The organism is Prevotella sp. 10(H), assembly GCF_000711235.1.
Classification (GTDB): Bacteria; Bacteroidota; Bacteroidia; order Bacteroidales; family Dysgonomonadaceae; genus Dysgonomonas.
Map to the genome: position 1 here is coordinate 1 of NZ_JOMI01000003.1, position 230,686 is coordinate 230,686.

Below are 230,686 nucleotides of genomic sequence, written 5' to 3' on the forward strand. Positions count from 1 at the left end.
TGGTCTTATTTGTTGGCACTCCGTGTCAGATAGGAGGGCTGCGTAAATATTTAAGAAAGGATTATGAAAGATTATATACTATTGATCTGGTATGCCACGGTGTTCCTTCTCCTCTTGTATTTGATAAGTACAAAAAATGGCTGGAGGATACTTACAAATCTAAAATAACAGAATATAATTTTAGAGACAAGCATAAAAGTTGGATGTGGTTCAATGCAAAAGCCGTATTCGAATCAGGTGATACCTATATTGGAACTTGGTTTGCCGACCCTTTTATGAGAATATTTTTAAGAGATTTTTCTTTAAAGGATTGTTGCTACAACTGTCAGTATACAAACATGAATAGAGTAGGAGATTTAACAATCGCCGACTTTTGGGGATATAAATCCACATCTTCAAAAGATAGAAATACCGATAAGGGTATTTCTTTAATAATAGTAAATTCGCAGAAGGGTGAAGCGATGTTTAAGAAAACAGAAGCGGATTTAACTTCTTTTAAAAGAGACGTGGAGGTTATTTCAAAAGGACAACGAAGTTTCTCAATGCCATTTTCCCGACCGGAAGAAGCTGATTCGTATTGGAATTTTTTACATACCGAATCTTTTGAAAGAGTGATTGCTAAGTATGGATATCCGCAAAAAAGAAATATTGCACAATATGCGCTTTCTGAATTTGGACATAATAGACTAACGGGAGCCATTGTGTGGGGATATTGGAAATGGAGAGGGATCAGGCGGCGAATAAAAAGAATATTTTAAAGATATTTAGTTTGTATTATGCAATAGTCAATATTTTATAAAAGAGAATGGGGGGATCTGTTAATATATATATTATTTTAAAATTATTCTTATTATTTACTTTCATTTGTTGTGGATACGGAATAAGCAAAGGCAAGAAAGAACATTATTGGCTCTATTCAGGTATTGCTATCTTGTTTTATTCTATAATTCAGGGATTAAGGTATGGACGAGGAGTCGATTATCTTCATTATAAATTTCAATATGAACATATAGAGGTATATACCGATTATCGAGAGTGGGGTTTTGTTATTCTCAACAAATTTTTTAATGTACTGGATTTACCCTATTATATTGTATTTGTATTTTACAGTTTCATTCTTGTATTGTCGCTTTTTATACTATTGAAACAATATAGAGAGATTGCTGTTTACTTCCTGCCAATATTTTTAATTGTTACGATAGGACATTCTGAAAATTTAATTCGTCAATACATAGGATTCTCATTTGTATATCTGTCCTTTTTATTTTTGATGAAAGATCGTTTGTGGAAGTGTTTTCTCTTCATATTTATTGGTTTTTTGTTTCATTCATCATGTGTGGTTTTACTTCCGTTTTTTTTGTTGTTTAAATATATCAAAATCCCGTTTAAATCTCCATATCTATTGATTGCTATCTATTTAGTCGTTTTCTTTTTTTGGAAAATTGAGTATTGGAAAGATTATATAATTTATTTACAGTTTTTAGATTCGGGAGGCGGAGGACAATTTTCTGCTTATATAGAGAATGCTGAAAGATGGTTTAGCGAAGAAGGTTCTTTAGGGGTATCCCAATCTATAATATTCATATTTAGAGAATTGGTTTCCAGAGTTATACTTATTTATTGGGGTGCGAAGCTGCTAGATAAGAATCATCGGTTCCAGATACCTTTTTTCTTGTTTTATATATCAGTTATTGCTTTAAGAATGGCTTTTGATATAGAAATTATCTTTAGAATCGCCCATTGGTTTTCTTTCTTTGAAATATTTGTAGCAGGGTTTGTTTTAACTTATACAGAACGGAATACCATAATTACTAAATGCGCAATGTGGTTTCTGATTTTCCATTATATGTATTCTTATATATCTCCGTTTTTATCGGTAGGATCTCAAGATTGTATGTTTGTATGGGATGTACAATCCTTCGGAATATAAAATAATAACGATATAATAAAATGAAATTAAGCTTGATAATTCCTGTTTATAATGTAGAAAAATATATTAAGGCTTGTCTTAATTCTGTTTTTCTTCAAAATTACTCTGTAAATGATTACGAAGTAATTATTGTAAATGACGGAACACCGGATAATAGCATGGTGATTATAGATGAATTTTCGAAAAAATACTTTAACATAAAAATTCTAAATCAACAGAATCAGGGTTTAAGTATGGCTCGAAATAATGGATTGAGCATTGCTACAGGAGATTATGTCTGGTTTATTGATAGTGATGACACTATAAAATCTGATAGTTTAGAAACAGTATGTGGATTGATTGATAAATATCCGGATGTAGAGGTTTTTGCATCTTTTATGACGAAGGTTGATGAATTCGGTAATAGAAGTATTGAAAATACGAGCAAGAAACTACAAAAATTGTGTTTGAAAGGAAAAGATTATTTGTTCCGAGAGTATCCATTCGGAGCTTCACAAAGATTTATAATAAAAAAGTCTTTCTTGCAAAAAAATAATTTGCTTTTTAAAAAAGGGATATACCATGAAGATGCTGAATTTGGAATAAAAATGTTATATTTATCATCTAATGTATGGGTATTGGGAGAATCTGTATACAATTATTTAGTGAGATCATCAGGTTCTATAATGAGTTCTTGGAAAAAAAAGAACTCAGAAGATCTTATATCAATTTATGATTCCTTAAAATCATTTCGATCTTCTTTTGTAAAGAAAGAAGACTTGAATATGTTTAATGAAATAATGTTTACTCTTTTGTCATGCTCAATTTATTTTGCTAATAATCATTGGAAAACGAAAGATTTTTCAGATTTTTATAAGAACAACAAAGCTAAGATAAAGAAAGAGGCATCCCAATTTATTATTCCATTTAAATATAATATTAGACTTTTAATACTAAGGTTGTTCTATGCAGTTTCTCCACTGTATTATTCGAAAATGAAATTATTTCTGAAAAGAATATGAGCAGAAACATCTTTAGTTTATAACAAATAAATATATGATTTTATTTACATACATATACAAGATCTTAAAACGTGTTTTTTTTTATATAAAAAAAATACAATGGATTTTTGTTTATTTCAAATTTAAACTCAATAGGGTAAAGTTTAAAGACTTAAAGTCTAATGGGATTCCGATAACCGATATCTCTATACATGGTCGAGTCAATATTGGACGAAATTTTCAGATGAATAATGGTTATTCTTATAATATAATTGGACGTCAGCAGCCTTGTTGCTTTATTGTAGGAAGAGGAGGTGAGTTGATTATCAATAACAATGTGGGTATAAGTTCAACAGCAATAGTTTGTTGGAATAGAATTGAAATTGGCAATAATGTAAGGATCGGTGGTGGTACAGTAATCTATGATACAGATTTTCATTCATTAGATTATAAGGAAAGAATTTCCTTGCCGGAGATTAAAGATAATGTAATGACGGCTCCGGTATTAATAAAACAAAATGCTTTTATTGGAGCAAATTCTACAATATTGAAAGGTGTAACCATTGGAGAAGGCTCTGTTGTCGGAGCATGCTCCGTCGTTACCAAAGATGTTCCAGACAATGAGGTTTGGGGAGGAAATCCTGCAAAATTTATTAAAAGTCTAAAAAACTGATTACATATAATTGCAAATATCTTTTTTATGTAATGGAAAATATGAATATAGAAAAAAAATACTTATTTATGAACCACAGTGGAGCGGTCACCACTCGGAATATGTAGATAATTTATGGAAATATTTTATCAAAAATCCTCCTGTTAAAGAGGAAATATATTTAGGGATTAATAATAAGACCATTGAGCTATTAGACTTGCAAAATCGCCAAATACCGAATGTCACCATAGTTCCGGTAACAGAATCACCTAAAAATTTAATATCGAATCGTTATAGGAGATTGACAGATGTAAGAAAAATAGTAAAGAAATATAAAATTCAGAATATTATATTATTAATGGCAAATCCATACTTTTTGAGTTTGGCTTTATATCCATATAAATGTAATATTAAAGGGATCATATTTAATCCTTTTAATCCCCATTGTGAAACATATTCATTTGCAAAGAGATTACTGTATGAATTTCTGTATTGCAGGATATCTCGACGAAAATTTACGGAGAGTCTTTTTGTTTTAAATGATTCTAATATATGTAGTTATTTAAATAAACGTTATCATACTGATAAATATAAATATTTGCCCGATCCTATACCTTTTTATGAGAAAGAAAATTTCCCTCTCGATATCGATGGTATCAAAAAAAAGAGAAAAATAGCTTTACATTTCGGGGCTTTATCCGAAAGAAAAGGTACATTGTTGATATTAGATTCCATAGCCCTTTTGTCCCCGGAAATACAATCGAAAATGTCTTTCTTTTTTATCGGCTCTTCGAGTGAGATTATCAACAATAAGATTGTAAGTAAAATTAAGAGTTTAGAACAAGAGTTTCCTGAAGTAAGTATATATTATCATCCGGCTTTTGTATCTTCCGGACAAATGGAATTTTTTTATGAATCCTCCGATTTAATTCTGATGCCCTATCTTTCGAATAATATGTCAAGTGGAGTACTAGGTCATGCAACGAAGCATTTTAAATATTTAATAGGCGGTGAGGGGCTGTTAGGCGATATTATTTTAAAATATCAATTAGGAGCTTCCATTAAAGTTTCAGCTGAAAATATAGCAAATTCTATTACCGAATTTATAATCAAAGATTGTGAATACAGTAGAGAAAATGCTGAAATATTTGTATCTGGACATAGCATTGATTCTTTTGTTCAAACGCTTATTCATTAAAGTATTATATTATGAAAAAATATGATGTAGTTATTATAGGAGGAGGCTCAGGAGGGATGGGTTCCGCTTATGCTCTTAAAAAAGGAGGGTATTCCGTAGCTGTTATTGAACAAGAAAATAGCCTGGGTGGAACAGCTTGTAATGCCTGGGTGGAAACCTGGATACAAGGATTAATACCCCCTCACATCGAGAAAATATTTAGCCAGTTGGGCAATCATGAGAAAAAAGGAGAATTGGAAAGGTCTTGGATTCCTCCCCGATTTTCGAAAGATGGTGGCGATGAGGAGGACTCGATTATAATGTTACATGAACCATTATCAAAAAAGTATTATAACGATTTATCCGGAAAAGTAGATATTTTACTGAACCACGAGTTAGTAGCCGTAAAAGAAAAAGATGGTCGATACGTTCGTTCTATAGTCGTTTTGGATAAAAAAAATAATGTTAAGAAAAGTTTATCTGCAACTTTTTTTATCGATGCTTCTGCTGATGGTGTATTATGCCGTTTAGCTGGGAATAATTATTTTTACGGTAGAGATAAATACTCCATATATAAGGAATCGATAGCAGCTAAGGATACCACTCATTGTAAGGAATGTATAAATGAGCCTTCATTATTCTTTAGGATAAAGATAAAAGGGAAAGAAGAGAAAGAAGGAAAAGACTACGATAATTGTACCACGGTAAGATATGACAATGCAACGAAAAAAGTTGTCGCACCTCCGTATATAAATGGAGATGGATATCCAAGTTATTTTTGGGTCAATCCAATGACCGGTTTTGATACTCCAGGTAAGCCTGATGGTATTCCTCCGGTCATTAAGCAAGGAATTCTCCCTACTTTCTTGATTTATAAAAAAAGAGTCATTGAGTATTGGAAATTTATTAAGCTTAACTTAGAATATCTTCCTAAAGAAAATAAACGGTTCCGGGCATGGGCAAAGGCATATAAAAATTATATATATACAGACGAACATGCATCTTATTTAGGAGTCCGTGAATCTTATCGTATAGAGGCTGACAGAATGCTGACTCAAAATGATCTTTCTGAGAAAATCTCCTCGAAGAATTTGGAAAGATATATTGCAGTAGGTACACATATTATTGATTTTCATGTTTCTTTTGGATTGGATACCGAAGAACTAAAACGCTTTAATAAAGAAGATCTCCGTCCTTATGGAATTCCATATGATTGTCTCATACCTAAAATATTTAATAACATCCTTATTGCGTCCAGATGTTTCGGTGCAAGTCAGATTGCATTAGCTTCAGCCAGAACAAACATGTTGATGGCTCAGTTAGGCTGGGCTGCGGGGAATGCAATTCGGATTTGTTTAGAAGAATCTCTTAATGATGTTAGAGATGTTTCTATTTCAAAACTACAAGATAGTAAACTATCAAAAGATAATTCTGAGTATACTGAATTTTACTCTCGAGTATTGAAGTTGGAGAGCAAGATGAAGAATATTTAATAAAAAAGGATTTAAAGAAGACCGATGGACTCAAAGTTTGCATAATATTTTTATTATAAGCCACTATTATCTTTATCGTAAATAATTTTCAAATTGTTTTTTATGAAAGTTCCTGTATTATTTGTTATATTTAATAGACCTGATTTAGCATTAGAAACTTTTCAGTCGATAAAGCAATATTCTCCGGAAGTATTGTATATCGCTGCGGATGGACCGAGGCCAAACAGAGAAAAAGATTTGGAATTGTGCCAAAGAACTAGAGATTTAGTTTTAAATTCGATTGATTGGGATTGTGACGTTCTTCAATTGTTTCGAGAAGAAAATGTGGGATGTGGAAGAGGCGTTTCTGAAGCTATTTCCTGGATGTTTGAGAAAGAGGAATATGGAATTATTATAGAAGATGATTGTACTCCTTCTCTTGATTTCTTTGCATACTGTGAAGAATTGCTTCCTAAATATAGAAATGAAGAAAAGGTAATGCAAATCAACGGTTTTAATCCTAATGCAGAGATAAAAATATCAAATACTTATAGCTTTAGTCGTTATCCTAAGATTTGGGGATGGGGTACATGGAAAAGAGCATGGGATAAGTATGATTTTTATATGAAAAATTGGACATTATACAAGGAACAAAAAGTTCACTACAAAATATTTTCTTATTTTGAGGCAAAAATCCATGAACATATTTGGGACAGTTACCAAAACGAACTAGAAGAAATGGATATTCCAAGAACATGGGATATTCAGTGGTCTATTGCTGTTTTTTTTAATAATGGACTTTGTATCGTACCTGCAGTTAATTTGGTTAAAAATACAGGGATAGAGGTTGATGCGACAAATTGTTCAAATGGATCTGTTTATCAGAATGCTCAATATGGCAGATTGGAATTTCCTCTAATTCATCCGACTTTTGCTGTTTTAGATCAAAATACTAATAAAAGAGATTCTAAGGCATATATGAGAGAACGGACGGAAGGATTGAAAAATAAAATAAAAAATATATTAAGATTTAAACGATAATATATGTCTCATTCTATTGACATACACCTAGCATCTTCTAAACAAGAAAAATACCAATCCCTCCTTCCCCAACTAAAAGCATTACTTGAAGGAGAAACAGACACTATTGCCAACATGGCAAATATTTCTGCTGCTCTAAAGCAAACCTTTGGTTTCTACTGGGTAGGATTCTATATTGTTAAAAAAGAAGAACTTGTGTTAGGCCCTTTTCAGGGAACTATAGCTTGTACTCGTATTAAATATGGCAAAGGTGTATGCGGTACGGCATGGAAAGAAAAACGTACGGTAATCGTAGAAGATGTGGAACAATTTCCCGGGCATATAGCATGTGATGCTGCTTCCCGATCTGAAATCGTAGTGCCGCTCTTTTATCGCGACGACGTAGTAGCTGTTCTTGATATAGACAGTGAGCATCTGAATCATTTCGATGAAACAGATGCCCTATTTTTACAACAGATAGTTAAATTACTGGAAGAAGTCTGATATTGATCAACTAACTTCAGAATGGGAATATTAGCGGCAATACTAATATCATTATAATTCCCATTATTAATTGCAGAGGTAATCCCACTTTTACGTAATCCATGAAAGTATAGCGTCCTGCACTCATTACCAAAGCATTCGGCGGCGTAGAGAAAGGCGAAGCAAAACACATGCTTGCCGCCACAGCTACCGCGAATAAAAACGGATATGGACTCACACCCATGCCTATGGCAGCTTTCATCGCAATAGGGGCGAAGAGTACGGCTGTAGCGGTATTGCTTATAAACATAGTGAGCAAGGAAGTACAGAAGTATATTCCTGCCAGCAGGGCATACGGTCCCAAGGCTCCCAGTTTGTTGACTAATCCCCCTGAGATTAAAGTATCGACGCCCGTATTTTGAAATGCTGTTGCCATTGGTAACATGGCACCGATAAGTACCACACTCTCCCAATTGATACTCCCATAAGCCTCTTCCATATTTCGAAGACATCCGGTAACCACCATTGCTACAGCAGCAAGAAGAATTGCTATAACCGATGGTACGATTTCAAATACCATAGCTACTACCATAAGCAACATGATAATAGCTGCTATAGGGGCTTTCTGATCCAAAGTTACTTTCGCGGCTTCTTTCAGTGGCTGGCCGACCAGTACAAGGTCGTCCTGCCGATCGTCGAGATTAGCTAGGTCTTTCCATGTGCCTTGTATCAGTAATGCATCACCCGAATGAAGCTTTGTATTTGTTATATCATGCATGTAATATTCATTTTGCCGTTGAATACCCAATACATTTACGTTATATTCTTCTCTGAACTGAATGTCGGTAATAGTTCGGTTTATAAGTTTGGAATTTGGCATGACAAATATTTCGGCAATACCCGAATCCTGAAAATCGGAAAAAGGTTCTTTATCATTTACCCTTTCAAAATACAAGTTGTTTTCATTCACAAAACGCTCTATATCTTCAATATTTCCGTGACAATATAATATATCGTCTTTTTGGATAGTCGATTTTGGACCTGCCACTTCTTCTATCAGGTTTTTCCTGAATCTCGAGTTACCTGTCTTACGTACTATTTTGCTTATACTCACATTGTAATTCGTTGCAATCTTCAACTCGGCTAAAGTCTTGTCCAACAGCGGCGATGATTTACGTACTTCAATGCGGAAAGATTGCTGCTGTAGCTGGTATTCCTGAGCCAGTTCTACCAGTGATTTACCCTGTTTTTTCTTTGTAGAAGAAGCATCATTCTTCGAAATAAGCATTTTGCTTAAAAAGAAAAGTACAACCACACCTACAGATAATGCCACAAATCCTATAGGAGCAAAAGAGAAAAATGATAGCGCCTTATATCCGGCATCAATCAATGTATTATTAATCACCAGATTGGGCGGTGTACTGATCAGTGTGAACATCCCCATACTACTGGCAAAGGCTAGTGGCATCAGATATCTGCGGGGACTGATATTTGCACTGGTGGCCATACTTACAATGATCGGCATCATAACAGCTACTGTACCCGTGTTACTAACAAATGCACCAATACAAGCCGTTACGAGCATCACTAATACAAATAGTTTATTTTCATTACTCCCCGCTGTTTGCAATATTTTACTGCTTATCACTTTAGCTAATCCGGTTCGGAAAATTCCGGCACCTACAACAAAGAGACCGATCATCATTATTACCACAGGATTAGAAAATCCGGCCAAAGCTTCCGATGTGTCCAGTATCCCGAAAAGAACTAGTGCCAGCAAGGCACATACGGCAACCAGATCAGAGCGGACTTTTCCCCTCATAAAGAAGATGGATGCTATCACTAATATTGCCAGAGTAATATTGATAGGAGATAGTAAGGATGAAAGTTCCATATATGAAAAATATATTAGCAGTTTGTTTATATGAACAATATATACAAAGATAAGTAAATACTGTTGTGGGAAGCGAATGCTTTTAAATAAGAACACCGGAAAGATAAGAATTGTTTACTTTTTTTCACTATAGTTAAATTATTCATGAAATAACAAATTATGCATATAAAAATCAATAATTGAATACTTTGTATCATTTTCTATAATAATAAAAGCTTTTTGATTGTATATTTTTGCATATAAGAAAACGTTAACCTTAAATACTAATATTCAATTATAGTATTGAATATTTTTAGATTTTTCTATTGCAAATATATTCTTTTATGCCTTCGGTCCATGATTTGTATTTTTTTGGCCGGAGGCATTCTTATTTCATCTTAAATAGGTGGATGCTAAACGAAATTGTTTTATTTCTTATAACTTTGGCAAGCCTTTTGTTGTATAAAAAAAGGATACAAATAAAATGGTAGATCATATAATACTGATTTGCATGATTTTATTTTGTAATTTATTATAAATAAAATAGATACTAAGATATGAAAGAAGATTTTGCAGACAAAGAGCTTGAAAATACTCAGGAAGACCCTGTAGATAACCTGACAAATCATCAGTCCGAAAAAAATGAAGAAATTCCGGTAGATGACAATGTGACTGATTGGGAAGCTAAATATAACGAACTGAATAATTCATATTTGCGGCTGAATGCCGAATTTGACAATTACCGCAAACGTACATTGAAGGAAAAAGCCGAACTGTTGAGGTCGGGTAGTGAAAGGGTTTTAGTCGATGTCATATCTGTAGTAGATGATTTTGAACGTGCATTGGAAAATGTGTCAAAGAGTGAAGATGTAGATGCAGTAAAAGAAGGTATAGACCTTATTTACACTAAATTTTTGAATTTTCTTACCAAAAACGGCGTAAAGGAAATAGAAACTATCGGTCATCCTTTCGATACCGATAAGCATGAAGCTTTGACTACTATTCCTGCTCAATCGGAAGAAGACAAAGATAAGATTGTAGATAGTGTGCAGAAAGGATATACCTTAAATGACAAGGTTATCCGATACCCGAAAGTAATTGTTGCAAAGTAAAAACAGGAGAAATTAATGGCAACCACAACTAAGAGAGACTACTACGAAGTACTGGAAGTTACTAAAACAGCGACTTTCGAAGAAATAAAGAAAGCATATCGCAAGAAAGCTATTCAATATCACCCTGATAAAAACCCGGGCGATACCGAAGCCGAGGAGAAATTTAAAGAAGCGGCGGAAGCATATGAAATATTAAGCGACGAGCAGAAGCGCGCAAGATACGACAGATACGGACATGCTGCTCCCGGCGGATTTGGCGGGCATTCGGGCGGGTTTTCAATGGACGATATATTTTCGCAGTTCGGTGATATCTTTGGCGGACACTTCGGTGGTGGTTTCGGCGGATTTGGCGGGCAAAGAGGACCGCGTCAGAACAGAGGTTCCGATTTGAGGGTTAAAGTTAAGCTCACATTAAAGGATATTGCATCAGGTGTAGAAAAGAAAATAAAGGTAAACAAATTTGTTTCCTGCTCTCATTGTAAAGGCACGGGAGCCGACGGAGGCACTGCCTACGAAACCTGTTCTACCTGTAAGGGCTCAGGAGTCGTTACCCGTGTAATGAATACCATACTCGGGCAGATGCAGACACAGACTACCTGTCCAACCTGTAACGGCGAAGGAAAGACCATAACTAAAAAATGTTCTTATTGTGCAGGTGAAGGTATCGTCCGTGAAGAAGAAGTAATTGCTATTAATATTCCTGCCGGTGTTGCAGAAGGAATGCAACTTTCTATGAGTGGCAAAGGTAACGCGGCTCGCCATGGAGGAGTTAACGGAGACTTGCTCATACTTGTAGAGGAAGAACAGCATCCGGAATTGTTTAGGGATGATAACGATGTGGTTTATAACTTATTGCTATCTGTATCTACAGCAGCTTTAGGCGGCAATGTCGTAGTGCCAACAATTGACGGGAAAGTAAAGGTAAACATCGAACCGGGTACTCAGCCGGGTAAAGTTCTTCGTTTGAAAAACAAGGGCTTGCCTAGCATAAACCGCTACGGCACAGGTGATTTGTTGGTGAATATAAGTGTATACATCCCTGAAAATCTGAGCGATAGTGAAAAGGCTACGCTCGGAGGATTGGAGAATTCGCCGAATTTCCAGCCGAGCAAATCGGTAAAAGAAAAAATATTCAGTCATTTCAGGAAAATGTTCGATTGATAAAAAAATAAAAGAGTAGTCAATAAATGACTGCTCTTTTTGTTGATAATATGCTGTAAAACTATAACTTTGGTTTTATTAAAATATCGGCAGCCATGAAAATAAAGGAAATCCTACATGCTATAGAACAGCTTGCCCCTGTACCACTGCAAGAGAGTTATGACAATAGTGGCGTACAGGTCGGTGATATCAATCAGGAAGCAAAAGGTGCAGTTGTATGTATCGATGTTACGGAGGCCGTAATGGATGAAGCCGTAGCTTTGGGATGCAATCTTATTATTTCACATCATCCGCTGGCTTTTCGTGCATTTAAATCACTTACAGGGAAGAATTATGTAGAACGTTGCATGATGAAGGCGTGCAAGCACGATATCGTAGTGTATGCGGCACATACCAATCTCGACAATGCATATCAGGGTATTAATTACTATCTGGCTGAAATGCTTAATCTCCAGCATGTGCGGATACTCGAGCCTCAGAGAGGTAAGCTTCTTAAGCTGGTGACATTTGTCCCTCATTCTCATGCCGAACTTGTCCGTAATACATTGTTTAATGCCGGGGCAGGTAATATCGGTAATTATGATTCGTGCAGCTATAATGTATCGGGTGAAGGAACGTTCCGTGCGGGCGAAGAAGCCAATCCATTTACAGGTGATATTGGAGAATTGCATACAGAGCCGGAAGTAAGAATAGAGATGATATTACCTACTTATAAACAGGCGGATGTACAGCGCTCACTGATTGCAGTTCACCCGTATGAAGAACCTGCATATGATTTTTATGTATTGGAAAACACATGGGCGCAGGCCGGAAGCGGTATTGTAGGTACATTGCCGGAAGAATCGGACGAAGAGGACTTCCTTTATTTATTGAAAGATACATTCCATCTGAAAACAATACTACATTCCGCACTCCGCGGCAAACCGGTGCGTGATGTAGCTATATGCAGCGGTGGCGGGGCATTTCTGATACCGAAAGCTATCTCTTACAGTGCCGATGTATTTATAACCGGAGAGGCAAAATATAACGACTATTACGATGTGGAAGATAAGATACTTTTGGCTACTGTAGGTCATTACGAATCTGAAATTTTCACAAAGAATATTTTTTTCGATATTATTTCAAAAAAATATCCTAACTTTACGGTCTATATGTCTGGATTTGATGTAAATCCGGTAAACTATTTGTAAATAAGCGGTGATATACTCCTGCTTTTTATGAATGATGTAGTAAGAAGACGGTATTATCTGTCGGATTACTGCATTTTTTTATAATAATCTATTTATAATTGTGGAGAAATATTCGGAACTATAAGATAATAAAACTTATAGCTTATTTTAAAGTAAATATTTGACTAATAAACATATCTAACAACAAAAAATGGCTAAGAAACAAGAGAAAGAAGTAACAGTAGAGGAAAAGCTAAAAACGCTTTTCTCCCTACAGCAAAAGTTGTCGGAAATAGACAACATAAAGATACTCCGTGGTGAATTGCCACTGGAAGTAGCAGACCTTGAAGATGAAATTATCGGACTGGAAACTCGTATTAAGAAATACGAGGCTGAACTGAAAGAGGCCGATACTGCAGTTGCTTTTCAAAAACAAAAAGCAAAAGACAGTACACTGAAAATCGAGAAATATAAAGAGCAGCTCGACAATGTACGCAATAACCGTGAATTCGATCATTTGAGTAAAGAAATCGAATTTGAAACACTGGAGATTGAATTATCAGAGAAGAAAGTGCGAGAATTTACACAGGATTCTAAAAATCTGACAGAACAAGTTGAAAAAAGTAAAACTTTCCTCAGTGAACGTTCTGCCGATCTTGCTCAGAAGAAAGAAGAGCTCGATAATATCGTATCGGAAACCAAGCAGCAGGAAGAGCAGCTTCGCGAAGATGTGAAAGAAATAGAATCGGAAGTAGAGCCTCGTTTATTGACTGCATTCAAGCGTATACGTAAAAGTGCACGCAACGGTTTGGCTGTCGTTTGTATCGAGCGTGGTGCTTGTGGTGGGTGCTTTAATAAAATACCGCCTCAGAAGCAAATGGATATTAAAATAGGTAAGAAAATTATCGTTTGCGAATACTGCGGGCGTATTATGATTGATCCTGAACTGATTGGATTAGCTGAGTAATATCAGTTTATATAATAAAAAATAATTAAAAAAAGAATCGGAAAGGTTGGTTGAACTTTTCCGATTTTTTTATTATATTATAGCGAACTTTTGATTTATCAAATTGTTGTTGTAGTTTAATTAGAATTTCAAAAAGGAAAACTTTTATCGATTTTGATATTTTTAAATTGTTTATTATCAGATTGTTGAAATTATTTCTGGAAAACTTCTATTTTTGTTCAAAAAATATTGTTGTAAAATTTGCTTCATCTTTCTTATTTGAGTAATATTGTAAAGTAAATTATATCGCAGGCTTCCGTCCTTAAAATATATACAAAAAATAATTAAAAAACATACAAATGACACAAAAGGTTTACACTTTTGATGAGGCGTATAACGCCGCATTGGATTACTTTAATGGCGATGAACTAGCTGCTAAAGTATGGGTAAATAAATACGCATTGAAAGATGCAGCAGGAAATATATATGAACAATCGCCTGAAGACATGCATTGGCGACTGGCTAACGAGATAGGACGAATCGAAGCCAAATATGAAAACGGTCTGACAAGTAAGGAATTGTATGACCTTTTCGACCACTTCAAATATATCGTGCCGCAGGGTAGTCCGATGACGGGCATAGGAAATAATCATCAGATTGCATCTTTATCAAACTGTTTTGTGATTGGTCTGGACGGCCCATCTGATTCTTACGGGGCGATTATCCGTATTGATGAAGAACAGGTTCAGCTGATGAAACGCCGGGGTGGGGTAGGACACGACCTTTCACATATCCGCCCTAAAGGTTCACCTGTAAAGAATTCCGCTCTGACATCTACAGGGCTGGTTCCGTTTATGGAAAGATATTCGAATTCGACACGCGAAGTTGCGCAGGACGGACGTCGCGGTGCTTTGATGTTGAGCGTATCGGTAAAGCACCCTGACTCGGAATCGTTTATTGATGCTAAAATGGTCGAAGGAAAAGTGACGGGTGCAAATGTATCTGTACGAATCGACGATGCTTTTATGCAGGCTGTGGTCGATAAAACCGAATATGCACAACAATATCCGATCGATTCGGCAAATCCGACTACGGTAAAAGATATACAAGCTACTGAGCTTTGGAAAAAGATAGTTCATAATGCATGGAAATCAGCCGAGCCGGGAGTCCTTTTCTGGGATACGATAATTAAAGAATCTGTGCCTGATTGTTATGCCGACCTTGGGTTCAAGACTATCTCTACTAACCCATGTGGTGAAATACCTTTGTGTCCGTACGATAGTTGCCGCTTGCTGGCGATCAATCTTTATTCGTATGTAGTGAATCCGTTTAAAGAAGATGCCTATTTTGACTTCGAACTGTTTAAAAAGCATGTCGGACTGGCTCAACGCATCATGGATGATATTATCGATCTGGAAACAGAAAAGATCGAAATGATTCTGGATAAAATCGGTTCAGATCCAGAAACTGATGAGGTAAGAGGGCCGGAAAAACATTTGTGGGAAAAAATCCGTAAAAAAACACTACAAGGACGCCGTACAGGTGTAGGTATTACAGCAGAAGGAGATATGATAGCAGCTATGGGCTTGCGCTATGGTACTGAGGCTGCAACAGACTTTGCAGAAAAGGTACATCGTGAACTGGCATTGGCAGCATATCGTTCTTCGGTAGAGATGGCAAAAGAGCGCGGTGCATTTGAAATCTTCGATTATGATCGTGAGAAAAATAATCCTTTCATTAATCGTCTTGCAGAAGAAGACCCGCAGTTACTTAAAGATATGAAGCAGTACGGACGCCGTAATATCGCCTGTTTGACAGTGGCTCCTACAGGAACTACAAGCTTGATGACACAATCCACATCGGGTATCGAACCTGTATTCCTGCCTGTATACAAACGCCGTCGCAAGGTTAACCCTAATGACAAAGAAGTACGCGTCGATTTTGTTGACGAAAACGGTGATTCATGGGAAGAGTACATTGTATTCCACCATAAGTTTGTGACATGGATGGAAAGCAAAGGATATCCTACTTCAAAAAAATATACAAACGAAGAAGTAGAGGCTATGGTAGCCGAATCTCCATATTATAAAGCTACATCTAACGATGTGGATTGGTTGCAAAAAGTGAAGATGCAGGGACGTATCCAGAAGTGGGTAGACCATTCTATCAGTGTAACGATCAATCTTCCGTCCGATGTTTCGGAAGAACTGGTGAATGATCTTTATATCGAAGCATGGAGAAGCGGATGTAAAGGTTGTACCGTATACCGCGACGGCTCACGTGCGGGAGTGCTTGTGGCTGCAGACGATAAAAAAGAGGAAAACTGCGAAGATTGCTACGAACGTCCTGAGATTTTACAGGAGCGTCCTCGCGAACTGGTTGCAGATGTTATCAAATTTCAGAATAATAAGGAAAAATGGATTGCATTTATCGGTTTGCATAACGGTCGCCCTTATGAAGTATTCACCGGTTTGTCGGATGATGACGAAGGCCTGATGCTGCCGAAGAATGTAAATCATGGTGTTATTATTAAAACGCTGAATGACGAAGGACAACGTTCTTACGACTTCCAGTTTAAGAATAAGAGAGGATATAAAACCACTATCGAGGGCTTGAACGGCAAATTTAATCCTGAGTTCTGGAACTATGCCAAACTTATTTCAGGAGTACTTCGCTATGGTATGCCTATCGATCAGGTGGTAAAACTCGTTCAGGGATTGGAACTGAATAGCGAAACAATCAATACTTGGAAAAACGGTGTTGAGCGTGCCCTGAAAAAATACCTGCCGAGCGATACGGAAGCCAAAGGTCAGAAATGCCCTGTGTGCGGACTGGAGACGCTTGTTTATCAGGAAGGATGTATGAAATGTACCAATTGCGGTGCATCCAAGTGCGGATAATTAATCTTTTAGTTATATAGTGAATGCGCCTCGTTCAGAAATGGATGGGGTGTTTTTTTATTCGAACCGCAGCGATTTTGCAGGATATATTTTAGCAATCAGATAAGAAGGACCGATCATCGCCAGTACGGAAAGTATAAGCGTTCCTATGTTTATCAGTAATATATGGAGTATATTGATATCGACAGGCATTTCCGATACATAGTATGTCTCTGGATCGAGTTTAACAAAGCCGAAATTCTTTTGTAAAATGAGAATAGCTAGAGCAATGATATTCCCCCAAACCATCCCCTTTACAATCAGGAATGAAGCTATATACAGGAAAGTTTTTCGTATGCTGTAATTATGGGCGCCGAGTGTTTTCAGTATTCCTATCATATTAGTGCGTTCAAGTATAATGATTAGCAGTCCTGACACCATCGTAAAAACTGAGATAGAAAACATGAGGATGATAATGACCACTACATTCATATCCAATAAGTCGAGCCAGCTGAATATCATCGGATTCATTTCCTTTACCGAGCGGGTAAGGAATGTATTGTCTTTGCGGTCGCGATAAGTCATCATTTCCACAAATACGTTGTCTTTTATACCGTCAAGCTTACCGTAGTCCTTTACAAGCAATTCGATGCCGCTCACCTCATCCTCATCCCAATTATTCAGTTTTTTAATAAGGTCGATTTCAGTTACAACAAATAGTTTGTCATAATCCTCGAAATTGGTACTGTAAATACCTGATATATAGAATTTACGGAATCTGACATTTTCACTGGAAATGAAATAACACAGGAAGTCGTCTCCCGTTTTCAGGTTAAGCTTATTTGCAATATTTTTGGAAAGTATAGCCTGATTAGCATGTGTAGTATCTTCCGGATTGATAATATTTCCGTCGACCATATTTTTTTTAAAGAAATCCCAGTCATAGCCCGTTCCTACACCTTTCAGTACAATGCCCTGAAATGAGCTGTCAGTTTTAATAATTCCGGGTTTGGTAGCGAATGTTTCGACGTGCTTTATTCCTTCCGTATTTTCTAGTTGGTTTATCAGTTCGGAATTTACACATATAGGAAGTGTTTCGTAAGTGTTATTATTGCTCAGATTAGTAATCTGGATATGTGATCCGAAGCCCACAACCTTATTTCTGACCTCTGTTTTGAAACCGATGACTATAGACAGGGCGAGTATCATAGAAGCGAGGCCGATTGCCACTCCGGCAATAGCTATCTTTATAGCAGGAGAAGAGGCACGCTTTTCTCCTTTATCTCCACCGAAATGGATGCGTTTGGCTATGAATAACTCGAAATTCAAATCAGTTTATTATGTATGTTTAAAATAAAAATCCCTGTTCACTTTGCCTTTTCCTGCCCAGATGCTTATAAGCCAAATCTGTGGCTTCTCGTCCGCGTGGCGTCCGTTTCATAAAACCTTCTTTGATAAGGAAAGGTTCATATACTTCTTCGATAGTGCCGCCATCTTCGCCTAAAGCTGTGGCTATAGTAGAGATTCCTACCGGGCCACCCTTGAATTTATCGATAAGGATAAGCAATATTTTATTATCGATCTCGTCCAGTCCGTATTTGTCTATATTCAGTGCTTCGAGCGAATAGGCAGCAATGTCCTTATCTATTTTACCCGATCCTTTTACTTGCGCAAAGTCGCGTACACGACGCAACAGCGCATTAGCTATACGCGGTGTTCCCCTGCTTCGCGAAGCAATTTCTACGGCTGCCTCCCGTGAAGTAGGTACATCTAATATATTGGCCGAACGAAGAATAATATTGGTAAGTGTTTCTATATCGTAATATTCGAGATGCATGTTGATGCCGAAACGTGCCCTTAATGGGCTGGTCAGCAATCCACTACGGGTAGTAGCACCTATCAGCGTAAACGGATTGAGGTCGATCTGAATTGAACGTGCGCTGGGGCCTTTATCTATCATAATGTCGATACGATAGTCTTCCATTGCACTATAAAGATACTCTTCGACAACAGGTGACAGACGATGTATTTCATCTATAAATAATACATCATTCGGCTCGAGTGAAGTTAATAGTCCGGCTAAGTCACCCGGCTTATCCAATACAGGGCCGGAAGTTATCTTGAAGCCGACACCTAATTCATTGGCAATAATATTTGATAATGTAGTTTTCCCAAGTCCCGGAGGGCCATGCAGCAGCGTATGGTCCAATGATTCTCCCCGCATTTTAGCAGCCGTAACAAAAACCTGCAGATTTTCTACCACTTTGCTCTGCCCGCTGAAGCTGTTGAACGTGAGGGGGCGTAAGGCGTTTTCAAATTCCTTTTCGCTGTCGTTGATATTACCCTTGTGTATGTCGAATGTTTCTTCCATAAGTATGGATGCAAATTTACATCAATATATTTAATTTACACACTTTCAACACTAATTACTGTTGTCGGGTAGGGTGCTGATAACCATAAAAGAGCCTAAATTTTGGATGTTTAACAAAAAAATAATTCCTTTGTCAATTATTTAAATGATTGAAAATGTTGGATAAAATCAGATATTGGGACGAAGAACTATTTTTATTTCTGAATAGCAAGCATATGGACTGGCTCGATCCAATCATGCTTTTTCTAAGTTCGTATACCAATTGGATACTGGCTTGCCTGCTGATGTCAATATTAATATATTATAAGGCTGAAGTATGGAAAAAGACAGGTGTTTTCTTTTTCCTTTTATCTGTAGGGATGAGTGCTTTACTTACCAATATTATAAAGCTGATTATCGAACGTCCTCGCCCTATCCACAATGAATTATGGGAAGGTACTATTCATGCTATCGAGCGGTATAGCCATAGTTTCAGCTTCTTTTCATCTCATTCGGCTACCACATTTACGATGGCTGTATTTTTTATGCTATTTTTCTGGAAGAAAAAAATTTACGGATATCTTGCACTTTTATGGGCTGCTGTAGTTGCTTACAGCCGTATTTATGTAGCGAAGCATTATCCGTTCGATGTACTGGTCGGTATATTATTCGGTATCATGATGGGGATACTGGGATATAAAGTTTTCCAGAGTTTCAAGAGAAGGAAAGAACCGTTAAAACCTTAACTTAGCCACTTCCTCACCTTTCTTTTTTCCATAAGGGAATAAGCTTTCATCAAGATAGGAAAAGCTCTGCCAATCGGATAAAACATACGAAACAGCAGTGACGGATAAATCGTCTTCTTTCCTTTTTCTATTCCTTTTACAATTTTTCTGGCTACTGTTCTTGCATCCTGAGTGGGGAAGGGGAGGGGAGTATCATTTTCGCCTGTGGCCTTGTCGAAAAATCCGGTACGGGTGGCTACAGGATAAACTGCTGTTATTTGCACATTCTTATCTTTTTCGTATCTGTATGTCTGCGTAAAATGGTGTAAAGCAGCTTTTGTAGAGCAATAAAGAGAGTATGCAGGCAGAGATGCCAGTCCGGCACCCGAAACAGTAGAGGCGAACGTAATCGACTTGCCCTCACTTACTGAAACGAGTTTTTCTAGTGAATAGATAGGTGAGAAAACATTCAGATTATATATTTTCTCAATGTGCTGCCAGTCGGGTCTCCCTAATTTTTCCAGATATGCAAATCCGGCATTGGCGATAAAAATATCGATATGTGGCATTATTTGCCCTGCATATCCGAAAACTTTATCTATGCCTTCAACAGAACTTATGTCGGCAGAATATGGATAGACAATTCCTTCCTTTTTCGGTATTTCTTCTATATGACGAGCAACAGCTATGATTTTTACATTCCTGTAATCCGAAAGAATTGATAATATCTCTTTCCCGATGCCCGACGAGGCTCCTGTAAGAATAATATTTTTGCCGTTGATTTCCATATCCTTGTTTATTTTGTATCGTTACTCCACAGTAAAGTATATAAAGAAACATCTTGTGTATGGAATTTGTTGAAATCAATTCTATAATTTCCTAGATCTGAAGTTTTTATTATATACACTTTGCCATGAACGGGAATTATTTCTTCGGGAAGTTCGAGTTCATAACCTGCATAACTTATTGCAACTTCAATGCCACCTTTCAATGTTTTCATTTTTTTAGTGGCATCGAATATATGGGGATCGACAGGATCATAAAATAAAGTATGCGCAAAAGCCTGATACATACAAATCTTTTCACATCCTTTTTCTTTTGCTGCAGTTATGGCTTCATCCAGATCGACCCGGAATTCCGACGGGTAGGGTGTATCCTTAGCTGTAAAGAATGTGATATATTTCCAGCCGAACCCAAAAGACAAACAAGTTATTACTGCAAAAAAAGTATATCTTCGCCAGACCGCTTTGCGCGTACTGATAAAAATGCCTCTTGCTACAAAATATATAAGCGGGAACCATATCACATTCCAATGATGTACACTGGGATCTACAATGAACATCGTAGGTAATGAGGCAATTAGGCATAATGCAAAGAGTGCGTCGAAAATATTTCGTTCTCCTTTTCTTTTTATCAGATAAACGATAGCAATTATAATGAAAGGAATACCCAGCAGATTATAAAATTGTCCGATGAGGTAAAAAGTATTTCTCCTGTAAGTGTCATCTCCTGTAACTAGCAGATGAATTGCATTTAATAATTGATAATATAAACTATTCCAGATACCGCCTCCATATGGTAATACTGTCGAGTCATGCCGTGCTGAACTCAATGCTGTAATAGTCAGAGGTCCTAGGCTATATTGTTCTCCTCCGGTAAATAGCTGAATGGCAAATAGTATTAAGGGGAAAAGTAATATTCCCATTGTTGTGAGGCACAAAGCGATACCGGATAGTCTTATCCTTTTCTTTCGGTACAAAAATGTAAAGATAAAAATAGTCAGAAATGGCAACATCAGCCAACTTGCCCCGTAACTATAAGCTGCAAGAACCAGAAATATGCTTGCAATTATATATTTAATATTGTTTCTCTCAGGTGAATTATAACCTAGTACAAAACAGCTTATTGCCATCAGGATAAAATCGGGTGCGAGATTACAGTCCAACGCCCAGCGACTTTTCATTATGTGCCACGGGTTTAAGGCAAATATCAGAAAGACTACAAGCAGCCAGTAAGTATTTTTCTGTGTCTTACGGAATGTATAATAGAATAATATCAGCGAGAGGCAGGATATAATTGCCATAGGCAGCCGATATACAGAAATTGATAAGCCGAATGCTTTGATAAAAGGGATGCCGAAATAGGCATAGAGGGCACTTTGGCCTGTTCCCCACGATTTCAGATACACAGGGTAAGAAGCCAAATGCTGATCTACCCCATAATAGGCAAGGCACCATGAGTCATATCCGCTTATTGCCTCATCGACATATACTCCCAAAGGAATATTTAGATTTATAAAGCGGAGTATAATGCCCAAAAACAATATTATTGCAGCACAGTAGCTGTAATTTTTATTTTCGCGGGTCTCCATAACCATTTAACTTATTTCTTTTGAATGTCAAATATAGGAAGATATTATAACGTTTTATTGTATTCCCTACAATTGGCTTATTTAATTCAGGCTTTTATCTTATCGAAGCCTTCGCCGTATACGCCGCGTACAGTACTTTGCGATATAAACGCCCTTTCGTCGATACTTTTTATCAGCCGGAACATTTCTATAGCTTCCGATCTTTTGGCCAGTACAATAATTACTTTCGACGGCTTTTTGGTATACCATCCGGTGGCATCCAAGACAGTACAGCCACGCCTCAGTTCATGGTTTATAGCATCTGCTATTATATCATATTTTTCGGAGAAGATAAGTATCTGTATAGACTGGCGGAAACCGTTTATAACGATATCGATACAGTATGTCATCACACCCATTACTATCAGGGCATACACAATCTTCTGATAATCATAAAACAAGAAATATGACGAACAAATAATGATAAAGTCGCATAATAGCATTCCGCGGCCGAAAGCAATATTCTTATACTTGTTTATGAGGGCTACAATTATATCGGTACCTCCTGTGCTCCCGTTGGCGCTGAATACCAGCCCGATACCTGTTCCGCAGAGCATACCGCCTATAACACCGGATAACAGCGGTTCATTTTTAACGATTGGCTCTTTTATATATTCCTGACAAAGAGTGAGTAAAAAAGTAAGGACAATAACCCCGAAGATAGTCTTGACCATGAACTTGAAGCCCAATAGCTTCAATGCTACAAGCAACAAAGCGCAGTTAGTAAAGAAATAAGTATATTGAAGCGGAATCTCCGTTGCATATTCCACAAGGAGCGCAATCCCGGTCAAACCTCCGGTAACGATGCCCACAGGCTTAATAAAGCCGATAAGCCCCAGCGCATAGAAAGCAAGGCCAAAGAGTATGGTCACATAATCTTTCCAATAGAATTCTTTCAGATATCTCTTCGGCATAGCTTCAAGTTTTTTCAGGGCGTTCATTTTTACAGAACAACATTAATCATTTTTTTAGGAACAAAGATGATTTTCTTAGGAGTCTTTCCGTCGAGCCATTTCTGAGCCAACTCATGTTTCAGTACGGTTTCTTCTACTTCACTCTGTACAGCATCGGCCGGAAATTCTATATCGAAACGTACTTTCCCATTGAATGCTACTCCGTAACGGAACGAGTCCTCTGCCAGATATTCTTCATTGAATGCAGGCCATTTGGTATCAAAAATGGTAGTTGTATTGCCCAATGCATGCCACAGTTCCTCTGTAACGAAAGGAGCAAAAGGGGCAAGAACAATCAGAAACTCCTGCAAAATAGCTCTTTTGCTGCACTTGGCTGCTGTTAATTCGTTTACACAAATCATAAACGCAGCCACCGATGTATTAAAAGAAAATGCTTCTATATCTGCTGAAACTTTCTTTATCAGTTTATGTAAAGATTTCAGCTCTTCTTTTGTCGGTTGTTCATCAGTCACGGCAAAAGTATCGCCTTTATAGAAAAGATTCCACATCTTGCGCAGGAAGCGGTTTACACCGTCTATACCGTTCATATCCCAAGGTTTGGATTGTTCCAACGGGCCGAGGAACATTTCATACATACGAAGCGTGTCTGCCCCGTATTTCTCGGCAACATCGTCAGGGTTTACCACATTGTGGTATCTTTTACCCATTTTTTCGACAGTCCAGCCACAGATGTATTTTCCGTCTTCGAGGATAAATTCGGCGTCTGCATATTCGGGTCTCCATGACTTGAAGGCTTCTATATCGAGTATGTCATTATTGACAAGCTTTATATCTATATGTATCTCTGTTGTTTCATACTGGTCTTTCAGATTGACGGATACGAATGTATTCGTGCCATTGATACGGTATACAAGACTGCTACGTCCCTGTATCATACCCTGATTTATCAGTTTCTTGAAAGGTTCGTCCTCACATGATATACCTATATCAAAAAGGAATTTATTCCAGAAACGGCTGTAGATAAGATGCCCTGTAGCATGTTCGGTACCGCCGATATACAGATCCACATTGCGCCAGTACTCGTCTTTTTCTTTCGAAACCAACTCTTTATCATTGTACGGATCCATATATTGCAGATAATAGGCAGATGAACCTGCAAATCCCGGCATCGTATTCAGTTCGAGTGGGAAAATAGTTTTATTATCAATTTTCGATGTGTCCACTACAACTTCGTTTACCATGTCCCAAGCCCATTTCGTTGCTCGGCCTAATGGCGGCTCTCCTGTTTCGGTAGGCAGGTATTTATCTACTTCCGGCAATTCGAGCGGTAGTTTATCGATAGGCAGCATATAAGGAAGGTCACCTTTATAGTAAACAGGGAATGGTTCGCCCCAATAACGCTGGCGCGAAAATATGGCATCGCGCAAGCGGTAATTTACCTTGATGCGTCCAAGACCTTTTTCTTTTATATATTGACGTGCTTTTTCAATAGCGTCTTTTACTTCCAGTCCATTCAGAAAACCGGAATTCATCATAATACCCTCTTTTGCGTCGAAACTTTCTTCCGATACATCACAACCTTCTACCAATGGGATGATCGGCAGATTGAAATGTTTAGCAAAAGCGTGGTCGCGACTATCGTGTCCGGGTACAGCCATAATAGCTCCTGTACCATAGCCGGCAAGCACATAATCTGCTACCCAGATAGGAATTTCCTTACCGTTGAGAGGATTAATAGCATATGCTCCGGTAAATACTCCGGTGATTTTCTTATCCATCATACGGTCGCGTTCGGTGCGACGTTTTGTAGCTTCTACGTATGCATCTACTTTTGCTTTTTGTTCCGGTAAAGTTACCTGCGAAACATAGTCGCTTTCGGGAGCAAGTACCATGAATGTTACCCCGAAAATTGTATCGGCACGGGTGGTGAAAATTTCAAAATCGATATCCGAATCTTTTACTTTAAACTTCATTTCGGCACCTTCGCTTCTACCTATCCAGTTGCGCTGCGTTTCCTTTATCGATTCGCTCCAGTCTATAGTATCCAATCCTTCCAGCAGGCGCTGTGCATAAGCCGAAACGCGCAGGCTCCACTGACGCATCAGACGTTGCTCCACAGGGTATCCGCCACGTTCAGACAAGCCATTGATGACTTCGTCGTTTGCCAATACAGTACCTAAAGCCTGACACCAGTTTACGCGTGTCTCGCTACGGTAAGCAATACGGTAATTAAGCAGTATTTCCTGTTTCTTTGTTTCCGGATATGCTTTCCATTCTTCAGCGGTGAATTCAAGTTCTTCGCTGCAAGCAATATTCATGCCTTTGGTGCCTACCTGTTCGAAAGCTTCGAGCAGTTCGGTTATCGGGTGCGCCTGTTGTTCATCGTAGCAGTAATAGCTGTTGAACATCTGTATGAACGCCCATTGCGTCCATTTATAAAATCTAGGGTCGCATGTCTGTATTTCGCGGCTCCAGTCGAAAGAGAAGCCGATTTTATCCAGCTGCTCACGGTAGCGGTTTATATTTTCTGCTGTAGTGACGGCCGGATGCTGCCCTGTCTGTATGGCATACTGCTCGGCAGGAAGTCCATATGCATCGTATCCCATAGGATGAAGCACATTGAATCCTTTCAGTCTTTTGTAACGGCTAAAGATATCGGATGCGATGTATCCGAGCGGATGCCCCACGTGCAGCCCTGCTCCTGACGGATAAGGGAACATATCGAGCACATAATATTTAAGTTTATTGCTGTCTTCTGTTACTTTGTAGGTTTTGTGGTCGATCCAATACTGGTGCCAACGTTTTTCAATCTCTTTAAAGTTGTATTCCATAACCTGGTTTTAATGTAATTTTTTACTGGCGCAAAGATAGTTATTTCTTTAGATTAATACTAACTAATATTTGTGCTTTATTTATAGTAAAAGTGCATTAGGTTAAAGAATTATATGGGATAATATCGGGATAAAATTTTATCTATAAGGAGGTAGCTGTTAGCCATTGCCTTTTAGCTTTTAGTTCTTTGAAATAGTTTTTAGTTACAAGTTACTTCGCCCTGCGGGCAGTTACAAGTTACTTAGTAATCATTGAATATTGTTACTTTTGTTACTTTTTGAATTGAAAGCTAACGGCTAAAAGCTATCAGCTAATGGCTATAAATCCGTTACTTTTGTTACCTTTTAACTAAATATGGTTAATAGATGTGAAATGTGAATTTTTACTTATATGTGACAAAGAAAATTTGAATAATACGGAAAATGCCACATTATGTAAGGTGTAAATTGCATATTTATATGTATTTTTGTAATGTCAAGTTAGCAATTATTGTATTTATGGTTATGCAATATTTAAATACTATATAATAGGATCCCCGATTCATCCTTAATATATAAGTGAAAGATATAGATTGTTGATGATAATGTAAATGAAAATCAAAAGAGTAATTGAATGTTATAAATTCCAAGAAAAGAAATCCTCAAGAAGACATGATTCATAGCCCTGAATAAATAGTTATCAGGTGGGATGTAAATTATACGGCCGGTATTGCCCAATATATCGAAGCCGTAAGAAATGATCGAAAGGCTAAATGTCTTTAGTACCGGTTGTCCGAGTCTATTGCGACTTCGACAGCTACTGCCCCTACGACGAGTGTTGTGCCCAAAGCGACTTGCCAGATTGTATTATTCGCAGGCTTCTCTATATAGAAAAAGTCACCTCTGTCGGCCATGTTACCCGGTAATTGGGATGGCTTTACAGCATTGGTCTTTATCAGATTCGACATGAAGAAATCCTGCTGGAATACCATCGGTTCATCGGGGTGGGTATATACGGTAAGGTAACTACCGAATTGTAACGGACTGTTATATTCATTGTAGTCTATCCTGTTAACGATGAAAGCTTCATATTTATTATTACTCATCTGGGCTTTCTTATATAGCTTTTTGTCTATATTCTCGAAATTCATCGCCAACCTTAAGGGTATATAGCTTATCATTGTTTTGGGAGGAATGAAACTTACATTTTTCGGAGACTCAACTTGTCCTGCAAAACTTCCGTCGGAATAACTATATGTCTGATCGGATGATATACTGTAAATCTCGGCCTGTGAATTTCCTGAAAAGCTAAGTCCATTTTTGGCATATGAGTGAGCAGTACCGTTGAGTATGAGTGCAGAGCGCTGCCAGTCTACATATAGTGGGATGTCTAATTTATTGAAAACCGTGATCTGTACAGGCGCACTTTCACCTTTGAAGCAATACGCAATCCAAAGACTATCGGTTTCAAGAAGGAAATCTCCGTTATCCACTTTCTCCATCTGCTTGTCCTTGGATGACAAAGTTGAAAAGAAATAGGTAGACGAGCATGAAGAAAGACATAATAAAAATGAAATGAAAGTGATAGCTTGTCTCATAATATAATCAGGTTTTATTATACAATATAATATTAGACTAATATAAAGTAAATAAGTAAAATCAAGAAATGTTATAAAATCTTAATAAAGATAGCAAAAAAGACAGTCTGATTATAAAGTTATATTTAAAATAATAATGAATTTATATTATTTAATTATTCTGATCGTATGGATTATTGGAATTTTTCTGGGGTTCCTCATGTTTCTCTATCTTGAAAACTGTTCGGGGAAAGATAGAAAAGACAGGGAACAAGAGTTAAAGAAAAGGCAAGATGCAACCAGGTTTGCATTAAAGGTGATGGAAATGGTCAGGGAGGGTTGCTTCCGGCGTATTCCGTATGATAATATTTTTTCTGAATATGAGAACTTATTCAGTGATCTGGAAGTATACAGAAGGTTGCATGAAGGAGGAGATTTGGCAGATAAAGATATCTCAGATATTATTGAAAGCCGAAATTCCATGTTTAATGTCAAGATGCCGATCGATTCTTATAAATTACTGTTCAAAGCGGCGTATGAAGTAAATATATATTCATATCATTACTGTGGTGGGAACGGTGAAAATTCTGATTATTCCATAGCTGAAGAGAAACAAAATACAAAAGATTTTTGCAGGTATAAAGATTCTTTCATTTATCGTATATCGGAAAATATACCGAGCTATGTCTATAAATTCAAAATAATTGTAGAGAGACGTCCGATGGCTTTGTTTATGAGCGTTTTGGATATTCCCGATAAGGGTTTCAGAGTAACATTATTTATAATTACTGAACAATATAAAGAATTGAAAAAAGCACGAAAAGACAAATCGGACATGACTTTGGTAAAATGATAAAGAGCCGTTCCTCGCGGAAGGGCCCTTTCAATTAACCTAAAAAACGTATTAATCAGGGCCTTATTCTCGGCCCTCCTGAAGATGTGTCTATAGCTATTAACATAGAGTTTGTTTGGTATTGAATCTAGTAAGTATTTTAGGCTCCAATATTACTATCTTTCAGATAATTGGAAAAGAATACTCGACGTTTAGAGTAATTTTATCGACGAATATGTGTATCTGTCTGATGATTCGGATTCCAAAATAAAAAAAAGACGGAGCACTTACCCCGTCTTTGCGATATTTGAAGATAAGGTCTTATTATAATGTTTCTTTCTTTGCTTTCATAGAAGAATAGCCAAGATAACCGATAATGACAATGTACATTGCCAATGCAAGAATCTCGGATGATCCTGTGCTCAGCCATTCTTCGTTTACCAGATTGATGCCACCGAAGCGCATCGCTGCACTTACAACTCCCATCAAAGCACCACCGGCAATAAATCCGGATGCCAACAAAGTGCCTTTTTCAAGCCGGGCGGCATTCAGTGCTTTATCTTTACTGCGGCTGCCTACGTACCAGCTTACTGCTCCCCCGATCAATAACGGGGCATTCAGTTCCATAGGGATAAACATACCCAGAGCAAATGCCAGAGCCGGAACGCGCAGCAGCGTTAATAAGATTGCAATCAATGCACCAACTCCGTATAATACCCACGGCGCACCTGCACCCATCATCAACGGTTCGATAACTGCCGCCATGGCATTGGCCTGAGGAGCCACCAAAGCGTTAGCTCCTGTAAAACCATATGTTTTATTCAATATGAGAATTACACCTCCTACCGTAGCAGCAGAAACAAGTGTACCTAAGAATTTCCATGATTGTTGTTTTGCAGGAGTGGTACCCAGCCAGTAACCGATTTTCAGGTCGGTAATGAAACCTCCTGCCATCGATAGTGCAGTACAAACCACCCCTCCGATAATAAGGGCGGCGACCATACCCGATGTACCTTTCAGACCCACGGCAACCATAATTACCGATGCGAGTATAAGTGTCATCAATGTCATGCCCGACACAGGGTTCGTGCCCACGATAGCTATAGCATTTGCTGCTACAGTGGTAAACAGGAAAGCTATAATAGCAACAACTAAAATACCTACGACAGCATATAACAGATTATTTATTACCCCGAAGTAGAAAAACAGGAAGGTAACGATCAGAGCAACGATAATACCTATAGTAATAATCTTCATCGGTAAGTCGCGTTGTGTTCGTTTATCAACTTGTTTAGTGGTTGAAGCACCACCTTTAAATTCTTTTGATGCAAGGCCGACGGCACTTTTAATGATGCTCCACGATTTGATGATGCCGATAACTCCGGCCATCGCAATACCTCCGATGCCGATATGACGTGCAAATGTGGTAAAGATAGTTTCGGGTGTCATTGTAGCAATCTCTCCGGCAAAGGTAGGATTCATAGTTGCCAACAGCGAATCGCCCAGATGCGGAAGAAGCGGCACGATAATAAACCATACAAGCGCCGAGCCTGCACAAATAATGGCTGCATATTTTAGTCCTATAATATAGCCGAGTCCTAACACAGCAGCCCCTACATTCACTTTGAATACCACTTTGGCTTTCTCTGCAAGTTCTGCTCCATATGGCAATACGCGGGTAGTAAATGTTTCAGCCCACGTGCCGAATGTTGCGATAAGGAAGTCATAAACTCCTCCGACTATACCGGCGAGGATAAGAGGCTTTGCCTGACTTCCGCCTTTTTCACCGGAAACTAATACCTGTGTAGTAGCGGTTGCTTCCGGGAATGGGTATTTACCATGCATGTCCGAAACGAAATATTTACGGAACGGAATCAGAAAGAGGATACCTAGTATACCTCCGAGCAGTGAACTAAGGAATACCTGAAAGAAGTCAACACTGATTTCGGGATATTTCGATTGAAGTATATACAATGCAGGAAGCGTAAATATGGCACCCGCAACTATTACACCGCTACTTGCGCCTATCGACTGAATGATGACATTTTCGCCCAACGCATTTTTTCGTTTGGTAGCAGTCGACAATCCCACGGCAATAATAGCTATAGGAATGGCGGCCTCGAAAACCTGTCCCACTTTCAGCCCGAGGTAGGCAGCCGCGGCACTGAACAGTACTGCCATTAATAGGCCCCACATTACCGACCACGGCGTAACTTCTTTATATTGTTTGTCGGGTGACATTATGGGTTTATATTCTTCACCCGGTTTCAACTCGCGAAAGGCATTTTCAGGCAGCCCGCTAACCTTCTCTTCATGTTCTGTTTTCACGCGTCAGCTATTTATAGGTTACAAAAGATTCAGGTGTAATTCACTTCCTGAATTTCTAACAGTACAAAACTACATTTTTTCCCCGAAAGAAAAAAGCTACCCGGCGGGCAGCTTTCAATATATCCGGTTAATCGTTATGATATGGTATATTTTTATGTTCGCACATTTCTATAATCTTTGCCTTTACAGTCATTACATCCTCATATGTAAGGCGGGTGATATCCATTTTCTTCTGCTTTTTCTCACCATTCAATAAGAAGACGATATAGCTTGTACCGATGTTTACACGGCTGACATTTGTCCAGTCTATAGTTGTTTTGATTTGTTGAGGCAAAGCAATAATAATAGAGTTGTTGTCGATTTTCAGTAGTGGGCCGGGAAGCCATAATGTGTTGCTCAATACTATTATAGTGGCAAAGATAAATCCTGCCAGTGCACAGAAGAACAAAACTCCGTACCGGCTGGCAATCCCTTCGGTAATAGTAAAATACAAGGTGAATCCGGCCAGATAAATTCCGGTTATAATATTCGCTATCTTCCTTGTTTGGGAGATTTCTCCATAATTGATGTTCAATTCGTTCATATTCTTATTGTTTTAATATGTCTGTTTTCAATTCTTACAGATGTCCTGTATTATCAATCCCGCCAGCGTGAATCCGAAAATGGCTGTTATATGTACCAGAGTTCCATTTGTCTGCGCCTTCACACTCGGGTTGTCTTCCTTTAGTAACTGTGAGCTTTTCGATTCATCGTTTTCGTATTTCAGTCCTTTATTTTCCAGTAATTCGTCGCTATACACACACATCACTTTTTTTGCAGGCTTTTGTCCCTGCTTCATCTTCCGGCGAAGAGCGGCAGCAAGAGGACAACCTTTGACTTTCCAGAATTCAGCAGTCTTTATTTTGGTCGGGTCAATTTTTAATGCGGCACCCATCGATGAAAAGACTTTCGCTTTGGTACGGCTTGCCGTGTTTATTAAGTGCAACTTGTGCTTGAGGCTGTCTATGGCGTCGATAATATAATCGTATCCGTTAAGATTGAAAGAGTCTGAAGTTTCTTCGCTGTATACTCCGGCTATAGCTGTTATTTCAGCATCGGGATTTATATCCAGCAACCGTGCTTTCAAAACTTCTACTTTACGTTGGCCTACTGTTTTTGTTGTTGCCATCAGCTGACGGTTGATATTCGTTTCGCATACAAAATCGGAATCCACAATAGTAAGATATTTCACTCCTGTACGGATTAGGCTTTCGGCACACCAGCTGCCTACTCCCCCTACACCGAAAAGGATAACCCGTTTTTCGGCTATTTTGTTCATTGTGTCGCTGCCGAGCAGTAACTCTGCCCGTTTGAATATACCTTTTTCCTGTTGCATGCTTTATTGTTCTCTTTTTCGGGATGTAAAATTACAATAAATATCTTGGGTTTTCATCTTAAGAAAATAATCATGTATCTTTGCACCTCAAAGATTTACATCCTATAACTTTTGCAGGATTAATAAATTGCCGGATAAAAGTACGATAATAATAGCCAAACATTAATATACAACTATGAACATATTACTACTGGGAAGCGGAGGACGCGAAAATGCACTTGCTTGGAAAATGGTGCAAAGTACGAAACTGGATAAACTATACGTTGCACCCGGCAATGCAGGCACGCACCAGATTGCGGAAAATGTGAACTTGTCTGCAACCGATTTTCCGGCAGTAAAGCAATTTATTCTTGCTAAGAATATCGATATGGTTGTTGTTGGGCCGGAAGAGCCGCTGGTGAAAGGGATTTACGATTATTTGGCTAACGAACCCGAAACTAAAAATATACCCGTTATCGGCCCATCGAAAGAGGGGGCGCAACTGGAAGGTAGCAAGGACTTTGCAAAGCAATTCATGATGCGGCATAATATCCCTACTGCCCGTTATAAGAGTTTTACATTAGACGAATTGGAAGAAGCCTATTGTTTTCTTGAGGAACTGGAAGCTCCTTATGTATTGAAAGCTGATGGATTGGCTGCAGGAAAAGGAGTATTGATTCTAAATAATCTGACAGAAGCAAAAAAAGAGTTGAAAAGTATGCTTGGAGGGATGTTTGGAGATGCCAGCAGGACGGTGGTGATAGAAGAGTTTCTTTCAGGTATCGAATGTTCGGTATTTGTATTAACGGACGGTGATTCTTATAAGATACTGCCTGTAGCGAAAGATTATAAGCGTATCGGTGAGGGAGATACCGGATTGAACACCGGAGGTATGGGCGCGGTTTCTCCCGTTTCGTTTGCTGATGATGTATTCATGAATAAGGTAGAAGAACGCATCGTTATACCAACTGTCGAAGGGTTGAAAAAAGACAATATTATATACAAAGGTTTTATTTTTCTTGGACTGATAGAGGTGAAAGGCGAACCGATGGTAATCGAATATAACGTGCGCATGGGCGACCCTGAAACAGAAGTTGTAATGCTGCGTATCAAGTCGGATTTGGTAGAATTATTCGAAGGCGTAGCAAATAAGACGCTTGATAAGGTAGCTTTGGAAGAAGACGACCAATATGCCGTAACAGTAATGCTTGTATCTGGCGGATATCCGGGCGACTATGAAAAAAATAAGGTAATGACCGGACTGGATGAGGTAAAAGACAGTATTCTTTTCCATGCCGGGACAAAATTATCAGATGGCAATGTGCTGACAAGTGGTGGTCGTGTAATTGCAATCAGTTCATACGGGAACACAAAAGAAGAGGCTCTTACCAAATCATATAAAATTGCAGAAGTGGTATCTTTCGATAAGAAATACTACCGGAAGGATATCGGCTTCGACCTGAAATAAATGGCAGCAGTACCAAGATCATATAAAAAGAATGTTGCGGAGGGCAATGGGATATTTATACTTTCCATTGTAATAGCCGTTATTATCCGCATTGTCTATTTTATATATTTCGGTATAACGACTGACTATTCCGTCAACGGATATTTGTGGAAACCTCTTGTGCCTTATTTTAGTAATGATCTGGCTTCTTTTATATGCAGCGGTTTGTTTGTTGGAGGGATGGCATTCTTTTCTTCTCATATCAATACAGCCCATGTATTGATCCGCAGGAAGACTTTATTGCCTCCTGCCGTAATCATTCTTCTGTTTAGCTGCAATCCGCGATTTATTTCCATGTCGGGCGAGTATGTAAGTGCATTGCTGGCTTTGTATGTGATCTTTATTTTATTTGAGGCCTATAATAGTATAGATAAACAGATATATGCGTTTAAGACGGGGTTCATTGTTGCATTGGGAAGTTTGTTCACTCCTGTAATGCTCATATATCTGCCTCTCCTGTGGATTGCTTTGGGCATTATGAGATGTTTCAATTTTAAGGCATTCCTTGCTACATTAATGGGTGCTCTTATCTTGTATTTCCCTGCTTTTTCTTTCTTTTTGTTTACCGATGATATAGACACTTTCCTCTTACCTTTTGTTTCACTTGACTCTCAGTTATTGGCCGATTTTCCGTTTTATAATTTTGATATAGGGAATTGGGTGATACTGGTGTATTCAATAGTGTTGCTGACTGTAATAATTACCGATAACTATATCAACCGCCATAAAGATAAGATCAGGATAAGGGCTTATCTTGCGCTGTTGGGTTCCACTTCGGTGTTTGCAGTCTTGGCATATTTATTTTTGAATATTGACCCACTATTGAATATCTATATTGCATTGATAGCCGGATCTTTGTTATTGTCCCATTTTTTTGCTCTGGTGGAACAGAAATCCAGCGTGATTATTTTTTACATATCTTCCATAGTGTATTTTCTGTTCAGCTTTTTACCTTTTTTATCTTTATAAATAAAACATTATAAGATTATTGTACGTTCTTTATTTATGATGAATATGCTTATGAATATTTAATAAATAGATGAATAAATAACTAAAAAGATAAAATCGAAATGAAACCACTATTGACAATCATATTTGCAGCTCTTTTTTTAATGGGTTGTAAATCTACAGACAGCTTATCGAAGCAGGAAACCATAGCACAGATTACGGATAAAATAGAATCACAGAATTATAGATTTGTACCCACTACCGCTTTGCCTACCGGAGGCCGGTCTGTAAATTTGAGTTATTCATACTCGTTAAGAGTTTCCAAAGACTCGGTAGATTCCTATCTTCCTTATTTTGGAAGGGCGTATGTAGCACCATCCCCAACAGATGAGGGAGGTATAAAATTTGTAAGTACCGACTTTGGCTACACCGTCACTAAAAAGAAAAAAGATATGTGGGAAATCGAAATTAAACCCAATGATAACTCAAAAAGGTACCAGTTAAACCTGCAAATCGGAGATACAGGATATGCAACTCTGTCAGTGAGAGATAACAATCGGCAATCAATAAGTTTTTATGGAAAGATAGAATAAATATATAATATTTCACCTTCTATGACTCTTTTTTTAAGTATAAAAGTCATATATTTGGAAAATTATTACTTATTTCGCATCTCTAAAAGGGACGCCAAATACTTTTGAATATTTATTTATGCAAATATCTTTCACTGCAGAGCAAATCGCCACAGTATTAAATGGTACAATAGAAGGTGATCCTTCGGTTGTAGTGAATAATTTTTCCAGAATCGAAGAGGGTAAGCCCGGAACACTGACTTTTTTAGCGAATCCTAAATACACACATTTTATTTATCAGACAGAAGCCAGCATTGTTTTGGTTAACAATGATTTCGTGGCGGAGCAACCCGTTAAGGCAACATTAATACGTTGCTTTAATGCATATGCTGCGCTTGCAGTTCTGTTGGAAATGGTAGAGAAAACGAAACCTCGGAAATCGGGTATCGAGCCTATGTCATATATTGCTCCAAGCGCTAAAGTAGGAGAGAATATATATGTAGGAGCATTTACTTACATTGCTGAGAATGTAAAAATAGGAAATAACACCCAGATATATCCGCAGGTCTACATTGGTGAAAATGTTACTGTGGGAGATAATACAATAATATATCCCGGAGCCAAAATATATCAGGGGTGTATTGTCGGCAATGACTGTATTATACATGCCGGAGTCGTTATCGGCAGCGATGGATTCGGCTTTGCTCCTGAAAACGGGGCTTATAAAAAGATACCTCAAATGGGAATCGTTATCGTAGAGGACGACGTTGAGATAGGTGCTAATACTACTATCGATCGTGCAGTCATGGATGCTACGATTATACATAAAGGAGTTAAATTAGACAACCTTATCCAGATTGCCCATAATGTAGAGGTTGGGGAAAATACAGTTATGGCAGCACAAGTCGGCATTTCCGGATCTACAAAAGTAGGTAAGCATTGCATGTTTGGAGGACAGGTCGGTTTGGGCGGGCACATTACTATCGGGGACGATGCCAATATAGGTGCACAATCCGGTATCATCAGTAATGTAGAGTCAGGTGCAAAAATAATAGGAGCGCCTGCTATTCCGGTGAGAGATTTTTTCAGATCCAGCGTGGTGTTCCCTAAATTACCGGAAATGTATCGTCAAATGGCTAAAATGCAAAAGGAAATAGACGAGTTAAAATCTAACCAGAACAAATAAGAATCATTTATTAAAAAAGAATGAGCAAGCAACATACGCTGAAAAGCAGTTTTACTTTACACGGAAAAGGTTTACATACAGGACTACCAATTACAATAACATTTAATCCGGCTCCTGAAAACCATGGCTACAAAATAAAAAGAGTTGACTTGGAAAATCAGCCGGTAATCGATGTGTTGGCCGAAAATGTTGGTAATACTCAAAGGGGTACTGTTCTTATAAAAGACGGTGTGCAGGTGAGCACGATAGAGCATGCTATGGCAGCACTTTATGCATTGAGAGTAGACAATTGTTTGATAGAAGTAAATGCTCCTGAATTCCCGATTCTTGATGGTAGTTCAATACAGTATGTTCAGTCTATATACGGAGTTGGCACAGTGGAGCAAACCGAAGAAAGGGATTACTTTATCGTTCGCCAGAAAATGGAAGTGGTGGATGAAGAAACCGGCTCGAGGCTGACACTTTTACCTGACGACCGTTTTTGTATAAACTCGTTTATAGAATTTGAATCCAAATATATACCTAATCAATCTGCTTCATTAGAAGATCTGGATGATTTTTCGAAGGATATTGCTAGTTCCCGTACATTCGTATTCGTACGTGAAATACAGAAATTACGTGATGCCGGCTTGATAAAAGGAGGTGACTTGGATAATGCCATAGTAATTTATGAACGCCAAATTTCCCAGAACGAACTGGACAGTTTAGCCGATCTATTAGGTGTACCTCATAAGAATGCTTCTGAATTAGGATACTTGAATAATAAACAAATCCAGTATCCGAATGAGCCTGCACGTCATAAGCTCCTCGATATAATAGGAGATATGGCACTCATCGGAAAACCCATAAAAGGGCGTATTATAGCTACACGTCCGGGCCATAAGATCAATAATAAACTGGCTCGTCTTATACGTAAACAAATTAAATTGAATGAAGTACAACCTCCTATTTACGACCCGAATAAAGAGGCTGTTTTTGATATAAAAAGGATAAAAGAATTATTGCCGCACAGATATCCTTTTCTGATGGTAGACAGAGTTATTGAAATCGGAAGAAAGCATATTGTCGGAATAAAAAACCTGAGTGTAAACGAATTGTTTTTTCAGGGGCATTTTCCTCAGGAACCCGTTATGCCCGGAGTCCTTCAAATAGAGGCAATGGCTCAGATAGGAGGCCTTCTTGTCCTTTCGCAGGTGGAAGAACCTGAGAGATATTCTACTTATTTTCTTAAAATTGATAATGTAAAATTCAGGAATAAGGCAGTTCCCGGAGATACGCTTGTTTTCAGGCTTAATATGATGTCTGAAATCCGAAGAGGTATAGCCAACATGAAGGGATATGCTTTTATCGGAGATAAGCTTGTTTCTGAGGCCGAATTTACAGCCCAAATCGTGAAAAACAAATAACTAACTAAACAATCATGTCAAATATATCCCAGCAAGCCTATATTCATCCCGAGGCAATATTAGGTGAAAATATTACTATAGAGCCATTTTCGTTCATCGATAAAAATGTAGAAATCGGAGATGGTACAATTATTATGTCAGGTGCAAACATAAGGGAAGGTTCACGTGTAGGTAAGAATTGCCGGATTTCTCCCGGTGCGGTTATCGGAGGTACTCCGCAAGACCTCAAATTTAAAGGGGAAGATAGTCTGGCAATTGTAGGAGATAATACTACTGTAAGGGAATGCGTTACTATAAACAGGGGTACTGCATCCAAAGGATATACAAAAGTAGGCAGCAACTGTCTTTTGATGGCGTATAGCCATATCGCACACGACTGTATCCTCGGTGACTATGTTATAGTCGGAAATGCTACCCAATTAGCAGGTGAGGTAGAAGTCGAGCATCATGCCATATTGAGCGGAGGAACGCTTGTTCACCAGTTTTCGCGCATTGGCGCTCATGTGATGATACAGGGTGGAACCCGTCTGGGAAAAGATATCCCACCATATATTATTGCAGGGCGTGAGCCTGTATGCTATTCCGGGGTTAACCTTGTAGGGCTCAGGAGAAACGGTTATCCAAATGAAAAGATAAACGAGATACAGGAAATATACCGTATAATCTATCAATCCGGATATAACTTCACGGATGCAATAAATAAGATAGAGAAGGATTTTGAAGAAACTGCAGAGATGAGACTGATTGTTGATTTCGTGAAAAGTTCTGCCCGTGGAATCGTAAGGGGATATATGGGTTAAAAGTTTTCCGGAGATGGAAGGCCTTTAATGAAGGCTCCTTAAGTCGATTATCTTACAATCAAATGAAGAATAAAATACAAAGAATTATCTTCCGCTTTTTAAGCCTTGAGAATTACTTGCGGTTTTTGCAGAGATCATTTTTTGTAATGTATAGATTAGGTTTCCTCAAGAATAACAAAGAATACGAATATCATTATTATATAAAGCACCTCATACATGAGGGAGATACTGTAATTGATATAGGAGCCAACCTCGGTTATTACTCCATATTGATGTCATCTTTAGTCGGCTCATTCGGCAGAGTCTATTCCGTAGAACCAATAGCGCTTTATAACAAAATTTTCAACGAAAAAGCCCGTAAGCGCCAGAATATTACACTATATCCTTATGCTTTAGGAAAAGAAGAGAAAGATGTGACGCTGGTATGTTCTCCGAATGTGGGATACTTGCGAACCGGTTTGCCTCATGTCTATGATTCGAAAAAAGACGGTGACATTAAAGCGCAGGAATTTACTTTCGATGCTAAGATGAAGATTCCTTCCGTTCTGTTTTCATCTCTCGATAAGCTCGACTATATCAAATGTGATATCGAAGGTTTCGAATATGTCGTACTTTCGGATATGAAAGATATCATTGCAAAATATAAGCCTGTTGTTCAGGTGGAGGTATGGGGTGACAACGAATCATTTATTAAAGAACTGTTTGCTGAACTGGAATATATTCCTTGTAAAATACATAACGGTCATTTGACATCGAATGCCGATATTGTAGGAAATACTAACGGGGATTATATTTTCATTCATAAAAAAAGTCCTAAGCTACCTTCTTAAGTCTTTCATACAGCGACATTATACAACCCTAACTATCTTTATTAAAATTGACTTTCCTTTTAGCTTGTTTTCTGATTGATATGTGGCTAAAAAATAGTACATTTGCACCCTCAAAATATATTTATGCAAAATATCAGAAACATTGCGATTATCGCGCACGTAGACCATGGCAAGACTACTCTTGTAGATAAGATGCTCCTTGCCGGACAACTTTTCAGAGAAAATCAATCATCAGGTGAACTTATACTGGATAACAACGATCTTGAACGGGAGAGGGGGATAACAATTCTCTCAAAGAATGTATCGATCAATTATAAAGGAACTAAGATAAATATCATAGACACTCCCGGCCATGCTGATTTTGGAGGAGAAGTGGAACGCGTATTGAATATGGCAGATGGCTGCCTGTTGCTCGTAGATGCATTTGAAGGACCGATGCCACAAACACGTTTCGTATTGCAGAAAGCTATACAGATGGGGCTTAAGCCTATCGTTGTAATAAACAAGGTTGATAAACCGAATTGCCGTCCTGACGAGGTTCATGAAATGGTATTCGACCTTATGTTCAGCCTTGATGCTTCAGAAGAACAATTGGATTTTCCTACTATCTACGGCTCGGCAAAACAGGGCTGGATGTCGGAGGACTGGCATAAGCCTACCGAAGATATAACAACTCTTCTCGATGCTATTGTAAAATATATACCTGCTCCCGAAATACTGGAAGGTACGCCGCAGATGCTGATAACGTCTCTCGACTATTCTAAATATGTAGGACGTATAGCTGTCGGTCGTGTTCATCGTGGCGAACTCAGGGAAAATATGGATGTATCGCTTTGCAAGAGGGATGGCAGCATTATAAAGACTAAGATAAAAGAACTGAATACGTTCGAAGGACTTGGAAGAACAAAAGTATCGGAAGTACAATGCGGCGATATATGTGCCCTGATCGGTATCGAAGGCTTTGAAATCGGGGATTCTATTGCTGATATTGAAAATCCTGAACCATTGCCAACTATCGATATCGATGAGCCTACAATGTCCATGCTCTTTACTATCAATGATTCACCTTTCTTCGGAAAAGATGGGAAATACGTGACATCGCGCCATATACATGACCGCCTGATGCGTGAACTCGACCGTAACCTTGCCCTGAAAGTAGAATCGACAGAGAATGCCGATAGCTGGGTCGTATATGGACGTGGTATTCTACACCTCTCCATACTTATAGAAACTATGCGCCGTGAGGGATATGAATTGCAGGTGGGACAGCCGAAAGTAATTATTAAAGAAATAGACGGTGTAAAATATGAGCCTGTAGAATTATTGACAATCAATCTCCCGGAAGAATACTCTAGTAAGATAATCGATCTGGTGACCCGTCGCCGGGGTGAACTAACTATGATGGGCAGTAAGAAAGACCGTGTATATCTCGAATTTAATATCCCTTCCCGTGGAATAATAGGATTGAACAATACAGCTTTGACCTTATCTGCCGGAGAAGCTGTTATCGCACATCGTTTTCTTGAATTCCAACCATGGAAAGGCGATATCGAAAAACGCGCCAATGGCTCTATTATTGCCAGCGAATCAGGAAATGCCTTTGCATATGCTCTGGATAAACTGCAGGATCGTGGACGCTTCTTCGTAGAACCTCAGACCGATATATACATGGGGGAAATTGTAGGGGAGCACAACAAAGAGGGTGACTTGGTTGTAAATCTTACCAAGTCGAAGAAACTTACAAATGTACGGGCGTCCGGTACCGATGATAAGGTAAGGCTTGCACCGGCAATTATATTCAGTCTTGAAGATGCCTTGGAGTATATCAAGGAGGATGAATATGTGGAGGTAACGCCGAATTCTATCAGGCTCAGAAAGATATACCTCGATGAGAATGACCGTAAACGGATGGCTAAGAATAATAGCTGACCAAAGCGATATAGTTTTACAAAAGCCTCCTTTATACAGCTAACGTATAAAAGGGGCTTTCTTTATATTATAATGCTTATGTAATTGACTGTCATTGTGATAATACGGTGATTTATTACATGATTAAGCATTTTTTATTTTGTCGTCTACTCAAAATATCGTACTTTAGATGTTGTATTCGAAGATACATGCCCAATAAATTAATCTTACCAGATATTTATACTTATGGATTTAATAACTGGAGAATTGATACAAGCCCTGAAGAGAAATACCCCTGAGAAGGGAAATACGGTAGATTTGTTAATGAATATAATCCCTATCGGGAAAGAAGCTGCCTACCGGAGACTACGAGGCGAAATACCCTTTACATTAGAAGAAGCAGTAACGATCTGCCGCAAGATGAATATTTCTATGGATCTACTCATCGGCACAAAGAACGATAATACCTATGCTTTTCATCTTAGTGCATTGTTTGCCGAAGATCCCATGGCGGACTATTGCCGTATGTTGAATGAAATAATCGACGGAGTAGAATATTTAAGGAAAGATCCCGACGGTTTTTTATACCGCGCCTACAAAGCACTTCCACAAGAATTCCTTTTTCGCTACGAACTTTTGGGTAAGGTATACTTATACATACTTTTCTATCAGTTATATCCTCAACAGGTATCTAAGAAGCTGACCAATATATACATACCGCCTGAAGTTTTTACACTGCAAAAAAAGGCTATAATGACAATACAGGGCATGGATTCGGTCTTAATCTTCGATAAGCATATATTTGCCGACTATATAGAAATTGTCAAATATTTCCAGAACCTCGAATTGATAACCAATGAGGAGGTTTCCCAGATAAAGCGCGATTTACATATGATGGTCAATGACATGGAGAAATGTGCAATAAGCGGACTGTCGATGGCCGGAAAAAAACTCGATATCTATGTATCACATATCTCTTTCGATTGTACTTATTCTTACCTTACCGGATTCGGATATGAGTCTGCTTCGACCGGACTCTATTGCATCGATTTCCTTTCCAGTGAAAACCCTGTGATTTGCGAAAACCACAAGCGCTGGCTGAAATCCCTGATACGCTTTTCCACATTGATATCCGTATCAGGAGAGTTGCAAAGGAATGAATACTTCTATTACCAGCGAAGTATCATAGACCTGTTGTAATCGTTTCAGATTCTTATTATCTTTGCCCCGAACTCAATATTATTGCATTATGATGACAGTGACTGTCGAGGAACGGGCCTTGATTGACGAGATTATATTAAAGAACCAGTTATGCTATGTCGGTATTATCGATACCGCAGGCATGCCATATGTTATTCCGATGAACTTCGGATATAAAGACGATATCATCTACCTGCATTCGGCTCAGGAAGGTAATAGTATAGAATCTTTGGAGAAAAATCCCAATGTCTGCATTACTTTCTGTACTGAACCGACCCTTACTTATCAGAATAAGGAAATGGCCTGTAGTTACCGTATGAAAGGCGGTAGTGTTATTTGCCGCGGTAAGGTAGTCTTTGAGGAGAACTTCGATGAGAAAGTAAAAGCACTCGACATTATCATGAGTCAGTATACCGACGGACATTTCACCTATTCTGCACCTTCCGTTAATAATGTAAGGGTATGGAAGATTGAAATAGAGAGTATCTCAACTAAAGTCTTCGGTGTGCCCCACCCGAATTCCCGCAACTACAAGGACAAACTGGAGTTTTGAAGCTTCTCCAAAGCTTTCTCGCCAATATACTTCCATAAAGGAGCAGCCTGAACCGATTGCTTTATGCCGTCGTTGCGTAACAGTTCTATTACTTCATCGATAGTGAGCAAATGAACCGATATATCTTCTGTTGCTTCCAGATTTTGCTCGGCTAATTTTTCCACATCTGTTGCAAGAAAGCAATAAGTCATATTGGTGTGAGTTCCCGGATTGACAGATAACTCTGCAAACAATGACCAATTACCGTTTCCATATCCGGTCTCTTCAAGAAGCTCCCGTTGTGCGGAAACCATCAGGCTCGGATCTTCCTTTTCAGCCACACCTGCGCACAATTCCATTGATGTATATCCCAATCCGTGCCTGTATTGACGTACAAGTATGAATTTCTGATCTTTGGTAATGGCTATTACGTTTACCCAATCCGGATAATCGAGCAGATAATAATCGGGGATTTCGTTCCCGTTAGGTAATTGCACATGTTCTCTTCTTACAGTCAGCCATGGTTCTTTTACCACATAGTCGCTTTTCAGAACTTTCCAAGCCATCTTATCATCTCTCTTATCCATTCTTATCAGTCTTTGTAAAATCTTTTCGCATAGGCGAGAAAGTATCTATTATAACTCCTTTTTCGGTGCATACAACGCCGTGCGAAACATTCGAGGGAACAAAAAAACCATCGCCCTGCTTTAGCTTTCTCATTTCATCGCCTATTGTCACTTCGAACTCACCGCTTTCAATATATGACGATTGCACATGTTTATGATTGTGTATATCACCTATACTCCCCTTTTCGAAGTTTACCTTTACAAGCATGATGTCTTCGTTATATCCCAGTATTTGACGTGAAACTCCGTTGCCTAGTATTTCGGTAGTTATATCTTTTTGCAGTAAAAACTCTTTGCTTTGCTTCATCCTATTTCTCTAAAACAACCACATTCATAAGAATCCTTTCAATAGGCTTATCTTTCTCATTTGTCTTTACATTCTGTATCTTATCCACTACATCCATGCCTTCCAGTACTTCTCCGAAGACAGTATATTCATTATCGAGATGGGGTGCGCCTCCTCTTGTCTTATAGAACTCACGCTGTGCTTCTGTATATAGTATTTCCTCTCGGCGAGCTTCAGCCTCTTTTTCGGCATCGGCCAGCATTTTGTTTCTTAGTTCTGTTATCTCTTCACGCTTCCCCTCTTTGTAATAAGCCTTTATACTATCCTTATTATCAGATTGAAGTTTATTGTATATGCGCTGTTTCAGACGTTCGAAGCGTGTCTTCTCCAGCTCGTTCAGCTTCTCGTCGAAAGCAAGTTCTCCGGTGACAATGTAAAATTGCGAAGCATCGGATGCCCTCGTCGGATTTTCTGCATCACCCCAGCGGGCTGCAGCCAGTGCGCCTCTTTTGTTGTAATACATCGGAAACTTTATCTCGGAAGTAGTGGTATCGCCCATTTTCTTTTCTTCCACGACCAGAAGATCATCTTCACTTTCCGTTTTTCTGCTCTTAGGATCACCGCCCTGAATCATAAAATCCTTGATAACACGGTGAAAAGCAAGGTCTTTGTAAAAGCCCTGTTCGGCAAGCTTGATGAAATTGTCGCGATGTACCGGTGTTTCGTTGTATAATTTGATCTTTATGTTTCCGTAACTCGTTTGCAGGACTACAATTGGTTCTTTCTCTTTATTGTTGCACATAGTTGTTGTTAATAGTATTATAATTCCAATCAATAAATTTCTCATACCGCATTTTTCTTTTATATCAGTTAATCAGGTTATAGTAGTGAGTGCTTACTCTTTCCATTGACTTTGTGTTGTCAAATCCCAGTTCTTGCGCTTTTCTCTTCATGTCCGTTTCATTATCAAATACTTCGGTTTCTTTTGTTACAAAGTGGAAAATGATATATTTGATATCTGACTGACTAGGAGGTACAGTTTTAGCGATCAGGAAGTTTTTGTCAAAGGCGAAGATTGTAATATTCGAGATCAGCCTTTTTGCCCTGTTGGGTTCTTTCGAAATATTCTTAATTCCACTTTCATCGTTTAATGCTCCGTAGTCAGGTTCCCTGTTTGAATTTATCGAATACGGATATATCAAAGGTATCCGGTATTTTTTCTTAAAGGTGCCACCATAGGTAAAATATGTATCGGGTATAATGGAATCAGCCGGCTGCATATCTTTCAGGCTGTTCATATAAGGAGAATCCTCGAAATACGTAGTAAATACCCCGTTGGCAGATAGTATTGCGCGATCCTTCACTTTAGGAGCTTCTTCTATCACCGTATTTACTCCTTTGTAAACAAGGAAAATGCCGCTGATAATAGCCAGAATGAGGAAAAGAATAGCCAGCAGACAACCTGTATCCCTGCTCTTTCTGTTATTCCATTTCACAATGGCCCAAAAGAAAGCCACTATCATAAACAGGCCGGCCAGAAGGATGACGGCAACAAGAATAAGACCTTTTATAACCATAAGGATATTTTTTCTTCAAATATACACAGATTTCAATTAACGGTCAAAAGATATTCTTTTACATTTATTAACCATATTTAGTTAAAAGGTAACAAAAGTAAGGGATTTATAGCTGATAGCTTTTAGCCGTTAGCTTTCAATTCAAAAAGTAACAAAAGTAACAATATTTAAATGATTACTCTGTAACTTGTAACTGCCCGCAGGGCGAAGTAACTTGTAACTAAAATACTATTTCAAAGAGCTAAAAGCTAAAAGCCAATGGCTAACATCTACCTCCTTATAGATAAAATTTTATCATAAAAACTGCTGATGGAATAAACTGTAAAACGATTCGCCCGTATTTGTTTTTCATAATTTAGTAAAATGTGCTAGATTTGCATGTAATAATAAAAGTAACATGGTTAAATACGGAAGAATACTTCTTAAATTGAGTGGCGAATCCCTCATGGGCGAACAACAATATGGTATAGATGTAACTCGTCTCAATGAGTACGCCGCGCAAATAAAGGCCGTGGCCGATATGGGCGTACAGATAAGCATCGTTATCGGTGGTGGAAATATATTCAGAGGGCTTAGCGGAGCATCGAAAGGATACGATAGGGTAAAAGGCGACCAGATGGGTATGCTGGCTACTGTTATCAACAGCCTTGCCCTTAGTTCTGCGCTTGTTGCAATCGGACAAAAAGCCAGAGTGCTCACAGCCATACGCATGGAGCCTATCGGAGAGATTTACAGTAAATGGAAAGCCATAGAGTCGATGGAAAACGGAGAAGTCGTTATTCTGTCTTGTGGAACGGGCAATCCGTTTTTTACTACAGATACAGGTTCATCATTGCGAGGTGTTGAGATTGAGGCCGATGTCATGCTAAAGGGTACACGTGTAGACGGTGTTTATACTGCCGATCCCGAGAAAGACCCTACAGCAACCAAATTTGACAGTATCTCTTACGATGAAGTATATAGCCGCGGACTAAAGGTGATGGATATGACGGCAACAGTTATGTGTAAGGAAAACAACCTGCCTATTGTCGTCTTTAATATGGATACGCCCGGAAATCTTGAAAAACTGATGCAGGGCGAAAATATCGGAACATACGTACATGCATAAAAACTTAAACTAAAAATATAAAAGTATGGCAGCAGACTTAAAACAAATCCAACAAAAGGCAGAAGAAAAAATGCAGGCTTCTGTTGAATTTTTAGATGAAGCACTGGCACACATCCGTGCAGGAAAAGCAAATCCGCGTATCCTCGACGGTATTAAACTCGATTATTACGGTTCACTTACTCCGCTGAGTGGAGTGGCATCTATCAATACGCCCGATGCAAGGACAATAATTGTGCAGCCTTGGGAAAAACAAATGCTGAAGGAAGTAGAGAAGGCTATCCTTAATTCTGATGTAGGAATTACACCGGATAACAACGGGGAAGTAATCCGCCTTACTATTCCTCCATTGACAGAGGAACGCCGTAAGCAGCTTGTTAAGCAGGCTAAACAGGAAGCTGAGGAAGCAAAAGTGAGTGTACGGAACTCCCGTCGCGACGCTATCGACTCCATAAAGAAAGCCGTAAAAGAGGGTGTGGGCGAAGATTTGGGAAAAGATGCAGAAAACGACATGCAGAAACTTCACGATAAATATATCAAGAAGATAGATGAAGTTTTTGCGCTAAAGGAAAAAGAGATATTGACAGTATAAAAAACAATGTACTAATTATTTAATGTGCCAGTGTGCCGATGAAATATCAGCAGTTATTCATCGGCACATTGGCATATTGATTCATCAGCATATTTAGTAAATGAACGGTCTGGTAATAAAAAATACAGGGAGCTGGTATCTGGTTCGTACCGATGACGGACAAAATATCGAATGCAAGATAAAAGGCAATTTCCGTCTGAAAGGGATACGCAGCACTAATCCCATTGCAGTGGGAGACCGCGTTCATATTGTCGAAAATAACGAAGGTACAGCTCTGATAACGGAGATCGAAGACCGTAAAAATTATATCATCCGCCGTTCGTCGAACCTGTCGAAGCAGTCGCATATACTGGCTGCAAATATCGATCTTTGCTTTCTTATTGTTACCATAAATCATCCGGTTACATCTACCGTCTTTATCGACCGTTTTCTGGCTTCGGCCGAAGCATACCGTGTGCCCGTGAACCTGATTTTTAATAAGACCGATATATATTCGGAAGAGGAGAGCGAATATATGGATGCGCTGATATCCCTTTATGACCATATCGGTTACCCCAGCATAAAAATATCAGCCTTACACAACGAAGGTATTGAAGCATTGCAGGAAAGGATAAAAGGCAAAATCACATTGTTTTCGGGACATTCAGGTGTAGGCAAATCCACACTGATTAATACTCTGATACCCGATACAAAATTGAAAACGGGAGCTATATCCGGATATCACGGAAAAGGTATGCATACTACCACTTTTTCCGAAATGATAGAGTTGCCCGAAGGAGGATTTATCATAGATACTCCCGGAATAAAAGGATTTGGTACAGTGGACATGGAAAAAGAAGAGATATTTCACTTTTTCCCCGATATATTTAAGTTCTCGAAGAATTGCCGTTTCCACAACTGCATTCATATCAATGAGCCCGATTGTGCTGTGCGTGAAGCCGTGGAAAAACATTATATAAGCGAAAGCCGGTACAAGTCATACCTGAGTATGATGGAAGAGGAGGCCGACGAGAAATACCGAAAATAACTTTACAAATGAAATGGAGATTTGACCCGAAATCATTCCTGATTTTTATCATTATATTTATAGTCGAAGTTCTTATTGCATTATTTGTCAATGATAGTTTCATCCGTCCATACGGTGGCGATATACTGGTTGTGATACTAATGTACTACTTTGTGAAAACTTTTATAGAGACAAAAGCCTTATATATTGTAATCGGCGTGGTACTGTTTGCATATCTTGTAGAAACGGCTCAGTATTTCCGTCTGGTAGAGGTGCTCAATTTGCAGGATAACAAGGTGATGCGTACAATAATCGGTTCGTCGTTTACATGGGGTGATATGTTATGCTATACGGTCGGAGGTGTCATTTGTTATTTTATTGACAGGAAAAAATAAAACATATGTTACAACAAAGGAAAAAAGACTACTTAATACGGTTATTGGAAGAGTTGATGAAAAAAATTAACCAGATGCTCAACAAGGACGAACAATTGACCGATTCGCAAAAACAGGATTTATTAAAAGAATCATTTGAGTTTTTCAATACTCATTACAGCACATTCGAATACGATACGGCAGAAGAATTGATAAGCAAGATTCCCGATGTGGAACTTCTCGAGCAATATCCCCGGCTTCTAATGATGCAATACGATTTATCTATAGATAAGAATAAAAAGGATTTGCGTAAGGCTCTTACTATAGTGGAATTTCTACAGAATACCGATTCTACATATTCTTGGGACAGAGTCATATTGCGCGAGGATATACTCCGCAGGCTCGATGAAAACAATTAATCAGTATATAAATTTATCAAAACACGGATTTTATTTTAACTTTGAGGCTATAAGCCATTTATATACCGATGGAAGCAACCGATAATATTATTCTTATTTTCCAGATACTATACGTCACTACAGCATTGGGGGCGATGATTGTGGTTATCTCGGAAAACAGGAATCCCCTGAAAACCATTTCATGGGTGCTAATATTATTGTTACTACCTTTGGTAGGCCTTATCATCTATTACTTTTTCGGAGAAGACAGTCGCAAACAGCGTCTGATATCCCATAAAATGTACAAGAAGCTTAACCGGCGATCTATTGGCCGGAAAGAATTGTTGGAAACGCTGAATCCTCCGGCGGAACATAAAAGCCTCGTTAATTTACTGAACAGACTGAAAAGTGCACCGTTATATGGTGGGAGCAGTGTGACTTTCTATTCCAACGGGAATGAAAAGTTCGAAGCGCTATTTGCAGAACTTGAGAAAGCCCAAAAGCATATTCATATACAATATTATATATTTCTGGATGATGAAATTGGCTGTCAAACACGTGACATCCTTGTCCGTAAAGCTGCTGAAGGTGTAGAAGTACGGCTCATATACGATGATGTCGGCTCTTGGAAAGCAAAGCGTCGTTTTTTTAAAGATATGCAGGCTCAGGGTATTGAGGTGCAGCCTTTCCTGAAAGTTGCATTTAAATTTCTTACCAGCCGTGTTAATTACCGTAATCATAGAAAGATAGTAGTAATAGACGGTAAAGTCGGCTTTGTAGGCGGGATGAATGTCGCCGACAGATATGTTAATGGGGTTAAATTCGGTGTATGGCGCGATAGCCATATCAAGATAGAGGGAAAAGGGGTGGCAGCCCTACAGACGTCATTTCTGATCGACTGGTATTCTTCCCGTAAAGAATTTTTGGCTTCGGATATGTATTATCCTATATTGGAGAATAAAGGTAATAACCTTATACAAATGGTAACCAGCGGCCCGGTCGGCCCTTTTAAAGATATCCATCTCGGTATCTTACAGGCAATATCCAATGCCAAGGAATGCATTTATATACAGACACCTTATTTTGTGCCTACTGATGCCTTACTTCTTAATCTGCAAATGGCATCGATGCGCGGAGTTGATGTGAGGCTGATGCTACCCAGGCATTCGGATACTACTTTTGTGCATATAGCATCGATGTCGTACCTGAAAGATATGCTGGATGCAAAAGTAAGTGTCTTTTTCTTCGAAGCAGGATTCTTACATTCGAAGCTTATGATTATCGATAATTCACTGACCATAACCGGTTCGGCTAACATGGACGTGAGGAGTTTCGAGCATAATTTCGAAATAGATGCTTTTATTTATAACGAAGATACATGCAATAAGGCAAAAGAGATATTTTTCAGAGATATGGAATGTTCTACATTACTTATTGCAGAAGAATGGGATAAGCGGTCGCGGTTTGAGAAATTTAAAGAATCTGTTATGAGGTTGTTTTCACCGTTATTATAACTTTTAATGAGAACTATAATGAAAAAGCGGTTTTTATTTTTCCTTTTATATATAGCTCCCTTGTTGCTGAATGCTCAGAAAATCAGCATATCATTGCCGCAGGAAGCTAATAAAGGCTATTCATTTATATTAAGCAAAGGTATCGAACAGGATACAATACAAACGGGAATTGTGTCGACTACTGGAGATATTCTTATCAATATTCCCGAAAAAGATAAAGATTACGCAGGAATGGGTTCTTTGCAAATCGACGGAAGCAAGCCTTTTAATCTGATTATCAATCACGAAAATTTTACGGTAAAGCAGAAAGAAGATCAGAAATATATATTTCAGGACTCTAAAGAGAATGAATATCTTTATTCTATTATACAGGACGGAAAACAGCCCGAAAAAGATAACACTCTTTATGCTTCACGCTTTATAGATATGATACGTTATCTGGGGCAGCTTAATCGGGCGACTACATCAGGAGCCAATCTGATGGAGAAGGCTAATCTGCGGCTGTATGCATTGAACGATCTTGACTTGGAAGAACTTTATACTAGCAGTGTCTGGTATAATGTCATAGACGGCTTGACTAAATTAACTCAGGATCAGCAATTGTTGGGGGATGATATGGTTCGTTTACTTAAGCGCATAAAATCGCAGGAAGTTTTTGAGCATCTGGCCGATAATCTTATTGTTATTACAGAGCAATACGGTTGGGACGATGCTTTTGATATAATAGTACCCTATGTAGAAGAATCGGGAAGAATTGCCGTACCTACAGGACGGATATTCGATGCCTTCGCTTTGGCAAAAGTACGTAAGGGAACTGTAGCCCCGCAAATCGTAGGATTAAAGCCTTCTTTAAAAGACTCGAAAGCTAACAGGATATTGCTGGTATTTTACCAGCCTGATTGCCCCAATTGTCATGAACAGCTCGGGCAATTAATAAGGAAATATGCAGACCTCAAAGAACAAAATGTGCGAATTGTTTCGATATCTTCAGATAGTAATAAAAAAACGTTTACAGAAGAAGCAAAACGCTTTCCATGGCCCGATTCAGATAAGTTATGCGACTATAAAGGATTTGCAGGGCCCAATTTCTTAAATTACGGAATAATGAGTACTCCGACATTTTTCTTATTGAATGAAAAAGGAATAGTTATTAAACGATATGCTTTAATATCTGATATTGATTTCAGTAGCAATATTGATGAGGAAAAATGAACAAAAAAAGCCAAATAAAGGGCTTTTTTATTTGTATTAGTTAAAAAAACTATATCTTTGTGGCTTGTATGTTCTGTTTGGGAAACCAGGCTTAAATTTATAGAGTTAAATAGAAGAAAATAATCACTGAAATAGTAAATCTTAATAAGGTAATTTATTAGGTAAATTTTATGAGCAAAAAAGTTGCACTCATCACAGGCGTTACAGGACAAGATGGAGCTTATCTATCCGAATATTTAATAAAGAAAGGCTATGTAGTTCACGGCATAAAAAGAAGATCTTCTTTGTTTAATACGGATCGTATAGACCATTTATATCAGGATCCTCATGAGGAGACCCGAAATATGATTCTCCATTATGGTGACATGACAGATAGTATGAATCTCACTAGAATTATCGGTGATGTTCAACCGGATGAAATATATAATCTGGCAGCTATGAGTCATGTTAAAGTTAGCTTTGATACACCTGAGTATACTGCTAATGCAGACGGAATAGGTACACTAAGGATTTTGGAAGCAGTACGTCTGTTGAATTTAACAAATAAAACGCGTATATACCAGGCTTCTACATCAGAGTTATATGGCTTAGTACAGGAAATTCCTCAAAAGGAAACAACCCCCTTTTATCCAAGGAGTCCCTACGCAGTGGCAAAATTATATTCATATTGGATAACTGTAAACTACCGAGAAGCTTACGGTATGCATGCCAGCAATGGTATTTTGTTTAATCATGAATCGCCCTTAAGAGGGGAAACTTTTGTGACAAGAAAGGTTACACGGGCTGTGTCACGTATTGCCCTTGGCCTTCAAAAGAAAGTTTATATGGGGAATTTATCCAGTAAGCGGGATTGGGGGCATGCAAAGGATTATATTAAAGCGATGTATTTGATACTACAACAAGATACCCCTGATGATTATGTGATATCTACAGGTGTAACGACAACCATTCGGGATTTTATAAAAATGTCATTTTCTGAATTAGGTATTGATGTCATGTTCAGGGGAGTGGATGAAAAAGAAGAAGGATATATAACCAATATTAATGAGAATATCTTTACAAAAATAGTTGGAGAAGAGCATCTCTTAAACTTTAAAAAAAGAATAGGAGAAGTGGTAGTGGGTGTTGACCCTGCTTATTTCAGGCCAACAGAAGTAGATATATTAATTGGTGATAATACAAAAGCCCGTACCAAATTAGGTTGGGAACCGACATATGATTTGAAGGCTCTTTGTCATGATATGGTAATGCATGATATTGAGTTAATGAAAAAAGAAGAATTCTTAAAAAACGGTGGGTATCGAATTCTGAATTACTTTGAGTAAGGAGAAAGGACATTAGAATAATGATAGAAAAAAATGCTAAGATATATGTAGCAGGGCATAGAGGATTAGTAGGTTCTGCAATTCTCAAAAATTTAAAAGAAAAGGGATACTTTAACTTTGTATTAAAGACACATAAGGAATTAGATCTGACAAATAGTAATGCCGTAGCTGATTTTTTCTGTAGAGAAAAGCCTGAATATGTGTTTTTGGCAGCTGCCAAAGTTGGGGGTATTGTAGCTAACAATATATATCGAGGACAGTTCATATATGAGAATTTGATGATACAAAATAACGTTATTCATCAATCATATATAAATAATGTGAAAAAATTAGTATTTTTGGGGAGTTCTTGCATCTATCCAAAAGAGGCCGTTCAGCCAATGAAAGAAAGTGCCTTGCTGACGGGGCCTTTGGAATATACAAATGAACCATATGCAATAGCAAAGATTGCTGGTTTGAAAATGTGTGAAAGTTATAATATTCAGTACAATACGAATTTTATAGCAGTAATGCCTACCAATTTGTATGGTCCGAATGATAACTTCAATTTGGAAACATCGCATGTCCTGCCGGCGATGATAAGGAAAATTCACTTAGCGAAGTGTCTTGAATTGAATGACTGGAATACAATAAAGAAAGATCTTGATACACGGCCTATCGAAGGTATTTCAGGAAAGTCATCAGAAAAAGATATTCTTAAAATACTTAAAAAGTATGGGATACAGAAAGCCTCTGATATAGTTCAGGTCGAAATATGGGGTTCTGGTACTCCTATGAGAGAATTCCTTTGGAGCGAAGATATGGCTGATGCAACAGTTTTTGTAATGGAATCTGTAAACTTTTTAGACTTAACTAGTGTTATAGAAGGTAAAGAAATTAGAAATACACATATAAACATTGGTACAGGTTCTGAAATATCGATCAAAAATGTGGCAACTCTTATCAGACAATTAGTGAATTTCTCAGGTGAATTGAGGTTTAATACGGAAAAGCCTGATGGGACTATGAGAAAATTATTAGATGTCTCAAAGATTAATTCTTTAGGTTGGGAGCATACAGTCGATATTGAAGATGGTTTGAACAAAATGTATTTATGGTATAATAAGTATATAGTAGAATAATAAATAGTGTTTAATTATAATTTAAAAGATTGATTATGAAAAAAGTAAGTTTACTTTTAGTTTTAGTTTTTGCGACTATTACTATTTCTGCTCAGGAGAGTGGTTTTAGTACTAAGGAAGGTCGTAAAGCGACTTTTGCGCGTAACGGTTTTTGGGATAACTGGTTTATCGGTCTTGGTGCCGGAGCTAACTTCGTTCTCGGAGATGATAACGGAGATGCTGATTTCTTGAATCGATTGACAGTTGCTCCAACAATTCAAGTTGGGAAATGGTACAATCCATACATTGGAGGTCGTTTGAAGTTCCAAGGTGGTTCTTTACACAATTTCCAAAACAATGCTACAGACATGATTCACAACAAATATTTTGCTGTAGAAGCAGATGTAATGTGGGATGTTACTAATTATTTAGGTAGATACAATGAGAAACGTGTTTACAGCCTAATCCCTTATATAGGTATTGGTGGTGGTATCGGTTGGGATTATAAATTAGATGATAAAACACACCCAGGTGGAAAACAAAGAAATTTCACTATTAACGGTGGTATTATCAATAAATTTAGATTCTCTGAAAGAGTAGCTTTGGATATCGATTTATCAGCAATGCTTCTTAAAGAATCTTTTAATCATGGAGGATCAAATTCTTATGATGGCCTTGTTGCTGCATCTGCAAGTTTAGTATTCAAAGTAGGTTCTAAAACAGACTTCTCTGAAGCTTTGTTAATGGATCAACCTCTTCTTGATGACCTGAACAGACAAATCAACCAACTTCGTCAGGAAAATGACAGACTTCGCAATCAACCAGCGAAAGAAGTTATCAAAGAAGTTGTTAAAGATTGTCCTAAATGTCCAGAAGCAACTAAAGGCTCATTCGTATCTAACGTAGTATTCTTCCGTCTGGGTAGCGCTAACATCGATAAAAACCAAGAAGTTAGCATCTTTAACACAGCTAAATATCTGAAAGATAATCCTAGCGCTAAAGTTAAAGTTGTAGGTTACGCTGACAGAAAAACAGGTACTCCTTCTATCAATGAAAAACTTTCTGAAAAACGTGCTAAAAACGTAGCAAACGAGTTGATTAAGAAATATAACATCGATAGCAACCGTGTAACTGTAGAATGGAAAGGCGACAAAGAACAACCATATGCTGAAAATGCTTGGAACCGCGTTGCAATCTTCATCGCTCAATAATATTTGAGTGAGATTACAAAATAAAAAGAGGCAGGAACTATCCTGCCTCTTTTGTTTTTTCTATTATTGAGTTTCATTAAACAAAATAAAAAACTCAGACTGAATAAGCCTGAGTTTTTGTTATTGATAAATTTCTATAGATAATTATTCGGCAGTGGTTATTTCTTCTGTACTTTCCTCGGTCACTTTCTCTTCCTTTTCAAAATCTATATCTGCACCTGTCAGAATATTATACCAGCTTATGATCTTCTTGATATCGGTAGGATATACTCTGTCTTTATCAAAATCCGGTAGTATTTCCTGAAAATACTTTTTTAATTCTTCAGGTTTTGCACTAGGACTGATAGATGCCTTTTCCCCATTTTCTTTATTTTTGATTGATGTCAGTATTTCTTTCAGCGGAGTGTCATCTGTCTCTGTATAGATAGATATATCTCCAAGAGAAACTACCTTGTCGCGCGCATGTATTGGCATTTTCTTGCCATCTATCAATGATTCTACTATCACCATGTTTTTTGCGCTTGAAACCAGCTGATATAAGCCCGGCTTGCCGGAAACAGATAAGATTTTCTTTAGCATAGAAATTTAGTTTTAATATTATTGTTATGGATTATAATTAACCAAGCGACAAAAATAGCGTTTAAGCTTATAATAACAATATCTTTAACGCGAAAAATGACAGTTAATTTTTGGATTCGTTAATATACAATATATTATCCTATTCCCTTAGAATATCTTTTTGTATACATGGCAATACGGCGAAGTGCCTTTATGCTCATAATACTGCTGATGATAATCTTCGGCTTTCCAGAATGTAGATAGTTGTTTCAGCATAGTAGCCACTTTATAACCTTTATTTTCTAAAGTTTTAATATATTTCTCAGCTATTTCTTTTTCATTCTCATCTGCATAAAATATACAGGAAAGATATTGCGGGCCGATATCGGGGCCTTGTCCGTTGGTTTGGGTAAAATCATGAGTTTCGAAGAAGAGCTTAACCAAATCTTCATAAGAAGTTTTTGAAATATCGTACTCGACCTCCGTAGTCTCAAGATGCCCTGTATTCTTCTGGCAGACCTGTTCGTAACTCGGATTATCTACATGTCCTCCCATAAAGCCCACGGACGTATGAGCAACACCCTTAGCTTTCATAAAGTAATATTCTGTGCCCCAGAAACATCCGGATGCAAAATAAGCTTTCTTAATCATTTTATTCTGTTCTGGTATAAATTTTAATGAAATTGAGTTTACGCAATGTCGTGTCTCTTTATCTGTAAATCCTTCGTTCAGAAATACATGTCCCAAATGTGCCCCACAATTATTGCAAATAATTTCGGTACGCATACCGTCAGCATCAGGTACACGCGTTACAGCACCTTTTATCTCGTCGTCGAAAGACGGCCACCCACAGTGCGAATCAAATTTGTCTGATGAATTATATAAAGGTGCATTACACCTTCGGCATACATATACTCCCTCGCGTTTGTTGTTTAGATACTCGCCGGTGTATGGCGCTTCAGTTCCTTTATGCAATATAACTCTTTCTTCTTCGGATGTAAGTTTATTGTAATCCATATTTTCGCTATTTATTTTGTTTTGACTATGCACACAAGATATTCCCATTAGAGCTATGCACAATAAGTATATCCATCTTTTCATTTTTATCCTTTCTTTCTATAATAATTTCTAAATGCAAATAGTTTTCTTTTTTTCAGATATGACAAGTCATACATGCAGGCATATGCCTCTCTTTCGAATGAAATATTCTGATATGCTTTCATCCTGTCTCTATATTGTATAAGTCGGACGAGCCATTCGATTATATAAAACAGATAAAATACAACAAACAGCATCTCCATCATCTGCTGTGTATGTATCTGTTCGTGATTCTGTTCCACTCTTGTCAAAGAACCGTAATCTTTACGTACAATAATCAGGCCGAACAAGTTAATGGCTCCGAAATCCTTTGGCGGAAAATGTTTGCTGTATATAAATCTCATTTCAATCAGTTAAGCAAAAATATCTTTGAAAGTGAATGTTCACAAGTTTTTCGAGGCAAATTTTGTTAAAGGGTATATTTTAAATAACTTCGAATCTCCTTAAAAAACAAATCAACATGGAATTAGTTTATGCTTTTGCAATCCTTATCATAGCAGTGATCGTAATCATATTATTGCAGCGGGGGAATAAGCAACGTGAGCAGGATTTAAAAAATGAAATCAGCCGTTTGCAATCAGAAAAAGATATTCTGCTGAAGGAACAGATAAGCCATATACATGAAATAGCGGCCAGTAAAGCGCTCTTACAATCCAAAGAGGAGCAGATGCGTACTCAGCAGGATGAATTGCTTAATGCCCGTACACAGCTTAATAAAGACTTCCAGATACTGGCAAATCAGATATTGGAGGAAAAAACACTTCGTTTCACAGATGTGAACAGGTCAAATATGGAAGCTATTCTGAAACCGTTGAATGAAAAATTGGTTGAATTCAAAGTAAAAGTCGAAGAAACGTACGATAAGGAATCGAAGCAACGCTTTTCATTAGAAGAACGTATCCGTGAACTGGTGGCATTGAATAATCAGATAAGTGAAGATGCCAACAATCTTACCAAGGCACTCAAAGGCAATAATAAGGTACAGGGAAATTGGGGTGAAATGATCCTTGAATCTATCCTTGAACGGTCGGGCCTGAAAAAAGGGGAAGAGTATTTCACTCAGGAATTTATTGTAGATGAGAATGGCAGACGTGTGAGAAATGATCAGGATAAGTATATGCAGCCCGATATAGTGGTGGTATATCCCGGTGGCAGAAAGATTATTATCGATTCTAAGGTGTCTTTAAATGCTTATGTGCGATGTGTAGAATCAACAACCGATGATATAAAAACGATTGCGGAAAAGGAACATATTGTCTCTATCAGGCAGCACATCGATGAATTGAGCCAGAAATGCTATCAGGATTATGTAGATTCACTTGACTTTGTAATGATGTTTATACCTAATGAACCCGCATATATACTGGCTATGCAGCTAGATTCTTCTATCTGGGACTATGCATACAGGAAGCGGATATTGCTGATAAGTCCTACAAACCTTGTTGCTTCATTGAAGGTAGTTGCCGACTTGTGGAAACGTGAATATCAAAGCCGGAACGCCATAGAAATAGCTAAGCGGGGAGCCGCATTATATGATAAATTTGCGGGTTTTGTAGATACTTTGCAGGATGTGGGAAAAAATATCGAGCGTTCTCAAAGGGCTTATGACAAGGCTTTTTCTCAATTGAAAGAAGGGAATGGTAATCTTATGCGTCAGGCTGAAATGCTAAAAGAATTGGGTATAAAGGCACAGAAAGAGCTTCCTGATAGCGAGAAGTAGTTAAATAATGTTACAATAGAAAATAAATATTAGAAAACATGTTTTATAACATAAAATATACTATCTTTGTACTGTGTTTTTCATGGTATTAGATTTAAGGTTAACAATGAAGATTGGTTGTCGTGATGACAACCTTTTTCTTTTTTATAGCGGTTTTGCAAATAACTTTCCTTTTCATTAAATATACATTTGATAAAAAATATACTATAATCATAAGTGGTTGATTTTCATATAGGCAAATTATATTATATGTTTTATAACACTTAAACAAAGTTAAATTGATGAATTTATTTAGATAAAACATGTTTTATAACATAAAATATGCTATCTTTGTACTGTGTTTTTCATGGTATTAGATTTAAGGTTAACAATGAAGATTGGTTGTCGTGATGACAACCTTTTCTTTTTTTATAGTAACCCGAAAATATAATCTAAATAATTTCCTTTTTCAGATTCCATACTTTTATTTTATTTTTGACTAAGATATTCCAAATGTGTAGAAGCAGGCGGAGTATTATACTCTTATATTTTATTAACCAGTAATCTTATTTCCCTATCTAAAAATAATAAATTATAACACTCTGGTTAAATAAAGTTGTAGTAATGAAGAAATATTAGATTTCTATATTTTATGACATAAATGTGCCTTATCTTTGTAATGTGTTTTTCATAGTATTAGATTTAAGGTTAACAATGAAGATTGGTTGTCGGGATGACAACCTTTTCTTTTTTATATAATTTGCCATTTTACGTCTTTATTCATCTTCCACAATAACACATAGTCTTTTGTTAAAATATTCAAAAACATCTATTATCAGAGAATAAACTTATGCATTCCTGCATGATTATAACCTCATATCTTTATATTTGCCCTATTCATTTTGCACTAATATAAGTAAGAGAAATGCCATTGTTCTGAAAAACGATAAAAAACGGGATTAAAACTACATACATTTTATTATCACTATGAAAACTAAGCGTACGAAAAGCTCTTTTGAACGTATGAGTTCGAAAAGAAAATTAGAATCTATCTTTTTGTTTGTTACCGGCCGTTGTAATGCAAAGTGCACAATGTGTTTTTACGCAGGCGATATGGACAAGAAAGAAAAAGATCTGACTTTCGAAGAAATATCCAGATTGTCTGAAACGGCAGGAGAATTCAACCGGCTATGGCTGTCCGGCGGAGAGCCAACCTTACGGGAAGACTTACCCCAGATAATCGAGATGTTTTATAAAAATAACAAGATCAAGGATGTGAATATGCCTACTAACGGTCTAAAGCCTGATCGCGTTGTTGAATGGCTGAAATATCTTAGAGAAAAATGTCCCGACCTGAATCTTACAGTCAGTGTATCTCTCGACGGCTTTGATAAAACACATGATAAGCAAAGGGGAGTTCCCGGAAATTTCTATAAGGCAATAGAAACATTAGCGAAAATAAATGACAACTTTGGCAATGATCCTCACGTCCTTAAAAATATAGCAACTGTTATCACCAAATATAATTCGGAAGAAGTCATGGACTTTATGCTGTGGCTATTCGGCCGTTTCAATGTATCGACACATACTATCGAGGCTGCCAGAGGTATGACCCGCGAAGATAATGTAAAGATACTTACTGAAAAAACTTTGCGTGAATTGCAGGACAGAATGGCTCCGATATATGCCGGATATGCCGACCGTATGGCAAAAGACGGTGGCCGCGTACAGAAGTTTATGACAAAGTTCTTTTATCTCGGACTTATCAGGACACTGTATGATGTAAGGGCAAGCAATATAGACAAACCCACTCCGTGGGGTATGGATTGTACAGCAGGGGAAACCACTCTTGTTATCGATTACGACGGACGTTTCCGTTCCTGCGAGTTGAGAGACCCGATTGGTAACGTGAAAGACTACGGATGTGATATCAGTAAGATTATGCAGGGAGATGCAATGAAGAAGGAAGTCAGCGACATAGGATATGGCTATAACGCCAATTGCTGGTGTACGCATGGGTGCTGGATTATGTCTTCCATTGTATTCAATCCGCGTAAAATGATATCTAAAGTATACAAAGGATATTGCGAAGTGAAAAAACTGGGTAAACCTATAGTTGTTGAAGAAAACATATTGAGTGAACTTGAAACAAAATACGAAGTTGATAAAACCAGACTTGCAGAAATTGGGGTAGCATGAAAATATTTTTAGTCACAAGAGGTTCTCATGGCGATATATTTCCATATCTGGCAGTTGCTACCGAACTAACCAGACGAGGGCATTATGTTACGCTCAGTTTACCTCTGATATTTGAAGAAGAAGCAAAGAAACTCAATCTGAATTATGTTTTGCAGGCTTCCGACGATATTGTCGGTGTCATTGAAGACCTTCCGGAACCTTCAAAATCATTCAACCATATTCTGAAATGGATACGCAGGGTCATAGATAACCAGTTTGAAGAATTTATACCTGTGCTCAAAGAACATGATATATTTGTTTCTGCCAACACTGAATTTGCTGCTGTCAGTATAGCCGAGTATTGCGAAAAGCCTATTATACGCACGGCATACGCCCCGCTTATTCCCGGACGGAAAATACCGCCGCCGATTGTTCCCCTATCCGATTCGAATAAAATTTTTACTCCTACATTCATGTGGAGCCTACTCAACAGGGGGACGGATTTTATGGTAAGAAAAACACTAAATAAGAACAGAAAGTCTTTAGGCATGCCGCCGATAAAGAAATATGCACCGCATGCCGCCGGTAATGCCTATAATTACCTTATGCACAGCAATTATCTGGGTAATACCGATCCTGACTGGAAATATCGGTGGATGATAGGGGGCTATTGCTTTAATAACTCTTTCGAGTATGACGAGAATCTATATACGAACGTACTCGATTTTATAAAGAAGGATGATAAGCCTGTAATATTCTTCACATTGGGCAGTTGCGATGCCAAAAAAAAAGACTTTTTCTGCAAAAACCTCTTGGATATATGCAATGAAGACGGATACAAACTGATAGTCGGTTCGGGCTGGTGCAAGACAGGCTCTAATCTGGAAGATAACGAGAATCTGTTTATTATGGATAAAGCGATTCCGCACAAGTTGATCTTTCCATATTGCGATGCTGTTATTCATCATGGGGGAAGTGGTACCACGCATAGTGTAGCCAGTGCAGCTAAGCCGCAAATGATAATACCTTTGCTGATAGATCAGGGTTATTGGGCATTACGGGTAAAAGAACTGGGTACAGGCCCGGGAAAAATAAAGATTACAATTCCTAAGCAGCAATTAAGGAAGAAAATAAACGATCTTGTTTATAATCAGAAATATAAAGATAATGCTGCAACTCTAGCCAAAAAAGTAAACGGGGAAAACGGTATCAACAATTTGTGCAATTATATCGAATCGTTTAGCAACGCTATATAGAAGCTTTCTCAAACATGCTGAAATTGACGCTGCCATACACACGTTTAGTTGTAAATAGCGGCAAGTCTGAGAAATCATAGTCTTTAGAATGTTCCAGAATGAGCATGCCTTCTGGTTTTATCAAATCTCGTTCAAATACCAAGCGGGGCACTTCTGTAAAATTTTTCAGATCGTAAGGCGGGTCGGCAAAAATCAGGTCGAATTGTTCTTTTGCACGTTCTAGATAGCAGAAAACATCCATTTTTAATAGCGATAATTCGGATTGTATCTTCAACTCGCTTTTTGTCTTTTCGATAAAAGATGCATGATTGAAATCCTTTTCGATACATACTACCTTTGGGCATCCTCTTGATACCAGTTCGAAACTTATGCCTCCTGTACCTCCGAAAAGATCGAGTGCGGTAGTTTCCTCCCAGTCGATCATGTTATTCAGTACATTGAACAGATTTTCTTTGGCAAAATCCGTAGTTGGTCTTGCTCTGAAGTTTTTAGGCGGGTTGAATCTACGTCCTTTATATTTTCCGCTGATAATTCTCATAATGACAATGCTAACAAGTCGAGAGGAGCATTTTGCGCATCTTCACTCCATAGATATATTTCACTCGGAGAGCTGACTTGTTCTATATTTTTAATATACTCCTGTAATCTGATGATAAGTAAATCATCGGCTTTTCCTGTAATGTATACAATGTCTTCCAATTGGTCGAATCCACAGATTTCCCACAATTTTAATATAAAATATGCCTGATTGGCTGCCGGTTCGTTTTCATAAGTCAGGCTATGTACAAGCTTGTTCCCTGCAAAGCAAATAACATCCATGCTATTCTCATGGAAGTTAAGGTGCATTTTGGATTTGTTTGGATTTGCAGCACCCCTGTTTTCGAATAAATTTATAAGCAAGGTGGAATGATGAAAAAAATGAGGATCCCACAAATTACGGGAAAGGAATCCGAATATTTCATCATTTATGCTATATAAAGTAACTATATCCTGTTTTTCGATAAGGTCAGACAGAATATGGCCTTCTTGCTGTGTATGCGTCAGATTATATAATTGATCTTTTTCTTTCACCATGAAATATGGAGCGGGAACCAGGTCGTAATCGGACGAAACAATAATTACATTGGTTTGTTTAAATTCCTGAGTAAGGAAACTCAACTCGAAAATAATCCGCTGGATATTGACAGCCAGATTGTCTTTTTCAGAGAAAGACGTTTCGCGCAGACAATAGTTTCTTCCGTCTTCCGGATCGGATATGGAGAATGTAAAACCATGCGGCCTTATACGGATTGAAAGGACATATTTTTCCGAGTGTCCTAAGTCTATACTTTCTGGTAAGAACATATTTTCGATTTTAATAATAGCAAAGTTAGAAAAAGATATTTTTATCTGCTATTTTTGACCTTCAATTCGTTTAAAGCTCATTATGATACAAAATTTCTTCCTCGATAAAATTAAACAGAACTTCCCTTTCGAACCTACTTCTGAGCAGGCTGCCGCATTGGAAAAGATTGTCGGTTTTTTATTTTTGCAGAAAGAAGAATCTTTGTTTTTATTAAGGGGCTATGCAGGAACAGGAAAGTCGTCTCTTTTGGGAGCTTTGGTCAAAACCATGACGGAGTTTAAGCAAAAGACCATGCTGCTGGCACCTACAGGCCGTGCTGCGAAAGTATTTTCATCCTATGCCAATCATTCTGCGTTTACAATTCATAAAAAGATATACCGTCAGCAGAAGTATAGTGGCGAATTTGGCAGCTTCGGGCTGATGGATAATTTATATAAGGATACATTGTTTATTGTCGATGAAGCCTCGATGATAAGCAATAACGGCCTCGATTCCTCTTTCTTTGGTACGGGGCGGTTACTCGATGACCTGATTCATTACGTATATTCCGGAGAAAATTGCCGTTTGTTACTTATCGGTGATTCGGCACAATTGCCTCCCGTAGGAGAAGAAGACAGTCCGGCATTGCAGTCAGAAGTGCTGCAAGGTTATGGGTTGGAAGTATACGAAGCGATGTTATCACAGATAGTACGGCAGGCCGAAAGTTCGGGGATATTATATAATGCTACTAATATTCGCAATGCATTGAGTAAAGGAAAAACAGACGCTTATCCCAAATTGAAGCTGAATAAGTTCACAGATATCGTCCGCATATCGGGAGAGGACTTGATAGATGAAATATCTTCAGCCTACAACCGTGACGGTTTGGAAAATACAATGATTATTTCCCGTTCCAACAAGCGCTCCAATATATACAATCAGGGCGTAAGAAACCGTATACTTTACCGTGAAGAAGAACTATCGGCCGGGGATATGTTGATGATTACTAAAAATAACTATCATTGGACGGAGAATATCGAAGGTATTGATTTCCTGGCTAACGGTGAAATTGTAGAAGTCATGCGCGTTCGAGGAGAGCAGGAGTTATATGGATTTCGCTTTCGCGATGTTTTGGTAAAAAGTATAGATTACGATATAGAGCTGGAGATAAAAATATTGATGGATACACTCTATTCTGATGCTGCCAGCCTGATACGGGAACGTTCGGAAGAATTATTTCTCAACGTTTTGGAAGATTATTCCGACATTTCCACAAAAGCAGGTAAGATGAAGAAAATGAAAGTTGATCCGTTCTACAATGCCGTGCAGGTAAAGTTTGCCTATGCTGTAACATGCCATAAAGCACAGGGCGGGGAATGGGATAATGTCTTTTTAGATTTAGGCTATATTTCGGAAGAACATCTCGGAGTAAATTTTTACCGTTGGCTTTATACGGCAATTACGCGTGCCAGCAATAAATTGTTTTTGGTGAATCTTCCCGATGAATTTATATAATAACCGGCCTTAAATTTTTCTTATTCGCTTTTTCTGTATTAATTTTGGCGTGCCCAGGTATTTTTAACTCAATTCGTTTATTATGAAAAGAACCAGACTTATTTTACTTATCATTTCATTTCTTACACTCCAATTTATTAATGTAAGTATTTTATTTTCACAAAATTCTAATATTTATCAGAATCCTGTTGTTGCTGAAAGTTTGCCTGATCCGACAATAATCAAGGCCAAAGATGGATATTTTTATCTCTACGCAACCGAAAATATACGTAATTTGCCTATTTACAAGTCGGCTAATCTGGTCGATTGGACTTTTCTAGGTACAGCTTTCACAAAAGATACGCGCCCCGATTTCGAGCCGAAAGGCAGCTTATGGGCACCCGATATTAATTATATCGATGGTAAATATGTTCTTTATTACTCAATGTCGGTATGGGGCGGTGAATGGACATGCGGTATCGGTGTTGCGGTATCGGATAAACCGGAAGGACCTTTTACCGATAAGGGAAAACTTTTCAGGAGTAATGAAATAGATGTCCAGAATTCTATCGACCAGTTTTATATTGAAGAGAAGGGTAAGAAATATCTTTTCTGGGGAAGTTTCAGAGGTATATATGCTATCGAGTTAAGTAAGGATGGGCTAAGCATTAAGCCGGGAGCGGAGAAAAAGCGCATTGCAGGTACAGCCTTTGAAGGAACATACATTTATAAGAAAGGTAAATATTACTATTTGTTTGCTTCTATCGGCAGTTGCTGTGAAGGAGCGAAAAGTACATATAAGCTCGTAGTCGGCCGTTCCAAATCTTTATTCGGTCCGTATCTGGATAAAACAGGAAAAGATATGATAGATAACGGGTATTCTATAGTAATTGGTCCTAATTCCCGGTTTGTTGGTAATGGTCACTGTTCGGAGATAGTACAGGATAAAAAAGGGAACGACTGGATATTCTATCACGGTGTAGATCTAACTAACCCGAAAGGACGCATCTTGTTGCTCGATCAGGTAAGATGGGATAAGGAAGGATGGCCCTATATAGAGGGCGGAAGTCCGTCATTATCGGCCGATAAACCTGTGTTTTAGAAGAAAAAATAATTATAGTATAAGTAAAAAGCACGGTATGTACCGTGCTTTCTTTATTTGAAGTTGGTCTTTATATAGTCCGTAATATTGAAATCTTTCTTTAATTCAGGCTTTCCGATCTGTTCTATCTCGGAGTGAATCATCAAAGGCAGCTTTTGTTTCACAAATTTATCGAGCAGAATGTTTATTTCGTCTCTACAATTTCTCATCGGGTTATCGGCTATTTCATGTGCAGCATTTTTCATATCAAAGAAGAAATATGGGCTTTTCATTTCTTCTAATTGCGCTGCAATGTGCTTCGATCCGTAAAAACCATAGTTGGCAAGTTCAACTTTATCATATGGTACATTGCTATCGGCATCTCCGTGGAACAGTAACAATGGGGCAGGAGAGGACGGCCATTTGAGATCTCCCTCTGTACTGAATATAGCACCTGCAAAGGAGATTATAGCTGCATATTTAAAATCGTTCGGAAGCTTCTCCGTTACTTTAGCTTTATTGCATATTGCGTATTCGCCATGCAGAACGGAGACTGCTCCGGCACTCGATCCGTTTGCTATTATCATATCTTTATCGATATTCCATTTCGATGCATTCTGTACAACAAATGCTGTACCATCGAAAAGGTCTTCGACAGCAATAGCAATACTATTATTTAGTTTGGCTATGATACGCATCGGGTCAGATGAATTCAGATTTTTCATACCCAGCCTGTAATCTATAGATACAACAGTAAAGCCTTTACTGACAAGGTAATTGAAATAGTCAATATATCCTGCTCTGTCGCGCGTACCGGATACAAAGCCACCGCCGAACATAAAAATAATACAAGGCTTTGCTTCTGCCCCAGATGACAGATCATATTTATCCAGACGTAAGGAATCCGTCTCTTTTACAGCATATACATATGTTTCCTTTCTTACAGGATTATCATTTGCATGGATAACCATACAAATAAACAATGCTATAACTAAAGTAATAACACATTCCTTTTTCATACGATGTATTATTAATGGGTTATTTTGTATAGTAATTCTTTCAATAGTTCACCGTCCGGTACGGAATTATTATCCACTCCTTTGCCTTTGGCATCGTATGTACGCAACAGGTTGATAATCTCCATACATTTAAAAGCATTATAGTTGCGGATAGCCGTCACGTAATCCCTTGCCTGATATGGATTCCTGAAACCGAGCTCGGCAGCAATGCCTTGTTCTGTTTTATTTTTTGCCCAGTAGCATATCATCAGATTGCTGAAAAAATTGAACAAGACAACAAGTGTAACAATCAGCGGATTATTTTTCGGATTCTTTTCGAAGTAGTCGGCTATCTGATTTACTTTGAAGACATTCTTTTCAATAACAGCTTTCAATAATTCATAATTATTAAAGTCCTTACTGATACCAATATTTTCTTCTATCAGGTTGGGGGTTATCTGCTTTTGTCCTTGCGGTATGGCAATAAGCAGTTTGGCTATTTCATTCGTCAGCTTACTTAAATCGTTGCCCAGATAATCGGCAAGCATCTGGGAAGATTTTGCATCTATCGCCAAACCTTTTTGCTGAATATAAGAGGAGATGAAAGCCGGCATCTTATATTCAGGTATTTTTTTCGATTCGAATACAACACCGTTTTTATCTATTTCGGCATATAGCTTTTTACGCTTATCAAGTGTGCCGTTTTTGTAGTTAATAACCAGTATTGTAGTATGAAGAGGATTTTTTGCATATACTTCCAACTCTTCTATTTTACTCAATGCCTGCGCCTCTTTAATCACAATCAACTGATATTCGGACATCATCGGGAAACTGCGTGCCAGCGTAATTACCGATGCTACATCGGTTTCCATACCATAACGTATAGTCTGGTTGAAATCCCGTTCCTCTTCCGGCAATACGGTATTAGCTAAAAGAGTTGTGATTTCGTCAATATAATACGGCTCGTCGCCCATTAGCAAATAAATGGGTTTGAGTTTCCGTGCTTTAATATCAGTTATGATTTGTTCAAAGGTCATATTTATTCGAAGCGGAGATGTTTTACTGTTTGTCCGTTATTTATCAATGTGGTAAGAGATTCAATGCCTATCATGACATGTTCCTCTACAAAATTCTGGGTAACGAGATTATCGCTCTTTTCCGTTTTCACACCTTCCGATATCATCGGCTGGTCAGATACCAGCAGAAGCGCACCTGTAGGAATCTTATTGGCAAAGCCGCATGTAAACAACGTAGCGGTTTCCATATCCACAGCCATAGTTCGTATACGCCTCAGATAGTCTTTAAATACATCATCATATTCCCATACACGGCGATTTGTTGTATATACTGTACCTGTCCAATAGTCGCGGTTGTGGTTTCTTATTGTCGACGATACCGAGCGCAGGAGACTGAAGGCCGGTAACGACGGCACTTCGGGTGGGAGATAGTCGTTTGATGTACCTTCACCCCTTATGGCGGCAATAGGAAGTATATAGTCGCCGAGGTTGTTATGGTTTTTGATTCCTCCGCATTTGCCTAAGAATAATACTGCTTCGGGTTCGATAGCGCTTAGTAAATCCATTATGGTAGCGGCATTGGCACTCCCCATACCGAAGTTGATAATGGTGATTCCGTTTGCGGAAGCATTCGGCATATTACCGTCCATTCCTACAATCGGAACTTTGAAGTGATTGGCAAAAACTTCTACATATTTCGCAAAATTGGTGAGCAATATATATTTACTGAATTGGTCAAGTGGCCTTTTCGTGTAACGCGGAAGCCAATTGTTTACAATTTCTTGTTTTGTTTTCATATTAATTTTACATTTGTTTTAAGATACAACAAGTATCTTTTTCTTTTTGTTGTACAAGACTAGCAAAGGTAACAAATGTTGGATTTAAATCTGCCCCCTTTTGATATAAATGTAAAAAAAGTGAACGGTAAGCCGAGTGTTTTCGACAAGCTGCGACGCAAATATATTGCCCTCACTCCCGAAGAATGGGTGCGTCAGCATTTTGTAAATTACCTCATTACAGAAAAGGGATATCCGTCTTTATTAATAGCTAATGAGATCCAGATCAACCTAAATAATCTGAAAAGAAGATGTGATTCGGTCGTATATGACCGGGCTTTATCGCCTTTGGTGATTGTAGAATATAAATCCCCCGATGTAATGATTACACAGGCTGTTTTCGATCAGATAGTCAGGTATAATATTGTATTAAAGGTTAAATACCTGATTGTTTCCAACGGCCTTAAGCATTACTGTTGCCGGATGGATTATGATACACAGACATTCGAATACCTTCCCGAAATTCCTCTCTATACCGAACTGTAGAAAAAGAAAAAGCTTCCCGTTTCCGAGAAGCCATTTTCCTATATATTATTTAGTTGATCATTCAGCCGGAGGAGTTACAGGCTGTTGAGCCGGTTGCTCGCCTGCAGGAGCCTGAGGTAAACCAGGCAATGTAGTCGACATATCAGGAGCACCAGTATTCACAGGTGCAGGAGCGCCAACTTCAGGTTGCAGCGTATATGTCGTTTTTGGCTTTATCATAACACAAACGATACTCATCACCATAACAAATCCGGCAAGACCCCAAGTTGCTTTTTCAAGGAAGTCTGTAGTTTTACGAACGCCCATAATAGCATTCGAAGACGAGAATCCGGAAGAAAGGCCTCCACCTTTTGAGTTCTGAACAAGAACTATCAGTATCAAAGCAATAGATGCAATTACAATTAATACAGTAATAAGTGTAATCATTTTGTATTTTTATATTTCGAATTTATAATCAGTTTTTCCAAAAATTTCAATTGGTCTGCAAAGTAAATATTTTTTTTCGGATAATTCAAACTTAAATGTTTAATAATTTTGTATGCTTTCTCATACTTCTTCTGTTTTATATATATTCCGGCAAGGGTTTCGGTAAAGAATACATCTTCGTTTAATTCGTCTTCGGCTTCTTCGGCTTTTTCTTCGTGCTGTTCCTTATCAGATTCTTCCGTATTGAGTTCGATGCGGATACCTCCGTCTGTTTCTGCTCGGGAGATAAATGTATCTATTATATCCTGATGTTTCAGTTCGGGAGCTTTTTCCTCTTTTTCTGTAAATGTTTCTTCATATGATGTTTCCTGCAGATAAGAAAGATAATCTATAGTAGCCAGTCCGGAGGACAGTGTTTCATATTCAAAATCTGTTTGCTGATCATCATTTCCCGTAGCCTCGAAGAATGCATTCAGCAACTGGCTTGTCTTATCTTCACTTACTTCTTTTTTACCTGTCTGCTCGAAGAACTTATCATATTCATCACTGAATATATAATAAAACAGGGCTTTACGGTCGTTTACGAAAATGCTAAGGCGTTTTAGTTCTTCATCAAACTGCTCGTTGTCGAACAGGTAAAGAGCCTTCAGGTAGGTGAAAATACCCGTTTGAAAATAAGGATACTCTTCCACTAGGTCTTTTAACGGGTGTATATCTGCCATAGACGGATTTTCACCCTTTTCCGTTAATTTATATAACTGTTGAATATCCATTTTGCAAAATATTAAATTAAGGTATAGCTAAAATTGTATATTACCAGTTAGACATTGTTGTATTGAAAATCTGATCTACAATATCTTTTGTGAGTTCATCGATCAGTCCGTCCTGCACATCTGTGAGCATCAGGTTACTGGAGAAGTCACGGTATGCACTGATAGTTTCTTCCTTATCTTCCTGCGGATTTTTATTATTCCGGAAACGCATTCTTACTTCCATAGTAAGGCGTGTTTCAGCAGAAAAATTATCTTCTTTCACAGATAAAGGAGTGAGCTCGTATCTGATAATTTCGCCTTCAATCTCAAGTGACGGGTTTATTGATGTAAATTCCAACTTTGTATTACGTGTAAATACATCTTTCATCCTCTCGTTGAAGACCTGTGTCAGAGGAGGATAAACATATGGCGCCTGATTCTGGAAATCCCTTATTTCGATTGTCGGAGTTTCAGCATAATTAATAGAAGCCCCGTTAAATTTATACGAAACGGTACATGCTGTTATAAGAAGAAGTATTAAAAGCGATAAAGCTGTTTTTTTCATAGATTCTCCAGATTATATTCTTTAATTTTCCGGTATAGTGTACGTTCCGATATTTTCAAATCCTGCGCTGCATTCTTTCTCTTTCCGTTGTGCCGTTCCAATGCTTTTATTATCATATCTTTTTCTACATCCTGTAATGACAGGGTTTCCTCTTCATACTCAGGTGCATCTATTACATCGGCATCCGCAATGTTCGATGCCGGAATAATTGTATGGCCGTCTTCTTTTACGGTAATAGGAGCATTCCTTTCGGAGCTATTCACTACCATCGGAGGTAACGGTTTATCGCTGCTGCCAACTAAAGGAGACGATATTATATCTGCAGCTTTCATATTGCCGGCAACGATATCATGAACTATCTTCTTCAGCTCGTTCATGTCCTTTTTCATATCGAACAACACCTGATATAATATCTCACGTTCATTATTAAAACTTTTTTGTTCACTCGAATTTATTGTACCTACAGGAATAAGACCTACTTCATTTGCCGGAAGATATAATTTGAGAATATCGGGAGTTATTTCCCTTGTCTGCTCGATGATAGAAATCTGCTCGGTAATATTTTTCAATTGGCGGATATTTCCCGGCCAGTAATAATCTTTCAGCATTTGCCTTGCATCGTCTGTCAGGGTTATCGGAGGCATGCTGTATTTTTCGGCGCAATCGCTCGCAAATTTGCGAAATAAGAGTGGAATATCATCTTTTCGCTCTCTTAAAGCAGGTATGCGGATAGGTACGGTATTCAGACGGTAATATAGGTCTTCACGGAAGCGCCCGTTCCGGGTAGCAGTCACCATGTCCAGATTGGTAGCAGCAACTACGCGGACATCGGTCTTTTCTACTTTCGACGAACCAACCTTAATAAATTCACCTGTTTCGAGTACACGCAGTAAGCGGGCTTGTGTAGATAAAGGTAATTCCCCTACTTCGTCGAGGAATAATGTACCCCCGTTTGCCACCTCGAAATAACCTTTGCGTTCACCTGTTGCTCCGGTAAACGACCCTTTCTCATGTCCGAAAAGTTCGGAATCGATGGTTCCTTCCGGTATAGAGCCGCAATTGACGGCAATATAGGTACCATGTTTACGATGGCTGAACTGATGAATTATCTGCGGGAAATTTTCTTTTCCCACACCGCTTTCTCCTGTTACCAATACCGACATGTCGGTAGGAGCAACCTGAAGCGCAATATCTATAGCACGGTTAAGATCTGGATTACTCCCGATAATACCGAATCGTTGTTTTACCTGTTGTATATCTGGTTTCGCCATGTTTTTAATGAATAAGCAAGCCTTGTGAATATAAATATCTTATAAACCTGACAAAATTACATATTAAATACTATTTTGTCAGTCTTTTTTAGTGAAGATTTGTAAATATCCCCGATTTTCAGTCGTTTAATTCTATTACTTCCAGATCGGAAATATTTCCTTCGTTAATAATGAAACGGATAAGTGTCCGCACCTTATGAAACCCGTATTTTCCTGCTGCCCCGGGATTAATATGCAAGCAATTAAGTTTCTTGTCATACATAACTTTAAGGATATGGGAATGCCCGGATATAAATAATTTAGGGGGATTGGCAAACAATACAGAACGCATCCGCGGATCATATTTACCGGGATAGCCGCCTATGTGCGTCATCAGCACATCTACATCTTCGAGCGTGAAGCGCAGGAATTCGGGATAAGCTGCCCGAACTTTGCTATCGTCGATATTTCCATACACTGCCCGGAAAGGTTTTAACGCTTCAAAACGCAGTGTTAAGTCCATAGAACCGATATCCCCTGCATGCCATATTTCGTCGCAATCGGCAAAATATTTCTCATATTTTTCGTCCCACCAACCGTGTGTATCCGAGATTAATCCAATCTTTTTCATTATAAGTTTATACAAATTGAGAAACAAACTGACAAGATAAAAGTTCCCATAGAAGTATATTTTAAATAAGGGTCTAAGAGGCGGTTTTCCGTGATGCTGAATATATCGGCCAGTAGTTTAAAAAAAATGAAGAACCAAATCAGGTATAAAAACTGGTGCCAATGAGTTGCATATAATAAAGAATATATAATAAAGCATGCTAAAGCCCCGAAAATAAGAAAAGCATGATAGCGCTTGGCATTTATAATTCCGATGCGCACAGGAATTGTTATTTTACCCGATTTGTGGTCATTCTCTATATCGCGCATATTATTCAGGTTCAGTACCGCTACAGTAAGGAATCCAAGACCTATAGCGGGCAGCCATGGCATGAAATCTATAGTATGTGTATGCAGAAAATAAGTTCCTACAACGGATACCAATCCAAAGAAAGTAAAAGAAAAAATATCACCCAGCCCTTTATATCCGTAAGGATTTTTACCTGCTGTATATTTTATGGCAGCTATAATACAACCTGCTCCCAATAATAGGAATAGGATTACATATTTTAATGCCATAAATTGTAATGCTATATATATAAGGAGTAACCCGACTATTGTTGCAGCTATGATTGCAATTAATATGGCGTTTTTCATCTGCTTTGGAGTGATAGCTCCGCTCTGTACCGTACGCTGGGGGCCGACTCTTTCCCCTGTTATGTCGGTTCCATGTTGGTAATCGCCCAAATCATTTGCCATATTGGACAGTAATTGAAGAATGGTAGCAATCAATAAAGTTAGTATGCAGACCAAAATGCTAAACCGGCCTGTACTATAAGCAATTGCACTTCCGCATAATGCTGTTGCAACAGCAAGAAATAATGTACGGGGGCGGAGTGCCGAAATCCATGATTTGAATGATGCCATTGATATAAGGTATGTTTTAAGAATGCAAATTTAAAGAAATAAGGCGTATACCCATATTTGCAGACAAGATTTATTCATGGAGCGCATTAAAATGCTTTATAGAAATCATTCGTTAATTAACATTGCTGTATAATACAGTTTCACTTCGGTTAATTTTTGTGCTAAGAATATGACAATATTCCGTATAAGTATAATAAATAGGATTATTTTATTATTTTTGCGCAATTAAAAATTAGAAGTTTTAAAGATAGAAATGCTTACAGTAGAGAAGATTGGCGGAACGTCGATGTCGAAGTTCAAAGATGTGCTGCAGAATGTAATAATCGGAAAGAGAACACCCGACGAAATGTACAACCGTATATTTGTTGTGTCGGCTTATAATAATGTGACTAACTGGTTGTTGGAGCATAAGAAGACTGGCGAGCCCGGGGTGTATGTTCAATTTCTCGAAAACAGCGATTACAGTATCGGTCTCGATAGCCTTTGCCAACGCCTTTTGTTAATTAACAAAGGATTTGAAGAAATCGGCCTCGACCTGCATGAAGCCGGTGAATTTATCACTTACCGCATCAGGCAGGCTAAAACCATGCTTCACAGTCTCAGTAAGGTAATGGCTTCCGGCTATGTCAATGCCGATGATATATGTCTGGCTGCCCGCGAAATATTGGCTTCGATAGGTGAGGCACATTCTGCATGGAATTCTGTCAATATACTGAATAATAATGGTATATCTGCCCGCTTTATAGACTTATGCGGATTTAACGATTCGCTGCCTCTAACGATAGATGAGCGCATACACCGTGCTTTTAAGGGTGTTGATTTTAGCAAGGAATTATGCGTGGCTACAGGCTATACAAAGGGTACAGAGGGTATTATGCGTGCTTTCGACCGTGGCTATACCGAGGTTACCTTTAGCAAAGTTGCTGTAGAAGTGCAGGCAAAAGAAGCAATAATCCATAAAGAATATCATCTTTCAAGCGCCGATCCTAATATCGTAGGTGTCGAAAAAACAGTGCCTGTAGGACGCACCAATTATATTATTGCTGATCAGCTTGCCGACATAGGAATGGAAGCGATTCATCCTAAAGCTGCCAAACCGCTGGAATTGGCTAATATAGATATTCGTATAAAAAATACATTCGAGCCGGAGCATCCCGGAACTCTGATCACACGCGATTATATCTCGGAAGTGCCTAAGGTAGAGATTGTTTCGGGAACGAATAGAGTGCTGGCTATAGAAGTTCACGATCCCATGATGGTAGGTGAGGTAGGCTTCGACCTGAAGATTATGCAATTATTTGCTAAATACGGGGTTAGCTATATCCTTAAGTCGACTAATGCCAACTCGATAACGAATATTGTATGGGATAATTATAAGTCGCGTGAATTGATTGCCGAACTGGAAAAGAATTTCTATCAGGTAATTACCGAACGGGTGGCTTTGGTTTGTGCTATGGGAACTAATATTGCCTTGCCGGGATTCCTCTATAGAGCAGCAAAAGCATTGTATGACAGGGGTATTAATGTCGAAAGTTTCGGCCAATCGTTACGTCAGGTAAATATGCAGTTTGTGATAAAAAGAGAATTCTACAACGAGGCTGTAATAGCACTCAATGACGAGCTATGTATTGATAAATAGATTTAATAAGACTTTTTTTATATTTTTTAATTGTGTAGAATCATTTTTAATTCTATTTTTGTTAGCTGGAATAACGGGTTCTTTTTAAGATTTAATACCTAGTGGACACATCTAAATGTAGAAACTCCACGTATACAGATGTTTAGACCTTTTAATTTATTGAAAATTATTTTTATAGAGTTGTTTTTTTCGAAGAATAAAAAGCTACTTTTAGCGTTATATTCAACAGAAAGTTTTGGTCGGAGTGCAATTTCAGGACAAAATATATTACATAGATAAAATGGAATATTATATTTGTAACCTGTATTGTCGCCCTGAACAGCTTTTTTGAGTTTGAAACATTGAATGTATAACAATTATAAAGAACAAAATTGATTCACTAAACTTAAATTATTTATTATCATTATGGAAACTAAAAAACAACAACTGAACAAAAAGCCTAGATCTAAAGGTGTTTCAGCTTTTCTTGTAGTTATTGGATGTGCTATCGTTGCGCATTTATTTTTCTATCTTGTAGCTGGTGCTGACAGCAACTTCGACGAAAAAGGTCACCCAATAGGAGGAAATATGCTGGGAACACTGTTCCAAGGGGGATGGGTAATTCCGATCGTAATCACATTGTTGCTTACAGTATTTACTCTTTCTGTTGAAAGATTCTTTGCTTTGAACAGAGCTAGTGGTAAAGGCAGCACAGCTAAATTTGTGATGAATGCAAAAGCTAAACTTGAAGCTGGTGATATCGCCGGTGCTTCTAAGCTTTGCGACGAGCAAAAAGGTTCAGTTGCTAACATCCTTAAAGCCGGCTTAGTTAGATATGCAGACGTTGAAAAATTGACTGACCTGCACAACGACGAAAAAGCTGCAATCATTCAGAAAGAAATAGAAGAAGCTACAACTTTGGAACTTCCATATTTGCAACAAAATCTTTCAGTAATCGCTACTATCTCTACATTAGGTACACTGATGGGGCTATTCGGAACGGTACTTGGTATGATCAAGTCGTTTGGTGCGATGGCTCAGGAAGGTGCTCCGGACTCTACAGTACTGGCTCTCGGTATCTCTGAGGCCTTGATGAATACTGCAATGGGTATCGGTACAGGTGCTTGTGCTATCATTTCTTATTCTTTCTTCTCTGGAAAAGTTGAAGATATGACTAACGCTGTTGACGAAGTAGGTTTCGCTATTGGCCAGACTTACACTCAGTTACACGGAGGTTTAGGTAAATAATTAATTTTTTTCAGAATAATTTGTGGAATTTCTATGGAATTCTACTCTAATAAGTAAAACAAGAATAGATGGGAAAGACTAAAGTTAAAAAACAGAGCACATTTATCGACATGACCGCGATGAGTGATGTTACTGTGCTCTTGCTCACATTCTTCATGCTTACAGCGACATTCTTGCCAAAAGAACCGGTACAGGTTTTGACACCGGCATCAGTATCCGAGCGCAAAATATCAGAATATAATGTATTGACTATTTTAATTGATACACAAGGAAAGATATTTTTGAATCTGGATGACAATAATGCTAAAAAATCTGTGTTGCAATTGATGGGGCAAGACTATGGCGTTACATTTAATCCTAAGCAGGTGCAATCATTCGTAGAGCAAACACACATCGGTGTGCCTATGAACAGGATGTCTGCATTTTTAGATTTACCGCTAAGTTCGCAGGATGAAGAAATAAAGAAAATGGGTGTGCCGGCCGACAGTACTAACAACCAGTTAGCACGTTGGGTGAAACATGCACGTGAAGTAGGAGGTGACAATCTGCAAATCGCAATAAAATCAGATCAGACAACACCATATCCTGAAGTGGATAAAGTGATGAAAATTCTGGTTGCAATGAAAGAAAACAGATACAGCCTCGTGACCACTCTCAAGAGAACGCCGGAAGGCTTGTGATAATCAAATTTAAAATTTTTAAAAGAAAAAGATTATGGCTTCAATAGAAACCGGTGGCGGGGAAGTAAAAAAAGGAAAACCTAAAAAGGAAACCCTAAGGGTCGACTTTACTCCGATGGTGGATATGAACATGCTTTTGATTACATTCTTTATGTTCTGTACTACGTTGAGTAAGCCGCAAGTAATGGATATTGCGATGCCTACTAATGAAAAGCTCAACGAAGACGAGGAAGTAAAGGTAAAAGAATCGAAAGCGATCACCCTCATTCTCGGAGAAAAAGATAAGGTATACTATTATACAGGTATGCCTAACTATGAGGATTATACAACCTTGAAAGAAACAGATTTTTCACCTGAAGGACTTCGTGCTTTATTGTTGGAAAGAAATGCTCCTGTCGTAAATCAGATGAGAGAACTGAAGCACGAAAAGTATGTGACTAACAAGAGAATGTCGGATGCAGAATTTCAGGAAAGGTCTAAGGAAATCAAGGGCGTAAAGGACGGACAGGTTGTTGTAATTAAACCTACCGCCGATGCGAACTATAAGAATCTTGTAGATGCGTTGGATGAAATGCAGATTTGTAGTATTGACAAATATGCTATCGTGGATATGACAGAAGGTGACCAATTCCTTCTTGAAAATCTCAAGACTAAAGGAGCTTACGGGGCAGAGTCAGCACCACCAAAAAAGTAATCACATTATAAACAAGGAGTAAATTATGTCAAAAGATATCAGATTAAATTCCGCAGAATGGTGTGATGTAGTTTTTGAAGGAAAAAACAAACAATATGGTGCCTACAGACTACGTCAATCATCTTCGAAGAGACATATTGTGGCATTCTTGGTTGTGTTGGTTTTTGCTGCTTTCGTATCTGCTTTACCAGGATTGGTAAGTGAGATTAAAAAGCTTACACAAAACCAGCAAGGACCGATGGATGAGGCTTATGAGTTGTCTCAGATTCCGGTTGAACAGGAAATTCCGGAAGAGAACATTATCAAACAGGAAACGGCTCCACCGCCACCACCATTGAAAACAACAGTGAAATTCGTTCCGCCAACAATTGCGAAAGACGAAGAAGTAGCTGACGACAAAATGGTAGGTCAGGAAGAAATTCAGGAAACTAAGATCCAGATTTCAGTGGCTGACGTGAAAGGTACTGACGACAAACATGGTATTGACATTGCAGAGTTGAGAGAGCACAAGCAAATTGTGGAAGAAAAACCTGTAGAAGAAAAACCATTTGTTACAGTAGAGCAGATGCCAAGTTTCCCGGGTGGTGAAACGGAAATGCATAAGTTTATATTCGACAATCTGAAGTATCCGATGGTTGCTCAGGAAACAGGGATTCAGGGACGTGTTACTGTCCGTTTCGTTGTTACTAAAACTGGAGCAATATCAGATGTTACTGTAATCCGCGGTATCGACCCTTCTTGCGACAAAGAAGCAGTCAGGGTTATCAAATCGATGCCAAAATGGATTCCGGGTAAACAAAACGGTCTGAATGTGCCTGTGTACTTTACACTTCCGATTGTATTCCGTTTGAAACAGTAATGCAATTGATTAAAAGATTTGTTTAAAGAACAAACATAAAACTAAATAAAGAAGAGAAGTTTGAATTTAAAAAATCATCTTCTCTTCTTTTTCCAATAAATAAAGATATGAAAGAAGAAGGACGTAATCCATCTGTAAAAACAGTAATCGGCATTTTTATGGCTCTGTTCTATTTCGGACTGGGTATACTGCTCACATTTACTTCGGTATTCGAGTCTTTTTTCGGCAGAAATGTTTTTAGTATTATTGTCGGAATATTATTTATAGCATATAGCATATTCAGAGGTTACAGAGCTATCAAAGGCTAACTATAGAAAAGAAGATACAATTATGAAAAGGCTGGGTTTTATATTATTTATCGTATCACTGGTTGTCGTCTACTCATGTAGCGGACCCAAAAGTACACGTATGGATACACCGACCAGCGGTTTAGCTCAGATAATAGCTGACGAATGTTTCGCACCCATCGTCCAGGAACAAGTCGATGTGTTCGAGGCATTAAACAGGGATGCAACTATTATCCCCATATATGCGAGCGAAACTCAGGCTTTCGATTTATTCATGAAAGATAGTGTGCGCGTCATTATAGCAGCCCGTGAACTCACGGCAAATGAAACAGCGATAATAAAAGAAAGACGCCAGACTATACGATCACAAAAATATGCTACAGACGGTATAGCTCTTATTGTAAATAAAGCAAACCCCGATACATTGATAACAGTAGCGGATATTAAGCGCATAATGACCGGTGAAGCGCGGTCTTGGAAGGACATCAATCCTAATTCACGGCTTGGAGATATTGCGGTCACTTTCGATAGTCCCAATTCGAGTACCGTCAGATTTATAAGGGATTCTATCACCGGTGGCAAACTTGGAGATAATCTCAGGGCAAGATCTTCCGACAGTATTCAGACTATCGATCTTACAGAACGCACGCCTAACCAAGAAGTAATCGATTATGTGGCGTCTACCCCGAATGCATTAGGGGTCATCGGTGTCAATTGGATCAGTAATCAGTCCGATTCTACGAAATTGAGTTTTATTGATAATATTAAGGTCATGGCAGTCAGCAGAGCTGAAGAAGCTACTGAAAAAAACAGTTTTCAACCTTTTACCGCTTATGTTGGTTTAGGTAAATATCCGCTGAGTCGCGATCTTTATATAATAATATCTGATGTTAGGGGCGGATTACCGTCAGGTTTTGTTAACTTTGCAGCCGGAGAAAAGGGGCAGCGTATAGTATACAAAGCCGGTCTTTACCCAGCATATCGTTTAACGAGAGTTGTAAGCGTAAGGCCGTCATTATAGAATTAAACATAAACTATATAATAATACAGAAATCATTAATAACAAAAATATTATTTAGACGATGAAAATGAAGTATTTTTTAGGTTCTCTACTGAGCCTCATGATCAGCATTTCGGCCTTAGCGCAAAATAATCCCGGCGCGGATTATTTGAGTTTAGGAGAATTAAAACTAGCGAAAGAATATTTTCAGAAGCAATCTTCGGCAGAGGCTAATTATTATCTTGGAGAAATTGCTTTCCAGGAAGGTAATATGGCTGAGGCAAAATCTTATTATGAAAAAGGTTTGGCCGCTAACCCTGAATCAGCTTTCAGTGCAATCGGTCTTGCTAAATTGCAATTGAAATCAGATCCTAAAGGAGCTGAAGATCAATTGAAAGATATTCAGAAAAAAAATAAGAAAGATGTAAATGTTATACTTGCTATTGCTAAAGCATATCTGGACAATGGTATGAAAGAAAAAGCAATGGAAAGATTGCAGGATGCGCGCAAAGCTGACAAAAAATCTCCGTATATCTATATCTTTGAGGGAGATATGCTGGCTAAAGAAAACAAGCCGGGAGATGCAGCAATGCAATATGATCAGGCTATTAACTTCGATGCAAATTCCGTATTGGCATATATGAAAGGTGCTAAAGTGTATGAATTTATCAACCGCAAGACAGCAACTGACATGTTGAAGAAAGCGATTGAAATAAACCCTGAATACAGGATAGCATATAAAGACCTTGCACAAATCTCTTACCGCGATGGTTTTTATCCGGAAGCGATCGCAGCTTATAAGGAATATTTCAAAGGTGGAGATTATACAATAGAAGATATAACATATTACGCATCTGCGGAATATTTCTCTAAAAACTACAACGAAGCTAAGACTCTTATTCAGGAAGGACTTGGAAAAGACGCTAATAGCTTCGTACTGAACCGTCTTTCTCTATATACAAGCAACGACCTCAAGGATTATCCTGCAGCTGTTAGCGCCGGCGATAAATTCTTTAGCATACAGAGAAAAGATACAGTTAAATATCTGAAGCAAGACTATTTGGCTTATGCTAACTCATTGAGTGAAACAGGAAACAAAGCTAAAGCAATTGAACAATACAAGAAAGTAGCGGAGATGGATCCGGCAAATGTCGATGTATACAAAGAAATTGCTACTATCTGTGCAAACGAAAGAATGTATCCTGAAGCAGCTGAATTCTACAAAAAATATATAGAACTTGGTGGTGAAAAAATCGATGCACAGGATTATTATCAGCTAGGTCTTTATTATTCTAATGCAGGCCGCACAGCAAAGAATGATACTATCAACATGACGGCAGATCAGGCTAAGGCTAAGTCCGTTGAATTCTTTAAACTGGCCGACGGTGCATTCGCAACTGTATCTGAAAGAATGCCTGACAGCTATCTTGGTTATTATCAGAGAGCACGTGTAAACTTCGAACTTGACCCTGAAAGTGAAGCCGGTTTAGCAAAACCACATTACGAAAAAACTGTTGAAGTAATCTTGGAGAAAGGTGATACGGATAACAACAGAATCCTGATAGAAGCTTACAGCTATTTGAGCTATTATTACTACCTGCAATTCGATAAATCAAAGAAAGCAGAAGATAAAGCCAATGTAAAAATGTATGCAGAGAAAGTTCTTGAACTTGACCCTGAGAATGCAAACGGTAAAGCTTTATTCGAGTTTGCTAACGCAAAATAAAAGCAACCGATATATAATATTTAAGAATAACCTGAACTCTATGAGTTCAGGTTATTTTTTTGTAAAAAGAATGATTTCGTAGAGAAAAAGACGTATCTTTGCATCCAATTAAGTGGATAGATTTGTATCGATTGCAACCACATGAAAAAATGCTAAAACATTTTCTATACTGCATTATACATTTCCTTCCTGTTTTTATTAACAGAAAAAATTAAGCACAATGAGTTATTTATTTACATCTGAGTCTGTTTCGGAAGGACATCCGGATAAGGTCGCAGATCAGATTTCCGATTCCCTATTGGATGAGTTCTTGGCATATGATGCCAATTCGAAAGTAGCTTGTGAAACTTTAGTCACTACAGGCCAGGTTATATTGGCGGGAGAGGTAAAGTCGAAGGCTTATATCGATATTCCCGAAACAGCCAGAAAGGTAATAGAGCGTATCGGCTACACAAAAAGTGAGTATCAGTTTGAAGCACAATCATGCGGCGTTTTGTCGGCCATACATGAGCAATCGGATGATATCAACAGGGGAGTAGACGGTAAATCCGACCCGATGGATCAGGGAGCGGGAGACCAAGGCATGATGTTCGGGTATGCAACGTCCGAAACTGATAATTATATGCCGCTTGCACTGGACTTATCGCATGCCTTATTATTGGAATTATCTGCAATCCGTAAGAATGAATTGGATTTAATGCCTTATCTACGCCCCGATGCAAAATCGCAGGTAACTATCGAATATGACGATAACGGTACGCCTATGCGTATAGATACTATAGTTATATCTACCCAGCATGATGAATTTGGGGATGATAAGACGATGCAGGATAAAATCAAAGCAGATGTTATCAATATCCTTATTCCACGTGTAAAAGAGAAATATAAATTCAGAGATGATATTACGAAGTTATTTACAGACGATATTACCTATCATGTAAATCCTACAGGCCGTTTCGTTATCGGAGGCCCCCATGGTGATACAGGGCTTACAGGCCGCAAGATCATTGTAGATACCTATGGCGGAAAAGGAGCGCACGGAGGTGGAGCTTTTTCGGGGAAAGACCCGTCGAAGGTAGACCGTTCTGCAGCATATGCATCGCGTCATATTGCAAAAAATCTGGTAGCAGCTGGTATATCCTCTGAAATATTGGTGCAGGTTTCGTATGCTATCGGTGTGGCAAAACCGATGAATATTTATGTAAATACTTATGGCAAGAGTAATACCGGCCTTACAGACGGTGAGATAGCCAAAAAGGTGGAAAAGATATTCGATATGCGTCCGAAAGCTATTGAGGAAAGACTGAAGCTCAGGAACCCGATATATGCAGAGACTGCCGCATACGGTCATATGGGACGTGAGCCGCAAGTGGTATCTAAGACATTCAAATCCCGTTACAATCCGGAAGGAATTACGCGTGAAGTAGAATTATTCACGTGGGAAAAACTGGATTTTGTAGATACTATAAAAAAGGAATTTAATTTGTAATCGTGATATGCAGATACATGTCCGGCATGATTCCGTATATGTATCTGCTTTAATAATATATTGATAAACCTTTCGTGAAGGATTCCATATCATCATATACAAGTATCAGGGATAGTATTGCATTAGCTGATTCTCTCCGTCAGAAATCTGTTGAAATAAGGCCGGTTTTGGGGGAAGTAGTACAGGCAAACGACAGTGCAGCCTACAATCTCTATACTGAAAAGCCTATGTCGGAAGACCGGATAGCGCATGACGGAACACCTTTGCATTTCTCTATTGAACAGACCGACGGGGTTTTTGCTTTACTATTGTTGTGCTTTCTCTTTTTTGCACATTTATACAACGGTGGATTTACTTTTTTGAAGGAAAATCTATCCTTATTATTTCATTCGGAAAAGGGACAACGGGCATTTAAGCAAACAACGGTAAAGGAATATTTATACACTTATTTTCTTGTATTCCAAACTGTCGTTTTGATAGCTATATGCGTATATGATATTTTTATTGAATATGATCCCCAAAGTAATGCCGCTCACAGACCGTTTATATCTATTTTGTTGAATATATTACTGATAGGGCTGTTCTTGGGTGTGAAAGATGTATTATATATAATAATAGGTTACATATTTGACGGACAGAGGCAAATGAATGTATGGAGACGGACACATCTGTTAGGAATAGAAGTATTGGGAATACTGTATTTTATCCCGACATTGCTATTAGTGTATTCCGATTTTTACCATACTCAGATTGTTATTTTCATGTTAATATTGTTTCTAATCGTCCAATTAATACTTTTTTACCAAATAATAATCTTTTTTATCAGAGAAAAATTTAACTTTTTGTATCTGATTGCGTACCTTTGCACCGTTGAAATATTACCTTACATATTTCTAATTATTGGATTGGTTTATTTATATAGAATTGACGTTTTAAATATACTATGGCATTAAAAGTAAAGAAGGTTTTGATCTCTCAACCTGCACCTTCTACAGAGAAATCTCCGTACTTTGATATTGCTGAAAAATATCATTTACAGTTGGATTTCCGTCCGTTTATACGTGTAGAAGGATTAGATGCGAAAGAGTTCAGACAACAACGCATAAATATACAAGATTACACCGCTGTTGTATTTACGGCGAAAACAGCAATCGACAACTTTTTTTCACTGTGTGAAGAATTCAGGATAACAATGCCTGAAACAATGAAGTATTTCTGTATTTCGGAAGCTGTCGCATTGTATCTGCAAAAATATATAGTTTACAGAAAACGTAAAATATTTTTCAGTACCAACGGGAAAATGGACGGATTGTCTGTTTCGCTTACTAAACACAACAAGGAGAAATTTATCGTTCCTGTATCTGATGTGCATACCGAAGATTTAACAGCAGTGCTCGACGAGAAGAAGATAGATTATACAAAGGCGATAATGTATCGTACTGTTAGTAATAACATCACCGAAGAAGAAATATTGTCTTACGATATGCTGGTATTCTTCAGTCCGTCGGGTATAGTATCCCTGTTTAAGAATGCTCCTCATTTCAAACAGGAAGAAAGAGCTATCGGTTGTTTCGGTGCATCTACAGCTAAAGCGGTACGCGATGCAGGCTTGAGGCTCGACTGCGAGGCTCCGTTACCCGGTATGCCGTCTATGACTGCAGCATTGGAAAGTTTTATCAAAGATAATCATAAGGCTAAATAAGCTGTTACGATATAAATTAAAGAAAAGCTTAACATACATGGTTAAGCTTTTTTTGTTCTGAATTGTATGATAATAAACGACAAAGACCTCGGAGAAATAAAACTTGTGAAGAATGCGCAGGCCAGAAGGATTATTGTCCGTCGCAAAGACGATTATCTGCAATTGACTTACCCGCCGGGTACAAGTCTCACCTACATTGAGAAGACAATTGAAGAAATGAAGCCGCGCCTGTTTAAACTCTTGGAAAAGAAAAAGGCAGGATATATTTTTACTCCTCAAACAGATTTTAAAACATTTAGTTTTGCTCTCAATATAACAGAGAGTACTTCCACTTCTAATTTTTACATGAAACTTAAGGATGGCATTTTATATTTATCCTGTCCCTTCGGTACAAATTATAAAGATTTTTCCGTACAGACTACTATAAAAAAACTCGTAGAAAAAGCCTTACGCTATGAAGCAAAACGTCTTTTCCCTCAGAAAGTCGAAGCTTTTGCCCGTCAACATGGCTTTACCTATTCCGGAGTGAAGATTAATCAGAGCCGTACGCGCTGGGGTAGTTGTTCTTCCAAAAAAAGCATAAACCTGTCTTACCATTGCATGCTGTTGCCTGAATATCTGGTAGATTTTGTTATACTCCATGAACTGTGCCATACCTGTGAAATGAATCATGGAGAACGTTTCTGGGCGCTGTTGGATAAAGTTTCCGGCGGTAAGGCCAAACAGCTGACTAAAGAGTTGAGGTCATATAAGACCGGCTGGTAAGCTGTCTATTCTGTCAGGGATTCTTTCCCGAAACTGAGAGGCAACAAATCTTTTGCCGATCCCACTTCATAAATCTTATTCTTTCCGTACATAATTACTCTTAACGGCTTGTCGAATCTGTTTTCGACTTCTGTCATCACTTGCCTGCACGATCCGCAAGGGCAGCAAGGAACTTCCGTAAATTCCCCGTCATGAAAAGCGGCAATGGCAATAGCTGTAACCGGATTATCGGGTTGCTCTGCATTTGCAGCAAAAAGGGTGACACGTTCCGCGCATAAACCTGAAGGATAGGCGGCATTCTCCTGATTATTTCCCCTTACTATTTTACCGTCCGATAATAAGGCGGCTGCTCCCACATGAAAGCCCGAATAGGGCGCATATGCACCTTTTGTTGCTAATTTTGCCTCATTTATAAGCTTTTTTATACTATCGGAACTCTCATCAAAGGTATAAACGAGTATCTTTGTATTCAGAACAAAACTTTCCATAACGAATGTTGCTATTAATTAAACATCATAAATATATGAAAAAAGCTTATTCCCCGAAGGCTTCGCATCGGTTTATTATATTTTCCCTGCTTATTTTATTTACATCCGTTACTGCATTTTCGCAGGCCAAGCGTTATAAAGTTTATGATGAATACATCGATCAGTATAAAGGAATTGCTATCGATCATATGAAGAAATATAAGATTCCGGCCAGTATCACACTGGCACAGGGATTACTGGAATCGGGTGCAGGAAAAAGTGCCTTGACAAAGAATTCGAACAACCATTTCGGAATCAAATGTCATAACGACTGGAAGGGGGCAAAAGTATATCACGCCGATGATAATCCGAATGACTGTTTCCGCAAATATAAACGGGCAGAAGATTCTTATGAAGACCATTCCCGATTTCTTGCGGAAAAACCACGCTATAAGGCTCTGTTCTCTCTTTCAATAACTGACTACAGAGGATGGGCAAAAGGTTTGCAGAAAGCAGGCTATGCAACGGATAAAGCCTATGCGAATAAACTGATAAAGCTGATAGAGGATTATGAACTTTATCGCCATGATAAAAAGAATTCCGGAAAAGATAAAAGCAAAGACAATAAAGATAAAGGTAAGAAAGAAGAACAGATAGTAGTTGTAAAATATAAACATACTCCGTATAAAACTCATAATCTTGTCTACGTAGTTGCCCAGGACGGAGATACTTACGAAGCAATCGCTGCCGAATTTAGTTTCAAAGCGAAAGATTTATATAAATACAATGAAGTTCCGCAAGGTTTTCCGCTTAAACGAGGAGATCTTGTATACTTTGAAAAGAAAAAATCGAAAGCAGACAAGCCGCATTATGAGCATATCGTACAGGTCGGAGAGTCTATGCACAGTATATCGCAGCTGTATGGCATAAAGGTCAAGAACCTTTATAAAATGAACAAAAAGGACTTTGAATACGTTCCAGAAGAAGGTGATGTTTTAAAACTAAGATGAAATTAAAACACAAAACTTCAAATTTATAACATAAAATGAAACAATTATTTTTAACTGTTGCCTTTTTCTTATTGGCAATGGGAACGTATGCACAGGATGAAAAAACAGAGGAATTAGTAGACGGAAAATGGAACCTTAAAGGAGTAACCGGATTGAACTTATCACAAACAGCGGTCAGCAACTGGTCGGCAGGTGGTGAAAATGCTATGGCCGGAACAGTATACCTGAACGGTTCATTAGTACGAAAAAGCGGAAACTGGCTTTGGTCAAACGCGCTGGCCTTGGAATACGGGCTTACAAATACTAAATCTTTAGGGACACAAAAAACGGGTGACAAAATCGATTTTACCACACAGTTAGGTTATTCAACCGACAATAAATGGTATTATACAGTGATGGGTGACTTCAAGTCGCAATTCTATAAAGGATATAATTATCCGGATAAGGAACATTATATCTCCAAATTCTTTGCTCCGGCATATACCAATATATCTCTCGGTATAGAATACAGGCCGAATACTACCTATTCTATTTACATGTCGCCGCTTGCAGGAAAACTTACCTTTGTTGAAGATGATTATCTTTCGAGCATCGGGGCTTTTGGCGTAGATCCGGGTGACAGGTTTAAGGCAGAGTTCGGTGCCTATGTAAAGGCGCGTGCCGAAAAGACTATCATGGAAAATGTGAAACTGATTTCTACAGCGGACTTCTTTACAGCATACGACAGTTCGTTCGGAAATATAGACGTCAACTGGGATTTACTGATAAGTATGAAGATTAATAAGGTTCTGAGCGCAAGTGTAAACACGACATTGAAATATGACGATGATGTGAAGATTATAAATGACGACGGAACTACCGGAGGACCGAAAGTTCAGTTTAAAGAAGTGATAGGAGTAGGAGTAGCCTATAATTTCTGATTTTAAGGTAAAATATATAATACGAATGGCATTAGTATTGCACTAATGCCGTTTTTTTATTGCAAAAGATATGCTAAACAAATATTAAAGCGTAAACTTTGCTTGCCTGTTTCTGAATTTGTACTAATTTTATGCAACTAACAATTTAATCCACGAAATATGAATAAATTTCTTTTAATCTCGTTATGTGCAATCGTATCGGTGCTGGCATACGCTCAAGAGGATAAGAAATATCTGGCAGGTGCTGTGCCTGAAGTAGATGGCAGAGTAGTTTTTTCAAAATCGATAGCAGTAAAGAATCCTATTTCGGATGCAGACTTATTCGATCTGATGAATAACTGGGCAACTGAAAATTATGGTAAGAGCGATAATAAAGATTTAAACAACAGAGTTCTTTTATCAAATAAAGATGAATTGGATATTGCCTGTCAGGGAGCGGAATTTCTAGTGTTCAGAAAAAATGCATTTGTGCTCGATCAGGCTAAATTTATGTATCAGTTGATACTGAATACCGAAAACGGCAGTTGTCTTGCAACTATAAGAAGTATTAAATATGAATATTCGGATAGCAAGAGCTATCTTCCTGCAGAAGAAATGATAACCGACAAAGTTGCTGTAAATAAGAAAGGCGATAAGTTGAACAGATATTATGATAAGTTCCGTACTCAAACGATCGATAATGTTGAGGAAATATTTGCTTCTATCGACAAGTATCTTAACGGAACCACAACCGGTGGAGCAGTAGCTGCTGCCACTCTTACTCCTGCTACTCCTGTGACTACATCCGAACCTATTCAGATAACAGTAACAAATGTTCCATCACAGGGAAGTGCCATGGCCGCATTCAAACAGGTTGATGCAGGTAAAATACCGGAAAGCCTGAAAGGAAGTAATGCTTTGATGCTTTCAGGTTCTGTAAACAATCCTTCTGTTATGCCTGTACAATGGGGCGGTGTGGCCACATTGATGGGGAAATCCATGGCATTGATTACTGTCAATTCTGCTCAATCAGCAGCAATAGATAATGCCGAGACATATACAATATCTTTTTATACAGAGATATATGCCGATGCATTGAAACAATTTGAAAATACCAAAGGCAATATAAATGACAAAATAAAGGCTTCCGGTCTTACACCGGTTATGTCTTCAGATGCGCCTGCTTTCTCAGAAGCATGGATGATTATCGAATGCAGAAAGGCTGGGGTGATGCCATCTACCGACTCGAATGCAACATCCGATAAAACATATTTAGGGGAGATAATAAACGTCTGGATAAAATAGAATATAAAGTAAAAGCTTATGAGAAAAATAGCTTTAATTACCGGTGCTACTTCGGGTCTCGGTAGGGCAATAGCTTTACGACTGGCGAAAGAGGGATATGATGTAATCATTACAGGCCGTCGTCAGGAACGTCTCGAAGAACTGGAAAAAGAAATAGAGATAAATTACGAATCCAAAGTGTTAGCATTGTGCTTCGATGTAAGGAATTACACCGAAGTGGAAGATGCTATATCCTCCTTACCCGAGGAATGGAGCAAGATAGATATTCTTGTAAATAATGCCGGCTTGGCTGTGGGATTAAATTCTATACAGGAGGGGGTAGTCGATGACTGGGAGCGTATGATCGATACTAATATAAAAGGCTTACTATATGTGACCCGTGTTATATCGCCGGGCATGGTCGCCCGTAAATCAGGACACATTGTGAATATCGGTTCCATTGCCGGAAAAGGTGTTTACCCTAATGGGGCAGTATACTGTGCAACCAAGCATGCTGTTAATGCATTGAGTCAGGGCATGCGCATGGATATGCTTCCGTATAATATACGCGTTACACAGGTTTGTCCGGGCGCAGTAAATACAGAATTTTCGCTTGTCCGTTTCAAAGGCAATCAGGGTAGGGCAGATCAGGTCTATGCAGGGTATGAAGAACTTACTGCAGATAATATTGCCGATGCTGTTTATTATGCTGTATCGCAGCCTCCGCATGTAGATATACAGGATGTATTAGTAATGCCTACTGCTCAGGCAACGGGAAATATGTTTCATAAGGAGGAGAAATAGGTCCCCGTTCCCCCAAGGGGGACATTATATAATTTGAATTTTAAATAAAAATAATACGCTCTTTGTAACCTCCCCCCTGGGGAGGCAAGGAGGGGCTGAAATATATGCGCATAGATATAATCAGTGTTTTACCTCAAATGTTTACAGGCCTTATAGATTGCTCTATCCTTAAGAGGGCACAAGATAAAGGACTCGTTGAAATCCATATTCATAATCTGAGGGATTATACTACCAACAAGCATCGTAATGTAGACGATTATCCTTTCGGCGGTGAAGCCGGAATGGTAATACAGATAGAACCTATCGACAATGCTATTACATCCTTGAAGCAGCAACGGATGTACGATGAGGTAATATATACTTCTCCCGACGGCGAAGTTTTCAATCAAAAGATAGCGAATCAGATGTCCTCATACGAAAATATAATTATCCTCTGTGGGCATTACAAAGGGATTGATTACCGTGTGCGGGAGCATCTGATCACCCGTGAAATATCTATAGGCGATTATGTCCTTACCGGCGGAGAACTTGCCGCGGCTGTAATGGCTGATGCTGTAGTCCGTCTGATACCGGGGGCAATAGGCGATGAGCAGTCGGCACTTTCCGATTCTTTTCAGGATAATCTGCTCGCTCCTCCGGTTTATACCCGCCCTGCCGAATATAAAGGATGGCGTGTGCCCGATATTTTACTATCAGGTCATCAGGCCAATATAGATGAATGGAAATTGCAGCAGGCAATGGAACGCACCGAACGCCTGCGCCCTGACCTACTTGAAAATAAAGATTAGAATTCCACTTTTACAGTCACACGTTCTTTGCTGCCAGTTGTCCAGCGAGGGCCGGATTGAATCAGTCGTATGGCCTCATTGTCGGATGTACCGCACAGGCTGTATTTTACATCGAAGAGGAACGGTTGACCTAATGAATTTACAGAGAACTCAACTGCGACCTTTCCTTTACGGTCTTTACATATATCATCAGTCGGTCGTCTGAGCGATTTTTTGAGATATTCATTATATTTTTCGTATCCGATTACAGGTTCTGGTTTTCCGCTTTTGCTTTCTTCAGCAGATGGTGCTGTACGTTCGCTGAAATCTTCGGGAACATATATTTCTATAGGTTCTTCATTCTGCCTGTTCACACCTTCCGATAACAGTTCCTGTTCCTCTTTGCTTATAGAAGCATTATCTTCCCTCTCTATTTTGAAGCGGGAAATATTCGGTTTGTATGCATTATATGCTTTTGCCAGATCGGAATTTTTCTGAGCAATTACGGCAATATTTTCGGTATAATATGCTTCAGGTACGTAAATCTCGATGATAGAATTATCCGGAGCCTGCTGTGCATACAGTCCCGATTTATGGTAATCGGTCAGGAAATATCCGCCTATACCGAATACGATGACAATAGCAGCTGCAGCGCTCTGCCACAACTGGGAGCGGTTCTTTTTCGTTTTTGTTTTGGCTCTGAGCCGGTTCTGTATAGTGTTTATTCGTTCGATATGATTGTCGTCGATACTGTCGAAACCTTCTATAGCTTCATACAAAAACGGATCCTTCATCGAATCTTTTTCGATCCGATGAGCATCTTTGCCCTTCCTTTGTCCTCTTATGTAATCTAAAAATTTCATTCCTTCAGATTTTTTTCGATACAAATTTTTAAATTCCGTTTTCCGTTTTGAATATAACTTTTCACACTTTTCAGATGAAAGCCTGTTTCATCCACGATGTCAGCATAGGATTTGTTTTCGTAAAAAAACTTTTCCACAGATATGCGTTGAGGCTCCGGCAATTTCTCCAAGCACTCATTCAGTGCATTTTCCTTTTCTTCATCTCTTGTGTCACTAAATAGATCAATTGTGGTGTCGGATTCCATAAGTTGAGAGTCGAAATTAACTATAATTTCCTTTTTATTTTCTTTCAATATATGGAAACAGTGGTTTTTTACCACACTATAAAGCCAGTTCTTAAAGACTTTGATTTCGTAATCCTGTATTTTCTGCGACAGGTTTTCATATATATCGATGACAGCATCCTGCGATTGTTCAGGATTTTGCAGATACTTCAGGCAAAGACCATAGATAAGGGGAATGTAACGTTCATAAAGCTGCTGGAAATACTCGGCTTTCCCTGTCTTTTTAAATAAAGACAAGAGAGATTCATCGCTGTCGGATTCTATTTTTTTATGTAGGCTAAAAAAACGCAAGGGAAATCAATTTTACACAAATCTACAAGAATTTAATTAATAATCAAATATACCCAAATCTTAAGTATAATGCCAAATTTTCACATTAGAGTTAATTTTTCTAGTAATAAATTGTTTACATGCTTCATTTTATGTAATTTTGCCAACGAATTATTAACAAGTTTAATTTTTTAACAAGCACCCATTATTATGAAAGAAAAAATTGGAACAAATGCAGGTATTATCTGGGCTTACCTGGATGCAGAAGGTAGCAAACCGCTTAAAGACATCAAAAAAGCATGCAAATTGACTGAAAAAGATATGTATGCAGCTTTAGGCTGGTTGGCTAGAGAAGGTAAAATTGCATTCAACGAACTAAAGGACGACTTGCAAGTCGTTTTGTTGTAAAAAAGCAAAAACAACTTTATCAGATAAAAGAGGTACTTAGCTTATGCTTAAGTGCCTCTTTTTATATTTATATGCAGGAAGTCTGTTCCGGATTAATTTAGAGGTGTAATAATTTTGTTAATTCGTTGCTATTACTTATTTTTGTCTAGCATTTTGGCTGTTTTATGACTGAAAATGATGAAAAACTTCTGGCCGAATTTGAAATAAGGATGCGGCAGTTGATGTATCTCTGTGATGCGCTTAAGGAAGAAAATGCCTTGTTGAAAAAGGAGTTAGCAGAGAAAAGTTCGGCAATCGAAAGTTTGGATTCGGATATAAAAGAGTTGAAAAATAAATATGACAATCTGAAATTTGTGAAATCATTTTCATCGGGAAATACAGATGAAATATCACAGGCTAAAAAGCGATTGTCGAAATTAGTGCGGGAAGTAGATAAGTGTATCGCCATGCTGAAAAATTAAAATAAAGGATAAAAGTTATGGACGATCATTTAATAATTAATCTACGCGTGGCAGATATGAGATATCCTCTCCGGATAAGACGCAGGGATGAGGAAATGTTTCGGAAAGCTGCGAATGAGATAGATTATAAATTAGGACAATATAAAAATTATTTTACAGGCAATTCGCCTCATTCATTGCAGAATGCCGATTATATGGCTATGACCGCTATACAGGCAGTAGCAGAGAAAGTAGAACACGAACTGAGGGCCGATGCATTCGAGTCGAAAGTGAAGGAACTGACACGGGAATTGGAAAATTATCTCAGAGAGAACGTAAAATAAGCTTATAATAGTACTGAAAATCTAAGCACTAATTTAATGTATGGCCAGAACATACTTAAATTGGTGTTTTTTTATTTATATAAATGTGTTTTTTAAATTAATGAAAATAAAATTATGGATATATTATTTTATGCAATAGCTTTCATCGCCGGGGCAGCCGTGACGTGGATAGCTTTGAATTTATCTTCAAATTCGAAGTTGAAGCGCCAGCTGAGAGAGGCGGAGCAGGAAGCTGAAGTGATCAAGAAAAATAAGTTGCTGGAAGTCAAAGAACAAGCCCTGCAGATGAAATCGGAGTTTGAGAAACAGGCCAATAGCCGCAATTCTAAACTACAGGCAGCGGAAAGCAAAATCAAGCAACGTGAACTTACCCTGAACCAGAAACAGGAAGAACTGCAGCGTAAAAAGAGTGAAGTAGATGCGATTAAATCAAATCTGGATAATCAACTTGAAGTTGTAGAAAAGAAAAAACAGGATCTCGATAAACTTCACAAACAGGAAGTGGAAAGACTTGAAGCCCTATCGGGACTTTCGGCCGAAGAGGTAAAAGAAAAACTTGTGGAAGCCCTGAAAGACGAGGCACAGACACACGCCCAGTCTTATGTCAACGATATCATGGAAGAGGCCAAGATGACGGCCAACAAAGAAGCCAAAAAAATCGTAATCCAGTCTATACAACGTGTAGCTACAGAAACGGCTATCGAAAATGCAATTACTGTATTCCATATCGAATCGGACGAAATAAAAGGCCGTATTATCGGACGCGAAGGACGTAATATCCGCGCGTTGGAAGCTGCTACAGGTATCGAAATAGTGGTAGACGATACACCGGAGGCTATTGTCCTTTCGGGATTTGATCCGGTAAGGCGCGAGATTGCCCGTCTGGCACTGCATCAGTTGGTAGCGGACGGACGTATTCACCCTGCACGTATCGAAGAAGTAGTTGCCAAGGTGAAAAAACAAATAGAAGAAGAAATTATAGAAACCGGAAAACGTACAACTATCGACCTTGGCATACATGGTCTGCATCCTGAGTTGATACGTCTTGTCGGTAAAATGAAATACCGTTCGTCTTACGGGCAAAACCTGTTGCAGCATGCCCGCGAAACAGCCAACCTTTGCGCAGTTATGGCAGCGGAACTGGGGCTGAATGTAAAGAAAGCGAAAAGAGCCGGATTGCTTCACGATATAGGTAAAGTGCCTGATGATGAGCCGGAATTGCCACATGCTTTATTAGGTATGAAGCTGGCTGAAAAATATAAAGAGAAGCCGGATATCTGTAATGCTATCGGTGCTCACCACGATGAGGTAGAAATGACCAGTCTTTTGGCGCCTATTGTACAGGTATGTGATGCTATTTCAGGAGCCCGTCCGGGTGCACGTCGCGAAATCGTAGAGGCATACATCAAGCGCCTGAATGATCTGGAACAATTAGCGCTATCCTATCCGGGAGTATTGAAAACATACGCCATACAGGCAGGACGCGAACTGCGTGTGATTGTAGGTGCGGATAAGATAGACGATGTGGAAACAGAAAAGCTATCGACCGATATAGCGAAGAAAATTCAGGATGAGATGACTTATCCGGGACAGGTAAAAATTACTGTTATTCGTGAGACACGTGCAGTAAGTTACGCTAAATAAAATAAGAATAAGTTATTATACTAGAAGAGGATTTCTGATAGAAGTCCTCTTTTTTATATTTTTCCTGTATGGTCGGCGAGCAACTAAGAAACCGTCACTATCAAAATAGAGAAACGGAGGCAAACAATGCCCCCGTTTTTTTGTTTAAAAAAGTAGTGTGATGCTCTGATCGCTCGGAGTATAATATTTGTCGCAAGCGGGGATAAAAAAATCACATGAAGAATAGAATTTTATCTTTATAGAGGGATTTTGCTTGTGGTTCTTTGAAATAAATAATAGTTACGAGTTACTTCGCCCTGCGGGCAGTTACACGTTACAGGTTTTTAAATTAATAGTTGATAGCGTTTCTGTTTGTACACTGTCAATTATTGATTGTTCATTATCAACTGAAAAAGTTACTTTTGTTACTTTTTGAATTTTCTTATACAGGAGGCTAACGGCTGAAAGCTATCAGCTAACAGCTATAAATCCGTTACTTTTGTTACCTTTTAACTATATATGGTTAATAAAAGTGAAAATAGATTGGGGTTGCAAAGTAAACTTTAAGAGCAAATGTGTTATCAAATAATTATTTATATTGCTTAAAGTAAAAGATATATATAAATTTTATGAAAAAACGAAACTGCGGCGGAACAAATTAATATACTTTTTGAGGTTAAAGGTTATTTTAATTACTTTTGCAGTCAGATATAAAGGTTTAATAAAACAGTAAGCATAATGGCATATAAAATAGCGGTTTTCGATGCAAAGCCTTATGATATGGTTACCTTCAATAAGGTAAACGAAGAATATGGCTTTGAACTGATATATCACAAAGAACATCTTGACAAAAATAATGTGCTGCTTGCAAGTGGTACAGATGCCGTCTGCATTTTTGTAAATGCTAAAGTCGATAAAATTGTTATCGATAAATTGCATTCCTATGGAGTGAAACTGATTGCACTCCGATGTGCAGGTTTTAACAATGTGGATATAGCAGCTGCAGCAGAAAAGGATATAAAAGTTGTTCGTGTACCCGACTATTCACCACATGCCATTGCAGAACATACGCTTGCTCTGATGCTTTGCCTTAACAGGAAGGTACACAGGGCATTTCTTCGTACACGCGACGGTAATTTCTCTCTGATAGGATTTCAGGGATTCGATATGTACGGAAAGACAGTCGGTGTGATCGGTACGGGAAAGATCGGCAAGGTGGCTATAGGTCTGTTTAAAGGTTTGGGGATGAATGTTCTTGCCTATGATCTTTATCCGGATACTAAATGGGCAGAATCTGCCGGAGTAAAATATGCTTCGTTAGATGAATTATATGCCGGCTCGGATATTATCACGTTGCACTGTCCCTTGACCAAAGAAACCGAATATCTTATACGTGACGAATCCATAGCAAAGATGAAGAAGGGTGTAATGATAATAAACACCGGGCGTGGTAAACTTATACATACCCGTCATCTGATTGAAGGATTAGTCTCGGGAAAGGTTGGCTATGCAGGTTTGGATGTATATGAAGAAGAAGGTGCTTATTTTTATGAAGACCATTCCGATACGGTAATGACAGACGATGTGCTGGCGCGTTTACTATCCTTCAATAATGTCATTGTAACCTCTCATCAGGCATTTTTTACACAAGAGGCTATGTCGAATATTGCACATACGACTATGGAAAATATGCTTGATTTCTTTAATGGTAAAGAGTTGAAAAACGAAATAGTATATAAAGCAGAATAAAATTAATAGCAGGCGTTTAGGTGATGATAAGGATTTTAAGTCTTGTTTTTTGTTTGTTTATGTTACTGGGAAGTGCTTACGCTTCCGAGCCTAAATTTGTTGTCGTCATCGATGCCGGACATGGAGGCAGAGACGGTGGGGCTGTAAGAGGTTCATACAAAGAAAAAGATATAAATCTTGCTGTAGCTAAGATATTGGGAGAACTCATCGAAGCCAATATGAAGGATGTAAAAGTCGTATATACCCGCAAAACAGATGTTTTTGTCGATCTGGATAAGCGTGCACAAATAGCTAATAAGGCCAAAGCAAATCTCTTTATATCCATACATACAAATTCTACTGCAGCAAAATCGGCAACCGTATCAGGGGCTGATACATACATACTTGGTTTGGCGCGAAGTGCGGAGAACTTAGAAGTAGCGAAACGAGAAAACTCGGTTATATTACTAGAAGACGATTATACTACTAAATATGAAGGGTTCGACCCTAACTCGCCGGAGTCGTATATCATATTCGAATTCATGTCGAATAAGTATATGGAACAAAGTCTTCAGTTTGCCGATCTGGTGCAAAAAGATTTTCGTAATATTGCCAAACGTACCGATAGGGGAGTGCGCCAGGCAGGATTTCTTGTGTTAAGGAAGACAAGTATGCCAAGTGTTCTGATAGAACTCGGGTTTATAAATAATGCGAACGAAGCAAAATATCTGTCGTCGCGTACAGGGCAGAGGGCTATGGCAAGTTCGATATATTCCGGTTTTCAGAAATATAAGAAGGAGTTTGATAAAAAACAGGGCCGTATCGATAGTACTACTGACAAGGAAGAAACGGTAACAACTATAACCGAAGATATTGTAATCAAAAAAGACAAGCTGGACGAAGAAGATATGATCATTACTACTACCGAGAAAGTAGACATGCCAACCGAAAATAAAACGATAGTAACAAGAAAAACTATTGAAACAACATTAAAAAAAGAACAACCGTCAAAGACGAAAGAACAACCGGTAAAAAAAGTAACGGAAACAACGGTCAGGGAAAAAGAAACGAAGACAAAAGTGACTACTACACCTGACCTGACGAACAAAATAGAATACAGAGTTCAATTTCTTGTAACAGAAAACAGACTTCCTGAAAAGTCATTAAGATTTCAGGGTTTATCGCCGGTATCATATTATAAAGACGGTAGCTCTTATAAATATACCTACGGATCGACGACCGATTTTAATGAAATAACGAATATACAACGGGAGGTCAGGAAAAAATTTAAAGATGCTTTCGTCGTTAAGTTCAAAAACGGGGAACGTATCAAATAACTTAGCTTAAAAGTGCATGTAGAATTACATATATAAGATTATTATGAGTAAAATATCGAAAGAAGTAAAAATAGGTGTAGCCTTTGTAATTGCAATTTTTCTTTTATACTATGGTATTAGTTTTCTGAAAGGTGTGAATCTTTTTAAACCATCAGATACATATATTGTAGTTTTTGATGATGTGTCGGGACTGACACAGTCTACACCGGTTACAATGCACGGTTTTCAGGTAGGGCTGGTTTCGTCTATGAAACTTGATCCGAAAAATCCGAAGCAGGTACTCGTATATCTTAATATGGATGATGGAGTGAAAGTTCCGAAAGGAAGTAAAATGTCTTTGGACGTTTCGGTTCTCGGTTCGGCAACTATAATAATGGAAGCCAACCCATATTCAAAAGAATACCTATCTTCTACCGATACTATAAAAGGCACTCGCGTAAAGGGAATGATGGATGCTGCAGGCAATATAATTCCGAAGGTCGATTTATTAATTCCTAAAATAGACTCAATTCTTATTGGGCTTCAGACGCTTGTAAACAGCCCTGCACTTACTCAATCTCTAAGTGATATAAATAAGATAACGGGAGACTTGGCAAAATCTACACGTCAGCTGAATGTAATGATGACTGCTTTGAATAATGATGTACCTGTAATAACAGGAAACCTCAATAAGATGTCCGGTGACTTGAGCAGTGTATCAAATAAGGTCAATCAAATGGACTTGCAGGCTACATTCAACTCGATCGATTCTACTATGAAAAATATCCAGCACTTATCAACTAAAATTTCATCTAAGGATAATTCAATAGGTCTGTTGCTGAACGATCGTCAATTATATGACAGTATTCAGGGAACAATTAGTAATGCTTCGTTGTTACTTAAAGACGTAAGGGAAAATCCATCCAGATATATAAATGTTAAAGTTTTCTGATATTGTTATTTAGAGGGATTCTAAATAACAAAAAAAAGGATTTTTCCATAATCGTGTAAACCAGATACTTTTTGCACAATGTGTAGTTTTGGTTAAGAAATGGTTTAAGTGCATTTAACTTTTTTAACCTGCTAATAATGAGGTGCTTATTTTTATATATCGAAATGATTTTGTAATATTGTCATAAGTCCTTGAATTTAAACCAGATATTTTCTAAATCGAAATTCCAAATTTGGAGACACTTTTTTTTTCTGAAATTAATTCAGAAATTTACATAACCAAACAGAGAGGGTAATCTAGAAAAATATAATCTAAACTATTAAATGAATTCTTCTTCAACTAAAAACCTATGGGCTAATTGTTTGAAGGTTATCCAGGATAATATTCCTGAGGCAGCTTTTAGGACGTGGTTCTTACCGATTGTACCGCTATCTTATGAGAATAAGGTATTTACAATACAGGTTCCAAGCCAGTTCTTTTATGAGTACCTTGAAGATAAATTCGTTGATCTCCTAAAAACAACGTTGCACCGCGAAATAGGTAACGATACAATCCTGCAATATCGTATTCTAATGGAAAATACAACTAATACGGTTGTAGATTACAGAGGTAATATGACGGCAGCACCTGTAGACAAGGTTCCGGCGAAACTCACCGGAAAGATCCCTAATCCATTTCAGAAAGTGGTGGCTGATGATTTCGATTCTCAGCTCAACGGCAAGTATTTGTTTGACAACTTCTTTGAGGGTGAGAGTAATAAGTTGGCACGGACTGCCGGTGATACAATTACAAAAAATCCGGGCAAGACAGCATTCAATCCGCTATTTCTTCATGGTACATCGGGTGTAGGTAAAACCCACCTTTGCCATGCTATCGGAAACCGTATCAAGGAACTTTATCCGGAGAAACGAGTCTTGTATGTCACGGCACACTTATTCAAGATTCAATATGCTGATGCCGGACGTTTCAATACGATAAATGATTTCATCAATTTTTATCAGGGTATAGATGTTCTCATAATCGACGATATACATGAACTGTCCGGAATAGAAAAAACCCAGAATACATTATTTCATATCTTCAACCATTTACACCAGAACAATAAGCAACTTATCCTTACATCCGACAAAGCACCTTCAGAACTTCAGGGGGTGGAAGAACGTTTGCTTACACGTTTCAGATGGGGATTGACTACAAAGATCGATCATCCGGATAAGGCCCTTCGTTTGAAGATATTGCAGAATAAGATACTTTTCGACGGTCTGTCGATACCGGAAGATGTAGTAGATTATATAGCCGAAAATGTAACGGATAATGCACGTGATCTGGAAGGTATTATTGTATCTATTATGGCTCATTCTTTAGTGTATAATAAAGAAATAGATATGCCTTTGGCCCGTAGAGTTATTGGTCAGGCCATTAAGAAAATCGAGGCTAAGAAAATTACAGTCAGTACGATTGAGTCCGTTGTGTGTGAGTTTTACAACATCAAAAGCGAACTGATTCATACAGCATCACGCAAACGCCAGATTGTGCAGGCGAGGCAGGTGACCATGTATCTGTCGAAGAGTTATACAGAGATGTCTTTAGCTCAGATTGGTTCCTTGATTGGCAAAAAGAATCATGCTACAGTTCTCCATGCCTGTAAGACGGTGAAAGAACAAATGGAAGTCGACAAGGTCTTCAGAGATGAGATCGCCGAAATAGAAAAGAAACTGAAAAACTGAAAATAACTCAATTTTCAGTTTTTTTCCTTCTAGGGGTAAAAATATTGTAATAAATTTCCGTAAGAATTATCTATATTTGAGATAAATGTATTTACTATGGAAATTAGAAAATTAAATTCATCAGAGCCTGTTCCCTATAATTTATTATTATTGGCCGATCCGTCAATAGAAGCGCTTGAAAAATATCTGGACAGAAATTATATTTTTGTTGCTTTAATTGAAGGAATAGTTGTCGGTGTGTTTGCATTATATCCTTTGGATGCAGATAGTATTGAAATAAAAAATATAGCCGTAGACGAGAATTATCAAGGGCAGGGGATTGCTACAGCTATGCTCGGATATGCAACTACGGTTTCAAGAGATAAAGGCTATAGACGTCTTGTAATTGGCACAGCGGATATCAGTTCATCTCCTATTCCTTTATATCAGAAGAATGGTTTTGAAATATATGATGTAAAGAAAAACTTTTTTATCGATAATTATGCTGAACCTATTTTTGATAACGGCGAACAATGTGTAGATATGGTAATGCTGGGGAAACCTCTGACCTAAATATAATAAAAAAGAGCCATACATAATTTGTATGACTCTTTTCAGATATCTAGTCAGTGATCTTATTAATATTCACGTTTTCTGTATCCACCGTTACCACCACCTCTGTTGTTGTCGAAACTTCTGCGAGGGCGGTCGCTTCCTTCAGTGCGAGGACGAGCTTCAGATACAGAAATAGTTCTTCCGTCGTATTCAGCACCATTTAATTCATCGATAGCTTTCTGTCCAGCAGTATTATCTGCCAATTCTACGAAACCATAACCTTTTGAACGGCCTGTGGCTCTGTCCATAATAACTTTTGCTGAAGAGATTTCTCCGTATTCAGTAAAAAGATCTCTCAGATCGTTGTCGTTGATGCTGTAGCTCAACCCTGCGATAAAAATGTTCATTGTAAAAAAAATAAAAAATTAAAATAAATACTCTAGGCAAAAGATGTAAATAGAAAAGCTAAATGAAACTAGACAAGAAAGGTTACCAAAGAAGGGAAAATGACTTGAAAAGAAAAATCGAACTATACTTAAGAACTCTTATGCGATAACAAATGTAAAAATAAAAATCAGTTATTCATCTTTTTAACTGATTATTTTTCGATTAAGCCTTACATTTTTAGTTTTTATTACCAAAAATGGCTGACAAATATCAATGATTCAGACTTTTGTAGTAATTAATTGCTTTAATGACCATATCCTTATCTTTGCTTATTTGCTCTTTTAATGTGTTAATGTCGGAGAATTTTTCGTCGGGACGGATGAAGTCGAGAAATTCTGCCGTCAATTCCTTGTTGTATAGATCTTCGTCAAAGTTGAAAAGATTGACTTCTATACTGATGTTATCTCCATTTTGGAGGGTTGGCCGCTTTCCTATATAAAGCATACCGTCGTACTTCTCGCTGTCGACATGTACATATACGGCATATACACCAAAAGCAGGAATCACCTTGTATGTTTCCCATACTTTTATATTGGCAGTGGGAAAGCCGATTGTACGTCCGACTTTAAAGCCTTCGACTATCTTACCGGAGATAGTATAATTATAGGATAAAAGCTTTGATGTTTTGCGAACATAGCCTTCTGCCAATAGCTTCCGTATGCGGGATGAGCTTACATGCTCACCGCCGGGGAGTTCTTCGGCTTCGATAACTTCTATATCCATTTGCCTGCCATAATCCTTGTAATCTGAAAATCCGTCTTCTCTGTTATGGCCGAACCGATGATCGTATCCGATAACTAAAGTATCGACAGATAGCTTTTCTTTCAGGATATTCTTCATGAATTCCTTTGCCGGAAGTTCAGACATTTCGGGTGTAAAATCGAGGCATATGCAATAATCGATTCCGGTAGACGATAGTCTTTCTATCTTTTCTTCAAATCCGCAGAGTAACGCCGGCTGATAATCTTTCTGTAAAACCTTTCGCGGATGAACTGGAAAAGTTATAACAGCAGATGATAGTCCTTTTGCAGCAGCTTCTTTTTTTACCTGCTCTATCAGGAAACGATGCCCTGCATGCACGCCGTCGAAAAAACCTATCGTTGCCACTAAAGGCGGATGTTCCAGCCTGTTTTCTCTGTCAATGTATAACATATCGGTTACTTTTATAGTAATCCTTTATCGGTAAAAACTTTACGTAAATCCTCATCCTGATTTGTCAGGTATGTCTGGAATCCTATTTTATCCGCTATTTCTATATTTGCCTTTCCGTCGTCAAAGAATAAAGTTTCGGCAGGTTGCATTGCGGAATCTTGAATGATGAAGTCAAATATCTCCCTGTCGGGTTTAGCGCAACCTATTTCATAAGACAGATAGCATTTATCGAAATAGTCTTGTATTGGTATACCTTCCGGTGAAAATTCATGAGTCATGGCCCATCCCATAATAGACGGATTTGTATTGCTGAGTAGATAGACCTTATATTTTTTTCGGAGTTCTTTCAGCAGTTGGAATTTATATTCCGGAATATGATCCAAAAAGCCGAGCCATGCATAATCGATCTGTTCAGCAGTTATATTTTGATTGTTCGACATTTTACGAAACTCTTTCAAAAAGTTCTCTCTGTCTATTTTTCCCTCTTCGTAATCGAGGAAAATGCCTTTTTGGCGGAATTCGCCCAAATACTCATGGATATTAGGAAAACCGATTTCAGTAAAGCGGTCGAGCGCTTTTTGCTTGTCAAGACTGATAATCACCCCTCCAAGGTCGAACAGGATGTTTTTAATGTTTTTGTTCATGAATCTTTGTATTATTCTTTATAATATTAATACTACGAAGTTAGTTATTTATTCCTTATCGGAGGCCATTTTTTAGATTTGTATTTGTATTTTTGTTAACATTAAAATTAATAGAAGTGCTCCATAAAACCAGAGGTTTAGTATTAAATACCATCAACTACAACGACAAATATGTCCTTGCCCAGATTTTCACCGAATCGTTCGGAAAGGTAACGTATATGGTATCGAAGGCTAAGGGAAAGAATACGAAGGCGCCAAAATCTCTTTTTTCACCTTTAGCTATTCTCGACCTTGAAGTGGAGCATCAGGCATCACGGGATATACAACGCATACGGGAAGCCCGTGCCGATATATATCTGTATGGCATATCGGGTGATTTAGGGAAGACATCTATGGCATTTTTTCTATCCGAATTTCTTACCCGTGTATTGAGAGATACAAATGATAGCAAGCTGCTTTTCGGATTTCTGGAGCAGTCGGTACAGATACTGGAGATGACTGATGAGAGTATATCTAATTATCATTTGGTATTTATGCTTAAGCTCAGTCACTTTCTCGGATTTTATCCCAATCTGGAAGAATATTTACCTAATAGCCTGTTTGATATGATAAATGGAGAATTTGTGCTGTATCAGCCATTGCATAAGCATTTTCTGAACAGGGCAGAGAGTAAGTCCCTTTCAGTACTAGCACGCATCTCGTATGAAAATATGCATCATTTTGTGTTTTCGCGGCAAGACCGTATAAATATAATTAACCGGATGTTGGAATATTATCGTTTACATCTTTATGATTTTCCTGCATTGAAATCACTGGATGTATTACATGAATTATTTTAGATGTTAAGGATTTCAGGATTAATTTCCGTAAACTTGTATATTAAAGAACTCATACCCAAAACATGACACTGGAAGAAGTAAAGAATTCATATAAAGATATTATTGAAAAAGAAAAGATAACCCTTTCGAAACTAAAAAAGACTATATTTCAGATAGGTACCCTACGACTTGTCATCGTACTTGTATGTATTGCCTTCAGCTATGTCGCTTGGGACGATGCACCAGTTGTATTTGGCATAATATCAGTTTCTATTATTCTTTATCTTTTCGTCATGAAATATCATAACCGTTTGTTCATTCAAAAACGGTATTGTGAACTACTTATAGAAAATGCCGGAAATGAACTAAAGGGGATAGATTACGATTTTTCTCCATTCGACGGCGCCTCGGAAATGGCTGACCATAACCACAGTTACAGTGTCGATCTGGATATGTTTGGTCATCATTCATTTTTTCAGTCTGTAAACAGGACTGTTACTTCATTTGGTAAAGACAGGCTGGCTGATACTTTACTATATCCGTTCGAGAAGAAAGAAGATATATTGATGCAACAGGAAGCCATAAAGGAATTAGGAGGTAGGATAGATTTGCTTTCTCATTTCAGGGCAATAGGACAGATGACTGATGCCGAAAATTTGAATATCCCGTATTTCTCCCAGCAATTTATGCAGACAAGGCTTTTATCAAAGAGCTTTTGGCGGTATTTTGTTTATATTGCTCCGGTTTTATCTATTCTTGTTCTCGTGTTGTCGGTTATTGGCCTGATACCTTTTCCGGTATTAGGTTTATGTTGGACTGTCTTGTTCTTTTTGAGTCTTGTTCCCCTAAAAGATATAAGAAAAAAGATGGATCTCTTTGAAAAGAAAATAGAAACACTCGATACTTATTCCAAACTGTTCAAGATAATAGAAGAGGAGCAATTCGAATCTCCTTTGTTAAGCAAGATACAAACAAAGGTAAAAGACGGACAGTCTGCTTCGCTTGCGATACATCAGTTAAAGTCGCATAGTAACAATCTCGACCAGTCTTCAAACGTGCTCGGATTATTAATCCTTAATCCCTTCTTTTTCTGGAATGTCATCTATTCGATAAAGATTGAGAAATGGATAGTCCTTCATAAGGAGAATATCGCTATCTGGTTGAAAGTATTGGGAAAATTCGACAGCCTTGCTTCGTTAGGTACATTTGCATACAATAATCCCAACTATGTTTATCCAGAGGTATCGGATACTTTTATGCTGGAGGGCAAAGATTTAGGACATCCGATGATAAATCGCAATGTTTGTGTCCGTAATGATGTGACTGTAGATAAACAGCCATTTTTTATTGTAGTTACGGGAGCGAATATGGCTGGCAAAAGTACCTATCTTCGTACCGTCGGTCTGAATCTTGTTTTAGCTTGTGCAGGAGCGCCCGTATGTGCAACTTCATTAAAGTTTTATCCATATAAGCTGGTTACCAATCTACGTACGTCCGATTCCCTAACTGACAATGAATCTTATTTCTTCGCAGAGCTGAAACGGCTGAAAATGATAATCGACCGTTTGCAATCGTGTGAGCAATTGTTCATCATCTTAGACGAAATCCTTAAGGGGACTAACTCGGAGGATAAGCAAAAGGGATCCATCGCTTTGATGAAACAATTGGTATCGCTAGATGGGAACGGCATTATTGCTACGCATGACCTTGTATTGGGGAATCTTGAAAAAGAGTTTCCTGATTCGATAAAGAATTACCGTTTCGAAGCGGATATTACCGGCGAACAATTATCTTTTACTTATAAGATTCGTGAAGGTGTTGCGCAGAATATGAATGCCAGTTTCCTGATGAAAAAGATGGGTATAACAGGATTATAATAAAACGACATGGAAGACTTTAACCGACGAAGAAAAGAACTGAACAGCCTGATGGGTGATACGGATGAATTTTTCAGAGAATTTGGAAAATTAGATGACAATACTTATTCGGATGGCGTTATTCCTAAGAAGTATAAAGAATTGACCGGTTTGTCTATTTCAGTTCTGACAAGATGCGAAGAGTGCATTCTTTACCATATTCAGGCTTGTCTTGAAGAAAATGCATCAAAGGAAGAAATAATAGAAGCTATAAAGATAGGTGTCATCGGAGGAGGTTCGATAACATATCCGTCGGCCAGATTTGCTTTCAGTGTTTTACAAGATATGAAGATTATATAGTTATGGAAGATATTCTGCATTATGTATGGAAATTCAGGCTTTTCCAAAAGGATTTGAAAACAACAACAGGTCAATCCGTTGAAGTTATAGATGTCGGATTGCCCAATACGAATGCAGGCCCTGATTTCTTCAATGCTAAAATTAAGATTGAAGATAAAATATGGGCGGGAAATATAGAGATACATAAATCGTCTGACGATTGGATGAAACACAAACACCATGAAGATGAGAATTATAATTCCGTAATACTACATGTAGTAGAAAAAGCTAATTGTGAAGTATACAATCAATCGGGGCAGTCTGTTCTGCAATGTGAAATTACTTACCCGAAAAATATCATGGAGAATTACGATTTCCTGATCCATTCCAATACTGATATTCCATGCTGCAATTACATTGCTTCCATGCCTGCGTTTCATCTGAGTTCGTGGATGAATACTCTTTTGATAGAACGTATGGAGCGGAAGGCCAATCATATCGAAGAATTGTTGACGCGTTTTAATAACTCGTGGGAAGATGCGTTTTATGTAATTCTTTGTCGCAATTTCGGTTTCGGCCTAAACTCCGATTCTTTCGAACGTCTGGCATTGAGCTTACCATTGAAATATATTCAGAAACAGGGGGATAATCTTATCCAGATCGAGGCCTTGTTGTTCGGGCAATCGGGTATGCTAGACAACCTGAAAGTAAACGACGACTATTTCTCTCTGTTGCAAAAGGAATACGCTTTCCTGAAAAATAAATACGAACTGAAATCGTTAGATTCATATGTATTTAAGAATCTGCGAACACGGCCTACGGCTTTTCCTCAGATACGGATAGCCCAGCTGGCTGCTTTATTACACAGTTCACATGGATTATTTTCTAAAATCATATCTTGTGAAGATGTCGGGCGTATCAGGTTGATGTTTCATGTTAACGCTTCAGAATACTGGCAGACTCATTATGCATTTGGCGTGACATCGGAACGTAAGGTCAAGTTTCTGGGTGATGCATCGTTGGACATTATACTAATAAATACTGTGGCGCCTTTTCTTTTCATCTATGGCAAAAGTATAAACAGCGATACTCATTGCGAACGTGCTCTCAACTTTCTTGAGATATTGAAGCCGGAAAGGAACTCGATTACAAAACGATTCGAAAAGCTTAAGATGCCTTTAAACAATGCGGCAGATTCACAGGCTATCATACAATTGAAACGCGAATATTGTGAAATGCGTAAATGCCTGTTTTGCAGGATAGGGCATCAGTTGCTTACTTGCTGATCATACACAACATATATATAAACTTGTAGCAAAATGAAGTATATAGACCTCTTTAACCATCTGAAAAAGATCGAGAATTATACAGATAGTGAGATTGAGATAGATCATCATCTTGTTATCCGTAATTTCACATTCGAATCCAATTACCGCTTTATTCTTCCCGGCGGCTTGGGTAATAACGACGACTATGAATATATTCCCAGTGTACCGCAGGATTACGAGCCGGATGTTATCCAGAAGATGCTTAATAAAAAGGATTCCGAAATAACAGAGAATATCAAATTCCGGTATCATATGATAATGCCTAAAAAGGAGGACAAAGCCAAAGGTATAATCTTCCTGTTTCACGGCTTCAATGAAAAATACTGGAATAAGTACCTGCCTTGGGCTAAGTATATTGCAGAGAAGACGGGCAAATCCATTGTAATGTTTCCTATCGCCTTTCATATGAATCGCGCTCCGGCAACATGGAGCAATTCCCGCGAGATGTATCATGTGAGTGAGCAGAGGAAAATGCGTCACCCGGATGTTATTTGCTCCAGCTTGTCTAATGTGGCTATCAGTACACGTTTACATAACAAGCCGCAACGGTTTATCTGGTCGGGTTTGCAGAGCTACTATGATGTAATAGATTTCGTTGAAAATATTAAAGAGAATCTGCATCCGGCAATAGATAAGAATGCTACGATAGATTTCTTTTCATACTCTATAGGCACTTTCCTCGGTGAAATTCTGATGATGAGCAACAAGGACGGACATTTTACCAACTCGAAATATGCCACTTTCTGTGGAGGGGCGGTATTCAACCGCTTATCTCCCGTCTCGAAATTTATCCTTGATAGTGAAGCGAATGTAAGCCTTTATTCATACGTAGTGGAACATTTGGAGAGCCATATGAAGCGAGATGAAGTACTTCGTCATTATATGCATACTCATCCTGAAGGCAACAATTTCCGTAGCATGCTGAATTATCGGACGCTCACTAAAGAAAGGGAAGAACGCTTCAGGGAAATGAGTCATCAGTTCTATGCAATCACATTGGCGAATGATGAGGTCGTACCTACTTATGAAGTTATCAACACATTGCAAGGCTCTTGCCGTGATATTCCTATTAAGGTAGAAACCTTGGACTATCCATATAAATATATCCATGAAGATCCGTTTCCGGCACTTCCGCGAATTGCAGATGAAGTGGATAAGCAGTTCCGTTTTACATTTGATAAAATAAGTGATTTTTTAAAATAACTAACGTACCTATGAACAAGCATTTTAAAGTACTATTATTAGCCATCTTTTCAGTATTCTTTTCCTCGTATGTCAAGGCGCAGGAAGTAGTAAAACTCTTTAACGGACAAGACCTGTCCAACTGGAACTTCGTGTTAGAGAAAGAAGACGTTCCGGCCGAAAAAGTCTATTCTATAAAGAACGGAGTCATCCATATTATCGGCGAGCCTTTGGGCTATATGTATACAAAAGAGAAGTATAGCAACTTCCACCTGCATGCCGAATGGAAATGGCCGGGAGGAGTAGAGTCGAACAGCGGGATATTCCTGTTAATCGAAAGTGCGGACAACCCATTCCCGAATGGTGTAGAATGCCAGCTTAAATCTGGAGATGCCGGAGATTTCGTTTTACTGAATGGTTCGGACTTGGCAGAATATAAAGTACCTGAAAGCGGACGACCTAAATTCCCTGTTGTACCGAAAGCTAACAAATCGAGCGAGAATGTTCCCGGAAAATGGAACTGTGCCGATATATATTGCTATGACGGAAAGATTACCGTATATATCAATGGTGTATTCCAGAATAAAGGTACAGATAAGGTCAAAGAAGGACATATCGGTTTACAGAGCGAAGGTAAGGACGTCCAGTTTCGCAACGTATTGCTGACTCCTTTACCTTAAGATATAATTGAAAATAAGAGAAGAGGGGAGAATGATATCATTTTCCCTTTTTTAATTTGTATGTAATGATCTTTGCTGCATGAGCGGAGGCTCCCGGTTTGCCGAGTATATCTATTATTCTGTCATATTCAGCCAGCATGTTATTGCGGTAGGGTAAGTCGTTCAGTAGCTTATTGGTTTCGTACTGAATAGTCTTTACAGAAAAGAACTTGGCAAATAGTTCCTGTACTACTGTCTTATCAGCAATCAGATTGACAAGGGATATATACTTAGTATGTAGTATATTCTTAAATACCCAATATACGACTTGCGGTATCGGGGTCTTATAGCAAACTACTTGTGGAATCCGGAATAATGCGGTTTCTAAAGTTGCTGTACCGGAAGTTACCAAAGCGGCTTCAGCGTATTCCAGCAAACGGTAGGTTTGTCCGAAAACAATGCTGCAAGATTTATCCCCGATGTATTTCTTATAGTAATCCGGATCTATACCCGGTGCTCCGGCGATTACGGCCTGATATCCAGAAAAGCGTTCTATTGCTTCCAGCATCGAAGGCAGATTGTCTTTAATTTCCTGTTGGCGGCTTCCTGCTAAAAGGGCTATTATTGGCTTTTCTTCCAGTTGGTTCTGTGAGAGGAAGGTTTCCTTTGTATCATCCTTATTCTCTGCTCTGAAATTAGCTACAGCATCTACTACGGGATTGCCTACATAATCGATATGGTAATTATGTTTCTTATAGAAATCTACTTCAAATGGAAGTATAGAAAGCATTTCATCCACATACTTTTTGAATGACTTCACCCTGTATTCTTTCCATGCCCATACTTTTGGAGAGATGTAGTAGTATACAGGTATTTGAGTATTTGTCTTGATATACTTGGCTACTTTCAGATTGAAGCCGGGATAATCTATAAGTATGAGCACATCCGGCTGAAACTTGATAATCTCCTCATTACACATTTTCATGTTGCGCAGGATAGTTCGTAGATTCAGCAATACGGGAATGAAGCCCATAAATGCCATCTCCCTGTAATGCTTAACAAGCTTTCCGCCCTGTATCTGCATAAGGTCACCGCCAAAGAAACAGAATTCGGCATCCGCATCCTGCTCTTTCAATGCAGCCATCAGGTTCGAACCGTGTAAGTCACCTGACGCTTCTCCCGCAACAAGAAAATACTTCATAAGAATCAGTTAACAGTCATCAGTTAGCAGTCAACAGAAATACTATCGTATGATAACTCATAACTTATAATTTATAACTATACTAATTTCTCCCAACTCTTTATCATCTCCAGATGATCGTGGTTTGTCATATCCACTTTGACCGGAACGACGGAAACATATCCTTGATTCAGCGCCCATTCATCTGTCATTTCATCATGTGGCTCGTCGTTTTCAAATGAACCTGTGAGCCAGTATATTTGTTTGTTCGCCCCGTCTTTGGACGGCATAAATTCATTCACCCATTGTCCGGCTGTCTGCCTGCATATTTTCACCCCTTTTATGGCTTCACCTTTAGGTATGTTTACATTGAGGCACGTTCCGGCAGGTAACCCATCTTTCAATACCTGTTCGGTAAGCATCCTTGTATATTTATGGGTAGCGGAGAAATCAGCATTATGATCATGGTCGAGCAGCGAAAATCCTATGGACGGCACCTTAAAAACAGCACCCTCGATTGCAGCTCCCATCGTTCCCGAGTACAGTACGGCAACAGCAGCATTCGATCCGTGGTTAATACCTGAAAGAACTATATCCGGTTTCTTCCCTGCGAGTTCGCTTATGCCTAATTTCACACAATCTACCGGTGTCCCTGAGCAACTATAGATTCTCACATCTCCTTCATTCTTTATCAGATGTATCCGCAACGGTTGCAGTGAGGTAATAGCACTCGACATACCCGAGCGGGGACCGTCCGGCGCTACAACTATTATCTCACCTAAACCCTTTACACTTTCTATCAGTTCGTTTATGCCTTTTGCCTGATACCCATCGTCGTTAGTAATCAGTATCAGAGGCTTTTGATTCTCCATATTATAATCTGTATTTATCCTTTTCGAAGAACAAAGATACGTCAATATTTTCTAATTCACTTGTGCTATTTTTATATCCTTGTTAATTTATGGTTATTATTCCAAATCCTTACAGGATGTACGTTACTGCTTAGCCAATAATTATTACCTTTGGGGAAAATCTTTATAAACGAAAAATCTAAAGCGATGAAGAAAGTGAGTATGAGCATCTTGCTCTTCCTTATGCTTTCGATCACTGTATTCGCTCAGCAGCAGTATCGGAGGCCTGTAAAACCTACTAAGAACGTAATTGTTATGATACCCGACGGCACTTCTATCGGTGTAGTTTCGGCTGCACGCTGGTATCAGATTTATAACAAGCTGGGCGGTCAGAATCTGGCTATCGACCCATATATGTGCGGAACCGTCAAGACGTTTTCCTCAAATGCTCCTATTGGCGACTCTGCTCCGACAACTTCTTGTTACATGACCGGAATGCCGCAGCGGACAGGTAATGTATCTATTTATCCTGTAGCCGATCCGGAAAACGATCTTATTCCTGTCGATCCTCAAATGGCATACCAGCCTTTGGCTACGGTTTTAGAGGCTGCAAAATACCAGCAGAACAAAGCAACCGGACTTGTTGTAACAGTTGAATTTCCCCATGCTACTCCTGCTGATTGTTCAGCACATCATTACAACAGAGGCAAATATGATTATATAGGTTCACAAATGGCTTATCAGAATCTCGATGTAATGTTCGGAGGAGGTAATTCTATTCTTACTGATGATATCAAGCAGCACTTCAAAAATACAGGCACAAAACTGATACAGGATGATATCAAAGCCTTCAAGTCTTTCAACGGCAGAGAAAAAGTTTGGGCTCTTTTCAAAGAGAGAGATTTACCTTACGATCTTGATAGGGATGCCAGTGAAGTACCGTCTTTGCAGGAGATGACAGAGAAAGCATTGGAAAGATTATCCAAAAGCGAGAATGGCTTTTTCCTTATGGTAGAAGGCAGCAAGATAGACTGGTCGGCTCATGGCAACGATGCTATTGGCTGTATTACCGAATATCTGGCATTTGACAAGGCTGTAGCTTCTGTTATGGAATTTGCTAAAAAGAACGGAGAAACCACAGTGATAGTTCTTCCCGATCATGGCAATAGCGGATTTACTATCGGACGCCGTGATCTGAAAAGTTACGATAAGGCTACTTTCGACGATCTCTTTAAGAATGTATCCAAATACAAGAAGACCGGGGAAGGCCTCGAACGCATACTATTGAAGTCGAAGCCGGAACAATTTAAAGCTATCTTTAAGGAATATACCGATATCGATCTTAAACAAGAGGAACTCGATCTGTTGCTTAGTTCGAAGAACTATAAAGAAGCCGATTATATGAAGGTGAGCAACAGTGTGAATATGGGTTCGAGTATCATTAAGATTATGAATGCTCATACATATTTCGGGTTCACTACCGGAGGACATACCGGTGAAGAAGTTTTCCTTGCTGCTTATCACCCTAACGGGGATATACCTGTGGGTATGAATACCAATATGGAGATCAATCAGTATATGTGTGCTGCTCTCGGCTTATCTACATCCCTGCCTGAAATGACTAAAGAGGTATTCGCCAAGCATACCGAAGTGTTTAAAGGTATGGAATATACGATAGATAAATCGACGGACTTCCCTGTATTGAAAGTTAAGAAAGGCAATACAACACTGACTGTTCCGGCATTCAAATCGGTAGTTTATCTCAACGATCAGCCTGTAGCATTACCTACAGTTGTAGTGTATATAGATAAGAACGATACTTTCTATCTTCCTAAAAGCCTTGCCGGTAAACTATAATACCTGATGTAAAAAGAATAAGAAAGGACTGAATTTTCAGTCCTTTTCTTTTTTATCTTCCTAAGCTTGCCATATTTACCGAATCGAGAACGGTTGCCATTGTTCCCTTATGGAGATAATACCATACGGGATTTTTGCTTACAGGCTTGACGTTACCGTCCGGCTTATAGAATGTCCGCTCGATTTCGTTATCGCAAGTAAAGTATTGGCTTAAGTCAATTTCGTCTTCCCCTTTAGAGGCTACAATGAATGCACGGCCTCCGATAACGAAGTATCCGTAAGGCTTTTCACCGTTACTGAACATGTTGCACCACGAATTGTCTATAGCTGTCACGTCGAAGTGAAGTTGTCCGTCTTTCTTAAAGAAAGCAATCTTTGTGGCAGGCCAGAGAAAACCTTTATTCTTACGGAGTATCATGCCGTGAACGTCAGATGCAACGAATTCTACAACTTTGTCTGTTACTTCGATATAAGATAAGGTTACTTTGTCTTTTTCAATCTTGATACGTGGTGGTGAAGCTAAAATTGAAATGGAACCCGCAAAGATGAGGATGAACAGTAGTTTTGATTTTAACATAATATATATTGTCATTAGTTTAGTACAATACAAAAATAAAAAAACTTTCTTCTCTAATCAAGTGATTTTAAGTTAATTCGCAATCAATAAGATATAATTAATAATATATGGTTTTATTGGATTTACAAATTTTAACTGTATTTGGTTAAAAAGTAACAAAGGTAACTTTTTTGAGCTATTAGCTGATAGCTTTTAGCCATTAGAATTTTAGTTCTTTTGTGTTCACATATATTAACTATATTTGGTTAAAAGGTAACAAAAGTAACGGATTTATAGTTGATAGCTTTTTGCTTTTAGCCGTTAGCTTTCAATTCAAAAAGTAACAAAAGTAACAATATTTAAATGATTACTCTGTAACTTGTAACTGTCCGCAGGGCGAAGTAACTCGTAACTAAAATACTATTTCAAAGAACTATCGGCTAATAACCAATTATATAGATAATTCTATAAGAGAAAAATTCCTCTGTTTTGAAGTTTATTAAATGAAAAAGAGCAGACCATGAAGCCTGCTCTTTATTATATTATTTAATTCTTTCTTACAAAGATAATCCCATAATAACATCAGGGAAAATACCCAGTAACAAATTCAGGCATATAGCAATAACCGCCACCGCTTTATATTCGAAAGGAACTCTCAGGCGTTCTGTCGTTTCCCCTTCCTTTGTTATCATTACGTTGGCAACACCCAGATAATATGATACAGCTATCACGGAATTGATAACCCCGAATATAACTAGTACCAGATAGTTTGCTTCCAACATCTGTCCGAATACAAAGAACTTAGCAAAGAAACCTGCGAAAATAGGTATACCGCTCAACGAAAGGAAAGCACATATCATTATTGCAGTCAAAACAGGTTGCCGTTTAACAAGTCCGAAGAAGTTCGAAATATCTTCGTTGTCTTTTCCCCTGCATACACCCAGTATTACCGCAAATGCCGCTACTCCCGCCAGACTGTATGCTGCAGCGTAATACAATACTGTGTTTGCTGAGGTTGCAGTCGCCAGTAAAGTCATCATCATAAATCCGGCATGTGATATACCCGAATAGGCCATCATACGTTTAATATTTGTCTGCTTCATGGCAGTGATGTTACCTACCGTGAGAGTAAGTATGGAGATCACTACAATGGCTATCTGATATGCCGGTGTTACTCCTACCGACAGGACATTTATCATTTTGAAGAGTGCGCCGATAGCTGCAACTTTAACGAGCGTACTCATTATCGCAGTCACCAGAGTAGGAGAGCCTTCGTATACATCAGGCGCCCAGAAGTGAAACGGAACAATAGATGCCTTAAACATCATACCTACCGATATCATTACAAAGCCTATGGTAAACCATATAGGCATGGTAAGCAGCCTCGAATTCATTTCTACTTCTACAATATCGAAAGAGCCTGTTGCACCGTATATCAGAGCTATACCGAATAGTACAAAACTGGAAGCAAAAGCACCCATAATGAAATATTTCATTCCGGCCTCATTACTTTTCAGATTCTTAGGTTCGCTTGCAGCTAATACATACGCGGCGATGGACAGAACTTCGAGTCCGATAAAGAACATGGCAAAATTTCCGAAAGAAACCATTGCCACAGCTCCCGCCAGCATAAATATTTTTAGGGTTACATAATCGGCTATTTTTGTTATCTTTTCCTGATAAAATTTAGGACTCATCGCAAGAATGAGGATGGTGAGGATTATAAACAGTATGGAAAATCCCTGCGAAAAGCCGGAAGCGATCACCATATTGTATTTATCCGTACCCAGAAAAGAATTCCCCAGATAAAATTCGGTCACCGTCATTCCTAGTACGGCTATCAGCCCGATGAGGGTGACAGGTATAAGGATTTTTCTTAAATTGAGAATCTCCAGTAACATGCAGATTATTCCTAATCCCGAGATGGCTATCAATGTACTCATTATATATGACTAAATTTTATCAGTTAATATAAATTATAATTTCCTCCAGACTTGTTCTTACCAGATCTGTAACCGGTTTTACATATACTCCGAAGAATATCAAAACGAAAACAAGAAGCGAGAATACGAATATTTCGGTCTTCGACAAATCATTGAACGGCGATTTGATAGGTTCTCCGAGCATAGTCTGCTGGAACATACGCAGCATAAACAGTGCGCTCAAAAATAGGGATGTACCTATTGCTATACCAAACCATGGGTTAACTTGGTAAAGACCGAACATAATGGTAAACTCACCGATGAAATTGAATGTCAGCGGTACGCCTATCGAAGATAGTATAGTGAGGAAGAATGCAACCGTAAACTTAGGCGTCTGCGATGATATTCCTCCCAGTTTGCTTATCGAGAGTGTATTTGTCCGGTTCTGGATGATATCTACCGAGTAGAACAGTCCGACAATACCGAAGCCATGCGCCAGTATAAGTACTACTGCTCCCTGCAACCCGTCGTAAGTCAGTGCATAAGCACCAGCAGCAATAAATCCGACATGGGATAGCGATGCGTAAGCCATAAACCGTTTCAGGTCGTCCTGCCTCAGAGCCATTATCGCTCCGTAGATAACACCGATGATACACAGGATGACAATAACCGTCCTAAGTTCGTGTGCTGCATACGGAGTTGTCGGCAACTGCCAGCGGATAACGCTGTATGCCCCCATCTTCGACATCAACCCTGCCAGCAACATAGTACCTACAGCCGGAGCCTTCTGGTAAACATTTGCCTGCCATGTATGGAAAGGAAAAATCGGAATCTTTATCGCATAGGCAAGGAAGAAAGCAAGGAAAATCCATATCTGCTCCGTGTTGCTCAGATTAGCGCTATAGAATGCTTCCAGTTGGAAACTTCCTGTTTTTACATACATATAGATGATAGCTGCCAGCATAAACAGTGAACCTGCAAATGTAAACAGGAAGAATGTCATGGCAGCCTTGCGGCGTTTTGCCATTTCGCCATTACCCCATAGTACGATAATGAAGTAAATAGGTATAAGCGACATTTCCCAGAATACATAGTATAAAAGGGCATCACCGCTCAGGAATGCTCCCGTCATGGCAAAAGCCATAAACATAATCAGGCTGAATAAAAGCTTTTCGTTCTTAAATTCCCTATTATGCGCGGCAAGTATAATGATAGGTAATAAAATCGTCGTCAGCAGTATCATGGCTATTGCCAGCCCGTCTGCTTTGAGTGAGAATGAGATATTCGGATTCGTTATCCATGCTGTGCTGTATTCTGTTCCGGCACCTCCGGTGTTGATACATAAGGCTACTGAAAATACTGCTGCAGCCACGCTGAACAATATAGCCACCTTAGAGGCAAATCTGTTTCCCGAAAAATAAGTGAGAATTGCACCTACTAATAATATGATTAATATAATAGCGATATTCATATCTAAGTCTAATTTTTATATAAGGAATAAACAGATTATCAAAGCACTGAAACCCAACACAAAGAAAAACATATAAAAGCCGAGGCTTCCGTTCTGCAACCTTTTAAAGTATGGCGATGTGGCTTCCACCATATCACCTCCGGCTTTAAAGAAGCCTTTAAGCCATTGCTCGAGATATTTGTTGAAGAATGATGCCAGCCCGTATATTGGTTTTACAAACAGTGCGTTGTATATTTCGTCGATATAATATTTCTTATATAATACTTTTCCGAATCCTGTGATTTTATCGTCTTCGGCAGGGACTTCCGATTTTTTAATGTATTTGAAATAAGCTATTCCAAGGCCGATGAAAGCTATTAACGTGGATATGACCATTGTCGTAACCTGCATATCTACCGGTGGGTGCTCTGCTATTGCACTTGGCAGGATAGGAGAGAGGAAGCCGTTCAGCCAGCTATGTACTCCTATAAAGGACGGCAGACTGATTACCCCGCCGAATACGGCAAGGAAGCCTAGTATAATCAACGGCATAGTCATTGTGCCCGGCGATTCGTGCAAATGATGTTCCTGTTCTTTTGTTCCCCTGAATTTCCCGAAAAATGTCAGGTACAATACTCTGAACATATAAAATGCTGTTAAGAGTGATGCTAAAGCACCAATAATCCATAGTATCTTGTTATGCTCGAATGCAGTCAGCATGATTTCATCTTTAGAGAAGAAACCTGCAAATAGTGGTATTCCCGATATCGATAATGTGGAAACTAAGAATGTATAATATGTTTTCGGCATTGCTTTTTTCAATCCGCCCATCTTACGCATGTCCTGTTCGCCGCCCATGGCATGGATAACCGAACCCGAACCGAGGAACAGGCAGGCTTTGAAGAATGCATGTGTGATTACATGGAATACGGCAACATGATAAGCGCCGAGCCCGAGGGCAAGGAACATAAGTCCGAGTTGCGATACGGTAGAGTATGCCAGTACTTTCTTTATATCTGTCTGCGCTATTGCAATAGTGGCAGCGAATAATGCTGTTACAGCACCTACAATAGCTATCAGCGTTTGTATACTAGGAGTCAAATCGAATAAGAAATTCAAACGCGTTACCATAAATACCCCAGCCGTTACCATCGTTGCGGCATGTATCAAAGCCGATACGGGAGTCGGCCCCGCCATCGCGTCGGGAAGCCATGTATATAATGGTATCTGAGCACTTTTACCTGTAGCACCGATAAAGAGCGCGAAGGTAGCAACGCCGAGCATAGTAGAAACTTCAGGATTTGAAGTGGTAGATACCGCAGTTTTCAATGTTTCATAGTCCACTGTTTTAAAGAGGTAGCCTAATGTGAAGATACCGACAAGGAAACCTAAGTCACCGATACGGTTCATAATGAATGCCTTCTTCGCAGCATTGTTATTTTCATGGTTTCTCGACCAGAATCCGATAAGCAGGTAAGAACATAATCCTACACCTTCCCAGCCGATAAACATAACCAGCAGGTTACTGCTTGCCACAAGCACCGACATAAAGAAGATAAAGAGATTCAAATAGGCAAAGAAGCGGTCGATATTGCGGTCATCGTGCATATAGCCCATCGAGTAGATATGAATCAACGCACCGATTCCCGTTACAAACAGCAGCCAGATAAGCGACAGCTGGTCGAGCGTGAATGCAAGTTCGGTCGTAAACTCTCCGAGTGCTATCCATTCGAAAAGGTCGACCTGGATAACTTCACCTGTAGAAAGGATACGGATGAAAAATACGAGGGAGATAACAAAGCTAACGAGTACTGCCGAAGTGGCGATAACGCCGGGCATTGTCCTTCCCAAAAACCGTTTACCTACCAGCAAATTGATTAGGAAACCAACAAAAGGGCTAAGCAGAAGTATTAATACTAATAATGTGTCCATCCGTGTTTATCCTTTTAAGTTTTTCAGTTCATCAATATCGATAGTGCCTATATTCCTGTAAATGGCTACCATAATGGCAAGCCCCACAGCTACCTCGGCGGCGGCAACTGCCAGCGAGAAGATTACAAACACTTGTCCGCTGGTATCCTGATGATACACGGAAAATACAGCAAGCAGCATATTAGCAGCCGCAAGCATCAGTTCCACCGACATTAGCATAACGATGGTACTGCGACGATACAATAAACCTATCGCTCCAACTGTAAACAGGAGGATGCAGAGGTAGATGTAATTGTCAATTCCTACTTGTTCTAATATATTATTCAGCATAGCTTAAGCTTTTTTCTCTTTTTTTGATATCAATACAGCGCCTATCATAGCTGTAATCAGCAGTATGGAAGCAAACTCGAAAGGAATAAGGTATTCGTCGAGCAGTGTCTGCCCGATGATGCTTACCGACTGATAGTCCAGTCCTTCGGCTTTGTAGTTTTCGATAACAGGAGTCGATTTCAACAGGGTAGCTAACAGTACTATTCCCATAAGGCATGCAGATACGGTTGCCGCCACACGGCTTAGCACTTTCTTTTTCGGTTCGTGCTGCTCACTGAGGTTCATCAACATCAGGGTGAAAAGCAATAATACCATGATTGCCCCTGCATAAACGACTACATTCACCACTGCCAGAAACATTGCATTCAGCAGCAGGAAATGTCCCGATATGGAAAAGAAACAGATAATCATATACACTGCACTATGTACCGGATTTTTCGACAAAACAGTCAGGATACCCGTACCGAGTGTAATAGCTGCCAGAATATAAAAAATTACAGATACCATAAATATTAGTTAAAGCCCCTCCCGGCCTCCCCTAGGGGAGGAGTGGTAAACCACCATAGAGAGTATTTATATTATTTTATTTTATCATTATTTCATTCTAAGTCCCCCTTGGGGGATTTAGGGGGCCTAATCGTACTTCCTTGCCTTTGCGTCCTCTACAGATATCACAAGCTTATCTTTACCGTAGATGAAGTCCTTTCTTTCCAGTTTTGGTTTTACCAGCAACTTCGATTTCGTAAGGAAAATCGCTTCTTTCGGACAAGCATCTTCACACAGCCCGCAGAATATACAGCGCAACATATTTATTTCATACGTAGATGCATATTTTTCTTCACGGTACAGGTGTTCTTCACCTTTCTTACGTTCTGCCGCTACCATGGTGATAGCTTCCGCAGGACAGGCCAGTGCGCATAATCCGCATGCCGTGCAACGTTCGCGTCCCTGATCGTCGCGCATCAGTACATGCTGACCACGGTATACAGGACTGAATTCACGTTTTTGTTCAGGATACTGGATTGTGTTTTTCTTAGTAAAGAAATGCTTGATCGTAATCCATAATCCTTTTACAATGGAAGGTAGATAAATGCTTTCGGTGAAAGTCATCTTCTTGTCGACAACTTCCGTCTTTCTACCCGATAGTGATATATCTTTTATTGATGACATCTTAATTCTTTATAACGATTTTACAATCAGCATAACTATCCCGACAATAAATATATTAGCTATTGCCAGCGGGAATAACATCTTCCATCCCAGTTTCATCAGTTGGTCGTAACGGAATCTCGGTATTGTCCAGCGCACCCACATATAGAAGAATATGAAGAAGAGCGTTTTAGCCATCAGGGCTAATACTCCAAGGATATTTGCTATATTAATGCCCCAATTCTCTCTTGCCCAGTCTATTCCCGGATAATTATATCCTCCGAAGAAAAGGACAGATATAAATGCCGAAGAAAAGAACATACTTGCATATTCGGAGAACATGAAGAATCCCATTCCCAGTGATGAATATTCTGTATGGTGACCGTTTACCAGCTCCGATTCACACTCGGCTAAGTCGAACGGTGTGCGGTTACATTCTGCAAAAGAGCATACAAGGAAGATAATAAAAGTAAGAGGCTGATAGATAATGTTCCATTGCATGCCGTTCCATCCGCCTTGTTGCTGTGAAATTTCCACAAGGCTCAACGAACCTGTCATCATCACCAATGCAATAATAGACAATCCCATTGCTATTTCGTATGAAATCATTTGCGCCCCTGCACGGATACTACCCATCAGTGAGTATTTGTTGTTTGAAGCCCAGCCTCCGATTACCACACCGTAAACGCTGGTTGATAATACGGCTACAATGTAAAGTACAGCTACATTCACATCGCCGATGTAACCCATGACTTCGCCGTATCCCGGTATTTCAAATTTTTCAGCCCATGGAATTACAGCTACTCCCAACAAGGATACTGCCATTGCAATAGCCGGAGCCGTAACAAATAGTATCTTGTTCGGGGTATTCGGCATAAATTCTTCTTTCGAGAATAATTTCGCCCCGTCACAAATCGGCTGAAGCAACCCGAACGGTCCTGCACGGTTAGGCCCGTAACGGTCTTGTAGGAATCCGGCTACTTTACGTTCTGCATATGTCGAGTACAATGCAACCAACATTGTAACTGCGAATACCAGAACAATAAAAATCAACTTTTCTAAAATAAATGCAACTTCCATATTTCTCTAGTTACGAGTTACGAGTTACAGGTTACGAGTCTGAACTTCTTGTCACTCGTAACTTGTAACTTGTAATTATTCTTCTTTTACTTTCTTTATCGCTTCCTTTTCGTTTTCGTCATAAGGTGAGCCAACCATACTTATCTTATTCTGGTCTTCTTCCCTTCCTTCAAGTGCAAGTTCGTCCATATTTATCTTTACCTTTTTCACGGGCTCCGTATAATTATTGACATTGATTACAGACGGCTTTTCGAATTTACGAGGGCCTTCAATGACCCAGTCTTCGACATTCTTATGCTCGAAACGACATTCGTTACAGATAAATTCTTCCACTTCGTGCCATTCATCTTTACGGGCAGTTACACGCTGAACAGTATCGCCGAACATCCAAAGCACCACTTTACCCGAACATTTTGTACAATGACGATGTGCATTGAACGGTTTGTTGAACCATACACGCGATTTGAAGCGGAAAGTCTTGTCCGTCAAGGCTCCCACAGGGCATACATCGATTACATTTCCTGAAAAGTCATTATCTATCGCCCGCTCTATATAAGTAGATATCTGGGCATGGTCGCCACGTCCTACCACTCCGTGGACACGTTCGGGAGTAAGTTGGTCGGCCAGTTTCACACATCGGTAGCACAATATGCAACGGTTCATGTGCAACTGGATATACGGACCTATATTTTCGGGTTCGAATGTACGTTTTTCTTCTATATAGCGCGACTTGAAGTTACCATTCTCGTAAGCAAGATTCTGCAAATCACATTCTCCGGCCTGATCACATACAGGACAGTCCAGCGGGTGATTGATAAGCAAAAACTCGGTAACAGCGCGGCGTGCTTCTATCGCCTTTTCCGAAGTACCGCTCTTTACTTCCATACCATCCTGTACTGCTGTAACGCACGACGGCTGGAGCTTCGGCATCGGACGCGGGTCTTTTTCGCTTCCTTTGGTTACTTCCACCAGACAGCAACGGCATTTACCGCCACAGTCTTTCAGCTTAGAATAGTAACACATAGTAGGGGGCACACTATTGCCGCCTATCATGCGCGCTGCCTGCAGGACGGTAGTTCCCGGGTCTACCTCTATTGTATGTCCATCTATTGTAATTTTCATTTTTTTAGCTGTTAGCCTTTAGCTGATAGCTATTAGCATTTTAGAATATATAAATTATCACCATCTTGCTAACAGCTAAAGGCTATTGGCTAATGGCTTCAACAAATGTCTTACTTTTTCCATCGGTTCGTTCACAAAGTGATCCCTGTTTTTTATCTTTTCAGGGAAACGGATGTGATATTCGAATTCTTCGCGGAAATGACGGATAGCTGCAGCTACAGGCCACGCAGCCGCATCTCCCAGCGGACAGATTGTATTTCCTTCAATTTTGCCCTGGATACTCCATAGCAGGTCGATATCTTCTTCGCGTCCTAGTCCGTTTTCGATACGGTAGAGAATTTTGTCCATCCATCCTGTTCCTTCACGGCATGGAGAACATTGTCCGCAACTTTCATGGTGGAAGAAGCGTGCAAAATTCCATGTGTTACGGACGATACAGGCTGTATCGTTGTATACGATAAAACCTCCCGAACCGAGCGATGAGCCTGTGACAAAGCCCCCATCGGCCAGCGATTCATATGATATGAGACGGTCTTCACCGTTGGCTGTTTTAAATATGAGTTCAGGTGGAAGAATCGGAACGGATGCTCCTCCCGGAATAACGGCTTTCAACGGACGGTCATCCATCATACCGCCGCAGTATTCATCCGAGTTGAAGAATTCGTCGATAGTTATACCCAGTTCCACTTCGTACACACCCGGATTTTTGATATGCCCTGATGCTGACATCAGTTTTGTTCCGGTCGATTTTCCTACACCTATCTTAGCATATTCCTCACCGCCGTTGTTTACAATCCACGAAACGGCAGATATAGATTCCACATTATTTACTACCGTAGGCTCTGCCCATAGACCGCTAACGGCAGGGAATGGCGGTTTGATGCGCGGATTACCGCGTTTGCCTTCCAGCGATTCGATAAGGGCGGTTTCTTCACCGCATATATATGCACCCGCACCGCAGTGTACATACAGGTCGAGGTTATAGCCTGTTCCCAGTATATTCTTACCCAGCCATCCGTTGGCATAGGCTTCTTTTATTGCTTTTTCTAGAATTTTAAATATCCACATGTATTCGCCGCGGATATAGATGTAAGATAGATTAGCTTCCAGTGCGTAGCTTGCCACAATAGCCCCTTCTATAAGCAGATGAGGTATTTTGTGCATCAGATAGCGGTCTTTGAATGTACCCGGCTCCGATTCGTCCGCATTAACTACCAGATGACGTGGTTTTCCTGATTTTTTGTCTATAAAACTCCATTTCAACCCCATAGGGAAACCTGCACCTCCACGACCTCGTAAGCCGGAAGTCTTCACCTGCTCCACAACATCGTCGGGAGACATGGTTTTTAAGGCCTTTTCAACAGAGGCGTAGCCGCCGTTTTTGCGATAAACTTCATATTCCTGTATGCCGGGAATATCTATTTTTTCAAATAATACTTTTCTAGCCATCTTTTAGTTACAAGTTACAAGTTACGAGTTACATGTCAGTAGACAAGTAAACAAGATACGAGTAGACAAGTTATTATTTATTCTAAATTTTTTACTTACTGTTAACTGTTCACTGTAAACTGATCTTGCCTTGTTTACAATCTTCTATCAGGGTATCTATCTTTTCCTTTGTCAGATTTTCGTGATAGTTGTCGCCCAACTGAAGCATCGGCCCAAAACCGCAGGCTCCGAGACATTCTACCCCTACCACACTGAACATGCCGTCGGGAGTTATCTCTCCGGGTTTTACACCCAGTTTCTGACAGGTATAGTCCATCAGATTTTCGCCGCCACGTAGTCCACAACAGGCTGTACGGCAAAATTCCAGCATATATTTAGCTACCGGTTTTTCGTTGAACATAGTATAGAATGTTACAACTTCATAAACTTCGATAGGTGTTATCTCCAATATCTCGGCGACCTTATCCATCAGTTCAAGGCTCAGCCAGTTGTCGTGAGCATCTTGTACTGCATGAAGAACAGGAAGCAGTGCGGATTTTTTCTTATCGGCAGGGTAATGGCTCAACAGTTCGTTGATACGAGCCATCAGTTCGTCCGACATGTTTATTATTTGTTTGTAATCTCTTACTTGTTCCATTATATTTAGCTGTTAGCTGTTAGCCTTTAGCTATTAGCTTTTTTGTATTATATTTTCAAATTTGAATTGGCACATTTGCATATTTTCACATCAACACATTAGATTATGCATCTAATTCTCCGGCAATAACATTTATACTCGATAGCGTGGCGACAGCATCCGAAAACAACCCTCCTTTTATCATTTCAGGGAATGCCTGATAGTAGATAAAGCAAGGACGGCGGAAATGAACCCTGTAAGGTACACGCGATCCGTCTGTAATCATATATATCCCCAGTTCGCCGTTAGCAGCCTCTACCGAGTGGTAAACTTCGGCAACGGGAACAGGAACTTCACCCATTACTATTTTAAAATGCTGGATAAGCGCCTCCATTTCGGTATATACTTCATTTTTCGGCGGCAGGTAATAATCCGGTACATCGGCATGATATGAACCTTCCGGCATATTATCGCGTGCCTGACGGATTATCTTGAGGCTTTCCTTCACTTCGGCAGCACGTACGCACCAGCGGTCGTAAGTATCGCCCGATTCGCCTACTGGAACTATAAAATCGAAATCTTCATACGAACTGTAAGGTTTTGCAACACGCACATCGTAATCGATACCTGTTGCACGCAGATTCGGCCCTGTAAATCCATAATCCATGGCTTTTTCTGCAGAGATAGTACCTACACCAACAATACGGTCCATGAATATACGGTTGCGGACAAACAGTCTTTCCAGTTGATCCCATGCTTTGGGAAAACCTTCGAGGAATTCGTCCAGCTTACGCCATGCTGTTTCGCTCCAGTCACGCTCGAATCCTCCGATACGTCCCATATTTGTTGTCATACGCGCCCCGCAGATTTCTTCATAGATTTCGTATGCGAGTTCGCGGTACTTCATTACATATAGGAAAGGGGTATAGGCACCGAGGTCGACACCTAATATAGAGTTACATATAAGATGATCGGTAATACGGGCAAGTTCCATCACGATAACACGCATATACTGCGCGCGTTTGGGAACTTCCACCCCAAGTGCCTTTTCTACGGTCATCCACCATGCCATATTATTTATGGGAGAGGAACAATAGTTAAGGCGGTCGGTAAGAGTAGTAATCTGATAGAAAGTGCGGTGTTCCGCTATCTTCTCAAATGCACGGTGAATATAGCCGAGGGTAGTATCCGCATCGAGGATACGCTCGCCGTTCATCAGCAGTATATTCTGGAATACACCGTGTGTAGACGGGTGGGTAGGGCCAAAGTTCAAGACATTCAGTTCCATTCCGTCTTCAAAATTCTGTTCTCTTACTATTTTCGCAAAGCGATGTTCGGGATTTATTAGCTGGTCTGACATTTCCTTACTTTGCTTTAGTTATTTGGTTCATAGTTACTCGGTGTTCTTCCGAAGAAGCGGTCATCCTTGTCGGTACGTCCCGGGTCTTCGAGCGGGAACTCTTTACGCATAGGGAATGATGTCATTCCATCGTCGTTGAGTATGCGTTTCAGGTTAGGATGCCCTTTAAATGTTACACCGTAGAAGTCATATGTTTCGCGTTCCATCCAGTTCGCAGCAGCAAAAACTCCTGTCATCGTATCCACTTCCGGTTTGTCGCCGTTGAGGAATGTTTTCACCCGCACGCGGATATTATCTATCCAGTTGTGAAGCAGGTAAACCACTGCAAATTGTGCATTCTTTTCATTATCGGGATAATGTACACCGCAGAGATCGGTCATAAAGTTGAAACTTAGTGTTTCGTCTTCTTTCATAAAACGGATAACCTCTTTGATGACGGCAGGAGCAGCTTCGAATGTGAAGATGTCGCGTTCCATCCTGAAGTTTGAAACCTCCGCACCGAATTTTTCACTTATTTTACTTTCAATAACTGTAGTTTCAAGTGCCATTATTCCTGATTATTCAAATTTATACGATTCAAGTAATTTATCATATCTGTCCGAACCTCTCCTATTAATAGATTCATGTTTCACCAGTTCCTGCAGTTGTATTACACCGTCCAATATTTGTTCCGGGCGTGGCGGGCATCCGGGTACATATACGTCTACCGGGATCACCTTGTCTATCCCCTGCAATACCGAGTAAGTATCAAAGATACCTCCCGAGCATGCGCAGGCTCCAACAGCAATAACCCATTTAGGCTCTGCCATCTGCTCGTATACATGACGGAGTACAGGTGCCATTTTCTTTGCGATGGTTCCCATTACCAATAGCATATCTGCCTGACGGGGAGAGAAGCTATTGCGCTCTGCTCCGAATCGTCCCATATCGTAAGTGGAAGCCATTGTCGCCATGAATTCTATACCGCAGCATGAAGTGGCAAATGGCAAAGGCCACAGGGAATTGGCGCGTGCCAGCCCTATGACGTAGTCGAATTTTGTAGCAAAGAATCCATGCCCTGTATAACCTTCGGGGGCAGGTACTACATTTATATCAGATGTCTTGCTCATAATCTTAATTGTTTCTGTTTTCAGGTTGATAAATTCCTATAGAGAAAACAATAACTATCGGATAAGGTTTCGGCCTATAACTATAAATATATTCTTTTAGTTATCTTTCCCATTCCAAAGCCTTTCTCTTAACAATATAAAGGTATCCTACCAGCAGCAATGCTATAAATCCGCCCATTTTTGCTAGCCCTTCCCAGCCGATAGCTTCGAAGTTTACCGCCCATGGATACATGAATACGATTTCTATATCGAAAAGAACGAAAAGGATAGCTACAAGGAAGTATTTTATCGGAAAAGGCGAACGTGCATTCCCTAAAGGATCGAGACCGCACTCGAAATTCTCAAGTTTTCGTGCATTTTTACGTTTAGGACCCAGCATCTTGGATGCAAATACTGTTGCAAATACAAAAATGACAGAAAAAGCTATCTGCATCAATATGGGTAAAAAATCATACAGATTTGAACTCATAATTTCCTATTTAACATACTTTGTTTATACGGACACAAAGATACTTTTTTTATTTATCAAAAAACAATAAAAAAACTCATATATTTTTATCTGTTTCGTTATTTAAAGGCGCACTGGTACAAAAACATAGCATTTTGCTTAGTGAGGATTGCAAATCGTAAATAATATGCTTTTCGGGCAACTTCGATATAGATAAATAGTATATCAATTTTTTTTGTATAGATGTTGTTTATGGTTGCCGGGTGCTATTATGAAAAAACGAATCTAAGTGTTAAATTTTCTGCATATTTTCCTGTTCTAAATTAATATTAATGGCTAATTCTGAAGGTGTCTAATCATCTACCAGTAATTGCTTGATGAAGTCTTAATGTTAAAACATTCAGGAATGAAAAAAAGTTTTAGTAATTTATCATTTGTTTATTGCCTGTAATCTGTATCTTCGAATAAATAAAGCTGCAAGAAACGAGATTCGAAATCTTGAATAATTTATTCATTAATTCAAAAAAACTTTGTACATTTGCAGCCGTTCTTTTTCAAGTTAATTACAGACGTGGGAAAATTTAGCTTATATAATATCCCTCTCAGAAGTTTATCAGAGGGGAAGCATGAGTTCAAGTACGACTTGGACAAAGGTTTTTTTGCGCTTATCGATGATGGTACGGCCGACGTAAAGAGAGGTAATCTTAAGGTGGTGGTGTCTTTGAAGAAGACTTCCGTTACATTTGAGTTGAACTTCGAAATAACAGGTTCGGTACACGTGCCTTGCGACAGGTGTCTCGACGATATTTCGATGGACGTTGATACAAAGAATAAGCTTATTGTGAAATTTGGAAAGGAATATTCCGAAGAAAGCGATGAGATCGTAATAATTCCGGAAGAAGACGGAGAGATCAATATTGCTTGGTTTCTTTACGAATTTATTGTACTCAGTCTGCCTACTAAAAAGGTACACCCTCCGGGCACGTGCAATAAAGCAATGTCTACCAAGTTAAATAAACACAGGGCAAAAAGCACTGATGATGAATCGGAGGATGATATCGAAGATGATTCTATAGAAGAAGATGATTCTTCTTTCACCGATTCACGTTGGGATGCATTGAAAGACGTTCCTGTAGATGATGAATAAAACTATAACAGAAAACTGATTTTTCTAATTCAGATAAATAAAAATAACTAAATAAAACAAGAAAATGGCACATCCGAAACGTAGACAATCGAAGTCTAGACAAGGTAAAAGAAGAACTCACGATAAGGCAGTAGCCCCTACACTGGCAGTATGTTCAAACTGTGGTTCGTGGCACGTATTCCATACTGTATGCTCTGAATGCGGACATTACAGAGGAAAATTAGCTATCGAAAAAGGAGCAGCGGTTTAATTCGATTATCCCGATACTCCAAGCCCTGAATAGGGCATTTTTTTTATTTATTACTCACAAAACCAGAAATAATAATGATTCAAGCCGCGATTACCGCTGTTGGTGCATATATTCCTGAAGATATTCTGACAAATGAAGATTTGGCGAAGATAGTTGATACTACCGACGAATGGATTATGACACGTGTGGGTATCAAAGAGCGCCATGTATTGAAAGGTGAGGGTAAGGGTACTTCATCGATGGGCGCCGAGGCCGTAAAGCAAATATTGGAAAAGACCAATACAAAACCGGAAGAAGTAGAAGTAATTATTTTTGCAACTACTACTCCCGACTTTATTTTCCCGTCGACAGCTGCTATGACAGCCGAAGCATGCGGAATAAAAAATGCTTTGGGTTTCGATATTCAGGCTGCCTGCTCGGGTTTCATTTATGCATTGGAAATCGGCTCTAACTTTATAAAGTCGGGTAAATACAAAAAAGTAGTTGTAGTTGCCGGTGATAAAATGACTGCAATAACCAATTATAAAGACCGTACTACCTGCCCTCTGTTTGGTGACGCATGCGGCGCAGTGATGCTGGAACCTACCGAAGAAGAAGTGGGAGTGATGGATTCTATCCTACATGTCGATGGAGTGGGCATCAATCATTTGCATATGCGTGGAGGAGGTTCGGTTTATCCGGCTTCTCACGAAACTGTAGATAAGGATATGCATTATGTGTATCAGGAAGGTCAGGTTGTGTTCAAGCATGCTGTTTCACGTATGGCTGATGTTTCAGTTGAAATAATGGAACGTAACAACCTTACGAAAGATACTATCGCATGGCTTGTTCCTCATCAGGCAAATATCCGTATTATCGAGGCTGTAGGTAACCGCATGGGACTTCCGAGTGATAAAGTGATGATAAATATACAGAAATACGGCAATTCTAGTGCAGGTACAATTCCTGTCTGCCTTTACGAATGGGAATCTCAGTTGAAGAAAGGGGATAACCTTATCCTTACTGCTTTCGGCGGCGGATTTACATGGGGTGCTGTATATTTGAAATGGGCATATTAAGATAGAATAATATATTATGATAGAAAGGGTAGCCGTTAAGCTACCCTTTTTATTTTTTATGTTAACTTTATACATTGCAATCTAAAATCTGATCTATGAAGTCTGCTTTGAAATCTTTTCTTTTCTGTTTATTAATAATAGTCTTGTTGTCTTCCTGTAATAAAGAAAAGCCAATTGCTCCGTATGGTGCTTTGCCCTCTGATCATCAGTATGAATGGCAGCAGCTGGAATATTATATGTTTGTCCATTTCGGCCCGAATACTTTTACCGATGTAGAATGGGGCGACGGTAAAGAAGACCCGAAGGTTTTTAATCCTACCGATCTTGATTGCCGACAATGGGCATCAACGGCGAAGGCTGCAGGAATGAAAGGGATTATTATTACTGCAAAGCATCACGATGGCTTTTGCCTGTGGCCGAGTAAATTCAGTACTCATACCGTTCGTGAAAGCCTGTGGAAAGGCGGAAAAGGTGATTTACTAAAAGAATTATCCGATGCTTGTAAAGAATACGGATTGAAATTCGGGGTATATCTGTCTCCATGGGATCAGAACCATCCGGCATACGGTACACCTGAATATAATCAGATATTTGCAAATACATTGAATGAAGTCTTGTCCGGTTACGGAGAAGTTTTCGAGCAATGGTTCGATGGAGCAAACGGAGAAGGGCATAATGGTAAAAAGCAGGTATATGATTGGGATTTATTCCACGAAACGGTATATCGAAATCAGCCGCAAGCTATTATATTCAGTGATGTAGGTCCCGGTTGCCGCTGGATGGGAAATGAGAGGGGAATAGCCGGTGAAACCAACTGGGCGACTATGAATATAGAAGGTTTCGAGCCCGGACGCAATGCTCCCCCTATAAAAATATTAAATAGTGGCGAGCAGGGGGGCAAAGCATGGGTTCCGGCTGAGACGGATGTTTCTATCCGTCCGGGATGGTTTTATAGTCCGTCTACGGATGATAAAGTAAAAACAGTGGAAGAACTAATGGATATATATTATACCTCTGTAGGACGAAACTCAAATTTATTGCTTAACGTGCCTCCCGACCGCAGAGGACGCATACATCCTGTCGATTCTTTACGACTGATGGAATTTCGCAGAGCAATTGAAGAAGAGTTTAAAGAAAACCTGATAAAGGGTGCAAAATTAAGCTCATCCGATACAAGAACGGGGTATACTGTTTCTAATATGCAGGACGATGATTATGAAACTTATTGGTCATCTGACGAAAATAATTTATCACCTTCTATTGAAGTAGACTTTAAGGAAGAGAAAACTTTCAATCGTTTATTACTACAGGAATATCTTCCTTTAGGGCAGCGCGTATCTTCTTTCTCTGTCAGCTATTGGGATAAGAATAAAAACGACTGGCAATTACTGACGGAAGCTACGACTATAGGTTATAAACGGATTCTCCGTTTCCCTTTAGTTACTACAAATAAAATAAAAATCGAATTCAAAGCATTGGCTGCTCCTGTTATCAGTTCAATAGGAGTGTACAAGGCTAAGGAACAATTGTCGGCACCTTCTGTCGAACGTGATAAGTCGGGGCTGGTGACGATAAAATGTAAGACTCCCGATCCTGTAATATACTATTCTACCGACGGAACAGAACCAACCATAAATTCATTGCGATACGAGAAGACTTTTATACAGAAAGGTGCAGGAACGATAAAAGCGATAGCTGTAATCGATAAGGGTAATACAAAGAGCAATATTGTGACAATGGATTATGACATTGCTCCTGAAAAATGGAAGATCGTTTCTCCGTCGGGTGAAGAGGTTGGCAGAGTTATAGATAGTAATGCACATACTTATATTTATATCGCGGATAAAAAGCCTTTAATTATAGATTTAAATGAAAATTTGATATTAAAAGGTTTCACATATGTACCTCTTGGTAGGATGGATGCTCCCAATATATATCGATACAATTTCTATGTTAGTGATGATGGAATAGAGTGGCTGAAAGTGAAAGATAATGCGACTTTCAACAATATAAAAAATAATCCGGTAATACAAAGTATTGCATTTGATAAGGAAGTAAGGGCACGTTATATAAAATTAACTCCCATAGAATTAGTTAAAGAAAGTGATAAATATGCTATCTCGGAAATCGAAGTTATAACCCGATAAGGCAAAATTTTATTTATCTTTACAGCCGTAAAAAGAAAAAACGGATGAAAAAGTTTTTATTTATAATTATACCTCTTATCATTGTCTTGGTTCGTTGTAGTAGCGGCGATGGTGTAAGTGCTGTAAAACGCTGGTCGGAGGCAAATGATATTTCCGACTTTCAGGTTTATACCCGTAATGATCAGGGAGCCTTGGAGCCTATGAAATATAAACCCGATATGAACGGTAGCACGGATAGTGCCTACAATGCTTTTTTTACACAAAAAATGGCTACCCCTTACGATGCGCAATTATTCAGATATTTTACGGCTGAATTTTATGAGGGAAAACTTACATTCGTTGATTCGGCGAGAACAGCAAAAATAGTGTCGGAATATTATTTCAAGGACGATTCTTTATTTATTATTAAATCGGGAAATAAAGATGCATTTGTGGCTATGGGTAATATGGAGGAACTGTACCGTACGAAGAGTTATGCCCGTTATTTAAGCCCTTATACCGGGAATGATACAGTTTCCAACTATGATGTACCACTAAACTTAGAAAAGGTTGCAGGCCTTGCCGGGTTTTCGGCATCGGAGATTATCCCCGATAGTAAGGATACGCTGATATGGCTGAATGCCAAATATGTATTTAAGTAAATACTGATCTTATATAGTTTTAACGGCTTGTCGATTGACAAGCCGTTTCTTATTTACATCAGAATCCGATAAAAATGCCTACCTTTGCACAAATTTTAGAGAACAAGCAAATTATGGGAAATTTAGTAGCTATAGTCGGTCGCCCCAATGTGGGTAAATCAACACTGTTCAATCGTTTGACCGAAAGCCGGCAAGCTATTGTAGACGATACTGCGGGTACTACACGCGATCGTCAGTATGGAAAAGTAGAGTGGGGAGGACAGGAGTTCTCGCTGGTAGATACAGGAGGATGGGTTGTCAATTCGGACGATGTATTCGAAAGTGAAATAAACAAACAGGTATCGATAGCCTTAGAAGAGGCAGAAGTGATTCTTTTCCTAGTGGATGTAATGAATGGGCTTACCGATCTGGATATGGGCGTAGCTAACATGCTCCGCCGTTCAAAAAAGCCGGTAATACTTGTATCGAATAAGGCGGATAACTTCAATCTTCATTATCAGGCTGCCGAGTTTTATGCCTTAGGTTTGGGCGATCCTGTCAATATATCGGCAATAAACGGTTCGGGTACGGGTGACTTACTCGATCTTATCCTGACAAAGTTTACTAAAAAAGCCGAAGATGAACCGTTAGAGGAGATTCCGCGTATAGCTATTGTCGGACGTCCTAATGCTGGGAAGTCTTCATTTGTAAACGCGTTAATGGATGAAGAACGCAATATTGTAACCGATATAGCAGGTACTACACGCGATTCGATCTATACCCGTTTCGATAAATTCGGAATGGATTTTTACCTTGTGGATACTGCAGGTATACGTAAAAAGGGCAAAGTTATTGAAGATCTGGAATATTATTCGGTAATCCGTTCTATCAAGGCCATTGAGAATTCGGATGTGTGTGTATTGATGATCGACGCAACTAAAGGAATCGAGAGTCAGGATATGAATATATTTTCACTGATACAGAAAAACCGTAAAGGATTGGTTGTCTGTGTTAATAAATGGGATTTGGTGGAAAATAAAGAGCAGATTGTTATCAAGACTTTTGAGAATGCGATTCGTGAGCGTCTGGCTCCTTTCACCGATTTTCCTATCATATTCGCTTCTGCCGTTACAAAGCAGCGTATACTGAAAGTGCTTGAATTAGCAAAAGAAGTTTACGGCCGCCGCAAAACGAAGATACCTACACATAAACTAAATGAGGTATTGCTTCCTATTATAGAGCGTACACCTCCTCCGGCAAATAAAGGGAAGTATATCAAGATAAAATATATTACTCAATTGCCCCATACGCAGGTGCCGACATTCGTGTTTTTCTGTAACCTGCCGCAATGGATAAAAGACCCTTACAAACGTTTCTTGGAGAACCGCATACGCGACAACTGGGATTTGTCGGGTACACCGATTAATATTATTATCAGGGAAAAATAAAATAATATTTCTATATAATGGAAAAAGGGAAGGCCATCACGGCTTTCCCTTTCTCAGTTGTGTAAGACTAGTTGTTGTGTAAGACTAGTTTGTCAAAATTCGATGTCGTCGGCAATGTTACCGCCTTGCTCGGCAGCATATTTGTCGGCATATTCTTTCATTTTCCGGTCAAGCAGGCGGGCCCACTTATCCATTTGTTCCATGTTGTTCCCGTCTATTTCCGAATAGTGTAACGCAATCTTGCTGATATCGCCAATATTCACGCCATATTTTTCGAAAGCTTGTTGAGCACCGTCGATACCATATTCATAGGCTGCATTCATTTCAGCTTGCACATCTGTAAAGAATTCGCGATCGGCTTTCATTCTTTCCAGTGTAGTTAATCCGGTTTCGGAAATTTCAGGTTGTAGTGATGCACCAAGTTTTGGATGATCGTCTGCTTCTTTGAAATATTTGCCATATAGATTTACTACGGCAAAAGTCAGGTCTTCCTGCATACGTTTAGTCCACAGTACACTCGCTTCTTCCCATGCAGCTTTGTCGACTCCCAATGTTTTTAGCATGGTATCCATGTCCATTCCAGTGCCGATCTTTGACATGATAGCTGCATAATCCTGCAAAGTAACTCCGTGTATAGGCTGTAACAACGGATTATTCTCATCATGAGGAGTATTGCTGAATGAATGTATTCCTGTTTGCTCGAACGAGTGTAAAGCCTCAAAGTCTATCATTTGCTGCGTACTTGCTTTATTCCATTGGATATATACAGCACGGCGATGTTCGAATTTATAATCCTTAATATCGTGCTCGTCCGGTTCTTCTCCGTCTGCGATTTCTTCTTTTACCTGTTTCTGTACACGTCTTTCAACTTCGGCGTCGAACTCTTCTATTGTATAGTGTTTACCGTGAAGCGTTACGGGATCGAGATCTGTAGCGCCAGTGTTTTCACTCGGATCGGAATCCTGATACATCGGGTCGTTATCATCGTCATCATCACTGTCGTCATTGTCTATATCATCATTATCTTCATCTTCATCTTCATCTTCATCATCCTCATCCACATCCGCTTGCGGATACGTCGGTTTGGGCTGTGTATATGAATTAGCGGCAGGTTTATCGTCTTCCTCCTTGCCAATCCCGAAAAGGGCTAATAATTTTTTTAGCATATTTGTTCAGTTTTTGTTATTCTGTTTTCTAATTAAGGTTATTCTCCGCGTCTTTCATAGTCGGCGAGCCATCCTTCATAAACACGTTGGTTTTGCTCTGCAAGTTGAGGCACCAGCCTGATCCATTCGTCGAATGTGGCTTTCAGATATTTTTTATACAGAACAGGTATGTTTTCCTTGGTTGCTTTGTATTCAGCTTTCAGGGCTTTCATCTTTTCCTGTAGTTTCGCGTATTCTTTAGCATCGTCTTCCTCATCCAGTCCCATCATATCGCTTTCAAGATCGCTGATCTTATCATGGATTTCATCCAGACGGTCTTTTTCATCGTCATACTCTTTTTTCAGGTATTCGTTGCGTTGCTCTGCAAGTTCGCGCCCCACGAAATCGAGTTCACGGGCACGGCTGCTCGGTTCGAATGTATTTTGAGTCTGGCATGCAGTACATTCTACATAAGCGGTAGTAAGGAAAATATGAGGGATAGAGATAGGGCTACCGCATTGCTTACAGGCAAATTTATCTTTCAACTGTTCATATTCATCTATTATCGCCTGATATTTGGATTCTGTATTTTCGCCTTCGGTGTCTTTTACTTTCTTCGACCAGTCGTCCATAATCTTTTCAAACTTCTTGTAGCGCGGGTCACATACCTCAAAGTATGTGTCGGATGCGATATCTTCCAGTCCCTGAAGTTCATCTTCATCCGAACTGTTGAAATATTCGAATAAATAGTGATGATAATAGTCTTCTATTTCTTTCTCGTATACTTTTTCAGCTTTCTTGCGGACGCTCTCTATCTGTCCTTCTATGCTGTCGGCAAGGCGGCCATACGTTCTTTTGGCGGCATCTGTATCGTTTTTGTAGGCTTCCTGTAGTTCCGGTATGGATGCTTCGACAAACTCTTTTACCCGTTCTTCGAGCCTGTCAAGAAATACGAACCAGCGTTTTTCTATGCCGGCCATTTCGTCAATCCATTGTTGTCTGGTTTTTGTCATAGTTGTTTTGTGTTTATTAAAGTTAGCGGGAGTTGTCCTCCTTTTTTATGTTTATGCCGTCTGTTAATGTTTGCTCGATAAAAACGAATCCGCAATATCCGCATTTTGTAAGACCATCTAATTTAGCCCGTCCGGCGCCACAGTTGGGGCAGGTAGTTGCATCCATTTTTGCTTCGGTTTCTTTAGCTTCTCCGCCGTATGGTGTTTGATTTTGTGTTTTTTGCTTCAATCTTTCCAGTAAAGATAAAGGCTTGTTTTCTTCCATAGTTTTATTTATAGTTTGCTTAATAATTCTGCTTTTTTCGCTTTGAATTCATCTTCATCCAAAAGACCCATATCGAACATATCCTTTAGTTTCTTCAATTTAGCTACAATATCTTCTTCAGCAGGAGCTGCCTGTTGATTGCTTTGCTGTTGTTGCATCATCTGATTCATTTGTCCCATCATTGCACCCATCATGGCTGCAGCCTGTGTACCTTCGTTCATGGCAGTGCCCTGCTGGCCGATGGCCTGTGCGGTATTGAACTGCTGGAATTTATTCATGTCTCCTACCATATTCATACTGGTTACCGTATCATAATGCTTGGTAACCTCTTCGGGGAGAGTAACACTGGTAATCTGGAATTTAAGAAGCTCGAGACCTAATTCGTTGAAGAAAGGTTGGAGTTGAGGCAATACTTTATTACTCAGTTCGGTAATATTTCCGGCCACATCCATAATGCTATAACCGTGATTTGCCAGTACTTCTCCGAATTTAGGTGCAATGAAATCACGCATTTGTCTTTCCAGTTCGTAGATAGTTATAGTATCGGTCGTACCTGCATACTGCCGGAAAAATCTGACAACATCGCATATACGTATATTATACGCTCCGAATGCCTTTATCCTTACCTGTCCGAATTTTGCATCCGGCATAATTATAGGAGCAGGTGTTCCCCACTTCAGGTTAACAAATTGATGTGTATTGAAATAGTATACGTCTACCATGAAAGGACTGTTGAACCCATGGTGCCAGTTTCGCAGATTTGTTAAAATAGGGATATTTTCAGTACTTAATTTGTGTAGTCCGGGAGGAAAGACGTCGGCCAATTGACCTCTGTCGAGTAACAATACATGCTGACTTTCTCTGACTGTGAGAGCGGCTCCGTTTTTTATTTCTTTCCCCGCGCCATCGTATTGCCACATGAGATAATCCTGATTCGGAGTAACCGATTCGATTACTTCGATAAAAAGGTTTTTCATCTTGTATTACTGTGTTAGTCTGTTTATAGTTCGTTTGCAAAAGCAAATATAATGAAATAAGGATATAATTCACCTTATGTTAATTCTTTTTTTATTGCTTATGTAGAATTTTTTCTATGTTTTTCGAAAAAAGATTGATTAAAATCTATATAAAGATAATGAAAGAATGATGATTTAGATTGTTATCAGACTCCATTAAGTTTAAAATTTCGTATTTTTGCATACTTTTATTAATTCATTAAATATGATTTTGGGTAATACAATAGAAGGCACAGACGATAATAAAGAAAATAAATTACTGAAAATTACTTTTGGTGTCATTATCCTGATCATGTGGCTTTACATCTTCCTGTTAAATAAATTCTATCCTGTCTATCTCGATGACTGGGGCTATGCTTTCAACTACTGTGACGGTAGCGAAATTACTTCAGTGTGGGATATTTTTCAAAGTCAGTATTGTCATTATATGACATGGGGGGGACGGGTAGTCGGACATTTTGTAGCCCAGTTCTTACTGTGGATAGGCAATATGGGTGCAGATATACTTAATTCGCTGGCATATATATTATTGGTAATGTGTATGTATATTATCTCAAATAAAAGCAATAAAACGAATATAACTCTTTTCCTTTTTATCAATGTGTTCATCTGGTTTTCTTTACCCGAACCGTATCAGGATTTATTTTGGATAACAGGCAGTGCAAATTACCTATGGGGGATGCTGTTTATTATCCTGTTTCTATGTCCTTATATATTATATTATTTTTCGCCGGAGAAGAAAGAAGATAAAACATATAAAAATATCTTATTCCTATTCGCCGGCATTATAGCCGGATGGACGAACGAAAATACTACTTTGGCGCTTTGTTTCATGTTAGTGGTACTTATATTAATAATGAAGATGCAAAAAATATCTATCCCTAAATGGATGATATTCGGCTTCGTTGGAGCTGTTATAGGTTGCCTCGTAATGCAATTATCACCCGGAAATGCGATAAGACGGGAATTCGATATAGCAGATGTACATGGGGCAACAAATGTCGATCTGTCGTTTTATTTTTATCGCTTCGTAACTGTTATGAAGTTTGCCTATACCAATCTCTTTACCCCTTTCAAAATATACTTGGTAATCTTGCTTTTATTCTTATGGAGAGGGCCTAAAGATAAAAACGAAAAAAAGAAGAAGCTGGTAGTTTCTCTTCTCTTTTTAGTTGCAGGTGCAGTGGCAACTGTTGTAATGTCAGGTGCTCCGATGTTTCCGAATCGCGCATGGTTCGGTATTCTTATATTTGTTATAATAAGTGCTATGATATTGTATGCAAATATCGATTTTTCTTTTTTACCCTTGAAAGTATTAAACTATACATTTGGTTTAGCATTATTAATTGTGTGCCTTCTTTCGGCTAAAGAAACATATTCGGAAATGAAACAGTTCGATAAAATATATGCCGGATGGATGGTTGATATTAAGCAGCAAAAGGAAAAGGGAATAAAGGATATTATTATTTATGAGAATTTTGAATCGAAATGTTCCCCATTCGCCATCGTGAAATTAAAGCAGTTCTATATCGGGGAAAGTTTTTGGCCGGAACAATTCGGTAAATATATGGGAGTCAATTCTATTATAATACGGCGGATTCAGGACAAGAAATTGTTTGAAGGTAAAGGTTTTGCAAAAGATGATATCTCTAACCATGAGCAGGAATAGACTTTTCTTTACCTGTTTTCTTTAGCAGGTATATCTTGATGTAGATTTGCTTCGAAATAGCTATCTTTGTACATTTTAAACTCAGGACAGAATATAAATTTAGCGACAGTGGATCAACCAAATATAAATATAAAGAATAAACGGGCAAGCTTCGATTATGAATTCATAGAAACCTACACCGCCGGAATCGTACTTACAGGTACGGAAATAAAATCTATACGGTTTGGCAAAGCAAGTCTTGTAGATACCTTTTGCATCTTCGAAAAGAATGAGCTCTGGGTTCGTAACATGTATATTGCCGAATATTTCTACGGCTCTTATAATAATCATGCAGCCCGGCGTGACCGCAAATTGCTTCTTAACAAAAAGGAACTGAAAAAAATACAGCGTATGGTCAAAGAAACAGGCTATACGATTGTTCCTACCCGTATATTCTTAAATGAAAGAGGACTGGCTAAGGTAAATATAGCTGTAGCCCGCGGTAAAAAACAATACGATAAACGTCAGAGCCTTCGCGAAAAAGATGACAAGAGGGCAATGGACAGGGCAATGAAACAGTAATTCCTTGATCATATTCATTAACTTATAATAGGTTTATCCGGTTTATTTTGCAGGAAGCGAAAAAGAATATCAATGATAATCAATGACATATTTCATAAAGTAACTGACAATAAGGTGCAAAAAGCTATCCTTATTGCCAGTAGCTTTGTACTTTTTATTATCATTTTTATTCTAAACAGATTATATCCGTTATATGCAGATGACTGGACTTATATTTTTATTTTTGGAGAAAATCCTTCGACACGTGTCCATAATCTGTTTGATATTTTCACGAGCCAGTATAATCATTATGTGCTGTGGGGTGGCCGTTCGGTAGTTCATTTTATAGCTCAACTGTTATTATTGTTACCGGTATCAATGGCCGATATGATTAATTCTCTGGCATTTTTGGGTTATATATTGGTTATTTATAAATTAGTGAACCAAGGCAATAATGCAAATGCGTTTGTTTTTATAATAACAGCTATACTGGCATGGCTTTGTTTACCGCTGTTCGCCGGTACAGTCCTTTGGATAACAGGAAGTGCTAATTATCTTTGGGGAACACTCATCATGTTGTTATTTCTTTATCCCTATTATATTGATAATAAAGAAAAAGCTGTACCCAAAAATAGTATATGGAAAGCCTCTGCTTTTCTTCTACTAGGTATTATTGCCGGATGGACAAATGAGAATATGTCCGTCGCAGCCATATTTATGATTTTTGTTTTTTGTATATTTCAGAGAAAATACGGAAATATTAAACCATGGATGTTAACAGGACTTATCGGTCTGTGCATCGGCTGTGCTATAATGTTAATAGCTCCGGGGAATTATCATAGGGCAGAAGTAATAAATGAATATCTTAATACTTCAAACGAACCTTTTCTTAAGGTTATTATGTTTAGGTTAAGTTTCTTCCCGGCTGTATATATGAAGCACTTATTAATATTGCTTGTCGTTTATATTATTTCGTTGATAGTTTTCTATAAAACATCCGGAGATCATTTAAATAAACGGGAAATAATATTCAAATCACTGCTATTTGTTATTACGGCACACATTGCTTTTTTTGCTCTAATCGCAACACCTGTGTTTCCGGAGAGAGCTTTATTTTGCGTGGTTACTTTTATGATAATAGGTATAATGATCCTATATGCAAATATGCGATTAGATACTTTATATTTGCAGGCTGGGAATTTATTAATAATTGTGCTGCTTTGCGGGGGGGGCTTTATTGATTTTTACAGAAAATATCCATCTATACATTTGATGTCCAAAACGTTCAGAGCACGTGAAATATTTTTACAGGAACAAAAAGAAAAAGGTATTGAAGATATTATATTCACGGGAAGGATCGGGCTTCATTCGAAATTCGGATTTACAGACTTGGAAGAAAATCCGGATGGCGAACTAAATAGGATCTATTCAAAGTATTATAATGTACGTTCAGTCAGGGTTATTCCTGATAAAGAATGAGATATGATAGGATTATTAAATAAAATAACAGACTTTATTTATTCGGCGAAACCTCAAAAAGGTTTGCTGATACTTTTTCTGTGTGCTGTATCAGTTCTAATATTTATTTTCAATTATCTGTTTCCAAATTATGTTGACGATTGGATTTATTCTTTCGTATATGGAGAATATCCTTTAAGGCGAGTATCTTCATTATCTGATATTTTTATCGGGCAATACAACCATTACTTTAAGTGGGGGGGGCGCTCGGTTGTACATGTGATTGCCCAGATACTGCTTGTTTTACCACCATTTTTACAAGATGTTCTGAATACGATTGTTTTTCTTCTTTTCATCTTTGCAATATATCGTATTGCAAACTATAATAATAAGATCAATGCATATTTATTTATATTTATAACCATTCTCTTATGGTTTTATACACCTGTTCTAACGCATGATATATTGTGGATAACCGGTAGTGCGAATTACCTTTGGAGCTGTCTATTGCTCCTCGCCTTTATTTACCCTTACTATCTGACTTACAGAACGGAGCATAATAAAGGAAAAAATAAGTCATTGAAATTTATCGGATTTCTATTTTTAGGAATTCTGGCCGGATGGACGAACGAGAATATGGCTGCCGCCATGATCTTTATGACGGGCGTATTTTGTATTTATTTCTGGAAAAAAAACATTATGCAAAAATGGGCTGTTTCCGGACTTGTAGGACTTTGTATCGGATTTATAATAATGGTGGCTGCTCCGGGTAATTATGTGCGTATGGAAGGATTGAATGTGGTTCAGAATTCTTTTGCTGATATGATTATATCCCGTTTGCAATTATTGGTAGTAATGTATCATCATTGCATGTATCAAGTGTTTATATTATATGTTGTAATGCTTCTCATAGCTATATGGCAATATAAAAAAGGATTGGTCAACAGGAAGAATATTGATATATCGGTTTTGTTTGTTGTTACTGCTCATATAGCTATGCTGGCATTTATCGGTACACCTGTTTTCCCTTTAAGGGCTATGTTTGGCGTCGTTGCTTTTATGATTGTTGCAATTGCCATATTATATGCAAATATCAGTTTTGTATCTATTTCTAGCAGATTAGCAAATCTGTGTGTTGTGCTTTTGATCAGCGTGGCGTTTATATATAATTACTATAGGATATATCCTTCTATTTCTTTAATTTCTGAGACTTTTAGCGAAAGAGAAAAGTTCTTAAAAGAGCAGCAGGAAGAAGGAATAGAAGATATTGTTTTTAAAGGCAAAATAGGGATACATTATAAATTTGAATTTCAGGATTTAAGTGAAGATGTAAACGATCCGGTAAATGTATATTATGCTGCATTTTACGGAGTTAGAACCGTTAAGGTTATACCAAATAAATAAGTTTAAATGAATAAGATTCAAAATATACTAAAGGAACGTATACTTATCCTCGACGGTGCTATGGGAAGCCTTATACAAGAATATAAACTGACCGAAGAGGATTTTCGTGGTGAGCGTTTTCGTGATGCTATTATATTACAAAAAGGGAATAACGAGTTACTCAATCTTACAAGGCCCGATATAATAGAGGAAATTCATCGCAAATATCTGGATGCGGGAGCAGATATCATAGAGACCAATACTTTTAATGGCACTACCATATCGCTCGAAGATTATGATATGGCACCACTGGCCAGAGAGATAAACCGTGAAGCTGCAAGAATAGCAAAGAAAGCAGCATCGGATTATACAAAACAGAACCCTGATAAACCGCGCTTTGTAGCAGGTTCGATAGGCCCTACAAACAAAACAGCATCGATGAGTCCGAAGGTAGAAAATCCTATCTTCCGTGCCGTGACTTTCGATGACCTGTATATTGCCTATAAAGAACAGATAGAGGGGCTGGCAGACGGCGGTGTGGATTTACTACTGATAGAAACTATATTTGATACCTTAAATGCTAAGGCTGCTTTATTCGCTGCCGATGAAGTACGTAAAGAAAGAAATATAGACTTACCGATAATGATATCCGTAACTTTATCCGATAAGGCAGGACGTACATTGTCGGGTCAAACTGTCGGCGCATTTATGGCATCTGTTAGTCATCTCGATTACCTGTCGGTAGGACTTAACTGTTCATTCGGGGCATCGGATATGAAACCATTCTTAAAGGAACTGGTACGGATTGCTCCCGGCTTTATTTCGGCGCATCCAAATGCGGGATTACCAAACCAGTTTGGAGAATATGACCAAACGCCTGAGATAATGGCAGGACAGATAAAAGAGTTTATCGATGACGGCCTTGTAAATATTGTCGGTGGCTGTTGCGGTACAACTCCCGCACATATAGCTAAATATGCCGATTTGGTGAAAGGTGCTTTACCTCACAAATCTGCCGAAAAACCTAAATATATGTGGCTGTCAGGATTGGAACTACTAGAAGCCAAGCCTGAGATCAACTTTATTAATATCGGTGAGCGGCTTAATGTAGCCGGCTCACGCAAATTTCTCCGCCTGATAAAGGAGCAGAAGTACGAAGAAGCCCTTACTATTGCCCACAAGCAAGTCGAAGACGGAGCACAGGTACTCGATGTGAATATGGACGAAGGATTACTCGACGGAGTTAAAGAAATGACTACTTTCCTCAATATGATGGCATCCGACCCTGATGTATCGCGTGTTCCGGTAATGATAGACTCTTCGAAATGGGAGGTATTGGAGGCCGGACTGAAATGTGTACAAGGCAAACCGATTGTAAACTCTATTTCACTCAAAGGAGGCGAAGAAGAATTTCTTCGTCAGGCACGGCTTATTCATCGGTATGGGGCCGCTGTTATTGTCATGGCTTTTGATGAAACGGGGCAAGCTGATACGTATGCCCGTAGAATAGAAATTTGCGAAAGGGCATATAATTTACTGGTAAATGACGGATTCAATCCATTAGATATAATCTTTGACCCGAACGTTTTAGCCATAGCTACAGGCATTGAAGAGCATCGCAACTATGCGGTTGATTTTTTGGAAACAATCACTTGGATTAAGAAAAACTTACCACACGCTAAAATAAGCGGGGGAGTAAGCAACCTTTCATTCTCTTTTCGTGGCAACGATTATGTGCGGGAAGCCATGCATGCAGTATTCCTGTATTATGCTATTCAGCGCGGTATGGATATGGGTATTGTGAATCCGGGTCAATCGGTTGTTTACGACGACATTCCGCTCGAATTGAGGAATTTGGTTGAGGATGTTATTTTCAACCGCAGACCCGAGGCAACAGACGAACTTATCGAATATGCCGAAAGGATAAAGAATGAAAATACAGGACAAACAGAGCAAAAGGTCGAAGAATGGCGGTCTTTTCCGCTCGATGAACGTATACAGTATGCCTTAATAAAAGGTATTAGTGATTATCTGGAAGAAGACCTGATCGAAGCGCTTAAAGTGTATCCGAAAGCTGTTGATATTATTGACAAGCCCCTAATGGATGGAATGAATAGAGTCGGTGACCTTTTTGGCGCAGGAAAAATGTTTCTTCCACAAGTAGTAAAGACAGCCCGTACCATGAAGCGCGCTGTGGCTATTCTACAACCGACACTGGAAGCTCAGAAAGCATCTTCTGCAGGAAGCAACAAGGCTGGAAAACTTATTATTGCGACGGTTAAAGGCGATGTACACGATATCGGCAAGAATATAGTTTCTATTATCCTTGCCTGTAATAATTATGAAGTGATTGATCTCGGTGTGATGACTCCGCCGGAAGTGATTATTCAGAGGGTTAAAGAAGAACAGCCGGACATCCTTTGTCTTAGTGGTTTGATTACTCCATCACTAGAAGAAATGACTATAGTTGCCAATGAAATGGAAAAGGCCGGATTTACCATTCCATTGATGATTGGCGGGGCAACTACATCTAAACTCCATACCGCTATAAAAATAGACCCTAAATATAACAACGGGTCGGTGGTATATGTTAAAGATGCTTCGCAAGCTCCGGCAGCAGTTGGTAAGCTTATAAATCCGAACACAAAGGATGACTATATAAAAGAAATACGTGAACAGTATGCTTTATTAAGGGATTCAGCCGGAGATAAAAAAGCTGACCTTTTACCTTTATCAGAAGTATTGGATAAGGGGATGAAGATTGACTGGAATAATTATCAATCACCTGAACCGAAAGTGAAAGGACGGCAGATATTGAAGCATATTCCTATAGAAAATATAATTCCATTCGTAGATTGGAAATTCTTCTTCCATTCATGGAATCTATCGGCGCGTTATGCTACTGTGCAGAATATCGATGATTGTCCGTCATGTAAAGCGACGTGGTTAAACTCTTTCCCCGAACAGGAACGGGAAAAAGCCGCTGAAGGTATGCAACTCTATAAGGATGCAAAATCATTATTAGACCAGCTTGCATTTAGTAAAGCCGATTATATCAATGCGGTATTCGGCATATTTGATGCATATAGCGAAAATGAAAATCTCTATATCAATGATATTCGTTTCCCTATGCTGCGTCAGCAAAAGAAAAACGATAAAGGTGAATATCTTTCCCTTTGCGACTTTGTAGCACCGAAATCTTCTGGAAAGCAAGATTATGTCGGTGGCTTTACCGTAACGGCAGGAGTAGGCGCAAATGAATTGATGAGCGAGTATGAACGTCAGGGCGATGAATATAAAGTATTGCTTCTTAAATCGGTGCTCGACCGTCTGGCAGAAGCCACAACAGAATGGTTGCATTCCGAAATAAGAAAAAAATACTGGGGATTTGCTCTCGATGAAAATATTACGGTCAATGAGATGTTTACACTTAAATATCAGGGTATTCGTCCGGCGGTAGGCTATCCGTCTATTCCCGACCAATCGATTAATTTCCTGTTGAATGATGATCTTTTGCAATCGAAAGAGATAGGAGTAGAACTCACTGAAAATGGCGTAATGTTGCCAAATGCAACCGTTAGCGGAATTATTATATCACATCCAAAGTCAAAGTATTTCAATATCGGAAATATACTCGACGACCAACTTGAAGCCTATATAGAAAGACGAGGAGAAGATGCAGAATTGATTCGTAAATTTTTGAGTGCGAACCTGATATAAAATGAAATGACAAATACGGGTATTCAAAAAGAAAATAGCAGACTGAATATAGTATGTATGGTGCTTGCCGTACTTACTGTATTTATCCTGATATATATTCAGAATTATCTTTACCCGCTGTATGCCGACGACTGGAACTACAGTTTTGTACATGGGGAAGAAGCAACCCGTATCCGGTCATTTTCGCATATTTTTACTTCTCAATATAATCATTATATGACATGGGGCGGGCGTAGTGTTGTCCATTTTATTGCCGAATCCATGCTAATGACAGGCTTCTTCTGGGCGTGTGTTATTAATTCGCTCGGCTATGTGCTTTTTGTCTATGTCCTCTATAGAATAGCGAATAAAGGTAATAAAACGAACCCTGTATTATTCTTTCTGTTTAGTTTGCTTATCTGGTTTGCACAACCTGCCTATTTTGCGACTATATTATGGAAAACAGGTGCGGCAAATTATCTTTGGGGAACATTAATTATACTTCTTTTCCTGTACTCATACTATTCCTGTTATCGTTCTCGAAAAACGGAAAACAGTGCAGTTAGAACAGTATTGTTTTTTCTTTTCGGTATTATTGCCGGATGGACAAATGAGAATATGTCCGTAGCATTGATTTTCTATATTATTGCTTCTTTAGCTCTTTATAAGTATGAAAAGATAAAGATTCCGGCATGGGCAATTACCGGTCTTATCGGAACAATCGTCGGTTGCATAATGATGCTGGTAGCTCCCGGCAATTATGTGAGATTGGAGGATGTTACTACTTCGTTCGGGCAAACAGAGATAATGTACAAAGATATCTTCCTTATGGGAGTCAATTATATTCTCACGCATACGTGGAATCATTTACTTATACCGTTTATCGTATATTTGTTTTTGGTCTTTATTTACATTAAATATCCGAAGAATGAGAATGATAAGCAAACTATAATACGCAGTTCAATAATGTTTATACTGATGGCTGCAGTAGCGCTTGCTGCAATGGTAGTATCGCCTATTTTTCCAGAGAGGGCTTTATTCGGTATCATTATACTGCTGTTGATAGCTATTGGTATTATAATTGCGAATATCGATTTCAGCCTTAAGCAACTGAAATATCCAGCAATTACTGTTTTCTTTGCATTAGCTGTTATATATGCATTTCAGTACAAGACAGTATTTAATAACCTATCATATATTACTGCTGTCTGGGATGAAAGAGAAATCTATATGGCAGAGCAAAAACGAATGGGGAATGATTCTATAACATTCACAAAGAAATTTGAATTACCGCCAGAATATTATATATCCGACCTGTCGGATGACCCTGAATACTGGGAGAATAAATGCTATGTACGGTTTTACGGATTAAAGCAAGTGAGGCTTATTGTCAGTAAACCTGCTGAATAAATATATACTTACAAATGGAATTTTTGGATTTACTATCATATACATTTTTTCAGAATGCCTTGCTGGGTAGTCTGTTTGCAAGTATTGCCTGCGGCATTATCGGTACGTATGTTGTTGTCCGTCGTCTTGTATTCATCAGTGGTGGGATAACACATGCTTCGCTCGGAGGCATCGGTATGGGCTTTTATTTCGGATGGAATCCTATTTTTGCAGCAATGATCTTTTCTATTCTTTCGGCTTTTGGTATCGAATGGCTTTCGTCGCGGCAGGGTGTGAGGGAAGATTCGGCAATAGGTTCTTTTTGGTCGTTGGGAATGGCTATTGGAATTATCTTTATTTATCTAAAACCGGGATTTGCACCTAACTTATCCGATTATCTGTTCGGGAATATCCTCACCATTACAACACCCGATATAATTTATCTGGCTGTATTATCTTTGGTTTTGATTATTGTTTTCCTGCTTTTCGGGCGTCAGATATTATTTGCAGCTTTTGATACGGATTTTGCTAAGACACGGAATTTACCAGTCAATCTGATTAAATATGCAATGATGATGGGGATTGCCATTACTATAGTCTTATCAATCCGTTTGGTAGGTATTGTACTGCTTATGTCGATCCTTACTGTTCCCCAAATGACAGCAAATCTGTTCACGTCCAACTTTGTAAAAATGATACTACTATCCGTTATTATCGGCTTCTTCGGCTGTATAGTGGGATTATTTCTCTCTGCTGTATTGGATGTTCCTTCGGGTGTATTTATAATCTTTACACAGATAATTGTATTTCTTGCATCCCGATTAATTGTAAAGATGAATCAGAGAAAGAAACGGCAGAAGTTGGCAGTTTAACCCTTCCCGATTACATCCTTAAACGATATATTTTTTACGCTCGATTTGCGGAAAAGCAATGCGCCTATACATATACCTATTGCCAATGTGAATAATAGAGACATTGTAAGCATAAGGTTATGTGACATTTCGATTAATAGATGCGGATTTTGTTCCACAGTCGGTAAGTCTGTTACCTTTATGCCAGCAAGCATCGTTTTGTAGGCAAACATTCCCGGTATCATAGTTATACAAGCCGGCATAGTGAATACTACAGGCGGACTGTCTACCTTATGCGCGGCAAATATACCTACAAGCCCAATAAGAACCGAACCTGCAAGAGTAGCGGTAATCAATCCGAAATCAAGTTGGATAAGAATGAACCGTACAGCATGACCCATACCGCCCAATAAGCCTGCTACCCATAATAAGCGCTTAGGTGAACCGAACAGTATTGCCCAGCAAAAGCCTACAATGAATGCAATTATAAAGTCGCGGAATATATTTATTACAGACAGTTCTTCCATTCTGTTTCAATTAAAAATTATTTATACCCAGCAGCGTGATACATAATGTCATACCCGCAGCAATACACAATAGTATAAACCCTCCGAAAAGCGCCCTGTTTATTGCCGATGACAGATAACCCTCGATTAAGTCAATAACGCAATTGATAAGAGGTACTCCCGGTATGAGATATAGCACGGCTGTTGCCATAGCAGCTTCGGGATGTTCTCCGAAGTTATAGAGCCGCCCCGCACCGGTTATCAGGGTTGTAATAAATGCTGCTATACTTATGCATATCATCGGATTGAAATTCTTTTTGCTAAAAAATACCCTTACCATGTAACCAATAAAAGCTGCTATGAAAGTCAGTAATGCATTCTTTTCGTCTCCTGCCGAGAAGAGGCATAATCCTGCGCATGAAAAACCTACAGCCACAGCCACGACTAAGTCGCTATAGTTTTGCTGGCTCTTAATCTTAGCGAACTCTTTTTCTACATATGAAATAGATAAATTCTCTTCCTGTACTTTCCACGACATATGCGAAACTGCTGTCAATATCGCCAGATGCACATTATGTGACGGCGAAGTTTTATAGCAAGTAATAGAATTGGCAGGATCGTTTTTATCTTTCACCGTTACTAGTAACCCTTTGAAGGTGGGGTTCATATTTATATCGAATTCCCATGTGGAGGCCAGACGTCCAATATTACTGTTCAGACGCCCGCAATGAGCGCCTGATGCCAACAGGAATGTACCGATATCCAATATGAGATCGGCAAAACGTTGTGCCGGAATCTTTTCTTTTATATATCTTTCTTCTGCCATTTAATATATATTGCAGTTTATTTGCAAAGATAATTATTTTAATCAGGAGTGATTATCCTGCACTCGTATGCAATTCATTTTATTAAAAAATAAACCACTTATATTATATACTTGTTTATTAATTTGTAGATTTGTTTTGAGGCATCTTAATATGCCGTACGGAATCATTAAAAAAAATGTAATGAATATAAGACTACTTATAGACTACCATGCCGAATGGGGGCAAACTCTTTGTGTAAGCGGTTCAATTCCTTCTTTGGGTGACTGGAATGAAAAAAAAGCCATAGTAATGGATAATCTATCCGCATCTAAATGGATGCTTGAGATAGAAGTTGATAATGTAAAAGAATTTGAATATAGATATCTTGTCAAATATCAGGATGAAATAATAGACAGGGAGTGGGGCACTCCACACATACTCAGGATAGAACCTGATAAGTTTTTCGATGTTCAGGATTTATGGCGGATGACACCTCAGCAAAAATTCCTGTATACATCCGGCTTTTCAGATAGCTTTTTCTATCATGAAAACAGGGCAAAGATTAAATACTATAAGGAAACAATGCTGTTGAATGTTTGTTGTCCTTATGTAAAAAAGGATCAGTCGCTTGTGTTGTGTGGGGCATCGGAATTGCTGGGTGATTGGAAACATCAGGATGCATTGCATTTTATTCCTGTAAAATACGGTGTATGGCAATTAGCCTTGGATGCATCAAAAATCGAGATGCCGCTCGAATATAAACTTGCTATCTATGATCATGCATCTGAAAAGATTCAGCATTGGGAAGAGGGAAATAATCGTATACTATCGCCGCTGTCTGTTAATGCAGAAAAGAATGTAGTCAGAGTGGAAACACTTAATTACTGGTATGCATGGCTGGATTGGAAAGCTGCCGGTGTTGCAATTCCCGTATTCTCATTACGTACCGAAGGTAGCTTTGGTATCGGGGAATTTTCCGACCTGAAAAAAATGATAGACTGGGCTTCTCTTACCGGACAGAAAGTAATACAGCTGCTTCCGGTCAATGATACCACAATCACTCACACATGGGCTGACTCTTACCCTTATAATGCGATTTCCATTTACGCACTTCATCCTATGTACTTAGGGCTGAATGCTCACCCGTTGAAAGATCAGAAATTAAACAAGGAATATAGGAAAGAGGCAGCGGAACTGAATACATTGAAAGGTGTCGATTATGATAAGGTACTGGATTTGAAGCAGAGATATCTCAAAGACCTTTTTGACGAATCAGGTAGAAATACACTAAGAAGCAAAGATTATCAGTCTTTTTACAATCATAACGAAGAATGGCTATTTCCATACGCGTGTTTTTCTTATCTCCGCGATAAATATGAAACTGCTGATTTTACAAAGTGGAAGACGCAAAGTAAGTTTAATAAAAAGAGATTAGAAAAGTTTGTAGAAACAGATAAAGAAGCAAAAGCCAGTATCGATTTATTATGCTTTACTCAATACTTACTCCATAAGCAGCTTGTAGATGTAAAAGAATATGCGCATCAGCATAATGTAATACTCAAAGGTGATATCCCTATCGGTATCAGCCGCAATAGTGTCGAAGCATGGGTCGAGCCTCATTTATTTAATCTGGATGTGCAGACAGGAGCGCCACCTGATGGTTTTTCTTTCTTCGGACAGAACTGGAGATTTCCGACATATAACTGGGAAGAAATGGCAAAAGACGGCTATCACTGGTGGATAAAGCGTTTCCGTAAGATGGCAGATTATTTCGATGCTTACCGTATCGATCATATCCTTGGCTTTTTCCGTATTTGGGAGATTCCTATGACATCTGTGCAGGGGCTGCTGGGATATTTTAGTCCGGCTCTTCCTCTTACAGTGGATGAAATACGATCTTATGGAATATGGTTTGATGAAGCGCGTATGCTGACTCCTTATATACATGAACATTTTCTCGGTAATATTTTCGGTGTCTATATGCCCGAAGTAATAGAAAAATATCTTGAGCCTGCAGGCTGGCAGATATTTAAACTGAAAGATGAATTCAACACCCAAGCCAAAATAAAAGAATCTTTTGCAGGCTATGAAGATGATAAGGCAAATCATATACGCGATGGTCTTTACAGCCTTTGCAATGAAGTTCTATTTGTAAGAGATAAACGTGAACCGGAAAAATTTCATCCGCGTATTACTGCACAATATAGTTATTCATTCAAAGATCTTGATCAGGGAACACAGAATGCATTCAACAGAATGTACGATGATTTCTTTTTCCGTAGGCATTCGCAATTCTGGCGCGAGCAGGCTATGATCAAGTTGCCGCCTTTAATTAAATCCACGGATATGTTAGTCTGTGGTGAAGATTTGGGGATGGTTCCGGAATCTGTTCCATCGGTAATGAATGAATTGCAAATTCTTAGTCTCGAAATAGAGCGTATGCCTAAAGCGATGAATCTATTGTTCAATGATTTGCATACTTTGCCATATATGAGTGTGTGCACCACTTCTACGCACGATATGTCGCCTATTAGGCTGTGGTGGGAAGAAGACAGGGTAAACATTCAGAAATATTATAATCAGATATTAGGCAGAGATGGAATTGCTCCCGAAGAGTGTACGGCAGACATTTGTTCTCAGATTGTTTCCAATCATCTCAATTCTCCTTCAATGCTTGCTGTTCTGCCGCTTCAAGACTGGCTGTCGATAGATGATACTCTGAGAAGACCGGAAGCCGATGAAGAAAGAATAAATATTCCGGCTGTACCAATGCATTACTGGCGATACAGAATGCACCTCACATTGGAGGAACTGATAAAGGCTACGGAATATAACGAACGACTTAAAAAGATGATTCAGGCATCGGGGCGGGAATAATTAGGAAAAGGCTTTATAGGTTTATTATATGTACAAAGGGCGCTCATAGAAGCGCCCTTTGTATTTTTATAACTTATATAGACTTTGATATTTGTTCGAGATGTTCCAGATACTTCTTTTCCCAATACCCGATTTTCGGATTCTTCGATACATCATGAAAATGAAAACTCTCGATAGGCGATAGTCCGATGAAGGCATTCATTTGATGAAAACCATACATCACATCATCTTCGTTGTGTAGTTTGAAAAATTCATCTTCGATAGTGAATGCTTCCTGAGGAGCATTCCATGTAGTTGTCAGCATATATTTTCGTCCTTGCAATAGTCCTCCCGTTCCATAGTTTCGTGTCGGGTTAGCAGACCTTCTTCCGTCACTGAAGTAGATACCGTTTTGATGCCCGGATGTAAGGACTTCATCTATGTATTTTTTGAAATCATTCGGGATCTGGAACCACCATACAGGGGTGTGGTATATAATAATATCTGCCCAGACAAATTTCTTCACTTCTTCTTCCGGATCATATACATCATTTATATTGGTATATTCTATTTCGTAATTGTCTTTCCCGCGAAAGAAGTTTATTGTCCAGCCTGCTAGTGTCTTATTGAATTCTCCACCCGAATGTGCAAATTTCGGCGCTCCGTTTATTACAAATATTTTTTTCATAATGTATTTATTTTTCTGTTAATTTTATAACAGAACCAATAGGAAAAGGTTCTCTTTATAAAGAGTTATTAATAAAAAAGCGCTGCAGAATATTTCCTGCAGCGCCTTTAATATATAGAAGTTCTTATGCGATAGTCAACAGAGCCACTCCTTCAAGAACGGAGTCACCTTGGTTCACATATATTTCAGTTACCTTACCATCTATTGGAGCCTGTATGGCATTTTCCATCTTCATGGCCTCTAGCATAGCAACTGTTTGTCCTTTTTTCACTTCGTCGCCTACATTTACCTGTATTCCGATAACGATACCCGGTAGCGGTGATTTTACAACACCCATACCGCTTCCGGCAGGTTTGTTAGCAGTTGGTGCGGAAGCTGTCGCTTTAGGTGCGCTGGCAGCAGGTGCAGGCGCGGCTTTAGCAGCCGGACGAGTAGTAAGGCTTACTTCCTCCTCACTATTAACAAGTTCTACCTTGTAGTTAGTACCGTTTACAGCTACTTCTGCAAGGTCGCCTTCCATTTTATTTACGGCAACGATATATTCCTGGCCGTTGATTCTGTATATGAATTGTTTCATGATGTTTTTTCGAATTTTATTTTCTTACTGGCATTTGAAGCATAGCCTCCCTTTTGTCGGCCCAAGGCAAATAATCTTTCGATACATGTTTTATAGTCAGCACATTGCTTTCTATATCATGCTGATGCTGTACATCATATATAGCCAATGCTATAGCTGCCAATACTTCTTTTGATATATTCTGATCGCTCATTGTTATATTTATTTTGAAGGATTACAGAGGCAGGTTGTCGTGCTTCTTGGCAGGATTAACCTGCTTTTTAGTTCTCAGTTGTTCCAAAGCGCGGATGACACGGAAACGTGTATTGCGCGGTTCGATAACATCGTCGATATAACCGTAACGTGCAGCATTGAAAGGGTTGCAGAACAATTTGTTATACTCTTCTTTCTTAGCAGCAAGTGCTTCAGCGGGATTTTCAGCATCTTTAATTTCTTTTGCATACAATACTTCGGCAGCACCGTCAGCACCCATAACTGCGATTTCTGCAGTTGGCCATGCATAGTTGATGTCTCCGCGAAGTTGTTTACAACTCATCACAATGTGAGAACCACCGTAAGATTTACGCAGTGTAACTGTTACTTTAGGTACAGTAGCTTCACCATAAGCATAAAGCAATTTAGCACCATGAGTGATTACGCCGCCGTATTCCTGTCCTGTTCCCGGAAGGAATCCCGGTACGTCTACCAACGTTACCAACGGAATGTTGAAAGCGTCGCAGAAGCGTACGAAACGGGCAGCTTTGCGTGATGCATTGATATCAAGTACTCCGGCAAGGTATTTAGGCTGGTTGGCTACAACACCTACCGACTGGCCGTTCATGCGGGCAAAACCGATGATTATATTTTTAGCATAATTAGCATGCACTTCAAGGAATTCGCCATTGTCGATAACAGCACCGATCACCTCAACCATATCATATGGCTTGTTCGGATTGTCAGGGATAATTTCATTCAGTGAATCTTCCATTCTGGCGATAGGGTCGGTACACTCTTTGCGAGGAGCCTCTTCCATATTGTTCTGAGGAAGGAAACTGTACAAATGACGGATAAGAGATATCCCGTCGTCTTCGTTAGCTACAGAGAAGTGAGCCACACCCGATTTAGTAGTGTGTACGCTTGCGCCTCCAAGATCTTCCTGAGTAACATCTTCGCCGGTTACAGTCTTCACTACTTTAGGACCAGTAAGGAACATGTAAGATGTGCCTTCTGTCATCAACGTAAAGTCGGTAAGAGCAGGAGAATATACAGCACCACCGGCACAAGGTCCGAAGATACCCGAAATCTGCGGTACAACTCCCGAAGCAAGTATATTGCGCTGGAATATTTCAGCATATCCGGCTAGGGCGTTCACACCTTCCTGTATACGCGCACCACCCGAGTCGTTGATTCCGATTACAGGGGCCCCTACTTTCATCGCCATATCCATAACTTTGCATATTTTCAATGCCATGGTTTCTGACAACGAACCGCCGATTACAGTGAAGTCCTGTGCGAAAATATAAACCAGACGACCTTCGATAGTACCGCAACCTGTTACAACGCCGTCCCCGAGGAATTTCTGTTTGTCCATACCAAAGTTTGTACTGCGGTGCTCTACGAACATGTCGAATTCTTCGAAGCTGCCTTCGTCGAGTAGCAGCGCTATACGCTCACGTGCTGTGTATTTGCCTTTTGCGTGCTGAGAGTCGATTCTTTTCTGACCCCCGCCCAAACGGGCTTTAGCACGAAGTTCCATTAGCTCTTTTACCTTTTCAAGTTGGCTCATGTTTTAATATTTTAGATTCTGATAAATTAATCTGTTTTACATAAAAATGACTTTACATCATCATTTAGTGAGTAAAGTCATTCTTACTTTATTTGTTTGGATTTTCACACAATTCGGTGAGGACGCTTCCTGTTGATTTAGGATGGAGGAATGCAATGTTGAGGCCTTCTGCTCCTGCGCGTGGTGCCTTGTCTATCAGCTGTACACCTTTCGATTCCATTTCGGCAAGGGCGTTAGCTACTCCATCGGCTACGCTGAATGCGATGTGGTGGATGCCTTCTCCTTTTTTCTCGATAAATTTAGCTATTGTGCTGTCAGGGCTGGTTGGCTCGAGAAGCTCAATTTTTGTTTGTCCTACCTTGAAGAATGCAGTCTTTACCTTCTGGTCTTCCACAACTTCAATGTTATAACATTTCAGACCTAAAACTCCTTCATAGTAAGGTAGTTGTTCTTCGATGCTTTTTACAGCAATACCTAAATGTTCAATGTGCGAAATATTCATGATTTTATCTGAATAAAAAGTTATTATTTAGTTCCGCGCAAAGGTACTATTAAAATATAGAATGACGAAATTAAAAACATAAAAAAACATTGTTTATGCACATAATTCTCAAAAGTGTGCATTTTATATTTATATTTTGTTTAAGTATCTGTAAATTAGATTTTTATATTTTTGCAATTATAATGATTGATAAGTCTTATAATCCGAATAGTAACAAAAGTAGTAGCAATTGAGTTATTTTAACCACTGGCTTATGAACATAAAATTATCCCGTTTGTTCTAATTTTTTTGGAGCGATATATAACAGATAAATCCGGAATTATATCACAAATATGCGATTGGTTTATTTTAACTATTTGGTTAAAATATCTTTTATTATCATTGTTTTTGATATAAAATTGTGTTAAATACACACATTGAGTGAACAATTTATATATCTTTCTCCTTTAAACTATTACACCACTTTTGTTTCATCTTTTAAAGTGAAGACTACTATGAGAATAAAAGGAGCTTTAAAAGCAGGGGATATTTTATATAGAGTTGATCCCCGTAAATTGTCAGTCAAGGTATTTAGAATCGGATATTCCGATGAGAGAAAACAAGCTGAGACCACTCATGAAAATTTCTTTTTAGATAAGAATGAGAGGAAGCAGTTGCAGATGCCTATAGAAAAATTTCCGTTTGAGTTTAAAGGATTATTGTATTTCCTTACAGAAGATGAAGCGAATAATTTTATAAAAACCCAAATTGGAATGTAGAAGTTAATAAAAAAACAAAGCCCTGAAAAGTGATTTTTCAGGGCTTTGTTTTTTTATCGAGAAAGATTGTTATTCCACCTTTATTACTTTACCTGCTCCCGAAATGGATTGGTCTACCTGAGCATTTCCTTTATATCTGACATTTCCGCTACCCGAAACTTTTACATTCAGTATCTTTTCGGCATATACGCTGAAGTTTCCGCTACCCGATACAGAGCATTGTACTGTATCAGCTATTAATCCTAATGTTTCGGTTTTTCCGCTTCCTGAAATAGTACTTTCCAGTTGGTTGACTTTTCCGCCTAAAACGTTGAGGCTGGCCGATCCCGATGCTTTATATTTAATACTGTGAGCTGTAAGGCTATCAATGGTGAAGTTCCCGCTTCCTGATACTGACAATTTCAGGTCTGTTGTTTCAAGTTTGCCTTTTATGTGTGCTTTCATGGCACCGCTGGCACTTATTCTGGTCAGGCCGGTGGAGTTAGTATAAATATCACATTTTGTAGGATTAATATTTTCCTTACTTCCTATCGATAATTTTCCGTCTTTGGATTCGATAGTCAGCAGCGGATAAATGTTTTCATCTGTTTCGATACGCAGATAGGGTGCTGCATCAGTATTCTGTTCGTAAACCATGTTGCAACCACCGCTAAATTCTATTTCTTTATATTCGGCAATATTCACTTCATTTACTGTAATATTTCCGTTGCCTTTAATTGCATTGAATGAGCAGCTTTGCATCCCCATTATCAAAAGGGTAATACCGATTGTGTAAAAAAATGTTTTCATAATAAATATTCTTTTTGAAGTTATAAGTTATAAGTATGACGGGAGAATATATAATCTGGTTACAAATAAATTGAAAAAAAATTAAAAATTGTATTTTCAGGCAAATTATATTAAAACCAAATATTAATTGTCCTTCTCAATAAATTAAGAAATTGGTCGGATACTCCAATAATTTATTATTCCCGTTCGTTTATAGGCTTATACTCTTTTAATTCAGCTGCATTCTTATATGCCGGACGGATAATCCGTTTCTGTCTGAAATTCAATTCTTCGATACGGTGGGCACACCAACCTACAATGCGCGCCATGGCAAACAGAGGCGTATATATTTCCTGCGGAAGCCCGATCATGTCGTAAATAAATCCCGAATAAAAGTCCACATTCGCGCATACCTGCTTATTTACGTTCTTTCCTTTCATTTCCATGAAGTTGAGGATTGCGCGTTCTTCCAACAGTCTATAGAAGTTGTATTCAGCTTCACGCCCTTTTTCTACAGCAAGATCATGAGCCATTTCTTTAAGCAGCATTGTGCGCGGGTCGGAAATTGTATAAATAGCATGGCCGATTCCATATATTAAACCGGACTTGTCGTACGCTTCTTTATTGAGTATTTTCAACAGATAACGGTCTACTTCTTCAACGCTAGTCCAGTTCTTTACATTTGCTTTGATATTTTTCATCATATCAATGACTTTCAAGTTGGCGCCTCCGTGTAATGGCCCTTTAAGTGAGCCGATACCGGCAGCAATTGCAGAATAGGTATCTGTTCCGGCAGAACTTGTCACACGTACTGTGAATGTAGAGTTATTTCCTCCTCCGTGGTCGGCATGCACCATAAGGGCAAGGTCGAGTATCTTAACATCCAAAGGGGTATAGTGATGTCCTTTCATCATGTAAAGGAAGTTTTCAGCCAGTGAAAGATTTGGCTGCGGATGCCTGATATGCAAAGATTTTCCGCAGCTATGCCGTAATGCATTGTGCGCATAGGCTATGATAGTAGGGAATGTGGCTATCAGGTTCAATGACTGTTTTATGAGGTTATCGGGTGAGATATCATCCGGCTTTTCATCGAATGTGTATAATTCGAGTACGCAACGCGAAAGATAATTCATAATGTCATTTCCTACCAGGTCTAGGATATGCATAACGATTTTGGGCTTCAAATCCATGATACAGCTCATCAGTTCCGAAAAATCGCTTAGTTCTTCTTTTGTGGGCAGGTTTCCTGAAAGGATGAGATATACTACTTCCTCAAAACCCAACCTGTTTTCTTTCTGGGCGCCTTTTACAATATCTTCCAGACTGATTCCCCTGTATAACAGTTTACCCGGAATAGGAGTCAGTTTCCCGTCTTCGCCGCGCTCGTATCCGACTACATCGCCTACTTTGGTAAGCCCGACGATTACACCTGTATGATCTTCGTTGCGGAGTCCGCGCTTTACACCCATTTTTTTAAATTGTTCGGGATCGAAATTACTGGTAGTGCATACTGTTCCCGATATTTTGTCAACTATTCTTTTACCGAGTAATCTGTCCATAATATTTTATATATGAGTTATACATTTTCAGAATATTAAATCGCAATTACGCTCTATATCATTAATTTTTGCACCGAGGCTTTTATAAAATGTGATAGCGGGGTGATTCCATTCGGATACCTGCCACCGCAGCCCGTTACAATTTTCTTCTTTGGCTTTGTCAATAACCTTATTTATCAGCAAAGTACCTATTCCTTTGCCTCTGTACTCTTGCCTGACATACAGGTCGTCCATATACATGGATTTTCCGGTCCATGTATAATATGCAAAGAAAAAGTTAACGTAGCCAACAATTATACCATCCTCATTTCGAGCGACAAAGCCATGTATATATTCTTTCTCTCTTTTCATTCTTTCGGCCGTATTGACCATATTCTCGGGTAATTTCTCGAAAGCGGCAAATTCATGAAAAAGAGAGATAAGCTCTTCGAAATCGGATTCTTGTATGGGTTCTGTTTTTATATTCATATTATTAGATTATTGTTTATAAAAATTGTCGATACTTTCATTTTCCTGCCAGTTATATTCTATTCTGAAAGCAATCCTGCGGGCTTCTTCGAGTCCAAAAATATCCCGGATAAATCCGAGTGCCATATCCATGCCAGCACTGATTCCCGAAGAAGTATAATATTTTCCGTCTTTTACCCAGCGCGCCTCTCTTATCCATAAGACATTTGCTGAACTTTCCTTTACCCAATCGAAAGAGCGTTTATTCGACGTCGCTTTTCTACTGTCCAGAAGGCCGGTTTTGGCAATTAGTGCACTACCTGTACAGACAGTCAATACATATTCGCTTTTCGACGCTAGCAGTTTTATTTTTTCAATGAATATCTTGTTGTTTATTTCAGTTCTTGTACCTAAACCTCCGGGGATAAATAATACGTCATTTTTGTCGATAATAAGAGAGTCCAGTGGGTCGGTTATAATTTCAACATTATCTGTATTTTTTATGATTCCGCCTTTTTCAGAGAAATACCGTAATGTACAATCTCCTATTTTGCCAAATATTTCAACAGGGCCGAAGATATCCAGTGTTTCGAAATCAGGAAATAGAATAACATTAAAAATCATATTATCATATCTGTTTTGATTTCATGTAATTCAATGCACTGCCGGCTTTGAACCATTCTATCTGTATATCATTATATGTATGGGCGACTTCAAATGATTCTTTAGTTCCGTCTGAATGTTCCAGTTCTACAACAAGATTTTTGCCCGGTTTGAAATGTGTTAATCCGAGTATGCTTATCTTATCGTCTTCACGTATTTTGTTATAATCGTCTTTATTAATAAATGTCAGTGCCAGCATACCCTGCTTTTTCAGATTTGTTTCGTGGATACGGGCAAAGGATTTTACCAAAATGGCTTTTACATTCAAAAATCGTGGTTCCATAGCTGCATGTTCGCGAGACGAACCCTCGCCGTAGTTTTCTTCAGCTACAACTATAGAGCCTAAGCCTGCAGCTTTGAATTGTCGGGCAAGTTTTGGTACAGAGATATATTCGCCCGTTTCAGTATCCAAAACTGCATTTGTCTTATCATTAAAAGCATTGACTGCCCCAATCAGCATATTGTCAGATATATTATCGAGGTGTCCGCGAAAACGCAGCCAAGGCCCTGCCATAGATATATGGTCGGTAGTACATTTCCCTTTTGCCTTTATCAATAAAGGTTGTTCGATAATATCTTTGTCATCCCATGCAGAGAAAGGTTTGAGTTCCTGTAAGCGTTGAGAATCGGGTGCAATCTTTATCTCTCTTTCGGAGCCATCCGCAGAAGGGGCAACGAAACCATTATCATCATTCTCATAGCCTTTAGGCGGCAGTTCATATCCTTTCGGTTCCTGCAATTTTACCATTTCTCCTTTTTCGTTTGACAGAGTATCGGTCATCGGATTGAAGCACAAGTTCCCAGCAATACTCAATACTGCTACTATTTCGGGAGAGGTAACAAAAGCATGTGTATTCGGATTGCCGTCATTACGCTTGGCAAAGTTGCGATTGAAAGATGTCACTATTGAATTCGGACGGTCAGGATTCTCTGTTTCCCGCTTCCATTGGCCAATACAAGGTCCGCAGGCATTTGCCATAATAGTTGCTCCGGCTTCTTCGAATGTTGATAATATACCGTCTCTTTCCGCTGTATACCGCACCTGTTCCGATCCGGGATTGATAATAAATTGTGCTTTTACCTTTATGTTTTTATCTTTAGCATCGGCAATAACAGATGCAGCACGCGACATATCTTCATACGATGAGTTTGTACATGAGCCTATCAGACCTACTTCCATCCTTTGCGGATAGCCTTTCTCTCTTACTACTTTTGCAAACTCCGAAATAGGATGTGCTGCATCAGGTGTAAACGGCCCGTTGATATATGGCTCGAGGGTAGATAAATCGATTTCAATCACTTGGTCGAAATATTTCTGCGGATCACTGACGACTTCTACATCCGGTTGCAGATATTCTATTATTTTATCAGCCATTGCGGCAACATCTGCTCTGCCTGTAGCTTTCAGATATTCCGACGCTTTTTGATCGTATGGAAAAATAGATGTGGTAGCGCCGACTTCTGCGCCCATATTGCATATAGTAGCTTTACCTGTTGCCGAAAGTGAAGCCGTTCCCTCGCCAAAATATTCGATGACTGTATTTGTTCCACCTTTCACGGTCAGTATTCCTGCTAGTTTCAGGATCACATCTTTCGGTGAAGCCCATCCTGAAAGCTTTCCTGTAAGCTTTACACCTATAATTTTCGGCATTTTCAATTCCCATGGCATTCCGGCCATTACATCTACCGCATCTGCTCCTCCGACACCGATTGCAATCATGCCGAGGCCTCCGGCATTAGGAGTATGTGAGTCCGTGCCTATCATCATTCCACCGGGAAATGCATAATTCTCTAGCACTACCTGATGGATTATTCCTGCTCCGGGTTTCCAGAAACCGATTCCGTATTTATCAGATACGGCACTGAGAAAATCGTATACTTCTTTATTGGTTATTTCCGCAGTATGCAGGTCTTCCTTTGCTGACTTAAATGCCTGTATAAGATGGTCGCAGTGCACAGTAGATGGCACAGCAACACGTGTACGTCCTGAGTTCATCAACTGAAGCAATGCCATCTGTGCAGTTGCATCCTGCATGGCAACCCTGTCGGGTGAGAAGTTCACATAATCTGTTGCCCGTGCAAAATCCTTAATATTATTGACTTCTGACAGATGGGCATAGAGTATTTTTTCACTTAAAGTCAGCGGGCGGTTCAGAAATCTTTTAGCATCATTGGTTTTCTGTGCATAAGATTTATAAAAAGCCTGAATCATATTTATGTCAAAAGTGTTACTTGCCATTACAGATTGATATTTTTTGTGGTAATTATTTTTCGTTTCGTCAGAATACAAAGATAACAAAATATCTGTTAGTTCTTAGTTCCTATCATGTATACAGGGGTTAGTCTTTAATACAAAATGATAAAAAATATCTGCTTAATGTGTATATGATGACTTTTAATTTTATGTATTCTTTTGCGGGAACAGGCTATTTTAAGAAAGACATTAAATCGTGAGAGATTTTATTTATCATTGATAAAAAAATAAGATGAGAAACAAAGTTTATTTTAATGTGATAATTTATTCTTTTCCATATTAAAAATGTCAAAGAATCTGAATTGAAGATATACTTAAAGAGTATTTTCTTACTTTTGTATTTCAAAAAAGAAATCTTGCATGAAAAATGGCTTTATTATAATATTATTTTTATTATTCACAACTTTAACAATATATGCACAACCCTCTTCTGAAAGACTGATCCGGCAAGGAGTTTCTTTGCACGACAAAGGACGTTATAAGGAAGCGATTGCATGTTACGAGGAGGCATTGAAAGTTAATCCGACCTCCATGTCGGCTGTTTATGAAATGTCTTTGTCGTACTTACAGCTGAAAGACTATGATAAGGCTTTACGGAATAGCGGAAAGGTTATTGCTGCTAATTTCCAGCCTTTATTAATGGATGCATACATTGTGAAAGGAACGGCATTAGCTAATCAGGATAAGATGAACGAGGCGCTCAGAACATTGAATGAGGCACTCGAAAAATGTGGGGATGAATATCTTTTACATTTCAATCTGGGACTTTGTTATTTCAACAATAAGGACAACCGTATGGCAGTGCAGCATTTGCGAAAAGCAATTGAGATAGATGCGACACATGCCAGTGCATTTTTGTTATATGCTTATGCTTTGAACGATTTGGGAAGATGGGTTCAGAGCTTTTATTCGTTCCACTTTTTCCTTCTGCTCGAACCTAATACCGGGAGATCAAGTGATGCTTTCGGCGAAATGTATGACATAATAAATGCACAACTCGACGCAGGTTCAGATAAACTTTTGCCGGAAGACGGTATCGACAGGAATATTCTTTATAATGCTATACAGCAGAAGAAAACAGGAGCGACGGACGAGATATCACAGTATGATTTTTTCGTAGAATCATCTAAATTGATTTTCTTTACATTGTCGCAGATGCAAAATGATACACAAAACGGTCTGATGTGGTATTTCTTTGTGCCTACTTATGAAGAGATATTGGGTTCGGGGCATTTCGATACCTATTGCCGTTATGTAAGTGTTGCATATTTTCCGGAATCACTCACATGGTGGGAGAATAATAAGACCCATGTGGATAATTTTATAGAATGGTTCGAGAACGGACAAGGCGGAGTAGACGAGGAAGCAGATTACGGGGATGATTCGGATCTTGATGAAGCCCTTTGAGAGAATGATTAAGAATAAATGTTACAGGAAGCAGAGAATAGATTAATAGAGCGGCTCCATGACCCTAAGACCCAGCAGTCCGCCTTTTCTGAACTGGTAAAAGAGTTCAGCGAAGTATTGTATTGGCAGATTCGTAAAATAGTATTGAGTCACGATGATGCCAATGATGTTTTGCAGAATACATTTATTAAAGTCTGGACAAGCATCGACAATTTCAGAAGCGAATCTAAGATATCCACATGGTTGTATCGTATAGCAATAAATGAAGCTATAACATTCTTGAATAAGCAACGCACACAAAATAATGTATCGATGGACGATGCGGATACATTTTTATTATCCCGCCTCGAAAGCGATGAATATTTCGATGGCGACGAGGCCCAGATCAAATTACAAAAAGCAATATTGACACTACCCGAAAAACAACGCATCGTTTTTAATATGAAATATTTTGATGAGATGAAATACGAGGAGATGTCAGAGATTCTTGAAACCTCTGTGGGAGCCTTGAAAGCATCATATCATCATGCTGTGAAAAAAATTGAGGAATTTTTATCGGTTGACGATTAAACCTTTTTGTGTTACCTTAGTCTATAATATAGATAGAGTTTGTTAAAGAATTAAGTATTATGTTGGATAAAATCGACAAAAGTAAGACACCGTTTAAGATTCCCGAAAATTATTTCGAGAATTTTAATGCCGAAATGATGGACAAGCTTCCTTCCAAGCAAACGGAAAAAGCGAAGATTGTTCCATTGTGGAAAAAGGTGCTGCCTTGGTCGGCTGCAGCTGCAATGCTATGCGGAATTGTGTTTTCTACGGGAGTATTTAAACAAAATGCTACCGAAGATCCCGAGCCCGTAATATCGTCGGCAGTGGCTTCTTCTGTGGATGAAGATGATTATTATCATTTCCTGGAAGACGAGGTTGCAAGAGCTAACAGATTTGACGACACTTTTTATAGTAATAATTAAACCTAAATACGTTTTATATGAAGTTTAAAAGTATTCTGGCCGTGTTGATACTTATTATGAGTTCGACACTTTCAGTAAGCGGTCAGGGTCTGAAGAGAAGCGGTTTTGACATAGAAACAATAAAGAAGGAGAAAGCAGCATTCCTTATAAAGGAGCTTGAACTTACCGACGCCGAAGCCAAAGCATTTATTCCTTTGGAGTCGGAATTTGTGTCAAAAAAATTTGAAGTAAACAGAGAAGCGCGCTACGAAACTCGTGCGCTACAAGAGAAGCCAAATAAAACAGAAGAGGATTATGAACGGATTACCCGTCTGAATCTGGAGTCGGAGAAAAGAGAAGCTGAGCTTCAAATAGAGTATTACAAAAAATTTGCAGACGTTCTCTCCGCTCAAAAAATAGAAAAATACCGGGGAGTAGACCTGAAGTTTAAGGAACATATGCTGCAGAAACTTGGCGAACACAGAAAATCAAGGCCGCATCGCCACAGACAAGGAAAATAAATTGACAAAAAGTTTGTTTTATTATAAAATATATATACTTTTGTTCCAATAAAGAATATATTATGTATAATAAAGCACATCATCATCATTTGTTATTACTGCCATAAGGTGAGTAACATATATTGATGTGATGATGTTTACAAAAATATAGAAAGAGCTTACCTGATGAGGGTAGGCTCTTTTTTTTGTTGAAATAAATATAAAACAAATATACTATGGTATTAAGAATTGCAGTACAGTCGAAAGGACGTTTATTTGAAGAAACAATGGAGCTTCTACAGGAAGCCGGTGTAAAACTGAATAATATTAAGCGTACATTACTCGTTCCCGCGAAAGGTTTTCCGGTAGAAATACTTTTTCTACGTGATGATGATATACCGCAGGCAGTTGCAACCGGTGTAGCTGATATCGGTGTGGTAGGAGAAAATGAGTTTGTAGAAAAGAACGAGGCTGCTGAAGTTATAAAGCGACTCGGTTTTAGCAAATGTCGCCTGTCGCTGGCTATACCTAAAGACGAAAAATATGAAGGTATAAAATGGTTTGAAGGGAAAAAGATAGCAACATCTTATCCTTTCATCCTGAATAAATATATGAAAGAACATAATATCAATTCTGATATTCATATCATTAGCGGGTCTGTAGAAATTTCGCCGAGTATAGGCTTGTCGGATGCTATTTTTGATATTGTTAGTTCGGGAGGTACACTTGTGAGCAACCGTCTGAAAGAAGTAGAAGTTGTAATGCAATCCGAGGCTTTACTTATTGCTACAAAAAATCTTTCGCAGGAAAAGAAAGATATTCTAGATGAACTGATATTCAGAATCGAAGCAGTACAGACTGCAACTGATAAAAAATATGTACTTTTGAATGCGCCCGAAGATAAACTTGATGAAATAATTGATATCCTTCCCGGAATGCGCAGCCCTACTGTTACACCATTAGCAACAAAAGGCTGGTGCTCGGTGCAGTCGGTAGTCGACGATAAACGTTTCTGGGAAGTAATCAGCAGGTTAAAATCATTGGGAGCAGAAGGAATATTAGTTTTACCAATCGAAAAAATGATATTATGATTCAGGTTTCAGATGATATTGTATTATATCCTTTGTCGGTGGACGACATTTTCAAGATTTTCAATACTTTGAATGACGAACGTGAATATATGCGTGAGTGGCTACCCTTTGTAGACACAACAAAAGAGGTGGAAGATACAGCCAGTTTTGTAAACCACGTGCTGGAAACGACCGATCAGCAATTCACTATCTATTATCAGGAGAAGTTTGTAGGTCTTGTAGGATTCAAAGATACGGACAATGCCAACAAAAAGATAGAGATTGGTTATTGGCTTTCTCAATACGCACAGGGCAAAGGCATCATGGTGCACTCGGTACTTAAACTTATACAACATGCTTTTTCCGAAATGGATATGAACCGTATACAGATAAGAGTTGCAGTCGGAAATCATAAAAGTCGACGAATTCCTGAAAAGTTGGGTTTTCAGTTCGAAGGAGTTGAGCGCGACGGCGAATTACTTGTAGATAACGTTTATACCGATATTGCCGTATATAGTTTGTTGAAGAGAGAATTTAAAGGATAAAACGATGCAGATTATAAAATATCCCGAACGTTCCGAATGGGCTTCTATACTTGCCCGCCCGCAGTTTGATACATCTTCGTTGAATGATACGGTAAGTACAGTGCTATCTGATATTAAGAAAAGAGGAGATGAAGCGGTTATGGAATATGAGGAAAAGTTTGACAAAATAAGACTTACATCCTTACTTGTAGACTCAGCCGAGATAGAAGAATCTGAATATTTAGTTTCGGAAGAATTAAAAGCTGCAATCTGTCTGGCTAAAAAGAATATAGACTCTTTTCACCGTAGCCAGATTTTTGAAAGTAAGAAAATAGAAACAACCGAAGGTGTCACATGCTGGCAAAAGGCAGTAGCTATCGACAAGGTCGGCTTATATGTTCCCGGAGGAACAGCGCCTCTATTTTCAACCGTATTGATGCTTGCCGTTCCGGCAAAAATAGCGGGTTGTAAAGGAATAATTCTTTGTTCACCACCGAATAGAGAAGGAAAAATACATCCGGCAATTCTTTTTGCAGCAAAAGAGGCCGGAGTAGATAAAATATTCAAGATTGGAGGTATACAGGCTATAGGCGCAATGGCTTATGGTACCGAATCAGTTCCTAAGGTTTATAAGATATACGGGCCGGGCAACCAGTATGTTATGGCAGCAAAACAACTGGTCAGCCTACGCGATGTGGCGATAGATATGCCTGCCGGGCCATCGGAAGTGCAGGTAATAGCAGACGATTCGGCAAACGCGGCATTTGTTGCAGCCGATTTACTATCACAGGCGGAACATGGGGCGGATAGTCAGGTAATACTGACAACTACCAGTGAATCGTTTATTTCGGATGTATTACAGGAAATAGAACTGCAATTGTTTGAACTACCCCGTCGTGAAATTGCTGAAAAGGCTTTACAGAATAGTAAATTAATCTTGTTGAGGAGTAATAGTGAAATAATCGACATGACAAATCAGTATGCTCCCGAACATCTGATAATAGAAACCTCCGACTATATGGATATAGCCGATAAAATTGTTAATGCAGGCTCGGTATTTCTCGGGCATCATACGCCTGAAAGTGCAGGGGACTATGCATCAGGAACGAATCATACGTTACCTACCAACGGGTATGCGACGGCATATAGCGGTGTCAATCTGGATAGTTTTGTGAAGAAAATTACCTTTCAGAAAATCACTAAAAAGGGTATCCGAAATCTCGGGCCAGCAATAGAAATAATGGCTGAGAGTGAGGAATTATTTGCACATAAGAATGCGGTAACTTTAAGGTTGAAAGAATGATAATACCTCTGATTCTTGAATATAAGACTAAAGGCTATGAGGATATGCTGGTATTGCGTCACAAGATATTGCGCGAACCGCTTGGCTTGACTTTTTCAGAGAAAGATATTGAAAAAGATAAGGGCGATATTCTGATGGCGCTTGTCTTACCTAAAGAGCAGAAGATGCTGGCCTGCTGTATTTTTACCCGTGTAGATGAACACACGGTTAAGCTTCGTCAAATGGCTGTAGATAGAGAACAACAAAAGAGCGGATTAGGAACCAGCATGCTCTCTTTTGCCGAATATGTAGCCGAGAGAGAAGGTTTCGAAAAGATTGTGTTGAATGCCCGTAAAGTAGCCGTGGCTTTTTATCAGAAGTATGATTATAAAATTATTGGAGAAGAATTTACAGAAGTGGGTATTCCTCATTTCAGAATGGAAAAACGAATAAAAATGGAAAAGGAAAAACAACAGGTAGTCGACGAAGTATTGAAATATATCGATATTACTCTTACTCCTTTCGGCAAACCGCAACGCGGAGTTATCGATGTGGAGAAACGCGATCCGATGTACGACGGCAACGGAGTCGTATATATGCTTTCGATATTCGAAAAAGGAGAGTTAGTAAATAACCGTATCGGTACTTATATGGTATTGCTGAATAAAGGCGACCAGGCTGGATTTCATGAACATGGTACTAAAAAGGAACAGGAACTGTATGTGCTTGTACATGGCGAAGGGGAGTATATCGAACGTCAAGGCTTGGATAAGATAACAAGGAAGTTCAATCTGAAAAAGGGTAATGTAACCTCGATACAAGGCGACAATAATTACCATTCCATTATCAATACAGGCGATGAACCATTGATTATATTTGTGGTAACGACCTATGAAAAGGCCTGATTAATTATTTTTTACTATCGGTAAGTATCCGATTTTAACAATTATCATTACATTTAGGCAGGTAAATAAATTGTCGAATTTCTAAATCTATTTTATTATGGGTAAAAGAATATTAATGCTGGCCGGTGATTTTGTTGAAGATTACGAATTGATGGTACCATATCAGGCTCTTTGCAGTGTAGGATTCCATGTTGACGTGGTTTGTCCGGGTAAAAAAGCCGGTGATCAGTTAGCAACGGCTATACACGATTTTGTGGGATTTCAGACCTATGTGGAACTTCGGGGACATAATTTTACGCTTAATAAAAGTTTAGACAGTGTAAAACTTGAAGATTATGCAGGGTTGTATATTACAGGGGGGCGCGCTCCCGAATATATCCGGCTCGACCCTAAAGTGATAGAATACACCCGGTATTTCTTCGAAAAGAATCTTCCCGTAGCAGCTATCTGCCATGGAATACAAATTCTTACGGCTGCAAATGTTGTAAAAGGTCGTACATTAACTTGCTATGTGGCTGTAGGGCCGGAAGTAACACTTGCGGGCGGTAATTACAAAGATATCCCTGCAACGGAAGCTATAACCGACGGTAATCTGACTACTTCTCCTGCATGGCCGGGACATCCTGCTATTTTGAGAGAGTTTTATAAATTGCTGGGAGTAAAAATAGAATTGTAAATCAGATAAATTAAAGAACTATTGAATGTCCTTTGTGTAAATCTGAAAGTGAAATATGCAAAGGACATTAATTTAATGACAATAATATAACAATGAATCTGCAACAACTGGTACGCAAAAACGTATGGAATATGAAGCCGTATTCCTCGGCACGCAATGAATTTAAAGGGGAGGCTTCTGTTTTTTTAGATGCGAACGAGAATCCTTTGAATGATAAATACAACCGTTATCCCGATCCTTTACAATGGGCATTGAAAGAGAAAATAGCTAACGTAAAAGGTACTGTACCTGAAAAAATGTTTCTTGGTAACGGAAGTGATGAGCCGATAGACTTTGTAATACGTATATTCTGTGAACCGCGTATAGATAATATTGTTGCAATCGATCCTACATATGGCATGTATCAAGTCTGTGCCAATGTGAATGATGTGGAGTATCGCAAAGTATTGCTTGACGAAAATTTTGACCTCGATGCACAGAGATTATTAGATAAAACAGATAATAATACCAAACTGATTTACCTCTGTTCTCCGAATAATCCGACAGGAAATCTTCTGAACAGAGAAGAAATAAAGAAAGTATTGGATACATTTCAGGGAATTGTGGTTATAGATGAGGCATATATCGATTTTGCATCTGAAACCTCATGGATAAACGAATTGGATAAATATCCGAATCTCATTGTCTTTCAAACATTCTCCAAAGCATGGGGATTAGCTGCTGTTCGTTTGGGAATGGCATTTGCTTCGATTGAGATTATCGGACTTTTCAATAAAATTAAATATCCCTATAATGTGAATATCCTTACCCAGGAGTATGTAAGTGCCGAACTTGATAAACTCGAAATGAGGAAAGAATGGGTGAGGGAATTGCTGAAAGGACGTGATTTCTTGAAACAGGAGTTATCCAATCTGCCATTTGTAGAAAAGATATATCCTACCGATGCCAACTTTATTTTGGTAAAGGTTACCGATGCTAACGGTCTGTATAAGCAACTTGCCGATAAAGGTGTTATTGTCCGCAATCGTAATTCCATTTCTCTTTGTGCCGGATGCTTGCGGGTAACAGTGGGAACGGAGGAAGAGAATAAGACGTTATTAAAGGTTTTAAATACATTTGGTATAAAAGATGAAAAAACGAGCATTATTTATCGACCGTGACGGAACAATAGTCATCGAACCGCCTACAGATTATCAATTAGATAGTCTTGAAAAACTGGAATTTTATCCAAAAGTTATCCGTAACCTTTACTTTATCCGTAAGAACCTCGACTTTGAGTTTGTGATGGTAACTAATCAGGACGGATTAGGTACTTCATCTTTTCCAGAACATACATTTTGGCCACCCCACAATCTAATGCTGAAAACTTTGCAGGGAGAAGGCATTACGTTCGACGATATACTTATCGACCGTAGTTTCCCTGAAGATAGCCTTCCTACGCGCAAGCCCGGAACAGGCATGCTCGGAAAATATACCTCAGGGGAATATGACTTGGAGCATTCTTTCGTTATCGGCGACCGTATGACGGATGTAGAATTGGCAAAGAATTTGGGAGCGAAGGCAATCTTTTTGCGGGATGATATGGACATTCCGGAAGAATTACAGGATATATGCGCCTTGCAGACTGCCGACTGGGACATGGTGACCGAGTTCCTTTTTGCCGGAGAACGCAAAGCCGAGGTAAAACGTACTACCAAAGAAACGGATATTTATGTTTCCCTGAATCTCGATGGTAAAGGAAATTGCGACATCACTACCGGACTTGGTTTTTTCGATCATATGCTGGAACAGATAGGTAAGCATTCTGGAATGGATCTGACTATAAAAGTAAAAGGTGACCTCGATGTAGACGAACATCATACAATTGAAGATACAGCCATTGCTCTCGGTGAAGCGCTTTATAAAGCTTTCGGCGATAAGCGGGGTATCGAGCGTTACGGGTATTATCTTCCGATGGACGATTGTTTGTGCTCGGTTGCCCTTGATTTCGGAGGGCGTGCATGGCTAATATGGGATGCCGATTTTCAGCGCGAACGGGTAGGGGATATGCCTACTGAAATGTTTATGCACTTTTTCAAATCATTGAGTGATTCTGCCAGGATGAATCTGAATATGAAAGCCGAAGGTAAAAACGAACATCACAAAATAGAAGGTATATTCAAAGCCTTTGCCCGAGCACTTAAAATGGCAAAGAAAAGGGATATATTTAATTATGAGCTTCCATCTACCAAAGGAGTAATCTGAATATTTAGATAATCTTAATATTTAGATAATCTTAATACAATAAATAGAGGTAAATATCTGTTTTTATGGAAACATTAACGCCTCATTTTTCATTTTTTGTGTAAGTTTGCACCGATGAAAAAATATATAATTACAGTATTTCTGTTACTTGCCGTTTTTTCTGCACTGAGCGCTCAGAGTAACAGGCGTAGATCTGCAAACCGGCCTGCTGCTGTCAGACAGACAAAAGAGGTGAAGACAGATTCTGTACCTTCTGTTCCTGTAGCCTTACCGGTCGACAGTATTAAGACAGATACTGCTAAAGTTGCAACTCCGTCTATGTATGTATGGAAAATTACACCTCGTTTGGGTGAGCGTATCTTTTTGCCAATGGATACGGCCACTTTAGATTTTCATCAAAGTTTGCTTGTCGACGGGCTCGATGTAACAATGGGATATTTAGGAAATGTGGGGTCGCCCTTACAGTCAAAAATATTCTTTAATCGTCCTGATCCTTCCCGTTTTGTATTTCTTGATGCTATGTATCATTGGCGTAAGAACCCTGAAGATAAATACTTCATGAATACTAAGATACCTTATTCAAATGTAACTTACCAGACCGGAGGAGGAGGTGAAAGTTCGGAACACCGTTTGCAGACCGAAGTTTCAATTAATGCAGGAAAGAAACTGAATGTTGGCTTTGACTTTGATTACGTTTATTCGCGGGGGTATTATACATCCTTGTCAAACAAGCAGATGAGTTATGATTTTTATGCCAGCTACATAGGCGATAAATATAAGATGCATGCATTCTTACACAACAATAATTTCAATAATATTGAAAATGGAGGGATAACTAATTCTCTTTATATAACCAATCCTAATTCGGACGAAATAAGGCAGACGGAATTCCGCGGCAATTCTCTCGATATTCCGATCAGGATGCAGCATACATGGAATAAAATGCGTGGTCGACACTTATATGTAACTAATCGCTACGATCTGGGTAATGATGAGGAAGAATACATGGTGAATGATACAACAAAGGCTTGGCGAAAGAAGGAAAATTACGTGTCTCCTGCCAGTGTTATACTAACAACTCATTATACCGATCAAAAACGCCGTTTTGTTTCCGAATTCAATCAAATGGATGAGTTATATCCTTATTATACAGGTATTAACGGAGATGTAGTGAACGGGCCGAAATATAGCAATAATGCGAACGATTTTATGTCCTATTATTCCTTCAAAAATACGCTCGCTCTGGCTATGAATGAAGGCTTTCGCAAGTGGACAAAGTTTGGTCTCACTGCTTTTGCCGAATATGATATGCGAAAATATTCGATACCCGGAGCGCTGCCCGGATTACATGAACGTGAAGGAGAAAATGCTCTTACTATAGGTGGCGTTTTATCGAAAGAGAAAGGTAAATATTTAAAATACAGGGCTTCGGGTGAATTTAATATTCTTGACGGAAAAGACTCCAAGCTAGAAGGGGAAATAACTACCATGTTGAAGATATTTGGAAAAGATGTATCTGCAAAGGCTCATGCGTATGTAAAGAACATAAGCCCGAGTTATTTCCAGAAGAATTTTTCTACCAAATATTGGAACTGGACAAGTGAAAATACTGACTTTAGCAATACTAACAGGGTTTTTGTCGGCGGAGAAATTTCTTTTCCTGAATTGTCTTTTTCCAAGACACGTATCAGCGGAGGGGTTGAGAATATAAAGAATTACATATATTATAATTCAGATAGGCTGGTTGCTCAGGAATCAGGCAATGTGCAAGTGATTTCCCTTCAACTCAACCAGGATCTGAAAGCTGGCGTTTTTCACTGGGATAATCAAATAGTATACCAAAAAACGAGTAATGATAAAGTAATTCCTTTACCCGATCTTAGCGTTTATACTAATATTTACTTGTTGACTAAAATAGCAAAAGTATTGACTTTTCAATTGGGGGTTGATGCGCATTTCCACACAAAATATTATGCGCCCGGATACGAGCCGTTGACGATGCAGTTTTATAATCAAAGGAATGAAGAAATCGGAAATTTTCCTATTGCGACAGCTTATGTAAATCTGCATCTTAAATATACCCGATTCTATATAATGATGTATAATCTGGCCGATGGAATGGGCAATGGCCAGTCGTTCTCTCTCTATCGTTATCCTGTGAATCCGAGGATGTTGAAATTAGGACTATCGTGGCGTTTCAATAATTAATCCGGCTTATGACAAAGACAAAGAAACTCATATCTGCTACCGGAGTGATAATTGTCTTGGCAGTTATCTCCCTTTTCCTTTTTAGTGATAATGGAAAGCCTAAGGATTTTGAGGAAATAAAGAATGTGGGTGTTCTTCGTATTGTAACGGATTATAATTCTGTCGGTTATTTTGTATCCGGGGATACGATTGCCGGTTTCAATTACGATCTTATCCAGCTGCTAAAACAATATATACCACTGAAAATAGAAATAAAGCTTGAGTCCGGGCTGGATAAGAGCATAGAAGGTCTTAAATATGGGAAATACGATGTTATGGCGCGTAATATTCCAATCACATCCGAACTTCGGGGAAGTTTGATATTTACAGAACCTGTAGCCCAGAACAGACAGGTACTCGTTCAACGCAAAAAAGAATATAACGACGGGGTTGAACCGTTAAGAAGTCATCTTGCTTTGGCAAAAAAAACATTGTACGTTGCTGCCGATTCCCCTGCCATATTAAGAATACGCAATCTTTCACACGAAATAGGAGATACTATTTACATTAAAGAAGATCCTCTTTACAGTGCAGAACAGTTGGCTATGCAGGTAGCATCCGGAGAGATAGACTATGCCGTTTGCGACGAAAAGAGGGCGGCAAAGGTGGCTGAATCTTTGCCCGAAATAGATTATTCGACACTTATAGGATTTACACATATAGAAGCATGGGTGGTAAGTGAAAAATCTCCGGTTTTGCTGGATTCATTAAACCAATGGATAAGGCAGGTGAAAAATACGAAAGAATACGACAGGATATATCAAAAATATTATAATTAACATACGGTTCTGTCGGTTTGTTATTTACTTACAGAACACCTCAAACCTGTTTAATTGCTCATTCATTATTGATCAGACAATGAAAAGGTCATTTTCTACCTTATTTATAATTATCTCTATATTATCAGCATGTACTTTGGAACCTGATTCGAAAAGACCGTTTTTAAATCTTGGATTCGAATATTCAGTGCCTGATAATGATATTCCTCTGAGATGGAATATGTGGAATCCCGAGTATGATTTTAAACTAGTGGATAGGCGCGAGGAATCGGGTAAATGTTTTAAAATAGAAAGTAAGCATTTATATAGTAAAGAATTCCGTTTTTTTGGAACATTGCCTCTTGATCTTGTACTAGGTAAAGAAGTGGAACTAAGGGGAAAAATAAGAGTTCATTCGGTCAATGACGGATTTTCAGGGTTATGGTGTAGTGTATCACAATGCGATAGTACCCTGTTCTTTGATGATATGAAAGATCGGGGTATAAAAGGTACCACTGATTGGCAATTGGTTTCACTGAAAGTTAATGTCGATACGCAAGCAACAGATATTAACTTCGGTGGAATTTTGTCAGGAAGCGGTACAGCATGGTTCGACGATTTTGAGATTTTTATCGATGGAATCAAACTCATTGAATCTGACCCTTCAGTGCTTGAACCGAAAAAAGAAGAAATTTCATCGTTACAGAAATATATACATCCATTAGAGACACTCGATCCTGATGTAAAATCAAATAATGATCTTGAAGTATTAGATAAGATGATTCAGCATGCAAAAGTGATAGGGCTAGGTGAATCTTCGCATGGTACAAGTGAGATATTTCAGATGAAGCATAGGATAATCAGATACCTTGCAGAAAAACATGGCTTTGATATTTTTTCAATAGAGGCCAATATGCCGGAAGCATGCGAAATAAACAATTATATCAAAGGTCTTGGAAGCCAAGAAATTAATCCCATAAAAAATATGTATTATGGCGTATGGAGCACACACGAAGTGAGGAATATGATAGAATGGATGAAAACTTATAATTCTGCGGTCGATAGAATGCAATTTACAGGATTTGATATGCAGTTTTGTGATGAATCAGTTAAAGTATTAGAATCAGCTTTTATCAGGAACAAAAATGTCAAATCACACATAAAAGAGTTGAAAAATAAGTTAACCGAAAGAAAGGATTATACTAAACCCTTATCAGAGGAGGAGTCGAAACTTATTAAAGAAAAAATAAATATAAAGTTAAGCCTTATCAGAGAAGGAATAGATCAGTCTTCTATGGATACGAAAAAAAAGGCATGGCTGCATCAGAATATAAGAATATTAGAACAATACCTGAACTTATCCCCTGCTAAGAGGGATGAATTTATGGCCGAAAATCTTTTATGGATAAAAGATCAGAATCCACAGTCTAAGATTGCAGTGTGGGCTCATAACGGGCATATTAAAAAAAGTGGATATAGTATGGGAAGCCATTTATCGAAAGCACTTGATGAAGAATATCTATCTATCGGATTTGCTTTTTATCATGGTAAGCACACGGCAGCAACAGGCGTGAATTATACATTGTCAGGTCAGAAATCAAAGGAAGCTTATCCGGGAACTTATGAATATTTGTTTAATGCGATAGAGGAACCTCTTTTTATACTTGATTTACGCGAAGCAAAAAAAGATAGTTCAATGAATGGCAAATGGCTTTCTGGCGATATGGAATTTCGCAATGCAGGCCTTACCAAGCAAAAGTGTGAATTTTTCCGAACTTATCTGGTGGATGATTTTGACCTTATTATATTTATAAAGGAATCTACACCAACTAAGCTATTATCCCCATCGGAGTAATTATATACTATTTAATCACTTATTTTAAGTTATAAGTGTCAATCCGACTTATAGTATTGTTTTTTTGATAAAAAATGATTAAAATTGCTATCTTGACTTTGCAATGACGTAAAAAAAAAGTACCTTCGTCGGATTTTAATTTAGTTTATTAAGTGGAATCATTCTTTCGTACACATAGATATTTAGTGGAACATCTGGATGGTGTTATTCCGAGGTTGTTGATGAAGCAGATTGACTGGTCGCAAAGGCTTATAGGAATAAAAGGAACCCGAGGAGTAGGTAAAACTACGTTTCTGCTCCAGTATGCGAAAGAGTTTTTCGATATAAGCAAAAGGGATTGTCTTTATATAAATTTGAACCAATTCTATTTTACCATAAGGACAATTACCAGTTTTGCCCGTGAGTTTGTCGACAGAGGCGGCAAAACACTCTTGCTCGATCAGGTATACAAATATCCAGACTGGGCAAAGGAATTGAAAGAATGTTACGAACTGTATCCTCAGTTGAAGATTGTCTTTACAGGTTCTACTGTAATGAAGCTTCACGAGGATGAAGGTCTATCACCAATAGTTCAGGTGTACAATCTGAGAGGATTTTCGTATAGGGAGTTTCTTAATATTCAGTTCAAGAAGAGTTTTTCGGCATATAGGCTTGAGGAGATTATAAACAATCATCAGAAGATTGCTGCTGAAGTTTCTTCTCAGATAAGGCCTCTCGATAATTTCTGGTCTTATATGCATCATGGTTATTACCCGTTTTTTCTGGAGAAAAGGAATTTCTCTGAAAACCTGTTGAAGACGGTGAATATGATGCTGGAAGTAGATGTTTTGTCTATCAGGCAGATTGAGTTAAGTTATTTGCCTAAACTCAGAAAGTTGCTATATCTGATAGCACAGTCGGCACCCGGCAAACCTAATATAAGCCAGTTGAGCATCGATTGTGAGATATCGAGAGCTACTGTAACTAATTATATGGAATATTTGCGAAGTGCCCGATTGATAAACATGCTATACAGCGAAGGGGAAGAATTTCCTAAAAAACCTGATTTGGTATATATGCACAATACAAATCTGATATTTCCACTGAAAATGTCCCAGATAGAAGATCAGTCTTTGCGCGAAACATTTTTTTACAATCAGGTGCATCATAGCGACAGTAAGCTGAAAAAGGGTGTGAAAAGCGGAATGTTTATTGTGGAAAACGACGGAAAGAAATATAAATTTAAGATAGAAGGACAAAAAAGTAGGGGTAAGAATAAGTCGGAACTATTCTATGCGGTAGGAAGCCTTGAAGCCGGCGATAAAAATGTAATCCCTCTTTGGCTGTTCGGTTTTTTATATTAGTGTGTATGTGATTTGGCAGGGATGCAAATCAACTAATTATAACGTAAATCAATTAAGATAATCAACTATTACAAAGGTATGGCTAAACAAAAAAGATTCCTAACATGTGATGGTAATCAGGCTGCAGCGCATATTTCATATATGTTCAGCGAGGTAGCTTCGATTTATCCGATCACACCGTCATCGACAATGGCAGAATATGTCGATGAATGGGCGGCAGCAGGCCGCAAGAACATATTCGGCGAAGTATTGAAAGTACAGGAAATGCAATCCGAAGCAGGTGCAGCCGGTGCAGTACACGGTTCACTGCAGGCGGGTGCATTGACAACTACATATACAGCTTCTCAGGGTCTGTTGTTGATGATCCCGAATATGTATAAAATTGCAGGTGAACTTCTTCCAAGTGTGTTCCATATTTCGGCTCGTGCTCTTGCAGCGCAGGCTCTTTCTATTTTCGGTGACCATCAGGACGTAATGGCAGCACGCCAGACCGGTTTTGCCATGTTCTTCTCGGGTTCCGTACAGGAAGTAATGGATCTTTCGGCAGTTCCCCATCTGGCAACGTTGGAGTCCCGTATTCCGTTCATGAATATATTTGACGGATTCCGTACATCGCACGAAATACAGAAAGTGGAAGAAATGGATCAGGAAGACCTGATTCCGCTTATCGATCAGAAAGCTTTGGCTGAATTCCGCGAAAGGGCTCTCAATCCTGAAAACCCTGTAACGCGTGGTACTGCTCAGAATGATGATATTTACTTCCAGTCTCGCGAAGCTGCTAATAAATTCTATGATGCAGTTCCTGAAATCGTAGAAAAATATCTGGCAGAGATATCCAAAATCACAGGCCGTAAATATGGTTTGTTCGATTACTACGGTGCAGAAGATGCAGACCGCGTAATTATCGCAATGGGTTCTGTAACGGAAGCTATCAAGGAAACAGTAGACTACCTGAATGCCAAAGGCGAGAAGGTCGGTCTTGTTGCCGTTCACTTATATCGTCCGTTCAAAGTAGAAGCTTTCCTTTCGGCTATTCCTAAGACAGCTAAAAGAATCGCAGTTCTCGACCGTACAAAAGAACCGGGAGCTCCGGGTCAACCATTGTATATGGATACAAAAGACTGTTTCTACGGAAAAGAAGATGCTCCGACTATTGTTGGCGGTATCTACGGTCTTTCATCTAAAGATACTACTCCGGCACAGATCATGTCAGTATATGAAAATCTGGCTATGCCTATGCCGAAGAACGATTTCACTATCGGTATCGTGGATGACGTGACTTTCAAGTCACTTCCATTGAAAGAAGAAGTCTCGGTAGATGAAACTGCATATGAAGCAAAATTCTACGGATTAGGTTCTGACGGTACGGTAGGAGCTAATAAGAATACTGTTAAGATTATCGGCGATAATACAAATAAATATTGTCAGGCATATTTCGCCTACGACTCTAAGAAATCGGGAGGTTTTACAGCTTCTCACCTTCGTTTCGGTGACAATCCTATACGTTCTACTTATTTGGTAAATACACCGAACTTCGTGGCATGTCACGTTCCGGCTTATCTTCATCTTTATGATGTAACCAAAGGTTTGAAAAAGAATGGAACATTCCTGCTTAACTCTGTTTGGAGTAAGGAAGATGTTGGTAATTACCTGCCTGACCATGTGAAGAAATATCTGGCTGAAAACAATATCAATTTCTACATTATCAATGCAACTAAGATTGCTACAGAAATTGGTCTTGGTGGCCGTACAAATACGATCCTTCAGTCTGCATTCTTCAAAATTTCTAATGTGATCCCTTATGATCTTGCCGTAGAGCAGATGAAGAAATTCATTGTGAAGTCTTATGGCCGTAAAGGAGAAGATGTTGTAAACAAAAACTATGCTGCCGTAGACCGCGGTATCGAGATAGAGAAAGTAGAAGTTCCTGCAGAATGGGCTAACATTGTTGTTGGCAAAGCGGAAGAAGACAATGCTCCTGAATTTATCAAGAAAGTTGTTCGTCCGGTAAATGCGCAACGTGGCTCTGACTTGCCAGTGTCTGTATTCGTTGGCCGTGAAGACGGTACATGGGATAACGGTACTACTGAGTATGAAAAACGCGGTGTAGCTGCTTTCGTTCCTGTATGGGAAGCTGAAAACTGTATACAGTGTAACCAGTGTGCATATGTTTGTCCTCATGCTACTATCCGTCCATTTATGTTGGATGCTACAGAGCAGACTCATGCTCCGGCCGGTATCGAACTTCTCAAAGCTCAGGGCAAACAATTCGATGGTATGGCATTCCGCATTCAGGTAGACGTATTAGACTGTCTTGGTTGTGGTAACTGTGCCGATATCTGTCCGGGCAAAAAAGGCAATTCAGCCCTTAAAATGGTTGAAATCGGTACACAATTCCCTGAACAGAACAACTGGGATTTCATGATCAAAAATGTAACCAGCAAGGCTCACCTTGTGGATACAAAACTGAATGTGAAAAACTCTCAGTTTGCAACTCCATTGTTTGAGTTCTCAGGCGCATGTTCAGGTTGCGGTGAAACTCCATATGTAAAACTTGTTACTCAGCTGTTCGGAGACCGTATGCTGATTGCCAATGCTACAGGTTGTTCTTCAATCTATGGCGGTTCTGCACCTTCTACTCCTTATCGTAGGAATGAGGAAGGAAAAGGTCCGGCTTGGGCAAATTCATTGTTTGAAGATAATGCCGAATTCGGTCTTGGTTATGCATTGGCAAATATAACAATGCGCGACAGGCTGGTTAAGCTGATGACGCAGGCTCAGGATTGCGACCAGTGTTCTCCTGAGATCAAAGCTATTTACAAAGAATGGATCGAGAATAAAGACGAGGCTGAAAAGACAAAGGAAATTCATGCAAGAATGATGCCTTTGCTTGAAGTGGAAAAAGACAAATGCGAATATTGCAAGGAAATCTATTCTCTGAAACAATATATTATCAAGCGTTCTATCTGGATATTCGGAGGTGACGGTTGGGCTTACGATATAGGTTTCGGTGGTCTCGACCATGTAATTGCTTCGGGTGAAGATGTAAATATCCTTGTACTCGATACGGAAGTTTATTCTAATACGGGAGGTCAGTCTTCCAAATCTACACCTGTGGCTGCTGTAGCTAAATTTGCTGCTGCCGGTAAGAAAATACGTAAGAAAGACCTTGGTATGATAGCGACTACTTACGGTTATGTATATGTTGCTCAGGTAGCAATGGGTGCTAATCAGGGACAATGCCTTAAAGCAATCAAGGAAGCTGAGGAATATAAAGGACCGTCACTTGTAATTGCATATTCTCCATGTATCAGCCACGGGTTGCGTAAAGGAATGGGGCATGCTCAGGATGAAGAGAAAGCAGCTGTGGCCTGCGGATACTGGCATCTATGGCGTTACAACCCGATGTTGGAAGACGAAGGCAAGAATCCGTTTATCATGGATAGCAAAGAGCCGGACTGGACTAAATTCCAGGATTATCTGAAAGGCGAGGTTCGTTATACATCGCTTCAGAAATCGAATCCGACAGAATCGGAAGAATTGTACCAGGCTGCTCAAAGCAATGCTATGTGGCGCTATAAGAGCTATATGCGTCTTGCAGCTGAATCTTCTGATAAGCCAGAATAAGATTTAATATATAACTATATTAATTAATAAATATTAGCGTTTAGGCGGGGTGAATTTTGATAATTCACCCTGCTTTTTTGTTAAAAGCCTTATCTCTACGGGATTATTCATTGTAAACTTTGATATTTTTAGTACTCAAATAAATTATAATTTGAAAAATATGTATTATCTTTGCCAAACCTGATATATAGTTATTATAACTGATACAAAACATATGAACAAAAAGACTTTACTAACTTCACTACTATTGCTCTGTGTGTCAATAGTATCCTTAGCACAGACTAATCGTACTGAGCAGTATTCGGTTCCTAGCCGAAATGAATACCTTCTCAAAGATCCTCTCTGGTTTATCTCAATAGGGGCCGGGGCGCAGGTTTATTTTGGAGAAGATGACAATGGAGTTCCGGGCAATCGCATTGGTCTGGACAAAAGAGCTACATTCGCACCGACTTTAACTATCGGCCGCCGGATGAGTAATATAATCACGCTTCGTCTGCAATTATCAGGAGGTAGCTTGCATGGTTTTAACGATGGTTGGAATGGAACCTATACAAGATGGTGGAAAGACGGTTCTAACGGAGACGATTTTATGAAAATATCCAAAGACCCACAATGGGACTATATGGGATGGGAAGAAGGCAAGGATTACATGTATGGTGTTGTAGACCACACTGGAGTGCCTGTATACCATGCAGCGTGGGGTGAGAATGAAAAATACTACATGCAGCATATGCGTTATTTCAGTGCTACAGGAGACGTGTCGCTGAATCTTATCAATCTGATAAAAGGATATCAACCTAACCGTAAGTTTGAAATATGGCCGTTCGCAGGTGTGGGCTGGTATCAACGTTTTGCTCATATGGGTACACTGAACAATACGTTTTTTGGAGGCAGCTTCGGTTTGAATCTGGGATATAATATTACAAGAAAATTCCAGGTGTTTGCGGAAGGTAGAGGCGTAATTGTAAGCGACGGATTTGACGGACAAAAAGGAGACATGAGTAACAATGGTATTGTACAGGCTACAATGGGTATTGCTTACAAATTCGGAGACCCTAAATATATCGACCCTGCTATCGAAACACGTTTGCTTATGCCGTATAATATTGCCCGCGGTTGTGACAAGATGGTACTTGTTCCGGGGGGTAATATCGAGATGGGTACTGGTGTAGACCCTCTTTGGGGTGATTCTGTTCCTCGCAAATTAGTTGCTGTTAGTCCGTTCTGGATGGATGAAACAGAAGTAACGAACAAACAATATCGCGAATTTGTTTATTGGGTACGCGATTCGATAATAAGAGAACGTTTGGCAGACCCGGCTTATGGTGGAGACCCTACATTTAAAGTATTGGTAAGACCGAAAGATGATTTGAGCGCACCGGTCGGTCAGCGTCTTAACTGGACAAAATCCATTCCTTGGAAGAATCCTACAAGCAGAGAATCAGCTGCTATAGCCAGCGTTGTCGGAGGTAATCCGTTCGGTGCAGATAAAGGTGGCTTGGTATCATCAGCAATGAATTATAAATACGACTGGTTCGATTCGAAAAGCTACTATGCATTTTTAAGTAAATTGCAGGAGGGAGAAGCTTCTTCTATAGCAATTACTAAAGATACTGCATACGTGAACATGAGAGGAGATATTGTTCGCGAAACATTGTCGAGATTATCACATGGCGACAGAATCGATTTTACAAATACTTATATAGTAAATATATATCCCGATGTAATGAGTTGGATGACAGACTTCGCCAATGCAAAGAGCGAACGTTATGTAGAAAGCTATTTTACATCTAAGGCTTACGATAATTTCCCTGTGGTTGGTGTATCATGGGAAGCAGCCGATGCATACTGTGCATGGCGTACCGATCGTTATGTTTACGATAGTAATTGTAGTCTGGCTGGTTTTGAAGGTTACAGACTCCCTACAGAAGCAGAATGGGAATTTGCAGCAAGAAACGGACGTTCGGAACTGGACTATCCGTGGTATTCTAACGAAACTCATACTACAGACGGCTTAGCGCATGCTAATTTCCGTGCATCCAAAGACCTGAAAGATCTAGTGTCGCCGGTTGCCACATTCCTGCCAAACCGGTTCGGTTTGTATGATATGGCCGGAAATGTTTCTGAATGGACAACTACTACATTTACCGAATCTGTTGACCGTATGGCTGACGAGGCAAACCCTGATTTCAGTTACAGGGCTGTTCTTGCCGATCCGGCGATTCTGAAACGCAAAATCGTGAAAGGCGGATCTTGGAAAGATGCTACAGTAAGATCAGGAGAAAGATCAGTAGAATTTCAGGATAAAGGACGCTCTTTCATCGGATTCAGATGTGTCAGATCGTGGGGTGTTGACGAAAAAGGTAGATTTAGATAATAAATCGACAAAATATAAGTTATATACTTATATATAATATTTATAGGTGAACAAGATGGCAAAGAGAGATAATATTAAACATTTCATATCCAGTAGAAAAGGACAGATAATATTCAACTATTTATATAGCTGGGGGGCTGCAGTTGTGATCATTGGAGCCATGTTTAAGATTATTCATCTTCCTTTTGCCGATTACATACTAATGGCGGGAATGATTACAGAAGCTATAGTGTTTTTCATTTCCGCATTTGATTACATTTCACCGACTCCGGCTACAGAAACCCCTGCAAATGCAGGTGTTTTTGTCGGTAGCAGTGTTACCGGTGGTACCGTAGTAGCACCTCCGGGAGCAGCAAGAGCCTCAACAGAATCAGGAAAAGGTAAAGTCGAGGGTTCAGGCTCGGTTGTTATTATAGGAGGTGGCGGAAATGCAGGTAGTGGAAGTTATGCCGGATCTTCGGGCATGTCAAATGCTCAGGGTTCAGGTGGTACATCAGTTGGCTCTCCGTCTGTGGCATCAGGAAATACTGCAGGTGGAAGCAAAAATGTTTCTCCGGAATATGCTCAAAGTCTAAATGACACAGCTCAAAATCTGGAAGAGTTCTCTACTACAATACAATCATTGAATGAAGCATCCCAGAAGTTGCTGGGTGCGTATAAACATGTGACCGAAACTCAGGGTTTTGTAGATAATCTGGCAACATTAAACGAGAATGTAAGTGGACTGAATGATGTTTTCAATACACAATTGCAAACAATAAACGAACAGATGTCTGCTATCAGATATATCAATGATAGCCTGATCAGGATGAAAGGCCTGTATGACGGCGCTATCGGAGATAGTTATATGTTCAGGGAAGAATCTGCAAAAATGACTAAGCATATCGAAGCATTGAATAATGTATATGCTCGCTTATTACAGGCTATGACAACAAATAACAACAATAATATGAACCCAACTAATTTCTAACAGAGTTGTATCTGAATCTGGAAATTATAAAGAAGATAACTGATGGCATTGAGTAGAGGGCAAATGACGCGACAGAAGATGATAAATCTGATGTATCTGGTTTTCATTGCTATGCTTGCTTTAAATGTATCCACAGAGGTTCTGGACGGGTTTGTATTAGTTAACGATAACCTTCAGGAGAATATAGAGGTTACAAACGCACGTAATAAACAGATATATACCGATATCGATGAAGCATATACTTCTAATCCTGAGAAAGCAAAAACAGGATACGATATATCGCAGGATATAAGACGTAAGACCGATTCGCTCTTTAACTATATACAGTACTTAAAACAGGAGATAGCTAAGAAGAGTGATGGTGCGGATGCCGATATCGATAACCTGAAATCGAAAGATAATCTCGATGCTTCTTCGGAAGTAATGATATCACCCGTCGGCGGACAGGGGAATAAATTGAAAGGGTTGATTGACGAATACCGTGACGGAATATTGGTCTTGATCTCGGATAATGCGAAGAAAGATGTCGTGAGCAAGACTTTATCTACTGAGCCGAACGAAAGGGCCAGAAAAGACGGTAAGAGTTGGTTGCAAGCATCTTTTGACAGGATGCCGAGTATAGCAGCAATAACCTTTTTGTCTGAATTGCAGGTAAATGTGAGACAAGCTGAAGGCGAAGTCCTCAACAACCTTATTCAGAATATAGATATAAAAGATTTGCGTGTAAATCAATTGAGCGCATTTGTTGTACCGCAATCTAATATGGTAATGAGAGGAACTAACTATTCAGCTCAGATTATCATGGCGGCAGTAGATACAACACAGCGTCCGACGATAGTAGTCAATGGCAAAGAGTTGCCAAAAGAGAAGAATGGCTTATACGAATTTAATGCTACAGGAACAGGAAAGCAAAGCTTCAACGGATACATTGAAATGATGGATAGGAGCGGGCTTCCTCTTAGGCGTGAGTTTAAGCAGGAGTATACGGTCATGGAACCGATGGCTACTGTTGCTCCGTTGCTGATGGATGTACTTTATTCAGGTATTCCTAATCAGGTCAGTATATCTGTTCCGGGAGTAGCCGTCAGTGATGTGTCAGCTTCCGCTTTAGATGGCGGAACATTGACTTCATCCGGTAATGGGCTATGGGTTGCAACACCGTCTTCGGCGAAAATTGGGCAAAAATTTGTTATAGCCGTTACTGCTAAAGTGAACGGAGTATCACAAATAGTAGCAAGAAAAGAATTCAGGATACGTCCTTTGCCTCCGGCATTAGCATACATCGAATATAACGATGCTAACGGTAGTCCGAGGAAGTTTAGAAAAGGAGCCTTGTCGAGGGCAGTTATTTTAAATTCTCCGGGAATTAAGGCATCTATTGACGATGGTATTCTTGACATACAGTTTACAGTGCTAAGTTTTAGAACATATTCTTTCGACGCTATGGGAAATACTACTCCGGAACTATCGAATGGAGCAAGCTTCTCTCAACGTCAGATCGAACAAATAAGAAGAATGAACAGAGGAACGCGTTTCTTCATAGGCGACATAAAGGTCAAAGGACCTGACGGCGTTGAACAGGAAACAAATCCGATGCAGATAACGATTAATTAATTAACACAAAAATAGAATATTATGAAATCCATTATTTCATTAATGTTTTGCGGGCTCTTGATAGTTGGTACACTTTCCGCACAAAACTTCGCAAACAATCGACCACGCATATTAGACGAGGTGTCTGTTGTTACATCCACAGCTGAGGATATGGCAACAGAGATATCTACCAGAGAACTGGCAGTGATGGAGGGTTCGATGAACGATTACTCTTCTTCTATCTGGTCCCGTGAGATATACCGTCAGGTAAGTGATATAGAAGGTAATGAAACTTTCTTCTATCCACAGGAATCTACCGATACAAGAGTAAATCTGTTTTCTTTATTGGTAAACCTTTTGAGTACTAATACTATTAACGGCTACAAGTATCAGGCTGTACCTGAATTGAGTCCTGAATTGACAGGTAAACAAACGCTCGAAGAGGCTGCTATTCCTTTTACAGAAAGTAGTGATAAAACGCTTACTATAAAGAAAGAAGATATCCCTTCAGCGAAGATAAGCCATTATTTGGTTAAAGAGAGATGGTTCTTTGATATAAAGACTTTCAAAGGAGATATCCGTGTAACACATATTTGTCCGGTATTATCCGAGAATGGAAAGTTTTTCCCTCTATTCTGGGTACGTTTCGATGATATCAGTGTATATCTGGCAAGAGCGGTATCACCGGTTGCTGTAGCTAATATTACACCCGTGTTAAGCAATGCTTCTATGTTTGATATCATTCACAATAGATGGTACAGAGGTTGTATTTATCAGGTTGGTTTCAGACATCTGTCGGCTTTCTTCCCTGAGATAAAAGACCTCATTAACGAGCGTAAGCGTATAGAATATGAACTGGATTATATTCAGGCTAAATTTTATGCTGCTCAAAATAGAAGATAATACTCTATGATATAAAGCATAAAAAAGAGCATCCAATAATGGATGCTCTTTTTTATTATAATGACTTTATTATTTATAGGTATCCAATGCCTTTATATTCTTCTCCAAGTCTTCTTTACTTATCTCTTGTAAATCCATATCTATCGAAATATCTGCAGTTATAGTCACTTCCTTTTCGGCATAAGTGAATTTACCGTCTTTTACGGAATAGGCAATCAATTTGCCTTGTGCACCCAAAGGTACGCTGTTGTCATAGCTTTTGACCGTCTTATCATCTACAGTCGTATATATCTGCGCTAATACTAATACGCCTTTTGCACGGAAGAATACAAACGTATCACCTGTGTATCCCAGATATGAAGCCAGTTTACCGAAGTCGCCGTATAGTTTGACAGTAACTGTTGTGAAGCCGTTTGTACTCGACCAGAATATATCGCAATTGATCCATCCTAATTTACCAAGCAGGAACTCGAATCTCTTATTCTTGGCAAAAGCTCCATTCTCCCTGTTATTAGGTTCCATATCATCTTCAGGAATATCTTCCCATGCAAACTGATTCTCTTGCTCTCCTGCCTGTTCGTTACCAACCCAAAGTTGTGTCATTGTACCATCTTCTTTGTCAGTAGGGATACTAACGGTAATAGGTGAACTCAGATTCTGGTCGATGCTTACCCCGTTCTGCTTAATATCTATGAATATAAAGCCATCGGATTCAAAGATGTTCTTACCCGCATAATTTGTATTTGTTCCGGAGAAGATCATACTACTCGGCTTCAGCATTTCATATGCCTCTACTGTAAATTCTCCTGTTATAGCTGTTCCATTTTTGGTTAATGCATCAGCAGGAATAGTGATCTGGACACCTTCTTTTAGAGTTATTGTCTTGGGTAGTTCCGAAGTGTTTACCTTAACTTCCTGTTTCAATGTAGATTTGTTCTCTTCTAAGAACTCTTTGGCTTGATAGTTTTCGTCATACTGCTTCTTTAGCAAATAGTCTTCGTCATCGCATGAAATGAATAAGAATCCTAAGCACAATATTAGAGGTAAGATTCTGGACAATAGTGTTTTCATAAATGTGAGTGTTAAATTAATAATATGTAATATAAGTAAAGCTTGTTATCTTGTGTTTTGTCGTTCAGGTGTCTGGCATATATTAATAAGATGCGATATAAAGCAGAAACGTTGCATATTAAGTTAATTATTGTCAGATAATATAAAAGGCTGTCTTGTTTCCAAAACAGCCTCTCATATATGAAGTCCTTTCTATTAACCGGCTTTCTGCACTTCCTCTATCACTTCCATCCCTTTCAGAATAGCCTGTTCATTCATAGGCAATAAGCCATGATGACGTTCAGGCAGCGATTTTTTTAGTCCTAGCATTACATTTTCGAGTTTTACCATAGGGCATATTTTCAGAAGTCCTCCAAGTACAATCATATTGAAAGCCTTGTTGTTCTTCATCAATGTAGCCGTATCTATAGCTTCTATCTTATAAATGTTTATATCTTTTCTTGTAGGTGGATGCTGGAATCCGCTGGGGTCGTAAATCAGTATACCGCCCGGTTTCACATGCGGCTCGAATTTTTCCAGCGACGGCTGGTTCAATATGATTGCTACATCGTATTCGTTAACAATAGGCGAACTGATCGGATTGTCACTAAGGATAACGGTTACATTTGCTGTTCCTCCCCGTTGTTCAGGGCCGTAAGATGGGAACCATGAAACTTCCTTGTTTTCCATAAGTCCCGAATAGGCCAGAATCTTTCCCATCGACAATACTCCTTGTCCTCCAAAACCTGCTATTACTATTTCTTGTGTCATGCTTTTCCTTTTTTAGATGTTTTTCAGATCTCCCAACGGATAGGCAGGGAACATATTTTCCACCATCCAGTTATTGGATGCCTCGGGTGTCATTTTCCATCCCGAACTACAGGTGGATACTACTTCGACAATCGAGAGCCCTTTATTTTCCATAGAGTTTTCAAAAGCCTTTCTGATCATGCGCTTAGTTTTCTTGACAGCAGCAGCAGTATGTACGCTCTGACGCGTGGCTAGACATACACCCGGCAATTGGGCCAACAAATCGGTTATCTTCAACGGATAGCCGTTTTCATACACATTACGTCCGTTAGGGGTAGTAGAGGTTTTCATGTCCAGAAGGGTAGTAGGTGCCATCTGTCCTCCCGTCATCCCGTAGATACCGTTATTGATAAAGATAACGGCTATATTTTCACCGCGGTTAGCTGCATGTATTGTTTCTGCCGTGCCGATAGCTGCAAGGTCGCCGTCACCCTGATAGGTAAATACCATCTTCTCAGGATTGAGTCGTTTAATAGCCGTAGCCACCGCAGGCGCCCGTCCATGAGCGGCTTCCTGCCAGTCCACATCCAGATAGTTATATGCAAAGACTGCACAACCTACAGGAGCAACCGCAATAGTTTTTTCCATTAGTCCCATTTCATCAACTATCTCGGCTATTAATTTATGTACAACACCGTGTGAGCATCCGGGACAGTAATGCATCTCGGCATCGTTCATCAATGCTGGTTTTGCATATACTAGGTTAGCAGGGTCTATAATATTTGTACTCATAACTTTTCTACTTTTAATTTTACATAACTGTATTTATTAACAGTCAAATTTGTTTTGCAGGGCGTCAAGTACTTCACTTGGGGTAAATACTATTCCACCCAAACGCCCGTAATGCTCTACTTTCACTTTGCCGTTTACAGCCAGCCTAACGTCCTGAACCATCTGTCCGGCGTTCATTTCCACTGTAAGTATTCCTTTTATTTTAGAGGCATATTTTTCTATTTCTTTCGACGGGAAAGGCCATAATGTAATCGGACGGATAAGGCCCACTTTTATACCTTTGGCGCGCGCAAGTTCCATCGTTTTCTGACATATACGTGCAGCAGAACCGAAAGCTACCAATATGTAATCGGCATCTTCACAGTTTATTTCCTGATGCATGCATAGTTCGCTTTCAATCTTTCTGTATTTAGCTTGTAGACGAAGATTGTTAGCCTCCATCTTATTTGAATCCAGTTCTAATGTTGTAATAATATTTGGTTGCCTTCCCGGTAGTCGGCCGAGCGTTGCCCAAGGGCATTGTTCCCTGATTTCAGCATCTGTTCTTCTGCGCTTATATGGGGGAAGTACAACTTTTTCCATCATTTGACCAATGACGCCGTCAGTGAGTATCATCACCGGTGTGCGGTATTGGAAAGCAAGGTCGAAACCAAGCGCTACAAAATCGGCCATTTCCTGTACTGAACTCGGCGCAAGTGTTATAAGGTTATAGTCTCCATGACCACCGCCTTTTACCGCTTGGAAATAATCGGCCTGTGAGGGCTGTATTGTTCCCAGTCCGGGGCCTCCGCGCATTACATTTACCAGTAAGCAAGGCAATTCACCTGCTGCTATGTATGATACGCCTTCGAGCATGAGGCTCATCCCGGGGCTTGAAGATGATGTCATCACTGCTTTACCGCAGCCTGCACCACCGTATACCATATTTATTGAGGCTGTTTCACTTTCTGCCTGCAGTACTACCATCCCTGTAGTTTTCCAAGGTGCTTCAGCCATTAAAGTTTCCATTATTTCCGATTGGGGAGTTATCGGATAACCGAAGTAGCCATCTGCTCCATACCTTATTGCAGCATGTGAAATGGCATCGTTGCCTTTCATTAAAAATATTTCTTCTGACATAAGCTTTGTTTGGTTAAAAACGAATTTTGATACGCTCTGCTCTGTTTGTACAGGTAGATAATCCGTTATTACTATTCAAATTTTTTCTTGTATATGGTCAGGCAGCCGTCGGGGCATACATATCCACAATTTGCACATCCTATACAAGCTTCAGGGTCTTTCATGTAAACATAATGATAGCCCTTCTGATTTACATTCCGCGGTTGCAGTTCCAATACGTCGCAGGGGCATGATACAACACATAGATTGCATCCTTTGCAACGCTCTTCATTTACTACAACTGTTCCTTTGATTTTGGCCATTTCCTATTAATAGTAAAAGTAAAAATTCAATGTTTCCTTTCTAAAATAATAACCATGAATGGTCATTATAGCAAGCAGACAATACGCTGCTTCGAAACGATTAGTTTTCCAGTACTACTTTTCCGATGGGGGAATTTCGTTTGATCTAGCACAAAGGTATACGTATTTATTTTTATATTTCCCATTTTCATAGACAAAGATGTTAAAAAAAGTAACACTATTATGCATATTATTGTTTTTTATGGGTAGCAACAAATGCTGACTCACAGAAGGTTGTCTATGCAATATTGGTGCTTATGATTATTTCAGGTTTAATATCTGCAATTTTTATTAAATCTTCCGGTTTTATCTGAATCTGCAATCCCCTCTTTCCGGCACTAATATAGATAAAGTTATAATTTTTGCATGATGCATCAATATAGGTAGGGAATTTCTTCTTCATACCTATCGGTGAACATGCTCCCCTGATATATCCGGTAACATTCAGCAGGTCTTTCATAGGAATCATATCACAATTCTTGTTTCCGGATATCTTTGCCGCAATTTTCAGATCCAGTTCTGCGTTTCCCGGTATGATGCATACGAAGTAGCCTGACTTATCACCTTTCAATACTAACGTCTTGAAAAGCTGTTCTACGGGTTCATCCAATTGTTCTGCAACATGGACTGCACTGAGGTCGGATTCATCTACTTCGTATGGGATAAGCTGATATTCTATCTTTTCTTTATCCAGTAGTCTGGCGGCATTTGTTTTCTCTATTTTCATTATTGAAAGGTAATATTTGGCAATAGCTTAAACAATTTGTTAAGATGTTTATGGAATTAACCATTCCGTATCATCTATTAATCAGAATGTGAAATTAAATAATTTTTGCCATGAAACCCATAAATAACCTACTAATAGTAGCAGCCATAGGATTTACAGGATTTCTATCCTGCAGCAATAGCCATAAGGACGCAGTAATGAACGAAGCCTATTCTATGTCGCAGATAGCTACCGAAGATGAAAAAAGTCCTGCCGATAAAGCCATGGAAGAAGTATATGAAGTTGTCAAACATCAGGCTCCGCCGGATGCAGTTAGATTTGTTCCGCCTACTATCGTTCCTAACTTTGTAGCATCTTCTGCTGCATCGACGGCATTCGACGACGGAGTTCATAAGTTTATACGCACGGCGCAGGTTAAGTTTAAGGTCAAAGATGTAGTATCTGCGACAAGGAAAATTGAGGATGTTGCACTGATAAATAAAGGTTTTATTATCAAATCGTCAGTTAATAATGAAAACTTCCGTACCGAGACTATTAATATCTCGAAAGACTCGGCTATGGTAAAATACTATTGCAATCTGGTTTCGTCGATCAACCTGAAAGTTCCGGCTTCTTCTCTCGATACCGTACTTCGCCAGATAGCGCCCTTAGCGCTCATAGTGGACTACAGAATAATAGATGCTGATGATGTAACAGTAAAACTGATGTCGGATAAGCTGGCACAAATACGTTTAGCTAAACGCCAAAAGCGGATATCCAACGCGATAAGCACAACCGGACGTAAACTTGATGATATCATGGCTGCCGAAGATGCACTGGATGAAACACTGGCTGATGCCGACCGGAAGGTAATATCAGAGTATAATATAAACGAACAGATTGCTTACAGCACTATAAGTATCAGCTTATATCAGGACAGGATAGAGTACTCCGAAAAGGTGCTGCGTCAGGCTCCTTATGAAGAATACACTCCGGGCTTTGGTTCTAAGATTGCAGATGGATTCGCTGCCGGATGGTCTGCCGTAAGTATGGTCTTTTTATGTCTGGTATATATATGGCCATTATGGGTTCTTGTTGGCATAGGTGTATTCCTATTTATATGGTTCAGAAAGAGAAGCGGTCGGGCAAAAGAATAGGCTGCAATTAAGGGAGCCGGATACGTCCGGCTTTCCTGTTATGGAGCTAGCCGTACGATTTCCCATACCCCATCTTCAAGACTGTATTGTATCCTGTCGTGCAGACGGTTTTTGCGCCCCTGCCAGAATTCTATTAAGTACGGCTTTACAATATATCCACCCCAATTGTCCGGCCGGGTAATGTCTTTTCCCGTAAACTCCGATTCGAAATCGCTCATCATTCTTTCCAGATATTCCCTGTTGGGTATAGGCCGACTTTGAGGCGATGCCCATGCGCCCAGTTTACTTTTCTCCGGGCGCATTTCGAAGTAAGAATCCGATTCTGCCGGAGATATCTTTTCTGCCGTGCCTTCGATACGTACCTGTCGTTCCAACTCGTGCCATACAAAGTCGAGTGCACAATAGTTGTTTTCTGCTAGTTGCACGGCTTTTCTGCTGTTGTAATTGGTGAAGAATACAAATCCTTCAGGCTTTACTTGTTTCAGCAGCACTATCCTCGATGACGGTCTACCGTCTTTATCCGCTGTAGCAAGGTTCATAGCATTCGGTTCCAAGGCTTGGGAAGTCATAGCTTCGTCAAACCAACGAGTGAACATCTTTATTGGGTCGGCTGTAACCTCGCTTTCATCAAGGGTTTTCAGGGAAAAGTCCCGTCTTATATTGAATAGATCAGTCATATAATTTTTACATTTATTAACTATATTTGGTTAAAAGGTAACAGAAGTAACATCATTCAATTAATAATTAACAATGAATAATTAATATAGTTTTCTGTTCTTGCTAAACAGGATAAAACACCAAAAAAATATTTACATTCGTTAACCATATATAGTTAAAAAGTAACAAAAGTAACGTTTTTGTGGACAGTTGATAATTGGCAATGAAATACTTTTATCCTGTACTATTAAATTTCAAAGAACTATAAGCTATAAGCTAAAATTATATAGATAAATCAAAACAAAACAAATCCCCGTTAACATCACGTCCACGGGGATTCTAAGATCAACTAAAAAAACTATCAATAGAAAAGTTTTATGCTAAACAAAGTAAATGTTTGTCCTTTTCTTTTTGCTTTTTACAGTACCGGTTGCATTGCTCGATGATACTGTATCCGAGTAAGATGCCGAGTATAAAGTCTTCTTCGGGAGTGAGCAGGTTCAGTGGCTTATCACCACATATCCTGTTTGCTACGGCAAGGCACTCATCCTTCCCGAAAAATACATTTATATTCCCATTCTTTAATCGTTGTATCTGATAACCGATAGCGTTTTTTTCGAGCTTCCATCTCACTTTTTCTTCATTGTCGGCGGTCAGGGTGCAAAGCATCAGATCGCGGACCCCTTTCTTATATTCATAAATAAGATGATAAAAAACACGCATATCAGTATTCGTTTTAAATTACTTTTTTCAAATCTTCCGTCCAAAGAGCGATACGCTGGTCGGTCATATTGGATTCATTGTCATTATCTATTAGAAGTCCGACAAACTGTCCTTCTACAACGGCTTCCGAACTGTCGTATGTATATCCTTCGGTGCTTACCTGACCTACCAGCTGACATCCTTTGTCCTTAATAACCTCATATATTTTGCCGATTGCATCACCGAATGTATCGCTGTAAGACGAAGAGTCGCCGCAGCCGAAAAGAGCTACCTTTTTTCCGTTGAGGTCGGCCTCCTTCACTTTATCGATATAGTCTTCCCAATCGTCCTGCAGATCTCCGTATCCTAAAGTGGGTGAACCGAACAGAACTACATCGTAAGCCGAATAATCTGCATTTGCTTTGCTTACATCATGTAAATCAGTTTTGTCTACATTCAGTTTTTTTGCTATTTCTTCCGCTACTTCCTGCGTATTTCCTGTTGTGGAGCCGTAATATATTCCAATTTTAGACATATTGTTAATTGATTATAGTTATTAATTTCAATTTGACAATGCAAAGAAACCGGATTTCGAGCAGCGGGGCAATACCGAAAAGTAATGAAATTTAGAGTCTAAAATACTCATTAATAAGTAGAGCAGGAGAGAAAGATGTTTGTGTATTAGTGCTTTATATAAAGAAAGAGGGCAGATTGATGATTCAACCTGCCCTCTTTGTACGTTTAAAACTTTATTTTAAGCTTCTGCCTTTGGAAGTACAGAAACATAAGATTTGTCATTTCTCTTTTTGCGGAATACTACTGTACCGTCTATCAGCGCAAATAATGTATGGTCTTTACCGATGCCTACATTTTCGCCCGGATGATGAGTTGTTCCTCTCTGACGTACTATGATGTTTCCTGCTTTTACGATTTCTCCGCCGAATGCTTTAACGCCTAATCGTTTACTTTCCGATTCACGGCCGTTTTTCGAACTACCTACACCTTTCTTGTGTGCCATTTTCTTCTGTTTTTAACTGATTAAGCAATAATTTCTTTTACTATAACTTCTGAAAATTGTTGACGGTGACCGTTCAATTTACGGTATCCTTTTCTTCTTTTCTTGTGGAAAATAAGTACTTTATCTCCTTTTGCCTGAGATACTACTTCTACCACGACTTTAGCGCCTTCTACGGTAGGAGCACCTACTGTTACAGCACCATCTTTGTCAACTAATAATACTTTTTCGAACTCTACTTTAGAGCCATTTTCTGCGTTGATTCTGTGAACAAACAATTTCTGGTCTACTTCAACTTTCATTTGTTGTCCCTGAATGTCTACAATTACGTACATCTGTTTTTATATTTACAGGTTATGCGCCTGAGGCGAACCCTATTTAGTAAGGGTTTCTTGTAGGCCTATTGGCAATCGGGTGACAAAAGTAATAAATATTACCGAATATTCAAATACTTATACCTGATTATTTCTTGTCGGTAATAGTTAATATTCCCTCGATATCGTCCTTCATTTTAATATTCGGATCTCCACCTATCTCCGTTATTATAGCCTGTATGGCTTGTTTGTTGACTTTCGACTTCGTTACCAGCAGATTTCCTTTTATAGTATACGTTCCGGGCATTATGCCTAATGTTTTGTCCGAAAGATTCATGCTGTCACCTACCAGAGTAAAATCACTATCTCTGTTTACTGCATTTATGTTTCTATCCGGATCATATGCCAGTGTAGTGACTGTACCCAGATCAGGAATATTTTTATTTATTTCAAAAACCCTTTTAAGTATAAAGTCTTCGGCATCGATTTCGAACATCTTATTTACACGTTTGTTTACGTCTTCGTCATTCGTCTCGAGTACGCGTTTCTGTGTAAGCCATTCTCCATCAAGAGGCTGATTCGGAACGGGTTCATTATCGTCTCCGCAAGAGAATAATACAATGCTGAAAATTGCTAATAGTGTCGGGAAAAAGATATTTTTTTTCATGTGTAAAATGTTTGTTTTGTAATGTTTTACAAAGATACGTATAATTTTTTGTCGATATGTTATATCATAGTTAAATGCATAATGTGATATTGGATAAACGATAGTATGTTTATTATATTGTATTATTATCATTTTATAATTAAAAATAAACAAAATATATCATATTTATGTTTTATATTTTTGTAATTAAATAAAATGATATATATTTGCTGAAATGTGCAGAAATTTAAAATGAAACAATAAAATATTATGTGTGGATTTGTAGGAGTGTTTGATTTAACTCAAAATATAGACGTGCTGCGTGGGCAGGTGCTGAAGATGGCAAAGAAAATACGCCATCGCGGACCCGACTGGTCGGGTATTTACTGTGGTGAAAAAGCTATTCTTGCCCATGAGAGGCTGTCTATAGTCGGCATCGATTCGGGTAAGCAGCCTTTATATAGTAAAGATAAGAAGCTGGTGTTGGCTGTCAATGGGGAAATTTATAATCATAAAGAGATAAGAAGCCGTTATCCGGATTATGATTTTCAGACTCATTCCGATTGTGAAGTGATTCTTCCCCTATATCTGGAAAAAGGGGCGGCTTTATTTGAAGACCTGAACGGTATCTTTGCCTTTGCACTGTATGATGTAGAAAATGATGTTATGCTTATCGGCCGCGATCATATGGGTATTATTCCATTGTATACCGGCTACGATGATGCTGGGCAGTTCTATGTAGCCAGTGAGTTGAAGGCATTGGAGGGCGTTTGTCCGAATGTAGCTGAGTTTTTACCGGGGCATTATCTTTTCAGTAAAGAAGGTAGCACTCTTCAGAAATGGTATAAGCGTGACTGGATGGAATATGATAATGTAAAGGATAACAAATCGGATATAGATGAACTCAGGTCTGCTTTAGAGGCCGCAGTACAAAGACAATTGATGTCGGATGTACCTTATGGGGTTCTGCTCTCCGGCGGTCTGGACTCTTCGATAATATCGGCAATAGCTAAGCAGTATGCTGCCCGTCGCATAGAAGACGACAGTAAAACGGAGGCTTGGTGGCCGCAACTTCATTCGTTTGCAGTAGGGTTGAAAGATTCTCCTGATTTGATTGCGGCGCGAAAGGTTGCCGATTATATTGGTACGGTACATCATGAAATACATTTTACGGTAGAAGAAGCTATCGATGCTCTCAGTGATGTGATTTACCATATCGAAACGTATGATGTGACCACTGTTCGTGCGTCTACACCAATGTATCTGCTTGCACGTTATATAAAATCGATGGGTGTGAAGATGGTACTGTCGGGTGAGGGCTCGGATGAACTCTTCGGTGGTTATCTTTACTTCCATAAAGCACCTGATGCAAAAGCTTTCCATGAGGAAACTGTGCGGAAATTAGACAGGCTTCATTTGTACGATTGTCTTCGGGCGAATAAATCGCTGGCAGCATGGGGTGTAGAGGGGCGAGTGCCGTTTCTCGATAAGGAATTTATGGATGTGGCTATGCGTCTTAACCCTCAAGATAAAATGTGTGGCAACGGTAAGATAGAGAAACATATATTGCGCAAAGCATTCGAAAGTTATATGCCCGAAAGTGTGGCGTGGCGACAGAAAGAGCAATTTTCCGACGGGGTAGGCTATAATTGGATAGACACACTTCGCGAAGTAGCAAACAATAAAGTATCCGATCGTCAGATGACGCATGCGGCCGAGCGTTTTCCTGTCAACCCGCCCATGTCGAAAGAAGAGTACTGGTACCGCAGTATGTTCGAAGAGCATTTTCCGTCGGCGTCAGCGGCGCATACTGTTCCTTCGGTTCCTTCGGTAGCATGCAGTACGGCTACGGCTTTGGAGTGGGATGCCTCCTTTAAAAACAGGCTTGATCCGTCGGGTAGGGCAGTGGCTGCAGTGCATGCCGAGGCATATGAATAAAATAATATAATTATATGTGGAAGCAGGAGGATGATTATTCTCCTGCTTTTTATTTTTCTCCTATATACTCATTGTCGGGAAGTTCTTTTAAACCCCGTGAAGTGATGATCTGGTAAACCAGAATAAGCCATACAATAAGATGTGGAATTACCTTTAGTGAATACCTTTTAAATATTCCCGTATGTATGCTTTTGGGGAATATGTGAGATGAAGAGAGCCATGTCCAGAATATAGTGAATACCAACAGACCTATTGTCCATTTGTTATTCGGATTCTTTTGCAGGCAGTACCAGATAGCAAGCGCTGTCATAGCAATAATATAGGTTTCCTTTTCTGATCCGGTGCTGAAAAGAACGATAAAGAAAAGTGTCGAGGCTAATATACCAAGTTGGAATGTCAATTCTCCATACCGCTCGGGTTTCAGGTATTGCAGTCCGAAAAGCACTAGTCCGGGAATGATAATGTATAAAGCTGAAATATCGATCATATCAAAACACCTTCTTATCAATCCGATAGCTGAAATATCCTGTGAGAAGTTGGTAATATTTTCGATGTTTTTATCTGCCAAAGAATGAAACCAGTCCTGATAGCTTTGTATGACAAACGAAGGCGATGATATAAGCATAGGCAGTACAAAGAATATTGCAGCCCACATAAGCAGATATGCGATGAGTTTACCCTTATGCTTAGAGAAAAAGAAGAAACTTAGCCCTACTATTCCGTATAATTTTATAAATGTGCCGAACATAATAAAGCATGCCGCCCAGATATCTTTTTCTTTGCGTATACAGAGAAGGCTTCCGATAATAAGTGCAGCTATCAGCCCGTTTGTCTGGCTGTTCATTACGCAGGTGTACAGCTCGATTAAGATAATATAATAGAACAGATATTTCTTTTTCCATGCTATAGGCAGATAATAAATTGCAAAGAACAGGCAAAGGCTCATTGCTACATCCCAGAAGAGTATGCCCATTCTGTCGGGTAATAAGGCAAACGGCGCTATAACCACGCTAAAGAAAGGCCCGTAGTGATTCGTGTCGTGATATTCTGCCGGATAGGGAACATACAGGTTTATTTGTTCCAGCATGTGATAGAACGTTCCTTTAAATATTTTATAATTATTATGGATACGGGTCGCTTTTAATACTCCGATAACAGGTAGCAGTATCCATAAAAAAAGGAGAAATCTCCGGTCAGAAAATATAGATTTTCTGAAAAAAATAGCAGTAGAGCTCATCTTTCTATGTCTCCAATATATAATTAATACGTATAGTCAGGGCATTTTATGGGTGCTTGACTATTTGTTTCTTAGGTTGTTTAATCAGGGTATGTCTCTATCCCTGATTTTTTTCAAACGGCAAAGATGTCAATTTATTATTGAAAAATAAAATGCTAATTAACTTTTCAATAACAAGATTGTTTTAATAATGTATTGCAAACACTTTAAGAGATATAATAGTTCTAAAGAATTATTTTGTTCCGATATGTAATAAAATGATAGATTAAAGGTGTTGATTTTACAAAAGGAGTATCATTTGTAAACACTTTAGCTTTCCATACTGTCTTTATGATTATGTTTTTAAAATTAAATAAGTCAAAAAGATTATTTATTTTGATAAAAGTGAAAAAATGATACAAATTTCTTGCGAATTCGAATAATTTGTACGAAATTTGCAAGCGGAAAATAAATATAATATAATACACAAAAGAGGAGATTGGGAAATAGGATGGAAAAACTGAAATTTACTAAAATGCAGGGAGCCGGTAACGACTATATATATGTGAACGGATTCACTCAGAAGATAGATAATCCGTCGGCTTTGGCAGTCAGGCTGAGCGACCGCCATTTTGGTATCGGTTCCGACGGCTTAGTATTGATATTGCCATCAGATACCTGCGACTTCAGGATGCAGATGTTCAACTCCGACGGTTCGGAAGCTGAAATGTGTGGAAATGCATCGCGATGTGTCGCTAAATTTGTATATGATAACGGACTGACAACAAAAAAAGAAATAACACTGGAAACAAAAGCCGGTGTGAAATATATTACTTTGCTCGACGGGGATGCAAAGGCACGTAAGGTAACAGTAGATATGGGCGAACCTATACTAGCACCTACTCTGATTCCGGTAGAGATAGCCGAAGAGCCTGTGCTGAATTATCCTTTGGATATCGATGGTAAAATATGGGAAATCTCCTGTGTATCGATGGGGAATCCTCATGCAGTCGTGTTTACTGAGGGTATCCACGATCTGGACTTGCCGCTTCTCGGTCCCAAGTTCGAAACGAATCCGATTTTTCCACGAAAGACCAATACTGAATTTATAGAGGTCGTCGACCGTAATAACCTGAATATGCGTGTATGGGAACGCGGGGCAGGGGAAACTCTTGCCTGCGGAACAGGCGCCTGCGCTGCTGCTGTGGCGGCGGTGCTGAATAATCATTGCGACCGCAATGTTACTGTTCATCTTCTGGGCGGAGATCTGGAGATAGAATGGAATGTCTGCAATAATCATGTTTATATGACCGGAGAAGCCGTTACGGTATTCGAAGGTGAATTGGTTGATTAGTAAGTAAATAATATAGATAGTAAGAAATAAAAAACTTGTAACCCGTAACTGCCCGCAGGGCGAAGTAACTCGTAACTAAAAATGATATTAATAAACGAAAATTATACCAAACTACCGGGAAGCTATTTGTTCTCGGATATTGCCCGAAAAGTAAACGAATTTAAAACTGCACATCCCGATGCAAATATTATACGTCTTGGGATAGGCGATGTAACAAAGCCATTGCCTCAGGCATCGATAGAAGCAATGCACAAAGCCGTTGATGAAATGGCAGATGCAGCAACTTTCAGGGGATATGGCCCTGAGCAGGGATACGATTTCCTTGTCAATGCAATCGTACAAAATGATTACAAAGATTACAGGCTGGATATATCGACAGATGAGGTGTTTGTGAGTGACGGTTCGAAAAGCGATACCGGAAATATCGGTGATATTCTGGGATTGGACAATATAGTTGCCATTACCGATCCTGTCTATCCCGTATATGTGGACACAAATGTAATGGTCGGACGTGCCGGAAATTTGCAGGATAATGGCAAATGGAGTAAGATCGTATATTTACCATGTACTGCCGAGAATGACTTTGTGCCTTCTTTGCCGACTGATAAAGTAGATATTATTTATCTTTGCTATCCGAATAATCCGACAGGTACAACATTAACGAAAGATCAGTTGAAAGTCTGGGTCGATTATGCTGTAGAGAACAAAGCGCTTATTCTTTTCGACAGCGCCTACGAAGCATTTATCACCGAAAGCGATGTGCCTCATAGTATATATGAAATAGAGGGAGCTAAAGAAGTTGCAATCGAATTCCGGAGTTTTTCGAAAACAGCCGGGTTTACGGGAACCCGATGTGCATATACCGTAGTACCTAAAACGCTGATGGGATATACAAAAGCGGGCGAAAAAGTTTCTCTTAATAAATTATGGAACAGACGGCACACTACAAAATTCAATGGTGTGCCGTATATCATACAGCGCGCTGCTGAAGCTTGTTATTCTACCGAAGGTAAAAAGCAGGTAAAAGCAACGATTGATTATTATCTGAATAATGCAAAAATTATCCGTGAAGGCCTTGCCGCTCAGGGATTACAGGTATACGGAGGGGTAAATTCACCTTATATATGGGTGAAAACACCGGATAGAATGACTTCTTGGGGATTCTTCGACTATCTGCTTAACGAACTGAATATTGTAGGAACGCCGGGCGTAGGATTCGGGCCCAGCGGAGAAGGATATCTGAGGTTAACGGCATTCGGAACACTGGATAACACTAAAGAAGCGGTTAGCCGCCTGAAAAATATTTCGCTCTAACATAACAATCTTAAAATATAACACACTAAAAATAATTTTATGACAAAGTTACGTTTCAAAGCAGTAGCAATTGCCTCGGAAAGGAAACCGATGGAGGTAAAAAAACCGGATAGGAAAACATCGGAATATTATGGGGAAAAGGTGTTCAACCGTAAGACAATGACTAAATATCTTTCAAAGGAAACCTTTAAGGCTTTGAATGATGCTATCGACAAGGGAGGTTCTGTAAACCGTAATCTGGCTGAACATGTAGCTGCCGGTATGCGTATGTGGGCGCTCGAGAACGGTGTTACGCATTATACACACTGGTTTCATCCCCTGACTGACGGAACTGCCGAAAAACACGATGCTTTTGTAGAACACGACGGACATGGCGGACTTATCGAAGAATTCGAAGGAAAACTTCTTGCGCAACAGGAGCCGGATGCATCGAGCTTCCCGTCGGGTGGTCTGCGTAATACTTTCGAAGCGCGCGGATATTCGGCTTGGGATCCTTCTTCTCCTGCATTTATAATGGGAGATACACTTTGTATCCCGACTATCTTTATATCGTATACGGGAGAAGCATTAGACTATAAGACACCTTTGCTGAAAGCTTTGGTAGCTGTCAATAAAGCGGCAACGGATGTTGTTCATTATTTCAATGAGGATGTAAAAAGAGTACAATCCAATTTGGGTTGGGAGCAGGAATATTTCCTTGTCGACGAAGATTTATTTATTGCCCGTCCCGATTTGGCTTTGACAGGCAGAACACTTATGAGTCACGAAAGTGCTAAGAACCAGCAATTGGAAGATCATTATTTCGGGGCTATTCCTGAGCGTGTTCAGAAATTTATGGAAGAACTCGAATACGAAGCATATGCGTTAGGTATTCCGGTGAAAACAAGACATAATGAAGTTGCTCCAAATCAGTTCGAGTTGGCTCCTATCTATGAAGAGTGTAATCTGGCAGTCGATCATAATCTTTTGGTGATGTCGATAATGGATAAGGTAGCGCGTAAGCACTCATTCAAGATATTATTCCACGAGAAACCGTTTAAGGGTATCAACGGATCAGGTAAGCATAATAACTGGTCTTTGAGTACAGATACAGGCATCAATCTGCTGTCTCCGGGTAAAGATCAGGTGGAAAATCTCCGCTTTATCACATTTGTGGTAAATATTCTTGCTGCCGTACATAAAAACAACGGTTTGCTGAAAGCTTCAATTTCATCTGCTACCAATGCTCACCGTCTCGGTGCCAACGAAGCACCTCCTGCAATTATATCTGTCTTCCTCGGTTCGCAGGTAAGTGATATACTGGATAAGTTTGAGAAAAGTTCGGTAAAAGACGCTATCGTTGTGGATAGTAAGAAACAAATAAGTCTGGGTGTGGGTCAGATACCTGAAATTTTACTGGATAATACAGACCGTAACCGTACTTCTCCGTTTGCATTTACAGGAAACCGTTTCGAGTTCCGTGCAGTGGGTTCGAGTGCCAACTGTGCTTCGGCTATGACGGCATTGAATGCATCGGTCGCAGAACAGCTTCGTACGTTTAAGGAAGAAGTGGATGTGTTGATAAAGAAAGGTAAATCGAAAGAAGAAGCTTTGTACGAGGTGCTGAAGAAGTATATCAAAGAATCGCGTCCTATCCGTTTCAATGGTAACGGATATAGCGATGAATGGAAAGCAGAAGCTAAGAAGCGTAAACTGGATTGTGAAACAAGCGTACCTGTGATTTACGACAGCTATACTTCTAAGCAGAGTATTAAGACTTTTGCCGGTATCTTGTCAGAAGTAGAGTTGCATGCGCGTAACGAAGTGAAATGGGAAACTTATACAAAAAAGATTCAGATCGAATCGCGCGTATTAGGTGACCTTGCTCTCAATCATATTATTCCGGTTGCTATTTCGTATCAATCGATTTTGTTGACAAATGTTTCCAGATTGAAGGATGTATCAGATGATTATAAAACATTGGGCGCCGAGCAATTACGATTGATAAAAAAAGTTTCTACTCACGTAAATGCCATCAACGCCAAAGTGCACGAAATGATAGATGCCCGTAAGGCTGCCAATAATATAGAAAGTGAACGCGAAAAGGCTGTTGCTTACCACGATAATGTGGCACCTTATCTGGATGAAATTCGCTATCATGTAGATAAATTGGAACTAATTGTAGATAACGAAATGTGGCCTCTGGCTAAATACAGAGAGTTGCTGTTTATACGATAATCGTTTTAGTTATAATAGAAAGTCCCGGTTTCGAAAGAAGCCGGGACTTTTTTCTATCCGTTTTTATTTTCTTATCCACACCGCTGTTATATCACCGAATACGAGTTTGTGGTATTCTTTGCCATTTCCGTCCTTTTTCCCTTTCTCAACAAACTCTTTTCCTTTTTCAGAGTAAAAGTCTTTGGGATTGGTTTCTGTTATTTCTAGCAGTTTACATTCTATTATCAGCTTAGCTTCTTTGTAGGTGATATTACCTGATGGAGTTTTCACACGGGTTAATGTTGTTTGCTTCATCTTGTCGGAGTTTCTTCCGCTTTTACTGCCGAATGCTATTACCTGATCTTTAAACTGGTCGGGGAAGTAGGTCATAGTATAGCTCTTCTCCTTCTTTATAAATTCCAGAGTATAGCGACTTGCATACAGGAAGCACCATGTAACTGGTGCATCGAATAATTGTCCCCATCCTCCATAGCTCGCTGTCATTGAGTTGTAGATTGAGTCTGTCCCAGCCGTAATTACTGAATAATCCTTTCCCACCAGATTGAAGATATTCTCAGAAAGTTCAGTCGGTTCAATCTTTTTGAATAGTTCGTCGAACGATTTGTCTTTTACATTCGCATAGGAAATAACATCGGTTGAGTCTACAGTTGATTTTTCTGCTGAAGTAGTTTCTTTTTGCGACCCTCCACATGAAAAGAGGAATGTTGTAATGAGGAATACAGACAGGAATTTTTTCATGATTCTTTATATTTTAATTAGTAACTGATAGGTCAAAAGTAATGAATAACAATTATATTATCGGATATTCAATATAAAAACTATTGAAATAGATTTTTGTCAAATAAAAACTATAAAAATTGCTTTTTTATATTTAAATGTGATTTTTATTGTCAAAAGTAAAATTTATTATGGTGAAATTTGTATATTTGTCACCGGATTAATTTAGGATAAGAATCATTTCCTTTCAATTATTATCAACTAATGACTAAGCACGATTTAAAATCAATTACTGAGCGCGGATTATACGATCCGGCTTTTGAGCATGACGCATGCGGGGTAGGTATGGTGATTCATATGAAAGGTGCAAAATCTCATGCTATCGTAGAGAACGGGCTTCGCGTACTGGAGAATATGACTCATCGCGGAGCAGAGAATGCAGACAACAAAACCGGTGACGGTGCCGGCATCATGCTGCAGATACCACACGAGTTTATATTATTACAGGGTATACCCGTTCCCGAAAAAGGATACTACGGGACAGGATTGGTATTCTTACCTAAGGATAAGGATGAAAAAGAATCTTGTATTATAACTCTATCCCGGTATATCGATAGTGAAGGTTTGAAACTCCTTGCTATACGTGATGTTCCGGTGAACAGTGAAATACTTGGAGAAATGGCGCTATCTAACGAACCGGATATAAAACAGATATTTGTTGTCGGAGAGGAGGATATGTCGCAGGATGAATTGGAGCACAGACTCTATATCCTACGAAAGAAGATTGAGAGAGATATATTCAATTCCAGAATATTTTCGCTGGAGACCAAGCGGGCATTCTATATTGTCAGCCTGTCTACAAAGCGTATCATATATAAAGGCATGTTATCGTCCGAGCAACTTCGCCATTATTTCCCTGATTTACTGAATCCTCATCTGACAAGTGCTATCGCTTTGGTACATTCGCGTTTTAGTACTAATACATTCCCCACATGGGATTTGGCGCATCCGTTTCGTATGGTGGCGCACAATGGTGAAATAAATACGATTAAGGGTAACCGCCTGTGGATGGAAGCCCGCGAAAGCGTATTGAAATCAGATTTGTTGGGTAATATAAATGACCTCTGGCCGATTGTTCAACCACATATGAGCGATAGTGCATCATTCGATAATGTATTGGAATTCCTTGTGATGTCCGGTAAATCGCTTCCTCATGCCATGGCGATGATGGTGCCCGAATCGTGGAACGATAAGAATCCAATTTCGAGCGACCTGAAAGCTTTCTACGAATATCATAGTATATTTATGGAACCGTGGGATGGTCCGGCTACTCTACTATTTTCTGATGGACGTTATGCCGGAGGTTTGCTCGACCGTAACGGCCTGCGTCCTGCGCGTTATCTGATGACGCACAACGGCGTTATGGTAGTTGCTTCCGAAATGGGAGTGCTCCCTTTCGAGCCGTCCGAGATAAAAGAAAAAGGCCGTCTGCGTCCGGGTAAAATGCTGATGGTAGATACCGAAACAGGCACTATACAATATGATGCCGAACTGAAAGAAAATCTGGCAAAAGCATATCCGTACCGCGAATGGCTGACAAAGAACCGCATTTCGCTCGATGATATATCTTCGGGTCGTACTCCTAAGTACAATGTGGAGAATTATACCAGGATGCTGAAAGTCTTCGGCTATTATAAAGAAGATATAGAAAAGATACTTACACCTATGGCTACAGACGGTAAAGAGCCTACTGCCTCTATGGGTAACGATACACCGATTGCCGTACTGTCGCATAAGCCGCAACGTCTGTTTGCTTATTTCCGCCAGTTGTTTGCGCAGGTGACAAATCCGCCTATCGACCCCATTCGTGAAGAATTGGTGATGTCGCTGGCCGGATATATCGGTTCGCTCCATAAGAATATACTGGAGCCGATGCCGGAACATACAAAGATGGTCGGACTGTCGAATCCTTTCCTTTCTAACAGAGAATTAGATTTGCTTATTCATCTGCAATATAAAGGATTCAAATGCGAAGTGCTTCCAATGCTGTTCGACCCTAAGCAAGCCGGCGCAAGCTTGGAAAAAGCATTGGATGGATTATGTAAAAAAGCCGAAAAGGCCGTAGATGATGGTAATAATTATATTATCCTGAGCGATAGAGGAGTAGATGCAGAAAATGCCGCTATTCCATGCCTGTTAGCCGTTTCTGCCGTACATCATTATCTGGTGGAACGTCGCAAGCGTATGCAGATAGATATTGTAGTGGAATCTGCCGAACCGCGCGAAGTAATGCATTTTGCACTATTATTCGGTTATGGAGCCAATGCCGTAAATCCTTATCTGGCACTGGCTGTTATCGAAGAACTGGTGAAGAAAGGAGATATACATCTCGACTTCCACACAGCCATGAAGAATTATGTGAAAGCCATTAATAAAGGCTTGCTCAAAACCATGTCGAAGATGGGTATCTCTACCTTGAAAAGCTATATCGGAGCACAAATATTCGAAGCTGTCGGTATCAGTTCGGCTGTAATAGATAAATACTTCAAGGGAACAACTTCCAAAATAGAGGGTATCGACCTGAACGATATTGCAAGTGATACTATCGAAGCCTATTATGAGGCTTTCGAAGACAAATTTACAGACCCGTCACTCATCAGTCAGGGTATATATGCATGGCGCCGAAACGGTGAATATCATGCATGGAATCCCGAAACGATAACCAAATTGCAGATGTCTACCCGCTTGGGTAGTTATAAAAAATTCAAGGAATATACCGATTCGATAGATAAGAAGCCTGAAAAAATATTCTTGCGCGACTTCCTCGATTTTGATTTGGCAAAGAAGCCTATAGATATATCGGAAGTAGAACCTGTTTCATCCATAACCAAGCGTTTCGTAACGGGTGCCATGTCTTTCGGCTCTATCAGTCGCGAGGCACATGAAGCTATGGCTGTAGCCATGAATGCTATCGGTGGAAAAAGCAATACGGGAGAGGGGGGCGAATTGCCGGAACGTTTTACAACCGATGCCCGCTCTTCTATCAAACAGGTGGCGTCGGGTCGTTTCGGGGTAACTACAGAATATCTGGTAAATGCCGACGAACTTCAGATAAAGATAGCACAAGGAGCCAAACCGGGCGAAGGCGGACAATTACCGGGTTTCAAAGTGGATAAGATAATTGCGAAAACACGTCATTCTATTCCGGGTATCTCATTGATATCCCCGCCGCCACATCACGATATCTATTCTATCGAAGATTTGGCTCAACTGATTTTCGACCTCAAAAATGTAAATCCTAGGGCCCAGATAAGTGTAAAACTTGTTTCTGAAAGCGGTGTAGGGACTGTCGCAGCCGGAGTAGCTAAGGCAAAAGCCGACCGCATTGTAATCAGTGGTTGCGAGGGAGGAACAGGAGCCAGTCCTGCCAGTTCTATCAAGCATGCCGGACTTCCATTGGAAATCGGTTTGGCTGAGGTTCAGCAGACTTTAGTTCTGAACAATCTGCGTGGTCAGGTATATCTGCAGACAGACGGTCAGTTGAAAACAGGACACGATATTATTGTGGCTGCTATGTTAGGCGCAGAAGAATTCGGCTTTGCCACCAGTGCACTTATTGTACTTGGTTGCATAATGATGCGCAAGTGCCATCTGAATACTTGCCCTGTGGGCGTGGCTACACAAAATGAGGAGTTGAGGAAGAAATTTATAGGACGCAGCGAGTACCTGGTTAACTACTTTAATTTTCTTGCAGAAGAGGTACGTGAGCATTTGGCTTCTTTAGGCGTGAAATCGCTGGACGAAATAACAGGCCGTGCCGACTTACTGAAATATGTGAAGAGCCACGATAATAATAAGATAGAAAAGCTGGATTTATCACGCCTTATCTACTTCCCTGCAGAAGCAAAAGAAAATGCCATACACAGAGTAAAAGAGCAGGAACATAAGCTAGACGATATTCTGGATTTGAAGTTGATAAATACTTCACGTTTGGCTATAGATAAATCCATGCCTGTTGTTATTACCCATACGATAAAAAATACAAACCGTACAGTAGGGGCAATGCTATCGGGAGAGATTGCCAAGAAATATGGTAACGCCGGGCTTCCGGCAGATACGATACAGTGCACCTTCCAAGGCTCGGCCGGACAAAGTTTCGGAGCGTTTCTGGCTCACGGAGTAACGTTCAGGCTGGAAGGTGATACCAACGACTATGCCGGTAAAGGACTATCGGGAGGAAAGATAATTATAGTTCCGCCTGCCGTATCGGCATTTAAACCGGAAGAAAACATTATCGCAGGTAATACTTTATTATATGGTGCCACATCCGGCGAAATATATATCAACGGGCGGGTAGGAGAGCGCTTCTGTGTACGCAACAGCGGGGCAACTGCTGTTGTGGAAGGGGCAGGCGACCATTGCTGTGAATATATGACGGGTGGCCGTGCTGTTATTCTTGGTAAGACAGGACGTAATTTCGCAGCCGGTATGAGTGGTGGAGTAGCTTATGTGTATAATACAGATGGTGATTTCGACTACTATTGCAATATGCAGATGGTCGAACTGACGTTGATAGAAGATACTTACGACAGTAAAGAACTTCGTCAGCTGATAACCAGTCATTATGAATATACTAACAGCCCGCTGGCAAAACATATTCTAGACAACTGGCATACGGAAATAGAGAAATTTATGAAGGTAACTCCTATCGAATACAAGAAAGTATTGCAGGATGAGAAATTAGAAGCTATCAAAAAGAAGATAGCAGAGGTAGAGTTCGATTATTAAATCAGCTATTAGCCGTCAGCCATTAGCCGATAGCTGGTGGCTAAAAGCTAGAAGCTAACAGCTATATAAAAATGGGAAATCCAAAAGCATTTTTAACAGTAAAGAGAAAAGACGCAGGATACCGCCCTGTACAGGAACGTATCCTCGATTTCGGTGAAGTAGAGCAAACGCTAAATACAGAAGATCGCCGCGAACAGGCCTCACGTTGTATGGACTGCGGTATTCCGTTCTGTCATTGGAGTTGTCCGTTAGGTAACAAAATGCCCGAGTGGCAGGAATATGTTTACAAAGGAAACTGGAAACTGGCAGCAGAAGTATTGATGCAAACAAACGACTTTCCGGAATTTACAGGCCGTATATGCCCTGCGCCTTGTGAAAAGTCATGTGTGCTTTCGATACATCGTGCTCCGGTAACTATCCGTGAAAATGAAGCATCTACATTGGAACACGCTTTTAACGAAGGTTTTATCCAACCTCGAATTCCTGCACACCGTACGGGAAAGAAAGTTGCTGTTATCGGTTCAGGCCCCTCAGGACTAGCGGTAGCTAATCAATTGAATCAGAAAGGGCATAATGTGACAGTATATGAAAAGAACTCCAGTATAGGCGGATTGCTCCGCTTCGGTATTCCTGATTTCAAGCTGAATAAAAATATTATAGACCGCCGTTTAAAGCTGATGGAAGCCGAAGGTGTTAAATTTGTTGCTAATACCGAGATAGGTAAGGATGTAAAAGGTAAGAATATTCTTAAAGAATATGATGCCGTCTGTGTCGCTATCGGTTCGCAGGTGCCGCGCAATCTCCCGATTGAAGGCCGCGAACTTAAAGGTGTCTATTATGCAATGGAATACCTTACCGCCCAGAATAGACTGATTGCAAAGGGAGAACCTGTAGATCAGATTATCGACGCTAAAGGCAAAAATGTTCTCGTTATCGGCGGGGGTGATACCGGCTCGGACTGTATCGGTACGGCTAACCGTCAGGGGGCGGCAAGTGTTTTGCAGATTGAGATATTACCGAAACCTCCAAAATTGGAAGACATAGATAATCCATGGCCGACACCTTTTCCTGTGGTATTGAAAACTTCTTCATCGCATCTCGAAGGTTGCGAACGCCGCTGGTCGCTGAATACAAAACGTTTTATCGGTGAAGACGGAAAGTTGACCGCCGTAGAACTTGTAGAGGTCGCCTGGGAACAGGATGAAAACGGCAAGCATATTATGAAAGAAGTAGGCAAACCCGAAATCATTAAAATAGACCTTGTTTTTCTTGCTCTCGGTTTTGTTCATCCAATACAAGAGGGTTTATTAAAAGAACTCGATATTAAAACAGATGATGTTCGTCATAATATCGTTACTGATGCTAACCGTAACACCTCTGTGGCTAAGGTTTTCGGTGCGGGCGACTGTGTCAGCGGGCAATCGCTGGTGGTAACAAGCATTGCTTCGGGACGGAAGACTGCACAGCATATTGATAAATTTTTACGAAGCTGATACAATAAAAAGGTTAATATAGTGTTAAAAGTAACAGGGGAGTTTTTGAATTTCCTTTAAAAAATGAGATTTTATCATAACTAATTGTATATTTGCCACACTAAAAAATGCTCTTTAAACTCAAAAACGATCTGTTAACAATCATAATTTTATTAACCCAAAGAAAACTTATTATGAACAAGAAACTATTATGTTTATTGATGTTTGTCTTTTCATTAGGACTTGGTTTTACATCATGTAGTGACGACGATGACGATTACAAACCAGTGGACATTACATTGGACAAGACTGAAGTAACTTTAGACGAGAAAGCTACCGCAGAAGTGAAAATAACTAAGGGAAATGGTGACTATAAGGTAACTTCAGCGAAAGCCGACATAGCAACCGCTGTTTTAGGCACTGACAAAACTACCGTTACTATTACAGGTGTTGCAGCCGGTGAAACTGAAGTAACTGTTACCGATAAAGAAGGTAAGACAGCAACAGTAAAAGTAAAAGTTGATGCTGCTATTGCTTTGGAAAAGACAGAAGTTAGTGTTGAAGAAGGTAATGCTACAACTACTGTGAAAGTAACTAAAGGAAAAGGTGATTATGTTGTAACTGTTGACCCTGCCGATGAATCAATAGCAAAAGCCTCCGTTGCTGTAGATGTGATTACTATAACAGGTGTTGCGCCAGGTGAAGCAACAGTAACAGTTAAAGATAAAGACAATAATACTACAACATTGAAAGTTACTGTAGTTGCGTATGCTGAAACAATTGCTGCAACTTATAATGGAGATTTGATAATAACTCTTCCGGGACAAGATCCTATGCCAGCGCAAAAAAAGGATATTGTGTTTGAAAAATCTACAGACAATAAAGCTAAGCTGGTGCTGAAAGATTTTTCATTAGGAGAAGACCTCGTTATTGGGGATATTCCGGTTGATGGCATAGTTGTAAGTAAAGAAGAAGATGGAACTTATAAATTGGCAGAAACAACAGTAACCATTCCGATTGGCGAGGGTGATGATCCAATTCAAGCTAAAGTTACAACAACAGGAACAGTTAAGGATGGTAAAATGGATTTGGCTATTTCTGTTGGAGAGGTATTCCCTCCTTTACTAATCACAGTTACTTTCGAAGGTGAAGTAAAAGAAGAGCCAGCAGAATAATCTTTTATTCATAATATTCAAAAACGGTTTTTGGAAACAAAAGCCGTTTTTCTTTTATATAATCCCTATCTTTACGGGTAAAGAAGAATTTATGAGCAGACGCATCCTCCCATATTCCCTAATATTTATACTGCTGATAGTATTTGCTACATCCTGCGGTACGCAAAAAGGCGGTGGCGGGCAATTGTACGACCCGAAGGAAGTTGCCGCATTATCCCGCAAGCTGGGCATACCATTGAGCAACGTGAACAAAGACGATGATAAGAATATGCCCCTCTATGCCGAGGTTTCGCAATGGCTGGGCGTTCGTTACCGTAACGGCGGATTATCCAAAAAGGGAGTGGACTGTTCCGGCTTTACCTTCCTCACCTATCAGAAAGTATATAAGAAGAAACTACCACGCTCGAGCGGCGATATGGCCAAGATGAATATGCAGAAAGTATCGAAAAAGAACCTGCAGACTGGCGATCTGGTCTTCTTTGCCACATCTAAAAACTCCAGTAAAATAAACCATGTAGGCATCTATCTCAAAAATGGCTGCTTTATTCATGCCTCTACTTCCAAGGGGGTGATAGTCAGTCATCTGGATGAGGGATATTATGAAAAGACATGGAAAAAAGCAGGCCGGGTGAGATAGTTAAAATCACCTTAAAAATTATAAAAAACAGGCTGTTTTACCGGCTAATTAAGTTAAAAGCCCTACTTTTATCCGATTTTTAATTTCATCCCCATGTCTACACAGAGAAGATTATTGAAGACATCTTTAATCCTTATGTTTACCTCACTGGCGTTTTTGCCTATGGCGTCTATGTCCCAGAATTCGGGTAAATCAGGAAAGAAGAAAACCAAGACAAGCGCGGTAACTACCAAAACAGTTAAAGTAGAACAATCTCACAACAATATAGAAGTAGCAACTCCCGATGGTAATGTAGTTGCTCTGCCGCAAGTAAAACAAACACTCGAAGACCAGTCCTCACTTTTCAAGACGAATGACCTTTTCGCAGATGCCGACCTCTCCAAAGCTTTCGATGCAGTCCAGAAACATATGATAGAAGTAAAAGAAATGCAGGAATTGTCTTCCGTATTGGGCGTTACTATAGATGATGTATCGATGCTGCCTTTGTTCCGTGAAGCGGCCGACTGGCTGGGAACCCGTTACAGAAGGGGTGGTATGAGCCGTAAGGCAGTCGACTGCTCTGGTTTTACCAATCTGATATATAAGAATGTATTCGGTGAGCAGCTCGACAGGGTGAGCACTACCATAGCAAAGAATGTAAAAGAATCTATCACATCTAAAGAAGATTTGCTGCCGGGCGATATGGTGTTTTTCTCCACTTTTAAGAAAAAGTATATCAACCATGTAGGAGTATATCTCGGTGATGGTAAATTTATACACGCTTCTATCAAGAAAGGTGTAATTGTAAGTTCGCTTATGGAAGGCTATTACAGTACTGCATGGCGTAAGGGCGGACGTAATTTCTAAAAATTTTATCGGCTTACTTATTCTTTATTCAGCAGATTTTCGTATTTGCTGAGGCTTTCGTATTCCTCATATTTTACAATATCGGTTATAAGTGTAGTTTCTATATATTCCCATTTGTTATCGGTGAGTTTATATATTTTCATTTCGTATGGCATTGATACACTATATTCCCCTTTAGGCGAATCCGTATCTATAACTAAAAAATGATAGGGTATATATCGACCGATAATGTTGAAATCCTTTATATTTAAGTCGGCCCGAAGTATTTTATTTATCTTTTCAAATGTCGCATCATCATAGTATAAGTTGCCTGACAAATCTTTACTTAATTCTATAGAATGTTTTTTATCGAAATCTTTATATTTTTCCAGCTGCTCTTCCGATTTTGGTATAAATAATATCGAATATTGGCCTTCATTATCTTTCTTGTATGTAGCAGAAGGAATATCCATCATCAGGTCTATCATCAAGTCCTGATAAATATCAAACCCTTTGGTAATCTCATCCTGCGAAAGTTCTTTTATTATAGTATCCGGTGTATCGGTTTTCTTTTTGTTACTGCATGTAGCTAAAGTAAGAATGAGGAATCCGGCAAGTATGAATCGAAATATTTTCATGTTGTTATTTTTATGCAAAATAAGGAAGAAAAATTAGACTGATGATAAGGTATCGTATATTTTTTTATATTTACATTTATATTCTTGAAATATTACTATAATCTAAATCTTTATGAAAAAGACTCTTGCCCTCTTAATCGCTGTATTAACTTGTATCGGAGCAATGCATGCCCAAAAAGTATCATTGTCATTTAATGGTAACTATCGTACCAAATATAAAGATTTCGGTATCGGAACGCAAGTGATGATTCCTGTTTATAATAATTTTTTTATTGCTCCGGGGGTCAGCTACTATTTCGATAAGGAATACAAATTAGACTATGAGATGATTAATAGTAAAACGAATAACAAAAGCTTTAATTATGGATTAGATATTCATTATGCATTCTTCTTAAAAGGAACAAATTCATTTGTTTCTCCATTTATAGGAGTTGAAGGAATGGTTATATGGAGCAAAACGACTGGTTCATATTTAGGTGTATCCTCGAATTCGTCAGGAATAGGAGTTCCCCACAGAGAGTGGAGTTCTTTTGGTAGTGATGATTGGCATAGCTTTTCAGACGTAGTTGGTAATATCGGGATTGCCGGCAAATGGTTTACAAATAATAATCTCTTTTTTAATACACAGGTTAGATACTCTATCGACTTCGACAATATGGATTACAACTTCTTTGTATTCACAGCGGGTGTCGGCTACGCGTTCTGAAAATAATTAGATTCATTTTGTTTTAGCAATGCAATATAGTAAAGATAGCCTCATCTTTTGATATTCCATTTTTCATATCTGACTAATATTAACTTTAATCATTATTAAAATTATACAATATTATATTTTGTTTATATATTGATTGTAGATAGTTATGTAAGACCTTCTTATGCATCATCTGTTTTATCTGAATAACTAATGCGAATGGATTTTGACAAAATATGAAAATAGTCCTTCCGTCTTATATATTTGAAGCTATTGAAGTGGAAAAGTCGGCATTGGATATAAGGAGACATCCTAATACGCGGTACATGAAGAGTATCAAAATAAATTGGATGAATTTACAGTCTTAAAAACAGCTTTCAAAGCATTAGCATCCGGTCTTCCGCACCGAAACAATCTAAAACACGGGTGACAAGAATTGAAAAGTATATTCCTCAGATTCTGAAAGGTAAAGGTTTGAATGATTAGATTTTTAACAGAATCCTATATTTCTATGGTTTTGCCTAAAGTAATATAGCAAAGATATCCCTTCACGTTCTGATATCCCATCCTGCATATCTGGTCGGCATAGTATTTCACCTGACGGATATATTTCCGGTCTTCTTTTTCTCCGAACTTATAGTCGATGACAATCACTTCGTCGCCTTTAATCATCACACGGTCGGGGCGACTGAAAACACCTTTCGGCTGTAATATCTGCACTTCATTGAGTATCCGGTATTCATCTGAATACCATTGGGCTACCATCGGATCGGATAGGTAGGTCTGCAATAGATTTATTACATTTTCTTTTTGTTCGGTAGTGATATCACCTGCAATATGATATTCTTCCACCGCATTATCGATATCGGCTACAGTCTGCACTTTGCTTACTATTTCATGCATCAACGTACCATAGTCACGTTGCCCCGAATCGGTAAAGAAGTATTTATTTTTTAGTAAGAGTTTTACGCGTTCGTCGTATGATATTCCTGCAAGCGAGTCGACATATATTTCTTTTACAACCGATTTTTTCTCTTTATTTTGAGGCTGGTAATTATTGTTTATTTCAAAGATGCCGTTATCCTCATTCACACAGCTTGAAAGATTCATATACTCGCGCCCATCTATTATAAGGGTAGGAGAAGAGTTGACACTAGCCCACAGCAAAGATGATATATTGCTGATATCTTCTTTTTTAGGACGCGGAGCGAAAGCAATCAGTTCATTCTTTGCTCGGGTAAAGGCCACATACAGGATATTTATATTGTCGATAAATGCATGCAACCGTTCATCAAAATACTCATAATCGAAAATAGTATTTTTTAGTTTCTGAGAATATTTTACAGGTACCAGATGCAGGCGGTTGAAAGGTTCACTTTGTGGGCGGCACCAAAGAATCGTTGTCAGTTTATGGTCTATCTCCCAATTACAGAAAGGAATAATCACAACATTGAATCCCAGTCCTTTCGATTTATGAATTGTCATGATGCGGATAGCATCCTGTCCGTCTGGTGTAAATATCGTTTTTCTCACTCCCGTTTCATCCCACCATTTCAGAAATGCATCGAGGTCGGATGAATTTCGTATTGTGAAATCGAGTACCATATCGAGGAATGATTGTATATAAATCTGCTCGTTATCTTCCATTGCATTGCGGAAAAGTTCGAACATCTCCTCAGTCATTTCATACAACGGTAATTGCCTGATACGGTCGAGTTTCTCTGATATATCTTCCGGCAACTCATCTTTCGAAGAAAAATATTTCATTAGGGCATCTTCTGCGCTCAGCTGTCCGCTGTATTTAAAATATTCATATACAGCCAACGCTTTCAATGAAGTATCCAACGGATTGTGTAAGTACTTTAATAGCGCAATAATCAGTTTTATACTTTGCGAATTACCGACAAACAAGGCTTCGTCCGAAATGATATCGTAACGGTATTTCGAATTGGTATTTAGACTCTTGTATTCCAGCAGGCGATTGGCCACATCGGCACCCTCTTTCTTTGTGCGCACGAGTATGGCTATATCTTTAAGTTTATAGCCTCTGTCCTGTAATTCTTCTATCTGTTTTGGCAGTTGTTCCAATACATATTCCTGCCATATATGCTCATCTGTATCAATGAATTCGAGCCTTACATGACCCTGATTATCTTTCTGACTATCGGGAACAGATTGGTAGATTTCGTTATATGCTTTTGTTATACGGGAAAAGAAAGGTGTAAGACGTATATCTTCTGTATCGGCTAAAGGCCTGTTGTAAGTATCCTGTAAGAGCTTTGCCCCAAGAGAGAATATTGCATTATTGAATGCTATCACATTATATGAACTGCGCCAATTAGTATCGAGGGTTTCATGATTTATGCCCTCATTCAGAAAATCCTTGTCGAGTTGTTCGTCAAGAAGTTTCCAATCCGAATTGCGCCAACGGTAAATGCTTTGCTTTACATCACCCACTATGAAATTCTTATTTCCGCTGCTGAGGCTGTCGCGCACTAACGGCTTGAAGTTTTGCCACTGCATGCCCGAAGTATCCTGAAACTCATCTATCATGTAGTTATTGACACGTAGACCAACCTTTTCATAGATGAACGGTGATTCATTCCCCTCGATAATACGGTTTAGTAGTTCGGTAGTGTCTGAAATAAGCATCATATTATTCTCGGCTGCGTATTCCCGAATATTTTTATCCACATCGCCCAGTATTCCTAATGTAAAGAAATATCTGTTTATCTCGTATGCTGTTTGATAGATGCGGGAATTGTCATAATGGCTGATAATATCGTTTACACAGATATTCAGTTCTGTATATACATCTTCTATCCTGCTTCTGATATCTCCCGGAGTTTTCGCTGTATACCAATAGGTAACATCGTTGGCAAGTGAGCGAAATGTATTTGTCGGTTCGTCTGTAGCGCCGTTTGCCCATTTCAGGAAAGAGAAGAAAGGTGAGCGTGTTCCCCCCTTAAAATCTTCGGGTTTCAATCCGTAGCGAACCATAATATTCAGAGCCTTTTCCCCTGTCTGTTGCGAAAAGTTTTCAAATGTGCGGATGATAGAGAAAAGCATCTCCTTGTAATTGGTCATCAGTTGCTTATCGGCAATATTTTCCTGCACCTGATTACTATATGCTTTATAGCTTTCCTTGAAAATTTCGGATGAAAGCGATTGTATATCATTGCGGATGTTCCATGTTTCGCCGTTCTCTACTTTTTCTTCCGAGAAACGTATTAGCCAGTCGAGTAGGAGTTTGTTATCGCTTCGTTCGAGGTCGTAGAGCATAGAATCAATAGCCTCTCCAAGAACTTTGTCCGTATCCAGTTCTACATTGTAGCCTCCCCCCAGACCAATTTCACGGGTAAATGCCCGCATTGTCTGCTGGAAAAACTTATCGATTGTACTTACTGAAAATGCGGAGTAGTCGTGCAAGATACGTTCAAGTGTTTCCCGCGCTTCTTTGCGAAGTTGTTCTTCGTTGTAGCTGTATTCACTCGTCAGCAATTCTATATAATCCGATTCGCGACCAAGAGCGAGATTCGCCAACTCGTCGATAATACGGGTCTTCATTTCGTCTGTCGCCTTATTGGTAAAGGTTACAGCCAGAATGTGACGATACGCGAAAGGAGAGGAGAAAAGCAGGCACAAATATTCGGCGGTCAGGCGGTGCGTCTTTCCCGAGCCTGCCGATGCTTTGTACACATGCAGATTTACTTCATCGTCAAATAATGCGTGCTTTGGCATAGCCCTCCTTTTGCAGAAGTTCCAGTATCTTGTTCCTGAAATCGCCCTGTATAATGATTTCGCTGTCTTTGGCCGAGCCGCCGACGCCGCATTTTACTTTTAGTAATTTGGCGAGTGCTTCGAGGTCTTCGGTTGTACCGATGAAGCCTGTTATTAGTGTGACAGCTTTGCCCTTGCGGTTTCGCTTATCCAGCGAGATGCGCAGGGCTTGCTTTTCTTTAAGCAAAGTATCCTGTTCTTCTTCACCTTCTGTGTCATATTTAAAGTCCGGATTGGTAGAATATACCACATTCAGACGGTCTTTCCAGTCGCTCATATTTTTAGTTACGAGTTACATTGCCCTTCGGGCGGTTACTAGTTTTGTTTTAATTTTATATAGCTTCTCGTCATTGGCACATTTGCTAATTGGTATATTGGCAAATTAATCTTTCATCCTTCTGAAATTTGCATCGAAATTCGCCCTATCGAAAGTTTCATATCTCGGTTTTGTAGGCTTATAGTCGTCATTGTCCCACAATGGACTGGTCAGCATCAGGTCGGCACTGTAACGGTTGCAGGCAATAGGCACGTTATGCACACGACATTGGCGGAGCAACATCATAATGTCGGCTTCGTGAGGCTGTGGATTCAAGTCGTCGATAAGGAAAATAGCCAAGTCTATCTCATGACGAACGACCATGGCTGCAATTTCTGCATCCCCGCCCATAGGCCCTGAGTTCATACGGGTGATTTCGGCTTGTATGCCTTTTTCTTCAAAAGCTTCTTTTACTAGTGTGCCGGTTGTTCCGGTGCAAACAAGATGGTGCTTTGCCAAAAAGTCGGAGTTGTAATAACACCATTCTACCATATCCGCTTTGCGGTGGTCGTGCGCTACAAGCGCTATTGTTAATCTTCTATTCATATTTTCGATTGTTTTTAATTCAATATGTAAAAGTATAATGTTTATTTTTCTAATAATTGAAGTGTGTGTCGCATAAGTTCTGTCCCTCCTGTCGGCCCGTGTCCGGGAACGACAATTTTAGCATTCGGGAATTTATCAATCATTTTTCGCATTGTCGAAGGCCATGCTTCTACATCGGCATCCGAAAGGTTCCCTAAGTTTGTAGAATTTATATCTTTAATACAACACCCTCCGAATAATATATTTTCAAACGGTAGCCATACCACAATATTATCGGTTGAATGTCCTCCACCTAAATAAGTACATTCTACCGGAATGCCATGAAAATCAAGAAACAAAGAATGGTCGAAGCCATGTTGTGGTATCGGTAGATTCTTTTCTTTTGCTATATCTATGGTCATTAGGTTAGTATATGAACTTACACCTTTGGTCTGTAAATAGCCTAATCCTCCCATGCAGTCCTCGTGCCAATGGGTAGGGATGAATGTAGTTATAGTTGTATTCAATGAATCTTTCAACCAGTTGTATAGTTCTTCGGTCTGATTATCATTCCATGGTGAATCTATCATCAATGCTTTGCCGTCTTCTACTAACAGCAAGCCATTAGCGCCTATCTTTCCGTAATTCTCAATTACGAGAAAAGATTTATGAAGGTATACATTGTCCGACAGTTTTGTAATCTCCAGATTATCCGAAACAATTATCTTGTTTTGTGCAATAATAGGGAAGATTATGATTATCAGGGATAATATAGTGGATGATATTCTTTTTTTCATCTTTCATTTAATATATTATTCGGGTTCAAGCGTATATGTACCGAGACAGAACGGATGGCCTGCCGGATCAATCATCGTTTTTGATGTTTTGAAATATTGCTCATCGGCTATTTTTGCTCCACATTCGATCACATGTGCCACCCCTTCTTCGAGATTGTTGACGAATAAATCTAGATGAAGCATCTGAGCCTGTTTCCCTTCTTGCCATGGCCACACAGGCGGTTGATATCCTTCGACTTCCTGAAATATAAAGAACATACCTGTAGGAGAAGAGATTGCCGCCCAACCTTCATCAGCACGGGGGTGTGTCCATTCCCAACTCATTAATTTGCTGTAAAACTCAGCCATAATATTTGCGTCGGCACAATCTATAATAACGTTCATGCCGATTATGGGCACATCTTTTTTCTTTTCCATTCTGTGTCTTTTTTTATTATTCCAAAGATAAGATATTTCTGCTTCATATAGGCTACGAAATGATTAATCTTATTGCAGCAATATGGTTGTTAAAACGACAGGAAATAGGCTTTTTATTATCTTTGTGCCAAATAAGAAAATGATGACGGATAAAATAAAAGAAGTGCGGAAAATTATTCCTATACCTATGGGTGAGGCTTTAAGATTATTAAAAGAAAACCACGGGGATGTTGAGAAATGTGTTTACCTGTTTAAATCGAAATCAGTCATAGAGATTTGCGAACTGGTTGGATGCAACGAGGAAACAGCAGCCGAATTTTATGAAGCGGAGAAATATGATTTCAACAGGACGGTTTCTACTATAAGGGAAGCTATTTATGATAAAAATTATGTTCCGATAGACGGGGTAACAAAAGAAGGTATACGTAATATCCTGCAATGGTTGCGTATAATTGAGACTGAGGATTTTGGTATGTCACTTGATTATCAATTATTGGATAAAGCGTTGGAAACAATGTCCCTTATTCCTGCATTGGAAAAAATTGCTAATACTGTAAAGGAAGCGAAAAGAGCAAAAGAAATAATCTTCGATGGTTATAAAGATACGGATAGCCTCGATGAATTTGTACGCAGGCACAGCAAACTGGACGATAATGAAGCTTTTCAGAAAGCAAATAAGGAAATGAACTTAAGATTGACAATAATTAAAGAAGAATTATTGCGGCATATGAGGAATTTATAATGAACATATAAATAAAAGAGGGATGAATCAGAAATTCATCCCTCTTTACTATCTAAGATTAAAAATTATTTTGCTGTTGCTTTTAGCTTATCATTTACCTTATCCACTTCAAACGATATTGTACTTCCTTCTTTTGCAGCGCCCGAAAGTATCAGTTCAGATATTTCGTCTTCCACATAGTTCTGGATAGCACGTTTCAACGGACGGGCACCGAATTGTACATCGTAGCCTTTGTCGGCAAGGAAATCTTTTGCATCCTTAGACAATTTGATTGTGTATCCGAGCTCAGTCATCCGTTTGTAGAATCCTTTCAGTTCGATATCGATAATCTTTTCGATAGAAGTCTTATCCAGCTGGTCGAATGTGATAATATCATCCACGCGGTTTAGAAATTCAGGTGAGAAAGTCTTGTTGAGTGCTTTTTGCAGCACACTTCTCGAATATTCCCTGTTGGCAGCAGATTGTTTATTGAATCCAATGCCTCCTCCGAAGTCTTTCAACTGGCGTGTACCTACATTCGAAGTCATTATCAAGATTGTATTCTTGAAATCGATCTTACGACCCAGACTATCGGTCAGGTGACCTTCGTCCATTACCTGAAGCAGAATATTATACACATCAGGGTGAGCCTTTTCAATCTCATCGAGCAATACTACCGAATATGGTTTCCGGCGTACTTTTTCGCTTAACAAACCGCCTTCTTCATATCCTACATATCCCGGAGGTGCTCCGACCAAACGCGATACATTGAATTTCTCCATATATTCACTCATGTCGATACGTATAAGGGCATCGGCCGAGTCGAACAGCTGTTCTGCAATCATTTTCGCAAGGTGAGTCTTACCCACACCTGTAGGCCCAAGGAACATAAACGAGCCTATCGGACGGTTAGGGTCTTTCAATCCTATGCGATTGCGTTGTATTGCTTTTACAATCTTATTTACTGCTTCGTCCTGACCAATAACAGAGGCTTTCAGGCTATCCTTCATGCCTACAAGTTTCAATCCTTCAGATTCACCGATACGCTGTACAGGTATTCCCGACATCATTGAAACCACTTCGGCAACCATTTCTGCATCTACAGTTTCAGGCTTTTCTTTCAGTGAAGCTTTCCATTCAGCTTCGGCTGTATCCAGTTTTGCCATCAGCTGGCGTTGAGTATCTCGGAAACTGGCAGCCAGTTCGTATTTCTGAGCTTTTACAGCTTCGCCTTTTTGTTCGATAACATCTTTCAGTTCTTTCTCGATGTCTTCTATTTCTTTCGGAACCTGTATGTTTGCTATATGCATACGTGACCCGGCTTCGTCGAGTGCATCGATAGCCTTGTCAGGGAAGTTGCGGTCTGTGATATATCTGTCGGTCAGTTTTACACAGGCTTCAAGTGCTTCCTCCGTATATTTTACATTGTGGTGCTCTTCGTAACGTTCTTTGATATTATGTAATATCTGCAATGTTTCTTCGGCAGTGGTAGGGTCTACCATTACTTTCTGGAAACGGCGTTCGAGGGCTCCGTCTTTTTCTATATTCCTACGGTATTCGTCGAGTGTTGTAGCACCGATACATTGTATCTCCCCGCGAGCCAGAGCCGGTTTCAACATATTGGCAGCATCCAGCGAACCGGTTGCTCCGCCTGCACCTACTATGGTGTGTATCTCGTCGATAAATAATATAATATTGGGATTCTTCGACAACTCGTTCAGTATCGCTTTGATACGTTCTTCAAATTGTCCGCGGTACTTAGTTCCGGCAACAACCGAAGCCATATCTAGTGCAATCACACGTTTGTCAAACAGCACGCGTGACACTTTCTTCTGAGTGATGCGTAATGCAAGCCCTTCTACTATCGCCGATTTCCCGACTCCCGGCTCGCCGATAAGTATCGGGTTGTTTTTCTTACGGCGGCTCAATATCTGGGCCAGACGTTCTATTTCTTTCTCACGGCCGACAATCGGGTCGAGTCTGTTTTCCAGAGCTGCCTTGGTCATGTCCATGCCGAAGTTGTCGAGTACAGGTGTGTCGGTAGCCTGACGCGGCTGCTGTGTACCTACATTCGAGTTTCCGTTTACCGGTTCGTCGTCGTCATCGTCGTCATCGGTAAAGTCAGCACCCATTCTGGGATTTTCTTTTGTATTATTATGTAATATATCACCCATACTTTTAATATAGGTAAACGCTCCGTTGTAATCCATATGATATTCTTGCAACAGCATCGCAGTAATGTTGTCATGATCTTTCAGAATGGCAAGAAGCAAATGTTCGGAATCAGTTTCCTGACTTTTAGTCAAACGCGCCTCCAATATACTCATCTTCAAAATCTTTTCTGTACTCTTACTTAATACGATTTCACTGTTTGGGTAAGCATCCTCCTGTAGCTTTAATATGTTATTATCTATATTTTCTTTAAACTCTGCCAAATCTATTCCAAAATCTTTCAATGCCTGTATGGCTAAACCTTCTCCGTTGCGGAGTATACCAAGCATCAAATGTTCGGGGGCTAGATAATTTGTTTGCAGACGTCCGGCCTCTTCACGACTAAAAGTCATGATTTTGCGAACCCTTGTTGAAAAATTATTTTCCATAACCGTCTATTTGATGTTTTATGCGTATTTACAAATATAAGATTTATTTCTAAAATTTATTCCAGATAAAATCTTAATTATTCAAATCTTTTATATTGAAACAAAAATGATGCCATAATGTTTATTGCCGATATCTGGTTTGTTTAAAATTGTCAATTAAAATGTTTGTTATTTAAATAAATTGATTTTATTATTTTATTTTATTATCATAATAATGTTAAATATTTAATTTATATATTATATTGTTTGTTTTGTTTGCTGACGTTGTTTACATTTGTAATGTATTTTTCATGGTATTAGATTTATGGTTAGGAGTGAAGATTGGTTGTCGTGAGACAGCCATTCTTATTTTAAAGGGTTTTGAATTTCTTGTAAATAGTGACAATATGTTTGTTGAAACCGTTTTGCGGATTAAAAACTATATTTATCTTTGCGCCCTCTAATCTAATACATAATTTGTTTATGAAATCTTTATCTTGCTTTGTTATAGTGTCTGGAGGCTTAATTGTAATTTTCTTCCTTTTTATCATGTATGTTATACTTGAAGATAAACCTCAGCAGGTTACTGCGGATGTTTCTTATAGTACTACTACCAATAGTGTATCAACCAAAAAGGAGGAGCAAGCACAAGGGGTGATAGAAATTCCAGATGTACCAAAAGTAGTACCGGAAGTAGACAATTCGGCAGAGGCTAAAAAAGAAATACCCAAAGTGATATCCACAGAAACTGTTGGTGTTTGGAAAAATGCTTACGGAATCTATACAATTTACAAAGAGAAAGGTATCTATTATATGGAAAGTGAATTCATCGACGGTTCCGGAATGACGCAGCAATTAAGCGCAAAAACGAGAAAAGGGCAAAAGTCATTCAATGTGGCTGGAGACGAATCGGAATATTTTATTATAAAAAACGGTGACCTCTATATATATGATTCTTACGGCGATTTAGGAGATATTTATAAGAGGTATTAGAAAGTTTTTTAAGAAACGGTTATCTTTACGGTATGGACGATGTTTTCAGAACAATAACCATTACATCCAAAGCTATTTACACTGAGAAAAGGAGTAAATTTATTGCCTATGCCATACCTGTTCAATCCGTAGATGAAGTAAAAAACAAAATAGAAAAACTTCGTAAAGAATATTACGATGCCCGTCATGTATGCTGGGCCTATATACTTGGGCCCGACAGGGTGGAGTTTCGGGCGAATGATGACGGTGAGCCTTCCGGTACGGCAGGAAAACCTATTCTGGGGCAAATAAATTCGAATGAACTGACAAATATTCTAATAGCAGTCGTTCGTTATTTCGGAGGAATAAAACTGGGAACGAGCGGTCTTATTGTCGCATATCGAGAAGCAGCAGCCGCAGCTATATCCGAAGCTGATATAGTGGAGAAAACCGTAGACTGCCGGCTTTCCTTCGGATTTGAATATCCTTTTATGAATGATGTAATGAAGATTGTTAAGGATTTGGAACCTTCGATTTTGGAACAGACATATGATATGGATTGCCTGATGACATTAGAGATACGTAAGGCAAAATTTGAAGAGCTGAGAGGTCGGCTTGAAAAAGTAGAAAGTTTGCGGTTTATCGAATAGAAATATTTTAAGAAAGAATAGAAAAAAGCCGGCAATCAAAATTTGACTGCCGGCTTTCTGTTTCTTGATCAATATTCTTAAATTATTCCCTGAGCCATTACCGCTCTGGCAACTTTCATAAATCCGGCTATATTTGCGCCTTTCACATAGTTTACATAACCGTCGGCTTCCGTACCGTATTTCACACAGTTTTCGTGAATATTGGACATGATCCATTTCAACTGGTTGTCAACCTGTTCAGCCGACCAGCTAAGACGTTCTGAGTTTTGTGTCATTTCCAGACCGGATACCGATACACCACCAGCATTGGCCGCCTTGCCCGGAGCATATAATATTTTAGCTTTCTGCAATACGGCGATTGCTTCCGGTGTAGAAGGCATGTTTGCTCCTTCCGATACCGCAATCACCCCGTTGGCTACCAGTTTTTCAGCATCGCTGCCGCTGATTTCGTTCTGCGTGGCTGATGGCAGTGCTATATCACCTTTTTCACCCCACGGACGTGCTCCTGCTACGTATTTACAACCGTATGTGTCGGCATATTCGCTGATGCGGCCGCGGTAAAGTTCTTTCAGTTCTTTTACATATTCCAGTTTTTCGGCAGTTATACCTTCCGGATCGTAGATATATCCGCTCGAATCTGACAATGTTACAGGTATTGCGCCCAGTTCAATCAGTTTTTCACAGGTATATTGTGCCACGTTACCGGAGCCGGAAACAAGGCATTTTTTACCTTTGATATCTACGTTTTTTGTTTTTAGCATTTCCAGCAGGAAGTAAACATTTCCGTATCCTGTAGCTTCGGGACGGATTAGCGAACCGCCGAATGTGATGCCTTTCCCTGTAAATGTACCTGTAAATTCACGCGCCAGTTTTTTGTACATACCGAACATATAGCCTACTTCGCGTCCGCCCACACCGATATCTCCGGCAGGTACGTCAGTGTCCGGGCCGATATGTCGCCATAGTTCTGTCACAAAAGCCTGACAAAAACGCATGATTTCGGCACTTGATTTTCCTTTCGGATTGAAGTCCGATCCGCCTTTACCGCCGCCCATAGGCAGGGTTGTCAGTGAGTTTTTGAATGTTTGTTCGAAAGCAAGGAATTTAAGGATAGAAGGATTTACGGATGCATGCAGACGGATACCTCCTTTGTAAGGGCCGATAGCATTACAATGCTGAACACGGTATCCCATGTTTGTATGAGTGTTTCCTTTGTCGTCGACCCATGTAACGCGGAAAGAGAAAATCCTGTCCGGAATACATAGCCTTTCAATGAGGTTTGCTTTCTCGAATTCAGGGTGTTTGTTGTACTCTTCTTCGATGGATTCTAATACTTCGTGCACTGCCTGATGATATTCAGGCTCATTCGGGAATCTACGTTTTAAATCTTCTAAGACTTGTTCTACTTTCATTTTAAAAAATGGATTTTGATTTATGGATGTTGCGAAAGTAGTAAAAAAATATCTATTTGTAAACTTTTTTCTATAAAAAGCGATAATTTATTTATTTTCAGCATTGGGTTTAATTAACTTTGCCGGATATATTAAGGAACATATATTTTTTAATCTCGTTTTTTTCTTATTTTTGCGTATAATATAATTGAAAAATCAAGTTGAAAGAAATGACATACTTAATCACAGGGGGAGCAGGTTTTATCGGCTCCAATTTTGTGAAATATATGCTTGCTACGCATCCCGATGCAAAACTAATTGTATATGATGCGCTGACCTATGCCGGAAATCTGGGCACATTGGCAGAAGAACTGAAAAATCCGCGTGTGACTTTTGTAAAAGGGGATATCTGTGATAGGGATATGACAGAAAAGGTATTCTCTGATTATGAAATAGAATATGTAGTGAATTTTGCTGCTGAGAGCCATGTGGATAGAAGTATAGAAAATCCGCAGCTTTTCCTGCAGGTGAATGTTCTCGGTACTCAGAACTTACTGGATACGGCAAAAAAATACTGGACTACAGGAAAGGATGAAAACAATTACCCTATATGGCGCGAAGGGGTAAAATATCTTCAGGTATCTACAGATGAGGTGTACGGATCACTGGGGGAAGAAGGTTTCTTTACTGAAACTACTCCGCTCGATCCACGCTCTCCATATAGTGCCGCAAAAGCCGGAGGCGACCTTATAGTACGTGCATATGGTGAAACATACAGGATGCCTGTAAATATTACCCGTTGTTCGAATAATTACGGCCCGTACCACTTTCCGGAAAAACTAATTCCGCTTATAATAAGAAACATACTTGCCGGAAAACAACTTCCTGTATATGGCGACGGTAGCAATGTGCGCGACTGGTTATATGTTGAAGATCATTGTAAAGCGATAGATGCTGTTTTGCACAGAGGACGGCTCGACGAAGTATACAATATCGGCGGTCATAATGAAGAAAAGAATATCGAAATAGTAAGGCTGGTGATCAAGACAATCCGTGAAATCATGGAAAAAGAACCCAAATATCGTGAAGTGCTTAAAAAGAAAGAAATCACAGCCGACGGAACCATAGATATCAGTTGGATAAATGATGATCTGATTTCTTTTGTGAAAGACCGTCAGGGACACGACCAGCGATATGCTATAGACCCTACAAAAATATCAGAAGAGCTGGGTTGGCTACCGGAAACAACTTTCGACGAAGGTATTGTAAAAACCATTTAT

At 39.2% G+C, this 230,686-nt stretch carries 215 protein-coding genes (1 of these 215 cut by a window edge); 125 read left to right on the forward strand and 90 right to left on the reverse strand.

All coding sequences use genetic code 11. The annotated features are described in order from the left end of the window. From K348_RS18370 to K348_RS0105345, 8 genes are all read left to right on the forward strand, one after another. The coding region (locus K348_RS18370) for a Coenzyme F420 hydrogenase/dehydrogenase, beta subunit C-terminal domain (RefSeq protein WP_197027632.1) at positions 1–758 on the forward strand (758 nt) is incomplete at its 5' end. 47 nt (positions 759–805) lie between these two features. Continuing rightward, complete coding sequence (locus K348_RS0105315) at positions 806–1,930, forward strand: EpsG family protein (RefSeq protein WP_029903689.1); 1,125 nt, start codon at positions 806–808, stop codon at positions 1,928–1,930. 20 nt (positions 1,931–1,950) lie between these two features. Further along, complete coding sequence (locus K348_RS0105320) at positions 1,951–2,931, forward strand: glycosyltransferase (protein WP_051697642.1); 981 nt, start codon at positions 1,951–1,953, stop codon at positions 2,929–2,931. A 34-nt stretch (positions 2,932–2,965) separates the two neighbouring features. Then, positions 2,966–3,583, forward strand: coding sequence for an acyltransferase (locus tag K348_RS19535; RefSeq protein WP_029903693.1), 618 nt, complete (start codon positions 2,966–2,968; stop codon positions 3,581–3,583). 10 nt (positions 3,584–3,593) lie between these two features. Continuing rightward, a complete protein-coding gene (locus tag K348_RS0105330; RefSeq protein WP_029903695.1) occupies positions 3,594–4,760 on the forward strand; it encodes a hypothetical protein in 1,167 nt (388 codons plus the stop codon). Positions 4,761–4,771: 11 nt separating this feature from the next. Then, positions 4,772–6,232 carry an FAD-dependent oxidoreductase gene (locus K348_RS0105335; protein WP_029903696.1) on the forward strand — a complete coding sequence of 487 codons (1,461 nt, stop codon included), beginning with the start codon at positions 4,772–4,774 and terminating at the stop codon, positions 6,230–6,232. A gap of 102 nt (positions 6,233–6,334) precedes the next feature. Continuing rightward, positions 6,335–7,252: a hypothetical protein gene (locus K348_RS0105340; RefSeq protein ID WP_036930243.1), complete on the forward strand. Its 918-nt coding sequence runs from the start codon at positions 6,335–6,337 to the stop codon at positions 7,250–7,252. A 3-nt stretch (positions 7,253–7,255) separates the two neighbouring features. Next, on the forward strand, positions 7,256–7,735 hold the full coding sequence (locus K348_RS0105345; protein WP_029903699.1) for a GAF domain-containing protein: 480 nt from the start codon (positions 7,256–7,258) through the stop codon (positions 7,733–7,735). Positions 7,736–7,751: 16 nt separating this feature from the next. On the opposite strand, the gene K348_RS0105350 is transcribed toward K348_RS0105345, so the two are convergent. Further along, on the reverse strand, positions 7,752–9,581 hold the full coding sequence (locus K348_RS0105350) for an SLC13 family permease (protein WP_029903700.1): 1,830 nt from the start codon (positions 9,579–9,581) through the stop codon (positions 7,752–7,754). A gap of 563 nt (positions 9,582–10,144) precedes the next feature. Here K348_RS0105350 and K348_RS0105355 point away from each other — a divergent pair. The 5 genes from K348_RS0105355 to K348_RS0105375 all read left to right on the forward strand — a co-directional run bounded on the left by K348_RS0105355 (position 10,145) and on the right by K348_RS0105375 (position 16,875). Continuing rightward, positions 10,145–10,699, forward strand: a complete 555-nt coding sequence (locus K348_RS0105355) for a nucleotide exchange factor GrpE (protein WP_029903702.1) — start codon at positions 10,145–10,147, stop codon at positions 10,697–10,699. A gap of 15 nt (positions 10,700–10,714) precedes the next feature. Further along, the gene (dnaJ, locus tag K348_RS0105360; protein WP_029903703.1) at positions 10,715–11,860 is read left to right on the forward strand and encodes a molecular chaperone DnaJ; all 1,146 of its coding nucleotides are present in this window, start codon (positions 10,715–10,717) and stop codon (positions 11,858–11,860) included. A 95-nt stretch (positions 11,861–11,955) separates the two neighbouring features. Continuing rightward, positions 11,956–13,050 (forward strand): Nif3-like dinuclear metal center hexameric protein, encoded by a 1,095-nt coding sequence (locus K348_RS0105365; RefSeq protein ID WP_029903704.1) that lies wholly within the window; start codon positions 11,956–11,958, stop codon positions 13,048–13,050. 190 nt (positions 13,051–13,240) lie between these two features. After that, a complete protein-coding gene (locus K348_RS0105370; protein WP_029903706.1) occupies positions 13,241–13,996 on the forward strand; it encodes a zinc ribbon domain-containing protein in 756 nt (251 codons plus the stop codon). Between the two features lie 338 nt (positions 13,997–14,334). Then, the gene (locus K348_RS0105375) at positions 14,335–16,875 is read left to right on the forward strand and encodes an adenosylcobalamin-dependent ribonucleoside-diphosphate reductase (RefSeq protein ID WP_029903708.1); all 2,541 of its coding nucleotides are present in this window, start codon (positions 14,335–14,337) and stop codon (positions 16,873–16,875) included. Positions 16,876–16,932: 57 nt separating this feature from the next. Here the strand turns inward: K348_RS0105375 and K348_RS0105380 are convergent, their stop codons facing one another. Both K348_RS0105380 and ruvB read right to left on the reverse strand, forming a co-directional pair. Further along, positions 16,933–18,183: an FtsX-like permease family protein gene (locus K348_RS0105380; protein WP_029903710.1), complete on the reverse strand. Its 1,251-nt coding sequence runs from the start codon at positions 18,181–18,183 to the stop codon at positions 16,933–16,935. Between the two features lie 19 nt (positions 18,184–18,202). Next, positions 18,203–19,225, reverse strand: a complete 1,023-nt coding sequence (gene ruvB / locus K348_RS0105385; RefSeq protein WP_029903713.1) for a Holliday junction branch migration DNA helicase RuvB — start codon at positions 19,223–19,225, stop codon at positions 18,203–18,205. 155 nt (positions 19,226–19,380) lie between these two features. On the opposite strand from ruvB, the gene K348_RS0105390 reads away from it, so the two are divergent. Further along, positions 19,381–19,950, forward strand: coding sequence for a phosphatase PAP2 family protein (locus K348_RS0105390; protein ID WP_029903715.1), 570 nt, complete (start codon positions 19,381–19,383; stop codon positions 19,948–19,950). Here K348_RS0105390 and K348_RS0105395 read toward each other — a convergent pair. From K348_RS0105395 to K348_RS0105415, 5 genes are all read right to left on the reverse strand, one after another. Further along, positions 19,947–20,717 carry an SDR family oxidoreductase gene (locus tag K348_RS0105395; RefSeq protein ID WP_029903717.1) on the reverse strand — a complete coding sequence of 257 codons (771 nt, stop codon included), beginning with the start codon at positions 20,715–20,717 and terminating at the stop codon, positions 19,947–19,949. The two genes, K348_RS0105390 and K348_RS0105395, sit on opposite strands and share 4 nt — an antisense overlap. Before the next feature lie 8 nt (positions 20,718–20,725). Then, complete coding sequence (locus K348_RS0105400; protein WP_156032785.1) at positions 20,726–22,300, reverse strand: glycosyltransferase family 39 protein; 1,575 nt, start codon at positions 22,298–22,300, stop codon at positions 20,726–20,728. A gap of 86 nt (positions 22,301–22,386) precedes the next feature. Continuing rightward, on the reverse strand, positions 22,387–23,253 hold the full coding sequence (locus K348_RS0105405; RefSeq protein ID WP_029903721.1) for a YitT family protein: 867 nt from the start codon (positions 23,251–23,253) through the stop codon (positions 22,387–22,389). Between the two features lie 29 nt (positions 23,254–23,282). Continuing rightward, positions 23,283–26,084: a leucine--tRNA ligase gene (gene leuS, locus K348_RS0105410; RefSeq protein WP_029903723.1), complete on the reverse strand. Its 2,802-nt coding sequence runs from the start codon at positions 26,082–26,084 to the stop codon at positions 23,283–23,285. A gap of 758 nt (positions 26,085–26,842) precedes the next feature. After that, complete coding sequence (locus K348_RS0105415; RefSeq protein WP_156032787.1) at positions 26,843–27,661, reverse strand: hypothetical protein; 819 nt, start codon at positions 27,659–27,661, stop codon at positions 26,843–26,845. Positions 27,662–27,797: 136 nt separating this feature from the next. Between K348_RS0105415 and K348_RS0105420 the strand changes: the two genes are divergently transcribed. Next, positions 27,798–28,493 (forward strand): hypothetical protein, encoded by a 696-nt coding sequence (locus tag K348_RS0105420; protein WP_029903727.1) that lies wholly within the window; start codon positions 27,798–27,800, stop codon positions 28,491–28,493. Positions 28,494–28,796: 303 nt separating this feature from the next. Here the strand turns inward: K348_RS0105420 and K348_RS0105425 are convergent, their stop codons facing one another. The 3 genes from K348_RS0105425 to K348_RS0105435 form a co-directional block, all read right to left on the reverse strand. Beyond that, positions 28,797–30,800: an OPT family oligopeptide transporter gene (locus K348_RS0105425; RefSeq protein WP_029903729.1), complete on the reverse strand. Its 2,004-nt coding sequence runs from the start codon at positions 30,798–30,800 to the stop codon at positions 28,797–28,799. Between the two features lie 127 nt (positions 30,801–30,927). Continuing rightward, a complete protein-coding gene (locus K348_RS0105430; RefSeq protein WP_029903732.1) occupies positions 30,928–31,383 on the reverse strand; it encodes a hypothetical protein in 456 nt (151 codons plus the stop codon). Positions 31,384–31,410: 27 nt separating this feature from the next. Then, entirely contained in the window at positions 31,411–32,175 is a 765-nt protein-coding gene (locus tag K348_RS0105435; protein WP_029903734.1) for a ThiF family adenylyltransferase, read from the reverse strand. A gap of 175 nt (positions 32,176–32,350) precedes the next feature. Between K348_RS0105435 and purD the strand changes: the two genes are divergently transcribed. From purD to K348_RS0105485, 10 genes are all read left to right on the forward strand, one after another. Continuing rightward, positions 32,351–33,622 (forward strand): phosphoribosylamine--glycine ligase, encoded by a 1,272-nt coding sequence (gene purD, locus K348_RS0105440; protein ID WP_029903736.1) that lies wholly within the window; start codon positions 32,351–32,353, stop codon positions 33,620–33,622. Continuing rightward, a complete protein-coding gene (locus K348_RS0105445; RefSeq protein WP_029903738.1) occupies positions 33,623–34,630 on the forward strand; it encodes a hypothetical protein in 1,008 nt (335 codons plus the stop codon). Between the two features lie 101 nt (positions 34,631–34,731). Continuing rightward, a complete protein-coding gene (locus K348_RS0105450; protein ID WP_029903740.1) occupies positions 34,732–35,202 on the forward strand; it encodes a DUF4251 domain-containing protein in 471 nt (156 codons plus the stop codon). Between the two features lie 124 nt (positions 35,203–35,326). After that, the gene (gene lpxD, locus K348_RS0105455; RefSeq protein ID WP_029903741.1) at positions 35,327–36,367 is read left to right on the forward strand and encodes a UDP-3-O-(3-hydroxymyristoyl)glucosamine N-acyltransferase; all 1,041 of its coding nucleotides are present in this window, start codon (positions 35,327–35,329) and stop codon (positions 36,365–36,367) included. A gap of 20 nt (positions 36,368–36,387) precedes the next feature. Next, on the forward strand, positions 36,388–37,773 hold the full coding sequence (locus K348_RS0105460; RefSeq protein WP_029903743.1) for a bifunctional UDP-3-O-[3-hydroxymyristoyl] N-acetylglucosamine deacetylase/3-hydroxyacyl-ACP dehydratase: 1,386 nt from the start codon (positions 36,388–36,390) through the stop codon (positions 37,771–37,773). A 14-nt stretch (positions 37,774–37,787) separates the two neighbouring features. Beyond that, positions 37,788–38,573, forward strand: coding sequence for an acyl-ACP--UDP-N-acetylglucosamine O-acyltransferase (gene lpxA / locus K348_RS0105465; protein ID WP_029903745.1), 786 nt, complete (start codon positions 37,788–37,790; stop codon positions 38,571–38,573). 146 nt (positions 38,574–38,719) lie between these two features. Further along, a complete protein-coding gene (locus tag K348_RS0105470) occupies positions 38,720–39,403 on the forward strand; it encodes an FkbM family methyltransferase (protein WP_051697646.1) in 684 nt (227 codons plus the stop codon). A gap of 123 nt (positions 39,404–39,526) precedes the next feature. Beyond that, the gene (gene typA / locus K348_RS0105475) at positions 39,527–41,332 is read left to right on the forward strand and encodes a translational GTPase TypA (RefSeq protein ID WP_029903749.1); all 1,806 of its coding nucleotides are present in this window, start codon (positions 39,527–39,529) and stop codon (positions 41,330–41,332) included. A 225-nt stretch (positions 41,333–41,557) separates the two neighbouring features. Further along, positions 41,558–42,511 (forward strand): helix-turn-helix domain-containing protein, encoded by a 954-nt coding sequence (locus K348_RS0105480; protein ID WP_029903751.1) that lies wholly within the window; start codon positions 41,558–41,560, stop codon positions 42,509–42,511. Between the two features lie 49 nt (positions 42,512–42,560). After that, positions 42,561–43,064, forward strand: a complete 504-nt coding sequence (locus K348_RS0105485; protein ID WP_029903752.1) for a pyridoxamine 5'-phosphate oxidase family protein — start codon at positions 42,561–42,563, stop codon at positions 43,062–43,064. Here the strand turns inward: K348_RS0105485 and K348_RS0105490 are convergent. The 4 genes from K348_RS0105490 to K348_RS0105505 form a co-directional block, all read right to left on the reverse strand. After that, complete coding sequence (locus K348_RS0105490) at positions 43,040–43,630, reverse strand: NUDIX hydrolase (protein ID WP_029903754.1); 591 nt, start codon at positions 43,628–43,630, stop codon at positions 43,040–43,042. The two genes, K348_RS0105485 and K348_RS0105490, sit on opposite strands and share 25 nt — an antisense overlap. After that, the gene (locus K348_RS0105495; RefSeq protein ID WP_029903756.1) at positions 43,623–43,976 is read right to left on the reverse strand and encodes a cupin domain-containing protein; all 354 of its coding nucleotides are present in this window, start codon (positions 43,974–43,976) and stop codon (positions 43,623–43,625) included. The genes K348_RS0105490 and K348_RS0105495 overlap by 8 nt, the downstream gene beginning before the upstream one ends. Before the next feature lies 1 nt (position 43,977). Next, positions 43,978–44,757: a peptidylprolyl isomerase gene (locus K348_RS0105500; RefSeq protein ID WP_029903758.1), complete on the reverse strand. Its 780-nt coding sequence runs from the start codon at positions 44,755–44,757 to the stop codon at positions 43,978–43,980. Positions 44,758–44,821: 64 nt separating this feature from the next. Next, complete coding sequence (locus K348_RS0105505) at positions 44,822–45,532, reverse strand: hypothetical protein (RefSeq protein WP_029903760.1); 711 nt, start codon at positions 45,530–45,532, stop codon at positions 44,822–44,824. Between the two features lie 397 nt (positions 45,533–45,929). On the opposite strand from K348_RS0105505, the gene pyrH reads away from it, so the two are divergent. The 10 genes from pyrH (at position 45,930) to K348_RS0105555 (ending at position 55,369) form a co-directional block, all read left to right on the forward strand. Beyond that, the gene (gene pyrH / locus K348_RS0105510) at positions 45,930–46,640 is read left to right on the forward strand and encodes a UMP kinase (RefSeq protein WP_029903761.1); all 711 of its coding nucleotides are present in this window, start codon (positions 45,930–45,932) and stop codon (positions 46,638–46,640) included. A 25-nt stretch (positions 46,641–46,665) separates the two neighbouring features. Next, a complete protein-coding gene (gene frr / locus K348_RS0105515; RefSeq protein WP_029903762.1) occupies positions 46,666–47,229 on the forward strand; it encodes a ribosome recycling factor in 564 nt (187 codons plus the stop codon). 100 nt (positions 47,230–47,329) lie between these two features. After that, positions 47,330–48,256, forward strand: a complete 927-nt coding sequence (gene rsgA, locus K348_RS0105520) for a ribosome small subunit-dependent GTPase A (RefSeq protein ID WP_029903764.1) — start codon at positions 47,330–47,332, stop codon at positions 48,254–48,256. Positions 48,257–48,264: 8 nt separating this feature from the next. After that, on the forward strand, positions 48,265–48,630 hold the full coding sequence (locus tag K348_RS0105525) for a DUF2809 domain-containing protein (protein ID WP_029903766.1): 366 nt from the start codon (positions 48,265–48,267) through the stop codon (positions 48,628–48,630). Positions 48,631–48,635: 5 nt separating this feature from the next. Continuing rightward, positions 48,636–49,028, forward strand: a complete 393-nt coding sequence (locus K348_RS0105530) for a hypothetical protein (RefSeq protein ID WP_029903767.1) — start codon at positions 48,636–48,638, stop codon at positions 49,026–49,028. 68 nt (positions 49,029–49,096) lie between these two features. Beyond that, positions 49,097–50,521 (forward strand): cardiolipin synthase, encoded by a 1,425-nt coding sequence (gene cls / locus K348_RS0105535; protein ID WP_029903770.1) that lies wholly within the window; start codon positions 49,097–49,099, stop codon positions 50,519–50,521. A gap of 18 nt (positions 50,522–50,539) precedes the next feature. Then, complete coding sequence (locus tag K348_RS0105540; RefSeq protein ID WP_029903772.1) at positions 50,540–51,733, forward strand: peroxiredoxin; 1,194 nt, start codon at positions 50,540–50,542, stop codon at positions 51,731–51,733. Positions 51,734–51,903: 170 nt separating this feature from the next. Then, on the forward strand, positions 51,904–53,058 hold the full coding sequence (gmd, locus tag K348_RS0105545; protein WP_029903774.1) for a GDP-mannose 4,6-dehydratase: 1,155 nt from the start codon (positions 51,904–51,906) through the stop codon (positions 53,056–53,058). A gap of 23 nt (positions 53,059–53,081) precedes the next feature. Beyond that, positions 53,082–54,179 (forward strand): GDP-L-fucose synthase, encoded by a 1,098-nt coding sequence (locus K348_RS0105550; RefSeq protein ID WP_029903776.1) that lies wholly within the window; start codon positions 53,082–53,084, stop codon positions 54,177–54,179. 35 nt (positions 54,180–54,214) lie between these two features. Further along, on the forward strand, positions 54,215–55,369 hold the full coding sequence (locus tag K348_RS0105555; protein ID WP_029903777.1) for an OmpA family protein: 1,155 nt from the start codon (positions 54,215–54,217) through the stop codon (positions 55,367–55,369). A 144-nt stretch (positions 55,370–55,513) separates the two neighbouring features. Here the strand turns inward: K348_RS0105555 and K348_RS0105560 are convergent, their stop codons facing one another. From K348_RS0105560 to K348_RS0105570, 3 genes are all read right to left on the reverse strand, one after another. Continuing rightward, on the reverse strand, positions 55,514–55,948 hold the full coding sequence (locus K348_RS0105560) for a DUF5606 domain-containing protein (RefSeq protein ID WP_029903779.1): 435 nt from the start codon (positions 55,946–55,948) through the stop codon (positions 55,514–55,516). Between the two features lie 147 nt (positions 55,949–56,095). Beyond that, complete coding sequence (locus K348_RS0105565) at positions 56,096–57,028, reverse strand: bifunctional methionine sulfoxide reductase B/A protein (RefSeq protein WP_029903781.1); 933 nt, start codon at positions 57,026–57,028, stop codon at positions 56,096–56,098. Between the two features lie 2 nt (positions 57,029–57,030). Next, the gene (locus K348_RS0105570) at positions 57,031–57,369 is read right to left on the reverse strand and encodes a hypothetical protein (protein ID WP_029903783.1); all 339 of its coding nucleotides are present in this window, start codon (positions 57,367–57,369) and stop codon (positions 57,031–57,033) included. A gap of 116 nt (positions 57,370–57,485) precedes the next feature. Between K348_RS0105570 and K348_RS0105575 the strand changes: the two genes are divergently transcribed. From K348_RS0105575 to K348_RS0105585, 3 genes are all read left to right on the forward strand, one after another. Further along, a complete protein-coding gene (locus K348_RS0105575; protein WP_029903785.1) occupies positions 57,486–58,745 on the forward strand; it encodes a DNA recombination protein RmuC in 1,260 nt (419 codons plus the stop codon). A gap of 966 nt (positions 58,746–59,711) precedes the next feature. Then, the gene (locus K348_RS0105580; RefSeq protein WP_029903787.1) at positions 59,712–60,923 is read left to right on the forward strand and encodes a radical SAM protein; all 1,212 of its coding nucleotides are present in this window, start codon (positions 59,712–59,714) and stop codon (positions 60,921–60,923) included. After that, positions 60,920–62,158 carry a glycosyltransferase gene (locus tag K348_RS0105585; RefSeq protein WP_029903789.1) on the forward strand — a complete coding sequence of 413 codons (1,239 nt, stop codon included), beginning with the start codon at positions 60,920–60,922 and terminating at the stop codon, positions 62,156–62,158. Before K348_RS0105580 ends, K348_RS0105585 begins: the two co-directional genes overlap by 4 nt. Here K348_RS0105585 and K348_RS0105590 read toward each other — a convergent pair. Both K348_RS0105590 and K348_RS0105595 read right to left on the reverse strand, forming a co-directional pair. Further along, complete coding sequence (locus tag K348_RS0105590) at positions 62,151–62,696, reverse strand: RsmD family RNA methyltransferase (protein ID WP_029903791.1); 546 nt, start codon at positions 62,694–62,696, stop codon at positions 62,151–62,153. The genes K348_RS0105585 and K348_RS0105590 overlap by 8 nt on opposite strands. Beyond that, positions 62,693–63,502 carry a DUF3822 family protein gene (locus K348_RS0105595; RefSeq protein ID WP_029903793.1) on the reverse strand — a complete coding sequence of 270 codons (810 nt, stop codon included), beginning with the start codon at positions 63,500–63,502 and terminating at the stop codon, positions 62,693–62,695. The genes K348_RS0105590 and K348_RS0105595 overlap by 4 nt, the downstream gene beginning before the upstream one ends. 82 nt (positions 63,503–63,584) lie before the next feature. Here K348_RS0105595 and K348_RS0105600 point away from each other — a divergent pair, with 82 nt between their 5' ends. Both K348_RS0105600 and K348_RS0105605 read left to right on the forward strand, forming a co-directional pair. After that, positions 63,585–64,997, forward strand: coding sequence for an ATP-dependent RecD-like DNA helicase (locus tag K348_RS0105600; protein ID WP_029903794.1), 1,413 nt, complete (start codon positions 63,585–63,587; stop codon positions 64,995–64,997). Positions 64,998–65,079: 82 nt separating this feature from the next. After that, the gene (locus K348_RS0105605; RefSeq protein WP_029903795.1) at positions 65,080–66,078 is read left to right on the forward strand and encodes a family 43 glycosylhydrolase; all 999 of its coding nucleotides are present in this window, start codon (positions 65,080–65,082) and stop codon (positions 66,076–66,078) included. A 53-nt stretch (positions 66,079–66,131) separates the two neighbouring features. Here K348_RS0105605 and K348_RS0105610 read toward each other — a convergent pair whose 3' ends face one another. From K348_RS0105610 to K348_RS0105620, 3 genes are read right to left on the reverse strand one after another with little or no spacing between them, the layout of a single operon-like run. Then, positions 66,132–67,076, reverse strand: a complete 945-nt coding sequence (locus tag K348_RS0105610; RefSeq protein ID WP_029903797.1) for an alpha/beta hydrolase — start codon at positions 67,074–67,076, stop codon at positions 66,132–66,134. Positions 67,077–67,087: 11 nt separating this feature from the next. After that, positions 67,088–68,092: a DNA polymerase III subunit delta gene (gene holA, locus K348_RS0105615; protein ID WP_029903799.1), complete on the reverse strand. Its 1,005-nt coding sequence runs from the start codon at positions 68,090–68,092 to the stop codon at positions 67,088–67,090. Between the two features lie 2 nt (positions 68,093–68,094). After that, a complete protein-coding gene (locus K348_RS0105620; protein WP_029903800.1) occupies positions 68,095–68,868 on the reverse strand; it encodes an AMP nucleosidase in 774 nt (257 codons plus the stop codon). A gap of 75 nt (positions 68,869–68,943) precedes the next feature. On the opposite strand from K348_RS0105620, the gene K348_RS0105625 reads away from it, so the two are divergent. Next, positions 68,944–69,393, forward strand: coding sequence for a type I restriction enzyme HsdR N-terminal domain-containing protein (locus tag K348_RS0105625; RefSeq protein ID WP_029903801.1), 450 nt, complete (start codon positions 68,944–68,946; stop codon positions 69,391–69,393). 57 nt (positions 69,394–69,450) lie between these two features. Here K348_RS0105625 and secG read toward each other — a convergent pair whose 3' ends face one another. The 6 genes from secG to menA form a co-directional block, all read right to left on the reverse strand. Next, positions 69,451–69,819: a preprotein translocase subunit SecG gene (gene secG / locus K348_RS0105630; RefSeq protein WP_029903802.1), complete on the reverse strand. Its 369-nt coding sequence runs from the start codon at positions 69,817–69,819 to the stop codon at positions 69,451–69,453. Then, the gene (locus K348_RS0105635; protein WP_029903805.1) at positions 69,816–70,592 is read right to left on the reverse strand and encodes a hypothetical protein; all 777 of its coding nucleotides are present in this window, start codon (positions 70,590–70,592) and stop codon (positions 69,816–69,818) included. Before K348_RS0105635 ends, secG begins: the two co-directional genes overlap by 4 nt. 40 nt (positions 70,593–70,632) lie before the next feature. Beyond that, entirely contained in the window at positions 70,633–71,136 is a 504-nt protein-coding gene (gene lptE / locus K348_RS0105640; RefSeq protein WP_029903807.1) for an LPS assembly lipoprotein LptE, read from the reverse strand. Beyond that, the gene (locus K348_RS0105645) at positions 71,133–72,407 is read right to left on the reverse strand and encodes a sigma-54-dependent Fis family transcriptional regulator (protein ID WP_029903809.1); all 1,275 of its coding nucleotides are present in this window, start codon (positions 72,405–72,407) and stop codon (positions 71,133–71,135) included. Before K348_RS0105645 ends, lptE begins: the two co-directional genes overlap by 4 nt. Positions 72,408–72,525: 118 nt before the next feature. Then, the gene (locus tag K348_RS0105650) at positions 72,526–73,017 is read right to left on the reverse strand and encodes a metallophosphoesterase (RefSeq protein WP_029903811.1); all 492 of its coding nucleotides are present in this window, start codon (positions 73,015–73,017) and stop codon (positions 72,526–72,528) included. Further along, positions 73,017–73,922: a 1,4-dihydroxy-2-naphthoate octaprenyltransferase gene (gene menA / locus K348_RS0105655; protein WP_029903813.1), complete on the reverse strand. Its 906-nt coding sequence runs from the start codon at positions 73,920–73,922 to the stop codon at positions 73,017–73,019. Before menA ends, K348_RS0105650 begins: the two co-directional genes overlap by 1 nt. 253 nt (positions 73,923–74,175) lie before the next feature. Between menA and K348_RS0105660 the strand changes: the two genes are divergently transcribed. From K348_RS0105660 to K348_RS0105715, 12 genes are all read left to right on the forward strand, one after another. Continuing rightward, positions 74,176–75,561 (forward strand): aspartate kinase, encoded by a 1,386-nt coding sequence (locus K348_RS0105660; RefSeq protein ID WP_029903814.1) that lies wholly within the window; start codon positions 74,176–74,178, stop codon positions 75,559–75,561. A 405-nt stretch (positions 75,562–75,966) separates the two neighbouring features. After that, positions 75,967–76,788, forward strand: a complete 822-nt coding sequence (locus K348_RS0105665) for a MotA/TolQ/ExbB proton channel family protein (RefSeq protein ID WP_029903816.1) — start codon at positions 75,967–75,969, stop codon at positions 76,786–76,788. Positions 76,789–76,856: 68 nt separating this feature from the next. Next, positions 76,857–77,468, forward strand: coding sequence for a biopolymer transporter ExbD (locus tag K348_RS0105670; RefSeq protein WP_029903818.1), 612 nt, complete (start codon positions 76,857–76,859; stop codon positions 77,466–77,468). 34 nt (positions 77,469–77,502) lie between these two features. Beyond that, on the forward strand, positions 77,503–78,162 hold the full coding sequence (locus K348_RS0105675) for a biopolymer transporter ExbD (RefSeq protein WP_029903820.1): 660 nt from the start codon (positions 77,503–77,505) through the stop codon (positions 78,160–78,162). 25 nt (positions 78,163–78,187) lie between these two features. Then, positions 78,188–79,021, forward strand: coding sequence for an energy transducer TonB (locus K348_RS0105680; protein ID WP_029903822.1), 834 nt, complete (start codon positions 78,188–78,190; stop codon positions 79,019–79,021). A 107-nt stretch (positions 79,022–79,128) separates the two neighbouring features. Beyond that, on the forward strand, positions 79,129–79,329 hold the full coding sequence (locus tag K348_RS0105685; RefSeq protein ID WP_051697649.1) for a hypothetical protein: 201 nt from the start codon (positions 79,129–79,131) through the stop codon (positions 79,327–79,329). A gap of 22 nt (positions 79,330–79,351) precedes the next feature. Beyond that, on the forward strand, positions 79,352–80,329 hold the full coding sequence (locus K348_RS0105690) for a PstS family phosphate ABC transporter substrate-binding protein (protein ID WP_029903826.1): 978 nt from the start codon (positions 79,352–79,354) through the stop codon (positions 80,327–80,329). Between the two features lie 67 nt (positions 80,330–80,396). Continuing rightward, entirely contained in the window at positions 80,397–82,034 is a 1,638-nt protein-coding gene (locus K348_RS0105695) for a tetratricopeptide repeat protein (protein ID WP_231496749.1), read from the forward strand. A gap of 220 nt (positions 82,035–82,254) precedes the next feature. Beyond that, positions 82,255–83,523, forward strand: coding sequence for a methionine adenosyltransferase (gene metK / locus K348_RS0105700; RefSeq protein ID WP_029903830.1), 1,269 nt, complete (start codon positions 82,255–82,257; stop codon positions 83,521–83,523). A 74-nt stretch (positions 83,524–83,597) separates the two neighbouring features. Then, the gene (locus K348_RS0105705) at positions 83,598–84,476 is read left to right on the forward strand and encodes a DUF4271 domain-containing protein (protein WP_156032789.1); all 879 of its coding nucleotides are present in this window, start codon (positions 83,598–83,600) and stop codon (positions 84,474–84,476) included. Further along, the gene (locus tag K348_RS0105710; RefSeq protein WP_029903834.1) at positions 84,467–85,225 is read left to right on the forward strand and encodes a uroporphyrinogen-III synthase; all 759 of its coding nucleotides are present in this window, start codon (positions 84,467–84,469) and stop codon (positions 85,223–85,225) included. Before K348_RS0105705 ends, K348_RS0105710 begins: the two co-directional genes overlap by 10 nt. A 66-nt stretch (positions 85,226–85,291) precedes the next feature. Next, complete coding sequence (locus K348_RS0105715) at positions 85,292–85,990, forward strand: M48 family metallopeptidase (RefSeq protein WP_029903835.1); 699 nt, start codon at positions 85,292–85,294, stop codon at positions 85,988–85,990. A gap of 5 nt (positions 85,991–85,995) precedes the next feature. On the opposite strand, the gene K348_RS0105720 is transcribed toward K348_RS0105715, so the two are convergent. Then, on the reverse strand, positions 85,996–86,478 hold the full coding sequence (locus K348_RS0105720) for a cytidine deaminase (protein WP_029903837.1): 483 nt from the start codon (positions 86,476–86,478) through the stop codon (positions 85,996–85,998). Between the two features lie 35 nt (positions 86,479–86,513). Here K348_RS0105720 and K348_RS0105725 point away from each other — a divergent pair, with 35 nt between their 5' ends. From K348_RS0105725 to trmD, 5 genes are all read left to right on the forward strand, one after another. After that, entirely contained in the window at positions 86,514–87,467 is a 954-nt protein-coding gene (locus K348_RS0105725) for a glucosaminidase domain-containing protein (RefSeq protein ID WP_029903839.1), read from the forward strand. A gap of 35 nt (positions 87,468–87,502) precedes the next feature. After that, a complete protein-coding gene (locus K348_RS0105730; protein WP_029903841.1) occupies positions 87,503–88,387 on the forward strand; it encodes a DUF3078 domain-containing protein in 885 nt (294 codons plus the stop codon). A 159-nt stretch (positions 88,388–88,546) separates the two neighbouring features. Continuing rightward, positions 88,547–89,671, forward strand: a complete 1,125-nt coding sequence (locus K348_RS0105735) for a DUF4468 domain-containing protein (protein ID WP_029903843.1) — start codon at positions 88,547–88,549, stop codon at positions 89,669–89,671. An 18-nt stretch (positions 89,672–89,689) separates the two neighbouring features. After that, positions 89,690–90,454 (forward strand): SDR family NAD(P)-dependent oxidoreductase, encoded by a 765-nt coding sequence (locus K348_RS0105740; protein ID WP_029903845.1) that lies wholly within the window; start codon positions 89,690–89,692, stop codon positions 90,452–90,454. A gap of 104 nt (positions 90,455–90,558) precedes the next feature. Then, entirely contained in the window at positions 90,559–91,242 is a 684-nt protein-coding gene (trmD, locus tag K348_RS0105745) for a tRNA (guanosine(37)-N1)-methyltransferase TrmD (protein WP_029903847.1), read from the forward strand. Here the strand turns inward: trmD and K348_RS0105750 are convergent. Continuing rightward, positions 91,239–92,084: a hypothetical protein gene (locus K348_RS0105750; protein WP_029903849.1), complete on the reverse strand. Its 846-nt coding sequence runs from the start codon at positions 92,082–92,084 to the stop codon at positions 91,239–91,241. The genes trmD and K348_RS0105750 overlap by 4 nt on opposite strands. Continuing rightward, positions 92,081–92,659, reverse strand: coding sequence for an RNA polymerase sigma factor (locus K348_RS0105755; protein ID WP_051697651.1), 579 nt, complete (start codon positions 92,657–92,659; stop codon positions 92,081–92,083). The genes K348_RS0105750 and K348_RS0105755 overlap by 4 nt, the downstream gene beginning before the upstream one ends. 189 nt (positions 92,660–92,848) lie before the next feature. Between K348_RS0105755 and K348_RS0105760 the strand changes: the two genes are divergently transcribed. The 9 genes from K348_RS0105760 to K348_RS0105800 all read left to right on the forward strand — a co-directional run bounded on the left by K348_RS0105760 (position 92,849) and on the right by K348_RS0105800 (position 101,728). Then, entirely contained in the window at positions 92,849–93,046 is a 198-nt protein-coding gene (locus tag K348_RS0105760; RefSeq protein WP_029903853.1) for a winged helix-turn-helix domain-containing protein, read from the forward strand. A 164-nt stretch (positions 93,047–93,210) separates the two neighbouring features. Beyond that, positions 93,211–93,507 carry a hypothetical protein gene (locus tag K348_RS0105765; RefSeq protein ID WP_029903855.1) on the forward strand — a complete coding sequence of 99 codons (297 nt, stop codon included), beginning with the start codon at positions 93,211–93,213 and terminating at the stop codon, positions 93,505–93,507. A 17-nt stretch (positions 93,508–93,524) separates the two neighbouring features. Continuing rightward, entirely contained in the window at positions 93,525–93,830 is a 306-nt protein-coding gene (locus K348_RS0105770) for a cell division protein ZapA (RefSeq protein ID WP_029903857.1), read from the forward strand. 114 nt (positions 93,831–93,944) lie between these two features. Next, a complete protein-coding gene (rny, locus tag K348_RS0105775; protein ID WP_029903858.1) occupies positions 93,945–95,474 on the forward strand; it encodes a ribonuclease Y in 1,530 nt (509 codons plus the stop codon). Between the two features lie 717 nt (positions 95,475–96,191). After that, a complete protein-coding gene (locus K348_RS0105780) occupies positions 96,192–97,202 on the forward strand; it encodes a 2-hydroxyacid dehydrogenase (protein ID WP_029903859.1) in 1,011 nt (336 codons plus the stop codon). A gap of 59 nt (positions 97,203–97,261) precedes the next feature. Beyond that, entirely contained in the window at positions 97,262–98,518 is a 1,257-nt protein-coding gene (locus tag K348_RS0105785) for an N-acetylmuramoyl-L-alanine amidase (RefSeq protein ID WP_231496750.1), read from the forward strand. Between the two features lie 43 nt (positions 98,519–98,561). Beyond that, positions 98,562–99,449 carry an MlaD family protein gene (locus K348_RS0105790; RefSeq protein WP_029903863.1) on the forward strand — a complete coding sequence of 296 codons (888 nt, stop codon included), beginning with the start codon at positions 98,562–98,564 and terminating at the stop codon, positions 99,447–99,449. A gap of 323 nt (positions 99,450–99,772) precedes the next feature. Beyond that, entirely contained in the window at positions 99,773–101,176 is a 1,404-nt protein-coding gene (dnaA, locus tag K348_RS0105795; RefSeq protein ID WP_029903865.1) for a chromosomal replication initiator protein DnaA, read from the forward strand. A 96-nt stretch (positions 101,177–101,272) separates the two neighbouring features. Then, on the forward strand, positions 101,273–101,728 hold the full coding sequence (locus K348_RS0105800) for a GNAT family N-acetyltransferase (protein WP_029903866.1): 456 nt from the start codon (positions 101,273–101,275) through the stop codon (positions 101,726–101,728). A 65-nt stretch (positions 101,729–101,793) separates the two neighbouring features. Here K348_RS0105800 and K348_RS0105805 read toward each other — a convergent pair whose 3' ends face one another. The 3 genes from K348_RS0105805 to K348_RS0105815 all read right to left on the reverse strand — a co-directional run bounded on the left by K348_RS0105805 (position 101,794) and on the right by K348_RS0105815 (position 103,953). After that, positions 101,794–102,117: an RNA-binding protein gene (locus K348_RS0105805; RefSeq protein WP_029903867.1), complete on the reverse strand. Its 324-nt coding sequence runs from the start codon at positions 102,115–102,117 to the stop codon at positions 101,794–101,796. Positions 102,118–102,367: 250 nt separating this feature from the next. Continuing rightward, complete coding sequence (gene ribF / locus K348_RS0105810; protein ID WP_029903868.1) at positions 102,368–103,309, reverse strand: riboflavin biosynthesis protein RibF; 942 nt, start codon at positions 103,307–103,309, stop codon at positions 102,368–102,370. Between the two features lie 11 nt (positions 103,310–103,320). Continuing rightward, positions 103,321–103,953 (reverse strand): HAD family phosphatase, encoded by a 633-nt coding sequence (locus K348_RS0105815; RefSeq protein ID WP_029903871.1) that lies wholly within the window; start codon positions 103,951–103,953, stop codon positions 103,321–103,323. Positions 103,954–104,069: 116 nt separating this feature from the next. Here K348_RS0105815 and recO point away from each other — a divergent pair, with 116 nt between their 5' ends. The 6 genes from recO to K348_RS0105845 all read left to right on the forward strand — a co-directional run bounded on the left by recO (position 104,070) and on the right by K348_RS0105845 (position 110,156). Continuing rightward, complete coding sequence (gene recO / locus K348_RS0105820) at positions 104,070–104,792, forward strand: DNA repair protein RecO (protein WP_029903873.1); 723 nt, start codon at positions 104,070–104,072, stop codon at positions 104,790–104,792. Between the two features lie 62 nt (positions 104,793–104,854). Continuing rightward, on the forward strand, positions 104,855–106,648 hold the full coding sequence (locus K348_RS0105825; RefSeq protein WP_029903875.1) for a hypothetical protein: 1,794 nt from the start codon (positions 104,855–104,857) through the stop codon (positions 106,646–106,648). A gap of 9 nt (positions 106,649–106,657) precedes the next feature. Further along, positions 106,658–106,987, forward strand: coding sequence for a carboxymuconolactone decarboxylase family protein (locus K348_RS0105830; protein WP_029903877.1), 330 nt, complete (start codon positions 106,658–106,660; stop codon positions 106,985–106,987). 2 nt (positions 106,988–106,989) lie between these two features. Next, positions 106,990–108,252: a DUF2851 family protein gene (locus tag K348_RS0105835; RefSeq protein ID WP_029903879.1), complete on the forward strand. Its 1,263-nt coding sequence runs from the start codon at positions 106,990–106,992 to the stop codon at positions 108,250–108,252. 33 nt (positions 108,253–108,285) lie between these two features. Then, positions 108,286–109,497, forward strand: a complete 1,212-nt coding sequence (locus K348_RS0105840; RefSeq protein WP_029903881.1) for a DUF6051 family protein — start codon at positions 108,286–108,288, stop codon at positions 109,495–109,497. An 11-nt stretch (positions 109,498–109,508) separates the two neighbouring features. Next, positions 109,509–110,156: a DUF1080 domain-containing protein gene (locus K348_RS0105845; RefSeq protein WP_029903883.1), complete on the forward strand. Its 648-nt coding sequence runs from the start codon at positions 109,509–109,511 to the stop codon at positions 110,154–110,156. Positions 110,157–110,193: 37 nt separating this feature from the next. Here the strand turns inward: K348_RS0105845 and lpxB are convergent, their stop codons facing one another. Next, on the reverse strand, positions 110,194–111,336 hold the full coding sequence (lpxB, locus tag K348_RS0105850) for a lipid-A-disaccharide synthase (RefSeq protein WP_029903885.1): 1,143 nt from the start codon (positions 111,334–111,336) through the stop codon (positions 110,194–110,196). Positions 111,337–111,413: 77 nt separating this feature from the next. Then, positions 111,414–112,187 carry a 5'/3'-nucleotidase SurE gene (gene surE / locus K348_RS0105855; RefSeq protein WP_029903887.1) on the reverse strand — a complete coding sequence of 258 codons (774 nt, stop codon included), beginning with the start codon at positions 112,185–112,187 and terminating at the stop codon, positions 111,414–111,416. 186 nt (positions 112,188–112,373) lie between these two features. Between surE and K348_RS0105860 the strand changes: the two genes are divergently transcribed. Continuing rightward, positions 112,374–114,023, forward strand: coding sequence for an alkaline phosphatase (locus K348_RS0105860; RefSeq protein WP_029903889.1), 1,650 nt, complete (start codon positions 112,374–112,376; stop codon positions 114,021–114,023). A gap of 52 nt (positions 114,024–114,075) precedes the next feature. Here the strand turns inward: K348_RS0105860 and K348_RS0105865 are convergent, their stop codons facing one another. The 15 genes from K348_RS0105865 to K348_RS0105935 all read right to left on the reverse strand — a co-directional run bounded on the left by K348_RS0105865 (position 114,076) and on the right by K348_RS0105935 (position 128,567). Next, positions 114,076–114,600, reverse strand: coding sequence for a hypothetical protein (locus K348_RS0105865; RefSeq protein ID WP_156032791.1), 525 nt, complete (start codon positions 114,598–114,600; stop codon positions 114,076–114,078). Between the two features lie 536 nt (positions 114,601–115,136). Next, on the reverse strand, positions 115,137–116,522 hold the full coding sequence (locus tag K348_RS0105870) for an NADH-quinone oxidoreductase subunit N (RefSeq protein ID WP_029903893.1): 1,386 nt from the start codon (positions 116,520–116,522) through the stop codon (positions 115,137–115,139). 19 nt (positions 116,523–116,541) lie between these two features. Continuing rightward, on the reverse strand, positions 116,542–117,972 hold the full coding sequence (locus K348_RS0105875) for a NuoM family protein (protein ID WP_029903900.1): 1,431 nt from the start codon (positions 117,970–117,972) through the stop codon (positions 116,542–116,544). 15 nt (positions 117,973–117,987) lie between these two features. Then, positions 117,988–119,883 (reverse strand): NADH-quinone oxidoreductase subunit L, encoded by a 1,896-nt coding sequence (gene nuoL / locus K348_RS0105880; protein WP_029903902.1) that lies wholly within the window; start codon positions 119,881–119,883, stop codon positions 117,988–117,990. Between the two features lie 6 nt (positions 119,884–119,889). Beyond that, the gene (gene nuoK, locus K348_RS0105885) at positions 119,890–120,213 is read right to left on the reverse strand and encodes an NADH-quinone oxidoreductase subunit NuoK (RefSeq protein WP_081852525.1); all 324 of its coding nucleotides are present in this window, start codon (positions 120,211–120,213) and stop codon (positions 119,890–119,892) included. A 3-nt stretch (positions 120,214–120,216) separates the two neighbouring features. After that, positions 120,217–120,720 carry an NADH-quinone oxidoreductase subunit J gene (locus K348_RS0105890; RefSeq protein ID WP_029903905.1) on the reverse strand — a complete coding sequence of 168 codons (504 nt, stop codon included), beginning with the start codon at positions 120,718–120,720 and terminating at the stop codon, positions 120,217–120,219. Between the two features lie 126 nt (positions 120,721–120,846). Continuing rightward, the gene (locus K348_RS0105895) at positions 120,847–121,383 is read right to left on the reverse strand and encodes an NADH-quinone oxidoreductase subunit I (RefSeq protein WP_029903907.1); all 537 of its coding nucleotides are present in this window, start codon (positions 121,381–121,383) and stop codon (positions 120,847–120,849) included. A 9-nt stretch (positions 121,384–121,392) separates the two neighbouring features. After that, positions 121,393–122,442, reverse strand: coding sequence for an NADH-quinone oxidoreductase subunit NuoH (gene nuoH, locus K348_RS0105900; RefSeq protein ID WP_029903909.1), 1,050 nt, complete (start codon positions 122,440–122,442; stop codon positions 121,393–121,395). Positions 122,443–122,517: 75 nt separating this feature from the next. Further along, positions 122,518–123,564 carry a 2Fe-2S iron-sulfur cluster-binding protein gene (locus K348_RS0105905; RefSeq protein ID WP_029903911.1) on the reverse strand — a complete coding sequence of 349 codons (1,047 nt, stop codon included), beginning with the start codon at positions 123,562–123,564 and terminating at the stop codon, positions 122,518–122,520. Positions 123,565–123,639: 75 nt separating this feature from the next. Continuing rightward, positions 123,640–125,013 (reverse strand): NADH-quinone oxidoreductase subunit NuoF, encoded by a 1,374-nt coding sequence (gene nuoF, locus K348_RS0105910; protein WP_029903913.1) that lies wholly within the window; start codon positions 125,011–125,013, stop codon positions 123,640–123,642. Positions 125,014–125,122: 109 nt separating this feature from the next. Continuing rightward, complete coding sequence (gene nuoE, locus K348_RS0105915) at positions 125,123–125,650, reverse strand: NAD(P)H-dependent oxidoreductase subunit E (protein ID WP_029903915.1); 528 nt, start codon at positions 125,648–125,650, stop codon at positions 125,123–125,125. Positions 125,651–125,753: 103 nt separating this feature from the next. Next, positions 125,754–126,989, reverse strand: a complete 1,236-nt coding sequence (gene nuoD, locus K348_RS0105920; RefSeq protein ID WP_029903917.1) for an NADH dehydrogenase (quinone) subunit D — start codon at positions 126,987–126,989, stop codon at positions 125,754–125,756. Positions 126,990–127,003: 14 nt separating this feature from the next. Further along, entirely contained in the window at positions 127,004–127,537 is a 534-nt protein-coding gene (locus tag K348_RS0105925) for an NADH-quinone oxidoreductase subunit C (protein ID WP_029903919.1), read from the reverse strand. A gap of 9 nt (positions 127,538–127,546) precedes the next feature. Continuing rightward, on the reverse strand, positions 127,547–128,098 hold the full coding sequence (locus tag K348_RS0105930) for an NADH-quinone oxidoreductase subunit B (RefSeq protein ID WP_029903920.1): 552 nt from the start codon (positions 128,096–128,098) through the stop codon (positions 127,547–127,549). Between the two features lie 100 nt (positions 128,099–128,198). Further along, complete coding sequence (locus K348_RS0105935) at positions 128,199–128,567, reverse strand: NADH-quinone oxidoreductase subunit A (protein ID WP_029903923.1); 369 nt, start codon at positions 128,565–128,567, stop codon at positions 128,199–128,201. Between the two features lie 550 nt (positions 128,568–129,117). Between K348_RS0105935 and K348_RS0105940 the strand changes: the two genes are divergently transcribed. From K348_RS0105940 to der, 6 genes are all read left to right on the forward strand, one after another. Then, on the forward strand, positions 129,118–129,693 hold the full coding sequence (locus K348_RS0105940) for a DUF177 domain-containing protein (protein WP_029903924.1): 576 nt from the start codon (positions 129,118–129,120) through the stop codon (positions 129,691–129,693). Positions 129,694–129,757: 64 nt separating this feature from the next. Next, a complete protein-coding gene (rpmF, locus tag K348_RS18985; RefSeq protein ID WP_081852526.1) occupies positions 129,758–129,943 on the forward strand; it encodes a 50S ribosomal protein L32 in 186 nt (61 codons plus the stop codon). Between the two features lie 74 nt (positions 129,944–130,017). Continuing rightward, positions 130,018–131,001 carry a beta-ketoacyl-ACP synthase III gene (locus K348_RS0105945; RefSeq protein ID WP_029903926.1) on the forward strand — a complete coding sequence of 328 codons (984 nt, stop codon included), beginning with the start codon at positions 130,018–130,020 and terminating at the stop codon, positions 130,999–131,001. A 95-nt stretch (positions 131,002–131,096) separates the two neighbouring features. Next, positions 131,097–133,148: an alpha-L-fucosidase gene (locus K348_RS0105950; RefSeq protein ID WP_029903929.1), complete on the forward strand. Its 2,052-nt coding sequence runs from the start codon at positions 131,097–131,099 to the stop codon at positions 133,146–133,148. Between the two features lie 44 nt (positions 133,149–133,192). Beyond that, positions 133,193–133,789, forward strand: coding sequence for a hypothetical protein (locus K348_RS0105955; RefSeq protein WP_051697653.1), 597 nt, complete (start codon positions 133,193–133,195; stop codon positions 133,787–133,789). Between the two features lie 113 nt (positions 133,790–133,902). Beyond that, on the forward strand, positions 133,903–135,216 hold the full coding sequence (gene der, locus K348_RS0105960) for a ribosome biogenesis GTPase Der (protein ID WP_029903933.1): 1,314 nt from the start codon (positions 133,903–133,905) through the stop codon (positions 135,214–135,216). A gap of 92 nt (positions 135,217–135,308) precedes the next feature. Here der and K348_RS0105965 read toward each other — a convergent pair whose 3' ends face one another. Genes K348_RS0105965 through K348_RS0105980 form a run of 4 tightly spaced genes read right to left on the reverse strand, consistent with a single transcriptional unit; the run spans position 135,309 to position 138,616 of the window. Then, complete coding sequence (locus K348_RS0105965; RefSeq protein ID WP_029903936.1) at positions 135,309–136,382, reverse strand: DUF6620 family protein; 1,074 nt, start codon at positions 136,380–136,382, stop codon at positions 135,309–135,311. Positions 136,383–136,420: 38 nt separating this feature from the next. Beyond that, complete coding sequence (locus K348_RS0105970) at positions 136,421–137,374, reverse strand: hypothetical protein (protein WP_029903938.1); 954 nt, start codon at positions 137,372–137,374, stop codon at positions 136,421–136,423. 22 nt (positions 137,375–137,396) lie between these two features. Further along, positions 137,397–137,639 carry a hypothetical protein gene (locus tag K348_RS0105975; RefSeq protein ID WP_029903940.1) on the reverse strand — a complete coding sequence of 81 codons (243 nt, stop codon included), beginning with the start codon at positions 137,637–137,639 and terminating at the stop codon, positions 137,397–137,399. A gap of 8 nt (positions 137,640–137,647) precedes the next feature. Then, complete coding sequence (locus K348_RS0105980; protein WP_029903942.1) at positions 137,648–138,616, reverse strand: SPFH domain-containing protein; 969 nt, start codon at positions 138,614–138,616, stop codon at positions 137,648–137,650. Between the two features lie 244 nt (positions 138,617–138,860). Here K348_RS0105980 and K348_RS0105985 point away from each other — a divergent pair, with 244 nt between their 5' ends. The 7 genes from K348_RS0105985 to K348_RS0106015 all read left to right on the forward strand — a co-directional run bounded on the left by K348_RS0105985 (position 138,861) and on the right by K348_RS0106015 (position 149,665). Then, the gene (locus tag K348_RS0105985) at positions 138,861–140,324 is read left to right on the forward strand and encodes a DUF6056 family protein (protein WP_051697656.1); all 1,464 of its coding nucleotides are present in this window, start codon (positions 138,861–138,863) and stop codon (positions 140,322–140,324) included. Between the two features lie 108 nt (positions 140,325–140,432). Beyond that, entirely contained in the window at positions 140,433–140,885 is a 453-nt protein-coding gene (gene smpB, locus K348_RS0105990) for an SsrA-binding protein (RefSeq protein WP_029903946.1), read from the forward strand. A gap of 72 nt (positions 140,886–140,957) precedes the next feature. After that, a complete protein-coding gene (locus K348_RS18375; protein ID WP_036930247.1) occupies positions 140,958–142,343 on the forward strand; it encodes a DUF6056 family protein in 1,386 nt (461 codons plus the stop codon). Between the two features lie 3 nt (positions 142,344–142,346). Next, positions 142,347–143,726 (forward strand): DUF6056 family protein, encoded by a 1,380-nt coding sequence (locus K348_RS18745; protein WP_029903947.1) that lies wholly within the window; start codon positions 142,347–142,349, stop codon positions 143,724–143,726. Positions 143,727–143,732: 6 nt separating this feature from the next. Further along, positions 143,733–147,425 (forward strand): methionine synthase, encoded by a 3,693-nt coding sequence (gene metH / locus K348_RS0106005; RefSeq protein ID WP_029903949.1) that lies wholly within the window; start codon positions 143,733–143,735, stop codon positions 147,423–147,425. 6 nt (positions 147,426–147,431) lie between these two features. Then, positions 147,432–148,814 (forward strand): DUF6056 family protein, encoded by a 1,383-nt coding sequence (locus tag K348_RS0106010; RefSeq protein ID WP_051697658.1) that lies wholly within the window; start codon positions 147,432–147,434, stop codon positions 148,812–148,814. A gap of 14 nt (positions 148,815–148,828) precedes the next feature. Next, positions 148,829–149,665 carry a metal ABC transporter permease gene (locus K348_RS0106015; protein ID WP_036930248.1) on the forward strand — a complete coding sequence of 279 codons (837 nt, stop codon included), beginning with the start codon at positions 148,829–148,831 and terminating at the stop codon, positions 149,663–149,665. On the opposite strand, the gene K348_RS0106020 is transcribed toward K348_RS0106015, so the two are convergent. Together K348_RS0106020 and K348_RS0106025 are read right to left on the reverse strand one after the other, a co-directional pair. After that, the gene (locus K348_RS0106020; RefSeq protein ID WP_029903954.1) at positions 149,662–150,171 is read right to left on the reverse strand and encodes a threonine/serine exporter family protein; all 510 of its coding nucleotides are present in this window, start codon (positions 150,169–150,171) and stop codon (positions 149,662–149,664) included. The two genes, K348_RS0106015 and K348_RS0106020, sit on opposite strands and share 4 nt — an antisense overlap. Before the next feature lie 10 nt (positions 150,172–150,181). Further along, positions 150,182–150,976: a threonine/serine exporter ThrE family protein gene (locus K348_RS0106025; RefSeq protein ID WP_029903956.1), complete on the reverse strand. Its 795-nt coding sequence runs from the start codon at positions 150,974–150,976 to the stop codon at positions 150,182–150,184. A 181-nt stretch (positions 150,977–151,157) separates the two neighbouring features. Between K348_RS0106025 and K348_RS0106030 the strand changes: the two genes are divergently transcribed. Next, positions 151,158–153,833 carry a 4-alpha-glucanotransferase gene (locus K348_RS0106030; RefSeq protein ID WP_029903959.1) on the forward strand — a complete coding sequence of 892 codons (2,676 nt, stop codon included), beginning with the start codon at positions 151,158–151,160 and terminating at the stop codon, positions 153,831–153,833. 73 nt (positions 153,834–153,906) lie between these two features. Here the strand turns inward: K348_RS0106030 and K348_RS0106035 are convergent, their stop codons facing one another. From K348_RS0106035 to mce, 5 genes are all read right to left on the reverse strand, one after another. Next, a complete protein-coding gene (locus K348_RS0106035; protein WP_029903961.1) occupies positions 153,907–154,500 on the reverse strand; it encodes an NAD(P)H-dependent oxidoreductase in 594 nt (197 codons plus the stop codon). Positions 154,501–154,624: 124 nt separating this feature from the next. After that, the gene (locus K348_RS0106040) at positions 154,625–155,077 is read right to left on the reverse strand and encodes a biotin/lipoyl-containing protein (protein ID WP_029903963.1); all 453 of its coding nucleotides are present in this window, start codon (positions 155,075–155,077) and stop codon (positions 154,625–154,627) included. A gap of 16 nt (positions 155,078–155,093) precedes the next feature. Beyond that, a complete protein-coding gene (locus K348_RS19295) occupies positions 155,094–155,270 on the reverse strand; it encodes a hypothetical protein (protein ID WP_006798574.1) in 177 nt (58 codons plus the stop codon). A gap of 21 nt (positions 155,271–155,291) precedes the next feature. Continuing rightward, a complete protein-coding gene (locus tag K348_RS0106050; protein WP_029903966.1) occupies positions 155,292–156,842 on the reverse strand; it encodes an acyl-CoA carboxylase subunit beta in 1,551 nt (516 codons plus the stop codon). 88 nt (positions 156,843–156,930) lie between these two features. Further along, complete coding sequence (gene mce / locus K348_RS0106055; RefSeq protein WP_029903968.1) at positions 156,931–157,344, reverse strand: methylmalonyl-CoA epimerase; 414 nt, start codon at positions 157,342–157,344, stop codon at positions 156,931–156,933. Between the two features lie 494 nt (positions 157,345–157,838). Here mce and K348_RS0106060 point away from each other — a divergent pair, with 494 nt between their 5' ends. Beyond that, positions 157,839–158,102, forward strand: a complete 264-nt coding sequence (locus K348_RS0106060) for a hypothetical protein (protein WP_029903969.1) — start codon at positions 157,839–157,841, stop codon at positions 158,100–158,102. A 69-nt stretch (positions 158,103–158,171) separates the two neighbouring features. Here K348_RS0106060 and K348_RS0106065 read toward each other — a convergent pair whose 3' ends face one another. The 5 genes from K348_RS0106065 to K348_RS0106085 form a co-directional block, all read right to left on the reverse strand. After that, on the reverse strand, positions 158,172–158,891 hold the full coding sequence (locus K348_RS0106065) for a head GIN domain-containing protein (RefSeq protein ID WP_029903972.1): 720 nt from the start codon (positions 158,889–158,891) through the stop codon (positions 158,172–158,174). Positions 158,892–159,067: 176 nt separating this feature from the next. Beyond that, positions 159,068–160,429, reverse strand: a complete 1,362-nt coding sequence (locus K348_RS0106070) for a citrate synthase (protein ID WP_029903974.1) — start codon at positions 160,427–160,429, stop codon at positions 159,068–159,070. 27 nt (positions 160,430–160,456) lie between these two features. Continuing rightward, positions 160,457–160,897 (reverse strand): GNAT family N-acetyltransferase, encoded by a 441-nt coding sequence (locus K348_RS0106075; RefSeq protein WP_029903975.1) that lies wholly within the window; start codon positions 160,895–160,897, stop codon positions 160,457–160,459. A 9-nt stretch (positions 160,898–160,906) separates the two neighbouring features. Further along, positions 160,907–161,500 (reverse strand): DJ-1/PfpI family protein, encoded by a 594-nt coding sequence (locus K348_RS0106080; protein ID WP_029903976.1) that lies wholly within the window; start codon positions 161,498–161,500, stop codon positions 160,907–160,909. A 4-nt stretch (positions 161,501–161,504) separates the two neighbouring features. Continuing rightward, complete coding sequence (locus K348_RS0106085) at positions 161,505–163,778, reverse strand: aconitate hydratase (RefSeq protein ID WP_029903977.1); 2,274 nt, start codon at positions 163,776–163,778, stop codon at positions 161,505–161,507. A 375-nt stretch (positions 163,779–164,153) separates the two neighbouring features. Between K348_RS0106085 and K348_RS0106090 the strand changes: the two genes are divergently transcribed. The 20 genes from K348_RS0106090 (at position 164,154) to K348_RS0106190 (ending at position 189,027) form a co-directional block, all read left to right on the forward strand. Then, complete coding sequence (locus tag K348_RS0106090; RefSeq protein WP_029903979.1) at positions 164,154–165,200, forward strand: tetratricopeptide repeat protein; 1,047 nt, start codon at positions 164,154–164,156, stop codon at positions 165,198–165,200. Between the two features lie 18 nt (positions 165,201–165,218). Then, positions 165,219–165,770 (forward strand): RNA polymerase sigma factor, encoded by a 552-nt coding sequence (locus K348_RS0106095; protein WP_029903981.1) that lies wholly within the window; start codon positions 165,219–165,221, stop codon positions 165,768–165,770. 59 nt (positions 165,771–165,829) lie between these two features. After that, complete coding sequence (locus K348_RS0106100) at positions 165,830–166,174, forward strand: hypothetical protein (RefSeq protein WP_029903983.1); 345 nt, start codon at positions 165,830–165,832, stop codon at positions 166,172–166,174. Between the two features lie 17 nt (positions 166,175–166,191). Beyond that, the gene (locus K348_RS0106105; RefSeq protein WP_029903984.1) at positions 166,192–166,674 is read left to right on the forward strand and encodes a hypothetical protein; all 483 of its coding nucleotides are present in this window, start codon (positions 166,192–166,194) and stop codon (positions 166,672–166,674) included. Between the two features lie 215 nt (positions 166,675–166,889). Further along, positions 166,890–167,744 (forward strand): ATP phosphoribosyltransferase, encoded by an 855-nt coding sequence (gene hisG, locus K348_RS0106110; RefSeq protein WP_029903986.1) that lies wholly within the window; start codon positions 166,890–166,892, stop codon positions 167,742–167,744. Next, positions 167,741–168,268, forward strand: coding sequence for a GNAT family N-acetyltransferase (locus K348_RS0106115; protein WP_029903988.1), 528 nt, complete (start codon positions 167,741–167,743; stop codon positions 168,266–168,268). Before hisG ends, K348_RS0106115 begins: the two co-directional genes overlap by 4 nt. Before the next feature lie 4 nt (positions 168,269–168,272). Further along, complete coding sequence (hisD, locus tag K348_RS0106120; protein ID WP_029903990.1) at positions 168,273–169,550, forward strand: histidinol dehydrogenase; 1,278 nt, start codon at positions 168,273–168,275, stop codon at positions 169,548–169,550. Beyond that, the gene (locus K348_RS19380; RefSeq protein ID WP_231496751.1) at positions 169,547–170,434 is read left to right on the forward strand and encodes a GNAT family N-acetyltransferase; all 888 of its coding nucleotides are present in this window, start codon (positions 169,547–169,549) and stop codon (positions 170,432–170,434) included. Before hisD ends, K348_RS19380 begins: the two co-directional genes overlap by 4 nt. A 97-nt stretch (positions 170,435–170,531) precedes the next feature. Beyond that, complete coding sequence (locus tag K348_RS0106135) at positions 170,532–171,110, forward strand: DJ-1/PfpI family protein (protein ID WP_029903992.1); 579 nt, start codon at positions 170,532–170,534, stop codon at positions 171,108–171,110. A 92-nt stretch (positions 171,111–171,202) separates the two neighbouring features. Then, entirely contained in the window at positions 171,203–172,270 is a 1,068-nt protein-coding gene (hisC, locus tag K348_RS0106140) for a histidinol-phosphate transaminase (RefSeq protein WP_029903994.1), read from the forward strand. Next, the gene (hisB, locus tag K348_RS0106145; RefSeq protein ID WP_029903996.1) at positions 172,239–173,354 is read left to right on the forward strand and encodes a bifunctional histidinol-phosphatase/imidazoleglycerol-phosphate dehydratase HisB; all 1,116 of its coding nucleotides are present in this window, start codon (positions 172,239–172,241) and stop codon (positions 173,352–173,354) included. The genes hisC and hisB overlap by 32 nt, the downstream gene beginning before the upstream one ends. Positions 173,355–173,468: 114 nt before the next feature. Next, on the forward strand, positions 173,469–175,562 hold the full coding sequence (locus tag K348_RS0106150) for a putative porin (RefSeq protein WP_029903998.1): 2,094 nt from the start codon (positions 173,469–173,471) through the stop codon (positions 175,560–175,562). 8 nt (positions 175,563–175,570) lie between these two features. After that, positions 175,571–176,380 (forward strand): transporter substrate-binding domain-containing protein, encoded by an 810-nt coding sequence (locus tag K348_RS0106155; RefSeq protein ID WP_029904000.1) that lies wholly within the window; start codon positions 175,571–175,573, stop codon positions 176,378–176,380. Positions 176,381–176,459: 79 nt separating this feature from the next. Next, the gene (locus K348_RS0106160; RefSeq protein ID WP_081852527.1) at positions 176,460–178,214 is read left to right on the forward strand and encodes an erythromycin esterase family protein; all 1,755 of its coding nucleotides are present in this window, start codon (positions 176,460–176,462) and stop codon (positions 178,212–178,214) included. Between the two features lie 152 nt (positions 178,215–178,366). Next, positions 178,367–179,557, forward strand: a complete 1,191-nt coding sequence (locus tag K348_RS0106165) for an AAA family ATPase (RefSeq protein WP_029904004.1) — start codon at positions 178,367–178,369, stop codon at positions 179,555–179,557. A gap of 78 nt (positions 179,558–179,635) precedes the next feature. Beyond that, entirely contained in the window at positions 179,636–183,184 is a 3,549-nt protein-coding gene (nifJ, locus tag K348_RS0106170; protein ID WP_029904006.1) for a pyruvate:ferredoxin (flavodoxin) oxidoreductase, read from the forward strand. A 214-nt stretch (positions 183,185–183,398) separates the two neighbouring features. Further along, positions 183,399–185,561, forward strand: coding sequence for an SUMF1/EgtB/PvdO family nonheme iron enzyme (locus K348_RS0106175; protein ID WP_029904008.1), 2,163 nt, complete (start codon positions 183,399–183,401; stop codon positions 185,559–185,561). Between the two features lie 55 nt (positions 185,562–185,616). After that, complete coding sequence (gldL, locus tag K348_RS0106180; protein ID WP_029904010.1) at positions 185,617–186,531, forward strand: gliding motility protein GldL; 915 nt, start codon at positions 185,617–185,619, stop codon at positions 186,529–186,531. A gap of 42 nt (positions 186,532–186,573) precedes the next feature. Continuing rightward, positions 186,574–188,145 (forward strand): gliding motility protein GldM, encoded by a 1,572-nt coding sequence (gldM, locus tag K348_RS0106185; protein ID WP_029904011.1) that lies wholly within the window; start codon positions 186,574–186,576, stop codon positions 188,143–188,145. A gap of 21 nt (positions 188,146–188,166) precedes the next feature. Further along, entirely contained in the window at positions 188,167–189,027 is an 861-nt protein-coding gene (locus K348_RS0106190) for a hypothetical protein (RefSeq protein ID WP_029904012.1), read from the forward strand. A 69-nt stretch (positions 189,028–189,096) separates the two neighbouring features. Here K348_RS0106190 and K348_RS0106195 read toward each other — a convergent pair whose 3' ends face one another. From K348_RS0106195 to ybaK, 6 genes are all read right to left on the reverse strand, one after another. Then, on the reverse strand, positions 189,097–190,098 hold the full coding sequence (locus tag K348_RS0106195) for a hypothetical protein (RefSeq protein ID WP_156032793.1): 1,002 nt from the start codon (positions 190,096–190,098) through the stop codon (positions 189,097–189,099). 195 nt (positions 190,099–190,293) lie between these two features. Then, positions 190,294–190,848, reverse strand: coding sequence for a 2-oxoacid:acceptor oxidoreductase family protein (locus K348_RS0106200; RefSeq protein ID WP_029904016.1), 555 nt, complete (start codon positions 190,846–190,848; stop codon positions 190,294–190,296). A gap of 12 nt (positions 190,849–190,860) precedes the next feature. Beyond that, positions 190,861–191,619 (reverse strand): thiamine pyrophosphate-dependent enzyme, encoded by a 759-nt coding sequence (locus tag K348_RS0106205; RefSeq protein ID WP_029904019.1) that lies wholly within the window; start codon positions 191,617–191,619, stop codon positions 190,861–190,863. 36 nt (positions 191,620–191,655) lie between these two features. Next, entirely contained in the window at positions 191,656–192,738 is a 1,083-nt protein-coding gene (locus K348_RS0106210; protein ID WP_029904021.1) for a 3-methyl-2-oxobutanoate dehydrogenase subunit VorB, read from the reverse strand. Between the two features lie 71 nt (positions 192,739–192,809). Beyond that, positions 192,810–193,040, reverse strand: a complete 231-nt coding sequence (locus tag K348_RS0106215; protein ID WP_029904023.1) for a 4Fe-4S binding protein — start codon at positions 193,038–193,040, stop codon at positions 192,810–192,812. 277 nt (positions 193,041–193,317) lie between these two features. Continuing rightward, positions 193,318–193,806: a Cys-tRNA(Pro) deacylase gene (gene ybaK, locus K348_RS0106220; protein WP_029904025.1), complete on the reverse strand. Its 489-nt coding sequence runs from the start codon at positions 193,804–193,806 to the stop codon at positions 193,318–193,320. A gap of 110 nt (positions 193,807–193,916) precedes the next feature. Here ybaK and K348_RS0106225 point away from each other — a divergent pair, with 110 nt between their 5' ends. Further along, on the forward strand, positions 193,917–194,942 hold the full coding sequence (locus K348_RS0106225) for a DUF4349 domain-containing protein (RefSeq protein WP_081852529.1): 1,026 nt from the start codon (positions 193,917–193,919) through the stop codon (positions 194,940–194,942). Between the two features lie 38 nt (positions 194,943–194,980). Here the strand turns inward: K348_RS0106225 and pdxH are convergent, their stop codons facing one another. The 6 genes from pdxH to K348_RS0106255 form a co-directional block, all read right to left on the reverse strand. After that, positions 194,981–195,619, reverse strand: coding sequence for a pyridoxamine 5'-phosphate oxidase (gene pdxH / locus K348_RS0106230; RefSeq protein WP_029904029.1), 639 nt, complete (start codon positions 195,617–195,619; stop codon positions 194,981–194,983). A gap of 355 nt (positions 195,620–195,974) precedes the next feature. Then, entirely contained in the window at positions 195,975–196,322 is a 348-nt protein-coding gene (locus tag K348_RS0106235; protein WP_029904031.1) for a DUF2023 family protein, read from the reverse strand. A gap of 13 nt (positions 196,323–196,335) precedes the next feature. Continuing rightward, positions 196,336–196,836, reverse strand: a complete 501-nt coding sequence (gene fldA, locus K348_RS0106240) for a flavodoxin FldA (RefSeq protein ID WP_029904033.1) — start codon at positions 196,834–196,836, stop codon at positions 196,336–196,338. Positions 196,837–197,055: 219 nt separating this feature from the next. Beyond that, a complete protein-coding gene (gene rpmA / locus K348_RS0106245; protein ID WP_029904035.1) occupies positions 197,056–197,319 on the reverse strand; it encodes a 50S ribosomal protein L27 in 264 nt (87 codons plus the stop codon). A gap of 20 nt (positions 197,320–197,339) precedes the next feature. Then, on the reverse strand, positions 197,340–197,651 hold the full coding sequence (rplU, locus tag K348_RS0106250) for a 50S ribosomal protein L21 (RefSeq protein ID WP_029904037.1): 312 nt from the start codon (positions 197,649–197,651) through the stop codon (positions 197,340–197,342). A gap of 127 nt (positions 197,652–197,778) precedes the next feature. Further along, positions 197,779–198,297 (reverse strand): hypothetical protein, encoded by a 519-nt coding sequence (locus K348_RS0106255; protein WP_029904039.1) that lies wholly within the window; start codon positions 198,295–198,297, stop codon positions 197,779–197,781. Positions 198,298–198,546: 249 nt separating this feature from the next. Here K348_RS0106255 and asnB point away from each other — a divergent pair, with 249 nt between their 5' ends. Then, on the forward strand, positions 198,547–200,214 hold the full coding sequence (asnB, locus tag K348_RS0106260; RefSeq protein WP_029904041.1) for an asparagine synthase B: 1,668 nt from the start codon (positions 198,547–198,549) through the stop codon (positions 200,212–200,214). 49 nt (positions 200,215–200,263) lie between these two features. On the opposite strand, the gene K348_RS0106265 is transcribed toward asnB, so the two are convergent. Continuing rightward, on the reverse strand, positions 200,264–201,301 hold the full coding sequence (locus K348_RS0106265; protein WP_231496752.1) for a glycosyltransferase family 87 protein: 1,038 nt from the start codon (positions 201,299–201,301) through the stop codon (positions 200,264–200,266). Between the two features lie 640 nt (positions 201,302–201,941). Between K348_RS0106265 and dapF the strand changes: the two genes are divergently transcribed. The 3 genes from dapF (at position 201,942) to K348_RS0106280 (ending at position 206,315) form a co-directional block, all read left to right on the forward strand. Continuing rightward, the gene (gene dapF, locus K348_RS0106270; protein ID WP_029904045.1) at positions 201,942–202,784 is read left to right on the forward strand and encodes a diaminopimelate epimerase; all 843 of its coding nucleotides are present in this window, start codon (positions 201,942–201,944) and stop codon (positions 202,782–202,784) included. Between the two features lie 81 nt (positions 202,785–202,865). Continuing rightward, the gene (locus tag K348_RS0106275; protein WP_029904046.1) at positions 202,866–204,098 is read left to right on the forward strand and encodes an LL-diaminopimelate aminotransferase; all 1,233 of its coding nucleotides are present in this window, start codon (positions 202,866–202,868) and stop codon (positions 204,096–204,098) included. 39 nt (positions 204,099–204,137) lie between these two features. Then, positions 204,138–206,315, forward strand: a complete 2,178-nt coding sequence (locus K348_RS0106280) for a glutamine synthetase III (RefSeq protein ID WP_029904047.1) — start codon at positions 204,138–204,140, stop codon at positions 206,313–206,315. 63 nt (positions 206,316–206,378) lie between these two features. Here the strand turns inward: K348_RS0106280 and K348_RS0106285 are convergent, their stop codons facing one another. Next, positions 206,379–207,053, reverse strand: a complete 675-nt coding sequence (locus K348_RS0106285) for a flavin reductase (protein WP_051697663.1) — start codon at positions 207,051–207,053, stop codon at positions 206,379–206,381. A 243-nt stretch (positions 207,054–207,296) separates the two neighbouring features. Between K348_RS0106285 and gltB the strand changes: the two genes are divergently transcribed. The 5 genes from gltB (at position 207,297) to K348_RS0106310 (ending at position 215,950) form a co-directional block, all read left to right on the forward strand. Next, positions 207,297–211,820 carry a glutamate synthase large subunit gene (gene gltB, locus K348_RS0106290; protein ID WP_029904051.1) on the forward strand — a complete coding sequence of 1,508 codons (4,524 nt, stop codon included), beginning with the start codon at positions 207,297–207,299 and terminating at the stop codon, positions 211,818–211,820. 71 nt (positions 211,821–211,891) lie between these two features. Then, positions 211,892–213,313 carry a glutamate synthase subunit beta gene (locus K348_RS0106295; protein ID WP_029904053.1) on the forward strand — a complete coding sequence of 474 codons (1,422 nt, stop codon included), beginning with the start codon at positions 211,892–211,894 and terminating at the stop codon, positions 213,311–213,313. A 173-nt stretch (positions 213,314–213,486) separates the two neighbouring features. After that, positions 213,487–214,467, forward strand: a complete 981-nt coding sequence (locus tag K348_RS0106300) for a calycin-like domain-containing protein (protein WP_197027633.1) — start codon at positions 213,487–213,489, stop codon at positions 214,465–214,467. 91 nt (positions 214,468–214,558) lie between these two features. After that, positions 214,559–215,104 carry a C40 family peptidase gene (locus tag K348_RS0106305; protein WP_029904058.1) on the forward strand — a complete coding sequence of 182 codons (546 nt, stop codon included), beginning with the start codon at positions 214,559–214,561 and terminating at the stop codon, positions 215,102–215,104. Positions 215,105–215,197: 93 nt separating this feature from the next. Continuing rightward, positions 215,198–215,950, forward strand: coding sequence for a C40 family peptidase (locus K348_RS0106310; RefSeq protein ID WP_029904060.1), 753 nt, complete (start codon positions 215,198–215,200; stop codon positions 215,948–215,950). Positions 215,951–215,967: 17 nt separating this feature from the next. On the opposite strand, the gene K348_RS0106315 is transcribed toward K348_RS0106310, so the two are convergent. Next, on the reverse strand, positions 215,968–216,567 hold the full coding sequence (locus K348_RS0106315) for a hypothetical protein (protein WP_029904062.1): 600 nt from the start codon (positions 216,565–216,567) through the stop codon (positions 215,968–215,970). Positions 216,568–216,679: 112 nt separating this feature from the next. Here K348_RS0106315 and K348_RS0106320 point away from each other — a divergent pair, with 112 nt between their 5' ends. Further along, the gene (locus K348_RS0106320) at positions 216,680–217,273 is read left to right on the forward strand and encodes an outer membrane beta-barrel protein (protein WP_029904064.1); all 594 of its coding nucleotides are present in this window, start codon (positions 216,680–216,682) and stop codon (positions 217,271–217,273) included. 221 nt (positions 217,274–217,494) lie between these two features. Beyond that, positions 217,495–217,626: a hypothetical protein gene (locus K348_RS19495; protein ID WP_255359405.1), complete on the forward strand. Its 132-nt coding sequence runs from the start codon at positions 217,495–217,497 to the stop codon at positions 217,624–217,626. A gap of 133 nt (positions 217,627–217,759) precedes the next feature. On the opposite strand, the gene K348_RS0106325 is transcribed toward K348_RS19495, so the two are convergent. The 5 genes from K348_RS0106325 to K348_RS0106345 all read right to left on the reverse strand — a co-directional run bounded on the left by K348_RS0106325 (position 217,760) and on the right by K348_RS0106345 (position 223,093). Beyond that, a complete protein-coding gene (locus K348_RS0106325; RefSeq protein ID WP_036930249.1) occupies positions 217,760–220,999 on the reverse strand; it encodes an exodeoxyribonuclease V subunit beta in 3,240 nt (1,079 codons plus the stop codon). Next, positions 220,977–221,315: a translation initiation factor gene (locus K348_RS0106330; RefSeq protein WP_029904068.1), complete on the reverse strand. Its 339-nt coding sequence runs from the start codon at positions 221,313–221,315 to the stop codon at positions 220,977–220,979. Before K348_RS0106330 ends, K348_RS0106325 begins: the two co-directional genes overlap by 23 nt. A gap of 105 nt (positions 221,316–221,420) precedes the next feature. Continuing rightward, on the reverse strand, positions 221,421–221,900 hold the full coding sequence (locus K348_RS0106335; protein WP_029904070.1) for a methylglyoxal synthase: 480 nt from the start codon (positions 221,898–221,900) through the stop codon (positions 221,421–221,423). Positions 221,901–221,941: 41 nt separating this feature from the next. Beyond that, entirely contained in the window at positions 221,942–222,676 is a 735-nt protein-coding gene (bla, locus tag K348_RS0106340) for a subclass B1 metallo-beta-lactamase (RefSeq protein ID WP_029904071.1), read from the reverse strand. Between the two features lie 15 nt (positions 222,677–222,691). Beyond that, entirely contained in the window at positions 222,692–223,093 is a 402-nt protein-coding gene (locus tag K348_RS0106345) for a VOC family protein (protein WP_029904073.1), read from the reverse strand. A 139-nt stretch (positions 223,094–223,232) separates the two neighbouring features. Here K348_RS0106345 and K348_RS0106350 point away from each other — a divergent pair, with 139 nt between their 5' ends. Beyond that, positions 223,233–223,835 (forward strand): hypothetical protein, encoded by a 603-nt coding sequence (locus K348_RS0106350; protein WP_231496753.1) that lies wholly within the window; start codon positions 223,233–223,235, stop codon positions 223,833–223,835. A gap of 65 nt (positions 223,836–223,900) precedes the next feature. On the opposite strand, the gene K348_RS0106355 is transcribed toward K348_RS0106350, so the two are convergent. Beyond that, positions 223,901–226,414 (reverse strand): ATP-dependent Clp protease ATP-binding subunit, encoded by a 2,514-nt coding sequence (locus tag K348_RS0106355; RefSeq protein WP_029904076.1) that lies wholly within the window; start codon positions 226,412–226,414, stop codon positions 223,901–223,903. A gap of 462 nt (positions 226,415–226,876) precedes the next feature. On the opposite strand from K348_RS0106355, the gene K348_RS0106365 reads away from it, so the two are divergent. After that, the gene (locus tag K348_RS0106365; protein WP_156032795.1) at positions 226,877–227,386 is read left to right on the forward strand and encodes a hypothetical protein; all 510 of its coding nucleotides are present in this window, start codon (positions 226,877–226,879) and stop codon (positions 227,384–227,386) included. Positions 227,387–227,418: 32 nt separating this feature from the next. After that, positions 227,419–228,015: a YigZ family protein gene (locus K348_RS0106370; protein WP_029904082.1), complete on the forward strand. Its 597-nt coding sequence runs from the start codon at positions 227,419–227,421 to the stop codon at positions 228,013–228,015. A gap of 77 nt (positions 228,016–228,092) precedes the next feature. On the opposite strand, the gene K348_RS0106375 is transcribed toward K348_RS0106370, so the two are convergent. After that, complete coding sequence (locus tag K348_RS0106375; protein ID WP_029904085.1) at positions 228,093–229,427, reverse strand: NADP-specific glutamate dehydrogenase; 1,335 nt, start codon at positions 229,425–229,427, stop codon at positions 228,093–228,095. Positions 229,428–229,636: 209 nt separating this feature from the next. Here K348_RS0106375 and rfbB point away from each other — a divergent pair, with 209 nt between their 5' ends. Further along, on the forward strand, positions 229,637–230,686 hold the 5' portion of the coding sequence (rfbB, locus tag K348_RS0106380) for a dTDP-glucose 4,6-dehydratase (RefSeq protein WP_029904086.1). The gene runs 87 nt beyond the window's last position; 1,050 of the gene's 1,137 nt are visible here — the first part of the coding sequence; its start codon is at positions 229,637–229,639; its stop codon lies off the right edge, out of view.

What these genes read in the sequence shown, in the direction of transcription:
- K348_RS0105500 (WP_029903758.1), bottom strand. Translation starts at nt 44,757, where the DNA reads ATGTGCAACAATAAAGAGAAAGAACCAATTGTAGTCCTGCAAACGAGT.
- K348_RS0106115 (WP_029903988.1), top strand. Translation starts at nt 167,741, where the DNA reads ATGATTCAGGTTTCAGATGATATTGTATTATATCCTTTGTCGGTGGAC.
- K348_RS0105585 (WP_029903789.1), top strand. Translation starts at nt 60,920, where the DNA reads ATGAAAATATTTTTAGTCACAAGAGGTTCTCATGGCGATATATTTCCA.
- rplU (WP_029904037.1), bottom strand. Translation starts at nt 197,651, where the DNA reads ATGTACGTAATTGTAGACATTCAGGGACAACAAATGAAAGTTGAAGTA.
- K348_RS0105375 (WP_029903708.1), top strand. Translation starts at nt 14,335, where the DNA reads ATGACACAAAAGGTTTACACTTTTGATGAGGCGTATAACGCCGCATTG.
- cls (WP_029903770.1), top strand. Translation starts at nt 49,097, where the DNA reads ATGGAAGCAACCGATAATATTATTCTTATTTTCCAGATACTATACGTC.
- K348_RS0106190 (WP_029904012.1), top strand. Translation starts at nt 188,167, where the DNA reads ATGAAATCCATTATTTCATTAATGTTTTGCGGGCTCTTGATAGTTGGT.
- K348_RS0106020 (WP_029903954.1), bottom strand. Translation starts at nt 150,171, where the DNA reads ATGGAAGAACTGTCTGTAATAAATATATTCCGCGACTTTATAATTGCA.
- K348_RS0105355 (WP_029903702.1), top strand. Translation starts at nt 10,145, where the DNA reads ATGAAAGAAGATTTTGCAGACAAAGAGCTTGAAAATACTCAGGAAGAC.
- K348_RS0105675 (WP_029903820.1), top strand. Translation starts at nt 77,503, where the DNA reads ATGGCTTCAATAGAAACCGGTGGCGGGGAAGTAAAAAAAGGAAAACCT.
- K348_RS0105905 (WP_029903911.1), bottom strand. Translation starts at nt 123,564, where the DNA reads ATGAAAATTACAATAGATGGACATACAATAGAGGTAGACCCGGGAACT.
- K348_RS0105895 (WP_029903907.1), bottom strand. Translation starts at nt 121,383, where the DNA reads ATGTCATCAATAAAAGATATATCACTATCGGGTAGAAAGACGGAAGTT.
- K348_RS0106025 (WP_029903956.1), bottom strand. Translation starts at nt 150,976, where the DNA reads ATGGCAGAAGAAAGATATATAAAAGAAAAGATTCCGGCACAACGTTTT.
- K348_RS0105970 (WP_029903938.1), bottom strand. Translation starts at nt 137,374, where the DNA reads ATGACAAAAACCAGACAACAATGGATTGACGAAATGGCCGGCATAGAA.
- ruvB (WP_029903713.1), bottom strand. Translation starts at nt 19,225, where the DNA reads ATGGAAGAAACATTCGACATACACAAGGGTAATATCAACGACAGCGAA.
- K348_RS0105345 (WP_029903699.1), top strand. Translation starts at nt 7,256, where the DNA reads ATGTCTCATTCTATTGACATACACCTAGCATCTTCTAAACAAGAAAAA.
- metK (WP_029903830.1), top strand. Translation starts at nt 82,255, where the DNA reads ATGAGTTATTTATTTACATCTGAGTCTGTTTCGGAAGGACATCCGGAT.
- nuoL (WP_029903902.1), bottom strand. Translation starts at nt 119,883, where the DNA reads ATGGACACATTATTAGTATTAATACTTCTGCTTAGCCCTTTTGTTGGT.
- K348_RS0106030 (WP_029903959.1), top strand. Translation starts at nt 151,158, where the DNA reads ATGAATATAAGACTACTTATAGACTACCATGCCGAATGGGGGCAAACT.
- dnaJ (WP_029903703.1), top strand. Translation starts at nt 10,715, where the DNA reads ATGGCAACCACAACTAAGAGAGACTACTACGAAGTACTGGAAGTTACT.
- K348_RS0106200 (WP_029904016.1), bottom strand. Translation starts at nt 190,848, where the DNA reads ATGACACAAGAAATAGTAATAGCAGGTTTTGGAGGACAAGGAGTATTG.
- nuoK (WP_081852525.1), bottom strand. Translation starts at nt 120,213, where the DNA reads ATGCTGAATAATATATTAGAACAAGTAGGAATTGACAATTACATCTAC.
- K348_RS0106155 (WP_029904000.1), top strand. Translation starts at nt 175,571, where the DNA reads ATGACAAAGACAAAGAAACTCATATCTGCTACCGGAGTGATAATTGTC.
- K348_RS0105470 (WP_051697646.1), top strand. Translation starts at nt 38,720, where the DNA reads ATGTATAGATTAGGTTTCCTCAAGAATAACAAAGAATACGAATATCAT.
- K348_RS0105525 (WP_029903766.1), top strand. Translation starts at nt 48,265, where the DNA reads ATGAAATGGAGATTTGACCCGAAATCATTCCTGATTTTTATCATTATA.
- K348_RS0105565 (WP_029903781.1), bottom strand. Translation starts at nt 57,028, where the DNA reads ATGAAAAGATGGATATACTTATTGTGCATAGCTCTAATGGGAATATCT.
- rsgA (WP_029903764.1), top strand. Translation starts at nt 47,330, where the DNA reads ATGAACGGTCTGGTAATAAAAAATACAGGGAGCTGGTATCTGGTTCGT.
- K348_RS18745 (WP_029903947.1), top strand. Translation starts at nt 142,347, where the DNA reads ATGATAGGATTATTAAATAAAATAACAGACTTTATTTATTCGGCGAAA.
- K348_RS0105320 (WP_051697642.1), top strand. Translation starts at nt 1,951, where the DNA reads ATGAAATTAAGCTTGATAATTCCTGTTTATAATGTAGAAAAATATATT.
- K348_RS0105860 (WP_029903889.1), top strand. Translation starts at nt 112,374, where the DNA reads ATGAAGAAAGTGAGTATGAGCATCTTGCTCTTCCTTATGCTTTCGATC.
- K348_RS0105485 (WP_029903752.1), top strand. Translation starts at nt 42,561, where the DNA reads ATGATGACAGTGACTGTCGAGGAACGGGCCTTGATTGACGAGATTATA.
- gldM (WP_029904011.1), top strand. Translation starts at nt 186,574, where the DNA reads ATGGCATTGAGTAGAGGGCAAATGACGCGACAGAAGATGATAAATCTG.
- K348_RS0105660 (WP_029903814.1), top strand. Translation starts at nt 74,176, where the DNA reads ATGCTTACAGTAGAGAAGATTGGCGGAACGTCGATGTCGAAGTTCAAA.
- K348_RS0106275 (WP_029904046.1), top strand. Translation starts at nt 202,866, where the DNA reads ATGATATTAATAAACGAAAATTATACCAAACTACCGGGAAGCTATTTG.
- K348_RS0106365 (WP_156032795.1), top strand. Translation starts at nt 226,877, where the DNA reads ATGAAATCTTTATCTTGCTTTGTTATAGTGTCTGGAGGCTTAATTGTA.
- K348_RS0106085 (WP_029903977.1), bottom strand. Translation starts at nt 163,778, where the DNA reads ATGGCAAGTAACACTTTTGACATAAATATGATTCAGGCTTTTTATAAA.
- K348_RS0105365 (WP_029903704.1), top strand. Translation starts at nt 11,956, where the DNA reads ATGAAAATAAAGGAAATCCTACATGCTATAGAACAGCTTGCCCCTGTA.
- K348_RS0106325 (WP_036930249.1), bottom strand. Translation starts at nt 220,999, where the DNA reads ATGCCAAAGCACGCATTATTTGACGATGAAGTAAATCTGCATGTGTAC.
- K348_RS0105790 (WP_029903863.1), top strand. Translation starts at nt 98,562, where the DNA reads ATGAGTAAAATATCGAAAGAAGTAAAAATAGGTGTAGCCTTTGTAATT.
- hisC (WP_029903994.1), top strand. Translation starts at nt 171,203, where the DNA reads ATGAATCTGCAACAACTGGTACGCAAAAACGTATGGAATATGAAGCCG.
- K348_RS19495 (WP_255359405.1), top strand. Translation starts at nt 217,495, where the DNA reads ATGAAAATAGTCCTTCCGTCTTATATATTTGAAGCTATTGAAGTGGAA.
- K348_RS0106335 (WP_029904070.1), bottom strand. Translation starts at nt 221,900, where the DNA reads ATGAATAGAAGATTAACAATAGCGCTTGTAGCGCACGACCACCGCAAA.
- rpmA (WP_029904035.1), bottom strand. Translation starts at nt 197,319, where the DNA reads ATGGCACACAAGAAAGGTGTAGGTAGTTCGAAAAACGGCCGTGAATCG.
- K348_RS0105680 (WP_029903822.1), top strand. Translation starts at nt 78,188, where the DNA reads ATGTCAAAAGATATCAGATTAAATTCCGCAGAATGGTGTGATGTAGTT.
- K348_RS0105460 (WP_029903743.1), top strand. Translation starts at nt 36,388, where the DNA reads ATGAGCAAGCAACATACGCTGAAAAGCAGTTTTACTTTACACGGAAAA.
- trmD (WP_029903847.1), top strand. Translation starts at nt 90,559, where the DNA reads ATGCGCATAGATATAATCAGTGTTTTACCTCAAATGTTTACAGGCCTT.
- lptE (WP_029903807.1), bottom strand. Translation starts at nt 71,136, where the DNA reads ATGAAAAAAACAGCTTTATCGCTTTTAATACTTCTTCTTATAACAGCA.
- K348_RS0106065 (WP_029903972.1), bottom strand. Translation starts at nt 158,891, where the DNA reads ATGAAAACATTTTTTTACACAATCGGTATTACCCTTTTGATAATGGGG.
- hisD (WP_029903990.1), top strand. Translation starts at nt 168,273, where the DNA reads ATGCAGATTATAAAATATCCCGAACGTTCCGAATGGGCTTCTATACTT.
- K348_RS0105580 (WP_029903787.1), top strand. Translation starts at nt 59,712, where the DNA reads ATGAAAACTAAGCGTACGAAAAGCTCTTTTGAACGTATGAGTTCGAAA.
- K348_RS0106100 (WP_029903983.1), top strand. Translation starts at nt 165,830, where the DNA reads ATGTTGGATAAAATCGACAAAAGTAAGACACCGTTTAAGATTCCCGAA.
- nifJ (WP_029904006.1), top strand. Translation starts at nt 179,636, where the DNA reads ATGGCTAAACAAAAAAGATTCCTAACATGTGATGGTAATCAGGCTGCA.
- fldA (WP_029904033.1), bottom strand. Translation starts at nt 196,836, where the DNA reads ATGTCTAAAATTGGAATATATTACGGCTCCACAACAGGAAATACGCAG.
- K348_RS0105505 (WP_029903760.1), bottom strand. Translation starts at nt 45,532, where the DNA reads ATGGTTATAAAAGGTCTTATTCTTGTTGCCGTCATCCTTCTGGCCGGC.
- K348_RS0105600 (WP_029903794.1), top strand. Translation starts at nt 63,585, where the DNA reads ATGATACAAAATTTCTTCCTCGATAAAATTAAACAGAACTTCCCTTTC.
- frr (WP_029903762.1), top strand. Translation starts at nt 46,666, where the DNA reads ATGGCAGCAGACTTAAAACAAATCCAACAAAAGGCAGAAGAAAAAATG.
- K348_RS0105650 (WP_029903811.1), bottom strand. Translation starts at nt 73,017, where the DNA reads ATGAAAAAGATTGGATTAATCTCGGATACACACGGTTGGTGGGACGAA.
- K348_RS0105985 (WP_051697656.1), top strand. Translation starts at nt 138,861, where the DNA reads ATGATTTTGGGTAATACAATAGAAGGCACAGACGATAATAAAGAAAAT.
- K348_RS0106320 (WP_029904064.1), top strand. Translation starts at nt 216,680, where the DNA reads ATGAAAAAGACTCTTGCCCTCTTAATCGCTGTATTAACTTGTATCGGA.
- K348_RS0106355 (WP_029904076.1), bottom strand. Translation starts at nt 226,414, where the DNA reads ATGGAAAATAATTTTTCAACAAGGGTTCGCAAAATCATGACTTTTAGT.
- K348_RS0105980 (WP_029903942.1), bottom strand. Translation starts at nt 138,616, where the DNA reads ATGAAAAACCTTTTTATCGAAGTAATCGAATCGGTTACTCCGAATCAG.
- K348_RS0106315 (WP_029904062.1), bottom strand. Translation starts at nt 216,567, where the DNA reads ATGAAAATATTTCGATTCATACTTGCCGGATTCCTCATTCTTACTTTA.
- K348_RS0105930 (WP_029903920.1), bottom strand. Translation starts at nt 128,098, where the DNA reads ATGAGCAAGACATCTGATATAAATGTAGTACCTGCCCCCGAAGGTTAT.
- K348_RS0106265 (WP_231496752.1), bottom strand. Translation starts at nt 201,301, where the DNA reads ATGCTGGAACAAATAAACCTGTATGTTCCCTATCCGGCAGAATATCAC.
- lpxA (WP_029903745.1), top strand. Translation starts at nt 37,788, where the DNA reads ATGTCAAATATATCCCAGCAAGCCTATATTCATCCCGAGGCAATATTA.
- gltB (WP_029904051.1), top strand. Translation starts at nt 207,297, where the DNA reads ATGACTAAGCACGATTTAAAATCAATTACTGAGCGCGGATTATACGAT.
- K348_RS0106350 (WP_231496753.1), top strand. Translation starts at nt 223,233, where the DNA reads ATGATGACGGATAAAATAAAAGAAGTGCGGAAAATTATTCCTATACCT.
- K348_RS0105430 (WP_029903732.1), bottom strand. Translation starts at nt 31,383, where the DNA reads ATGAACGAATTGAACATCAATTATGGAGAAATCTCCCAAACAAGGAAG.
- K348_RS0106035 (WP_029903961.1), bottom strand. Translation starts at nt 154,500, where the DNA reads ATGAAAAAAATATTTGTAATAAACGGAGCGCCGAAATTTGCACATTCG.
- nuoF (WP_029903913.1), bottom strand. Translation starts at nt 125,013, where the DNA reads ATGGCTAGAAAAGTATTATTTGAAAAAATAGATATTCCCGGCATACAG.
- K348_RS19380 (WP_231496751.1), top strand. Translation starts at nt 169,547, where the DNA reads ATGATAATACCTCTGATTCTTGAATATAAGACTAAAGGCTATGAGGAT.
- secG (WP_029903802.1), bottom strand. Translation starts at nt 69,819, where the DNA reads ATGATTACACTTATTACTGTATTAATTGTAATTGCATCTATTGCTTTG.
- K348_RS0105480 (WP_029903751.1), top strand. Translation starts at nt 41,558, where the DNA reads ATGGATTTAATAACTGGAGAATTGATACAAGCCCTGAAGAGAAATACC.
- K348_RS0105770 (WP_029903857.1), top strand. Translation starts at nt 93,525, where the DNA reads ATGGACGATCATTTAATAATTAATCTACGCGTGGCAGATATGAGATAT.
- K348_RS0105420 (WP_029903727.1), top strand. Translation starts at nt 27,798, where the DNA reads ATGAATTTATATTATTTAATTATTCTGATCGTATGGATTATTGGAATT.
- K348_RS0105620 (WP_029903800.1), bottom strand. Translation starts at nt 68,868, where the DNA reads ATGAAAACAAAACAAGAAATTGTAAACAATTGGCTTCCGCGTTACACG.
- K348_RS0106300 (WP_197027633.1), top strand. Translation starts at nt 213,487, where the DNA reads ATGAACAAGAAACTATTATGTTTATTGATGTTTGTCTTTTCATTAGGA.
- K348_RS0105975 (WP_029903940.1), bottom strand. Translation starts at nt 137,639, where the DNA reads ATGGAAGAAAACAAGCCTTTATCTTTACTGGAAAGATTGAAGCAAAAA.
- K348_RS0105730 (WP_029903841.1), top strand. Translation starts at nt 87,503, where the DNA reads ATGAAACAATTATTTTTAACTGTTGCCTTTTTCTTATTGGCAATGGGA.
- K348_RS0106375 (WP_029904085.1), bottom strand. Translation starts at nt 229,427, where the DNA reads ATGAAAGTAGAACAAGTCTTAGAAGATTTAAAACGTAGATTCCCGAAT.
- typA (WP_029903749.1), top strand. Translation starts at nt 39,527, where the DNA reads ATGCAAAATATCAGAAACATTGCGATTATCGCGCACGTAGACCATGGC.
- K348_RS0105575 (WP_029903785.1), top strand. Translation starts at nt 57,486, where the DNA reads ATGGAATTAGTTTATGCTTTTGCAATCCTTATCATAGCAGTGATCGTA.
- asnB (WP_029904041.1), top strand. Translation starts at nt 198,547, where the DNA reads ATGTGTGGATTTGTAGGAGTGTTTGATTTAACTCAAAATATAGACGTG.
- purD (WP_029903736.1), top strand. Translation starts at nt 32,351, where the DNA reads ATGAACATATTACTACTGGGAAGCGGAGGACGCGAAAATGCACTTGCT.
- K348_RS0106010 (WP_051697658.1), top strand. Translation starts at nt 147,432, where the DNA reads ATGACAAATACGGGTATTCAAAAAGAAAATAGCAGACTGAATATAGTA.
- K348_RS0106195 (WP_156032793.1), bottom strand. Translation starts at nt 190,098, where the DNA reads ATGAAAACACTATTGTCCAGAATCTTACCTCTAATATTGTGCTTAGGA.
- K348_RS0106150 (WP_029903998.1), top strand. Translation starts at nt 173,469, where the DNA reads ATGAAAAAATATATAATTACAGTATTTCTGTTACTTGCCGTTTTTTCT.
- K348_RS0105540 (WP_029903772.1), top strand. Translation starts at nt 50,540, where the DNA reads ATGAAAAAGCGGTTTTTATTTTTCCTTTTATATATAGCTCCCTTGTTG.
- K348_RS0105740 (WP_029903845.1), top strand. Translation starts at nt 89,690, where the DNA reads ATGAGAAAAATAGCTTTAATTACCGGTGCTACTTCGGGTCTCGGTAGG.
- K348_RS0105335 (WP_029903696.1), top strand. Translation starts at nt 4,772, where the DNA reads ATGAAAAAATATGATGTAGTTATTATAGGAGGAGGCTCAGGAGGGATG.
- K348_RS0106105 (WP_029903984.1), top strand. Translation starts at nt 166,192, where the DNA reads ATGAAGTTTAAAAGTATTCTGGCCGTGTTGATACTTATTATGAGTTCG.
- K348_RS0106345 (WP_029904073.1), bottom strand. Translation starts at nt 223,093, where the DNA reads ATGGAAAAGAAAAAAGATGTGCCCATAATCGGCATGAACGTTATTATA.
- holA (WP_029903799.1), bottom strand. Translation starts at nt 68,092, where the DNA reads ATGACCTTTGAACAAATCATAACTGATATTAAAGCACGGAAACTCAAA.
- K348_RS0105950 (WP_029903929.1), top strand. Translation starts at nt 131,097, where the DNA reads ATGAAGTCTGCTTTGAAATCTTTTCTTTTCTGTTTATTAATAATAGTC.
- K348_RS0105390 (WP_029903715.1), top strand. Translation starts at nt 19,381, where the DNA reads ATGTTGGATAAAATCAGATATTGGGACGAAGAACTATTTTTATTTCTG.
- K348_RS0105685 (WP_051697649.1), top strand. Translation starts at nt 79,129, where the DNA reads ATGAAAGAAGAAGGACGTAATCCATCTGTAAAAACAGTAATCGGCATT.
- K348_RS0105405 (WP_029903721.1), bottom strand. Translation starts at nt 23,253, where the DNA reads ATGCCGAAGAGATATCTGAAAGAATTCTATTGGAAAGATTATGTGACC.
- K348_RS0105835 (WP_029903879.1), top strand. Translation starts at nt 106,990, where the DNA reads ATGGAAGATATTCTGCATTATGTATGGAAATTCAGGCTTTTCCAAAAG.
- K348_RS19295 (WP_006798574.1), bottom strand. Translation starts at nt 155,270, where the DNA reads ATGAGCGATCAGAATATATCAAAAGAAGTATTGGCAGCTATAGCATTG.
- K348_RS0105805 (WP_029903867.1), bottom strand. Translation starts at nt 102,117, where the DNA reads ATGAACATTTTTATCGCAGGGTTGAGCTACAGCATCAACGACAACGAT.
- K348_RS0105925 (WP_029903919.1), bottom strand. Translation starts at nt 127,537, where the DNA reads ATGGCACTTGAAACTACAGTTATTGAAAGTAAAATAAGTGAAAAATTC.
- K348_RS0105785 (WP_231496750.1), top strand. Translation starts at nt 97,262, where the DNA reads ATGTTACTGGGAAGTGCTTACGCTTCCGAGCCTAAATTTGTTGTCGTC.
- K348_RS0106210 (WP_029904021.1), bottom strand. Translation starts at nt 192,738, where the DNA reads ATGTCAGAAGAAATATTTTTAATGAAAGGCAACGATGCCATTTCACAT.
- nuoE (WP_029903915.1), bottom strand. Translation starts at nt 125,650, where the DNA reads ATGGAACAAGTAAGAGATTACAAACAAATAATAAACATGTCGGACGAA.
- K348_RS0105340 (WP_036930243.1), top strand. Translation starts at nt 6,335, where the DNA reads ATGAAAGTTCCTGTATTATTTGTTATATTTAATAGACCTGATTTAGCA.
- K348_RS0105400 (WP_156032785.1), bottom strand. Translation starts at nt 22,300, where the DNA reads ATGGAGACCCGCGAAAATAAAAATTACAGCTACTGTGCTGCAATAATA.
- K348_RS0105865 (WP_156032791.1), bottom strand. Translation starts at nt 114,600, where the DNA reads ATGTTAAAATCAAAACTACTGTTCATCCTCATCTTTGCGGGTTCCATT.
- K348_RS0105595 (WP_029903793.1), bottom strand. Translation starts at nt 63,502, where the DNA reads ATGTTCTTACCAGAAAGTATAGACTTAGGACACTCGGAAAAATATGTC.
- K348_RS0105570 (WP_029903783.1), bottom strand. Translation starts at nt 57,369, where the DNA reads ATGAGATTTATATACAGCAAACATTTTCCGCCAAAGGATTTCGGAGCC.
- hisB (WP_029903996.1), top strand. Translation starts at nt 172,239, where the DNA reads ATGAAAAAACGAGCATTATTTATCGACCGTGACGGAACAATAGTCATC.
- leuS (WP_029903723.1), bottom strand. Translation starts at nt 26,084, where the DNA reads ATGGAATACAACTTTAAAGAGATTGAAAAACGTTGGCACCAGTATTGG.
- K348_RS0105725 (WP_029903839.1), top strand. Translation starts at nt 86,514, where the DNA reads ATGAAAAAAGCTTATTCCCCGAAGGCTTCGCATCGGTTTATTATATTT.
- surE (WP_029903887.1), bottom strand. Translation starts at nt 112,187, where the DNA reads ATGGAGAATCAAAAGCCTCTGATACTGATTACTAACGACGATGGGTAT.
- K348_RS0105560 (WP_029903779.1), bottom strand. Translation starts at nt 55,948, where the DNA reads ATGCTAAAGAAAATCTTATCTGTTTCCGGCAAGCCGGGCTTATATCAG.
- K348_RS0105935 (WP_029903923.1), bottom strand. Translation starts at nt 128,567, where the DNA reads ATGAGTTCAAATCTGTATGATTTTTTACCCATATTGATGCAGATAGCT.
- K348_RS0105845 (WP_029903883.1), top strand. Translation starts at nt 109,509, where the DNA reads ATGAACAAGCATTTTAAAGTACTATTATTAGCCATCTTTTCAGTATTC.
- K348_RS0105450 (WP_029903740.1), top strand. Translation starts at nt 34,732, where the DNA reads ATGAAACCACTATTGACAATCATATTTGCAGCTCTTTTTTTAATGGGT.
- K348_RS0106225 (WP_081852529.1), top strand. Translation starts at nt 193,917, where the DNA reads ATGAAACCCATAAATAACCTACTAATAGTAGCAGCCATAGGATTTACA.
- bla (WP_029904071.1), bottom strand. Translation starts at nt 222,676, where the DNA reads ATGAAAAAAAGAATATCATCCACTATATTATCCCTGATAATCATAATC.
- ribF (WP_029903868.1), bottom strand. Translation starts at nt 103,309, where the DNA reads ATGTTATACATTGACAGAGAAAACAGGCTGGAACATCCGCCTTTAGTG.
- K348_RS0105490 (WP_029903754.1), bottom strand. Translation starts at nt 43,630, where the DNA reads ATGGATAAGAGAGATGATAAGATGGCTTGGAAAGTTCTGAAAAGCGAC.
- nuoD (WP_029903917.1), bottom strand. Translation starts at nt 126,989, where the DNA reads ATGTCAGACCAGCTAATAAATCCCGAACATCGCTTTGCGAAAATAGTA.
- dapF (WP_029904045.1), top strand. Translation starts at nt 201,942, where the DNA reads ATGGAAAAACTGAAATTTACTAAAATGCAGGGAGCCGGTAACGACTAT.
- K348_RS0105590 (WP_029903791.1), bottom strand. Translation starts at nt 62,696, where the DNA reads ATGAGAATTATCAGCGGAAAATATAAAGGACGTAGATTCAACCCGCCT.
- der (WP_029903933.1), top strand. Translation starts at nt 133,903, where the DNA reads ATGGGAAATTTAGTAGCTATAGTCGGTCGCCCCAATGTGGGTAAATCA.
- K348_RS0105635 (WP_029903805.1), bottom strand. Translation starts at nt 70,592, where the DNA reads ATGGATATTCAACAGTTATATAAATTAACGGAAAAGGGTGAAAATCCG.
- dnaA (WP_029903865.1), top strand. Translation starts at nt 99,773, where the DNA reads ATGAATTCTTCTTCAACTAAAAACCTATGGGCTAATTGTTTGAAGGTT.
- K348_RS0105315 (WP_029903689.1), top strand. Translation starts at nt 806, where the DNA reads ATGGGGGGATCTGTTAATATATATATTATTTTAAAATTATTCTTATTA.
- K348_RS0105825 (WP_029903875.1), top strand. Translation starts at nt 104,855, where the DNA reads ATGACACTGGAAGAAGTAAAGAATTCATATAAAGATATTATTGAAAAA.
- K348_RS0106305 (WP_029904058.1), top strand. Translation starts at nt 214,559, where the DNA reads ATGAGCAGACGCATCCTCCCATATTCCCTAATATTTATACTGCTGATA.
- K348_RS0105415 (WP_156032787.1), bottom strand. Translation starts at nt 27,661, where the DNA reads ATGAGACAAGCTATCACTTTCATTTCATTTTTATTATGTCTTTCTTCA.
- K348_RS0105750 (WP_029903849.1), bottom strand. Translation starts at nt 92,084, where the DNA reads ATGAAATTTTTAGATTACATAAGAGGACAAAGGAAGGGCAAAGATGCT.
- gmd (WP_029903774.1), top strand. Translation starts at nt 51,904, where the DNA reads ATGAGCAAAAAAGTTGCACTCATCACAGGCGTTACAGGACAAGATGGA.
- K348_RS0106295 (WP_029904053.1), top strand. Translation starts at nt 211,892, where the DNA reads ATGGGAAATCCAAAAGCATTTTTAACAGTAAAGAGAAAAGACGCAGGA.
- K348_RS0105720 (WP_029903837.1), bottom strand. Translation starts at nt 86,478, where the DNA reads ATGGAAAGTTTTGTTCTGAATACAAAGATACTCGTTTATACCTTTGAT.
- K348_RS0105780 (WP_029903859.1), top strand. Translation starts at nt 96,192, where the DNA reads ATGGCATATAAAATAGCGGTTTTCGATGCAAAGCCTTATGATATGGTT.
- K348_RS0105495 (WP_029903756.1), bottom strand. Translation starts at nt 43,976, where the DNA reads ATGAAGCAAAGCAAAGAGTTTTTACTGCAAAAAGATATAACTACCGAA.
- K348_RS0105840 (WP_029903881.1), top strand. Translation starts at nt 108,286, where the DNA reads ATGAAGTATATAGACCTCTTTAACCATCTGAAAAAGATCGAGAATTAT.
- K348_RS0106370 (WP_029904082.1), top strand. Translation starts at nt 227,419, where the DNA reads ATGGACGATGTTTTCAGAACAATAACCATTACATCCAAAGCTATTTAC.
- K348_RS0106075 (WP_029903975.1), bottom strand. Translation starts at nt 160,897, where the DNA reads ATGAATATAAAAACAGAACCCATACAAGAATCCGATTTCGAAGAGCTT.
- K348_RS0106215 (WP_029904023.1), bottom strand. Translation starts at nt 193,040, where the DNA reads ATGGCCAAAATCAAAGGAACAGTTGTAGTAAATGAAGAGCGTTGCAAA.
- K348_RS0105870 (WP_029903893.1), bottom strand. Translation starts at nt 116,522, where the DNA reads ATGAGTACATTGATAGCCATCTCGGGATTAGGAATAATCTGCATGTTA.
- menA (WP_029903813.1), bottom strand. Translation starts at nt 73,922, where the DNA reads ATGGCATCATTCAAATCATGGATTTCGGCACTCCGCCCCCGTACATTA.
- K348_RS0105665 (WP_029903816.1), top strand. Translation starts at nt 75,967, where the DNA reads ATGGAAACTAAAAAACAACAACTGAACAAAAAGCCTAGATCTAAAGGT.
- nuoH (WP_029903909.1), bottom strand. Translation starts at nt 122,442, where the DNA reads ATGGAAGTTGCATTTATTTTAGAAAAGTTGATTTTTATTGTTCTGGTA.
- K348_RS0105530 (WP_029903767.1), top strand. Translation starts at nt 48,636, where the DNA reads ATGTTACAACAAAGGAAAAAAGACTACTTAATACGGTTATTGGAAGAG.
- K348_RS0105765 (WP_029903855.1), top strand. Translation starts at nt 93,211, where the DNA reads ATGACTGAAAATGATGAAAAACTTCTGGCCGAATTTGAAATAAGGATG.
- K348_RS0106050 (WP_029903966.1), bottom strand. Translation starts at nt 156,842, where the DNA reads ATGAGCCAACTTGAAAAGGTAAAAGAGCTAATGGAACTTCGTGCTAAA.
- K348_RS0105955 (WP_051697653.1), top strand. Translation starts at nt 133,193, where the DNA reads ATGAAAAAGTTTTTATTTATAATTATACCTCTTATCATTGTCTTGGTT.
- K348_RS0105435 (WP_029903734.1), bottom strand. Translation starts at nt 32,175, where the DNA reads ATGCAACAGGAAAAAGGTATATTCAAACGGGCAGAGTTACTGCTCGGC.
- ybaK (WP_029904025.1), bottom strand. Translation starts at nt 193,806, where the DNA reads ATGAAAATAGAGAAAACAAATGCCGCCAGACTACTGGATAAAGAAAAG.
- K348_RS0106175 (WP_029904008.1), top strand. Translation starts at nt 183,399, where the DNA reads ATGAACAAAAAGACTTTACTAACTTCACTACTATTGCTCTGTGTGTCA.
- K348_RS0105670 (WP_029903818.1), top strand. Translation starts at nt 76,857, where the DNA reads ATGGGAAAGACTAAAGTTAAAAAACAGAGCACATTTATCGACATGACC.
- K348_RS0105735 (WP_029903843.1), top strand. Translation starts at nt 88,547, where the DNA reads ATGAATAAATTTCTTTTAATCTCGTTATGTGCAATCGTATCGGTGCTG.
- K348_RS0105690 (WP_029903826.1), top strand. Translation starts at nt 79,352, where the DNA reads ATGAAAAGGCTGGGTTTTATATTATTTATCGTATCACTGGTTGTCGTC.
- K348_RS0106060 (WP_029903969.1), top strand. Translation starts at nt 157,839, where the DNA reads ATGAGAATAAAAGGAGCTTTAAAAGCAGGGGATATTTTATATAGAGTT.
- K348_RS0105890 (WP_029903905.1), bottom strand. Translation starts at nt 120,720, where the DNA reads ATGGTATCTGTAATTTTTTATATTCTGGCAGCTATTACACTCGGTACG.
- pdxH (WP_029904029.1), bottom strand. Translation starts at nt 195,619, where the DNA reads ATGACTGATCTATTCAATATAAGACGGGACTTTTCCCTGAAAACCCTT.
- K348_RS0105625 (WP_029903801.1), top strand. Translation starts at nt 68,944, where the DNA reads ATGTTGGATTTAAATCTGCCCCCTTTTGATATAAATGTAAAAAAAGTG.
- K348_RS0105815 (WP_029903871.1), bottom strand. Translation starts at nt 103,953, where the DNA reads ATGAACAAAAACATTAAAAACATCCTGTTCGACCTTGGAGGGGTGATT.
- rpmF (WP_081852526.1), top strand. Translation starts at nt 129,758, where the DNA reads ATGGCACATCCGAAACGTAGACAATCGAAGTCTAGACAAGGTAAAAGA.
- K348_RS0106280 (WP_029904047.1), top strand. Translation starts at nt 204,138, where the DNA reads ATGACAAAGTTACGTTTCAAAGCAGTAGCAATTGCCTCGGAAAGGAAA.
- K348_RS0105645 (WP_029903809.1), bottom strand. Translation starts at nt 72,407, where the DNA reads ATGGCGAAACCAGATATACAACAGGTAAAACAACGATTCGGTATTATC.
- K348_RS0105395 (WP_029903717.1), bottom strand. Translation starts at nt 20,717, where the DNA reads ATGGAAATCAACGGCAAAAATATTATTCTTACAGGAGCCTCGTCGGGC.
- K348_RS0105370 (WP_029903706.1), top strand. Translation starts at nt 13,241, where the DNA reads ATGGCTAAGAAACAAGAGAAAGAAGTAACAGTAGAGGAAAAGCTAAAA.
- K348_RS0106205 (WP_029904019.1), bottom strand. Translation starts at nt 191,619, where the DNA reads ATGAGTACAAATATTATAGACCCTGCTAACCTAGTATATGCAAAACCA.
- K348_RS0105555 (WP_029903777.1), top strand. Translation starts at nt 54,215, where the DNA reads ATGAAAAAAGTAAGTTTACTTTTAGTTTTAGTTTTTGCGACTATTACT.
- K348_RS0106015 (WP_036930248.1), top strand. Translation starts at nt 148,829, where the DNA reads ATGGAATTTTTGGATTTACTATCATATACATTTTTTCAGAATGCCTTG.
- K348_RS0106090 (WP_029903979.1), top strand. Translation starts at nt 164,154, where the DNA reads ATGAAAAATGGCTTTATTATAATATTATTTTTATTATTCACAACTTTA.
- K348_RS0105695 (WP_231496749.1), top strand. Translation starts at nt 80,397, where the DNA reads ATGAAGTATTTTTTAGGTTCTCTACTGAGCCTCATGATCAGCATTTCG.
- K348_RS0106160 (WP_081852527.1), top strand. Translation starts at nt 176,460, where the DNA reads ATGAAAAGGTCATTTTCTACCTTATTTATAATTATCTCTATATTATCA.
- K348_RS0106310 (WP_029904060.1), top strand. Translation starts at nt 215,198, where the DNA reads ATGTCTACACAGAGAAGATTATTGAAGACATCTTTAATCCTTATGTTT.
- K348_RS0105830 (WP_029903877.1), top strand. Translation starts at nt 106,658, where the DNA reads ATGGAAGACTTTAACCGACGAAGAAAAGAACTGAACAGCCTGATGGGT.
- K348_RS0106135 (WP_029903992.1), top strand. Translation starts at nt 170,532, where the DNA reads ATGGGTAAAAGAATATTAATGCTGGCCGGTGATTTTGTTGAAGATTAC.
- hisG (WP_029903986.1), top strand. Translation starts at nt 166,890, where the DNA reads ATGGTATTAAGAATTGCAGTACAGTCGAAAGGACGTTTATTTGAAGAA.
- K348_RS0106255 (WP_029904039.1), bottom strand. Translation starts at nt 198,297, where the DNA reads ATGAAAAAAAATATCTTTTTCCCGACACTATTAGCAATTTTCAGCATT.
- K348_RS0105445 (WP_029903738.1), top strand. Translation starts at nt 33,623, where the DNA reads ATGGCAGCAGTACCAAGATCATATAAAAAGAATGTTGCGGAGGGCAAT.
- K348_RS0105875 (WP_029903900.1), bottom strand. Translation starts at nt 117,972, where the DNA reads ATGAATATCGCTATTATATTAATCATATTATTAGTAGGTGCAATTCTC.
- K348_RS0105710 (WP_029903834.1), top strand. Translation starts at nt 84,467, where the DNA reads ATGGCATTAAAAGTAAAGAAGGTTTTGATCTCTCAACCTGCACCTTCT.
- K348_RS0106040 (WP_029903963.1), bottom strand. Translation starts at nt 155,077, where the DNA reads ATGAAACAATTCATATACAGAATCAACGGCCAGGAATATATCGTTGCC.
- rny (WP_029903858.1), top strand. Translation starts at nt 93,945, where the DNA reads ATGGATATATTATTTTATGCAATAGCTTTCATCGCCGGGGCAGCCGTG.
- gldL (WP_029904010.1), top strand. Translation starts at nt 185,617, where the DNA reads ATGGCAAAGAGAGATAATATTAAACATTTCATATCCAGTAGAAAAGGA.
- K348_RS0106285 (WP_051697663.1), bottom strand. Translation starts at nt 207,053, where the DNA reads ATGAAAAAATTCCTGTCTGTATTCCTCATTACAACATTCCTCTTTTCA.
- K348_RS18375 (WP_036930247.1), top strand. Translation starts at nt 140,958, where the DNA reads ATGATAATCAATGACATATTTCATAAAGTAACTGACAATAAGGTGCAA.
- metH (WP_029903949.1), top strand. Translation starts at nt 143,733, where the DNA reads ATGAATAAGATTCAAAATATACTAAAGGAACGTATACTTATCCTCGAC.
- K348_RS0106080 (WP_029903976.1), bottom strand. Translation starts at nt 161,500, where the DNA reads ATGATTTTTAATGTTATTCTATTTCCTGATTTCGAAACACTGGATATC.
- mce (WP_029903968.1), bottom strand. Translation starts at nt 157,344, where the DNA reads ATGAATATTTCGCACATTGAACATTTAGGTATTGCTGTAAAAAGCATC.
- K348_RS0105800 (WP_029903866.1), top strand. Translation starts at nt 101,273, where the DNA reads ATGGAAATTAGAAAATTAAATTCATCAGAGCCTGTTCCCTATAATTTA.
- K348_RS0105715 (WP_029903835.1), top strand. Translation starts at nt 85,292, where the DNA reads ATGATAATAAACGACAAAGACCTCGGAGAAATAAAACTTGTGAAGAAT.
- K348_RS19535 (WP_029903693.1), top strand. Translation starts at nt 2,966, where the DNA reads ATGATTTTATTTACATACATATACAAGATCTTAAAACGTGTTTTTTTT.
- K348_RS0105605 (WP_029903795.1), top strand. Translation starts at nt 65,080, where the DNA reads ATGAAAAGAACCAGACTTATTTTACTTATCATTTCATTTCTTACACTC.
- lpxB (WP_029903885.1), bottom strand. Translation starts at nt 111,336, where the DNA reads ATGAAGTATTTTCTTGTTGCGGGAGAAGCGTCAGGTGACTTACACGGT.
- K348_RS0105610 (WP_029903797.1), bottom strand. Translation starts at nt 67,076, where the DNA reads ATGAAAAAGGAATGTGTTATTACTTTAGTTATAGCATTGTTTATTTGT.
- K348_RS0106095 (WP_029903981.1), top strand. Translation starts at nt 165,219, where the DNA reads ATGTTACAGGAAGCAGAGAATAGATTAATAGAGCGGCTCCATGACCCT.
- K348_RS0106330 (WP_029904068.1), bottom strand. Translation starts at nt 221,315, where the DNA reads ATGAGCGACTGGAAAGACCGTCTGAATGTGGTATATTCTACCAATCCG.
- K348_RS0106070 (WP_029903974.1), bottom strand. Translation starts at nt 160,429, where the DNA reads ATGGACAGATTACTCGGTAAAAGAATAGTTGACAAAATATCGGGAACA.
- K348_RS0105965 (WP_029903936.1), bottom strand. Translation starts at nt 136,382, where the DNA reads ATGCTAAAAAAATTATTAGCCCTTTTCGGGATTGGCAAGGAGGAAGAC.
- K348_RS0105760 (WP_029903853.1), top strand. Translation starts at nt 92,849, where the DNA reads ATGAAAGAAAAAATTGGAACAAATGCAGGTATTATCTGGGCTTACCTG.
- K348_RS0106235 (WP_029904031.1), bottom strand. Translation starts at nt 196,322, where the DNA reads ATGCGTGTTTTTTATCATCTTATTTATGAATATAAGAAAGGGGTCCGC.
- pyrH (WP_029903761.1), top strand. Translation starts at nt 45,930, where the DNA reads ATGGTTAAATACGGAAGAATACTTCTTAAATTGAGTGGCGAATCCCTC.
- K348_RS0105945 (WP_029903926.1), top strand. Translation starts at nt 130,018, where the DNA reads ATGATTCAAGCCGCGATTACCGCTGTTGGTGCATATATTCCTGAAGAT.